We start from the raw sequence: 230686 nt of genomic DNA, 5'->3' as shown, positions 1-230686 counted from the left end.
GAAGATCATCAATATCGCGTCCGTGTTGGGCGCCGTCGGCGTGCGCGACAACACCGCCTACGTCATGTCCAAGCACGCCGTCGTCGGGCTGACCAAGGCGCTCGCCATCGAGTGGGCCCGCAAGGGGGTCCAGGTCAACGCGCTGTGCCCGGGGTTCGTCGTCACCGAAATGACGGCCCACATGCACGCCGACGAAGCGGGCAACCGCTGGGTCGTGCGTCAGACCCCGATGGGGCGCTGGGGGCAGACCAGTGATTTCGTCGGCAGCGCCGTGTACTTGTCCTCGCGAGCCTCGGACTTCATGACCGGTCAGGCCCTCTACGTCGACGGCGGCTACACCACCCAGTAGTGGTCCTATCCCGAGGAGTGAATATGTCCCAAGCCACGGTGAACCTGGCCCCGGCCGAGGCGAAGTACACCTTCGACAACGGCCCGATGACGGTCGAATTGTGCACTGTCCGAAAAGGTCTCGACGATCTCGGCGGCGGCTTCATTCGATTCGACAACGGCGGCAAGACCGACCCTTGGCGGCTGCCCTACGAGGAGATCATCGTCGTGATCTCCGGCGAGCTGACCCTGCATGTCGAGGGCGGCGAATCCATCACCGCACCCGCGGGTGCGGTCGTGACCATCGCCAAGGGCGCCCGCGTCGTCTACGAGGGCACCCCGGGCACCCGGGGGTTCTACGCCCTGACTCCCGCCGATTGGCACAAGCGCTACCCGCACGGGTTGCCGGAAACCGAGAACTGAAGCGAGACAGAGGTATACAGATGAAGGTGACAGCTGCGGTCTTCGAAGCCGTCGGGCGGGAGATGACCATCGAAGAGCTCGAGCTCGAAGATCCCAAGGCCGGGGAAGTTCTCGTCCGTCTTGTGGCCAGCGGCGTCTGCCACAGTGACTTCCATGTCGTCAAAGGCGAGTGGGAAGCGAAAGGCCCGCTGGTCCTGGGACACGAGGGAGCGGGTGTGGTCGAGAAGATCGGCCCGGGTGTCTCCACCGTCGAGGTGGGCGACCATGTCGTCTTGTCCTGGGTGCCCTACTGCGGACACTGTTCCTACTGTCGGTCCGGCCGGCCGGCGCTGTGCCCGCAGGTCCAGGAGACGGCATACGCGAACGTGATGGCCGACGGCACTTCTCGGCTCTCACGCAACGGCGAGACCGTGTACTCCTACCTCACCACCGGCTCCTTCGCGGATAGAGTTGTCGTGCCCGCCAGCGGCGCTGTGCCGATCCGCAAGGACGCTCCGCTCGATAAAGTCGCCCTGATCGGCTGTGCGGTGGCCACCGGCGTCGGCGCGGTCACCAAGACCGCGAATGTCCGTCCCGGTGACAGCGTCCTGATCATCGGTTGCGGAGGTGTGGGTTTGTCCGCGGTGATGGGCGCGGCACTGGTCTCCGCGGGTGAGATCATCGCCGTCGACCTCAGCGACGAGTCCCTCGAACGGGCGAAATCGCTGGGCGCCACGTCGACGATCAACCCCGGCCACCAATCGGTCCCGGACCGCGTTCGTGCGATCGTCGGCAACGACGGCGTCGATTGGGCGTTCGAGGTCATCGGCCTCAAGCCGACGCTGGAGATGGCCTACGAACTGACCAGACCCGGCGGCACCACCGTGGTCGTCGGCCAGTCCGCCGACGGCGTCACGATCGAGATCGCGCCGATGCTCATGTCCGATCGGGAGAAGTCGCTGATCGGCAGCAACTACGGATCCTGCCATCCGGCACTGGATTTCCCGCGTCTGGTCGACCTGTACATGCGGGGCAAGCTCGACCTCGACCAGCTCATCTCGCGCCACGCCACGATTCACGACATCAACGACGCGTTCGCGGCGATGGGCGCCCGGCAAGCGGGCCGCACGATCATCACGTACTGATCCGATGAACAACTGATCCGATGAACAACAACAAAGCAGCGCGGCACTCGCGCGAAATCACAGCCGAGGGCGACTCGACTTATTTCACCCGATCGATGGGTGTGGTCGAAACGCTGTCGCTCGGCTTCACCTATATGTCCCCGCTCGGCGCGATCGCGGCTCTCATGCCCTTCGGTCTGATGACCGCGGGACCTCCCTCGATCTGGTGGCTGCCGATCGTCGCTGCCGGACAGCTCCTCGTCGCGCTGGTCTTCGGCGAGGTGGTGTCCCAGTACCCGATCACCGGCGGCATCTATCCGTGGGCCCGTCGGCTGTGGGGCAAGCGGTACGCGTGGCTGGCCGCGTGGATCTACTTGTGCGCGTTGATCGTCACGATCACGTCCTTCACGCAGTTCGCGGTGCCCTACGTCGGCAGTCTTTTCGGGTTCGTCCCGTCGAACACGCAGGGATTCCTCATTGTGATCGGTCTGCTGCTGCTCGCGCTGGCCATGAACATGGGAGGGACGAAAACACTTGGGGCAGTAGCCCGTATCGGCTTCTATGCCGAGATCGTCGGAGTGATCGGGTACGGCCTCTATCTGCTGGCCTTCCAGCGGCACAACTCCGTCAGCGTCTTCTTCCACGCGATGGGCACCGGTGGCGGTGCACCGTATTCGTCGACCTTCCTACTGGCCGCACTGACCGGATTGTTCTTGTTCTACGGATTCGAGGCGTGCGGTGATGTGGCCGAGGAGGTGCGGCGTCCCGGGCGCACCATTCCCCGGGCGATGATCCTCACGGTGCTCTGTGGCCTGGTGTCGGCCGGCATGGCCTTCCTCGGCTTCATCCTCGCCGCGCCCGATCTGCAATCGATCGTGGACGGCACCATCACCACCGACCCCGTATCGGCGATACTCGACGGCACGGTCGGACCATGGGGCACCAAGGTGTTTCTCATGGTCACTCTGACCGCGTTCCTCTCGTGCGTCCTCTCACTGGAAGCGGCGTTGAGCCGACTGGTTTTCGCCTTCGCCCGCGACGAGATGCTGCCGGGCAGTACGTACCTGTCGCGGCTGTCGAAGCATGGCACGCCGCGGGTGGCGATGTTGTTCGCATGTGCGGCACCTGTGGCCTTGTCGGTATTCGTTCTGATCGCGCCGAACAGTCTGCCCCGGTTCACCGCGTTCGCTGTCTGCGGCATCTACATCTGCTTCCATATGGTCACCTTCGCCGCATTGCGGATGCGGTTCAAAGGCTGGCGGCCGGCCGGTGATTGGCGTCTGGGCCGAGCCGGATTCGGCGTCAATGTCCTCGCGTTGATGTGGGGAGTCGCAGCGATCCTGATCCTTGCCCGCCCCGGCAGCGGTGACCTGGCCTTCCTCGACAGATGGATCGTAGTGGCCGGCCTGGTCGTCGTCATCGTCTCCGGGCTCGGGTACATGGTCGTCGCGCGACCGTGGGGCCGGTCAACGGCGCCATCGGGAGATGCGCTCGAGGTCGCGGAGCGGATGCGGGCGGCGCGGCTGCCCGCCACTGCACGCAGCGCCGACGCCCCGCTGAGCCAGCCCAGTCAATAACTGTCCCAATCGGTTAGGAGATCACCATGATCACGCCCCAGGTCATCGCCGCGGCGCAGCGGCGCATTCGAAATGTGCCGCGCACCCACTTCATCGGGGGACAGTTCCACAGTGCGGAAGGCGCAGAAGACATCTCGGTCGTCAACCCGTCGACAGAGGAAGTGCTGGGCACCTTCGCCAACGGCACCGCAGCCGAGCTCGATGCCGCGGTAGCAGCCGCCCGGGCGGCGCTACCGGGGTGGCGACGCCGCACACCGGGAGCTCGTGCCGAGATCCTGTTCGCGATCGCCGATATCGTCGACGACAACACCGAGCTGCTGGCCGCGATCGAATCGATCAACGGTGGCAAGCCGCTGGCCGCCGCCCTCGAGGAAATCCCGGTCGTATCCGACTGCCTGCGATTCATGGCCGGCGCTGCCCGCACGGCACAGACACCCGCAGCCGGTGAGTACGTGTCGGGCATGCTCTCCTACATCCGGCGCGAGCCGGTCGGTGTGGTCGGTGCGGTAACCCCGTGGAACTTCCCGCTGATGATGGCCGGATGGAAGATCGCGCCGATTCTGGCCGCCGGCAACACGATGGTCCTGAAACCGTCTCAGCTGACACCGTTTTCGCTGCTGGTCCTGATGGAGCTGGCCGGCGACGTGCTGCCGCCAGGTGTGCTGAATGTGATCATCGGCCGCGGCTCCGAGATCGGCGGCGCCCTCGCTCGGCATCCCGGAATCGACATGATGGCGCTGACCGGCAGCCTTGCCTCCGGTCAGGCCGTCGCGCGGGACAGCGCCCCGGGCGTCAAGAGGGTGCACCTCGAACTCGGTGGGAAGGCACCGGTGGTGGTGTTCCCGGACGCGGACCTCGATGCGTTGGTCGAGACACTGATCGCGACCGGGTACACCAACGCCGGTCAGGACTGCGGTGCCGCCACGCGGGTGGTCTGTCACCATGAGGTTCACGAGATCGTCGTCGAGAAGCTCGTCGCCGGCGCGGAGTCGCTCGTCACGGGCGACCCCTGCGCAGAGGACGGTGTGCAGCTCGGGCCGGTGATCGGAGCCATGCAGCGCGACCGCATCGCCGCGATGGTCGACCAGGCGCGCAGCGATGGAGCCAAGGTCGCGACCGGTGGCTTCATTCCCGACCGCCCCGGATTCTTCTACCCCGCCACCGTCATCACGGACGTCGCGGCGGGGACCCCGATGGCGCGTGAGGAAGTGTTCGGACCGGTGATCTCGGTGGAAACTTTCACCACCGAGTCCGAGGCCCTGTCCAAGGCCAACGACGTGGACTACGGGCTCGCTGCCTCGGTATGGACCAGCGATCAGCAGCGGGCGCTGCGAATGATCGAGGGCCTCGACTTCGGATCGGTATGGGCCAACACACATTTGGCCTTCACCACCGAAATGCCATGGGTCGGCTTCGGCAAATCCGGCTACGGCAGGGACAACTCGATCTACGCCCTCGACGACTACACCCGGACCAAGCACGTGATGCTTCCGCTGGGCGAGCCCGCCGACTGATCGTCGGCGGACATCCATGCCCCGGGACCCACCGGAGCACGAGCGAGCACATCACAGCGGAGAAAAGGCGATGACCCGACCGAATCAGCACCGCACCCTCGGCGCCGTCATGACCCGTGCCGCCACCCTGTGGCCGGACAAGACAGCAGTGAGATTCCGCGGCGAGACGATCACCTTCGAACAGTTGCATCGCACCGCACTGCAATTCCTGGGGCAGTTCCAGGAAGCCGGGCTGCACGTCGGCGACGCGCTCCTCGTCATGCTGGACAATGGGATTGCCTTTCCCCAGGTAACGGTCGGCGCAGGGTTGGGGGGTCTGGTCTCCGTCCCTGTCAACACCGAGTACCGGGGCGAGATGTTGCGCCACATCCTGACTCACTCCGGCGGGCGAGCGATCGTCACCTCGTCGCGCTTCCTGGACCGTGTCCTCGATGTCCGGCCCGAGACCCTGCGCACGATCTTGGTCGTCGACGCCGATCATGCGCTAGCGGTTCCCGATCCGGGTGTCCGCCCGGTGCACCTGGATGCACCGGGCGATCCGATCGATCGCTCCGAACTGGACGAGGTGGCGATCATGTACACCTCTGGCACGACCGGGCGTGCGAAAGGCGGGGTGATCTCCGAGCGTCACGCGTTCGAGTACGCCCACAACGCCGCCGAAATTCTCGAACTCTCCGACGACGACATCTACTTCGCGCCGCTGCCCCTGTTTCATATCGCCGGGCAATGGGCGGCGCTGTACGCCTGCCTACAGCGCGGCGCGACCTGCGTCCTCACCCCGAAATTCAGCGTGTCGCAGTTCTGGACGGACTGCCGCGACGTCAGAGCCACGAAGACGTTCCTGCTGGGTGCGATGGCCCAGTTCCTGCACGGGGCGCCTGACGATCCGGCCGCCGTGGACAACACACTGGAACGCATGATCGTCGTGCCCTTGATCGACGAGCTCGACGTGTTCCGGCGAAAATTCGGGGTCGCGGTGACCACCTGCTATGCGTCCACGGAGGTCAATCTTCCCCTCGCACCCTCGCCCGGGTCGGCCGTCTCGAATTCTACCGGCGTCGGCAGGCCCGTCGACGGATTCACCGTGCGCCTCCTGCGCGAAGACGGTACCGAGGCACCGCCGGGTACACCCGGCGAACTCTGCGTCCGCCACGACTGCGGCGGGGTCCTGTTGCTCCGTTACCACAGGGATCCCGCGGCTACCGCGAAACTCATCGTCGACGGCTGGCACCACAGCGGCGACAGCTTCGCCGTGGACGAACACGGCAACTACCACTTCGTCGATCGGCTGAAGGACGCTTTGCGCAAACGTGGAGAGAACATCTCATCGTTCGAGGTCGAATCCGAAATCCGTTCGCACCCAATGGTTGTCGAGTGCGCGGTGGTCGGAGTTGCATCCAGCAACACCGAGCAGGACGTCGTCGCATACGTCTTGCCTTCACCCGGGGCGGACTTGACTGTGAGTCAGATCAAGAACCATGTCGCGATGCGTGCACCGAAATTCATGGTCCCGGACGAAGTCCATTTCGTCGCGTCCTTCCCCACCACGCCCACCGGCAAGATCCAGAAGTTCAAGCTCCGTGAAGCAGCGGAGTCGACCAGAAGCACGAAGGCCGCCCGGTCCGAGGCGTGAGAGCTCGTTGCGCGCTTCGACGATGTTGAAAGGTTACCGCTTCGGACCAGAAGCTCCCGCTCTGACCGCCACCCGATCGAACGAGAACAGGTATGCGAGTAGGTAGTTCCCCCGTCGCTGATCATGCGTATGGAAAGGAAGCTGGAAGCGACGAACCAGGCACTCTCGCTCGAGGACGCTCATGAACCACGCACAGAATCGACAGCGAAGTCGTTCCGGCGCCGCGCCCGCAGCGCAGCGGCCGTCGAAGCAGCGGGCGCGCGCCCGGGGCGAACTCACCGGCGCAGCGCCACGAGTGACCTATGACTCGTCCTGGGTTCGCTCCTCGTTGAGCCAGTTGGACTATCTGTATTCGGCGCGGGCGGTCGATGTCGATCTGCGGCCGGTGATCGACTTCGCGATCCGCTGGGCACCGTTCGGCGGTGCCGGCGCCGGTGAGTTGCTGGTCTCCTTCGGAGTCGGGCGTCGGCGTTTCGTGGAGATGGTGCATGCCGGCCTGCGGCCTCGTCGGACCGACAATCAGGAAGCGCGGTGGCTCGAGCGCGGATTGCTGGACGCCTTGGCTTCGGCATGGAAGGTCGACGATTCGGTCGCGGCCAGGTCGGTGCGCTGATGGGGGCGGGCGGGAGTGCGGAGCCTGCGCCGGAAGGGGATGTTCACCTTCGCATCTGGCTGGGCGGCACGGCGTTCGACTATCGGGCGACCGTTGCCGCGGCGTACCAGTTGATTCGCGATTGGCAGCGACGACGCTGGTGCGCAATCGAATTCATCGCTCACACGGTGGAGGAGCACCTGCCGACGCGCAGGTTACCGAACGAACGGCTTTTCCTGGGCCCGTAACCGGGGGGCGTTCGGCGGTGCGCCGCTGCGACTCAGGGCCCGCTGTGCCCGCTCGCCCATGCCGCGATCTGGGAGCGGGAGGTGAACCCGAGTTTGGTCAGGATATGTTCCACGTGTCCCTCGGCGGTGCGTTGTGAGATCACCAGTCGAGCGGCGATTGCCCTGTTGGTCAGACCTTCGGCGACGAGGTCTGCGACTTGGCGCTCGCGCCTGGTCAGTCTCGCTGGTGGCGTTGCCGATGCGGCGGCCGGTGAGTTTTTGTTCAGGGCGAAGGCCGCCGCGGTGTGGAAGTTCATCGAGGTGCCTTCCTGGCGCGCGGCGTCGAATGCTCGGGCGCCCAGTGCTGTCCGGCAGGCTCGCTCGGCCTGTTCGTGATAGATCTGCGAATCGCGAAGTATGAAAGGGGAGATTCCGGCGGCGTGTCCCAACGTATCGGCGGCGCCCATGAGAACCGTTGCCCGGCGGTAATCGTGCTGCTGTGCTGCTGTCCAGGCCAGTATCTCCGAGCACACCGCCGCGACGAGGGGGTCGTTCACCTGCCGGGCGGCTTGTATCCCCATCCGAAGCATATGCCTGGCCGTGTCGATATCGCCTTTGCGCCAGAGGGCAAAACCTGCAATCCACAATGCCCACGATCGGAGCATCACTTCGCCCGCTGATTCGGTGACAGCCAGTGCTTCCTGGAGAGGCGGCAGCGCTCGATCGCTGTCGCCGAGAAGGGCATAACACCATCCGAGCGAGATCTGGGCGTCGAGTTGCAAACCAAGCTCACCGAGTTCGGTGTACAGGGCAACCGCTTCGGTCAGAAAGTCCCTCCCATGCTGGAGTTCGACATCGCCGCCGGTAAGGCAGATGTTGCCTTCGGCGTGGACGAGCAGTGCCTTGGACAGCCGGTCTGCTGTATTTTCGGCCAGGCTTTCGAGTTTTCGTATCTTGTCGAAAGCAGCCGGCAGGTCTGCCTGCATCGCGGCCATCGTGCTTGCGGCGTAGAGCGCCTTGGCTCGGTATGCCTGCGGGAAGCGGATCGGCTGGGCCAGTTCGCGTTCCAGCCAGCGGCGGCCTTCGCTGAGCCGGCCGCCCAGTAGCCAGAACAGATAGAGCGTGCTCGTGATCGGCACAGCGCTCTCGTCGGAATTGGAAAGACTGAATTCCAATGCTCTTCGCAGATTCGGTAGCTCCCGTTCCAGTCGCGCTATCCACGCCAGTTGGTGCGGGCCGATCCACTCCTCCTCGACCTGCCGGGCCAATTGCTCGCACCAATTACGCTGGCGTCGGGCATCTTCCGGATAGGCGCCGTGTGCTTCGGCCATCTGTCGGCCGTACTGCTGGACGGTTTCGAGCATCCGGAATCGGACCCGGTCGTCTATCTCGTCGCGGAGCAGGATCGATTTGTCCACCAGAGCGGCCACAGCGTCGAGCAACTCCGCGCCGTCGAGGTCGCTCCCGCAGACGTGTTCGGCGGCGTCGAACTCGAATCCACCGGCGAAGACCGAAAGTTGCTCCCATAGTCGCTGTTCGGCCCTCGTGCAGAGGTCGTAGCTCCAGGCGATGCACCATTGCAGGGTTTGCTGCCGCTTCGGTGCGCCGCGGCTGCCGCGGGTCAGTAACGCGAATCGGTCGTCGAGACGGGAGTCGATCTGGTCGAGCGACAGCGTGCGCAGCCGCGCGGCGGCCAGTTCGATCGCCAACGGCAGGCCGTCGAGCCGGGCACAGATGCGGGTGACGGCGGAGCGATTGCGTTCGGTTACCGCGAAACCCGGTACGGCCGTGGCGGCTCGTTCGGCGAACAGGGTGACCGCGTCGTCGCGAGCGGCCCGTCTTCCGGCCTGGTCGGAAATCCCAAGGGGCGGAACCGCATACACCGATTCGGCGCCGATGCCCAGGGCCTCGCGGCTGGTCGCCATGATTCTCACGCCCGGGCAGGTTCGCAGCAGCGACTCGGTCAGTTTCGTGGCTTCGTCGACCACATGTTCACAGTTGTCGAGGACCAGTAGAAGGTCTTTGCTGGATAAGTACCGAATGAGTATGTCGAGTGTTCGTTCGGCACCGCGGTTCTGCAGGCCGAGGGTGGCGGCGACGTTTTCGGCTACCAACGCCGGATCGCGGAGCTCGCTCAGTTCGACCAGCCACACACCGTCGGTGAAATCCGGTGTGAGTTTGTGGGCGACTCGCAGGGCGAGCCGGGATTTGCCGACGCCGCCGATCCCGGTCAGGGTCACAAGGCGGGAGCCCGCCAGTATGTTCTTGGCCTCGGCTACCTGGATGCGGCGATCGACGAAGCTGGTCAGTTCGAGAGGCAGGTTGCCGGCGGTGTTTTCCGCTGGGCTCGGTGGTGGCTTGTGTTCGGCGTCCGAGGGCTGCTGCAGGGGTATCTCGTCGACTGTGTAGCCGTGATCGTGCTCTATGCGTCGGAGTTGTTCACCGATCATCTCGGCAGTGGGCCGATCGGAAGGCCCGCGTGACATCGCCGCCTCGATCACCGCGCAGACGTCATCGGGATAGCCTCGTTCCCGCAGGTCGGGGACGGGTTGCTCGGTGATGCGCAGGAACTGCGCGACGACCTGCTCGCCGCTGCGGCGTTCGAAAGCCGCATGTCCGGTCAGTGCGCAGAACAAGGTGGCGCCCAGTCCGTAGATGTCGGAGGCTCGGGTCGCAGCGCCCGCGCTGATCACCTCGGGTGCGGTGAACGCCGGAGAGCCGGTGATCGTGCCGGCCGAGGTCTCGAATCCGCCGGTGATATGGGCGATGCCGAAGTCGGTGAGTGCGGGTTCGTCGTAGTCGGTGATCAGGATGTTGCTCGGCTTGATATCGCGGTGCAGAACGTCGGCTCGATGCGCGGTCGCCAGCGCACCGGCGATCTTCACACCCAGACGCAGCACCTGCGGCAGCGGCAGCGGGCCGTCGCGGCGGATGCGGGCATCGAGGGAACCGCGCGCGTAATAGGGCATCACCAGGTACGGGCGACCGGCGGAGGTCTCGCCGACTTCGAGCATCCCCGCGATATTGGGATGACCGGTCAGCCGCCCCATGGCCCGTTGCTCGCGAAGGAAGCGCTCCCGATTCTCGTCCAGTTCGGCGGTCAGCACCTTGACCGCGACGGTGCGGTCCACGGCGAGCTGAGTGCACCGATACACCTGTCCGAACCCACCCCGCCCGATCTCCTTCGCGTCAGCGAAACCCGCAGCGTCCAGCTCCGTGACGACATCGACATCATCACGCTGAGTCTTGGACGGATCGCTCTCGACCATCGGCTACTCGTCGGACTGCCAGCAGGTGAATCCAGACTATCGCCGCGGATGCTCTCGGAGGAGACCACGGTTCACAGATATGCGCCGCGCGACCTGCGCGAGAGGAAACTCGACCAGGAGGGTGGCCTCCGGAACTGGACAGCCAAGAAGAAGAAATTCGATCGCTGCTGCCGTCTTCGAATCAGCGGCACGAAGACCTGTCGCAGGACCGGCGCGCCGGATTGGCGGCGGCGCCGAAGGCAGAGCAGGGCACGGCCTGCTGGTTGTGGTGCTGAGTTCTTGGCGTATTCGAAGCTGCACATCACCGTCGAGCGCTGAGGAGCCGCGAATTTGCGACAGCGAGTATGAACCGAGTTCGGCTTCGATGACAGCAGCACGCATGGTGAAGGAGGCGGTGTTGAAGTGGCGCCACACGCGAGGAGGAGGCGTCCACCACACGCGCCGTATGCCGAAATACGTTGGTGGAGAAGCGAGACCAGAATCGGCGAACGGCGACGGAACGCGGACGAATCTTCCTGGACTCCGATATCGCCATAGCGAGGGAGTGGGCTCTGCCCGATCCGGTGGACAGCCGTCGAATTGGTGTCGTACACGATCAGGTGATGGTGAATCCCCCGTCGACGGCAATGGTTTGGCCGGTGACGTACCCTGCCGCGTCCGAGGCCAGCCAGATCACGGTCGCGGCGAGTTCCTCAGGGTCACCGATCCGGCCGAGGACCAGTCTCGGCGCCATGCTTTCGAGGTAGCCGTCACGGTACTGATCGGTCATTTCGGAAGTGAAGAATCCGGGCGCGATCGCATTGACCCGAACGCCTTTGCGGGTGCCCCATTGCTGGGCCAGATCGCGAGTCAGTCCGATCAGGCCGGCCTTGCTGGCGCTGTAGGCGGCTTGCGGTAGGCCTGCGGTGGTCAGGCCGAGGATGCTGGAGATGTTCACGATCGACGAACCGGGGCGCATGACCCGCCCGCATGCCTGTGCGACCCAGTAAGCGCCGCTGAGGTTGATGTCGATCACCTGCCGGAACTGTTCCGGTGTTTCGCGGGTGGCGGGGTACGCGGTGCCGATTCCGGCATTGTTGATCAGCACGTCGACCGTCCCGAAGCGTTCGACCGCCGCGTCGATCAACCGCTGTGCCTGTTCCGGGTCGGCGACATCGGTGGGCACGCACAGGGCCTGTCGTCCCGCCGCACGCACCAGCTCGGCGGTCTGCTCCATCTTGTCGAGACGGCGGGCCGCGAGCACGATGTCGGCGCCGGCCTGCGCCAGCGCGGCCGCGAACGCGACGCCGAGTCCGGAGGACGCCCCGGTCACGACCGCGACGCGTCCGTCCAGCCGAAAACGGTCCATGATTCCCATGCTGTGGTTTTCCTTCTAGGTGGTGGTGCGATCGTGGAATCGGGTGACGACCTCGGCGACACAGACCGGCTTGCCGACGCCCTCGCGTTCGACGCTGACGATCGTGGTTGTCTGCAGGCCGCCGGGTATGTCGGTGACGTCGGCGAGCCTGCCGTGCCCGCGGATCCTGGATCCGGACGGCACCGGGGCCGGGAACCGGACTTTGTTCAGCCCGTAGTTCACCGCCATCGCCACATCCCCGACGGCCAGCAGATCTGCGAGGAATGCCGAGACCAGCGACAGCGTCAGGTACCCGTGGGCGATGGTGGTACCGAACGGCCCGGCCGCAGCGGCGGCGGAGTCGGTATGGATCCACTGCCGGTCCTCGGTGGCGTCGGCGAAGGCGTCGATTCTGTTCTGCGGCACGTCGATCCACGCGCTGACGCCGAGTTCGGCGCCGGCACCCGCGCGCACCGCGTCGAGGTTGTCGAAAAATGTCATATCGAGATACCGCCGTCCACAGGCACCACCACGCCGGTGATGTATCCGGCCTCTGCGGAGGCGAGGAAGGCGACGGTGGTGGCCATCTCGCGTGGATCGGCGAAGCGGCCCAACGGAATTTGTGCGGTGAGTTCGGCTCGCTTGTCGTCGGGGATCGACGCGATCATCCTGGTTTCGGCGTTCGGCGAGATCGCGTTGACGGTGACGCCGAAGCCTGCGAGTTCCTTGGCTGCGGTCTTGGTGAAACCGATGATGCCGGCCTTGGCCATCGCGTAGTTCGACTGTCCGACGTTGCCGTGCAGGCCCGTGTAGGAGGTGACGTTGACGACGCGGCCGTGGTGCTGCGCTCGGAAATGCGGAGCACAAGCCCGGGTGAACCGGAAGGTGCCGCCCGCGTGCACGGCCATCACCTGTTCGTAGTCCTCGTCGGTGAGCTTCCACAGCACCCGATCACGGAGGATTCCGGCGTTGTTGACCAGCACATCGACCCGGCCGGTCTCGGCGATGACCTTGTCGACGACGGCCTGCACCGATGGTGTGTCGCTGACGTCGGCGACGGCGCTGTGGCAACCGATGTCGGCGCTCGCCGCGTCGAGCGCGTCGGCGTCGTAGTCCACGAGGTAGACATGCGCGCCCGCTGTGTGGAAGAAGCGACCGATCTCGCGCCCGATGCCGCGGGCGGCTCCGGTCACGATGACGGTCTGGCCGGTGAAGTCGAAGGTGACATTGGATGTCGTTGCCGTCGTGACGATTTCAGTGCCGATCATGTCAGCTGATCCTTTCGAAGATGACAGCCATGCCCTGGCCGCCGCCGATACACATGGTCTCGAGACCGAACCGCAGATCTCGCTCCTGCAGAGCGTGCAGCAGCGTGGTGGTGATACGGGCGCCGGTTGCGCCGAACGGGTGGCCGAGCGCGATACTGCCGCCGTTGACGTTGAGCCGGTCGAGGTCGATACCGAGGTCGCGGTAGGACGGGATCACCTGGGCGGCGAAGGCCTCGTTGATCTCGACGAGGTCGATGTCGCCGATCGACAGCCCGGCCTTGGCGAGGGCACGCCGAGACGCCTCGACGGGGCCGAGACCCATGATCTCCGGGGACAACCCGCTGACGCCGGTCGCTACCACCCGCGCCAGGGGGGTGAGTCCGAGCTCGGCGGCCTTACGATCGCTCATGATCACGAGCGCGGCGGCACCGTCGTTGAGCGGGCACGCATTCCCCGCCGTCACCGAGCCGGACTCGCGGAAAACAGTGCGCAGCCCGGCCAACTTCTCGACGGTCGTGCCGGCGCGTGGGCCGTCGTCGGTGCGCACCACGGTGCCGTCCGGCAGAGTGACAGGCGCGATCTCACGATCGAAGAATCCGTCGGCGATCGCCTTCTCGGCCAATTGCTGTGAGCGAGCGGCGAATTCATCCTGCTCGGCCCTGCTGATACCCCGGTAGGTGGCGACGTTCTCCGCCGTCTGTCCCATGGTGATGTAGACGTCGGGAAGCGCCCCGCCGGCACGCGGGTCGGTCCAGGTGGCCCCGGTGGCTGCCAGCTGTGCGGTGCGTTCCTGTGCTGCCGCGAACAGCGGATTCTGGAAGGCTTCGTCGTCGGCGCCGACCTCGTTCTGCTGCGGGTATCGCGACACGCACTCGACGCCTGCGGAGACGAAGATGTCGCCGTCGCCGGCCTTGATGGCGTTGGCGGCCATTCGGGTGGTCTGCACGCTGGATGCGCAGGCTCGGTTCACAGTGGCCCCGGGAACGGTGTCGAGGCCGAGTTGCACGGCGATCCGGCGGGCGATGTTCTCGCCCTGCTCACCGGTGTGTTCCCACGCCCCGACATAGATGTCTTCGATCGAGGCCGGATCCAGCGCGGGGATCTTGTCCAGGGCGGCGCGGATGATCTGGGTGGCGAGGTCGTCGGGACGGATCCCGGTGAAGGATCCCTTGCCGGCGCGTCCGATCGGTGAGCGTGCGGTGGAAACGATGACAGCTTCGGTCACGGAGAGTCGACTTTCTGTGCGTGGAGGTGTGATCAGAGCGCGAGGTCGCGTCCGATGATTTCCTTCATGATTTCGTTGGATCCGGCCCAGATCTTGGAAACCCGGGCGTCCATCCAGGCACGGGCGACGCGGTATTCGCGCATATAGCCGTAGCCGCCGTGCAACTGAACGCAGTGGTCGAGCACCTCGTTCTGCACCTGCGCCGTCCACCACTTCGCCTTCGCGGCGTCGACCGGGGTGAGCTCACCCGCAGCGTGTGCGGCCACCCCGGCGTCCACGTATGCCTGCGCGACCTCGATCTTGGTCACCAGCTCGGCAAGCAGGAACTTGTTGTGCTGGAACGAACCGACAGCGGAGCCGAACGCCTTGCGCTGCTTGGTGTAGTCGATGGTCTCGAGCAGGATCTGCTTGGCGTGCGCGACATTTATCACCGCGGCGCCGATGCGCTCCTGGGGCAGGCGCTCCATCATGGCCACGAATCCGCGATCGACCTCTCCGAGGATCGCGTCGGCCGGAAGCCGGACCGCGTCGAAGAACAGCTCGGCGGTGTCGGCCTCCGGCTGGCCCACCTTGTCCAGCTTCCGGCCCCGTTCGAATCCCGGCAGGGAGGCGTCGACGAGGAACAGACTGATGCCCTTCGAGCGCTGTTCCGGGTTGGTTCGGGCCGCCACGACAACGACGTCGGCGGTGTAGCCGTTGGTGATGAAGGTCTTGGACCCGTTCAGAATCCAGTCGGAACCGTCGCGCACCGCGGTCGTCTTCAAGTTCGCCAGATCAGAACCGGCAGACGGTTCGGTCATGCCGATCGCCGAGACCACCTCGCCGGAAGCGAACCGCGGCAGCCACTGCCGCTTCTGCTCCTCGGCCGCGAGATCGACGACATACGGTGTGACGACGTCGAAGTGGATGCTCAGACTCGACGCCAGCGCCATCGTCACGGCCGCGAGTTCCTCCATCGCGACCGCGTTGAACCGGTAGTCGCCCGCGGCCCCGCCGCCGAACTCCTCCGGGATCTCGAGACCGAGCAAACCCTGATCGCCGGCCGCGCGCCACACCTCTCGGGCGATCAGCTTCTGATCGGCGAACTCCTCGACCCGCGGCGCCACTTCCCGTGCGAGGAAGTCGTGCACGGATGTACGGAACCGCTCGTGATCGTCGGTGTAGACGGACCTGTCCACCTCACGTCCTTTCCGGGGTACGGCTGCGGGCCACCGCGAATGCGGCCGAATGGCTAAGCGTTCGCTTAGTCTGGAGTGGTGATGTGACAATGTCAATGCCTGAGTGGCGATAACCGATCGCTCGGCGACGGAGGTGGGAACTGATGGCAGCATCGGCGATCGGGCCGAAGGGGCCCGGCGGTGCCGACCGCGGAAAGCTCGAGGCGGAGCGGCGACTGCTCGACTCCGCGCGCGACGCCTTCGCCGCGAAGGGCTATTACGGGACGTCCACCCGGGAGATCGCTGCCGGCGCCGGGATGAGCCCGGCCGCGATGTACATCCACTTCAGTTCCAAGCAGGACGTACTGCTGCGTTTGAGCATCGCGGGCCACACGTCCGCGCTGGCCGCGCTCGAATCGGGTGCCGCAACGGATGGTTCTGCCACGAAGCGCCTGCGTGCGGCGGTGTACTCCTTCGCGCATTGGCATGCCGAGAACCACACCACCGCGCGCATCGTCCAGTACGAACGCACGGCGCTGACCGAAGAGAACCGCGCCGAGGTGACTCGCTTGCGCAGGAAGATAACCAAGCTGATGCGCGAGATCATCGCCGAAGGAGTTCGGACGGGCGAGTTCGCCGTCGACAATGTGGACACGACCACACTGTCGGTGCTGTCGCTGTGCATCGACACCGTCCGCTGGTTCCCCTCTCGCGAACTCCACACCGCCGAGGCCGTGGGTGCGGCGTTCGCCGGTCTGGCCGAACGGATGGTGAAGGCGTCGGCGTAGAGTCTTCGATTCCTGAATAAGCGAACGCTCAGTGAGAGATAATGATCATCGGGTCAGGCAGATGCTCGGTGCGTTGTGAGATCACGAGTGGGAGTGGCATGACATCGAACGCGAAAACCATTCTCCGACAGACCGATACGCGACGGCCCCCCGACCGCACCGGCGCCTACTTGCGAATCGATCGCGTCTGGAAGCTTGTATGAAGGCCGTCGATGCTAAGCGTTGTTTCATGGTGCGTCGGTGTGCGTGGTTATCCGGGCTGTTCCGTGACTGGGGTGCTGGTGGGTCGACGACGTGGGGCACTCGTCGGCGGCGTACGCCTGGCGATTGCTAAAGATTTGCTATTGGTTGGATTGGGTGGCCTTCCGGGCGTGTCGACACGCGGTGTCGGATCAACGGGAGTTGTTTCGATGGCCGCCCGTCGGGCGCATGAGTGTTCCGCGTTTGTGGAGTGCGTCTTTGATTGTGCTGGCGGGTGTTCCGGTGAGTCGGCTGCAGGACGCGAGGGGGTGGCCGGCGAGGTAGAGGGCTTCGAGGTGGTCGATGTCGGCATCCGTCAGAGGTTGGTGGCGGCGGGTGATGCCTTCTCGGGTGAGCAGGTTCAGGACCGCGGTTTTGGAGATGTCGTATCGGCGGGCGAGTTCGATGGTGGTTGTGCCGTCTCGGTAGGTCTGGACGAGCTCGTCGATGGTGTGGCGGGGGAGTCGGCGTTGGATGTTCCGGGCCGGCTTGGGCTGCGCCGGTGTGGCCGAATTCCGCTGCCGTCGCCTGGGTGGGGGGTTGTCGGATCGGATTCCGGCGGTGAGGTTTTCGAGTTTGCGCAGGTCATCCCGTTTCGCGTAACGCCCAGCCAGGTCCACTTTCTGTAATCCCTGGTCAGGGCCTTTTTCTGTTTCGGCATCCGCTGTCTGCGAGTTGGATTCCGGCCCCTGTAGCGCTCTCCTCTGCGGAAATGTCGCTGTTTTCCTGTTTCGAATCCAGCTAGGTGTTTGTGACTTTTGGGTCTTCTGGGACAAGAGTGGTGGTGAAATCACGTATTTTGCTTCCGGGCCGGGCGCGGGCGCGCAGGGCGGACCAGTGGCCCTCGCTCGGGCGGGATGTGGTGGTGGACCTGTGACAATGCGCTCAACGAAGTCTTTATGCGGAAATCGTCGGGTTGGCGAGCTCAGTTCGATGCATCGAAACTTGCCGCGTCGCATCGGAGATAGAACAATCGTTCGTTGGGCAAACGTGGCAGCGGGCCTCTATCGCGGGTGGCGAGGACGACTTCGATCGTATGCGTGGGATGCCTGCTCCAGTCATCGATGAAGGCCAGGGCCGCGGGTGCGGTGGCGACATAGTCGAAAGCGACGTCTTGGAGCCAGATTCGCAGGTGAACGTCACCCTCCGAGCGAAACAGCTCGAAGACCGTCGTCGCGGCGGCGGTTCGAACATCGACGGAGTTTTTCGCCCTCACCATCTCTGTGGCGAGGGCAGTGGTGGCGAGGGTGGTGGTCCCCTCGTCGGGGCAACCTCCGGAGTTCGCGCCCTGAGATGGAGAGCGCCGGTCGGGCCGGCGATGAGCGCGCCAAGCGGTTTCTTCTACCCGTTGAGACTGCGGCAGAACAACATCGGTGAATGCGGCTCGTGTCGTGTCCGCGGCTTGCCGCAGTCCTCGGCCTGCTGCCATCGGTAGGTGGCCCGACATGTCCGGCGCGATAGATCGCAAACCGTCCAACACGCCTGCGAGCATGTGTACGCGGCCTGGAGTTGCTGTTAGCTCGCTCATAGGGGCCAAAGTGTTGTCGACCGAAGTGACCCGGTCAAGAGTTTGCGGCAACGATGTAACCGATACTTCATAGTCGGTGATGGCGCAGCGGGGCAGGCTCGGCGGCGCATGTAGGGGTGAAGAAGGCTGGCGTCAAGTGTGCGCACCTTGACGAACCGCACTGTTTCGGCAACACTGTTGCCATTATGGTGTCACGCAGAGCAGCCTACGACTACATCGATGCCGAGTCGCGCTTCACAACGGTCGGAGGCGCGAATGTTCATTACAAGCGGGCTGGTTCGGGGCCGCCGGTTCTGCTGCTGCACGGCAGTGGTTCTTCGCTGCACCACTTCGACAAGGTGGCGGCGTTGATGTCGTCGTCGTTCGATGTGATCCGCCTGGATCTGCCGGGTTTCGGGCTGACGGGACCTCGCGCCGATCGCGACTACCGCATCGGGACCTACACGCGCACGGTGGCGGGTTTTCTCGATGGACTCGGCGTGGTTTCGACGTCGATTGTGGGTAATTCGCTGGGCGGAAATATCGCCTGGAATTTCGCCCTGGATTATCCGCGACGGGTGCAGCGACTCGTGCTGGTCAATGCCACCGGCTATCCCGGAAAGTCGCTGCCATTGGGTTTGCGGCTGGCTCGGAACCCTGTGACAAGGCCGCTGGTGCGCCGTCTGCTCACTCGATCGGCAACGGAGCGTAACCTGCGTTCGGCGGTGGGGCCTGCCGCCGCGTCGATCGTGGACGAGGCGATGGTCGATCGTGTTCACGCAATGTTGACCCGAGAGGGTAACCAGCAGGCGTTCATCGACTTCGCCAATACGGATCAGCCCGACCGCACCGGCGACATCTGGCGGATAGCGGTGCCGACCCTCGTGTTGCGCAGCGCGGACATGGACGCTCAGTACTTCGCCAGGGACATCGCCGGTAGTAGGGAAGCGGTTTACCTCGGAGGTGGGCACCTTCTGCCCGAGGAAGCGCCGAACTGGGTGGCCGACGAGGTGAGTCATTTTCTGTCCACGCAACCGCGCACCGAAGCTGCGGATACGGAGGACCAGTCGTGAAGTTTTTCGTGGCCCGAGGAGAACATCGGCGGTTGGACGCGGATCTGCGTAAGCAGTTACGCGGCAGCTTCGTCGAATGTTCGGACGGCGTGACTCATTATGAGCTGAACGGTCCGCCGGACGGTCCGCTCGTAGTGCTGGCGCCCGGGCTGACTGTGCCGCTGTTCTACTGGGACGGGTTCGCGGATGAATTGCACCGTAGGGGTTTTCGTACCCTCGCCTACAGCGCGTACGGGCGCGGCTATTCCGAGCGGGTCCGCGCGGTCTATGACGACGCCTTGTTCGTGCGCCAGCTGTCGGATTTGATCTCGCAGCTCGGTCTGGCAGGGCCGTGGCATGTGGTTGGCACCTCGATGGGTGCGGTGGTCGCATCGGCATTTGTCGAACAGCACGTCGAGCAGACGGCCACACTGACCCTTGCCGGACCGGCGGGACTCGAAGCGCCCATCGCAGCGACGAAATTGCTGCGTCACGACACGCTCAGCATGCTGATAGGGAGATATCTGGGCGGTCGGCTGTTGAACAATCACTTGTCGCACAACGTGCGCGATCCGGAACTGGCGGTGAGGTTGTCATCGATGGTGCGTGCCTGCTACGAGTTCGAAGGCTCGATCTTTGCTCTTTTCTCGACACTCGCCGATTTTCCCTTGACCGCCCGGCACGAACTGTACGGCCGAGTAGGACGATTACAGTTTCCGTCGCTACTGCTGTGGGGTGCCGAGGATCGTGTCACGCCCATCGACCGGATGAACGAAATGCGCCGCCTGCTCCTCCCTTCTCGAGAGCGCGTTCTGGCGGAGTGTGGCCACATGGCACCGTACGAACGGGCCATTGAGGTGGCCGCCGAATTCGACGCGTTCGTCCGTGACGCGGGGCAGGTGGTGCAGTGATGTCAGCTGAAATTCTGGATGTCCTCGTCGTCGGCGGCGGACCGACCGGCAGCGCGTTGGCGATCGATCTTGTTCGACGCGGACTCGGCGTGCGAATTATCGACAAGGCCGATCGCGCCTTTGCCGGATCGCGTGCCAAGGGGGTGCAACCTCGCAGTCTCGAGGTCCTCGAAGATCTGGGCGTCCTGGAGGCTGTCCTTGCCGCGGGGGACGATTACCCGCTGATGGGAATTCATCTGGGCCCCTTGACGATCCCATGGCGGATGCAAGCACGCAATCAAGCGTCGACAGACGTTCCGTATCCCAATACGTTGTTGATACCGCAACACCGTACGGACGCTGCCTTGCATGCTCGCCTCGAAACATTGGGCCACAGCGTCGAATTCGGCTGCGAGCTGATCGACTTCGAACAGCGCTCCGATGTCGTGGTGGCGAACGTACGTACCGCACAAGGGGCACAGTCCATCACGGCGCGTTATCTCATCGGCGCCGATGGCGGATCGAGTGCGGTTCGTAAGGGGGTGGGCCTCGGCTTTCTCGGTTCCACGGACGAGGCGGACAGAATCCTTCTTGTCGACGCCGGCGTATCGGGATTGAGCCGCGATCGCTGGCATATCTGGGTGGGCCCGCGCGGGCGGTTCGTAGGGGCATGCCCGCTGCCGGGGTCCGACCAGTTCCAGTGGATGATTCGCCTGCGGCCGGACGAGGACCCTCCGATGGACGAAGACTCGATCATGGCGCGTATTCATGCGCAGACCCGCAGCAAGCAGATCCGCTTGAGCGACATCACCTGGAAATCGGTATTCCGGCCCAACATTCGTATGGTCGATCGGTATCGATCCGGCCGCGTTTTCGTCGCGGGTGATGCGGCCCATGTGCACACCCCTGCCGGAGCGCAGGGGCTCAATACCGGGATTCAGGACGCCTACAACCTCGGCTGGAAGATCGAGCAGGTGCTGGCCGGCGCACCCGATGTCCTGCTGGACACCTATGAAACAGAACGACTTCCGATCGCGGCCGGAGTGCTGAAGTTGTCGACGGACAAGTACGACGGCATCGGCAAGCTCGATCCGGCCAGCATCAAACGCGGCAGGGATGAAAGCCAGCTCGCGATTACCTACCGTGGCGGACCGCTGGCATCGCACGAGGCCGAACGCACGACCACGCTGCAGGTCGGTGACCGCGCGCCGGACGCCACACTGCTCTCCGCGGCAGGCGGGCCACAGCGACTGTTCGAGATCATGCAGGGCCCGCATTTCACCGCTGTCGCGTACGGCGCTGATGCCGCAGCGGACCTGAAGGTGTTGCCGTGGCCTGCTGCGGGCGCGCCGCTGCGTCGGGTTGCCATTGATGCCGGCCCGGCGGCCGACGCGGACGTGGTTCTCGCCGATATCGTCGGCTGCTTCGCCCGTACCTACGGGGTGCACGAACCGTCGCTGCTGCTGATCCGTCCGGACGGCTACATCGCGTCGATCGCGATCAGAAACGGTCGCGTCGAGGCCATTACGGCAGCGGCGCGAGCGATGACCCCGGCTTCTGCCGACACGGCGTCGGTGCGTAGCGGAGCGTAGTGGCGGTGTGCCCGCAGCGGTGAAGCCCACGGTGAGGGCGATACTGGATCTCGCCCTCAGCCGGGCCGATAGGTCGTCATGTGACTCGGCTATGCCTGTCCGCGCCCGAGGGCTCGCACGCGACCCACGGTCCGGCTACGGCGGCGGAGAACGAATATGTCGTCCGGATTGCGCAGATGATTGTGATTCGGAGCTGCTGAATTCTGCGTGCCGAGAGCTCGCCGGAGCGTCATTCTGGTGGCTCGCTGTCAATCCTTTTCCTATTTTGTAAGACCCAACAGGGCTGCGGTCAATCCGAGATCCGGGCCGAAATCTTCGATCCTTCCGGTGCGGCACCCGTCGGCACGCATCTGGATTCGTTCGCAGAACAAGCTGACGACTTCTCCGGACAGCGCGGTTCCTAGAACGACATGAGAGCGGAAATACCCGCCTTGTGCATCCATTGACCGAGCGATGTTCTGCATCAGTAGCGGTGCCGTATCGACGACCTCGGTAACGCCGGCGGCGTTGGCTCGCAGTTGATCCGTGACTGCCTTCAACTCGGTCAGGCTCGAGGCCAGTTGGTCTTGGTACTGGCTCAATGTTCCGGAGGTGTTGGACAGGAAAGCGTTCATCTGATCGAGGGTTGCCTGCAGGCCGGGTGCCTGCTCGGCGAGCAATTGTGTCATCTGCGTCATCTTGTCGCTGAAGTCGCGTACTTGCTGATCGTTGTCGGCAAGCATGGAAGTCAGTTCGTTGAGCTTGATGATGATCTGCGAGATCGCGTCCTTGTTCGTCACTCCGACCTTCAAGGCGCCCGACAAGGCCTCGAGTGTGTCGCGAATTTTGGCCCCCTGGCCGTCGACCATGTCATGGAGTACCGTGCCCGACAACGGGCCGATATTCGTACCGTCGGCGGGTTTCAGTGCAGCGGCGAACTGATCGATGGTCTTGATCATGGTGTCCAATTCGACCGGCGTTCGAGTGGACTCCACAGTGAGATGCGCATCGTTCGGTAATGTCGGTCCACCTGTGTATCGGGGTGTCAGCTCGATGTGCCGGTTGGTAACTATGGACGGCGAAATCAGTGCGGCGGTAACGTTTTTCGGAATCTGCACGTCGCTGTCGACGGTGAGGTGGACCTCTACGTATTGGCTATGGGGGACGACTTTTTCCACCCTGCCGACTTCCAGGCCGAGCACGGTGATCGGGTTGCCCTCGAATACACCTGCGACACTGCGGAAATCGGCGGTGATGTGTGTCTTGTGGGCCATCGGGTTCGGGGCCGAGGCGCAGGCGGCGGTCAATAATGCCGTGATGCCGACACAGGTGCTCAGGGCGGTGCGGAGCGCAGAGGTCATTCGCTGGTCTCCCGACAGGTGTGAATCGAGGGCGGCGACCGGGGCCCGGGTGCTTGCCCCGCTGAGTGGCGGGCGAGCGGGCGTGTGTCGCACCGGAGGCGGCGTATTTTCGGTTACACCGTAGCTGATAAATACGTCTCCGGCAATCTATTTCGGTGACGGCGTTTCCGTTTTGAGGCTCAGTTGACGTCCTCGTCCGCGGCGCGCGGTCGAGGCTGAGCGAGTCGGTACGGGTGAGGGGTGTGGCGTCGGCGCGGACCGGCGCTCCATGTCCGCTGCGCGTGCGCGGCCGCGTGACGAGATTCGCGTCGGGCTTCCGTCCTGTGTACCGGGAAAGCCGGAACCTGCTGCTACGCCACACAATTAGTGGGATGTGGGCGTATCCTCGCCGGATCGTGCCTGTCGGAGCATGGCGCGGTGAACGACGCGGCGGACGACTTCTCGCCGGGCGCGGGTCATTACTCCGGTGGACACGCTTTCGTCGATGAACCGCTCGGCGGAACGTTCCAACTCCTGTGCAATTCGTCGTAAATCGGGGTGAACAAGCGCATGATTGCGCTTGCGCCAATCGCCGCCGACCATGACGGCCTCGACGTTTCCTGGGTGGGAGTGAAGAGTGGCCGCGAGGGGATTGTGGGCCGGCAAGAGATTGAATGCTCGGGCGTCGATGACAACGATATCGGCTTGCATACCTGGCTTGATCGACCCGATTCGGTGGTCCAATCCCAGAGCCCTGGCTCCCTCGGTGGTGATCCAACTGAGCGCATGCTTTGTGCTGGTCCCGACCTCGGGTGCGCTCAGCCCGCTGGTGGAACGGGAGTAATCGTGGGCGCGCGCTCGTACGCGTGCCAACGAGATGCGGGCGGCGGCCAAGACATCGCCGGCCACGGCGATCTCGGTGTCGGTTCCCAGTGACACCTGCGCACCGATGGCCAACAAGTCTTCGACGATCGATGTGCAGTGGCCCTGTGCGAGTTCGTTTTCAGGCGTAGAGGTGAAGGTCGCGCCGGCCTCCACCATCGTTCGCAACATCTGGCCGGAAATGCCGGTGCCATGCACAATATTGGTTCGAGGGCCCCACAGTCCTGCGTCTGAGACCTTTGTCCAGGCGGCGCTGGGGCGGCCGACGCTTTGGTGCATGGAGACGAGCAGACCTCGTTCTGCGCCGGCGCGGAGGTCGGTCAACGCGGTCTCGCTCGACGACAGCTGAGGTCCTTTGATCGCCATTCCCAGTGTCAGTAGTTCGTTCTCGGCAATCGGACCGGACAGAAGTCGGTCTACTTCGTGGATGTTGTGAGGTTTTTTCGGGCCGCCGTGCGCGGTCCCGTGTAGGAAGACGGCGCGAATACCTGCCTCGGTAAGGGCTTCGATGGCGGCGTCGGCGTGGTCCGGCGTGCGGCAATTGTGACACCAGTCGCCGACCGTCGTCACGCCGGAGTCGAGTTGGTTCAACGCACCGGCAAGAGTGCCGATATGCAGGTCGGAGGCGCTATATCGGCGTGCAATTTCGCCGTGAGTGCGTGCCAGGTACTCGTGCAATGTCCAATCGGCGCCCGTGCCCCGCAGGGCCGTCTGCCAGGTGTGCAGGTGTGCGTTGACAAATCCTGGGACTACGATCCGATCGGGCAGGTCGATGATCTCGGCATCTGTTTCGTCGACGCGCTCTGCCACGGCTGCGATCCGGTCGTCCTCGACGAGTATGTCGAGCTTTTCGTGGTCCGGTCGTCCCGGGTCCATCGTGATGACCCGAGCCCCTTTCAGGATCTTCCGCCGCATTTCGCCTCCACTGTGTGTCCACCGTCGTCCGTCCGTCCGTGCGTCCGCTTCTGTGGCGGGGCAGCCGGTGGGCGAGATGACGGCGAGACCTATTTCGGTAACACTGTGACCGAAAACATGGAGGGATGTCAAGGGCGCGGAACAGGTACGCGTTACCGGTGCCTGAGTTCGGGGTCGGCCCGGATGGTCACCGTCTTTCTTTCGTGTTCCCCACGGCGGAATGGTGACGAGCGGTCAGCCCGGCGATGAGCAGGTCCAGGCCGAAGCTGAATTCTTTCTCCAGGGTCATCGTCGGCAGACAGTCCGCGGTGGCAATCGTCGCGGGGAAGTCCTCCGGATCGAGCTGGTGAAAGAGTTTGTCCAGCTGGGCGGTATCCTGATTGGCTGTTGTGTCGTGACCCTGTAACTGCGCGGCGAAGCCAACCACGAACCGGGCCAACGTAGCGTAGGTGCGTGCGGCGTCCTCCGGGCTGAATCCGTTTGCCAGCAGCATTGCCAGGAGTTGTTCGCGGTGGGCCATCACGCTCGGGCCGACCGGTACCTGTTCGATGAGCAATGGCGCGATTCCGCGATGGTTGTTGAGGGTGTCGAACAACCTTTGTGCCGCCGAGCGGCAGGCCTCCTGCCAGTCCGTGCGAGTCGAGGCGTTGTCGAAGACGACCTCACTGAAGACCTGGTCCACAATGAGTGAGACCAATTCCGATCGATTGGCCACGGCCCGATACAGAACGGCAGTTCCTGTGTCGAGGCGCTGCGCGAGAGTGCGCATCGACAATGCACCGGCGCCTTCGGAATCGACGAGAGCCAATGCGGCCGCGACGATTCGTTCCAAGGGGACCCTGGGGCGGCCACGTCCCCGCTTGGGCTTGGCGTCCCGGTCGGTCGGGGCTGCGTCCGTCGTCTCTGGGATCGGCTGGGACCTACTGGACATTGGTTCACTGTAGCGGTGACGACGGCGCCGGAATCCTGGTGCGCCTCTGTCCGCTCATCGCGTTCGGGGGCGCTCGTGATCTAGCCGCGCATTCGTTCGCGGCGTCATTGCTGCGCGGTTGACACCGGCAGCAGCCGATGAAATTGGCCAATCTGCGAGGTCGCGCCACCATCGTCACGGAGACCGGGGTGGTTGACGTCCATACGGCGTCGAGGGGGCAGCTGCCGCATGACCCCGACCGAGCCGTGCTGATGCTGAGTGACGTCTCCGATTGGTACCGGCGATCTCATCCGCGCCTGGATCGCAGGCTGACCGCTGGTAGCTTGCTTGCGGATCCCACCCCGCTGGGGCCGCCGGTGGTTAATCCTTCGCAGATCTTCGCCATCGGGCTGAACTACTCCGCTCATGCCGCCGAAACCGGTCGGACGCTGCCGGCTGAGCCGTTGGTATTCACCAAGTATGCGTCCGCCTTGGCTGGGCCCGGTGACGCCATCGTATTGCCGACGGACACGTGCGATTGGGAAGTGGAATTGGTCGTCGTCATGGGCCGCGCGGGCCGCGCGATACCTGTCGACGGCGCGTTGAAATTCGTGGCCGGATACTGTGTCGGCCAGGATGTTTCGGAGCGACACGGCCAGATGGCCGGTGAGCGGCCGCAATTCGGACTCGCGAAGAGTCACCGAGGATTCGCGCCGATTGGACCGTGGTTGACCACCCTCGATGAACTGCACGATCCGACCGATCTGGCAATTTCCGCCGCGATCGACGGAGATGAGATGCAATGTGGACGTACCTCCGACATGATCTTCGATGTCGCGTTCCTCGTCAGCTATCTGTCTCGTGTCTGCGAACTGCGCCCTGGTGACCTCATCTTCACCGGCACACCGGCCGGGGTCGGCCAATCTCAAAACCCGCCACGCTATCTGGCTGCGGGCAATGTGTTGTCTTCGCAGATTGAAGCTCTGGGCACGCTTCGAAATCCCTGTATATCGGCTCCTGAGGTGTCCGCTGCGAACGATGCCGACACCGATGTTGTCGCCTGGCAACCCTCGTAACGGTCCTTCATACTCTTCGGCCGTGGGGCGCCACTTGAAAAGGGATCTGCGGTGGAAGGAGATCACCCTCGCCGAGTACCGCGAACATCTGCTCGCGACCCGACTTCTGCACCCTGATTGCGTCGAGGCAGTGCTGCGTGCTCATTGCGAGATGGCTGCCGGCGGGCCGGTATGCCTGACGAGTGCCGTGTCGGCGGTGACCCGGAGACCGCCTTATGCCAAGGATTGGGTCCGCGAGAATGCCTGGCGGTTTCGATGACCACCCCGGTTGCCGGCGGGTCGACGACCATTCGTCAGTGAGCGGAGTGGTGCCGGTGTTCGGCAAGGCTGTCGAGGCCGAAATCGCCGACCGGGTCGCGCCATACCGAGTGGGCGTGGTTGGCGTGGCGCTGGGTGTTGTCGTATTCGATCAGCAGGCGCGGTCCCTGAATCCGGTAGTAGTGGGGTTTCCCGGAGTCGATGCTGCCCGCCCAGCCGAAATGCACCTCGTCGAGTGCGCTGTCGCGGGAGTAGTGCGCGGTGTGCCGGTCCGCGATCGGCTTCGGCGCTCGTCCGGTGTACAGGCCGATCAATCGGCGCAGCTCATCGCGTTGGTGTGGGTCGAGCCGGCTCGCGCCGACGCCTTTCGGTGGGGCGGTGATCGCCATCGCCCTATGGTCGCCGTCTGTGTATCCACTGGCGGCTTCTGCGCGTCGGTCGACTTCGTCGACCAAGGCGATGAGTTCGGGATCGGTGAATCGGCCTCGCCAGAGGTCTTGCATGTGCATCATCGTGTCGCCGTGTGCGACGCGGGGCCTGTTCCCTGACACGATGTCGGAGATCGCGGAAGAGTGCAGCCGTGCATGCTCCCACTGCGCTGGATCGAGGCTCCGTGCCAGGCGACGGGCGAGCTCCTCGAGTCCCCTCAGTGGGCGCAAGGACGAGCCGAGCAGTGTCGTGGTGGCGGGATCGGCGCCGAGAAAATTGGGAGTCGTGGCGACCACACGGCCCCGGACGATGAGATTGTTGATCGAGATGTGATGCCCTCCCATCCGCCATCCCCAGACAGTGTCGCCGGGCTTCCCGAAGACTCTCAGCCAATACAGCTCCGGATCGCGGCCGCGCTCTCGTCCCCAATGAACACCCCAGCCCTCGACCTGATCGAGGATGTTCTCCAGGCCCATGACGGTGGCCACGGTGGCGTAACCCGATTCCGAGAGCCCGGTTGCGAGAAGTTGCATGGCCAGGCTCTGCTGGCGTGGACTCTGTTCACGGAGCGCCAAGCCGCCGTGGTCGGTGGGGGTGTAGAACCACCGCACCCGCTCGGCCTCCGCGTCCGGCGCGAGCGGGGACCCATATCGGGCATGGGCCAGTTGGGTGGGCGTCAGTGATTCGAGCCAGGCGTGGGTGGCCGCACTCATTGCGACGGCTACCTCGTCCTCATTCGACGACATCGAGCATCACCTTGATGGCGTTGTCGGAGCGGGTGGTGTAGGTCTCGAACGCGGCGGAGATCTCGTCCAGCGGAAAGTGGTGAGTGACAAGAGAATCGGTGTGCAAGCGTCCCTGCCCGGCCAGCGATACGGCTCGGCGTACCGATCCGGTGCCTTCGCCGCGCACCGACAGCAGCGAGATCCCGTTCATCACCGCGTGGTTGAGGTCGGCGGTGACCGGCTGTGGGAAGAACCCGATGAGAACAACGGTGCCCGAGCGTTTCGTCATCCGCAGTGCGTCGTCCACGGCGGTCGGCGCGCCCGAGCACTCCAGGACGATGTCGACGCCCAGTCCGCCGGTGCTGTCACGTACCGCCGCGATCGCGTCGTCGTCGCGGGAGTTGATCACCTGGTCGGCGCCGAAGTCGGTGCCGATATCCAGGCGGCTTCGACGGGTCCCGACCAAAGTCACCGGGTGCGCGCCCAGCTGGCGGGCGAGCTGCACAGCGAGCAACCCGATCGGTCCTGGGCCGATAACCGCGATACTGGCACCCGCGATGATCGTCCCGAGAGCGTCGAAGGCGTGGATAACCGTGCCGGCGGTTGTCAGAACGACCGCGGCGTCGAAGTCGACGGCGTCGGGCAGCTTCGTGAGCGTGGAAACGTGGTTGGCGACGTATTCGGCAAAGCCGCCGTTGACGGTCATGCCCTGGGTGCGGTGGCCCTTGCGGCGGTTCCCGTAGTTCAGGCAGTCGGTGTACGCGCCGGCCAGGCAATTGGCGCACCGCATACAGCCTCGATGGGCCTCGGTGACCACCCGATCGCCGACAGCGAACTCGTCGACACTCGACCCGACGGCGGCAACCGTTCCGGCGTATTCGTGTCCGGGGACGAAAGTGCCCGGCGCCGGGCCCCCGTCTGCGAAGAAGTGACGGCTACGAATCTTGACATCCGTACCGCAGAGTGAAGCTCGGTGTACGCGAACCAGCACCTCGTCCGGCGCTATTTCGGGCACAGGGAGGGTGCGAGTGGTAATCACACCGGGTTCCCCGAGTACGGCTGCCGTCATAGTTTCCGGCAAAGACATTCCGAACCCTTTCGCTGGAAAATCCACAATTGGCGTCTTGGACTGTAGATCGAGAATGTGCTCGGAGTCCAAATCTGGTGAACTGGAGAATTCCGCTTTCCGCGCTGTGATTACCCGGGTGAACTGCACGTATAAGCTCAGCTTATGGGGTGGTTCGGAAATTGTTATTGGTTCTCCGTCAATTGGCGGTGTTAATGTCACGCGAAAAACAAATGAGTTTCTGGTCATTCCGAGAACGAGAGCGGAGCATTTTCATGGACCTGGGGATTGCCGGGCGTAATGCGCTGGTGCTGGGCGGGGGTGGGGGTATAGGCGGCGCGGTCGCCGAGCGCCTCGCCTCGGAGGGCGCGGCGGTGGTGGTGGCCGATATCGCGGCGGAGGCCGCCACCGTGCGCGCCGACGCCATCACCGCCGACGGCGGACGTGCGGTGGCTCTGGAATGGGATATCTCCGACCTGTCGATAGTCGAGGAACGGGTCGCGTCCGTCGAAAGCGAGCTCGGTCCGATCGACATCCTGATCAACAACACCGGTGGACCGCTGCCGTCGCCGGTCGGCGGGCAGCCGGCTACCGCCTGGCGGCACAGCTTCGAGTCGATGGTGTTGTCGGTCATCACGATCACCGACCGGGTGGTGCCGGGTATGCGAGACCGTGGCTGGGGCCGGGTGATCACCAGCACGAGTTCCGGTGTCGTGGCACCCATTCCGAATCTCGGCTTGTCCAACACGCTGCGCGCAAGCTTGTTGGGATGGTCGAAGACGCTCGCGCGCGAGGTGGCCCCGGACGGAGTGACGTCCAATGTGCTCGTGCCGGGACGAATCGGTACCGGCCGCACCGACTATCTCGACCGCGCCAAGGCCGAGCGCGACGGCAAGAGTGTCGATCAGGTACGCGCGGAGAGCGTCGCCTCCATACCCGTCGGCCGTTACGGCGAACCGGCCGAATACGCCGCCGCGGTGGCATTTCTGGCGAGTGTGCACGCGGCATATATCACCGGCTCGGTCCTCCGTGTCGACGGCGGCCTGATCGCCGGCATCTGAGAGACCAACGAACAGAAACGAGAAGGAAATCCCACATGGCCGTTCTTACCCGGGAAACCTCCGGCGTGTTCGCCATCGCACCGACTCCATTCGACGACCGAGGCGACATCGACTATTCGTCTCTGGGCCGGCTGATCGATTTCTACGAGGGGACCGGCGTGACCGGGCTGACTTTGCTCGGTCAGCTCGGCGAAGCGCCTAAGCTCTCACACACCGAATCTGTTTCCGTAGTCTCCTACGTTCTCGAAAAGACCACTCTTCCGGTGGTGGTCGGAGTCTCGGCGCCGGGTTATGCGCCGATGCGCTCGCTCGCGCAGGAAGTCATGGCCGCCGGCGCCGTCGGTGTCATGGTCGCACCGCCCAACACCTTACGCACCGACGACCAGATCGTGAGTTATTACCAAGGCGCAGCCGCGGCCGTGGGTCCGGAGACTCCGCTGGTTCTGCAGGACTATCCACTGTCGTTCTCGGTGGTGATGACGCCTTCGGTCATCGCTCGGATTGCTCGCAATATCCCCAGCTGTGTAATGCTCAAACACGAGGACTGGCCGGGACTCGACAAGATCACCACACTGCGGCATCTGGAGGCCAACCAGGACATGCCTCGTTTGTCGATCCTGTGCGGCAATGGCGGGCTGTTCCTGGACTTCGAGACCGAGCGTGGCGCCGACGGTGCGATGACGGGCTATTGCTTCCCGGAACTGCTCGTCGATGTCGTTGCCCGGACCGCAGCCGGGCGTCGTGAGGACAGCCATGATCTGTTCGACGCGCACCTGCCGCTGCTGCGCTACGAGCAGCAGCCGGGAATCGGTTTGGCGGTGCGGAAGTACGTATTCAAACGTCGTGGGCTACTGGCCAGCGATGCGCAGCGAGCGCCCGGCGGCGTACTGTCGGAGCACACCCGCTCCGAGGTGGACTACCTGCTCGAACGGCTCGCTCGCCGTGACCCCCGGGTCGTGCTTGTGGCCTGAGCGTGCCGAACCGGTGCGCTCGTGCCGGTACCTGCGGCCACCCCCGGCTGGGAACGCGACCTACACCGCTACGACCGGTCACCGGTGGGAGAGGAGGTGCCGTCGGCGATGCAGTTGCGACAACTGGAGTATTTCGTCCTGATCTGGGACACAGGCTCTTTCAGTGCGGCGGCGACACGGTTGTATGTGTCGCAGCCGTCACTGTCGCAGCAGATTCGGGCTCTGGAGAAGGAGTTGGGTTCGCCCCTGCTCGAACGCGGACACCACGGCCTGTCACTGACCCCTGCGGGTCGGGCTCTGCTGCCGATCGCGCGTCGGATTCTCCACGCGGTGCAAGACGCGTCCGATGCTGTTCGGCACGTGGTCGACGGAAGCAACGGTGATGTACATGTGCTCACGGTCCGGTCGGTGGCTGCGGGAGTTTTGCCGCCCAGTGCCGCGCGTTGGCATGCGATGTATCCGGACACGGTGCTGCGTTTACATGACTTCTCCCACCGTCGCGATCTCGAAGCGGCCACACGCGCCGGTCGAGGCGATCTGTCGGTAGGGCCGCGCCCGGTCGGTTGGGACGGACCGGTGGTGTCGCTCGGTTATGAGGAGATGGTGCTCGTCGGCGCGGAGGAGCACGTGCCCGGCACCGTCGCCGACCCGGCGGAACTCGCCGCCGCGGACTGGGTTCTCTACGAGCCCGAACAGGGGATGAGCGAGGTGGCCGACTGGCTGGCGGCCACGATCGGCTTCGCTCCGCGCGTGGTCGCCCGTACCGGCCAAGTCGCGGCCGGGTTGTCTTTCGCCGTCGAAGGATTGGGCGTCACCTTGGCGCCGGCGAACGCGGTACCCGGCGGCTGGGCACGTCATACCCGCCGGGTCGGCTCGGGAGTTTTCCGCGAGATCGTCGTCTACAGTCGCCAGGCTCCACCGCAGTTGGCGGACCGCTATCGCGAGCTGCTGGCCGGTATAGAACTCCCGCTTCTGGCCGCATCATCACTTCCACCAGGGGCGTTGCGCTGCTGACGACGGCGGAGGGGACATGCGGGTGGGGTTATGAGCTGTGAGATCGCCTGCCCTGCAGCGTTGATACGGGCGATCGAGCTGCGCCCGGCGAGCTTGCTCGTCGATGTCGAGGACGTCGGTGAAGCGGAGATGAGGGCGCTTCGAGTAATTCACCGGGAGGCTCAGGGAACCAGCGACGCGGCCATCGTGCGGAGCTTGGTGACCGGCTTACGGATGCCGTAGGCGACGAGCGCGGCGCCTTCGCCGGCGCGGTTCCAGGTGAGGAGGGCGGACCCTGCGGTCGGGTCACCGTCGATGCGGCTCGGTGTGCCGATCAACGGCAGGGACCCGACGACTTTGATGCTCATTCCGAGGATCTCTGTCCAGAAGTAGTCATCGCTCGGTGCCGATGTCGGTGCGTGACCGAGCGCTGACGAGGCAGCGACCCGTCCCTGCGCGACGGCATTGGACCAGAACGCGGACCGACGGTTCGTGTTCCGCAGGTAGGACACGTCTCCCGCGGCGTAGACATCCGGAAAGGCTGTGGCACAGGCGTGATCGATGCCGATACCGATGTGATCGGCCAAGCCGGTGCCTTGTAGCCAGGCAGTGTTGGGCGTTTCTCCGACGCAACTGACCACAAGGTCCGCCGGCCAGTCGGTACCGTCGGGCAGGGCTATACCACGTACCGGATTTCCGGAAAGGGTCACGAAGCCTGGCGTTCGAATGAGCCGAACACCGTGTCGCTGAGCGCGTTCGTGCCGAGGAACCCCGCACCGATGATGATCGCCGAAGTGGCGGTCTCGAGCCGTGTCCGCAGGGCTCGTGCATCCTCGAGCGTCCGCAGAACGAGTTCACCGTCCTGGTCTGGCCGGGCGAGTCGTCTTGCTTGCGCGCCGGTCGCGATGATCAGCGCGTCGTAGCCCACAATGTGTCCGCCGGCGGTGGTGATTCGCTTCCGGTCGAGATTCGCGCCGACGGCTGCCGAACGTAGTTCCTCGACGTCGAGGTCGTCCAGGTGATAGCTGAGCGTGGTGTCGGCGGAGTCGTCTTCGAGGACGGTCTTCGACAGCGGTGGCCGGGAGTAGGCGCCGTGTGGATCGGCTCCGATGAGAGTGATCCGGCCACCGTGTCCCAGGGTCCGCAGTTCACGTGCGGCGGTCACTCCGGCGATCGAATCGCCGACGATGACGACTGCGGCGGGTTGGCTCATCACTGCTCTCGCAGAGCGGCGACCGGGCAGGAATTGATGGCGGCCCGTGCGATGGTGATCTGTCCATCGGGTACGTCTGTGCCGTCGAAGTGATAGATCAATTCACCCTCGTCGTCGAGACCGAATATGGCAGGTGCCTGTTCGGCGCATAGACCATGACCCTCGCAGCGGTGGTAATCAACGGTGATTTTCATCTGGGAACCTTTCTGTCAAGCGGGGATCAGTTGCAGGGGCAAGCGATTGAAGCGGTGGATGATGTTGTTCATGGCCCATTCGGTGGGGCCGGTGATCTCGATGCGGTCGACTCGGTCGACCAGGGCGCGCAGGATGGCCTGGGTTTCCAGGCGGGCCAGACCTTGCCCGGCGCAGCCGTGGGTCCCGTGGCCGAAACCGAGTTGACGTGAGGCGTCACGACGAATGTCGAAGGTGTCCGGGGCATCCCACTCGAGGGGGTCACGGTTGGCGGACCCGTACATCACCACTACTCGGGAGCCGGACGGGAGCCTGGTACCGGCGACCTCGGTATCGCGGGTGACCTTGCGGGAGAAGGCCCGAACGGGCGACTCGAGGCGGACAGCCTCGTTGACGGCGTTGGGGATCAGCCCGGGGTCGGCCTTCAGCAGGTTCCACTGATCCGGGTTGGTCGCGAACAGGTACAGCGCGGCGGAAATGGCACCGATCGTGGTGTCCAGCGACGGCGCCAGGTAGTCCACCATCAGCGCCGGGCATTCCGCGTGGGCGAACTTGCCTTCGTCGGCGGCCTGCAGCACGTCCTGTCCCGCGCCGCCGGGCTTTATATCGCGATCCCGGGAGATGCGCCGGGCGAAGTGCATCATTTCCAACCCGGACGGCGCCGCTCGCACCGACCGCAGATTCAGTGGGCCGAGGGCATTGAACGTGGCTCCGGCCCAGCGTAGGAGATGTTCGCGGCCGTGGTCGGGCCACCCGATGAGGTCGGGCACGACCGACATCGGCAGCGCGGTGGCCAGGTCGACGCCATCGATGCTCCCGCGTGCGACGGCTTCCGCGACAACCGCGGCGGCTTGTTCATCGATGGTTTCGCGCATCGACCGCAACGCTCGTGGGGTCAGCCGGTGGGACAGGAGAGCGCGACGCCGCGAATGTTCGTCGCCGTCGCTGTTGAGCGTGGTCCCACGGGAGAGGCGATTGGTGATCGGGTTCAGCCCCACTCCTTCGCCGGACACGAAGGCTTCGTCGTCGAGAAGCACCTTCTTGCACTCGGCATAGCGTGGCAGTGCGTATGCGCGCTGTTTGGCCAGCCACACCACGGGCCCGAGCTCTCGCAGACGGGTGTAGTGGGGGTAGGTATCGCGGATCGCCGCCTCGGAGTAGAGATCCGGCTGATAGGCCGGAACGTCAGCACGCTTGGGCATCGAAGCTCCTATCGTCGGTCTGGGCACCATCGTTCACAGATGGCGGCGGAGTACGAATATCGAAGTGGAGGAGAACATTTCGCAGATCCGCGACTCGTCTACCGGTCTGCTGGACGATGCCGTCCGGGCGGATCAGCACGGTTGTCCGCAGGTGGTTTTCGCTCGGTCTCATAGGTGCTGGGAGAGCAGGATCGCGGTCCGGTGGCGTCGGCCCCCCGAGGCCGACCGGCGCATCGTCGATGTTCATCGATCTACTGTCAGGACCAGTGCGACGTAGCCGACGGCAAGGAAGAACGTCACAATCGCGGGGGCCGCCGCCGAGAGCTTGTCATGCACTCTCAGGTGCGTCGCGATGGCACCGACCATCAGCAGAACCAGACCGATGCCCGCGGCCAATCCCGCCGGCCACCAGACGGTCCCGATCACCAGCCCGGCAGCACCGGCGACTTCGAGGGCCCCGATCATTCGGTAAGTTGTCACCGTCATACCGACGTGGGCGGCACGGTCCCGCATTTGCTTCGCAGCGGCGAGTTTCAGGATGCCGAATACTGTGAATTGCGCGGCCAGTAGCACTGTCAGCGTAATTGTCGGGATGCTCATGGCCGGCTCACTGCCCTCCAGTTCAGGGCGAACGAATTCAATGCCGTCTCGACAGCAGCGTGATCGGTATCGCGATCGGTTTCGATGGTCGCGACTACCTCGCCGTCCCACCGCGCGTCGCTGGTGCGGAGCACGGAAATGCTCATGAGCTGGCTACCTTCAGTAGACCGCGCCAGCGGTGGAGGTCGAGTGAGCGCAGCCCCCAGAGCCCGCGGGCGCGGAAACCGATGTCCGCGGTGGCGGGATCCAATTCCTGGATACCGGTTCGCCTGAAAGCCGCAGTGTGCGACTTCGACTGCAACTGGCTGGTTCGCGATTCATTCGATATCTGCCGCATCAACTCCCGAACAGTGCTGTCCAGCTCGGTCGATGAGGGGTTGGTGCAGACATAGTGGTCAGGACGGAGCACGACGAACGGCTGTCGCTTGAAGTACGGGCGGGCAACTTCGTCGAGGTCTTCGAGGATCTGCTGCGTCGCATCACAATGGACGGGGCGTCGCCCTGGTGAGGCCAGTGTTACGTAGGTTGCCTCGAGGACATCGTCTGCGATGCGGCGGCCGAGTGCCGACAGCGCTTCGCGTGGATCGGCTTCCCAACCGATGATGCGCCAGCCAGAACCTGCGATGTCGTCGAGCCGATGGTGTGTTCCGCTGAAGGTTCGCACGAGCGGCTGGGGGAACAAGCGGCCGACCGGAGAACGCGGTGAAGGCGATGCCAGAAGCAAACCACGTCGGTACCGGGCGGGCGGACGCCACCGGCCTTGACGAACGCGTTCTCGAAATGGCGGGATACGCACGAGCGCCGCGCCCACCGCATCGCGAATCGTCGCTGCCGAACGCGATTGCATGGTGACCAGACGGCCGGCCCGGACCGACATCTTGGTTATCGCGTCGGCGTGTGGCCGACGTTCTGCTTCATAGGTATCGAGGATTCGCAGTGGCGCACCGTCGTTCACGACTGCCGCGATCTTCCAGGTCAGGTTCGTTACATCGCGGATTCCCGAGTTCAGCCCCTGTCCGATCATCGGAGGCATCAGATGGGCAGCGTCCCCGCACAGCAGGACCCTCCCGACCCGCCAGTGCTCAGCGGTCTTGGCTTGGAAGGTGTAGATGAGATGACGCAGGATCTCCGCAGTGTCGGGGTCGGCGTCCTCAGCGATCACTCGTCGCGCGGCCTCGGGCGTGAGGATCTCGTCGTGATCCTCCCACGGCATCACCTTCCGTTCCCAGCGGTGCCCTCCGGCGGCGAGTCGACCTGTCAGGCGAGGTGCCGCCGGGTTCAGCGTCATCTGGAAATACGGAATATGAGCAATCGGCTCCGGCAGCTTCGCATCGACGATGAGCCAGGTATCGGTGTATTCGGATCCGACCAACTTGACGCCGACCGCGTCGCGGGTGGCACTCTTGGCGCCATCGCAGCCGATGACAAAGCGTGCACGCGCGTTCGCAGTGCCGCCGTCACCGTGGCGAAATGTCAGTTCGACCCCTTGGTCGTCCTGCGTCAAACCGGTGAGCTGGTGGCCTAGACGGATATCGACATCCGGGTACTCCGCAAGGGCTGTCCGCAGTTGCTTATCCAGCAACGGCTGATAGATCGCCGACATCCACGGATGTCCCTGAAGCTGCTCCGTGGGCAGCGTTGTCGCGACGACCTTGCCGCGAGCCGAGACCCACTGGGCGCCCGCCCCGAGGAGCATGTCGCTGGCGGCGCGTTCGTACACTCCCGCTTTTTGCAGCGTACGCAGGGCTTCACCGTCGAGCACGCCGACCCGGGGATTGGAGTAGACATCGCTCTCCCGCTCCAATGCGAGGACTTTCAACCCCGCACGTGCCAGAAGAAGTGCCGCCAACTCTCCGACCGGGCCTAGGCCGATCACAGCAACGTCGAATGTCATGACAAGCCTCCACGACCCGTGAAAGCGGTCCCCTCGATGAGCGCATCGCCGAATACATGGCCGATCAGCGACTCGTTCATCGTGAGCACGCTTCCGTCATGCGGTAGCGAGCGACTGTCAGGGATCATCGCTCCTCCAATTTCGACTCCGGGCGCGGTGTGTACGTCATAGCCCACATGTCGGTAACACTGTTGCCGTTATTATCTGCGCAGAAGCTTAGCCAGTTCGTTGATTCAGTGTCAATGACTTAGAATCAACTTGTTTTTCGCCAGGTGGGCGTGCACTATCGGGCTCGGTGAGTGTTCGGCGATGGAGGGCGCGATGACAAACACGACCGATGGGGGGCGGCTCACCTCGCGGGCTGCGCAGGCTGCCGAAACCCGGCGACGTCTCGTCGATGCGGCGGTCGAACAGTTCGCGGAACGCAGTTACGACGAGGTTGCCGTGGCGGACATCTGCCAGGCTGCCGATGCTGCCCACGGGTTGGTATTCCATTACTTCGGCACCAAGCGTGGCCTCTACCTGGAAGCGGTACGGGAGACGTCGAATCGTGTCTTGCAGACCCACATGCTGCGTCCCGGTATGTCGCCGGTCGAACAGCTTCGCAGTGCCTTTACCGCGCAATTCCGATATCTGGCCGCCCATCGAGGGCTCGCATTGCGTCTGGTGCTCGGCGGTCGGGGCGCAGATCCCGAGGCTTGGGAAATGCTCGAGGCGGGGCGCTGGCAAACGATCGAAGCCTGGATCTCACTGCTGGGTCTCGACCCGCAGAACGAGGCGCTGCGCATGATGCTCCGCTCGGTTGTCGGCGCGATCGACGAGGCTGCCGTGTATTGGTTGCAGAACGATGAGCCGTTCCCCGTGGAGGCAGTGGTCGAACGTCTGATCGAGCTGGCAGGCGCGGCGCTGCGGTCAGCCGCCGCTCTGGACCCCACTCTCGATGCGAAGGCCGCGATTCAGCCCTTGCTCGACGAGTTCTATGAATCCTGAAGTCCGGCAACAGAGTCCGGTATCTCAGATATCGGTCGAAGGGGATCGCTATCCGGTGTTCGCGCCGCCGGCTGCCGGAGAGGGCGATCGTCGGAGGAGTTCGCTCTGGATCGGCCGTGTTCATGAGCGCTGGCGTGTCCCCGACTGCGGGCGATGGTAGCCGGATCGGGTGGATGCTTCGTCGGGCTAGCGTGCAGGCGGAGATCAAAGATACGGTGCGTGCCAAGCGGGCGATCTCGGCGATGACCACTTCACTTTCGACAACTCCGCTGCCAAGGGCCGCAAGTTCGTCGCCGGCATGTCCCGGATCATGCTGCGCGCTACAACGCCGCGGAACCGAGGGTGTAACCACTGTCCGTGCCGGCTTGCGGTGTCTCGATCGGCCTGCGCTCGCAACGCCGGACAAGCCCAGATCTGTAGGCACGTATCCGAATTCGTCACTGCCCGGGGATGCGGCAACGATCGGTCGTGACGTCCAGCTGGCCGTTGATGATGTTCTGGTGGACGAACACCGTGCCGTTGCAGATGTAGGCGAGGTCGTTATCTCTGGGCTGGATGAGAGTCGCTTCCTCGACCTTCCCGCTGGTGGGCGTGCCCTCGCCGGCCTGGCAGTTCTGCCCCCTGATGGCCTTGGTTCCGTCGAGTTCCGTCACACCGACCCCTTGCTCCGCGATGTCGCAGGTGTAGACCGGCAGCGGACCGAGCGGCTCGGCTGAGGCCGTCGGCGCCCACACTGTCACCGTGGCCGCGGCGGCGAGGAAGGCGGTGGGCACAAGGGGCCGGGCACAACGAGCATCACGCATTTTCGACCTCCTGGGGTGTCGTACCGATCCGGTCGTGCCGCCACGAGGCCGGCTTCTCCCCGCGACAGCGCAAGAAACTTGCTGGACAAGCTGCTCGACAGGCCAGCCGCGCTCACGCGCGGCGCCGGGCAGACAACCCGACGCGACCACGGTAGGCGCACCGCCTGCATCGGCCGACACGTCCGCTCATCCCGGCGTGTCCGGCTTCCAAACCTGTGCACCTGCAGAGTCGGACATGGTGTGGCTCGAGGCCGAACGGGTCGCTTCGGCATTGGACCGACCAGACGACGGCGAGCCGCGGAATTCATCGCTCACTTGCCGCGAGTTCCGACGACAGACCCGTGGCGCCACGAACCCAGCCTCCATCACGCCGACCAACCACCCCGCCGCGCGGACAACCACGAAGTCACCCCTAACAGCAGCTATGCGATATCCGCGGCGGCGGCGCTCGCGGTGGCGAATGTGGCAGCACTCGAGCTCGGCTGGCGACTATTCGGGCCGTTTCTGCGCGCATTCACCGGTCTCGACGACGCCCCCATGACGGAGTTGCAGCGGCGAATCGATGACGAGGCCCTGCGGATAATCCAGGGGAATGAGGTTCGGCCGAACAACGTCTTCGGTGAGTCCGCATGCCGCTCGAGGAGAAGGGGATGAGTGCAGCCGTGCCAGGGGGAGCGGACTCACCTCGAATTACGCTGAGGCGTCTTCGATCGTGGTGGGATAGGACGGGTGAACGACAGAAGGGCCCCGATGACGTCCGACTCAGCCTCGCCGCCGGCATTGATGGTGGTGATGGCCCATCCGGACGATGAAACCACCAGTGCGGTAGGTGTTTTGAGTTTGTACGCACGACGCGGGTGCGCACCGTGTTGGTGACTATTCTGAGCGCTCGATGACGAAACAACCTGCCGCGCTGCGTTTTTCGATCCTGGATACGGCGCCGATCGTGCAGGGCTCGAATGCAAAGACCGCACTGCTCGAATGTATCGAGCTGGCACGGTTCGTCGACAGGCTCGGCTACCACCGGTTTTGGGTACCCGAGCATCACGGTATGCGCGGAGTGGCCAGTGCCGCACCGGCAGTCGTCATCGACCGCGTCGCGTCGGTGACCCGTCATCTGCGAGTGGGAGCCGGCGGTGTCATGACACCGAATCACTCACCCATCGTGATCGCAGAACAATTCGGCACGTTGGAGGTCTTTCACCCCGGCCGTATCGACCTCGGATTGGGACGGGCCCTTGGCGGGCCACGCGAAGTTGCCGACCGTATCCGCAGCCCACACGAGAGGGCGGCCGTCCCCTTCGCAGAACAGATCCGGGATCTGCTGGGCATGTTCGCTCCGACGACGGAGGGCCGCGTCGTGGCAGTGCCCGCACAAGGCAGCCGACCTGAGATCTGGATGCTCGGAAGCAGCGACTACACGGCGCGCGTCGCCGGTGTGCTCGGGCTTCCTTTCGTAGCCGCTCATCACCTCGAGCCGGGAAACGCCATCGCGGCCACTCGTGTCTACCGGCAGACCTTTCAGCCCTCGCCGTTGTGTCCCGGGCCGCGGGTCATGGTCAGCGTGTCGGCAATCGCTGCCGACAGCGATGAACGCGCCCAGTGGCTGTCCGGATCACTCAGAATGAAGACCGCGCGGCGAAAAGAGGGGCAGCCCATACGCTTACCCAGCCCGCAGACCGCGGATCACTACGGATATGCGGCCGGACGGGACATCGCGGATGAACTCGACGGGGTTTTCGTCGGGGCAGCCGCAACGGTGTTGTCGCAGTTGCACGACTTGGCAGAGGCGACCGACGCGGAGGAACTTCTGATCAAGACCGACCTCTACGACCCGAACGACCGACGCAAGTCGTTCGAATTGCTGGCCGCGGGGCTCGCCGGCACAGTAGGCAGGTAAGGGGTTACCGGGCGGCGAATAGGCCACACCGGAGCACGTCGCGCTAGTCGCCTTTGTTCGGGGTTGTCGGATGGGATTCCGGCGGTGAGGTTTTCCTGGTTCGATAGCAGGGTGCCGGCGAGCCCACGGATACGAACGCACGGCGAGTTCCGTGGGCACGGCTGCGGATCGGGCAGCGCGCATGGAGCACCCTTCCGTCACCTCGGCGGCAGCGCTACTGTCCGACGTCCTCGATGCGGAAACCGACCTTCATGGTGACCTGGTAGTAGGCGACGGTTCCTTCCTCGAGGTAGCCGCGGACCGACTGGACTTCGAACCAGTCGAGGTTGTGTGTTGTCTGCGCGGCGCGCGACAGACCGCTACGAATAGCGGCATCGATGCCATCGGGGGAGGTGCCGACGATTTCGATTACGCGATAGGTGTGATCGGCCATGTCGATGCCTTCCGGTTCAGCGGAGGTGGACGGTTCGACTATGCCACCGGGGCAACCGTTGACGGCGTAATCAAGGCCGGGACGGTGGCGTCGAGTTCGAGGATGCATGCGGCTGCGGCCGTCGGCATCGGCATCACGCCGGATCCGTTTTGTTCGCCCGGATGTGGTGTTCGACGCGGCCGGCAGGCCTACACCGGCTCGGCGACCGTCGCAAGGAATTCTCCATCTGCAGCGCCTCGAACAGATCGAATTCGAGATCGTGGCCGAGCTGAATGCGCTGGTTTATCGGTGATGCGGCGGGTTGGTCGTGGTGAAGAGCAGTTGTGCTGCGCGGGTGATGGTGTGGCGGATGTCGGTGATGTTGGCGGGGTTGGTGGTCAGGTCGAGCAGACAGGTGGTCAGGACGTGGCCGAGGACCAGGGCTCGGTCGTGTTCGTCGGTCCAGTCGGGGTCGGCCAGCGCGGCGCGGACGAGTTCGGTGAAAAGCGGCCGCCAGACCCTGATTCCGGGGCCGTTGCCGGAGTGCACGGAGTTCATTCCGGCTTGCAGCAGGTTGTGGTCTTCGGCGGCCCAACCGATGAATTGGGAGAACGCGGAGGCGATCCGGTCGGCGGGCTCAGCGCCGCGGTCGGCCGGTAGCCGGGTGAGGCGGTCGAGGGTGTCGAGAGCCCAGTCGGCCATGAGGTGCTGGATCAGGCCGTCCTTGGAGCCGAAGTAGCGGTAGACGGTGACCGGGGTGGTGCCGGCCTCTGCGGCGACCTCGCGGATCGTGACGCCCTTGTAGCCGTGCCGGGAGGCCATCGTGCGGGCGACCGCGGCGATCTCGGCGCGGCGCGCGCGTTCGGCGGGACCGAATTCGCGGACCATCCGCAACGAATCGCGGGACTCGCGCAGCAGGGCAGCAGTGTCGTCGACCACCGTTCGAGGGTACCGCAGAGCGAGAACACGTTGTATAACGTGTTATACAACGTGTGAAAGGTTGGTTGTGATGACTGTTCCCGATCTGTTCTGCGCCGAGGCACTACAGCACCCGTATCCGCTGCTCGAGCAGTTGCGTGGTATCGGGGACGTGCATTATCTGCCCGATCAACAGGTGTATGTGGTGCTCGGGTTCGATGCGATCCGCACTGTGCTGGCCGATCCGCAGACCTATTCGAGCAATCTGGTCGCGGTGCTGTCGGCGGTGTCGGGGTCGGCGACGGTGTCGGTGGTCGAGGCCGGTGGCGGGGTGGACGTGCTGGCGACCGCGGATCCGCCCGCACACACCGCGCAGCGGGCGCTGGTGATGTCGCGGTTCAGCCCGCGCGCGGTGGCCGAGACGACCGAGCTGATCGACGCCGCGGTCGCCCCGGCGGTAGCCGGGCTGGTCGCCTCCGGTGGTGGTGACTGGATGGCCACGGTCGCCCATCGGGTCCCGGTGCAGGTGATCGGCGAGCTGATCGGGCTCCCGCGCGCCGACCATCAGCGCCTCGCCGCCTGGTCGGACGCGGCGATCGATCTGGTCTCCGGCGTCGCAAGTCCCGAACGCGCCGGCCAGGCCGCACTCGCGGTGCTCGAATTCGCACAGTATCTGGGCGAACGCCTCGACCAGGCCCGCCCCGGCGTGGACGCGGGGGTATTGGGCAGCGTCGCCGCGGCGGTCGCGTCGGGAACCCTGACCCGTGATCAGGGTGCGATTCTGCTGGTGCAGCTGGTCACCGCGGGCGCGGAATCGACCGCGAGCCTGCTGGGCACCGCGGTACGGTTGCTGGCCGACGATCAGCAACTGCAAGCGGCGGTGCGCGCCGAACCCGATCGGATCGGTGCGCTGGTGGAGGAAGCGGTGCGCATCGAGAGCCCGTTCCGCGGCCATTTCCGCGTCACCACCGCCCCCACCCGGCTGGCCGGTGTACGTCTCGAACCAGGCGCACGACTGATGCTGATGTGGGGCGCCTCCAACCGCGACCCCCGCATCTTCGACCACCCCGACCGCGTCGACCTCGACCGCGGCCAGCCGAAACTGCACCACAGCTTCGGCCGCGGCATCCACTTCTGCCTCGGCGCCCACCTCGCCCGCAAAGAAACCACCCAGGCCGTGCGCGCACTGCTCACCGCCACCGCCACCGTCTCGCTAAGGCGCCCCGAACCCGCCTATGTTCCGAGCCTGATCGTGCGCCGCCTGGCGCACCTGAACCTGTCGCTCACCCCCGCATGAGCAGCGCAGCGACCCCACCGGCCACCCGCACGAACCCGCTTGACCGCCCCGGCCCGGTAATCACCGAGATGATCCGCAAGATCACCGCCGCCATGCACACCGCATAATCCGCCACGGCCCCCGCGCCAGCGGACACCGGGCCGCCAGTTCGCGAGACGTGAGGTCCGAGGCCGGCCGCCCCGAACCATGAACCTGCCGGTTACAGCATCCTGGTGTCTGTTCGGCGTTCATGGTCGGCGGGTGGCTGTCCTTCCGCCGGGCGTCACCGTCGAGCATGGTCGTCATCCCGGGCCACCGTTTCGGCGAATCCAGAACTCGGGGGCAGGGTTTGGGCCGTTGCACGGCTGAACCCTGAACAGTCGATATGGATGACGTCGACCTCGGGCCCGAGGTCATCGAGTTCGGCTTCCGATCCGTAGTCAGCCGGGATGTACACCCCATCTCCGGCAGCGATCAGCCGTGCATGACGACCTCGAGACGGGAAGTGTCGGGGAAGTGGGTGCTGAGCGTGGTCAGCTCGATCGCGATCCGTCCCGGGCCGGGGGCGAAGGATATCGAGTTGGTCTCGTTGTGGAACATGTGCCGGGAGACGCTACCCACCCCGCCGCTGTCCAGATTGCGCCAGTTGACGACCGCGACCAGCGACGACCCGCATCCGGCGCTGCCGGTGCCGGCGATGTCGTCGGTCTGGTAGCCGATGGAGACCTGGTTTCTGTCATCGAAGATGTTGGCCTTGGCGTTGATGGTCGTCGCGCACGGGCCGCCATCGAACTGTGCAGTCAGCGTCGGCATACCGGTGTGCGACTCGGCTGAGGCCGGCGCGGCCTGAAACAGAAGCGCGCTACCGACGGCAGCGAGGATGGAAAGAAAGGCAGGAGCGTGCATGGTGTCCTCTCGCAGTTCAGGCCTTACACGCTATCGACACACGGGTTCAGGTTCCATCGACCGTACCGTGAGGCGCTTCGGAACGTGGCTCAACCCAACCGCTTTCACGCTGAAATCGCGGACAGCGGCGGTTCGATCAGGTGAGGTTGTGACGCAGGAATTCGGTGCGGAGTCGCCCGATCAATTGGGGCCGCAGTCTGCCCGTGATCTGTTTCCGGCGCCCCGGAACGGGAATTCGTCGCTATGTCGCCCGGTCGCCGCGGATTTCTCGTCGCGCCGACGACTTCGAAGTGTCTTCGGCGCGTCGGCCCGGTAGGGGCCGGAAGGAGTCTCGGACGGATGCAGACGGCGACGTACCTGTCGATCGGCGGGCTCCTGGTGGCGGGCGGAGCGATCCTGGCATTCATCGCGGCGATCCGCGTGGCCCTGGAGCCTCGTCGGCTCTCGACGGGATTCGTTCTGCTGGCGGCGGTCACCCTGCTGGGCGTCGGCGGCGCGAGCGCGGTCGTCGGACTCGGCCCCGACGCGCCGTCGTCGTTCGGGGTGGTCGTGGTACTCACGGCTCCGTTCGCCGTGGCCGGTATCGCGTTGCTGGTCAACGGAATCGAGCTGATGTCACGGGAGGGGTTCGCGGCGACCACCGCGTTGCCAATCGTGCTCGGGACGGGCCTGATCGGCGCGGTGGCCGCGGTCGTCACGGTCGCGTCCGGTCCGGCGATGCCGAGCTGGGTCATCGGGTCCACGGTTCTGGTCGCCGCGGTCGCGGTCTATTTCGTGGCGCATCTGATCGCGTTCGGTGGCTACGCACTGATCTACGGCAGCCTGGCGGCTCGTCCCGAAGCCGATGCCGTCGTGATTCTCGGCTGCGGACTGAATCGCAGATCCGTCACGCCCCTGCTGGCCGCGCGACTGGACCGCGGTATCGACGCCTACCGCACAGCGCTGCGGTCCGGACGCCGGCCGGTCCTGGTCACCTGCGGTGGACAGGGTCCCGACGAGGCGACGACCGAAGCCGACGCGATGGCGCGCTACCTCACCGCCCGCGGCGTCTCCGGACACGCCATCGTCCGAGAACGGCACTCGCGCAACACCGCCGAGAATCTGCGTAACTGCCTGCGGGAATTGAACCGGCGCGGTATCGATCCGGATCAGCTCCGAATCACGGTGGTAACCAGCAACTTTCACGTTCTCCGGACGGCCGCGCTGACCCGCCGCCTCGGTATCGATGCGCAGGTCCTGGGATCTCGGACCGCCGCCTATTTCCTGCCGGCCGCCTTCCTGCGCGAATTCGTCGCGGTATTGGCGACCCATTACCGGCGCAGCCACATCACGGTCGCGGTCTCGCTTCTGGTCGTCCTGCTGGCCGTGATGGCTCTGCCCTGAACATCGGGTCGTGCTGTTGCCTACGCGGCGTCATCGCTGCCCGGCTGCGTTTCGACGATGGGCAGTGGTCGCCGGCATATCTCGCGGGCCTCGTCAGCGGAAAGGCCGAACATCCGCAGCAAGTCTTCGGTGACCTGATCGGCGGCTTCGGCGTCATCGCGTTCGGGATGCTCGTGGAGTAGTTGCCCCAGGCATAACGCGGCCCCGGTGACGACGGTCATGGCGAGTTCGACATCGTGTGTGTGAAATCGGCCGGCTCGGGTGGCGGCCTCGATGTCGCGGCGAGCGCGTGGCGCCAAGCCCTTCTCCGACACTGCCAGACTCATCCCGCTGTTGAGCAGGACTTTGCTCAGGGTGGGACTTCTGCGGTGCAGGCGGCCGGTCAGCCGGAAGCCTTGGGCAAATACCTGGGCCGGGTCCTCGATGTCTTCGGTGAGCGTGTCGAGGGTCGCGCCGAGGATGTCGAGCACCTCTTCGACGGCGGCGGCGAACAGCTCGTCGCGGGTCTGGAAGTGGTTGTAGAACGACCCCATCCCGACATCGGCCGCCTGAGTGATATCCGAGATCGGGACATTCATCTTGCCTCGAGCGATGAACATCTGCGCCGCGCCGACGAGTGCGGCGCGGGTGCGTGCCTTGCGTCTCTGCAGGCGGTTCGGTCCCTGGACTGCCTGCTCGGCCATCCTGTTCGCCTCCTCTGATCTCCGCCCGATCCTACCTCGCGTTGTCAGTTATGAGGAAATATTCAGATACGTCTTGACTGAGAACTTCTTCGTAAGTGAGGATATATTCAGATACACCGAAGGGAGCGGTCGATGAACGACCTGCACGACCCCCATGCGGATCTGCACAGCGAGCACGGCGCCTTCGCCGGCGAACATCCGGGGCGAGCGCTGAATCCGATCGTCAAGGTGCACGACCTCGCATGGCTGGAATTCGAAAAGCGCGATCTTGTCGGTGCCGAAAAGTTCGCCACCGCTTTCGGTTTCACGACCATCATGCGAACCTCGGCCGAGCTGCACCTGCGCGGCGTGGACGCCGGTTCACCGTGTGTGATCATTCGCCGCGGCGCGCGCTCCCGATTCGTCGGTCCGGCCTTTTCGGTGGCCGACCGGAAAGATCTGCCACGGTTTTCGGCTGCGACCGGCGCGGTGGCAGCCCCGCTGCCGGAAAGCCTCGGCGGCGTGAGTGTCGATATCGCAGATCCCAGCGGACTGAGGGTCCGGCTCGTCTGCGACACCGATGTTCACGCGGAGTTGCCGGCGCAACCACCGCACACCCTCAACGTCGGCCGTGCACTCGCCCGCGCCAATCGCACACAGCGACCACCGCGAGAACCATCTCGGGTGCAGCGCCTGGGCCATGTCGTAGTTCAGACGACCAAGTACCGCCAGACCTTGGACTGGTATCTGCAATACCTGGGCATGATCGTCAGCGATTTCCAGTACTACCGCGGTCAGCGTGACCGCGGGCCGGTCATGAGCTTCATCCGTTGCGACCGCGGCCGCACTCCCGCCGACCACCACACGCTGGCTCTGGTGCTGGGGCCGAGGAATCGGTATGTCCACTCGGCCTATCAGGTCGCGGATCTCGATGCCCTTGCCGCGGGCGGGGAATACCTCCGTGACAGCGGTTACCGCAGATCCTGGGGAATCGGACGTCATATTCAGGGCAGCCAGTTGTTCGACTACTGGCGCGATCCCGACGGATTCCTTGTCGAACACTTCACCGACGGGGACATGTTCGACTGCACGGTCGAACCGGGCTGGGCACCCATGACTGCCTCGGGCCTTGCTCAGTGGGGCCCGCCGGTCAGCAGAGACTTCCTCGGGATCAATCCCAGCCGAGAAATGCTGCGGGAGGCGCGGGCTGCGCTCGGCGCCTTGCGCGATGACAACGAATTCGATCTCCGCCGCCTGCGCGGCCTGTTGAAAGTGGCCTCGTCATGAGTATTTCCGTTCTTCGCACCACCGATGGTTGGTGGGTGTCGACACCTGCCGGCGCAGCCCGGGTGGAGACGACCGCGACATCCACCGGGGAGTTGTTGGCCGATCGGGCGGCGTTGGCGGCAGCATCGGCGAGCACTCGACTCGTACCTGCCGACAGTCTGTCGTTGGTATCGCCGGTGACCGCACCGTGCCGGGTGGTGGCTCAGATGACCAATTTCGCTTCTCACGTCACCGACGCGGGCGGAGACCCGGATACCGTGCCCCTGACGTTCTTTCGGAAGTCCTCCGGTTCGATCAGCGGTCCGTTCGACGAGGTCATCCGGCCCGCTCATGTCCGGCTGCTGGACTACGAGGTCGAAATCGGCCTCGTATTCGGCAGGGACATGCCGGTGGGCACCACCATCACCGCTGAGAATCTCGCCGACTACGTCGCAGGTCTGGTCGTCACCAACGACATTTCGGCTCGCGATGTGCAGCTACCGAAAACCCAGTTCTACGAGGGCAAGTCCTATCCCACCTTCACCCCGGTCGGCCCGGCGCTGGTGCTACTGGATGCTGATGAGCTGCAACGGTTTACCGAACTGCGGCTGCGGCTGTCGGTCAACGGCGAAATCCGCCAGGACATGACCGTGGCGGACATGATCTACCACCCAGTGCAGACTTTGCAGGCGCTGACCGGATTCCAGCACATCGCCCCCGGTGACCTGTTGCTCACCGGAACGCCGGTCGGCACCGCGCTCAGTGCCCCGCCCAAACCGGTCGAGATCATCGGCTCGCTGCTTCCCGCCGCGACGAAATGGCGACTGTTCTTCAAAGCCCAAGCCAAGAACCGGAAGTATCTACAGGACGGTGACGTGATCGAAGCGAGCGTGGCTACCGACGACGGCAAGATCGACCTCGGGCGTCAGCGCACCGTTGTGAGGTACGCGCGATGACCGAGCAACTGATCGATCATGAACTGCTGTGGCCGCGTTACGCCGAACCCGCCGACCTGCCCGCTGTCGAGGCGATACCCCTGGAAGAGCGGGGTTTGCCCGAATCGACCTACGCGCTGCTGGTGCGAGCGGCTGAGCTGTGGCCGAATCGGACAGCGCTGACCGTCCTTCCCGAAGCTGCCCGGTGGCAGCAACCGTGGCAGTGCACCTACTCCGATCTGCTGGCACAGGTACATCGGTACGCGAACCTGCTCCACCGCCTGGGCATCCGGCGTGGTGACGCGGTCGCGTTGATGGCCCCCAACTGCGCCGAACTGATCCCGGCGACCCTCGCCGCGCAACTGGCCGGAATCGCCGCCCCGATCAATTCCGCACTCTCGCAGCACCATGTCGCAGAACTATTGAAACGTTCGGGTGCGCGGGTACTGATCGCCGCCGGCCCCGAACTCGACGCCACCACGTGGGCCTGCGCGCGTCAGCTGGCCGCCCAGGGACTACTCGACTCGATACTGCTGCTGCGACCCACCGCAGCGGCGTCGACCCCGGAGCCCGTATCGCCGGTCGACGGTGTTCGCCTCGGCTACCTCGACGAGTCGGCCGGTGAGGAAGACGCACGTAGCTTCGCCGGACAGCCACCACAATCGCACGATGTGGCAGGGCTCTTTCATACCGGCGGTACCACCGGGGTTCCGAAGCTGGCCGCACATACCCATCGCGGGGAGGTGGCCAACGCCTGGATGATCGCGGCCAATTCGTTGCTCGACGAGCAAGCGGTGGTATTCGCCGCCCTGCCGCTGTTCCATGTCAACGCACTTGTCGTCACCTTGCTCGCGCCGCTGTTCAAGGGGCAAGCGGTGGTGTGGGCCGGCCCGCTGGGCTACCGCGATTTCGCCCTCTACGCGGAATTCTGGAAAATCGTGGCCAACTATCGGATCGCCGCGATGAGCGCGGTCCCGACGGTGTATGCGGTACTGGCGCAATGCCCCGTCGATGCCGACATCAGCACGCTGCGCTACGCAATGGTCGGTGCCTCTCCACTGCCGGCGGCAGTGCGGGACAACTTCCAAACCCACACCGGTGTCACCCTCGTCGAAGGATATGGCCTCACCGAGGCTACCTGCGCGAGCGCGCGCAGCTTCCCGAACCAGCCGCGCCCGGGCGCGGTCGGGCAACGCATGCCATACCAGCAGCTCAAGGTCGTCCGCATCGGGGACGACGGAACGTGGCATGACCTTCCCGCCGGTGAGACGGGGGTTCTGGCAATCAGCGGGCCGACCGTTTTCGCGGGATATGTCAGCGGTCCCGGCGAGCGCGGGCATGTCCTCGACGGTCTCGGCAAACTCGTCGACGGCTGGCTCGACACCGGCGACCTCGCGCATATCGACGAGGACGGCTTCATCCATCTGCACGGGCGCGCAAAGGATCTCATCATCCGCGGCGGACACAACATCGACCCCGCGCTCGTCGAAGACGCCCTGCTGTCGCATCCCTCGGTGACCGCCGCCGGCGCGGTCGGGCGACCCGATGTGCACTCGGGCGAGGTGCCGGTGGTCTACGTCACTCTGACCGCCGGTGACGAGACCACCGAATCCGAACTGCTTGCCTGGGCGGGGGAGCACGTCCCTGAACGGGCCGCCGCGCCGAAAGCAGTTGTCGTGCTGGACGCTCTGCCCGTCACCGATGTCGGAAAGCCCTACAAGCTCGGGTTACGCGCTGATGCCACGCGACGAGAAGTCCGCGACGCTCTCTCCGAAGTCACCGGTGTAACCAGCGTGGCCGCCGTCATCGAGGACGGTTCGATCATCACGACAGTCGAACTCGAATCGGACGCTCATCGCGCCCGTGCCGAAGCCGTTTTGAGCGCATACGCGGTCGAATGGAAAGTTGTGGTCCGATGACGACTGCCCTGGCCACGATCCTGGCTGTCGTGCTCGCGGTGCTGTTCGCGCCGCTGGGTGCCGCGAAAATTGCGGCTCTACCGCAAATTCGGCGACGAGCCGACCACGCCGGCTTCTCCGTCGACGCATATCGAGTCATCGGATGCCTCGAGATCGCCGGAGCCCTCGGGCTGCTGATCGGCATCGCGTGGTGGCCGATCGGCGCCGCCGCCGGTATCGGTCTGACAGTGCTGATGATCGGCGCCCTCGTGACCCACCTGCGGGTGCGTGACCGCGTACAACAGTTCGCGCCCGCGGTCGTCGTCGGGGTTCTTTGCGTCTGCTACCTGGTGGCGCTGCCAGGGACGAGTCGATGAACACCCTCGACACCGAGGTGGTCATCGTCGGTGCCGGCCCGACCGGGCTCACCGCGGCGAGTCTGCTTGCCCGGTACGGCGTGGAATCGGTGGTGCTGGACCGCTGGCACGGCGTCTACCCGCAGCCGCGGGCGGTGCACCTCGACGGCGAGATCCGGCGAATCCTGGCCCGCCTCGGTATCGACGAGGAGTTCGCCGCACTCTCCCGGCCCGCGCTCGGGCTACGACTGGTCGATCCCGCACTGCGGGTTCTTGCCCAATTCGATCGTGACCCGGCCGGCGGGCGTAGCGGTTTTCCCGAAGCGAATCTGTTCGACCAGCCCGACCTCGAGGCCGTACTACGTCGCAACGCACGACGACACGCCGAAATCACGATCCGCGGCGGCGTGGAGGTGACCGCAGCGGTGCAGGAAAGCGACTGGGCGCGTGTCGATTACACCGACCGCACCAGTGGCGCCGCCGCATCGATCCGGGGCCGGTACGTCCTGGGCTGTGACGGCGCCAACAGTGTCGTTCGCGCCTCGATCGGGTCGGCCATGCGCGACCTCGGGTTCGAACAGCGCTGGCTCGTCGTCGATATCGCCACCACCGCCGAACTCGGCGAATGGGAAGGCGTGCACCAGGTCTGCGATCCGGCCCGCGCGGCCACATACATGCGCATCGGAGCAACCCGATACCGGTGGGAATTTCGCCTGCTGCGAGGGGAATCGGACGCCGACTTCCAAGGTATCGCCGATCTGTATCCGCTGATCCGGCCCTGGACCAAGACCATCGAGCTCGACGAACTCCAGCTGGTCCGCGTCGCCGAATACATCTCACGAGCCCAGATCGCTGATCGATGGCAGGCCGGGAGCATCTTTTTGCTCGGCGACGCCGCGCACCTCACTCCTCCCTTTATCGGTCAGGGCATGGGCGCCGGTGTGCGCGATGCGGCCAATCTCGCCTGGAAGCTGGCTGCTGTGCTGAGCGGCTCTCTGCCGCCGCAGGTGCTCTCCAGTTACGAGATCGAACGCAAACCTCACGCGCGCAGCCTGATCCGGCTGGCCACACTGACCGGAAGGGCGATGACCGAAGGCGGCGAATTCGGCAATGTACTGCGCCGCCTGATCGTGCCGCGGCTGATAGGCATACCTGGCTTCACCGGAGTCGTCACCGGCGACGAGACGCCACCGCTGCGGCGATCGGCGTTGAACACCCGCCGCCGCTTCGGCCGTGGCCTGGCGGGCACGCTGATACCGAACGTGATGGTCGACGCCGACCGCCGATTCGACACCGTCGCCGGCGGCCGCTACACGCTTGTCACCGTCGCCGAACCAACCCTGGTGCAGCGCATCGAGATCGCGCGGCGCGGGGCTGTTCTCGTTCCGGTCGAGGCGGGCAGCGAGTTGGGCGTGTGGCTGCGCCGAAAGTGGGCTCGCGCCGCACTCGTCCGTCCCGATGGCACGGTCCAGACCGCAGCACGGACAGTCGGTTCGGTGCTCGGCGTGCTCCCGGGCAGCGGCTCCGGGCCCGCCGGCCTACACCGATCCCAGTGCGGGGATCACCCCGATCTGTACAGGAGTCCCGATGCGTAAACACGCCCGAATCCCCACCTACGAACCGAATCTGTACTCCCCCCAAGCAGTTCGAGACACCTATCCGCACTATGCGCGGTTGCGGGAACTCGGCCCGGTGGTGTGGCTGGCGCGCCAGAAAGCTTATGCGCTGCCGCGGTACGCCGAATGCAAGCAGGCGCTGCTCGACGACACGACGTTCATCTCCGGCGCGGGCGTCGCCCTGAACCCGCTCACCAACCGGCTCTCGCGCGGCACCACCTTGAACAGCGACGGTGACGACCACGCACGCCGTCGAGCGCTACTGTCCCCCCATCTGACGCCACGAGCATTGCGCGCGATGCGGGAATCTGTCGACAAGCAGGCGGACGCGGTCGTCGCGGCCGCGGCCGACCAGGGCCACGTCGACGGCGTCGAATTGGCGACCGCACTGCCGATGTCGGTCGTGCCCGACCTCATCGGATGGCCGCACGAAGGCCGCGAACACCTCCTGCGCTGGGCAGGAGCGACTTTCGACGCACTCGGACCCGTCAACTGGCAAACCGCGCGGTCCACACCATCGGGCGTCGAGATGATGCGCTTCGCCCGCCGGGTCGCCCGCGAGCGCTCCATCCTGCCCGGCGGCGCCGGCCGAGATGTGCTGAGAGCCGCCGATGAAGGCACGCTTCCGCGTGCGCAATGCCCAGCGCTGCTGATCGACTATCTGGCGCCGTCACTGGATACCACGATCAGTGCGATTTCCAGCGCCCTGTACCTGCTGGCCACACATCCCGAGCAGTGGCGGCTGCTGAAATCGGACCCTTCGCTGATCCCCGACACGGTGAACGAAGTTGTCCGCTACCACTCTCCGGTAAGGGCGTTTTCCCGCACGACAGTTCGCGACGTCGAGTTCGCCGGAGCCTCGATCGAAAAGGGAGCGCGAGTCGTGGTGATCTACGGCTCGGCCAACCGTGACCCGCTCGAATGGGAATCCCCCGACATCTTCGATATTCGCCGCGACGCGGGCCGCCAACTCGGATTCGGGCATGGCGCCCACGGCTGCGCCGGACAAGGCCTTGCCCGCATGGAGACCCAAGCCATCCTGCGTGCGCTCACCGAACGTATCGACCACATCGAGGTGGGCGGACAGCCCGAATGGGCGATGAACAACATCATCCACCGCTACGCGCGTTTGCCCCTGCGACTCATCCCCGCCTGAAAGAGAACACCGATGAAAATCACCGTCGACTACGCCCGCTGCGAAGGACACGGACTGTGCGCCGAACAAGCACCTGAGGTGTTCGGTCTCGACGACGACGCCGAACTGATCTACCACTTCGACGGCGAGAACGTTCCCGATGACAAGGTCACCGCGGCGCGCGCCGCCATCGTTTCCTGCCCGGTCGCCGCCCTGCGGGAAGCATCGTGAGCGAGCGTTGCGCCGTCATCGTCGGCGAATCCGTCGCAGGTGTCACCGCCGCACGCGAACTGCGGGCTCTCGGGCACCGAGGCACGATCACCCTCGTCGGCGCCGACCCATACGGGTCCTATTACCGGCCACCACTATCCAAGGCGGTGCTCGAGGATTCCGCAGCCGACGACACCCTGGGCTACCGACTCGACGACCTCGACCTCACCGGTGTGCGCTCGGGTGCGGTCAGCGCCGACGTCGACCGGCGCACCATCGTCACCGGTGACGGCGACACACTGTCCTACGACGCGTTGATCATCGCGACCGGCGCCGAAGCCCGCCGCATCGCGAAACCCGGGCAACAGGGCGAACTCGTGCTGCGGACGTTCGATGATGCGCGAATACTGCGATCACGCCTCGACACCGCCACGTCCGTGATCGTGGTCGGCGCGGGGTTTCTCGGAATGGAAGTCGTCAGTGCCTGTGTCGCCCGTGCGATCCCGGTTACCGTCATCGACGTCGAGCCGCCCCTGCGCACCATCCTCGGCTCCTATCTGAGCGGCGTGATCAGCGCCCGCGCCGAACGACACGGCGTCCGAGTAGTACGGACAACCGACTTCGTCACTCTGTCCGGCGACCCGGTCAGCGGAGTGGCTCTTCCCGACGGTGCCGTTCTGACCGCGGATCTCGTGGTGACCTGCGCCGGCGAAGTCCCGAACACCTCCTGGCTGGCAGGCACCGGTTTGGCCGATCGCAACGGCATCGGCATCGACAACGCATGCAGGACCACAGTCGCCGATGTCTACGCCGCCGGTGATGTCACCTACCGACGCGCCGACAACAGGCGTGCCCCGTTCTGGTCCAACGCCGTCGCCCAAGGCAAGGTCGCCGCCGCGTCGGCACTGGGACTGCAGCCGACCGGAGCACCCGACGACAACTACTTCTGGACCGAAATCCTCACAACAGCAATCAAAGTCGTCGGGCCCTTGCCCCTCAGCGGCGCACCCACCCGTGTAGACGGCGATGTCGCCGACGGATCGGCGCTACTTACCTGGCACCATGACACAGGGCAGGCAACCGTCGTCGCCTACGGAGTACGCAAACCCATCGCGCGGCTGCGCGCACTGGCTGCTTCACCGTTCAAGTAGCAGGAATCGGCTCTTCCCGCCGGCGCTCCTCGTCGCCGCCGCACACTCGCAGATCGCGAAGCACGTATCGTGGGCGCATGGCGGGATGTTCCGGTGCCCCGTTGGCCCGCAAGCTCGGCATCCGGCCCGGCAGCCGCGTGCTGCTCGCTCACGCCCCGAGCGGATTCGCGCTCGAACCGCTCCCCGAGCAGGTCTGCCTGCAGCGGCGCGCCGGGCGCGGGCAGTATGACGTGATCGTCGGCTTCTGTCCCGACTACCGATCCCTGGAGCGAGGATTCGGCACGTGGCGCGCCCGCCTCGCCCAGGCGGGCGGTATCTGGGTCGCCTGGCCCAAGAAGTCCAGCGGGGTAGCTACCGATCTCAGCGATACCGTCGTGCGCGAATTCGGCTTGGCCGCAGGACTTGTCGACAACAAGACGTGTGCCATCGATGACACGTGGTCGGGTCTGCGCTTCGTCGTCCGGCTGGCCGATCGGCACTGAAACAGACAGAGCCGCAACGGGTTCCGGCAGTGATCGCGCGGAAACAATGGCTGGAGGCAACCTGCGAAAGGCTGGTTGATCAATGTGTGACTCCGTCGCCCTGCCCGCGACCTCGCACTTCTCGCCGCCATGCCGTATCGGTCGGCGAGTTCAGTGTGGTTGCGCCGTCGCGGTAGGCGTGGACGAGTTGGTCGATGGTGTGGCGAGGGAGTCGTCGTTGGATGTTCCGGGGCGGCTCGGGTAGCGCCGGGCTGGCTGATTTCCGCCGCCGCCGCTCGTCGCAAACCAGTGTCTCTCTGACGAGTGTCACCGTTACTACCTGGTTAAATGTTGCTCACGCACCGTTTCGCACCCCTGTGAGATCGGTAGTCTCGGGTTCGGATGCCACCCGACCTAGGCACCCCCAGCCGCCCGATCGACGACTCGCAGACATCTGCGTTGTGAGAGGCGGTTCGACTTCAGCTTTACGGCGGAGGGCACCGACACGATTCGGCCCTGCCCGCAAGGAAAGACCCGCACGATGACTGGTTATGCCCCCGCCGTCCGTCGAATCCCGTCGCGCGACCAGCTACCCGACGAGTTCTTCGCGCAGTTCCTCGACCGGACTCGCACCTACAGTTGCGCGTACTGGACTCGCCCGGACGACACCCTGGAACAGGCCCAGTCCGCCAAGATCGACCTTGCACTGGCCAAATGTGATCTGCGATCGGGGATGACCTTGCTCGACGTCGGCTGCGGCTGGGGTTCGACGATGCTGCGTGCGATGGACACTTACGGTGTCAACGCGATCGGGCTGACGCCGCACCGCAACCAGCACCGATACGTACGAGACCGCCTCGTCGACCGGCTCGTCCGCGGCTGCCCCTACGGCGGTGTGCGACGGCAAGGCTGGCACCAATTCGACCGTCCGGTAGACCGCATCGTCTGCATCGGCGTGCTCGAACACATGCCCTCACAGCGATACCCGGACTTCTTCGACTTCGCCTACCGGGTAATGCCCGACGACGGAGTGCTGCTGGTGCAAACCGTCGTCGCCCATGATCCGCACGCGGCGCAAGCGCACCGGGGACCCGGCTCGGCGACCGAAGCCGAATTCGCGTTCCTGCGCGGCACCGTATTCCCGGCTAGTCAGCTCCCGCGATCGACCGGCCACCACCCCAGGGGAATCACCGAGTACGCGCAGGACGCCGGATTCACTCTCACCCGCATTCAGGAACTGGGGTCTCACTACACCACCACCCTGGACAGGTGGGCCATCTCTCTGCACGAGCACCGGGACCGGGCGATCGAACTCGCTGGGCAACACACCTACGACGCCTACAGCAACTATCTGACCGAGTCCGCCGACAACTTCCGCCGCGGACACCTCGACGTCATGCAGTTCACCTGCACCAAATCCGGCGCGAGACAACCTTCACCACATTGAGCCTGCCGGCAACACTCACAAGGTGGTGATGAATCCACCGTCGATCGTCATGTCGGTGCCGGTGATGTTGGCTGCCCGGTCCGAGGCCAGGAACAGTGCGAGGTCTGCGACCTCGTCGGGGGTCGTGAATCGTCCGGTCGGTGTGCCGGCTACTGCTCGGTCGGCGACTTCCCGGGCGCTGCTGCCGCTGGCCTCGGCGACCGTCTCGGCGACTCCTCCGTTGCCGAGCCACAGGTCGGTGAGTACCGGGCCAGGACTGATCGAATTCGCCCGGATCCCGTGCGGGCCGAATTCTTTCGACAGCGCCTTGGTGAGGTTGGTCAGAGCTGCCTTGACCGCGCAGTAGTCGACCACCCCGGGGTCGGGGTAGAAGGCGTTGACGGACCCGATCGTGACGATCGCGCCGCCACCCCGGCGGAGCATTTCGGGGATCGCCGCGCGCGTGGTGCGGACGGCCGCCATCATTCCCAGGGTCCAGGAGGATTGCCAGTCTTCGTCTGTGACGGTGGTGAATCCACCGGGTCTCGCGGTGACCGCACCGGCGTTGTTGATCAGGATGTCGGTTCCTCCCAGCCGGGAGGCGGCCGCGACCAGCTCCGCAGGGGCGTCGGCGCCTGCGAGGTTTCCGGGCACGAACGTCACGCTGCCCTCGGACTGGAGCTCGGCGATGCGATCGCTCATGGTGCGTGCTCCCGCAACCACGTGCGCACCGGCGTCGCTGAGGTGCTCGGTGATCGCGAGCCCGATGCCTCGGCTGGCGCCGGTGACAACCGCGATCTTTCCGTCGAGATGCAGATCCATGATCACTCTCCCTCGGTGGAGTGAGAACCGAATCCGATACGGCCGCCGACCACGGGTCGGCGCGGTCAGCCTATCCACCTGCCCGCACGGTCAGGGAGCATCCGGCTCCGCGGGGTGTCGCGTCCGGTGGACGGTGGGGCATGGCGGAATCCCCACGGCTGGTGTCCGGTAATTCACCTGAGCCTGCGTGGTCAGGCCGGAACCTGGTCGGCGGCGAGGAAATCGTCGACGAAGCCCAGCGCCCGGTCTTCGAAACCCGCATAGTGGGCGTCGCGAACCGCACCGGTGAGTGCCTCGTCGAGCAGCAGATTCCCCGCGGCATCCAGGCGCTGTCGTTTTTCCTCCGCGCCCGGCAACAGCCCTACCGACGACTGGGTGAGGCCGCAGTAGTAGGCGATTCCGTCGTCGAGCTGCGCGCTCAGCGCATCCTGCATGGGTTGAACGAGCGCGTCGTCGTCTGCCACGCCCGCCAGGCCCAGCCACAGCATCCGCTTGCCCGCGAGTCGTGGTTTGCTTCGGCCGTAGGCGAATCCGTAGTTCCACACGCGATCGATCCAGCCCTTCAGAATCGCCGGGACCTGCATCCAGTACACCGGGAACACCGCGACGATCACATCGGCGGCGAGGATGCGTCGCATATGGTCCGCGACTTCGGGGGAATAGATCTTCTCCCGGTTGCCCCATTCCGGGAGGTCGGCGGCGGTCATCCGGGGATCGAAGTTTTCGGCGTGCAGGTCCAGCAGGTCGATTCGGTATCCGGCGGCGGTGAGCCGGCGGGTCGCCAGGTCGGCGATATGGGCGGTCAGCGACTCGGGCCGGGGGTGAGCGACGACGACCAGCGCGGTGCGGGTCGTCGAGGTATCCACGGTCGGGTTGTGCTGCACGGGGCCTCCTGGATGCGGGGTGTCCGAACGCTCGGTTGTGCGTTCCGGGATCAATTCCACACCCAGGACGATGGACGATCTATGGGTAAAGATCTACATTCGATAGGAGTTCGTCTACGCTCGATCGTATGGATCCACTGAGCAAACTGCTGGGCGGTATTCGTGCCGAGGGAGCTGTGCTCACCACCGCGGTCCTGGAAGCGCCGTGGCGCATCCGATTCGCCGACCAGGCGCCGCTGACCATGGTCACCGTGCTGCGGGGTGGGGGCACACTGCTGCTACCGGATGGTCTCGAACGTCGAATCACGCTGGGGGACACCGCGATCGTGCGCGGCCCGGAAACGTTCGTCCTCGTCGACAATGGCGATACCGCAGCCCTGCCGCACGAGGAATACGAGGTCGCCTGCTTCGCGCCGGACGCGAAATGCGATCCGGAACTGGACGGTGTTCGCTGGGACGACGACCCCGCCGGCGAGACCGCTCTGATCGTCGGCGCCTACCGGGCGTCCGGGCGGCGCCATGAACGGCTGCTGCGAGCGGTACCCCCGGTCCTGGTCGTGAACGATGACGTGGAGGTGTGCGCGTGGATGGAGTCGATGGCCGCGGACGCGGCCCGACGACCGGCCGGAGCGCAAGCGATGATGGACCGGCTACTCGACTGGGCGCTGGTATGCACACTGCGCGACTGGTTCGACGGGCTGGAGGCGGACGCGCCCGGTTGGTATCGCGGACCGGCCGATCCGGTCGTGGGCCCGGCGTTGGAGGCCATGCACGGAAGGCCTGCCGCCGGTTGGACGGTCGCGTCCCTGGCTGCCGAGGCCGGGGTCTCGCGGGCGCTGTTCGCGCGACGGTTCTCCGAGGTAATGGGCCAGTCGCCGCTGGCGTATCTCACCGAATGCCGGATGGATGAGGCGGAGGAACTACTGGCCGACCGGAGTCTCACCGTGGCGCAGGTGGCGAAGGCCGTCGGCTATGCGGACGCGTTCGGCTTCAGTGCGGCGTTCAAGCGCCGTCGCGGCATCCGCCCCAGCGATTTCCGCGCCACCGCCGATATCGGAGCATGAACCGGTCCGGGCGGACTGTATTGCTCACAGCTCGGGACTCCGCCTGTAACCGCCTAGGGCTCAACGAAGTTCGGCGTGGTGAGCGACGATCACGGCGCGTCCGGCGCCGATGGCCCGCAGCGCAACCGGGTCACCGCCACCCCGATTCGTCGCGCAGATCCGATGGCCTTCTTCTACGGTGAGCAGTGAGGGGCCCGGCGGATCCGAGCCGCCGGGCCCCTCGTCTGTGGCGCATATACGGTTCGTGCCGAAATCATCCCGCGCACACGCCTCAGTCATTCGCCGGTGGATCACCCTGAATTGTTTTCGTCCGGAGTGGTCGAACAGCATTCCATGATCGGTCACGACCAGGACCGTGGCTCGGGTGGACGCTCCCGATATGTGTGGCCGACGATGTTGGCATGTTGCTCACGCGCGAAGCCGATGTGTTCGAGAGTTTCCGGGCCCGGCTGGAAGCGATCGCCTATCGCCTGCTGGGCTCGGCCAGTGATGCCGAGGACGCGGTACAGGAGACCTACCTGCGCTGGCAGGCCGCCGACCGTGAGTACGTCCGGACGCCCGAGGCGTGGCTGACCAAAGTGCTCACCAACCTCTGTCTCAACCAGCTCACCACGGCCCGCGCCCGCCGGGAAACGTATGTGGGACAGTGGCTTCCGGAGCCGGTGCTGGCCGGCGACTCGATGTTGGGGCCGGCCGACACCGTGGAACAGCGGGAATCGGTCTCGATCGCCATGCTCACACTCATGGAGCGGCTCACCGCCAAGGAGCGCGTGGTGTACGTGCTGCGCGAGGCATTCGGCTACCCGCACCACGAGATCGCCGAGCTGCTCGACATCACCGAAGTCAACTGCCAGCAGGTCTACCGCCGCGCCAAACAGCATCTGTCGGTGGAACGGGCGCGCATCGAGGTCGATGAGGCCGCCGCTCGACGGATCGTGGAGGAATTCCTGGCCGCGGCGGTCAGTGGGCAGACCGAGAAGCTGGTGGCACTGCTCACCGATGATGCCTCGATTGTCGGCGACGGCGGCGGATTCCTCGCGACGCTGAGCCGGCCGCTTCTCGGCCCGCAGCGCATCGCACGCTTCGTGTGTCTGGCGATCAAGCCCTCCAACGGCACGTGGAACAAGCTCGGCGGCAAGCCGGAGATGTTCGCGGCGATCGCCAACGGCATGCCCGCGCTGGTGCTGGTCTCCGAAGATCGGGTGGTCGGCATCGTGGTCCTGCAGGTCACCGTCGACGGCATCGCCGCCGTGCACGCCCACGTCAATCCCGACAAGCTGGCATATGCCAACCGGCAGTGGGCCACCCGCGCACCGGGAGCAGCCCTGCCCGAACTGTGGTGACGCACATCACATCCCGTGACTGTCAGACTTCGTGTTCCTGTCCGGTTCAGGTTTCGAACCCCACCGAGACAGGAGCACAACCATGAAGCACCGCATCGTCGTCCTCGGAGCCGGGTACGCCGGAGCCATCACCGCCGGCCGCCTGGCCAAGCGACTGCACCGCGACGACATCGAGATCACCCTGGTCAATGCCGATCCCGATTTCGTCGAACGGATCCGCCTGCATCAGCTCGCCGCCGGACAGGATCTGCCGGCCCGTCCGCTGCGGACGATCTTCGCGGGCACCGGCGTTCAGGTGCGGGTCGCGTGGGTGGATTCGGTCGACGCGGACCGCAAGACCGTCGAACTGCTCGGCGAGAACGGCGCCGAGACGCTGGCCTATGACACCCTGGTCTACGCCTTGGGCAGCACCATCGCCGACATGGGCGTGCCCGGGGTCGCCGAGCACACCCACAATGTGGCCGGCAAACAGGCCGCGCTGCGGTTGCGGGAACGCCTGAACGAGTTGGTGACGGGTGAGACCGTGCTGATCGTGGGCGGCGGCCTGACCAGCATCGAGGTTGCGACCGAGATCGCCGAGGCGCGACCGGATCTGAAGGTCGCCATGGCAGCGCGCGGCGGCGTCGGCGACTGGCTCGACGAGAAGGCACAAACCCACCTGCGCGCCGGTTTCGAGCGTTTCGGAATTACCGTGCACGAACACGCCGACGTCACTCGCGTCACCGAAGGCGGCGTCGTCACCCGAACGGGTGCGGAGATTGCGGCTCGAGCGATTGTCTGGACAGCAGGTTTCGCCGTGCACCCGATCGCGGCCGCCAGCACGCTCACCGTCTCCGAGGCCGGGCGCATCGTCGTCGACGACACCCTGCGCTCGGTCTCACATCCCGACGTCTACGCCGTCGGCGATGCCGCGCACGCCGCCGGAGTAGGCGGCAAGACGCTGCGCATGGGCTGCGCCACCGCTTCACCGATGGCTTGGCTGGGCGGCGACGTCATCGCCGCCCGGCTGACCGGACGAAAGGTCCCGAACGTCCCGATCGGCTACAACAGCCAGTGCATCAGCCTCGGCCGCCGCGACGCCATCGTGCAGAAGGTCACCAAGCAGGATCAGCCGACCTCCAAGGTCGACGTCGGCCGCAAAGCAGCACGCATCAAGGAGCTGATCTGCAAGGGCGCCATGTGGAGCGTCAACCATCCCACCTTGATGATGCCGAGCCGGCGTCGCCACCTGATCACCAACCCCACCGAGACCGGGCGTGGCAGGCCGGCCAGCGACCGGACCGCCGCTGCCGAACAACGGTCGACTGCGATCATCTGATTCGGCAACGCCGCCGGCAGGGCAACTCGATCAGCGACCGGCCCTCGCGCCGTTGTGCGATCGCGCCGGCTGCTCGTTTGAACCGGCACGATCTAGGTCCCCGCATACGCCCGGGCGGATGCGGGGACTTACCGAGGCAGTACCCGGCTGACGGCAGGCGAACCGCTGTCCGGGCGGTGAGGTACATAGCCGAAAGCTCCGGCGGTCGGGTCACCTCGATCTCGGTGTCGAAGCGGGCCAACGCCGCAGCATGATGATCAGCGCGCCACCGCGCTGTCCGGATGCTCGGCGAGGTAGCTCCTGTTGACATCGTCGATCAGGCCGTCGAGCTTGTCCAGGGCGAGAGCGAGGCTGTTGATCGCGGACGACAGCCGGTTTCGCTCACGTTCCATCGTCGTCATGGCGCGCTGCGCCTTTCTCGTGCTGGGGTCGGCCATACACGGCACTGCAGAAGGACTGACCTTCGAGCAATTCGTCGAGTACCACCGCGACCACCATGCCCCGTTGTTCACCTCTATCCCCGAGGCTCGCCAGTACGTGAGGAAGTACACCGTTTCCCACCCGGTGGCGGCTCCCGGTTATCCCGGTCCGGCCTATGACGGTCTCACCGAGATCTGGTTCGAGGGCTGGGCAGACCACGACGCCTTCTTCGCGTCGGAGAACTACAAGACGCTGGTGAATCCGGACGAGGCGAGGTTCATCGATCCGAATTCCGTCACGACAATGGTCACGACCGAGACGGTCGTGCTCTGACAGCCCGCGCTACCGGCTTCACGATTCGACGGTCGACCCGGCCGCGCACAGACCCGCATCCACCGGTGGGTTTATGCTCAGAGGCAATGGTTCTCGAGCCCTGCCCGGACCGGACGGCCCCCCGTGGACGTGGTCAGCCGCTGGTTCCGACGGACCGCTCGGTCACTCGCTGCGCCCCGAAACGCGCTTGCCGAATGAACGATTGTTACAGGATCCGCAGCCCTTCGGCCGGAAGGGTAACGGGGGCGGCCTCAGAGTTCGGGGTGCGCGGCGACCCAGGTCGCGATCTGTAAGCGCGAGGTGAAACCGAGCTTGGTGAGAATGTGTTCCACATGTCCCTCCGCGGTGCGCTGCGAAATGACCAGCTGCGCGGCGATTGCCTTGTTGGACAGGCCTCGGGCCACGAGTTCGGCGACCTGGATCTCACGTTTGGTCAGTGCTCCGCCGCCACGTCGAGGCACGCGGACCTCGGACTGTTCGCGCAGGGCGAAGGGCACGGCCGAATCGAACGTCATCGCAGCACCTTCCGCCAGCGCGGTCTCGAATGCCCGCTCGCCGAGCGCCTCTCGGCTGTCACGGACGCAATCCGTGCGGTGCCTGAGCAGATCGGGAAAGACGAAAGCTGCGCTGCCGGCCACACTGACCAGCGAATCGGCGGCGCCCATCAACACGGCGGCGCGCCGGTGATCGCGTTGCTCGGACACGACCCACGCCAAGGTTTCCGTGCACGCCCCGGCGACGAGGGGATCCGGAACCAGCCGGGCGCAGCGAATGCCGTCCTCGAGCAAGCGCGTGGCGCGATCGGGCTCGCCGACCCGCCACGCGACGTATCCCTCACCCCACAGGGCCCAGGACCGCAGCATCGTCTCGCCGGCCGCTTCGGTGATGGTCACTACCTGTTCGAAGCATTCGGTCGCGAAACTTGTGGCACCGAGCAGCGCGCACGACCAGCCGAGGGAGATCAGGGCGTCCAGCCGCAGGCTCAGCTCACCGAGTTGCTCGTAGCGGTCGATGGCCTCGGTCATGAGGTGGTGGGCGCGGTCCGGATCACCGTCGCTGGACATGAGCACGATGGCGCCTCGAGCGTGCGCGAGAATCGCGTCGACGACGGGGCTGTCGGTCTGCTCGGCAAGGTGCTCGAGCTGCGTCAATTTGTCCGTGGCGTCGGCGAAGTCGCGTTGTATGCCGGCGAGCGACCCGGCGGCATAGAGCGCCTTGGCCCGATCGACGGCCGGCGCTGCTCCGGCATAGGGGAGTGCGCGAGCGGTCCAGCGGCGCCCCTCACTGAGCCGGCCCCGCATCATCCAGAACAGATTGAGGGCGGTGACCATCCGGATGGCGACGTCGGTCGATTCCGATATGGCGAATTCCAGTGCGGTGCGGAAATTCGGCAGTTCTCGCTCCAGTCGCGCAACCCACCGCAGCTGTTGCGGACCGATCCATTCGCGTTCCGCCTGCAGCGCCAGCGCCAGACACCAATCCCGGTGTCGCCGAGCGGAATCGAGGTATTCGCCGCTCTCTTCGGCCTTGTGCCGGCCGTACTCCTGAACGGTCTCGAGCATCCGGAAACGGACCGTGTGATCGACGTCCTCCCGGATCAGAATCGATTTGTCCACCAGTACGGACAGCGCATCGAGCAATTGCGGCCGAGTCAGGCCGTCGCCACACACCCGCTCGACGGCGTCGAGCTCGAAACCGCCTGCGAACACCGATAATCGGGCCCACAGCCGTTGCTCGTCCGGGGTGCACAGGTCAAAGCTCCAGCCGATACACCAGGCGAGCGTCTGCTGCCGCATCGGTGCACCGCGCCGGCCGCGAGTGAGCAAACCGTAGCGGTCGTCGAGCCCGGACAAAATCTGCTGAGGCGACATCGCGCGCAGCCGCGCGGCAGCGAGTTCGATCGCCAGCGGCAGCCCGTCCAGCCGAGCGCAGATCCGGGTCACGTCGGCCCTGTTGTCCGCGGTGACTTCGAAACCGGGTACCACCGCGGCGCCTCGTTCGGCGAACAACGCCACGGCGTCGTCGTGGGCGACGCGCGATGCCGGCTCGGCCACCGGATCCGGAATCGTCAGCGGAGGGACGGCGAACACCGATTCTCCGCCGACGTCGAGGGGCTCCCGGCTGGTCGCCAGAATCCGTACCTGCGGACATGTTCGCAACAGTGACTCGGTCAGTGCCGTGGCCGCATCGATCACCTGCTCGCAGTTGTCCAGCACCACCAGTAGTTCACGCGTGGACAGATAGGCGAGCAGGACGTCGAGTATCGGTCCGGCGCCCCGGCTGCGGAGCCCGAGTGCGTTGGCCACGACGTCGACCAGGAGGGCCGGATCTCGGATATCGCCCAACTCGACCAGCCACACGCCGTCGGCGAAGTCGTCCGTCATCTTGTGCGCCACCCGCAGCGCGAGCCGCGACTTTCCGACACCCCCGATGCCGGTCAACGTCACCAGACGCGACACCGCGAGCAGGTTCTTGACCTCTGCCACCTGAATGCGCCGGCCCACGAAACTGGTCAGCTCGGGCGGTAGGTTCCCGGAACCACCTGCCACTGGATCGGCCGGTGTCACCTCTCGCGAAACAGGGGCTCCGCACTCGTCCGGCAGCGGTATCCGGTCCACGAGCAAACCGTGCTCGCGTTGAACTTGCCGGAGTTGATCTCCGAACATCGCGGCGGTGGGACGCCGGGCCGGATCGTGCGACATCGCGGCTTCGATCACCCGGGCTACATCGTCGGGAATGCCGTTGTCGCGCAGATCCGGAATCGGTTGTTCGGTGATCCGGAGGAACTGGGCGACCACCTGTTCACCGGCGCGGCGCTCATAGGCGGCGTGACCCGTCAGCGCGCAGAAGAGTGTGGAGCCCAACCCGTAGACGTCCGAGGCTTCGCTCGGCGCGTCGCCACGAAGTACCTCGGGCGCGGTGAAGGCGGGGGAACCGATGACGGTGCCGGTGGCGGTCTCGAATCCACCGGTGATGTGGGCGATGCCGAAATCCGTCAATGCCGGTTCACCGTAGTCGGTCAGCAAGATGTTCGCCGGCTTGATGTCGCGGTGCAGCACGCCAGCGCGGTGCGCGGTTTCGAGCGCTCCCGCGATCATCACTCCGAGATGGAGAACCTCCGGCAGGAGCAGCGGACCGTCGCGGAGAATGCGCGAATGCAGTGAACCGTGCGAGTGATACGGCATCACCAGATACGGGTGACCGTTGCCGGTGGCGCCGACCTCCAACATCTCGACGATGTTCGGATGTCCGGTCAATCGCCCCATCGCCCGCTGCTCGCGCAGGAATCGCTCGCGATCTTCGTCGAATTCCTCAGTGAGCACCTTGACCGCTACCGTGCGTTCCACGCCGATTTGGCGACATCGATAAACCTCTCCGAATCCACCCCGGCCGATCTCCTCCGCGTCCTCGAAGCCCGCAGTACTCAGCTCCGTGATGACATCGATGCCGACATCACGCTGGGTCTTGCACGGATCATTCTCGACCATCGGCTACTCGTGATCTACCAGCGGGTACCAGCCAGAGTATCCCCGTCCGCGCGCTCGGGCCCGTACTGTCAGGGCAGCGATTGTCCATCATTGGACCTGCCGCAACTCCACTTCGAGCCCGCTCGGTTGCATGAAATGCAGTAGTCGTGCGAGCCTTTTCATCCGTGGGGATCGGACAGCGGCTTCGCTGGCAGACACCGAAAGTCGAGCCGCAATCGAACACGTCTGCGCCGGCGACGGATGCACCCGTGGCATGGCACGACGTGATCAGTGCCCTCGACCGTCTCGCGCCTGAAATTGCGGCAACCTGCCGGGCGCGGCAGGTCCCGTCCCGCGAGCGGTCACTGCTGACAGGACGGGGATGGCTTCTCGACTTCTATCCCAGTGCGCGCCTGCAGTTGCGGATCGATTGGACCGGCGGCTGGGCGTTCATGCACCGCCCGGTCCCTCGGCCCGGCGCATACCGGGCTCTTCCCGGGCACGGAGCGAAGAGGATCTCGAGAAACGATGCTCGTCTGCATTGGGAGACCCGGGTAGCCGGAGATCCCAGCGCCCGCTCGGCGTTCACGGAACCTGCCCTGCGTGAAAGTTTCCGGAATCAGCTCGCACGTCTGTCGTCGGCCGGAACGCGCTGAGTAACCCGCCGGCGAGACCTCCCACTGAGGATGGACGCTGTGGCCCGAGTCGTGCACCCGTCGCAAAGATCGTGACGGGCGCGGGCTCGGATTCGCCGGGAGGTCCGGGGGTAGGCAGGGGGCATGGGTGTCATCGACGAGGACATGCGCTCGATCGTGGACAGCGCCAAACTGGGGTTCGTCGCCACGGTGTGCGCCGACGGATCACCGAACCTGTCCCCGAAGGGAACCGTGCGGGTCTACGACGACGACCATTTGGTGTTCCTGAATCAGGCCTCGCCGGGCACGGTCGCCAACTTGCGGCGTGATCCCCGACTGGAGATCAACGTTGTCGACTTCCTCAAACGACGCGGGTACCGGTTCAAGGGAACCGCCGAATTCCACGGCCCCGGCAGCCGGGTGTTCGAGTGGATTCACGACTGGTTGCTCGCCACGCAGGGACCGGGATATCCCGCGATCGAAGCGGTATTGGTGACCGTCGACCGCGCCATGCCGGTGGACTCGCCGGCCTACCAGTTCGGGCATGCCACGGAGTCCGAGCTGCGGGCGGCCTGGGCCAAGACGTACGGGGTCGGGTAAGTCCCAGGCCGTGAGCGGTGTGTCGGCGCCTCATCGGCCGAAAGGAGGCAGGCACGATGGCCGGGATTCCGGACATGATGTACGCGGCCTACGTGGAGGCGCTCGGCCCGGCCGATGCGATCCACTACGGACGGTTGCCCGTCCCGCAGATCGGACCCACCGATGTGCTGGTCGCCGTCCACGCGGTCACGGTCGACCCGGTGGACACGTTCGTGCGGTCGGGGACCTATGCGACGCCGACTCCTTTCCCGTTCATCATCGGCCGCGACCTGGTCGGAAACGTCGCGGCGGTCGGCGACGGTGCAGTCGGCTATGCGGTCGGGGACGCGGTGTGGTGCAACAGTCTGGGCCACGGTGGCCGGCAGGGCTCGTTCGCGCAGTACGCGGTTGTCCCGGTCGACCGGCTGTACCACCTGCCCGACGGGGTGGATCCGGTCCAGGCGGTCGGTGTCGCACATCCGGCTGCCACGGCATGGCTGGGATTGTTCCGGCACGCTCGGCTCGGGCTGGGAGACGCCGTCTATATCGGCGGCGGCGCCGGAAACGTCGGCGATGCCGCGGTCCGCCTGGCGCGCGCGGCCGGCGCGCGGGTCATCGCGTCCGCCTCCGGGGACGGGCTCGAGCGTGTCCGGGATGCGGGGGCCGCTGTGGTGGTCGACTACCGGGACACCGGCATGGTCGAGCAGATCCGGGCGGCGGCGCCCCAGGGGCTGGACGTGTATTGGGACACCTCGGGCCACCACGACATCGACGGAGCGGTCGGATTGCTGGCCCGCGGAGGCCGGCTCCTGCTGACCGCGGCCGGACCACAGGCGCGGGTGCCGCTCCCCGTCGACCGCGCCTACACCCACGACGTCACCGTGGCCGGGTTCGCGATCAGCAACGCCACCGTCACCGACCTGGCCGCCGCCGCGACCGTGATCGACCAGAAGCTCGCCGACCGAACCCTGACCGCACGGATCGCCGACACGATGCCCCTGGCGCGAGCAGCCGAAGCACACCACCGTCTCGAAAAGGGCGGCGTCCGCGGGCGACTCATCCTGATGCCATGACGATGAAACGGTTACGCGGCTGGGCCGTCGGTAGGCAAATTGCCCGCCGACGGCCCAGCCACACCCGCTGTCAGAGGTAGGTGTAGGAGATCCCGGTGCTCGTTCCTCCCGGTGTGGTGACGGTGACCAGTATTGTTCCGGCTGCTCCGGCAGGGGCGATCGCGGTGATCTGGGTGGCGGAGTCGACACTGAACGAGGTTGCCGGTGTGCCACCGAAACTCACTGCGGTCGCACCCGTCAGATCCGTCCCGGTGAGGGTGACCGTGGTCCCGCCGGCCGCCGTACCCGAGGTCGGATTGACCGTGCTCACGGTAGGCACGGCCGCGTAGGTGAAGGAGACGCCGTCGACGGTTCCTCCTGCGGTGGTGACGGTGACCAGTACCGTCCCGGCCGACCCGGCAGGAGCGGTCGCGGTGATCTGGGTGTCGGAGTCGACGGTGAACGAGATTGCCGGCGTGGCACCGAAATTCACCGCGGTCGCGCCGGTCAGGTTCGTGCCGGTGAGCACGACCGTGGTCCCGCCTGCCACCGGACCCGCGCCGGGCACGATCGTGGTGAGGGTGGGCACCGCGACGTAGGTGTAGGAGACCCCGTTACTTGTGCCGCCCGCGGTGGTGACGGTGACCGGTACTGTCCCGGCGGACCCGGCGGGGACGATGGCCGTGATCTGGGTGTCGGAGTCGACACTGAACGAGGCCGCCGGTGTGGCACCGAAATCGACCGCGCTGGCCCCGGTCAGGTTCGTGCCGGTGAGCACGACGGTGGTGCCGCCGGTGACCGGGCCGGTGTCGGGTGCCACGGTGGTCAGCGTGGGGTTCGCCGCGTAGGTGTAGGCGACACCATTGCTGGTTCCTCCCACAGTGGTGACGGTAACCAGTATCGTCCCGGCCGACCCGGCGGGGGCGATGGCGGTGATCTGTGTGGCGGAGTCGATGGTGAACGAAACCGCCGGTGTGACACCGAAATTCACCGCAGTTGCTCCCGTCAGGGCTGTGCCGGTCAGTACGACCGTGGTCCCGCCTGCTACCGGGCCGGCATTGGGGACCACCGTAGTGAGGGTGGGCACCGCGACGTAGGTGTAGGAGACCGCGTTACTGGTTCCTCCTGCGGTGGTGGCGGTGACCGACACGGTCCCGGCCGCACCGGCGGGGGCGACGGCGGTGATCTGCGTGGCAGAGTCGACCGTGAACGAGGCCGCCGGTGTGGCACCGAAATTCACAGCGGTTGCACCGGTCAGGTTCGTCCCGGTCAGTACAACAGTCGTTCCGCCTGCCACCGAACCAGCATTAGGCGCGAGGGAGGTTAGTGTCGGCACGGCGACGTAGGTGTAAGACACCCCGTTGCTCGTTCCGCCGACGGTCGTGGCTGTGACCGACACCGTTGCTGCCGACCCGGCGGGGGCGACGGCGGTGATCTGGGTGGCGGAGTCGACGGTGAACGAGGCTGCAGGCGTGGCACCGAAACTGACCGCGGTCGTACCCGTCAGGTTCGTGCCGGTCAGCACGACCGTCGTTCCGCCGGTTACCGGACCCGCGTTCGGGGCGATTGCCGTAAGGGTCGGCACCGCGACATAGGTGTAGGCGACACCGTTGCTCGTCCCACCCACGGTGGTGACCGTGACCAGTACCGTCCCGGCCGACCCGGCGGGGGCGACGGCGGTGATCTGGGTGGCGGAGTCGACGGTGAACGAGGCTGCAGGTGTCGCACCGAAATTCACCGCGGTCGCGCCGGTCAGGTTCGTGCCGGTCAGCACGACCGTCGTTCCGCCGGTTACCGGACCCGCGTTCGGGGCGATTGCCGTAAGGGCCGGCACCGCGACATAGGTGTAGGCGACACCGTTGCTCGTCCCACCCACGGTGGTGACCGTGACCAGTACCGTCCCGGCCGACCCGGCGGGGGCGACGGCGGTGATCTGCGTGGCGGAGTCGACGGTGAACGAAACCGCCGGTGTGGCACCGAAATTCACTGCGGTGGCACCGGTCAGGTTCGTGCCGGTCAGTACAACCGTCGTCCCACCTGCCACCGGACCAGCATTCGGCGCGATAGCGGTGAGGGTCGGTACGGCCACGTAGGTATAGGCGACGCCGTTGCTGGTTCCCCCGGTTGTGGTGACGGTGACGAGCACCGTTCCTGCCGATCCGGCGGGGGCGACGGCGGTGATCTGGGTGGCGGAGTTGACGGTGAACGAGGTGGCCGGTGTGGCACCGAAATTCACTGCGGTGGCACCGGTCAGGTTCGTGCCGGTCAGTACAACCGTCGTCCCACCTGCCACCGGACCAGCATTCGGCGCGATAGCGGTGAGGGTCGGTACGGCCACGTAGGTATAGGCGACGCCGTTGCTGGTTCCCCCGGTTGTGGTGACCGTGACCGACACCGTCCCGGCCGATCCGGCGGGGGCGACGGCGGTGATCTGGGTGGCGGAGTTGACGGTGAACGAGGTGGCCGGTGTGGCACCGAAATTCACCGCGGTTGCACCTGTCAGGTTCGTTCCGGTGAGGACGACCGTGGTTCCGCCGGTCACCGGGCCGGCGTTCGGGGTGATGGTCGTCAGTGTCGGGACCGCAGCGTAGGTGTAGGCGACGCCGTTGCTGGTGCCACCGGCCGTGGTGACCGTGACCGACACCGTCCCGGCCGATCCGGCGGGGGCGACGGCGGTGATCTGTGTCGAAGAGTTGACGGTGAACGAGGTGGCCGGTGTCCCACCGAAACTCACCGCGGTCGCACCTGTCAGGTTCGTGCCGGTCAGCAGGACCGTGGTTCCGCCGGTCACCGGGCCGGCGTTCGGGGTGATGGTCGTCAGTGTCGGGACCGCAGCGTAGGTGTAGGCGACGCCGTTGCTGGTTCCGCCCACGGTGGTGACGGTGACCGACACCGTGCCGGCTGAATGGGCGGGTGTCACCGCTGTGATCTGTGTCGAAGAGTTGACGGTGAACGAGGTCGCCGGTGTCCCACCGAAACTCACCGCGGTCGCACCTGTCAGGTTCGTCCCGGTCAGGACAACGGTCGTCCCGCCGGCGACCGGGCCGGCGTTCGGGGTGATGGTGGTCAATGTGGGCACCGCGGCGTAGGTGTAGGCGACGCCGTTGCTGGTTCCGCCCACGGTGGTGACGGTGACCGACACCGTGCCGGCTGAATGGGCGGGTGTCACCGCTGTGATCTGTGTCGAAGAGTTGACGGTGAACGAGGTCGCCGGTGTCCCACCGAAACTCACCGCGGTGGCCCCGGTCAGGTTCGTGCCGGTGAGCACGACCGTGGTCCCGCCGGCTACCGGACCGGCGTTCGGGGCGATGGTGGTCAATGTGGGCACCGCGACGTAGGTGTAGGAGACGCCGTTGCTCGTTCCGCCGGGCGTGGTGACCTTCACCGTCACCGTTCCGGCCGAATGGGCGGGCGTGACCGCGGTGATCTGTGTCGAGGAATTCACGGTGAACGACGTTGCCGGTGTGCCACCGAAACTCACCGCGGTCGCACCGGTCAGGTTCGTCCCGGTGAGCACGACCGTCGTCCCACCGGTCGCCGACCCCGAAGCCGGACTGATGCTGCTCAAGGTAGGAACCCCGGCATAGGTGTAGGGCACCGGATTGCTGGTGCCATCCAGCGCGGCCTGCACGGTGACGTTCACCGTGCCGGTCCCGGGGGGAGCGATGGCTGTGATCTGGGTGTTGGAGTCGATGGTGAATGTGGTTGCCGTCGTGCCGAACCGGACAGTCAAAGGGCCGACACCACTGAATCCGGAGCCGGTGATGACGACGGAGTTGAGCCCTGCCGCAGGGCCGGAAGAGGGTGTCAGAGAAGTGATTACAGGCGCCATTGTCTTGCCTTCTACTGGTGATCAGTGAAAAAGGGTCTCCCGCAGCGGCACCGCCCAGCCGGTACAGCCGCTCGTCTCCAGTAACCCTCCAGCGCACGCACTTCGGCAATGGATCCTCAGGTCCGTTTTCGTCCGCTTTGCGGACAGCGCGGCCCTTCTCGCCAGCGGAGGTCGCATGGCGGTGTGGCGACGTACCGACCGCCGGCTGTAGTTCCGCGCTCGCGAGAGCACCCGCCGCGCGTGGTGCAGGCGCGACGGGTGCATTCGCAATCGAACCGATCCTGAACGAAGGTTTCGACTCGGTGTCCGACTCAGCCACTGTCACCGGACGTTATTTCGTCCCGAGCAGTGGATTCGACCGGCCTAGATATAGGTGAACTCGTTGGCGGGGGTCTTCTTCGTGTCGGAGATGGTCAACAGGTTCGTGATGGAGACGGCGACGGTCTCGATTCCGAGATGGCGCGGCGCGGTCGCCGTGATCGAGTTGGTGCCGACCTTGACGTCGGTGCCGCGCTCGGACCCGAAGTAGACCACACAGGCGGAGGCGAACGCGGCGGTCGACGGAACCTCGATCGTCACCGTCGTGCCTCCCGGACCCTTCTTGGGGGACAGCGACTTGATCTGGGGCACATCGATGTTCACGGTCGGTGCGCCGAGGAGAGTGAGGTAGGTGTTGTTGGCGTGCTGATAGGCGAGCTGGCCCATCCAATCCTTCTCGGTCTTGCCGAGCGCATCGATCGAGTGGTGCGTGTAGTCGGTGTTCATCGGGGCCTGCTGGGTCGGCTGCACGTACGGTGACACGCCGCTCTCGGCCAGCTTCTGCGCGAGGTCCTGGATCTGGGACTGGACGGTCCGGCCTTTGTCGTCCTTGCATTCGCTCGCGTACGGGCCGGGAGCGGGGAAGAAGGACTGGATGCTGGTCGGGCCCGGGCCCAGGTTCCACCACACGTTCGCGACCACGTCGTATTTGTTCCATATCGCCTGGCCATGGGGGAATTGGGTGTCGAACCATGTGGCGAAGTCCTGATTTCCGGCGGTCGGGGCGGCGAAGGTATAGGTGTCGAAGGCGACCTTGGGGTTGAACTTCGCGAACTGGGATTGCAGAAACAGCGCCGCTGTCGTGACGAGACAGCCGCCGAGGCTGTGGCCGGTGAGGTGCACGGTAGCCGGTTTGCTCGGACCGCAGAGAGTCTGCAGCGCGGACACCAGCGTCCCGGATCCGCCCGGCAGACCGAGAACACATTTCGCCGACATGATCTCGTCGAAGGCCGCCGAGGCGCCCTTCGCGATCACGGGTTTCGAACCGGCAGGCGGCGTGCCGCCCTGAGGGAACGGCACCTGCGTGAAAACCTCGAAATCCTCGGCCAGATCTATCAGTGAGGTGAACACCGTCCCACGGAAGCACACCGCCAGCTCCGAGGTGTCATTCACGTTCTGGACCACGAACGCCATGTTCGCGCGCAAAGAACTCATCCCCAGCCACACGACTTTCCACGAGTCGAGGCCTGGTGTCTTCGCCATCATCGATCGGATTCCGTCGAGCATTCGCTGCTGTTGCTTTACCGACGTCTCACCGTCCGGCAGCGGAACGGCGGCGATCGGCGAGAAGGCGCACAGAGTCATCATCGAATCGACGTTCTGGTTCACCGTCGCAGCACTACTCATTCGTGCCACTCTCCCTCGTCGTCTGTGGGAGCGCGTGAAGCAACTCCCTCGTGCGGGAAGCCGGCCGCCTCTGCTGTCGAGGCTACGAACGACAATCATTGCTTCGGGACCGGCATTTTCTACGGAGCTGAATCGCCCGGAACAACCAGACCACTTTCACCACGTCCGCAAGGAGCGCAGGACGTAGAACAGCGTAGCGTCGTGTCGGCCGGTGAGCTAGCGGCATTCGATATCGGTTGTGGTCTTGACGCGGCGACATCGTTGCGCGCACACTACTTCTCTTCAACCGGACTTTCTCTCCGGATATGGAAGGTCGTGGCAGCGTCGGAAGCATGCGGTGCCCCAGGCTCTCGAGCCGTAAGACACAGCGGCAGAGATGAATTCGGTGATTCGGCAGCGCAGGGGATCTCACGCCGACCACTCGTGGAAAGTAGTGGTGAACGGCCGAAGCGGCACCGGCACGCATAGTGTTCCGGGTGACACACTCGGCGGTGTGCTTCGACCGTTCGTCGCCGAAACGGCTGTGTCAGTTCGGCTTCGGCATATGGTCGGCGGGTCAGCGGCACCGCGCTACCGGCACTCCGACCAAACGGGTTTCCTCGGCGGTATCCACGTCGACCTCGACACCCTGTTGGAACAGCAGCACGATGTCGGAACCTCCGAACGTGAAGTAGCCGAATTCGTCTCCCTTGGCCATATGTTTTCCGGGGGTGCAGGTGAGGGTGACCGATGCGACGTTCTGCATGCCGACGCACACGACCGCGACCGTTCCGATGTCGCCGTCGGGGGATTCGGCGGTGTCGATGACGACCACGCCGCGGGTCTGGAAGAATTCGAAGCCGGTTTCGGCGTTGTCCTGGCCCTTCAAGCCGTGGTCGGACAGCTCGACCTGCATGAACGCTTGCCCGTGAGTCACGAACGACTCTTTGACGACACCGCTCACCGGTAGGTGGAAGCGGTGATAGGCGTTGGTCGGCAGCATGTAATGGGCAAAGGTTCCGCCGGCGAATTTCGCGGCGTATTCGCTACCGGTGAGCAACGTTTCGATATTTCCGTACTTGTGCGTGCCTTTGATCGTCGTCGCCGGAATGTTCGAGGCGTCGTCGATGCCGTAACGGTGCTGGAACATGCAATCGGCGGGCGAGGATATCGACCTGTTGTCGCCCGGTTCGGCGACCGGTCGTAGACCTCCGTTCAATTCGCGGGCGAAGAACTGGTTGAAAGTCATCCAGCCGCTGGGGGCGTTCGGCTTGCCGTCGATCATGGAATCGCCCACGTGATATTCCGGAGCATTGTCGACGAACGATTTCAGCACGTCCGGCCCGAAGGATTCGGGAGTGTCGAGAAAACTGCCCCAGTCGCGGGCGAAGTCGGTGACCCATTCCCGGAATGTGTCCGAGCCGTACGCCACGGACGTGTCGCGGTCGTCCGTCTTCTGGTCGATGATCCAGAAGAAGTGGGAAAGCCGGTCGCTGACCTCCTGGGCGTACCGGTGTTGTGGTGCTTGTGCGCGCCATGCGGGCGAGTCGCTCTCCCGCGGTACCCAGCGAGCGAAGTCATCGATGTAGTCGATGTATTCCGCGACCGACTGCGGCCACGGTAACGCCGCCAGCAGTTCGTCCTTCAGCCCCTGCTCAGCGACCTGGCGCGCCTGCACCAATGATCGCTCCAGGCCGGCGGCCAAGTCCGGATCCTCGTCGAGAAGGTCTCTGAGTCGCTGCCCGATCGCCATATCACTCACGTCGAACTCCTTCCGCTCACCACCCCACTGTTCGATTACCCCCGTGGCCTCGTCTACACCGTGCCGGTAATGCCTCGGTGCTGCACCTTCGCAGTGCTACGGCACGTCGTGGTGTTCGCCGGCGGTCAGTGGGCGGGCGTACATGTGGCCGTCCCGGATGCCGAATTCGATGCGGCAGGGAAAGCTCGGGACTTCGGCGTCGGCGCGGTGATGATGGGTGACGAGCATGGCCATCGCCCAGTCGCGCAGCGGCACGGGCAGGGTGACCGTGGTTCCGTCGCGTAGTCGTAGATGGGGTTCGCCGCGGCCGAGGGGGTCGGCGATGGCGATGCTCACGATGTCGAGGATCAGGCCGGTGTCGGTCGCGGAGGCGACCACGGGTGGGTCGAGCGCGAGAACCATATCGGCAACTTAGCCGCCGACTCCGTCGCGAGCACGGTGTGCGGGCTCGTGTCGGCTGCGGGTTTTCCCGGCAGGTCTACCAGCTGTGACCAGCATCGTTGCCGACGCGCGGATGTGCGTGCACTATCGAAATCGGCCGATCAAGGATGCTCGAGCGGGCCCGGCCGCCGGATGCGTGAAATCCCTTCACGACTCGTCACTCTCACATCGTGAACGGTGAGCCCTGCTCCCGGTCACGGCTGGTGTTCCGCGCCGGCCCCGGCAGACCTTGGCGCCGGTAGCAGCGAACGGAATCGTCGCGGAGAGGAGCGAATGCGATGACAGACACCCTGACCGATATTCCCACCGCACCCCTTCGGCTCGCACGGCCCGTCCCGGTCGCGCGGGCGACCTCGGCACGCCCGGTCCCGGTCACCCGGGCCGCGAGCGAGTGGCAGGAGGCGAAGGCGGTGCTCGTCACCCGCGTCGCCGGCCCGCAGCAATTGGTGACCGTCCCGCGGCTGGTTGTTCCTATCGGGTTCGGCCAGTTGGCGTTTCGTGTCTCGTCGCAGGCGCCGGAAGCCGACGATCTGGTGCGCGACGGCCGGGTGCTGGTCCAGGCTGGTGATTGGCGCGGCCATCCGGCGCTGGGATCCCACCAGCGCCAGGGACAGGCGCAGGTGGTGACCGCGGGCACGCTGGTGTCGTTCGTTCAGGCCGAGATCGAAGCCAAGTATCGGTGGCGAATTCCGCTGGCGAAGTTCGGTCATCGGCTGGCGCGGGGAAACGCCCCCTACGGCGACGTCGTCGTTCTCGTCACGGTTCAGGAGCCTCCGTCTCGGATACTGCCGCCGATGCCCTGACCGACGCCTGAGTCGTGTCGCTGAACGAAGCGATGCCGCCGGGGTGGCGATCGGCCCGGCGGCATCGCAACGACTTTCGCGCAGCCCGTCATGCCTTCGGTCTGCGCGCGGGCCGGCGCCGGGCAGGACGTCGGCCTCACTTCTCTGTTACCCGCTCCGCTAGTGGCAGCAAACCTTCAGCGCTCGGATTCGAGTCACAATCGCCCGCTGTGCGGAAGTATTCAATCGACGTTTCCCTCCACGTCACCGAGGGGGCATCGCGTCAACGGACGACATGCCGCATTGCGCGCCGTGGGTTTGCTGCCGCGGGGTCGCTGTGAAGCCGGGGCCGATCGCGGCACTACCGAGTTGAGGAATTCGTCGCCTGCTCCTGGATGCGGGGGAAGGGTTGTTCGGCCTCGAGGAGGTAGGCCAGTTCGATCAGCGTGCGTTCGTCGCCGTACGCGGCCGACAGTTGCACGCCGACCGGCAGGCCGTCGGGTGTGCGGCCCATGGGAAGCGAGATTGCCGGGGTGCCGGCGATGTTGTTCAGCGGGGTATAGCTGACGTAGCGGGTGAGCCGGTCGATGAGTTCGGGGAAGGGGACGGTCGGTGCGATGTGGCCCAGCGGCGGGGTCGTATGCGAGAGTACCGGCGACACAACGACTTCCAGGTTGGCGAACATTCGCGCGTAGGTGGCCGGGATGCGCCGCAGTCGGCGCAGTGCCGCCGGTGTGCGGTGCAAGTTGCGCCGGTGATGGGCCCGCAGTCCGCGCGTGAGTCCGTCGGTGGCGGCGGCGTCGAACGAGCGATCCAGGATGAGCTTGCCCGTACTCACCGCGAGATCGGCCAGCAGCGCCCAGTATTGGACGAAATCGGCGGCGAACTGCGCGGTGACCGGGAGCGCGATCGGTTCGACGACGTGCCCGGCCTTCTCCAGCAGCGTGGCGGTGTGCTCGACCGCGGCCCGGGTGGGTGCGTCGACCTCGGCACCGGTGACGCTGTGCATGAGCAGCCCGACTCGCAGCCGTCGTTGCGCCGGGCCCCGAACTTCGCCGATGGGGGCGAGTTTCGGGTTGCGCCAGCCATTCTCGGCCGCGGCGACGAATGCCGCGGTGTCACGCACGGTACGGGTGAGCACGCCTTCGGAGATCATGCGGATCGGCAGGCTCCGCACCTGTTCGCCGTCGATGTGGCGGCCGCGGCTCGGCTTGAGCCCGACGAGTCCGCCGCACGCGGCGGGGATGCGGATGGATCCGCCGCCGTCGTTGGCGTGCGCGATCGGAACCACGCCCGCCGCGACCAGTGCGGCCGACCCGCCGGACGAGGCACCGACCGAGCGGTCCAGATCCCACGGATTGCGCGCGGGCGGTTCGGTCATGAATTCGGTGGTGGCGTTGAAGCCGAACTCCGGCAGTCGCGATTTACCGAGCAGCGTCAGCCCGGTGCCGAGGAACTGGTCGGTGTAGGCGCCGTTCTTCGCGGCGGGCCGCGCCCGGAACGCCTCACTGCCGTGGTTGGTCGGCAGGCCCGCGACGTCGGAGTTGTCCTTCACGAAGGTCGGCACGCCGTAGAGGGCGGCATCGGAGCGCGAGTGGTAGCGCGGGGCGTCGTAGATCGCGCAGGCGACGGCGTCGAGTTGCGGGTCGACAGCGCGCGCCCGCTCGATGGCGGCGGCGGCGAGCTCCTGCGGGCTGACCGAGCCGTCGCGGACCAGTTCGGCGAGGGCGACCGCGTCGTGCTCGGCGAGCGCATCGTCGCGAAAGGCGTGAAGGGACGTCATGGCGGCTGAGTCTAGAAGAATTTACAGACTCTGCCCAGAGGGAAACTGTAAGGAGTTACAGAGATGGCCTAGGGTGGGCCGCGTGACCCCGCGCCGCCACCGTCCCAGCGCTCAGGCTCGCCGCGAAGCCTTGCTCGCGGCCGCTGTCGAGGTCACCGCAGCCGTGGGTGTGGCAGGAGTGACCCACCGCGCGGTCACCGAAAAAGCCGGCCTGCCGCTCACCACCGTCGGCTACTTCTTCGACTCGATCGACGCGCTGACCGAGGAAGCGCTGCGCGTCTACACCGACGCCGACGCCGATACCCAGGTCGCGCTCGCCGAGGCGCTGGCCGAGGCGCACAGCACACCCGACGAGATCGCCGCCGCGCTGTCGTCGGCCGCGGCCCCGCGCTCGCCGGAGACACCGGCGTTGTTCGAGGCCTATCTGCACGCCGCGCGGCACCCGGAGTTCCGCGACGCCGCCGCGCGGGCACTGGATGCCGCACGCCGCGCCGCCGCCGCGGGCGTTCGCGCGGCCGGCTCCCCGGAACCCGACACGGCCGCACCGGCATTCACCGCCCTGGCGCACGGGTTGGCGCTGCACGAAATGGCCGTCCCGGGCACGCTGCCGCCGGATTCGGTGCATGCGGCGTTCCGTGCGCTGTTTCTGGGGTTTCTGCTCGACAACGGACATGTCGAGCTGGCTCTGCGACTGCGGCGACAAGGGTCGGTGGACGGCGACCGCACCGAGGGCGATCGGCGATCGGCCGAATCCGATGCCTGACAAGGGTTTTCGGTCACGCGTGCGCCCCTCGGGAGACCGCGGCGTTGTGCGTGCGCTCGCCCACACGTTGCCCGGGTTCCTGACCCGACATTTCGCACCGACGGCGCCTCGGGGGCGCCGGGTGGGCTCAGTGAGATCGTGGGCCGAGGGCGAGTCCGAGTAGTGCGGCGACGATGCCGGTGCAGGTGTCGACGAGCCGGTCGCGCTCGATGCTCAGGTGCCCGTCGGTCCATTCCAGATACACCGACGTCAACGCCCCGGCCAGCGCGGTGCCGATCGTGGCCAGCGTGGCATCACTGCTGGCGAACAGGTCCCCGGCGTTGTCGCCCAGCAGCGGAGCCAGGGCTCGGATCACCGCCGGGGTCCGGCGGGTGATGTGCGCCCGTAAATCGTCGTCGGCCAACGGTTCACGCAGCAGCACCCGCGCCCGCCGCGGGTCCTCGTCGAAGAAGTCGGCGCAGGTGTGCAGTGCCGACCGGATTGCCGCATACGGGTCGACGCCCGCGGCGATCACCGACAGCCGCTCGCGCAACGCCGCTTCCACCCGGTCGTAGACGGCGAGGATCAGCGCTTCGCGGCCTTCGAAACTTTCGTAGAAATAGCGCGGGCTCAGATTCGCCTGCCGCGTCACCGCCCGCATCGTGACGGCCCCGGCTCCCGCTGTCCCGAGCAGGTCGAAAGCGCACTCCAGCAACAGCTCACGGCGTTCGCCGGAACGGTCCTGCAGCGTCTGGCCTCGCCAGAGTTTGGGTGCGGTGCTCACGCGATCATCCTCGCATCCCCTCCGCACACCTCATTGACATCACCTGATTCTACATGAATCATGTGATTCATCTTGGGGTGCGCAGCACCGGCACTGTGGCCGGTCGCACCGATCGTGTGAAGGGGTCACTCATGTTCGACGAGGAACAGTTCCAGCAGGCGCTGCGGCAGCCGAGGTTGTCGAAACCGGTACCGGAATTCCTGAATTCCAATCGCGCCGTGCCGATTCGGGCGATTCCCGAATCGGAACTGCGGGCCCGAACCCTCGAGTGGTTCGGCGAGTTCGAACGCAAACTAGAGCTCTACGGCAAGCTCGGCGTCGATCTGAGCTGGGTCCTGGAATGGGCCAAGAAGTATTGGTGGAGTTTCCTGGTCCGGGATATGAGCCTCAATCACGAGCTCTACGCACCCGACATCCGCTACACCGACGTCACGACGTTCGGGCGCACCATCGTCGGCATCGACGAGTTCGTGAAGTACAACTTCGCCTTCTTCGACGCCATCCCGGACTGGCGCTACGACCCGCTGCCGAACCAGGTCTATCTGGACGTGACGCCGGAAGGCAAGGTGCGCACCGTGATCCGCTACATCGGCAGCGGGCATTGGACCGGCCCGCTGCGCCTGTACCCCTACGACGAGTCCGCACCCGTGATCTACGGCAACGGACGCTTCATCCAGTGCCCGGCCGTCGACCGCTACCACTTCAACGCCGACGGACTCATGGAAGAAGGCGAAACCCTCTACGACTTCCTCGACGCCACTCAGCGCGGCGGAGTTTTGCCTCGCGACGACAGCTGGCAGTTCCGCGCGCTCATGGCTGCCTCCAAACTCCCCGCATTCCTCGCTCGAATCGGGACAGGGCGGTAGTGGGCGGCCGGCTGAGCCTTGGCCGCCTGAACCACTTCCATTGCGAGCGCCAGCTGCCGGCCACCTATCTGTCTACTGCTATATGCGCATCTATTTATTAGATCCCGTAGTTTCTCCCTCTCGGTGACATGGCCGGGCTGCGGAGAAAAGAACAGCCAGGATGGTCCGGGCCGATCGTCGGTGTGGGCGGGAAACGGAGCCGACAGTACGGCGAGCAGGTGGCATGTGACGCAGCTTGTTTCGGGCCGCCGCCGCGGACTGCGGGCGGCCGCAGCGGAATTCGAGTAGCGGTCTACTCGGGTCGGCCGCCCCGTCGGTCCATACGCTGACAGCAACGTAGAAAGTTGATCGCTCGGCGTGGCTCGAACGGATGAAAGTAACGACGTCACCGCCGCAGATGGATCCGGGTTTCGGTGCTGCTCAGCGCATTACGGTGTGGGCGAGCGTGAACGGCGCCCCGGTTCCACGGCGGCGGTGCGGCTCGGCTTATCGCCGCACAGCATCGCCGCGCGGTACGACATCGGTACGGAGAACGGTCGTCCTGGGGTTCGTTCCGGCGCTCGACGTCTGCCGGGTGGGTCGTGGTTGTCGACACGACGTCGCTGGAGGGTGAGTGCTCGACAGCGCGTACGACGTCCGCCGCTACTGTGGAGGTTCTGGAAATCGGTGACTGATACCTGTTGAGGTTGGTTGTGATGGCAACGTCGGCGACGCCATATCACCATGGTGATCTGCCCAATGCGCTGGTGCGTGCGGCGATCGAGCTGCTCGAGGAAGGTGGGGCGTCGGAGCTGTCGCTGCGCGGGGCGGCGCGGCGGGCCGGCGTGTCCACTGCCGCGCCCTATCGCCATTTCGCCGACCGTGATGCGTTGTTGTCCGCGGTCGCGGCGGTGGGGTATCGCGATCTGGCCGCGCATCTGGCCGCCGTCCACCCGGAGCGGGTGGACACCGGCAGCCTCGGCGACATCGCCGTCGCCTATGTCCGATTCGCACTGACCCGGCCGGGGATGTTCCGGGTGATGTTCACCGAGTCCTGCGATACGACCGGCCCGGAGCGGGTCGCGGCGGTGGAGGCCATCCATCAGTATCTGGAATCCCTTGTGCGACAGACCTTTCCGGACGCCGACCCGGAGCCCACCGCGACCGCGATGTGGGCGTTGGTCCACGGTCTGGCTTTCCTGCACCTGGATGGAAAGCTCGATGCGTCCTCCGAGAAGGTCGTCGACGAACGGGTGCGAGCGGCGGTGTCGGCGATCCTCGATATCCCGCGACTTCGCTGAAATTTCGTCGTTTTACGCCGAGGAGCCGACATCGGCGAGCAATCGCTGGGCGAGTTTCTCCGACGATTGGGGATTCTGGCCGGTGTACAGATTGCGGTCGACAACTACGTAGGGGCGCAACGGAAGTAGGGCCTTGGAGTATTCGACCCCGGTCTCCTTCAATTTGTCCTCGAGTAGCCAGGGCGCCTTTTTCGCGAACCGGTTCAACAGTTCCTCGCGGTTGGACAGTCCAGTCATCCGGTAGCCGGCGAAGGGTGACTTCCCGGCGGGTGGGGTCGCGGCCAGGATGGCGGCCGGGGCGTGACACAGCAGGGCGAGGGGTTTGCCGGAGGCGAGCCGCTCGGTCAGCAGCGCCCCGGAGGTCGCGTCGTAAGCGAGATCTTCCATCGGACCGTGGCCGCCGGGGTAGAACACGACATCGAAAGCATCCGGGTCGACGCTGTCCAGCGCGACCGGATGGGCGAGGGCGCTGTCGATGCTGTCGAGATACTGCTTCACGTCGCGGCGTTTCCAGGGCAGGCCGCCGGCGATTCCGAGACTGAGTCGATCGAGGGTCGGGGCCTTTCCGCCCGGGGTCGCGATGGTGATGTCCCAACCCGCCTCGGAGAAGATGCGGTGCGGCACCGCCACCTCTTCGGCCCAAAAACCCGAGGGGTGTATTTCGCCGTCGTTCAAGGTCCAGCGGTCGGCGGCAGAGATCACGAACAGGACTTTCGGCATTTTCGCTTACCTCCTGTAGTTGTGACGAGCGACGGCTAGGGTGCCGCCGCTCGCAGCGATCGGGTGATCAGATCCGCGACGGCCTCCGGCGCCTCCCACGGCGGGGTATGCCCGACCGCTCGAAGCGTTGTCCAAAGAGACCTGTCGAATTCCACGGTAGGCGCTCGAATCCGTGCGTCGAGTTCGCCGAAGGCCAATCGGGCCGGTTGTGGCAGCCGGGCCAGCCGAGCGGACTTCCGGCTCGCCTGCGACCAGGGCGGGCAGAGCAGTATCAGGGCCGAGACGAGATCGGGTCGACGTTCGGCGAGGGCGGTGGCGACCAGCCCGCCGCGCGAGTGGCCGACCACGACCGAAGGGCGATCGAGCAGCCGCGCGGTGTCGTCGGCGTCGTCTTCGATGCTTCCTGTCGAATCCAGATGCACCGCAACGATATTCGCGCGGTCCGCGAGTATCGGTACGACCCGGTCCCACACTCGGTACGAGCTCGCGAGGCCGTGGATCAGGACCACCGTGGGGGCGCCGGGGGTTCCGGTGACCAATGCCCCGGCACTCATGCCACCACCTCCCGGCTGCGGCGATGCAGGAGATGACGGGTGGGATCGAAGCGCAGCGTCCGACGGCGGAAGTCGAACGTCGAACCGGGCCAGATGTTGGTGTTGCGGCCGTTGTCGTTGAGATACCAGCTCGTGCAGCCACCGGCCGTCCACACCGAGCCCTCGCCGAGCCGCTCGACGTCCTCGGTGAATGCCTGCTGGGCGGCGGCGGCGGGTTCGATGGCGTATCTGCGAGCTGGAGGGCACACGATGACCCTCGCGCCGACCGGATCGTAAGCTGGTGGCGGACGCAGGCGGTCGCGTCGTACGACACCACAATCCCATGACAGCTCGCGCGGCTGTACGCCACGCACCCACCGACTGGAGACCCTGGTGACAGAGAGCCGATCAGCCTCGAACCCGCGACGCACGATCGTCATAACCGGTGCCAGCGACGGCATCGGAGCGGTGACCGCGCGGGCGCTAGCCGCGCCCGACGTCGATCTCGTCATCGTCGGCAGGTCGGCAAAGAAACTCGCCGCCGTCACCGCCGACACCGGTGCCACCGCCTTCACGGCCGATTTCGCCGTTCTCGACGATGTGCGCGGTCTCGCCGAGCAGATCGGCGAACATGCCGGCGCGATCGACGTGCTGCTCAACAACGCGGGCGGCCTCTTCGAGCCGCAGCAGCGGACCGTCGACGGGCACGAACCCAACTTCCAGATCAACCACTTGGCCCCGTTCCTGCTCACCAATCTGCTGCACGACAAACTCGCCGCCCGCGGTGCGCTCGTGCTGAACACCGCGAGCGTCGGCAACCTGTTCGGACGCGTCGACATCTCCGACCTCGACTACCGGCGCCGCCGCGCCTTCGGATGGCGCGCCTACGGGTCGAGCAAGCTGATGAACATCATGTTCACCCGCGGAATCGCGCAGCGCTGGACATCGGACGGAATAGTTTCCGCCGCAGTCCATCCCGGCCCCGTGGCCTCGAGCTTCGGCCGCGACTCCCGAGCCGTCGGCCTGCTCTACCGCACCCCGCTGCGCCACGTCGGCACCATCACTCCCGCCCGCGGCGCCGAACCCCTGATCGAGCTGGCCGGCCGCGGCGCCGACCCGGAAATCAACGGCGTCTACTTTCACCGCCACCGCGCAAAGGGCCCCGAGTCGCCCCAAGCCCACAACCGCCGCCTCATCGACGAACTGTGGACTACGTCAGCCGATCTCGTCGGACTGGGGTGATTCACGGTGGCCGCCGGTGTCGCGCCGCAGTAGTTGCAGCTCGTGCGGAGTGCCTGCGAACGGTTGATCCAGCCCGATCGGGCCGCGACTCGGTAGTAGATTGTCGTCAGGTTCCCAGGAGGTTCCGGCTGACGCGCGGCAGTTGGCCGTCGAGTTCCGTGCTTACCAGCGATGCGGCGTCAGGGAGGAAATGTGGATATCACCCAGTTGATCCTCGATGACCATCACGAGCAGCGGCGGTTGTTCGCGATTCTGGAGCAGATCGATCGGGGGGACACCGGGGCGCTGGGGGCGATCTGGGACAGGTTGGCGGCCTTTCTCGAATTGCATGCGCAGGCCGAGGAGGAGATTTTCTATCCGGCGCTGCTGCAGGTGGGGATCGCGGCTCGGCGGGCGAGCGGGGCGGAGGACGAGACGCTCGACGCGATCGGTGACCACAACGAGATCAGGGACGCGATCGCCGAAGTAGGGCGGCACCAGGTGGGCACCGATGAGTGGTACGCGGCGGTCGCGGCGGCGAATCTGGCCAACAGCGATCATATGGCCGAGGAAGAGCGTGAGGGGCTCACCGATTTCCGTCGGCTGGCCGGGTTGCAGCGCCGTCATCAACTTGCCGTGGCCTTCGCCGCGTACGAGGCGCGCAACTACGCCGGTGTCGTGTCCGTCGACAAAGACCCAGCCGGCTATGTACGCGCGGCGGAGGCGGCGTTGCGGACCGGGGCCAACGGATCGCTCAGCGTGGGTAGCTTGAAGCGAATTCCGCCCAGCTGAGTCTTCACCTCAGAGGAGACGAGGCGAATGTCCGCGTGGGCGTGGCACTCTGGACACGTGCCTCTCCCGGCGGGGGGCCGTCGGCACGACAACGCCAGGAGGTCGCAGGACATGGTGAGCGTTATCGGTGGTGGGATCGCGGGCAGTTGCCTGGCCGGTGGTCTCGCCCGGCGAGGACATCGGGTAGCGGTCTACGAACAACAGCGCCCGGGGCCCGGAGCCGGGGCGTTTCTGTTCGTCGACGGGCGCGGGCACGACGCGATGGAGGCGATGGGCGTCGATCGTCCGGCGTTGCACGAGGTTTCATATCCACTGGCGGGTCTCGACTACGAGGACAGCCGCGGGCGGCGCAGCGCAATGCCCAGTCGCGGTCATCGTTTCTGGTTGCGCCGCAACCTCATGGGTGTGTTGTCGGAGTTCGTCGCGGGCTCCGGCGCCGAGCTGCGCTACGGCGAGCCGATCACCGGCGTGACCGTGGGCGAGGACCACCACGCGATCCGGCGCCGCTCCGAAGTCCTCGCCGCCGAAGGACTGCTGATCGGCGCCGACGGCATCGACTCCGTCGTCCGTGCGGCCCTGGAACCCGCCCGCACCCCCGTCTACGCCGGTGACGTCGTGCTGTACGGAATGACCGGCACGCCACTGGATCCCCCGCCGCCCACCACCCCCGCAGTCCTCCACTTCTACGCCGAGGTCGCCGAAGATGGCAGTGCCGGAAGCACTTTCGGCCACATCTGGCGTCCCGAGGATCCGGCAGCCCTGTGGTTCGTGCGGATCCCGCGCGATCCGCTCCCCGGTACCCGCGACGATATCGGGATGCGACCGGTCGACGAGTGGGCCGAAACCGTCCTGGCCGCAACACCTTCCAGCCGCGCGCTGGTGTCGGCCTTCCTGTCGCGGACGGAATCGGTGCACGTCAGCAACGCGCGCAACGTCCCCCTGGAAGGTGCGCGCGCACCGCAGGATTCGGCCATCCTCATCGGTGACGCCGACCACGCGATCACCCCGGCCGCCGGAGTGGGCGCCCGCGACGCGCTCGAGGACGCCCGCGCGGTCTTCGACGCGATCGTCGGCACCGCCTCACCCGCCGAAGCGATGACGCAACGCCGCAAGCAGATCGTCACCGACCGCGAAGCAGCTCTGCGGGCGCGGCGGCGGTGACGACTACCGCACCGGCAGTCCCGTGAGCCGGGCGAGGGCGGTGTAGCCGTCGTCGGTGCCGGGCCAGTGGGCGCGGACGGCTTCCGGGCCGGCGGCGCGGACGACGCCGCGCAGGACCGCGGTGACGATGATGGCGTCGTCGGCGTATCCGATGACAGGGATGATGTCGGGGATCAGGTCCAGGGGTGAGGCGAGGTAGGCCAGCACCAGCCAGAGCCGGATCCGCACGCCGCGTGGCAGGGACCGGTCGGCGGCCAGGCGGCGGATCAGGCGCAGGGTGTCGGGCAGGATCCGCATGGCTTCCCGCAGCAGGTTGCCGCGCGGCCGGACGATGATCAGCGCCGTGATCAGCGCAATCCAGCACACGATGAGCGCGGCGGCGACCGCGATCAGCAGATCCCACCATCGCGAGCCCGTCACGTTCGGTATCCCACCATCCGTGTCGCCTCGGTCGGCGGTGGGGTCCCCGGTTTCGGCCGTGTTCGCCTCCACGCGAATCGCGGCGGACGCTTCGGCCGCATGTTTGCCGATAGCTTGCCCTGTCGCGTAGCGGTACTGTATTCACAAGCCTCCGCCGTCGGAATGGAGAGCATCGTGAGCGACGAATTGGCTCGCAAGACATTCACCGAACTCAAGGAACGCGCCGGGCGTCGTCTCGTCAGCGGACCGGAGCGTTCGTTCATCCCGGACGCCGATCTCGACGAGTTCTGGGCCATGTTGGAGCCCGCCACCATCGATTTCATGATCGGTGAATGGCAGGGCGGCGAGTTCGACACCGGCCACCGGGAGAACGGAACGCTGGCTCTCATCAACTGGTTCGGTAAGACGTTCGATTCGGCCACCGATGTGAAGCCGCTGGTCTGTCTGGACGCCGACGGCAACAAATACTCGAACACCGACAACGGCGAAGGCAGCCTCTGGATGGAGGAATTCCGCGGCGAGGTCACCGCGACGATGGTCTTCGACGGGCAGCCGGTGCACGACCATTTCAAGAAGATCGACGACCAGGCCGTGATGGGCATCATGGACGGCAAATACGCGCTCGACAACGGCCGCTACGCGTACTTCTATCTCGAACGGGTCTGATCTGCGGCGATGACCGCGTCTCGGCCGATCGAATCGGTTCCGCTGTGCGCCGATGAATTTCGAGCGCGCACGACGTCTATGCGGTCATGAGGAAACTGAGCTACGGCATCAGCATGTCCCTGGACGGCTACATCAACGACCGCGACGGCAACATCGACTGGTCCAATCCGGACGACGAGCTCCACCAGTTCCACAACGACCGGTACCGCGACATCGAGATCTCGCTGCACGGTCGCCGCCTGTACGAGCTGATGGCCGAGTACTGGCCGCACGTGCCCGAGGACGCGCCGCCCATCCAGCGTGAATTCGGCAGGTTGTGGACGGAGAAGCCGAAGGTGGTCTTCTCGCGGACGCTGACCGAGGTGCAGTGGAACAGCACGCTGGTCCGCGAGAACGCGGTGGAGGAGGTGCGCAGGTTGAAGGCCGAGGGCGACGGCGTCATGGAGGTCGGGGGCGCGACCCTCGCGGCCTCGCTGATTCCGCACGGGCTCATCGACGAGTATCAAGTGTTCGTCCTGCCCGTGGTGCTCGGCGGCGGCACCCCGATGTTTCCCTTGCTGGACAAGCGTATTCACGTCCGACTGGCCGAAACCAAGCATTTCGACACCGCGGTCATGCTGCGCTATGTCGTCGACTGAGCGGCCCCGAAGCGGCGCTTCGAACCGTCAGTCGGCGGTCGTCGATCGCCTGGCGATCTGGTAGACGTTGCCGAACGGGTCGCGGACCATGGCGCGGCGGTCACCGTACGGCGTGTCCAGCGGTGCCTCCAGCGCGACCGCGCCCGCGGCCGTCGCCCGCTGAAAGGTGGTCTCGACGTCGTCGACATAGACGTAGAGAAATGCCGGAAAGGCCTCGCGCTCACCGGATTCCGACACCATGATCAGCGAGTCGCCGATGCGGGCCTCGGCCGGCCGGTTCGGTTCGACATCGCCGGTGGCTCCGAAAACGGTTCGCAGGAACGCGACCGCGGCAGGTAGATCGTCGACCACCATGCGCGGTGTCACCGAATGAAAGCCTGGCGGAGGGGCGGAAGCCGTAGCCATGGAACGAGTCTGGCACGCAGAGCGGGTCCGCGCTGAACGCTTCGGGCTTTCAGACCGCGGCGAGTTCGTGCCGCAGCACCTCGCTCGCGGCGCGTTCACCCGAGCGAACCGCTCCATCGACCCACCCGCACATCACGGCCGAGCTCTCGGTTCCGGCCCAGTGGATCCGTCCGCACGGTTCGCGCAGCGCACGGCCGAACTGGGTGAGTACCCCGGTCGGGAGGTGACTGAGCATTCCGCCGCCGGAATAGCGTTCGGCACTCCAGTCCTGCTCGACGTAGTCGACCGGGGAACCGGCTCTGTTCCCGAACCGGGTGACCAGTTCACGCGTTATCGCCGTCCTGCGGTCGGTGGCGTCGAGCCGGCCGATCCGTCGTGCGGTGGGCCCCTCCGTGATGACGCACAGCACTCCGGGCCGCGCGGTATCGGTGCAGGCGTCGATGGTGACGGTGGCCGGTGACCCCGGCGCGGCCGACTGACCGGACAATCCGTCGTGGCGCCAGAAGGGCTCGTCGTAGACGACGGAGGTTTTGATGATCGAGCCACTCGGCACGCGCTGATGCAGGAACGAACGATCGACCGGCAGCATCGGCTCGTACCGGATCTGGCCGGCGACCGCGAGCGGGACGGCGACGATCGCCCGATTCGCGCGCAGCGTCGACGCTCCGGCGTGCACGGTCACCCCGGCCTCGTCCTGCTCGATGCCGTGCACCGGCTGCGACAGGTGGACCGAGTCGCCGACCTGGTCGGCCATCGCACCGTAGATCGCGCCCATGCCGCCCACGGGCCGCGAGTCCTGGGCGCCGCCTCGGACGCTGAACATGAAGTTCGGCCCGCCCCCGGACGCCATCTGATACAGCGCGAAAAGCATCGACACTTCCGAGGCGGCGGAGGTGTAGCTGCCCGCGATGGCGGTCTCCAGCAGATCGTGGGCGGTCTTCGACCGGATGCGAGTCAGCCACTGCGCCAACGTGATCCGATCCCATTTCTCGGCCTTGCGGGCGTCCCACGGCGCCTCGAGCGGGATCGACTTGCACAGGTGAGCGAGTTCGGCGAAGCCGGCGCCGAGGTTGATCGAGGCCCACGGACTCATCGTCCACGGGATCGTGCCGGTGTAGCGGTACTGCTCGCCGTCGACGACCATCATGGCCTCGCCGTCGGTGTACTGCCGGTAACTCCCGATCCCGAACTCGCTCATCAGGGCACGGATGCGGTCCTGTCCGGGCCCGATCCAGGCGCCGCCGCGATCGATCCAGCAACCATCCGTGCGCACCTCGGTGAACGTGCGCCCGCCGAGCCGGTCACGCGCTTCGAGCACCGCCACCGATCGACCCGCCTGCTTCAGTCGCAGCGCGGCGGTCAATCCGGCGAATCCGCCACCGATCACGCAACAGTCCACGTCTGTCATCGAGAGCCGCCTTCGGGTCGACGTTCTCCGGGCCACTGCCGGGCCACGGCACGGCTCGCATCCACGATTTCGTCGCTACGAACCACTTCGGTCGGATCGACATCTCAGGTGGGCAATTTTATAGCAAACTTCGAGGGTGGCGGACCGGAAATCCGGCGGCTATCCCAGCCGGCCGGTCGAGACGGCTGCCGGGGAGCCGGCGCGGGGAACGAGCGCGACGCGCCTGCCCGAGATCTGTAGCCGCAGGCCGGCGGCACGGGAGAGGACGACACCGATCAGCGCCGCCGATGCCGCCGAGACCGCCCCGCAGGCGAACAGCCCGAACCGGGGGCCGAACTCCTCGGTGAGCCATCCCACGATCGGGCCGCCGATAGGGGTGCCGCCGGTGAAGACCATCATGTACAGCGACATCACCCGCCCCCGCATGGTGGGGTCGGTCTCCAGTTGCACCATCGAATTGCCGGACGTGTTGAAGGTGAGTCCGAGCAGACCCACCACCGCGAGCAGAACGGTGAAAAGCCAGAAGTCCGGTGCGAAGGCGGTGACCGCCTCGAGGACTCCGAAGCCGACCGCGGTGGCCACCAGCATCCGCATCCGAACCCGCCCGCGGCGGCTGGCCAGCAGCGCACCCGCGAGCGAACCCACGGCCAGGGCGGTGTTGAGCAGTCCGTACTTGCCGGCGTCGACATCGAAGACGTGATAGGCGAAGCCCGACAGCACGGTGGGGAAGTTGTAGCCGAAGGTGCCGATGAAGCCCACCATGACGATCGGCCAGAGCAGTTGCGGATGTGCGCTCACGTAGCGGAGACCGTCGCGCAGTTGACCTTTCCGGCGGGGCAGGCGCGGCACCGGTGTCAGCTCGGACGGTCGCATGGCCAGCAGACCGGCGATGACCGCGGCGAAGGAGCAGGCGTTGATCGCGAAGGCCCAGCCGGACCCGACGGCGGCGATCAACGCTCCGGCGACCGCCGGCCCGACCAGTCGCGCGGCCTGGAAATTCGCGGAGTTCAGGCTGACGGCATTGCGCAGTCGCTGCCGGCCAACGATTTCCGGGACGAACGACTGACGGGTCGGGTTGTCGACCACGGTCACCATGCCCAGCAGCAGCGCCAGCAGATAGACGTGCCACACCTCGACCGTGCCGGTCAGTGTCAGGACCGCGAGTACCGCGGCGAGCACGCCCATGGTGGCCTGGGTGAGGACCAGCAGCCCCCGCTTGGGAAAGCGGTCGGCGATGACGCCGCCGTAGAGACCGAACAGCAGCATCGGCAGGAACTGCATGGCAGTGGTGATGCCGACGGCGAACGAACTACCGGTGAGGCTGAGCACCAGCCAGTCCTGCGCGATCCGCTGCATCCAGGTGCCGGTATTCGAAACCACCTGGCCCGCAAAGTAGTAGCGATAGTTCGGGACGGTGAGGGAGGCGAACATCCCGCCCGTGCGTTCCGGCGGTGCCGGTGGTGGTGCGGGCAGATCAGGCGCAAGCGAATCGGGGGCGGTGGTGGTCTGGAAGTCGTCGGTGCGGGTCGCGGTCAAAACTGCCTTTCCTGCGTTCAGCTCCTTGTTCGGTGAAGAGCAACGTTCGGTTGCTGTGGATGGGCCGGACAGTGGATGCGGCGTGGCGCCGGGGGTCAATCCACGTTGCTTAGCCTATCTAATTAATTATACTGCACCGGATCCCGTCACCGGCCGGCGATTTCTGTGCGGTTGGCGACACGACGGCGGCGGATTCTTAACGTTTTCCCTACGCCTCGCGGCAGCCGGGTTCGGGTTTGCCGGATTTAGGCTGATTAATCGTGGTTTCACCGATCGACGTCGCCAAACGAGTTGTGCTGGGACGACCGTTTCGCAGCGATCGGCTCGGTGAGACGCTGTTGCCGAAGCGGCTGGCGTTGCCGATCTTCGCCAGCGATCCGCTGTCCTCGGTGGCGTATGCGACCCAGGAAATTCTGCTCATCCTGACGTTGGGCGGCCTCAGCTACCTGTATCTGACCCCGTGGGTGGCCGGCGGTGTCGTGGTGCTGCTGGCGGTGGTCGCGTTGTCGTATCGCCAAGTCGTGCGCGCCTACCCCTCGGGTGGCGGATCCTATGAGGTCGTCGCCGAAAACCTCGGTGCGATACCGGGTTTGGTGGTGGCGGCGGCGCTGCTGGTCGACTACGTCATGACCGTGGCCGTGTCGGTCGCGGCGGGGGTGGACAACATCATCTCCGCCGCACCGGCGTTGAACCCGCACCGGGTGCTGATCGATATCGGGTTCATCGTGGCGCTGACCGCGATGAACCTGCGCGGGGTGCGAGAATCCGGCCGCGCGTTCGCCGTGCCGACCTACGGATTCGTCGCCGGCGTCATGGTGATGATCTCCATCGGCCTGATCGAGACACTGATCGGGCACGCACCGGTCGCCGAGAGCGCGCACTACCAGATCAACGCCGCGCACGCCGGCCTCGGGACGGCCGCGGTGGCGTTTCTCGCGCTGCGGGCGTTTTCCTCGGGATGCACGGCGCTGACGGGCGCCGAAGCGATCTCCAACGGGGTACCGGCGTTCCGGAAACCGAAGTCGCTCAACGCGGCCCGGACGATGACCGCGATGGGTGTGCTGGCGATCGCCATGTTCGCCGGTGTAACCGCGCTGGCCATGATCACCCACACGCGCGTCGCCGAGAACACCTGCGACCTGATCGGATTTCCCGGGGATTGCCGCACCGCCGCCCAGAAAACCGTGATCGCGCAGATCGCGGGGGCGGTGTTCGGCGACACCAGCCCGGGTTTCTACTACCTGATGGTCACCACCGCGCTGATCCTGATCCTCGCCGCGAACACCGCCTACAACGGGTTCCCGCTGCTGACCTCGATTCTGGCTCAGCACCGCTACTTGCCGCGCCAATTGCACACGCGCGGGGACCGGCTCGCCTACTCCAACGGCATCATCCTGCTCGCTGCGGTCGCCGCCGGGTTGATCTACGCCTTCGACGGGCAGACCACCAGGCTGATTCAGCTGTATATCGTCGGCGTGTTCACCTCGTTTACGCTGTGCCAAACCGGCATGGTCCGGCACTGGAATCGCGAGCTACTCGACGTGACGGCCCCGGCGCAACGACAACGCATCCACCGAGCCCGGGCGATCAACGCGTTCGGCGCCTGCTTCACCGGTGTCGTGCTGGTCGTGGTCATGATCACCAAATTCGGCCACGGCGCCTATCTCGTGGTCATCGCGATGCCGTTGCTGGTGCTGATGATGTATTCCATCCACACCCACTACACGAGCGTGCGCGCCGAACTCGATATCGATCCGGACGAGGAAACAACTCTGCCCGGCCGGGTGCATGCGATCGTGCTGGTTTCGGACTGGCACAAGGCAACTCGGCGAGCGGTTCAATTCGCGCGCGCGACCCGTCCCGACACCCTCACCGCGATCACGGTCAACGTCGACGACAGTGATACGAGGGCACTGACCCAGTCCTGGGAGAGCCACGATGTCACCATCCCGCTGAAGGTCGTGGAGTCGCCCTACCGCGAAATCACCCGCCCCGTCATCGAATACATCAAGCGGGTCCGCCGCTCACGGCCCCGGGACGTCGTCAGCGTCTACATTCCGGAGTACGTCGTCGGGCACTGGTGGGAAAACCTGCTCCACAATCAGAGTTCGCTGCGACTCAAGGCGCGCCTGCTGTTCGAACCGGGTGTGATGGTCACCAGCGTGCCCTATCAGTTGCGCTCTTCGCGGAACCGCAAGCCGCCCACCGTCACACCGAGCCCCGGGCAGGTCCGCCGCGGAATCGTCGCTCCCTGATCCGTGGTCTCCGCCGCGATCAGCGATCGTCTCCGCCGGTGACGGAGTCGACGTCGACGAGCAGATGCCGTGGCCCCCGGAAGATCTGGCTGCGCCGATACGGTGGCGGATCGACGACCAGCCGTGGGGTCGCCACGCGGCGCAGGAAAATCTCCAGCGCGAGATTGACTTCCAGTCGGGCCAGTGGGCCGCCCGGACAGGTGTGAATGCCACTGCCCCAACCGAAATGCTCGTTGTCGGGGCGCTGGAGGTCGAATCGGTTCGGGTCGGCGAATCGGTTCGGGTCGCGGTTGGCGGCGGCGTAGACCAGATGCACCGCGGCCCCTTCCGGTATGACGGTGCCGGCGATCTCGATATCGGCGGTGACGCTGCGGCTGGGGAAGAACTGCACCGCCGCCTGCAACCGCTGGACCTCTTCGATCGCGCGGGGGATCAGCTGCGGTCGATCGCGTACCTGGTCATAGGAGCCGGGGTTGCGCAGGAGCGTCATCACACAGTTGGCGATGGTGTTGACCGTCGAGTCGTGACCGGCGATCAACAGCAGCACCGCATTGGCCAATACCTGCTCGGCCGGCATCGGGCCGTCGGGGCCGTCGTCGTGTAGTAGTCGTGACAGCAGCCCCGGGCCGGGCTCGTGCTGGAGCTGTTCGATCAGGTCCGCCAGATATCGCGTGAGGGCGTCACGGCCGGCGTGGGCCTTGCCGGCGCGACTTCTGCCGTCTTCGGTATCCGCATCCGGACCCAGATCGGTGCCGGTGAGCATGTCGTAGATCCAGGCGTGGAACCGCGGCTCGTCCGCGAGCGGGATGCCGAGGATCGTGCTGATCACCGTCACCGGTACCGGATAGGCGTACTCGTCGACCACGTCCAGCCGCGCCTTGCCGCTTGCCTCGAAGTCGTCGAGCAGCTTGTCGCACAACCGGACGATGACGGGTTCCATGCCGGGGATGACGTGCGGGGAGTGCGGTGGGCCGAAGTGGCGCATCACCTGGCGGCGTGCCCGATCGTGTGCGGGAGGATCCGAGGCGATGATGCTCTGCGGGCGAGTGTGCGGCGGCGGTGTGCTCGTCGCGTCGGTGCCCGCCAGGGGATTGCCCAGTGGGCTGCGGCTGATATCGGAGCTGACCCGGGGGTCGTGCGCCAGGCTCAGCAGTTCCTGATATCCCGTCACCACGTACAGATTGTCGGCCACACGCGCGACCGGGGTCCGGCGCAGCTGGTCGAAGTACGGGTACGGGTCGGCGCGGTGTTCGTATTTCATCGCCTCGGCCCAGGCGGTCGCCGCGGTCATGCGTCCTCCTCGCTCGGTGGAACTCGGCGCTCAATGGAATTCGGCGCCTCGTGAGGTGGGGTCGTGGCCGGTCAGCACCACGTCGGGAATGCCGGTCGGCACGCGCGGGTCGGGGAAGCGGGCCGGTATGGGCGCCGGATCGGGGGCTCGGTCGTAGCCCGGCGGTGGCGGCGGAAACGGCGCCGACCGTTCGATCATCGCCGCGTAGTAGGGCAGCCATTTGCCGTGATCGAACGTCACCGCACCGACGATGCGGCCCCGCCTTCCGTAGACGGCGGCGAACCGATAGTTCTCGGGACGGCCCTGGGTGAAGGCGATCTCGTCACCGAACGAGCAGACCCCCACACCTTTGATGTTCACCCCGAATTGCGCCGACCAGAACGACGGCAGCGGTAGGTGCGGTCGCCGTTCGGTCTCGAGGCTGATCATGTTGTTCGCGGCGACCTGCGCACCGCACACCGCGTTGTCCCAATGCTCCATCGAGATGAACTGGTACTCGTACAGCACGTGCGGCTGCCGGGCGACATCCCCGGCCACGAAGATGTTGTCGGTCACCACCCCGTTGATGTCGAAGGCACGACAGCCCGCATCACATCCGACGCCCCAGAAACCGGCGGCCAGCCCGGCACCCTGCAACCATTCGACATTGCGGATCGACCCCAGCGACGCGACCACCACATCGACGTCCAATGTGGTTCCGTCCGAGAGGCAGGCCCGGCGCACCCGGCCCTCGGAGTCACCGTCGAGGGACCGGACAGACACACCGGTGCGCAGGTCGACCCCCGCGCCGCGCTGCATCCGCGCGGCGATATCGCCGATCACCCCGCCGAGCGGGCCGATCAGTGGTCCGCCGCCGCGTTCGGCGACGGTCACCGGCACGCCGCGCTCGCGGCACACCGAGGCCAGTTCGGAGCCGATGAATCCCGAGCCGACGACCAGGACGCGCTTCGGATTCGCATTCAGCGCGGCTTGGAGCCCCGCCGCATCTTCACGGGTGCGCACCGTGAACACTCCCCGCAGCGCGCCCTCGGCGGGGTTGGGCCACGGCCGGGCTCGAACGCCGGTGGCGATGAGCAACCGGTCGTAGGGCACCGTGTCGCCGGTGGCCAGCAGGACCCGCCGGTTCACTCGGTCCAGACCGGTCGCGGCCACTCCCAGCCGCCATTCCGCGTCGACGGCCCGCATCCGCGGAAGTGCGGTGTGATCGGCGCCGACCCACCCCTGCATGACCTGTTTCGACAACGGCGGACGGTCGTACGGTTCGTGCGGCTCGTCGCCGATAAGGGTCAGACTGCCGTGAAAGCCTCTCTCCCGCAACGCTTCCGCCGCGCGCAGTCCGGCCAGTGAGGCGCCCACGATGACGATGCGGCCTTCCGCCCGGAATGTCTCGACCAGGTCCTCGAGCAGCGAGGCGGTCCTCATGGCGCGGGCTCGGCGTCGTCGGGAGTGCAGGTTTCCACCAGGATGGCCTGGACCGGGCACGACGCCGCCGCCCGCAGGACCCGGCGGCGCTGCTCGTCGTCCGGGTTGGGGTCGTAGGTCAGCGCCTCCTCGCCCAGTAATCGCAGCACTTGCGGTGCCAGCGGAACGCACTGCGCGTATCCCTGACACTTGTTCAGATCGACCACGATGCGCATGCCCTCAGCTCCTCGTCCGAACCCGTGCGGGCACCTCACCAAGGATTCGTAGCGGCCGGGCCGACGGGTTATCGCCGCCGGCGGGGTGCTGCCGAGCGGGGTGGCGCCGCACGCATGTGGTCGCGCACCGGAGACAGCAGATCGGCCAGCGTCGTGGTGTCCTCGCGTGACAACGGCTCGAACAGTTGCTGGTTGACGACCTCGGTGTGGCCGGGCAGCACCTCGGCGAGCAACGCCCGGCCGGCGTCGGTGATCGTGACCGTGATGCCGCGCTCGTCGTCCGCGGAGGGTGCACGCGTGACCAGGCCCGCCTTTTCGAGCAGACCTGCCTGATAGGTCAATCCGCTACGGCTGTAGACGACGCCGTCGGCCAGGTCGGTCATGCGCTCACTGCCGGTGGGGGAGTCGAGGCCGAGTCGCGCCAGAAGCTGGAACTGCACGTAGCTCAGATCGCCGGCGTCTCGCAGCTGTTGCTCGACCGCATGCCGCAGCAGGCCGGCCACCTCCATGAGGGCGAAGTACGCGCCCAGTTGGGCGGCGTCCAGGGGCCGCGGGGTGTCGGACATGGCACGACTGTACCACTTGCTTCGATTTCGAACCTCTTGCTTCGAATTCAAAGCACTGCTACGGTTGCGTAGTGCTTCGAGTTCGAAGCACATCACATCGAGAGTGAGGCCCCCCGATGAAGGCGATCCGATTTCACGAGTACGGCGATCCCGACGTTCTTCGCTACGAGGACGTCGACCTGCCCGTTCCCGGTCCCGGGCAGGTGCGGGTGCGCGTCGCGGCGACCTCGTTCAACGCCGTCGACGGCAATATTCGCGCGGGGTTCATGCAGGGCCCCATGCCGCTGACCCTGCCGCACATTCCCGGCGTGGACGTCGCGGGAACGGTCGACGCACTCGGCGAGGGCGTCGCCGAGTGGGCGGTCGGTGAGCGGGTCGTCGGCTTCCTGCCGTTCACCGACGACGGGGCCGCCGCGGAGTACGTCCTCGCGCCCGCGGAGATTCTGGCGGCGGCGCCGGCAAGTATCCCGCTCACCGATGCGGCCGCGCTGCCGGTGGTCGGTCTCACGGCGTGGCAGGCGTTGTTCGACCACGCCGAACTGAAGCCCGGCCAGCGGATTCTGATCAGCGGCGCCGGCGGCGCCGTGGGTGGTTATGCAGTACAGCTGGCCAAGGCGGCCGGTGCCTACGTGATCGCCACGGGCAGTCCGCGCAGCCGCGAGCGCGTCGCGGCGCGGGGTGCCGACGAGGTCGTCGACCACACCACCACCGAGGTGACCGCCGCGGTGACCGAGCCGGTCGACGTCCTGCTCAACCTCGCGCCGATCGGCCCGGCCGAGTACGCGGCGCTGGCCGGCCTGGTCCGCGACGGTGGCGTCGTGGTCGGAACCACCGTGTGGATGCCCGCCCCGGCGGACGAGGCACGCGGGGTGCGTGCGGTCGATGTCTACGTCCGCAGCGATGCGCGGCAATTGGCGGAACTCGTTGCGCGCGTGGATCTTCGCGAGCTGATCGTGGACGTCGACGAGCGTACGCCACTGGCCGAGCTGGCTTCGGTGCACACCCGGGCGGCCGTGGGGACGCTGCCGGGCAAGGTCGTCGTCGTTGCCGCCACGGACTGATCGTCGTCGGCGGGCTGCCCGGACGCCCCGCTCGCGGAGACCGGACTACTTGCGGGCGACGCCCGCGTAGGCCGACACCTGCGCGTCCATCTTCTTCGGCGGGGCCACGCCGTCGGGGCGCCAGCGGTGGGGCACCTCGATACCCGGCTCGACCAGGTCCATACCGTCGAAGAAGCGCGCGAACTCGTCGCGGCTGCGGACCTGGCACGGCAGGCCGCTGCGGCGGTAGATCTCGACCACGGTGCCGATCGCCGCCGGATCGAAGTCCGGGGTGACATGGGTCATCACCAGGTACGAGCCGGGTACGAACCGCTTCATCAGCGTCTCGATGATTCCGTAGGCGTCCTGCTCGTCGGGGACGAAATGCATCAGCGCGTTGAGGCTGACCGCGACCGGCCGGGTCAAGTCCAGTGTCTCGTGCAATCCGGGTGCGTCGAGAATCGCTTCGGGGGTGGTGACGTCGGCGGAGATGTAGTTGGTGCGTCCCTCCGGGGAGCTGATCATCAACGCCCGGGCGTGGACGAGCACGATCGGATCGTTGTCGACGTAGACGACCCGTGCGTCGGGGGCGACCTGCTGGGCCACCTGATGCAGATTCGGCTCGGTGGGGATACCCGTTCCGATATCGAGGAATTGACGAATCCCCGCGTTCGCCAGGAACCGGGTGACGCGGTGGATGAAGGCCCGGTTCTGCTGCGCGGCCACCCGCACTCCGGGCCAGGTCGCCACGACCTTCTCGGCCGCTTCCGCATCCGCGCTGTAGTGGTCCTGGCCGCCGAGGTAGTAGTCGTACATGCGGGCGGTGTGGGGCTGGTTCTGTCGCAGGTCGACAGGGGAGCCGGATTCCACGTCGCAGTCCTTTCCGAGACGAAGTGGCAACGGCGACCTTCGGAGTGCCGTGTCGAACGTGTTGCGGGCGACGGGAATCGGCGACTCGGCCGCTTCCCGCACGCGGCGAAAGTGTACCTGTCACCGTCGGTACGAATCCGGTTCTCCGGCGATCCCGTTGCCGGCCAAGTCGATGCCCGGAGAGGTGAACCGGCGGGGATGCCGGCGTGGCCGTGTATCGATCCGATTCGGGCCTTCCGGCCCTACGGCCGGGACCTTCGGCGCTCCCGATTGGGCAGCCCCGCGACGAGGCTGGAACGTGAACCGGCGACGAATGCCGACTGTGCGGCGAACAGAGGCTCCCCATGACCATCGGCGACACCGTGACGATCGACCGGGCGGGCCTGGATCGGCTCGTCACCGTCCTCGTCGAGCACGGCTACCGGGTCATCGGCCCGCAAGTGCGCGATGGGGCGATAGTCCTCGACGAGCTCGATTCGGGCGACCGGCTGCCCGGAGGGTGGGGGGTGCACACCGAGCCGGGGCGATATCGGCTGTTCCGGCGCGACGACGAAGCCGTCTTCTCGCATTCGGCCGGCCCGGGGTCGTGGAAACAATTCCTCCACCCGCCTCATCGCCGGATCGCCCGGCTCGACGCGGATCTGAATGCCGAACCGGCGCAGGAGATTCCGACGCCCACCGCCTTCCTCGGCGTGCGTGGCTGCGATATGGCCGCGATCGGCGTGCTCGGGCAGGTGCTCGGCGGCGGCGCGCATCCCGACTCGGCGTTCGCGGCGCGGCGCCGGGAGCTGTTCATCATCGGGGTGAACTGCACCGAGCCCGGCGGAGTGTGCTTCTGCGCATCGATGCACACCGGCCCGGACGTGTCCTCCGGCTACGACCTCGCCCTCACCGAACGCGTCGACGACGCCGGGCACCGCTTCCTCGTCGACGTCGGCACCGAGGCGGGTGCGCGCATCGCCGCCGAACTGGTCACCGAACCGAGTTCGGAGGCGGAGATATCGGCGGCACGCGCCGAGGTCGCGGCGGCGGCCGGCCGGATGGGACGCAGCATGCCGGATGTCGATGTGCGCGATGTGCTCCGCCGCTCCCACGAGTCACCCCACTGGGAGGACGTCGCGAGCCGCTGCCTCACCTGCGCCAACTGCACGATGGTGTGCCCCACCTGTTTCTGCACCACGACCGAGGACGTTACCGATCTCACCGGCACCCATGCCGAGCGCTGGGAGCGCTGGGCCTCCTGCTTCGAACTCGACTTCTCCCATCTGCACGGCGGCAGTGTCCGGCAGTCGGGCGAGAGCCGGTACCGGCAGTGGCTGACCCACAAATTGAGTACCTGGTACGACCAATTCGGCAGTTCCGGCTGCGTCGGGTGCGGGCGCTGCATCGCGTGGTGCCCGGCGGGTATCGACTTGACCGTCGAGGTCGCCCGCCTGGCCGAAACGGTCGAGGGAGGCGAGGATGACCACCGCTGAGGAGCTGTCGGCCTTCGCGCCGCTCGCCTCGCTGGACCGCGGCAAACTCGACACGCTCGCGCGAGCCGGGCGAAGCGTCCGCTATTCCGCTGGGCAGCGGTTGATCACCGAGGGCCGCCGCGCCGACCGGTGCTGGCTCCTCCGATCCGGATGTGTGGCCGTGGACGCGGCGCTTCCCGGCCGCGATCCCGTCGTGGTACAGACCCTCGGACCCGGCGATCTGCTCGGATGGTCGTGGCTGGTGCCGCCGTACCGCTGGCACTTCGGCGCGGTCACCACCGAGCCCGTGGAGGCGATCGAATTCGACGCGGCCCGCCTGGCCGACATCGCCGACGCCGACCCGAAATTCGGCTACACCCTCACCCTGCTGCTCTTCGAGGCACTCGTGGAGCGGCTGCAAGCCACCCGGGCGAGGTTGCTGAACCTCTACCGCAACCCCGGCGAGGCGGCCACCACCGCCGCGCCGGGCCGGAGGGAGAGCGGAGGTGGGTGGTGAGCAGCGCGCCGGCCGCGGCCGCGGTGACCGATCCGGACACCATGCTTCGTTATCGGGTGGTCGACCGGATCGCGCAGACCGCCGATACCGCGACCTTGATCCTCACTCCGATAGATGGTGCGGCACAACGGTTCCGGGCCGGGCAGTTCATGATGCTCTACCGATTCGGGGTGGGCGAGATCGCCATTTCGATCAGCGGTAATCCGTGTGCCCCCGGTGATTTCCTCGAGCACACGATTCGCTCGGTCGGCGCGGTGAGCGCCGCGCTGTACGACGCCCCGCCCGGTGTGGTGATCGGGGTGCGCGGGCCGTTCGGTACCGGGTGGGATCTCGATTCGGCCGCCGGCCGTGATCTGGTCGTCGTCGGCGGCGGAGTCGGAGTGGCGCCGCTGCGTCCGATCGTGCTGGAGGCGCTGGCGCGGCGATCGGAATACGGCCGGATCGTGGTCATCACCGGCGCCCGGACCCCCGGCGAGATCCTCTTCCGGCACGATCAGCGCGCATGGCGGGCCGACGGCCGGCTCGAGCTGTATCAGACCGTCGATCACCCGGCTCCCGGCTGGACCGGAAGGGTCGGCTTCGTCACCGAACCCCTCCGCACGCTCGTCGTGGACCCCGCACGCACCACCGCGTTCCTGTGCGGGCCGGAACCGATGATGCGGTTCTGCGCGCAGACCCTGATTCGTCACGGCATCGCACGCGGCGACATCCGGCTGTCGATGGAGCGCAATATGCAGTGCGGAGTGGGCCGATGCGGCCACTGCCAGCTCGGTCCGCTACTGATCTGCCGCGACGGTCCCGTCGTCGACTACGCGGTGGCCGGGCCGCTGATGACGGTGCGGGAGTTGTGATGGCCGTCCCGACACTCGCGGTATGGAAGTTCACCTCCTGCGACGGCTGCCAGCTCACCCTGCTGGACTGCGAGGACGAGCTGCTGACGCTCGCGGGCCGGATCCGGATCGCGCATTTCACCGAGGCGTCCAGTGCGGTCGAACCCGGGCCCTACGACGTGTCGCTGGTCGAGGGGTCGGTCTCCACCCCCGAAGAGGTGGATCGGATCGCCGAAATCCGTGCGCAGTCACGCATTCTCGTCACCATCGGCGCCTGCGCGAGCCACGGCGGCATTCAGGCACTGCGCAACTTCGCCGATATGGGCGAGTTCACCTCGATCGTGTACGCGAGCCCGGAGTACATCTCGACGCTGGACACCGTGACCCCGATCGCCGCGCATGTGCGAGTGGACTACGAACTGCGCGGCTGCCCGATCGACCGCCGCCAGCTCCTCGACACCCTCTGCGCCCTGCTGGCCGGTCGGGCGCCCGATCTGCCGAACACCAGCGTGTGCACCGAATGCAAGCGCCGCGGCAATACCTGCGTCATGGTCGCCGACGGCATACCGTGCCTGGGCCCGGTCACCCAGGCCGGCTGCGGCGCCCTGTGCCCGTCGTACCATCGCGGCTGTTTCGGATGCTTCGGGCCGATGGCGCGACCCAATATCGGTGCGCTGCTTCCGATTCTGCGCGTCAACGGTATGTCCTACGAGGATGTCGATCGAGTGTTCCACACAGTTGCCGCGGCCGCACCGCCGTTCGCGGAGAGGGGGCGAGATGACCCGCCGCAGTAGGCGATTGACGGTGAACTCGCTGGCTCGGGTGGAAGGGGAAGGGGCGCTGCGGGTGGTCGTCGAAGACGGCACGGTCACCCGTGCGGAATTGAACATCTATGAGCCGCCACGGTTCTTCGAGGCGTTCCTGCGGGGCAGAGCGTACACCGAGCCGCCCGATATCACCGCCCGCATCTGCGGGATCTGCCCGGTGGCGTACCAGACCAGCGCGTGCAACGCCCTCGAACAGCTCTGCGGTATCCGCCTCGACGCGCCGCTGGCGGCGCTGCGGCGGCTGCTGTACTGCGGTGAGTGGATCGCCAGCCACGCGCTGCACATCTATCTGCTGCACCTGCCCGATTTCCTCGGCTATCCCGATGCCGTCGCGCTGGCCGCCGACCACCGGGACCTGGTGGAACACGGTCTGGCGGTGAAGAAGGCGGGCAACAGCCTGCTCGAACTGCTCGGGGGCCGCTCGATCCATCCGATCAATGTCCGGGTCGGCGGCTTCTACGCGGTGCCTGATCGGGCCCGGTTCGAGCCGGTCGCCGAACAGCTGCGTCGCGCGCGGGACTACGCCGTCGAGACCGCCGAATTCGCCGCGAGATTCGAATTTCCCGACCTCGAACTCGATCACGACCTGCTCGCCGTCACCGCGCCGGACGGGTATGCCATCGAAGACGGCGACCTGCGCAGCGACATCGGAACATCGTTCACCGCAGCCGATTTCGGTGCCCACGTCGTCGAACGGCAGGTGCCGCATTCCACCGCGTTGCACGCCCGGTTGGACGGCCGGCGATATCTGGCCGGTCCGCTCGCCCGCTACAGCCTCAACTCCGCGCAGTTGTCACCGCTGGCCCGCGAGGTCGCCGCGGCCGCCGGCCTGCGGGAGCAGTGCCGAAACCCGTTCCGCAGCATCCTCGTTCGCGCCGTCGAACTGGTCTACGCGCTCGACGAAGCGCTGCGGCTGATCGGGGACTACGAGCGGCCCGCGCGACCGGCGATCACGGCCCGCCCCCGTGCCGGCGTCGGCCACGGCGTCAGCGAAGCGCCACGCGGTGTGCTCTACCACCGGTACGAAACCGACGACGCCGGAGTGGTGAGCGCGGCCACCATCATCCCGCCGACCTCGCAGAACCAGGCCGCGATCGAGGACGACCTGCGCCGGGTGGTGGAGGCCAACCTCGAACTGGACGACGCGGCACTCACCCACCTGTGTGAACTCACGATTCGCAACTACGATCCGTGCATCTCCTGCTCGGCCCACTTCCTCGAACTCGACCTGGTGCGTCGATGATCGAGCCGCGGGCCGTGGTGATCGGTGTGGGGAACGACTACCGGCGCGACGACGGCATCGGCCCCGCCGTGGCCCGCCGCCTCGAATCGCTGCATATTCCCGCCGTAGCGGTGGCACGGTGGGACGGCGACCCCACCGGTCTTCTCGACCTGTGGGCAGATGTCGAGCTCGCGGTGGTCGTGGACGCGGTTCGCTGCGATCCGTCGGATCCCGGCCGGGTGTGGCGAACCACGGTCGATGCCCTGCGCGGGTGCGCTCGCGCCACCGGCTCGCACGCGCTGGGCATTCCCGACGTGCTGCCGCTCGGACGAGTCCTGGGCCGTGTTCCGGCCGAACTGGTCGTCGTCGCGGTCGAGGCACAGAGCCTCGACCTGGGTGTCGGCATGTCCGGTCCGGTAGCGGCTGCTGTCCCGGACGTCGTCGCGGTCGTGCTGAGCGAACTCGCGCGCCTCGGTCTGCGCCCGTCCGAGCCGGCGCTGCCGGAATGACGCCGCACCCGGCCGGTCCGACGGCTCACCGGTGCGGGCCCCGGCCGTTCGGCACACGAGGCACCGAGGAAAACGCCGGTCCGGTGCCGACGTGGTAAGCATGTCGAGTGGGTGTGCGTGAGAAGAACAACGTGGTAGTGGTCGGCTCGGCGCACGGGCCGACGGTGTTGCTCGCGCACGGATTCGGCTGTGATCAGAACATGTGGCGCCTCGTCACCCCGATTCTGGCGCGGCGTTTTCGGGTGGTGCTGTTCGATCATGTCGGCTCGGGCCGCTCGGACGTCTCGGCGTGGTCGAGCGATCGGTACGGCGACCTGCACGCGTATGCCGAGGACATCGTCGATATCTGTGCCGAGCTGAAGCTGCGGGACGTGGTGCTGGTCGGCCATTCGGTGGCGGCGACGATCGCGGTGCTGGCGGCGAATCGGGCGCCGGAGTGGTTCGCGAAGCTGGTGCTGGTGACACCGTCACCGCGGTATATCGACGAGGGTGACTACCGTGGCGGATTCAGTCACGCCGATATCGAGGAATTGCTCGACGCGCTCGAGGCCAACTATCTCGGCTGGTCGGCATCCATGGCCCCGGTGATCATGGGCAATCCGGACCGGCCCGAATTGGGCGCCGAGCTGACCGAGAGTTTCTGCCGCATGGATCCGGCGATCGCTCGGGTTTTCGCGCGCGCGACCTTTCTGTCCGACAATCGCGCCGACCTGCGGCAGGTGAGTGTGCCGACGCTGATCCTGGAAACCGCGCAGGATCCGATCGCCCCGCGCGAGGTCGGCCGATTCGTCCGCGACCAGATCGCGGGAAGTGAACTGGTCACCCTCGACGCCACCGGGCACTGCCCGCAGCTGAGCGCCCCCGAACTCACCGCCGCCGCCATCGAAGCATTCGCCGACCAGTCCACGATGAGCCGCTGATGATGTGCCCGCAGGGCGAGGCGGAACATCGCGACAGCGAGCGGTCGCCGAATGCCGATCACGCGTTCTCGGCGATGCTGGAAGACAGCGCCGAGGACCTCTACGACCACGCACCCTGCGGCTACCTGTCCACCCTGATGGACGGCACGATCGCGAAAATCAACAGCACCCTGGTGGGCTGGCTGGGCTACGAGCAGTCCGAGCTGATCGGACGCCGCACCTTCACCGATCTGCTCGCGGTGGGCGCGCGCATTTACTACGAGACCCATATGGCGCCGATGCTGGCCATGCACGGCCAAGTCAACGGCCTGGCGCTGGATCTGCGGTGCGCCGACGGAACGAGGCTGCCGGTGCTGGTGACATCCGTGGTGAAATGCGGTTCCGACGGCACCGCACAACTGATCCGCACCACGATCTTCGATGCCCGCGAACGCCGCGCCTACGAGCAGGAACTTCTGCGCGCTCGCCAGGCCGCCGAGCGTGAACGCGAACGGGCACTCACACTGGTCGCGACCTTGCAGCGCAGCCTGCTGCCGTCCGAACTGCCGGCGGTGCCGGGGATGCAGGTCGCCGCCTACTACCATCCGGCGTCCGTCGACGAGGTCGGCGGCGACTTCTACGACCTGTTTCCGCTCACGCCCGATTCCTGGGGATTCTTCCTCGGCGACGTCTGCGGTAAAGGCGCCGACGCTGCGGTGGTGACGTCCTCGGCGCGGTACACGATGCGTGCCGCGGCGGTCTACGACCCGGACCCGCCTGCTGTGCTGGCACATCTCAACACGGTGCTGTGCCGCGAATTCCACACGGGCACACCACGTTTCTGCACCGTGGTCTACGGGTCCATGCGGCCGACCCCCACCGGCGCCACGCTCATCCTGGCCGCCGGCGGACATCCACCTCCGGTGGTGATCCGCGCGAACGGCACCACCGAGGTGATCGAGATGACGGGCGGCATGCTGGTCGGGGCACTTCCCGACGCCGTATTCGCCGCCCGCACAGTGCAACTCGTTCCCGGCGACACGGTGCTGCTCTACAGCGACGGCCTCACCGAGGCCCGTGTCCGTGGCCGCGAACGCCTCGGTGAGGAACACCTCCGCGAGTTCATCGACACCCTCGGCCCGGTCACCGCGCCCGCGCTGGTCGCCGCGCTGACCGAGATGCTCGCCGGATTCGAGGGCGTCGACGACGACACCGCTCTGCTCGCGCTCGGCGTCCCGCCGACCGCGGCCCGGACGGCGTAGACGTGTTCCGTTGGGGCATAACGAGTTTCGGCGAAGCGGTCTCGGCTACTTGCCGCTGAAGACCGGGAACTTGCCGGCGTCGCCGTAATCCCGGAACTGTTCCATGTTTCGCAGCGTGTGCATGTCGTCGTCGGAGATCACGAAGTCGACCTGAGCGTTGCTTCGCATATGTTCCGGATTCGCCGTTTTCGGTAGCGGGAGAGTGCCGAGCTGCAGGGTGTAGCGGATGCACAGCTGGGGCACGGTTACCCCGTAGCGGTCCGCCATCGCGGCCACGTCCTGGTTGTCGAGTATTTCCCCGTGTGCGATGGGCGAGTAGGCCTGCACGAGGATGTCCTTGCTCTCGCAGTAGGCGATGAGGTCGGCGGGGGTGTTTCCGACGTGGACGAGCAGTTGATTCACCTGTGGTGCGACGGTGCAGGCCGCGAGGATGTTGTCGAGATCGTGCTGTTCGAAGTTGGAGACGCCGATGGAGCGGAGCTTGCCCGCCCGATACGCGTCTTCGAGCGCGCGCCACGCCTCCCGATTGCCGTCCGCGTAGTCCCCGCCCCGGAAATCGGCCCAGGGCTGCGGACTGTGGATCAGCATGAGGTCGATGTGGTCGAGCCCCATCGTGGCGAGGGAGCCGTCGATGGCGGCGGCCGCGTCGGCGTAGTTCTTGATCTCCGCCGCCAGTTTGCTGGACACGAACAGCTCGTCCCGCGCGACGCCGCTGGTGCGAACCCCTTCGCCGACGCCTCGTTCGTTCCCGTACGCCTGCGCGGTGTCGATGTTGCGGTATCCGATGCCGACGGCATCGACCACCGCCCGGGCGGCCTTGTCGTCGTCGATGAACCAGGTGCCCAAGCCCAGCTTGGGCGTCCGCACCCCGTTGGACAGCGTGTACGTCTCGTTCAGAACCATCGATTTCCACTCCTTCGGTCGTCGAATCGTCTGCGGGATCGACTACCCATTGCAGCCCGGCTGTACCGGCACCGAGATCGACCACTCCCACTCAGGGGCGGCACGTCGTCGCGGGGAACGGCTCCGCAACTCGATGCAACCTGTTCTAATCGGGGTGTCCGGGCCGGAACCCGGACCGTATCGACGCCGAGCGGAGTGAGATCGTGCCCCTAGCTCTGACCGCGGATCAGGCGGCGCTGGCGCAGGCCGTCAGCGGATTCGCCGACCGCCACCACACGCGTGAGTACACCCGCAAGCACACCGATCGGCTCGCCGCCGGCGAACTGCCCACCTTCTGGGCGGATCTGGTCGCGCTGGGACTGCCCGGTGTGCATCTGCCGGAGGAGGTGGGTGGGCAGGGCGGAACGCTCGACGAGATGGCGGTGGTGCTCGCCGAAACCGGGCGGGCGCTGCTACCCGGTCCGCTCCTGCCCTCAGTGATCACTAGCGCCGTCGTCGCGTCAGCGGAATCCGTTGCGGCGGTGCGTGATACGTTGCGGCGTTTCGCCGAGGGCGGGACCGGCGCGACGGTGGACACGGTGCACGGGGTGCGGTTCGCCGAGGGCGGCTCGAGCGGTGAGACCGGCCCGGTGCTGGGCGCCGCCGCGGCCGATGTGCTGCTGGTGGCCGCGGCCGACGGCGACCGCATTCGCTGGTTCCTGGTGGAACGTGACGCCCAGGGTGTGCAGATCGAGGCGTGTGCCGGATCGGATCTGGGCCGCGACCTCGCCGTCGTCCGTTTGCGCGATGTCGCCGGAACCGAGCTCACCGGCATCGACACCGGCTATGCCGAGGCGGTCGCCACCGCGTTCATGGCCGCCGAAGCCGCCGGGGTGATCCGCTGGTGTTCGGACACGGCCACCGAATACATCAAGGCCCGCAAGCAGTTCGGCCGTCCCGTCGGTTCCTTTCAGGCCGTGCAGCACCGCGCCGCACAACTGCTGATCACCAGTGAGCTCGCCACCTCGGCGGCCTGGGACGCGGTGCGCGGTCTGGCCGACGAACCGGCGCAGCGCACGCACGCCGCGGCCGGTGCCGCGCTCACCACCCTCGGCAATGCCGTGCACGCGGCCGTGGAATGTCTGTGCCTGCACGGCGCGATCGGTTTCACCTGGGAGCACGATCTGCATCTGTACTGGCGGCGGGCCATGTCCCTGGCCGGGCTCGGCGGCTCCGCGGAGAGTTGGGAACGCCGGCTCGGCGAAGTGGCGCTCGGTGGCCCGCGCACGTTCGCGGTGCCGCTGCCGGAAACCGATTCCTCGTTCCGCACATGGGTGTCGGAGATTCTGGATCGTGCTGCCGCCCTGGACAACCCGACTCCCGGCAAGATCGGTGACCACGACGCCACCAATACCGGTCCTCGCCGCACGCTGCTCGCCGACTCCGGCCTGGTGTCGCCGCCGATGCCGAAACCGTGGGGGATCGAGGCAGGCCCGCTGGAACAGCTGATCCTGCAGGACGAATACGACCGGCACGGAATCGCGCAGCCCTCCATGGGAATCGGCCAATGGGTGGTGCCGATCGTGCTGCAGCGCGGCACCCCCGAACAGCTCGCCCGGCTGGCCGCGCCGGCACTGCGCGGCGAACAGATCTGGTGTCAGCTGATGAGCGAACCGGAAGCGGGTTCGGATGTGGCGTCGCTGAGCCTGCGCGCCACCAAGGACGGTGACGGCTGGCGGCTCAACGGCCAGAAGATCTGGACCACGCTGGCGCATCGCTGCGACTGGGGACTGCTGCTGGCGCGCACCGATCCCGAGGCCGAACGCCATCGCGGCCTGACCATGTTCCTGGTCGATATGCACGGTGCGGGTGTGACGGTCCGCCCGATCACCCAGTCCAGCGGTCAGGCCGAATTCAACGAGGTGTTCTTCGACGACGCCTTCGTTCCCGACGACATGGTGCTCGGCGAGGTCGGGCAGGGCTGGGCGCTGACGCTGGAAACCCTTGCCCAGGAACGGCTTTTCATCGGCGGCGTCCGCGATCCTGGGCACAACTCCCGCATCGTCGACATCATCGAACGTGGGGAGTACGCGGGCAGCCGGGAGAACGCCCTGCGCGTGCTGGGCCGGATCAGTGCGCGCGGAGCCGCCATCTCGGCGATGAATCTGCGCGAGACGATTCGGCGCCTCGGTGGTCACGGGATCGGCCCGGCCACCAGTATGTCCAAGGCCGCGGCCTCGATGCTGCACACCGACGCCGCGGCCGCCGCTCTGGAACTCATCGGTCCCGCCGCGGCGCTGAACGAGAAGGACTGCGAGGTCGTCCTGCACGAACTCGACATCCCGAGCTGGGTGATCGGCGGCGGGACACTGGAAATCCAGCTCAACACGATCGCCACCCTGGTCATGGGGTTGCCGCGGAAGTAGCGGGAGCGCACTCAGTTACGGACGAAGGTGATGGGCAGGCCGTCCTTGGGATAGGGCAGGGAGTGATAGTCCAGGGGCGGGACGTAGGCGGGGTCCACCCGCCAGTGGTAGTCACGCAGCAGGCGGTGCATGATCGACTTCACTTCCACTCCGCCGAAATGCATGCCGATACATTTGTGCGCGCCCCCTCCGAAGGGCTCCCACGCGAAGCGATGCGATTTGTCCTCGCGGCGTTCGGGGCCGAAGCGGTCGGGATCGAAGGTGTGCGGGTCGGTCCAGTACTGCGGCATCAGGTGGGTGAACTGGATTCCGATGACGACATCGGTGCCGGCCGGAATCCGAACCCCTTGGATCACAGTGTCTTTCACCGCGTAGCGGACCAGGACCGGGACCGGGGCGCGCAGTCGCAGCGCCTCGCGCATCACCAGATCGATGGACTCCAGCCGCTCGAGTTCGGCCATCGCCGGTGCGGGCCCCAGTGCTGCTGCCTCACTGCGGCACCGTTGCTGCCATTCCGGATGCTGTCCCAGATACTGCAGGATCGTGGAGGTGGTGATGGTGGAGGTGTCGTGGGCGGCCATCATCAGGAAGATCATGTGGTTGACCACATCGTCGTCGCTGAAGCGGGCGCCGTCCTCGTCTTCGATGTGGCACAGCACCGAGAAGATGTCGTCGGTCTGTTCGGCGCGTTTCGCGGGGAGGTAGTGGCGCAGAAAGTCTTCGAGGACTTTCCGGCCGCGGTAGGCCTTGCCCCAGCGGGTGAACGGCACATTGCCGCGCACGATTCCGGCCGCGGCCTGCACGCATGCGATGAACGCCTTGTTGATCCGGTCCATCTCGGCCGGTGTGGTGTCGGCGGCGCCGCCCATGAACAGGTCGGCGGCGATGTCGAGGGTGAGTTGCTTGAGTTTCCGATACGCGGGGAAGGATTCGCTCTCGTCCCAATGCGCGACACCCTGTTCGATCGCCGGATGCAGCCGCTCGGTGTAGGCCTGCAGGCGGGGACGGGTGAACGCCTGCTGCATGATCCGCCGATGCCGCTTGTGCTCGTCGAAGTCGATGAGCATGAGTCCGCCGTGGAAGAACGGGCCGACCAGCCGCGACCAGGCGGGCTCGTTGGCCAGTGCCCCATCCTTGTTCAGCAGCGCTTCCCCGCAGGCGTCGGGACCGAGCAGCAGGGCCGCGGTCCGGCCGAGGGAATACATCGGGGCGACGGGCCCGTAGTGATCCCATTCGCGTTGGAACAGTGCCAGCGGGTCCTGTGCGTATTGCAGCAGTTGCCCGAGCACCGGGTAGCCACGATCCTCGCGCCGCTGGGTCGGGAGAGGCCTGGTCTCCAGGGCGTCAGCCGTCATCGCACACCTCGTCTCTGTGATGCCGCTCACGTCACAGCCTGATTCAGGAAGGGCGTCCTGTCAACCTTGATCGCGAAGTCGCTGTGGCATGCTGGGGGTCATGGCCGTGCAATCAGGGGTCTATCGCGGAGCGACCGCCGCCGAACGGGCCACCGAACGCCGGTCGCGCCTGCTGGACGCGGGTCTCACGGTGTGGGCCGAGGCGGGAACCCGGACGACGATGACCGCGGTCTGCGCCGAAGCCGGACTCAGCGAGCGCTACTTCTACGAGAGTTTCACCGGACTCGACGCCCTGCTCGAAGCCGTCCTGAACCAGATCGCCGTCGAAATCGAGGACACCAGCCGCAGCGCCGCCGAGGCTGCCGGAGACGATCCGGAAGCGCGCATGCGGGCATCGATCGGCGCGTTCGTGCGGCTGCTGGTCGAGGATCCGCGCAAGGGTCGAGTCGCGATCGTCGAATCGGTGGCATTTCCCCATTTGCGCAGGCGCCGTACCGAATTGCTGCGGCACCTGGCGCACGAGTCGGCCCTCGAAGTACGAACGTGGCTCGGCGATTCCGGCCGCAGCCGGGCCGCCGACGAAACCTCCGGTCTGCTGTTCATCGGCGGTATGGCCGAACTGGTCACCGCCTGGCTCGACGGCGCCATCGAGGTGAGCGCCGAGGAGATGGTCGAGGCCGCGTGCCGGGCACTGCGCGGTCTCTATCGCTGAATGCCGGTGGTGAGGATGGTCGCGAGTTCACGGTAGGCGTCGGCGTCGTCGAGGCCGGTTTCGGTGCGGACGCCGCCCTGCTGGATGCGCACCATCATGGTCGCGGCGAGGTCCGCGGCGAAAGCGGCGTGGACTTCCCGGAATTCGCCGGCCGCGACGCCGTCGTCGACGAGTTCGCGGACTCGTCTCGCGGCGAGGCGGGTGTTCTGCTCGTACACCTCTCGGGACGGTGCGAAGGCGTCCAGGTCGGTCATGAACTGCTGGGATGCGGCGCCGAGGACGGTTCCGACGGCTGACAGGTAGGCGATGATGCGTTCGCGGGCCCCGGTGGTGGTAGCGATGCGCAGTTCGACATCGTCGGTGGCGCGGCGGAAGAAGTGCACGGTGGCGGCGCGGACCAGTTGTTCTTTACTGCCGGCCAGTGTGTAGAGCGTGCTCTTGGAACACCGCAGCCGCGAGGCGATCTCGTCGAGGGTCAGATGCGCGAAGCCCTCGGTCAGGAAGAGGTCGACAAGCGCGTCGAACAGTTCGGTACGCCGCCGGGTACCGAAACCGCCACGAGTCGTCTGCGTCATGCCTGAATAGTACTCAAAAGAGTCTTGCAGTACTGTCCGCCGGACAGTACTCTGGCTGATAACAGAGTACTGCCATGCGTGGCCGAGAGGGAGGATGTCGTGGCTGTCGATCGATTGCTGCCCACCGACGAGGCGCACGAGCTGATCCAGCTCACCCGTGACATCGCGGACAAGGCGCTCGCGCCGATCGTCGATGAGCACGAGCGGTCGGAGTCGTATCCGAGCGGTGTATTCGCCACGCTCGGCGAGGCGGGGTTGCTGAGTCTGCCGTATCCGCAGGAGTGGGGCGGTGGCGGTCAGCCCTACGAGGTGTATCTGCAGGTGCTCGAGGAGATCGCGGCGCGGTGGGCGGCGGTCGCGGTCGCGGTGAGCGTGCACAGCCTCGCGTGTCATCCGCTGATGATGTTCGGGACCGAGGAACAGCAGCGCCGATGGTTACCGGAGATGCTGGGCGGCACGACAATCGGCGCCTACAGCCTGTCCGAGCCGCAAGCCGGATCCGACGCCGCGGCGGTGGCGTGCAAGGCCGTGCCCGCCGACGGCGGGTATCGGCTCAACGGCACCAAGGCTTGGATCACCCACGGTGGTGTCGCGGATTTCTACAACGTCTTCGCGCGGACCGGTGACGGGTCGCGCGGGATTTCGTGCTTCCTGGTGCCGAAGGACCTCGAGGGTCTGAGTTTCGGCAAGCCCGAGGAAAAGATGGGCCTGCACGCGGTGCCGACGACCACCGCGCATTTCGACGACGCGTACCTGCCCGCGGAGCGGCGGATCGGCGCCGAGGGGCAAGGTCTCCAGATCGCTTTGAGCGCACTGGATTCCGGGCGCTTGGGGATCGCCGCGGTGGCGACGGGGTTGGCGCAGGCCGCGCTCGACGAGGCCGTCGGTTACGCCAAGGAGCGCAGCACCTTCGGTAAGAAAATCATCGATCATCAGGGCCTGGGATTCCTGCTCGCCGATATGGCCGCCGCCGTCGACTCGGCCCGGGCCACCTACCTCGACGCCGCGCGGCGTCGCGATGCCGGACGGCCCTATTCGCGGCAGGCCTCGGTCGCCAAGCTGGTGGCCACCGATGCCGCGATGAAAGTGACCACCGACGCGGTGCAGGTCTTCGGGGGCTACGGCTACACCCGGGACTTCCGCGTCGAGCGGTACATGCGAGAAGCCAAGATCACCCAGATCTTCGAGGGCACCAACCAGATTCAGCGTCTGGTCATCAGCCGCTCACTCGCGAAGTAGCCGCCACGGACCCGGTCGGCGCTATCGGCCGGTGAAGAACTGCCAGATGACGGTGGCGGCGTCGAATTGACGGCTGACCTTGCCGATGAGAACGTCCGGCAGATATTGCGGGCCGCCCGGCCAGGTGTGGCCGCCGTTGTCGATCGAATACGCCGCTACCCGAGTGCCGTCGGCGCACGCGGCTGTCGCGGTGCGGACGGTGGTTCCGTCGTCGACGACAGTCGGCAGTTCGGCAGTCGTGACGGAGCCGCACCGGTTTTTCGTGCGCCACAGTTCCTGGGTGGCGTCGACGGACAGGACGGGGCTGGTGCCGGGGCCGAGGCGGCCGGAGGTCATCCGCACGACTCCGCCGTCGTAGGGGACGACCGGATCTGCGGTGCCGTGGATTTCGAGCACCGACAGCGGGTGCGCGGGGGCGCAGTCGGCGGCATCGGCGACGGGAAGGGGTCCGGCGACCGGCGCGATGGCCGCGATCTTCGCAGAGAGCCGGCAGCCGAGGTACTCGGTGAACATCGCGCCGTTGGACAGGCCGGTGGCATAGACGCGGTTCGGATCGACGTCGTCGTCGGCGACGAGGCGGTCGATGATCGCGGAGACGAAGGCGACATCGTCGATCCGCTTCGCGCCCGCGGTGGTGTCCGCGCCGCGGCCGTCGTTCCAGCTCTTGTCGGAGCCGACGGGGTACACGGCGACGAAACTCTCGGTGTCGGCCAGGGTATCGAAACCGGTTGTGGCGGCCATGTTTTCGGCCGACCCGCCGCCGCCGTGGAAGATCAGGACGGCCGGTCGTTTCCCCGGCCCGGGCGATGACGGTTCGTGGATCAGATACTGCCGTGGCAGGCCGCTCGACTCCACTGTGACCGTCCGGTCTCCGGCCGGAGCGGCGTGTAACGGAGCGCATCCACTCACCGCGGCGATCAGACCGGCTGCCGCGACGAAGGCCGGGACCGGTGCGAATCGCTTACCCATCGCACAACGGTAAACCGGATCCGCGGCGTCTTCATCACGCGGCGCTGAGGATCACCTGAAATCGCGGTGACTGCGGGACGTATCGCGACGCGGAGCTCGCCCGACGGCACCTCCGGCAACCGAGCGCCGACTGCGACGATGATCGGATCATGATCAGGCCGAAAGTGATCCTCAGCCGGGCGATGGAGGCAGGGCTGGTGGTGGTCGGGCTGGCCGTGTTGTGGGCCGGCGACCCGAACGACTGGCTCGTGGTCTGGGACGTTCTGGCGGCCGTATACGTCGTGATCTGGGCGGTGCGGCTGCTGCGGAACCGGCGCGAGGACGACCCCGAGGAATGGCTCGCCGAGGTGCAGGGCAACTGGGCGGCGCTGTTGGCGATCGGGTTGGCCAGTGCGGTCGGGCTGGTCGCGGTCGTATCGATGATCGCGGATGTCGACGAGAAATTCGGGGCAGCCGCGAAAGCCGTTTCGGCCGTCGCGGCCCTGCTGGCCTGGTTTCTGCTGCACCTGGGCTTCGCCGAACAGTATGCGCGGACCTATTACGCGCTGTTGCCGGACCGCACGCTGGCGTTCCCGGGATCGGAGCAACCGAATCTGCTGGATTTCGCCTACTTCGCGTTCACCATCGGAGTGTCCTTCGCGGTCTCCGATGTCGAGACCCACCATCGGGACATCCGCGTACAGGTTCTGGTGCATTCGGTGCTCGGCTTCTTCTACAACGCTGCGGTCATCGGAGTCGCGGTCGGGGTGGTGACCGGTGGGCGGTGACTACCCCGACCGCACGAATCTCAGCGCCGAAGCAGAGCGTGGTTGCCGCCGAAATCCTCGACCGCTTCGATTCCTGAGGTCCTGCGGCCTTAAGACGCCGGCCAGATCCCCCGCAACCGCGCGGCGGCGACCGTGCTCTGGCGTAGTCCCGCTTCGTAGGCGGGGCGCAGAGCGGCCGGGTCGAAGACGTCCGCACCTGTGACGGCGATGGCTTGCGCGTCCGGAGAAATGGAAACCGTTGTGGCCGAGGCGAGTTCGTCGTCGGTGTCGGCTCGTGGGTAGAGGTGGGCGCCGGGTTCCAGGATCACGATCGTCTCGGCGCCGGCCGCGAGGTCGGCATTGATCGGGGAGCGTACGCCGCCGTCGGCGTAGTGGCCGCCGTCGATCGGGATCGGCGGGAAGACTCCCGGCACCGCCGTGCTCGCCGCGACTGCCTCGGCCACGGACGCCGCGTCGGTTCGGGTCCACGCGCGCAGGTCGCCGGATTCGGCGTCGACCGATGTGATGACCAGATCGCGGTCCGGCCAATGCGGCATCGCCAGCAGGGCGTCCATTCGCGCGACATGTTCGGCGGCGTCGGCGGGGACGGCCGGGGTGGATTCCTGCCCCGGCGCGGGCGGGGTGAGCAAGCGGGCGACGTCGCCGCCGTCGGCGAGTACCGCGGCGACGACCGCGCCGGCGGAGGTGCCGACGACACGGTCCGCACAAGCGAGGTCGATCCCGGCTTCCCGCAGGCCGACCAGCAGCCCGACCGTCCACACGGTGCCGACCGTTCCGCCTCCGCCCAGTACGAGCGCGGACCGAAAACTGTTGGGCGGCAGAGCGGAAGTCACGCGCCGAGCCTACCGGCGACCCGCAGGGCGGTGCTCCCACAGCCGAGACGACCGGATGGTCCTGGTGAGCGGGTTGTGCGGGAAAGTTGCCGGAGTACGCTGAGTGGGTCGGCCTTCGATGAATCGGCCTCTCGATGAATCGAGACAACTCATGCACGAGCTGGCAATCGCGCAGGGGATCGTGAGCGGCGCGTGTGAACACGCTGCCGGGCGGCGGGTGTACCGCGTGACCGTTGCGATCGGGATGCTCTGCGCGGTGGTCCCGGATGCCTTGCACTTCTGTTTCGGCCTCGCGGCCGAAGGCACTCTCGCCGAGGGCGCGGAACTCGTCGTCGAGGAAATTCCGGGCCGGGCGCGCTGCCGCACCTGCGGCGCCGAATTCGGTCTGCCCGATCTGATCCCGCTGTGCGCCTGCGGCAGCGCCGACGTCGACATCCGCGCCGGGCGGGAGCTGCGAATCCGCTCCATGGAGGTGAGTGAGACATGTGCGCAACCTGCGGATGCGGCGGCGACGACACCCAGGCGGTGATCACCGGTCCGCACGAGCACGACCATCCGCACGACCACGACCACGACCACGACCACGGGCACGATCACGATCACGGCCACGCGCATGACCACGGCGACGGGCACGCGCATGACCACGGCGACGGGCACGCGCACGGTCACGGCGACGGGCACGCTCACGATCACGACGACGCACACCCGCACGACCACGGCGACGCACACCCGCACGACCACTCCCACCCGCACGAGCACGGCGGTCCGCCGACCGAGACGGTGACTCTGGAACAGAAGGTGCTGGCCAAGAACGATCAACTGGCACAAGACAATCGGCGCTGGCTGGCCGAGCGGGACATCCTCGCCCTGAATCTGACCAGTTCGCCGGGCGCGGGCAAGACGACGCTGCTCGAACGCACCATCCGTGAATGCCCGGGCATGCCGATCGCGGTCATCGAGGGCGACCAGGAGACCCTGCTGGACGCGCGGCGGATCGAATCCACCGGCTGCCCCGTGGTGCAGATCAACACCGGCGCCGGCTGTCATCTCGACGCCCAGATGACTCGCGGCGCACTCGAATCACTGCACCCGGCGCGCGAGAGTGTGGTCCTGATCGAGAATGTCGGCAATCTGGTGTGCCCCGCCCTGTTCGACCTCGGCGAGCGCGCGAAAGTCGTCATCGTCTCGGTGACCGAGGGAACCGACAAGCCGTTGAAGTATCCCCACATGTTCGCCGCGGCCGGCCTCGTACTGATCAACAAGATCGATCTGCTGCCCTATGTCGACTTCGATCTCGCCACCTGTACGCGCTACGTCCGGACGATCAATTCCGGGGTGACGGTGCTCCCGGTGTCCGCGACGAGCGGAGAGGGCCTCGGTGACTGGTACGGCTGGCTCGCCGGGCAACGCTCGTCGGTAGCCGCCGCACCCATTGAGGTTCATTTGACGCGAGACTAATATCTGTGTGGTCTGTATCACAGATTGAGACGGCTTCGAGCCGGATCGGCCAGCCCCCGCCCGGCTCGGGAAGGCGGCGTTCATGCCAACCCAGGAAGCAGTTCGGGCCGAAGAGACGCTGATACACGTCCTGTGGATCAACGCGGGCCTCAGTTGTGACGGTGATTCGGTGGCGTTGACTGCCGCCACCCAGCCCAGTGTCGAGGAAATCGCGCTCGGAGCGCTTCCCGGCCTGCCCAAGATCGCCGTACATTGGCCGCTGATCGATTTCGAATGCGGTCCGAACGGGGGAGCCGACGACTTCCTCGAATGGTTCTTCAAGGCCGACCGCGGCGAACTCGAACCTTTCGTTCTGGTGGTCGAAGGTTCGATCCCGAACGAGCAATTGCACGAGGACGGGTACTGGTGCGGTTTCGGCAACAACCCGGAGACGAATCAGCCGATGACCACCAGTGAATGGCTCGACCGGCTGGCGCCCAAGGCCACCGCGGTCGTGGCGGTCGGCACCTGCGCCACCTACGGTGGCATTCACGCGATGGCCGGCAACCCCACCGGAGCGATGGGAGTTCCGGATTATCTCGGCTGGGATTGGACGTCCAAGGCCGATATTCCGATCGTCTGTGTGCCCGGATGTCCGATCCAGCCGGACAATCTCTCCGAGACGCTGACCTATCTGCTGTACATGGCCACCGGCCAGGCGCCGATGATTCCGCTCGACGAAGCGCTGCGCCCGAAATGGTTGTTCGGTGCCACCGTGCACGAGGGTTGCGATCGCGCCGGATACTACGAACAGGGCGAATTCGCCGAGGAATACGGTTCCACGAAATGCATCGTGAAATTAGGATGCTGGGGCCCGGTGGTGAAATGCAATGTGCCCAAACGTGGTTGGCTCAACGGTGTGGGCGGCTGCCCGAATGTCGGCGGCATCTGCATCGGTTGCACCATGCCGGGATTCCCGGACATGTTCATGCCGTTCATGGACGAACCGCCCGGCGGGAAACTCTCGTCCACCGCGTCGGGGCTGTACGGATCGGTGATCCGCAGCCTGCGCCACATCACCGGCCGCACGGTCGACAAGGAGCCGCACTGGCGGCACAAGGGGGAGAAACTCGATACGGGCGCGACTCGCACCTGGTAGGAGAATCTCGCGATGACACAGATCATCCCGGAGGCGTCGCACAAGACGATCGAGCCGGATTCGCTCGTCGAAATGGCGTGGGATCCGATCACCCGGATCGTCGGCAGCCTCGGTATCTACACGAAAATCGATTTCGAGAACCGGGAAGTGGTCGAGTGTCACAGCACGTCGTCCATCTTCCGTGGCTATTCGATATTCATGCGCGGCAAGGATCCGCGGGATGCGCACTTCATCACCAGCCGCATCTGCGGAATCTGCGGTGACAACCACGCCACCTGTTCGTGCTACTGCCAGAACATGGCCTACGGCGTGAAGCCGCCGCATCTGGGCGAGTGGATCGTCAATCTGGGCGAGGCCGCGGAATACATGTTCGACCACAACATCTTCCAGGAGAATCTGGTCGGAGTGGACTTCTGCGAGAAGATGGTCGCCGAGACCAATCCGAGTGTCCTCGACGCCGCCCGCAAGGCCGAGGCGCCGCACGCCGCGATGCACGGCTATCGCACCATCGGCGACATCATGGAAGCGCTCAATCCCTTCACCGGTGAGTTCTACCGCGAGGCGTTGCAGGTGAGCCGGTATACGCGAGAGATGTTCTGCCTCATGGAAGGCCGGCACGTGCATCCCTCGACGCTGTATCCCGGCGGCGTCGGCACGGTCGCCACGGTCCAATTGATGACCGATTACATGTCGCGGCTGATGCGTTACGTCGAATTCATGAAGAAGGTCGTGCCGATGCACGACGACCTGTTCGACTTCTTCTACACCGCCGTGCCCGGATACGAGCGGGTCGGGCTGCGGCGCACTCTGCTGGGATGCTGGGGCTCGTTCCAGGATCCCGAGATCTGCAATTTCGAGTACAAGGACATGGAGGACTGGGGCCGGCGGATGTTCGTGACGCCGGGTGTGGTGGTGGACGGCAAACTCGTCACCACCTCGCTGCTCGACATCAATCTAGGGCTCCGAATCCTTTTGGGCAGTTCGTATTACGACGACTGGACCGATCAGGACATGTACGTGAAGACCGATCCGCTGGGCAATCCGGTGGACCGGCGCCATCCGTGGAATCAGCACACCAATCCGAAGCCGCAGAAACGCGACCTCGACGACAAGTACAGCTGGGTGATGTCACCGCGCTGGTTCGACGGCAAGGACCATCTGGCCCTCGACACCGGCGGCGGCCCGCTGGCCCGATTGTGGTCGACGGCGCTGGCCGGTCTGGTCGACATCGGCTACGTGCGCTCGACCGGGCACAGCGTGCAGATCAACCTGCCCAAGACGGCGCTGAAGGGGCCCGTCGAACTCGAATGGAAGATTCCGGAGTACGGCAGCAACACCATCGAACGCGATCGCGCCCGGACCTACTTCCAGGCGTACGCGGCAGCCTGCGCATTGCATTTCGCCGAGAAGGCGCTCACAGAGATCCGGGCCGGGCGGACCAAGACGTGGGAGCATTTCGACGTGCCCGACGAGGGGATCGGCTGCGGGTTCACCGAGGCCGTGCGCGGCGTGCTGTCGCATCACATGGTGATCCGCGACGGCAAGATCGCGAACTACCACCCCTATCCGCCGACGCCGTGGAATGCCAGCCCGCGCGACAGCTTCGGCACGCCGGGGCCCTACGAGGACGCGGTACAGGGACAACCGATCTTCGAGGAGAACGACCGCGAGCACTTCAAGGGCATCGACATCATGCGCACGGTGCGCAGCTTCGATCCCTGCCTGCCCTGCGGTGTGCACATGTACCTCGGAAAGGGCACGACCCTGGACCTGGTGCATTCACCGGCACAGATATCGACCGCCGAATAACCGGAGATCCGGTACCGACGGCAGGAGGAGGCGGTATCCACGCGTCCTGACGGTGAGTCCGCGGCGACGGTCGGCGACGACCGGTGGCGCAGCGCGGGTGATCGCATCGAGACACTGCTCGATGCCAGTTCCGCGGGTGGTGCGGTGGCCCGGGAACGGGCCGAGGCACTGGTCGGCGAGGTGGTCGATCTGTACGGCGCCGGACTGCGGCGCATCCTCGCCGTCCTCGACGACGCCACGGTGCAGCGACTGCTCGCCGACGATCTGGTCGCCAGCCTGCTGCTGGTGCACGGCCTGCATCCCCACGACGTGCGGACCCGGGTCGCCGGCGCGCTCGACAGCGTGCGGCCGTATCTGGGATCGCACGGCGGCGATGTGCGCTTGCTCGAGGTCGGCGAGGATGCGGTGGTCCGGCTGGAGCTGACCGGGAGTTGCCGCAGTTGCCCGTCGTCCTCGGTGACACTGGAATTGGCGGTGGAGGACGCCGTGCGCGCCGCCGCACCGGAGATCACCGCGATCGAGGTGGTCGCCGCCGAGGCGGCCGCCGACACGGCGGTGATCGCCCCGGAGACGCTGTTCGCGCACGTGCGCTCCGGCGGAAACTGGATCGGCGCACCGGAATTGGCTGATTTGGCCGCCGGTGAGGTCGGCGGCTTCGCCCTGGGCGGGCTCACGGTACTCGCCTGCCGGGTCGGCGACGAGATCTACGTCTACCGCGATCACTGCCCGAACTGTGACCGGTCGCTGGCCGGCGCGGTTCTGCACCGCGGGGTCCACGGCGACCCGGTGCTGCGCTGTCCCGGGTGCCGCGCCCATTTCGACATCGTCCACGCCGGTGCCCGCCTCGACGGGAGCGGACATCTCGAGCCGCTGCCGGTTCTGGTGCGCGACGGCGAACTGTCGGTGGCGATTCCGGTGGGGGTGGGCGGATGAATCCGACCGTGCGCGCACTGCGCCGCCTCGCGGCCGAACGCCCTCCGGCGCCGGTGGCGGGGGAGCGGTGCGAGATGTGCGCCGAACCCGTCGGCGCGGCGCATCAGCACGTCGTCGACACCGAGAGCCGGCACATGTTGTGCGTGTGCCGGGGTTGCTATCTGCTGTTCACCGATCGGGCCGCGGCACTGCGTTACCGGGCGGTGCCGCAGCGGTACGTCTCGTTCCCTGATTTCCGGATGAGCCTGCCGGAATGGGACGGCCTCGAGATTCCGGTCGGACTGGCCTTCTTCTTCCACAGTTCGTCGGCCGGGCGCACCGTCGCGTTCTATCCGGGACCGGCCGGGGCCACCGAATCCGAACTGCCCCTGGATAATTGGCAGGCGTTCACCGAGTCGCACCCGGAATTCGGCGATCTCGCCGACGATGTCGAGGCCCTGCTGATCCAGGTTCCCGAACGCGACGCCGGCGCGGCACGCTGCCTGCTGCTGCCGATCGACGCCTGCTACGAGTTCGTGGGCCGGATCCGTTTGCTGTGGCGCGGTTTCGACGGAGGTTCGGATGTGCGCGACTACATAGCGCGATTCTTCGCCGAGATGACGGCGCGGGCCCGCGCATTCGATCCGGGAAACACGGGGGAGGCGCCGTGAGCCCCGCCTACGCCACCACCTTCGCGGTGCTCGGGATGAAGCCCGAACCATACGCGGTCACTCCGATCCTGTCCGCGCGGATCGGAATCGCCTCCGTCGGTGACGAACCCGTGCACGCCATCGCATTGCGCGCCCAGGTGCGCATCGAGCCGAACCGCCGGTCCTACACCGACGCCGAGAGCGCGGGACTGCTGGATCTGTTCGGTCCGCGCGAACGCTGGGACCACACCCAGCGCTCGTTTCTCTGGATGCACTGCGCCACAACGGTTCCCGGCTTCACCGGCGGCGCGGAGGTGGATCTGCCGATGCCGTGCACCTACGACCTCGAGGTGGCCGGATCGAAGTACCTGCACGCGCTGCGCGAGGGCGAGGTGCCGCTGCTGTTCCTGTTCAGCGGGACCGTATTCATCCGCGGCAGTCACGGGTTCGCGGTGCAGCAGATCCCCTGGGATCGCGACGACCGCTACCAGATGCCGGTCTCGGTGTGGCGTGAGCTGATGGCGGCGCACTTCCCGGCCACGGGCTGGCTGCGGCTGCACGAGGACACCTTGGCCGCCCTCGCGGCCTACAAGGGTGAGCATGGTCTGCTCGGCTTCGACGAGACGGTCGCACGGTTGCTCGCGGGCGCACAGGAGTCGGCGTGAGTACCGCGCGCTCGAGCCGAGAACGAGCCCGCGCGGTCGCCGACGCGGTGCTCTACGAGGGTTATCTGCTCTATCCGTACCGGGCCGACGCGCGAAAGAACCGGTGCCGCTGGCAATTCGGCGTCCTCGGCCCCGCCGGTGCGCACGCCTCCGGACTGGGGGAGGAGTCCGAACTCACCGGGCAGATGCCGATGGTCCCGGACGGCGACCCGGTCCTGCGGTTCACGCTCCGATTCCTGCAACTGCAGCATCGCGGTGTGCACGACCTGGACGGCACGCCCGTCGCGGAGACGAGCGTCGCGGGCGATACCTGGCCGGACTGGGACGAGGCCGTCGAACGGGAGGTCACCGTCGGACCGTGCGCCCCGGCCGACACGACGGTGCCGTTCGAGATTCCGGGAGGCCGCGAGACCGAACCCCTGCCTGATCCGGCGACCGGAGCGGCGGGCACGGTCGTGCGCACTCGCCGCCCGCTGCGCGGCGAATTGGAGCTGGCCGTCGCCATCGAGGCCGGATATCGGCTCGTGCGGGTGACCGTGCGCAACACCGGGGAACCGGCCGTCGATCGCCGCGACGCCCTGGCCCGTTCGTTGCTCGGCGCGCACGTGATCGCCGAGGCCACCGGCGCGGAATTCGTCTCGCTGCTGGAACCGCCGCCGGAGGCCGAGGCCGCCGTGGCGCGGTGCGCCCAGCATCGCTGCTTCCCGGTGCTGGCCGGACCGCCCGGTGACCGCGGCCTGATGCTGATCTCGCCGATCATCCTCTACGACCATCCCGAGATCGCCGAGCAGAGCGCGGAATCGCTCTACGACGCCACCGAGATCGACGAAATTCTCACCCTGCGCGTCATGGCCATGACCGACGAGGAGAAGGCGGCCGCGCGCGCCACCGATCCGCGCGCGGCCCGCATCGTGGACAGCTGTGACGCGATGACCGCCGAGCAGATGGCGCGACTGCACGGCGTGCTGCGCGACCCCGGCGCCGGGGAGAACCGGCTGGTGCCGGAGATCCCGCCCGGGATCGACTGGTGGGATCCGGTCGCCGACGGCGCGGTGCGGCCGGATTCGGATGCCGTGCCCATCGCCGGGACGCTGGTGCGCAAGGGGAGCCGGGTGCGGCTGCATCCGGCCCGGCGCGCCGATATCCACGACATGTTCTTCGACGGCCGCGACGCGCGGGTCACCTCGGTGCACGCCGACGTCGACGGGCGCACCCACGTCGGTGTGGTCATCGCCGACGATCCCGGAGCCGATCTGCACGAATGGTACGGGCGCTACCTGTATTTCGATCCCGACGAACTGGAGCCGCTGGACGGACCGGGCGAGTAGCGCGGCCGGAGGAAAGGACGGATGTCATGGAGACGGTGGGAATGGTGGCGACGGGAGTCGTCGCGGCGGCGGTTGTCGTCCTGGCGCTGGTCGGAATCCGCTCGATTCCGGATATGCGCCGCTATCTGCGAATGCGGCGCATGTGAGCAGCCGGGTGCTGGTCGCCGGAATCGGCAACATCTTTCTCGGCGACGACGGCTTCGGCCCCGAGGTGGTGCGGCGGATACCGCCGGACCGCGAGGACGGCGTGCGGGTGGTCGACTACGGCATCCGCGGTATGCATCTGGCCTACGACCTGCTCGATGCCTGGGATGCGCTGGTCCTCGTCGACGCGATCCCGAATCGGGGTGCGCCGGGCCGCATCGAGGTGATGCGCGCCGAACCGGGCCGGCAGGCGCCGGTGGGCCTGGACGCCCACGGGATGGATCCGGTCGCGGTGTTCGCAGGGGTCCGGGCGCTGGGCGGGGTGGTGCCACCCACCGTGGTCGTCGGCTGTCAGGTGCTGTCGACCGACGAGGGGATCGGCCTGTCCGCACCCGTGGCGGCCGCGGTGGACGAGGGCGCCGCGACCGTGGCGCGGGTGGTCGCGCAAGTGCGGATGTCGCGAACGGAGGTGTGATCGTGTGTCTCGGGATTCCGGGCCGGGTCGTGGAGATCGTCGACGGCTACGGCGGTCAGCTGGCGCTCGTCGACGTCTCCGGCGCCGAGCGCAAGGTGAATATCGGCCTGCTGGAAGACGATCCGGTGGCACCGGGGGATTGGGTGATCATCCACATGGGTCTCGCGGTCGAGCGCACCGACGAGGCGGGCGCCCGCGAGGCACTCGCCGGACTGCGACTGCTGAGCCGAGGCGAGCCGTGAGTACCGAGGCGAGGCGAGTGGTGGGTACCGAGGCGGGCCGAGCGGTGAATACCGAGGCGGGCCGAGCGGTGAAAACCGACACGGGGCGAGTAGCCGACTCCGGGCGCGCTCGGTGCCGGTTGGTGGTGCGCGGTGTGGTGCAGGGCGTCGGGTTCCGGCCCTTCGTCTACAGCACCGCCGCCGAACTCGCGCTGACCGGCAGTGTCTCCAACGACAGCGACGGAGTGATCGTCGACATCGAGGGAACACCGGGGGCGCTGGCCGAATTCACCGATCGGGTGCGCCGCCACCCGCCGCCGCTGGCGGTGGTCGACTCCGTCGAGCGCACCGATATGCCGGTGCGCGGCGGCACCGGATTCCGGATCGCCGGCACGACCCGCGGCGGCGGTCGCACCCTGGCCTCGCCCGATGTGGCGATCTGCGCCGACTGTGCACGGGAGCTGGCCGATCCGGCCGATCGCCGCTACCGGCATCCGTTCATCACCTGCACCAATTGCGGCCCCCGCTTCACGATCATCGCGAGTCTGCCCTACGACCGTGAGCGGACCTCGATGGCCGATTTCGCCATGTGCGAGCGCTGTGCGCGCGAGTACCACGATCCCGCCGACCGCCGCTTCCACGCTCAGCCGATCGCCTGCCCCGACTGCGGGCCCACCCTGCGCTACTCCGGTCCCGGCACCGGTGACCCCGTGGCCGCCGCGCGAAAGATGTTGCGCGAGGGCGCAATCGTGGCGGTCAAAGGCATCGGCGGCTATCACCTGGCCTGCGCCGCCGACGACGAGGATGCGGTGGCACGGCTGCGCGCCCGCAAACGGCGCGGCGCGAAACCTTTCGCCGTCATGGTCGCCGATCTCGCCGCGGCCCGCACCCTCGCACGTGTCGACGCGGCCGCCGCGGCGGTGCTGAGCGGGCCACAGCGGCCGATCGTGCTGCTGCCGCGCGGTGAGCGAGCACCGGCGGAATCGGTGGCGCCGGGCCTTCGCGAGCTCGGGGTGATGCTGGCCTACACGCCGCTGCATCTGCTGCTGTTCGGACTGCCCGGCGATCCGCCCGGTCCCGTCGCGCTGGTGATGACCTCGGCGAATCTCGGCGGCGAACCCCTGTGCTACACCGACGAGGACGCCGCGCGACGTCTGCCGGAACTGGCCGACGCGGTGCTGGACCACGACCGCCGCATCCTCGTGCCCTGCGACGATTCGGTCGTCCGGCTGGTCGACGGAATCGAATTGCCGATCCGGCGCTCCCGGGGATACGCGCCGCTGCCGCTGGCGCTGCCGCAGGATTCGGCGCCCGTTCTCGCGGTCGGCGCGGATGTGAAGAACACCTGCGCGGTCGCCGAGGGCCGGTATGCGTGGCTGAGTCAGCACATCGGCGATATGGACGATCTGGCCACGCTGCGCGCCTTCGGCGCGGCCGAACGCCATCTGGAGGAACTGACCGGCGTGCACCCGGCGCAGCTGGCGGTCGACGCCCATCCCGGCTATCGCTCCAGCGCCTGGGCGCGGCGCGCCGCCGCCGGGCGGCCGGTACACACCGTGCAGCATCACCACGCCCACATCGCGGCGGTGATGGGGGAGCACGGCCTGCCCGGATCGTCGACCGTCCTCGGAATCGCTTTCGACGGAACGGGTTTCGGACCGGATGGGGCGATCTGGGGCGGTGAGGTGCTGGCCGCCGGCTACAAGGGATTCCGCCGCCTGGCACATCTGGCCTACGTCCCCCTGCCGGGCGGTGACGCCAGCGTGCACCGGCCCTACCGGATGGCGCTGGCCCATCTGCACGCCGCCGGCATCGCGTGGGAGGAGTCCATCGCCTCGGTCGCGGCGTGCCCACCCGCCGAGCGCCGGGTCCTGGCCCATCAACTCGACACGGGACTGGGCTGTGTCCCGACCTCGAGCATGGGGCGGCTGTTCGACGCGGTGGCATCGCTGGCGGGTGTGCGCCACGTGGTCGACTACGAGGCGCAGGCCGCCATCGAACTGGAGGCCCGCTCGCGGGACGCGGACCCCGGGCACGGCTACCGATTCGCGCTCGGCGCACCCGACCCCGACGCCGGTGCCGTGCGAATGGATCCGGCTCCGGTGCTGGCCGCGGTGCTCGACGACATCGCGGCGGGGGCCGGGGCGGACCTCGTCGGCGCGCGCTTCCATGTCGCGGTCGCCGAACTCGTGGTCGCACTGGCGCGCCGATTCGGCGAACCGGGTGTGCCGGTGGCCCTCTCCGGTGGCGTGTTCCAGAACGCGCTGCTGCTCTCGCTCTCGCGAAACCGGCTGCGGGACGAGGGCTTTCAGGTCATCACTCATCACAGAGTGCCACCCAACGACGGCGGCCTGGCATTCGGGCAGCTGCTCGCCGCCGGGGCTCGATGAGCGAAAGGAAGGAACCGATCATGTGCCTGGCAGTCCCGGGGAAGGTGCTCGACCTGTACGAGCGCGACGGCACGCTGATGTCGGTGGTCGACTTCGGCGGTGTCCACAAAGACGTATGCCTGCAATACATTCCGGATGCCGCGGTCGGCGACTACGTCGTCGTGCACGTCGGATTCGCCATTCAGCGCCTCGACGAGGAATCGGCGCTGGCCACCCTGGCCGAATTCGAACACCTCGGTGTACTGAACGAGGAATTCGGCGACGGCTTCGCCATCGCCGCCCGGCAGTCCGGTCTTCCCGATCCCACCTCCGGCGCGCCGTCGGAGCCCGCCCGTGACGACGAGGTGAACCGATGAAATATCTGGACGAATTCAGCAATCCCGACCTGGCTCAGCGTCTGCTCGAACGCATCCGGGCCGCCACCTCGCGGCGCTGGTCGATCATGGAGGTCTGTGGCGGCCAGACGCATTCGATCATCCGGCACGGCATCGACCAACTGCTGCCCGATACCATCGAAATGATTCACGGCCCCGGCTGCCCGGTCTGTGTCACGCCCCTGGAAGTGATCGACAAGGCACTCGAGATCGCCGCCCGGCCGGAGGTCATCTTCTGCTCCTTCGGCGACATGCTGCGCGTGCCGGGCAGTTCCAAGGATCTGTTCCGGGTCAAGAGTGAGGGCGGTGACGTGCGGGTGGTGTATTCGCCGCTGGACGCGCTCACCCTCGCGAAACAGAATCCGGACCGGCAGGTGGTGTTCTTCGGGATCGGCTTCGAGACCACCGCCCCGGCCAACGCGATGACCGTGTATCAGGCCCAGCGGCTGGGCATCGAGAACTTCTCGCTGCTGGTCTCGCATGTCCTGGTCCCGCCGGCGATCGCCGCCATCATGGAATCGCCCGACTGCCGGGTCCAGGCGTTCCTGGCCGCCGGTCATGTGTGCTCGGTGATGGGTATCAGCGAATACCCGCCGCTGGCGCGGAAATATCGAGTTCCCATGGTGGTCACGGGATTCGAGCCGCTCGACATCCTCGAGGGGATCCGCCGCACGGTGATCCAGCTCGAACAGGGCCGCTGCGAGGTCGAGAACGCCTACCCGCGTGCGGTACCGGCCGAGGGCAACCCGGCCGCGAAGGCCATGTTGGAGGACGTCTTCGAGGTCACCGACCGGGCCTGGCGCGGGATCGGCGTCATTCCGCGCAGCGGGTGGCGGCTCTCACCGCGCTATCGCGACTACGACGCCGAATACCGATTCAGCGTGGGCGATATCCACACCGCCGAATCGTCGGTCTGCCGCTCCGGAGAGGTGCTGCAGGGGTTGATCAAGCCGACCGATTGCGCGGCGTTCGGCACCCGCTGCACACCGCGTAACCCGTTGGGCGCCACGATGGTGTCCTCCGAGGGTGCCTGCGCCGCCTACTACCTGTATCGCCGCCTGGATCTGCCGGCGGAGGTGGCTCATGCTTGACCATGCCGAAACCTCCACTCCGCCACCGGTATTCGATGCGGAGAGCTGGGTGTGCCCACTGCCGCTGCGGGATTCGCCGACGATCGTGATGGCGCACGGCGGTGGGGGCGCGATGTCGGGCGAGCTGATCGAGCACCTGTTCCTGCCCGCGTTCGGTGCCGCCGCCGACGCCGCGCTCGGGGACGCGGCGGTGGTCGAAGTCGGCGGCACGAGGCTGGCGTTCTCCACCGATTCGTTCGTGGTGAAACCGCTCGTCTTCCCCGGCGGCACGATCGGCGAGCTGGCGGTCAACGGCACCGTGAACGACCTGGCCATGGCCGGTGCGCAGCCGCTGGCGCTGTCGACGGCATTCATTCTGGAGGAGGGCACCGACCTGGCCGAGATCGCCCGGGTCGCCGAGGCCATGGGCGAGGCCGCCGGCACGGCCGGGGTGAAGCTGGTGACCGGCGATACGAAGGTGGTCGACGCCGGCCACGGGGACGGCATCTTCGTCAACACCGCGGGCATCGGGCTGGTGCCCGCGGGGGTCGACATCCGTCCCGAGCGCGCCCGGCCCGGCGATGTCGTGCTGGTCAGCGGCGACATCGGTGTGCACGGGGTGGCGGTGATGAGCTGCCGCGAAGGCCTGGAATTCGGCACCACCGTGCGCAGCGACACCGCCGCGCTCAACGGTCTGGTCGCCGCCCTCCTCGCCACCGGCGCCGATGTCCACACGCTGCGCGATCCCACCCGCGGCGGGGTCGCGGCGACCTTGAACGAGATCGCGAAAGCCGCGAATACCGGTGTGCGACTGGACGAGCGCGCGCTGCCGATCCCGGACGCGGTCCGCGATGCCTGTGGACTGCTGGGACTGGATCCGCTGTACGTGGCCAACGAGGGGAAGGCGATCGCCTTCGTCGCCGCCGAGGACGCGGACCGTGCGCTGGAGGCCATGCGGGCGCATCCGCTGGGCGCGCGGGCCTGCGCGATCGGCGTCTGCGTCGACGAACATCCCGGGATGGTGGTCGCACGCACCGCCCTCGGCGGTACCCGGGTGGTGGATCTCCCTGCCGGCGAACAGCTTCCGCGGATCTGCTGAGCGCCCGGCGGGCTCGCGGGCGGGAGATACGATGCGGCCGACGATGACGGTATCGCCCCCTCGGGAGTGGGCGCGAGAACAGCGCGCCCGGCGCCGCGGCGTGACCGGCATGGCCGTGACGGTGGTCGCGCTGCACGTCGCGGGCTGGGGGCTGCTGGCAGCCCTGGTCATCCCGAACCACTACGCGGTGGGGAACGTGGTGTTCGGCGCGGGCCTGGGTGTGACCGCATACACGCTGGGGATGCGGCATGCTTTCGACGTCGACCACATCGCCGCCATCGACAACACCACCCGCAAGCTGGTGGGCGAGCGCAGGACCCCGGTGTCGGTCGGATTCTGGTTCTCGCTCGGCCATTCCACCGTCGTCTTCGTCATGGTCGGTGCGCTGGCACTGGGCGCGCGGGTGCTGGCCTCCGGCGTCGAGGACGACGGCTCCGGACTGCGGCGCTGGACCGGTACCTTCGGCAGCGGCGTATCGGGAACCTTCCTGCTGCTCATCGGTGTGCTGAACCTGGTGTCGCTCATCGGTATCGGGCGGGCACTGCGCGCGGTGCGCCGAGGGGAGGGTGACGAACGGGAACTGGATTCCCGGCTGTACGCGCGCGGGGCGCTGAACCGGGTGCTGGCGCCACTGGTGCGCGCGGTGCGCAGGCCGGGGCAGATGTATCCGATCGGTGTGCTGTTCGGGCTGGGATTCGACACGGTGACCGAGGTGAGTCTGCTGGTGCTCGCGGGCGGTGCGGCGGCCGACACCGACCTGCCCTGGTATGCGATCGTGGTGCTGCCGCTGCTGTTCTCGGCCGGTATGACTCTGTTCGACTCGCTGGACGGGGCGTGTATGAACGCGGCCTACGGCTGGGCCTGCGCCGCGCCGGCCCGCAAGATCTACTACAACCTGCTGGTGACCGGGCTGTCGGTCGCGGTAGCCCTGCTGATCGGCGCCCAGGAGATCGTCTCCGTGGTCACCGGCGCACTGGGCATCACCTCCGGCCCGCTGGCCTGGATCGGCGGTCTCGATCTGGGGGCGATGGGATTCGTCGTGGTGGCGCTGTTCGTCGCGACCTGGCTGCTGGCGCTGATCCTGTGGCGACGCGAGGAAACATGAGCGGGCCGCAGATGTTCGCGCGCTTCGCCTACGCGCCGAACGCGCTGGGCTATTGCGGACCCGCCGACGCCCCCGCGCTGGCCGGCGGGACCGATGCCGAGATCCGGGCCGTGGCACGGCGCTTCTCCGGGGCCTGGCCGTACCTGCGGGTGCTGTCGTCGATGACCGGAATCGCCGATCCGCTCGACCCGCGACTGGTCGAATCCTATTGGCTCGGTGGGGGAGTCGGCGCCCGGATCGACAGGACGGAATTCCTGTCGAGGCTGTTGTCGGTGATCGGCCCGATCGCCGGCGGGTACTGGCGTCACCTGGGGCCCGAACTGGCCGAGGAGAGCGCGGCCAACCACAATTTCCACGTCTTCGGCATCTACCCGTGGACCCGTCTGCTCGGCCGGGGTCCCGCGGATCTGCCGCTGCGCGTGCTCGACAACTGCCGGATCACGTGGGCACGGGTCTGTGCGCGCGACGCCACCACCGCGACGGTGCGCATGCGGCGGCTGTGCTGGAGCGATTCTCGGCTCTCGCTCTCGGCGGAGACGTCGCGCCGCATCGAACTGGCCGGAGCGGGCATCGATGCCGCCGATATCGAGGTGGGCGACCATCTCGCGCTGCACTGGGATCACATCTGCGCCCGGCTCGACCGCACCCGGCTCGATCGGCTCACGGCCGCGACGGCCTGGCAGCTGGCGGCCACGAATCGCCGCCTGGACCCGAACTCCGCGACACCGGCCCGGCGCTCACGCGCCTCGTGACGGCGACAGCGATCACTGCTCCGGGTCCTTGCGCAATGTTCGCTCCCGGGTGATCTGGGCATCGACCACCGCGCCGAGCAGGATCGCGAAGTTGGTGAGCCACAGCCACATCAGCAGGACGATCGCCGCGGTCAACGATCCGTACACGCGATCGAGTGAGTCGAAATGGGCTGCGTAGAGCGCCAACCCGGCCGATCCCGCGATCCAGATGCCCACGGCGATCACGCTTCCGGAGGTCAGCCAGCGCAACCGCTGCCCCTCGGTGTTCGGCGCGACCCAATACAGCAGCGCCAGTGCGACACTCACCAGCAGGGCCAGCAGCGGCCACTTCACGATCGACCAGACGAGCAGGCCCGCCGAACCCATCCCGATCCGGTTGCCGGCGTGTTCGGCCAGGCCCGGGGTGATGGCGAAGCCGAGCACGGTGACGACCACGGCGACCACCAGCATCAGGCCCAGTGCGAATCGCAGTGGCAGTGTGCGCCACAGTGATCGGCTCTCCCGCACCCCGTAGAGGTCGTTGGCCGCGCGGATGAACGCCCCCAGGTAGGTCGATACGGTCCAGAACGCCGACAACAGGCCCACGACCGCCATCGGGCCGGACAGCGACTTGACCGACTGCAGGTGGTGGATCGAGTCGGAGATCAGTGACGTACCGCCGCCGGGGCCCAGCCGACCGGCCGCGCCCGCGAGCGAGTCGGCGGGGGCGGGTCCGGCGACACTCAGCACGACGATGGCGATCAGCAGGGCCGGAAACAGCGACAACATGCTGTAGTACGTCAATGCCGCCGCCCAGTCGGACAACTCGTCCGACCACGCCGCGCGCACGGTACGCAGGACCACTCTGACCTCGGCCCGGCGAAACATCCGGTACCGAAGCGCCGGCTCCGATCCGACCGCCACAGCCTCTACCTCCCAGCAGTTTTCGATCCGCGCACAGTCGCATCGCCGGCGCATGTGTTCGGAATACCACTACCGCATCCCGCCACGCGTGGCCGGTGCGGTTTCCTTTCGGTGACGATGTCGAGCCCGGCGACGTGACCGGATGTGGTGAGGGCTTGCGAGACATCCTCTTTCATCGTGGCGGTCGGTTTCGTCGCGCGTGTTCGCTGAGTGGCACCGGTGTCCCGGTGGGCGAGATCGAGCGTAGGTGTGTCGTGGATCACGACTGATGCTGAACCGCATGATTCGGATCGGAATGCTGTTGCCCTATGTGGACGGAATGATCGGTTCCGGCGGATTTCTGCAGGATCTGGCGGGGACGCTGGAGGAATGCGGGGTCGAGTCGGCCTGGGCGGTCGAGCACGTGGTGGTGGCCGACGAGTACGACCCGCGGTATCCGTATTCGCCGGACGGGCGGATGCCCGGCGCCGAGCACGGGGCGCCGATGACCGATCCGCTGGAGACGATCGCCTTTCTGGCCGGTTCGACGCGCACGCTGCGCTTCGGCACCGCGATGATGGTCGCGCCGCTGCACAGTCCGGTGGTCCTGGCCAAACGGGCCGCCACCATCGCGCTGCATTCCGGTGACCGGCTGCTGCTCGGGCTCGGAATCGGCTGGCAGAAGGAGGAATACGCGGCGATCGGCGTGCCCTTCGCCGATCGTGGCGCGCGCCTCGACGACGGGATCGGCGCGATGCGTGCGCTGTGGGCGGACGCTCCGGCGAGCTACGCGGGCAAGCACGTGCGTTTCGATCGCGTCTACTGCGAACCCCGCCCGTCGAAGGGCACGGTGCCGATCGTCGTGGGAGGCAACAGTGCGCCCGCGGTGCGGCGGGCCGGTCGCCTGGCCGACGGCTGGTTTCCGTACACGATCACGCCGGCCGATTTCGCCGCGCGCGCCGACGAAGTGCGTGCGCACGCGCGTGCCGCGGGGCGTGCCGAGAGCGCGGTCGAATTGACGGCGTGGCCCGGATCATGCGATCCGGCAAGGGAATTCGACGTCGACTTCGTCCGCGGCTACACCGATGCGGGCGCGTCGCGGCTGGTGGTGAACCCGCCCCTGTTCGGTGACGAGTCGCTGTTCGCCGCCGGGATCGCCGGGCTTCCCGGATATATCGCCCGGTACCTCGACGAGGTGGTGAGCAAGCTGTGACCACGACGGTGACAGTGATCGACGAGATCGCCATACCCCGGGATCGTGTCGAGGAGTGGTCGCGGCGCTGGCGCAGCGACTACCTGCCCGGCGCCGGTGACCGCGGCATGCGCGTGGTCCGGCAGTGCCGCCGCTTCACCTCCCCCGACACGGTGATGCTGGAGATCCAGTGGGAACTGCCCGGAATCTACGAGTTCTACGGGATGCGCGCGGCGGCGGGCGCCGACGACGCGGTGAGCAGCTTCTGGCAGTGGACCGATTCGCTCGCGCTGTCACGGGCGCGGCGCGTCCTCGAGGAGGTGCGGTGATGTCGCGCTGGGTCGTTCGCACACCGGCGGGAGTCGACGGTCCGTCCGGTGCCGAGGGCGGACACGATCTGCCCGGTAGCGTCGGCGGACTCGGGATGACCTGGGATGTGAGCTGTGACGATATCGACGCGGCCTGGCCGGGTCGACCGGCGGGCGCCGACGCCGTGGCGCTGACCCGCCTCGTCGGCGCGCGGGTCGCGATGTCCGGCAAGCGCATCAAGCGCACGTTGTTGTTGCGGGTGCGTCCGGAAACCGAACCGGCCGTGGTGGACCGATTCGAAGCCGACCTGGCCGCGATGCCCGGACACATCGCGGCGATCGGGTCGTGGACCCTCAGTCGCGCCGACCACCCGCGGTGGACACACGCCTGGGAGCAGGAATTCGCCGACCTCGACGGCCTCAACGCCGACTACCTGCTCCACCCCTATCACTGGACCTGCGTCGACCGGTGGTTCGACCCGGAAATTCCCGACTCCATCGTCGACCCGGCCATCGCCCACCTGTACCGCTGGGCCGAGGGACCGCTGTTGTCCTGAGAGGCGCGACCGGCGTTCGCCTACTCGACGCCCGCATCCGTCGTGGATGTGGCGGCGACGCGTTCGAGGGCTCGGAGATCCTTTCCGATGACTCCGTAGAGCAGGTAGGCGAGGATGAAGCCGATGATGCCGCCGACGCACAGGATGCGGACCGCCCAGATGATGGACTCGATGTCCGGCGCCGGCAGGAACGTGATCCCGGTGACGCCGACCAGGGGTACGGCGGCGGCCGCGGTGAGGTAGATACCGGTGCGCCGGGCGAGCCGGCGCAGGTGTTCGACGTCGGCGGCGTCGGACCGGCCGTGTGCGAGGAAGATCGGGTACAGGAACCGGACCACGTACCAGGTGATCGCGAAGTACGGGTAGGCCAGTGCGACCGCACCACAGACGACCAGCGACAGCAGGAAATGCGCGTAGGTGCCGCGCGGAACGCTACCGGCGACGAGATTCAGCATCACCGGAAACAGCACGCCGCCGGCAAACCAGAACACGAAAGCGATCGCGGCCACCCGGTTGGGGAGTCGCAACGCCTCGATGCGGGTCCCGGTGAGGACCGCGTCGGGATAGCCGCGCCCCTTGTGCAGTCCGATGGAAATCTCGAGGAGGTGGCGTGCGGTGTAGAGAATCAGCAGGGTGGCCACGACGATGGCCAGCGGATACAGCACCTGGGCCACATCGTGGAAGGACTGCTGCACCTCGGGCGTGAGTTTGCCGACGATCAACGTCCTATTGTAGTAGTAATTGTACCAAGCGGCGGTCAGGTTCGGCACGGCGATCGCGATCGCGAGAATCGGTATCGGCCACAGCGGTCCGCGCGGCCGGTGGCCGTGTGAGGGCGCGTCGACCAGATCGCGGGCCCGCGGGTCGAGGCACAGCTCGAATTGCTGGGCCAGCTCCGCACCGTTGTTCCAGCGGTCGGTGCGCTGCGGTGCCAGACAGGTCAGCAGCACGCGGCGCAGCGAGGCCGGGCAGTCGGCGGGAAGGTCGTCGAGGAATTGCGGCGCTATCGGACTGCGTCGCATCTCCAGCAGCTGTTCGACCGAGCCCTGGGAATCCTTCGCCTCGGCCAGGGGGAACGGCCGCCGCCCGGTCAGCAGCTCCCACAGCATGACACCGAGGGCGTAGATATCGCTGCGCGTGTCGAGGTCGTCCACCGTGCCGGGCAGGCCCGGGTGGCTGGCCTCGAGATGTTCGGGCGACATGTAGGCCAGCGATCCGCCGAAGTACGCCACCGGACTGCTGCCCGCGAGGTGGTCGCTGAAACTGATGTTGAAATCGGCCAGTTTGGGTGCGGCGTCCGCGGCGAGCAGGACGTTCGCCGGCTTGATATCGCGGTGCAGCACACCGCGCCGTTCGGCGTACGCGAGGGCTTCGGCGAGCCGACGTCCGAGCCAGGCCACGGTTTCCGGCCAGGACAGGGCCGCGACCTCCTCCCGTGCGCGACTGCTCGACATGGGGATCTCGCCCTTGTCCTTCAATGCTTCGTCGACGGCGTCCAGCAGCAGCCGGCCGCTGCGTCGCTCCGGTGCCGTCGCGCGGACCCGCGCCAGTACCGAAGCGAGCGTTCCGCCCGGAACATATTGCATATACAGCAGTTTCAGCCCTAGTTCCGGCAGCACCCGCTGGTCGTACACCCGGACGATGAATTCGTGGTCCAGCTGGGCGAGGGTCTGGGGTTCGGTGCCGTGGTCGGCGGAGATCTTCACCGCCACCAATCGTTGGATCGACCGCTGCCGCGCCAGGAACACCTTGGCGAAGGCGCCGTGGCCCAATTCCAGCAGCAGATCGAAATCGTCGATCCGGCGGCCGGGTTCGAGGTCGGTGCCGGGAGGGGCCGCGGTCGGCTCCGGCCCGAGCGTGCCGGTGGATTCCTCGGCTTCGGCGGGCTGGCGGGCAGTGTTCACCGTCCGATCGGCCAACGGGTCGAAGGCGGCGGTGGCATCGCCTTCCGGTCGAGCGCCCATGTGCTGGTCACTCCGGGATGAGACGTCGAGACATGGTGAATTTTATCGCGCCCGGGACGGTTATCCGACAGCGATTTTCCCGCACTTCGGGGGTTCGAATCCCGCGCAGGTCGACAGGCGCGCCGTAGCCGGTCGATTACTTTTCGGTGACGATTGTTATGGCGGATGTCGACCGGTTATACCGTCGTTACAGCGAGTGAAGAGCTTTTCTGGGCGTTGCAGGCGTTTAGGAGGTTCGAATGGTAGTGCTCGTACAACGCCGACCGGCACCGGTGGCCGCGGCGGCGAATCTCTTGCTCGACAGTGAAGCGAATTCGGCGGATTCTTTTCGGCGCAAGCGTTTTCGGTGGCCGTGGCAACTGGCCGACATGTTCGTTTCGGCGGCGGCGCAGCTGTATGTGGGTGAGGGACGATCGCAAGTGTCCGCCGTGCGCACGCTGGCCGATATCGCCGACGCCTCCGCGTCCACGCCGCGCCAGCAATGCGTGGACGTACTCTGCGGTTATCTTCGACTGCCCCGCGCGACCGGGCGGCTCGGCGGCTACGACCGGACGGTTCGGCGGACCATTGCGGCCGTCATCGCCGAGCACCTCCGCCGCGGCGCGCGGCGCAGCTGGTCGCGCGCCACATTCGATTTCCGCAACGCCCAGCTCGACGATGCCGATTTCACCGACGCGGTTTTCGGCGGCCCCGTGATATTCGAGGGTGCGAATCTCGCGGGCGTCACCCGATTCGACGGTGCGAGATTCTCCGCGGACACCCATTTCCAGGATGCGGCCTTCGATACCGCGTGGTTCCGGGAGGCGGTGTTCACCGATTCCGCCAGATTCTTCGGGGCGCGATTCGCGCGGGCCCGGTTCGACGGAACGACCTTCCGCGGCAGCGCTCAATTTCCCCTGGCGGACTTCGCCGGCGACGCTCGATTCCACCGGGCGGCATTCCGCGGCGGGGCGTACTTCGACAGCGCGCAGTTTCGCGGCCGTGCCGACTTCGGCGCGGCCGACTTCATGGGACCGGCCCGATTCGACGGGGTCGCGTTCACGGTCGGCAGCTCGTTCGAACGCGCCCGGTTCCACGACCCGATCCCCTCGGAAGAGCCGCCGGCCGACGCGGCCGGGTGGTTCACCGCACCCGCCGCGTACGAGGTTGCCGATCGGATGCCGGTGGCCGCATGCCGGTAGCCGCACCACATCGGCGGCGGAAACAATCTGCCCCGCTCAGACTGCCGGTTTCGCGGTTGGCCGCCGCAATCCTGGGTAGTAGCTCGGACGACGGTACTCGTACGGGCTTGGAGGTCCGGTGTTTCAGGCGTTGATCGGTGTGGTGTCGGGGGTCGGCCGGACGGGGACGGCTCTCATCGGCGGCTCTGCGCGGCTGCCCGTGCGCGCGGTGTCCGCCGGCCAGACCGCGCTGCGGCTGACCGAAGTCGCCGACGATATCGCCGGGCAGTTGCAGCGCGAGGTGCGGTCGTTGCTGAACCCGGCGCTGCGCCGGGACGGGAGACGGATCGCCGCCGTCGAGGATCGGGTGATCGTCGAAGTGCGGGGCCTGTGTTCGGAGCGCAGCGAACAGGTCGCCGAGGCCGTGCACCGGCGCGTGGGCTCGCTGCCCGGTGTGCGCTGGATGCGGGTGAATGCGGTGACCGGGGATGTGGTCGCCGCGGTCCGCGACGATCGAGCGGTGCCCGGACTGGTCGACGCGATCGCCGCCGCCGAGGAGGACGCCGGCGTCGCCGATACCGTCTGGGACCCGAGTGCCGAACATCCCGCGGATCTGGAACCCGTTGTCTCGGCGGCGATTTCGCTGGCCGGGGACTTGCTCTCCGCCGGTGTCACCTTCGTCGGAGCCGCCATTCCCGGCCGCAACGGCGTGGCGACGCTGCAGTCGCTGGTCGCACTGGCCGACTCCCAGCCCCGCATCCGGCGGCTGCTGGAACAGCGTGTCGGCCGGGCCCGCACCGATCTGCTGCTCACCACCGCGAACGCGCTGGCCCAGGCCGCCGGCGACAGCCCCGCGAACGTCCTGGTCGATGCGCTCCACCGGGCGTTGGCCGTCACCGAACACGGTGTGCGCCATGCCCGTTGGCGGTTGTGGGAGGTCGAACACGGTCACCGCCGGGCCCGCGACATCCTGCAGTCCCCGCCACACCGGCAGCGTCCGGTCGAACTGCCGCCCGGCCCGGTCGAGCGGTGCGCGGACGAGGCCTCGGCCGCCGCGGCTGCCGGGGCCGCTGCCGTGGCCGCGGGGCAGGGCCTGTCGTCGGTGGGCCGGGCGTTGTCGCTCGCGGCGCCGAAGGCCGCGCGGGCGAGCCGGGAGAGTTTCGCGGCGACCGTATCGACGCTGCTGGCGACGTCCGGCGTGCTGACGATGGATCCCTCGGTGTGGCGGCGGCTGGATCGATTGAGCGCCCTGGTGATCGACGGCGCCGTGCTGTACGGAAGCGGACGCCTGGTGCTCGATGCCGAAACCCGCGAATCCGAACCGGGGAATGCCGAGAAATCTGCGTCGGACTGGACCACAGCTCAGGTGTGGAACGCCGCTCAGCGACTGTTGTGGTCGGGACCGGACGCCACCGCGGCGACGCCGGATACCGGCGACCTCCGGCTGCGACCGGACCCGGACCGCAATCCCGGCGACTCGATTCCCGGTTGGTACGACGTCTGTGACGGAACGGACGTGCTGGGCCGGGTCCTGGTCGGGCGCGAACTCGATCCGCGCGCGCGGACACTGATGCTCGCCGCCCGGGCCTCGGGCCTGAAGGTGGTGGTGCGCGGACAGCGTGATGCATTCGAATTGCGTTCGCTGGCAGACGAATTCGTCGAACGTGAAGGGTCGGCGGCGGAACTGGTCTGCCGGTTGCAGTCCGACGGACATGCGGTGGGGCTGGTCGCCACCGATTCCGCCGGGGATCTGAACTGCGCGGATGTCGCCATCGGTGTGAGCCGGATCAGCGCCGTCGAGGTCGAGGCGATGCCGTGGGCGGCCGATGTGGTCTGCGGCGATCTCGATCAGGTCATGCGGGTGCTGCTGACGGTGGCTCCCGCCCGCCAGGTCAGCGAACGCGGCCGCGTCCTGGCGCTCTCGGCATGTTCGCTCGCGGGCCTGCTGCTGGCCGCCGGTCGCTCACGCGACGCGTGGCCGGTGACCGCGGCGCAGGCCAGCGGCCTGTTGCAGGGCACATGGGCGGGCGTGCAGGCCGCACGCGGCCGGCTCCCGGACTCGGGCGCACCGCTGGTTCCCTGGCACAGTCTCGAACCCGACGAAGTGCTGACCCGGTTGCCGGAGCCCGAACGCGGCGAACCGGCTCCCACGCGATCGTGGACCGCGCCGCTCGCCCGTATTCCCGCGCAGCTGTCCCCGGCGACGCGCTTCCTCGCCACCGTGCGCCGCGAGCTGGCCGATCCGCTCACCCCGATTCTCGGTGTCGGCGCCGCGGCCTCCGCCGTGCTGGGGTCGCCCGGTGATGCGGCGCTGGTGGCCGGCGTGGTGGCGGTGAATGCCGTGGTGTCGGCGTTGCAGCGCCAACGCGCCGAGAACGCGCTGCGGGACCTGATCGCGCACGAGCGGATCACCGGCCGCCGCGTCGAGCGCGCCGTGCTCGACCACGATCCCGAGCCGCCGAGCGAATCGGTGCCCGGTACCGCCCTGATGGTCGGTGACGTGATCGCGCTGCGCACCGGCGATGTCGTTCCGGCGGATGCGCGGCTGCTGCGAGCCGACGATCTGGAAGTCGACGAATCGGCCCTGACCGGCGAATCGGTCACGGTGCCCAAGGACAGTCCCGCCACTCCCGGCGTGGACCTCAATCACCGGCGCTGCATGGTGTACGAGGCCAGCACGATCGTCAACGGCGCCGCGGTGGCCGTGGTGGTCGCGGTCGGGTCCGACACCGAGACCAACCGCGCCGCCGCGGTCGCGGTGCCGCCGCGCCTCGGGGGAGTGCAGGCACAGCTGCGTGCGCTCAGCGATCAGGCGCTGCCGCTGACGCTGGGCGGCGGATCGCTGGTCACGGCGCTGGGATGGTTGCGAGGCCAGCGCATCCGCGCGGCCATCGCCGACGGGGTCGCGGTCGCGACCGCCGCTGTGCCGGAAGGACTTCCGCTCGTCGCGACGGTCGCGCAGCTGGCCGTCGCCCGGCGCCTGTCTCGCCACGGCCTGCTGGTCCGGGCCAGCCGGACGGTGGAGGCGCTGGGCCGGGTGAACACCATCTGCTTCGACAAGACCGGAACCCTCACCTTCGGCCGCCTGCGGCTGACCACCCTGGCCGACCTCGAGCATCAGTGGTCGCCCGAGGACGACGACCCCCGTGCCCGTCGGTTGCTGCGGGCGGCGGCCCACGCCTGCCCCGATCCGGACGACGGCCCGATCGTGCACGCCACCGATCAGGCGGTGCTCGACGCCGCAGAGCTGCTCGACCGCGACGAACGCTGGGATACGGTCGAGGAACTGCCCTTCGAATCGAATCGCGGATACGCCGCGACGCTGGGACAGACGCGGCGGCGGCACTGGCGGCTCATCGTGAAGGGGGCGCCGGAGATCGTGCTCGCCCGCTGCACCGCGATCCGGACCCGTCGCGACGGCGCCGATCACGACGAACCGATGTCCGCCGACCATCGCCGCGCGGCCGACCGCATGATTCATCGCATGGCCGAACGCGGGCTGCGGGTGCTGGTCGTCGCCCGCCGCGACCTGTCCGCTGCGCCGGGGGATGTGGTGAGCGCCGTCGAGAAGCTCACCCTGCTCGGCTTCATCGGACTCGCCGACACCGCGCGTCCGCAGGCGCGCCCACTCGTCGGCGCATTGCAGCGCAACGACATTCGCGTGCGGATGATCACCGGCGACCATCCCGTCACCGCTGCCGCCATCGCCGCCGATCTGGGTATCGACGCCGATCCGGTGGTGACGGGAAGCGATCTGGCCGAACTCGATGATGCCGCGCAGTCGGAGCTCATCGCGCGCAGCAGCGTCTTCGCCCGCGTCAGCCCGCAGCAGAAGGTGCGCATCGTCACCACGCTGCAGCGGCGTGGCGAGGTGGTGGCGATGGCCGGTGACGGCGGTAACGACGCGGCCGCGATCCGCACCGCCGACGTCGGCATCGGACTCACCGCACAGGGATCGACCGCCGCCCGCAATGCCGCCGATCTGGTGCTGACCGATCCCGACCCGCTGGTGCTGCTGCACGCGCTGATCGAGGGCCGCGGCATGTGGCGGCGCGTCGCCGATGCGGTCGGCATCCTGGTCGGCGGCAATGCCGGTGAGGTCGCGTTCACGGTCCTCGGCACCGCGCTCGCGGGCCGGGCACCGTTGGGCACCAGGCAGTTCCTGCTGGTCAACATGCTCACCGACATGTTCCCGGCGATGGCCGTGGCGCTGTCGACCGAGCGGTCCGGTGACGAGGAGCCCACCGGCCACCAGGAACGCGCCGATCTGCTCGCCGAACAGCTCGCCGCGCGGCCGCGCACCGATGTCGCCGCGGATCTGCGCCGCACGATCGTGATCCGCGGTTCCACCACCGCGGCCGCCTCGACCGTGGCGTGGTCGATCGCCCGCTGGACCGGTACCGAACGCCGGGCGGCGACCGTCGCCCTGGTCGCGCTGGTGGGCACACAGCTCGGGCAGACGGTCCTGGCCGCCCGCCACAGCCCACAGGTCTGGCTCACCGCGGCCGGCAGCGCGGCCTTCCTGGGCACCGTCGTCATGACACCCGGACTGTCGACCTATTTCGGTTGCCGCCCCCTCGGTCCGGTCGGCTGGACCACCGCGCTCACCTCGGCGGCGACCGCGACCGCCGTCGGCGCGCTCCTGCCCTCCCGCCGCCCGACCGAACCGGGACAGCCCACCGTCGCTCCGGAAGACAACGAATACGTCGAGGACCGCGAGTACCCGCTGAGCATCGAAAGTGTTGGCGCGCAATCTCATTGACCGTCGTTCGGTGCGTGGGACCGCTGCCGGGCGACCGCCGGTCCCTCGATCCGCAACCTCGGCGTGCCAGGTGGAGATGGGTCTGTCAGCCAGGCGGTTATCGTGGAGCCTGTTCCGATCTGGAGAACGCATCTTGCCGTTCCGAACGCGGCGTGGTGGCGGTCGGGGTCGCGGTGCGCGACGGCAGTGGCGCCGCTGTCGCGGCGTTGTCGGTCTCGATGCCGAGCGTCCGCTACGAGAAGCGGTCGCTGCCGCGCTATGTCGCCGTACTCCGCTCCGCGGCCGCGGAGCTGGGACGCGAATTGGCGTGACAGCGGCCGAGATCAGCCGCGCCGGCTCGCGACGATCCCCGCACCCAGCGCGGCGAGCGCGTCGGCGAGTTGTGCGAGCAGCCCGGTGAGACCGCGCGCGGTGTCGGCCTGCCACGCGATGAAGGCACCGTCGAAGCCCGCCATGCCGAAGTAGTCGAGTTCGTCGGCGCCCGCCTGCGCGGTCTCGGCCGGACAGGCGTCATCCAGCCCGATCTGTGATGAGGATCGCGGCGTCGCTCAGTCGCCGCGGCTCTTCTGCAGGCGTGCGATCTCGTCGCCCCACACCGATTGCGACCCGGCATCGCCGACGCGGTAGGTCTGCACGATCGATGCGATGCCGACGACCACCGCGAGGACGGCGACACCCACCGTGACGAGCGTGCGCAGATCGGTGCCACGGCGTTCGGCGAGGTGGAGAGCGGTCAACGCCACCGCGACGACCAGCAGGGCGATGGCGAAGTAGAGCATCGTCTCGCCGCGTTCGGCGTGTTCGCGCAGGATCTCGTCGGGATTGCGGCGCAGGTTGTACAGCCACTGTCCGGCGTGAATGGTGATCGGGGTCAGCACCATGACGATCACCGCCAGCACCAGCGTCAGCCACACCAGATGCCCGCGGCGCGCGGCCGGCCACAGCGCGCACACCATTTCCAGGATCGCGGTCAACGGCATCAGGACCACGATGAAATGCACGAACAACACGTGCGCGGGCAGGTTGTGGATGACGGTCACCGGGGCTCCTCGGTCGCTCGCGATTGTCACGGTGCCGACGACCGCCCCGAACCCGCCGACGCCACAGTCGAAGCGAGCATAGCCAGCGAGCAGCGGTTTCGACGGTTATTCGCGGCCCGGTCGATGCGCCGCCGCGGGATGCCCCGATCGGATGCGGGGAAGACCGCGCCGGTCCTCACCGTCGATGTCGTGCGCCGGGTCCGCGCCGGAGCCGGGCCGGGATGCGCGCATCTCCCACCAGTAGGTCGCCGCGACGGTGACATAGGCGACGGCGACGGCTGCGGCGATGCCGGCGCCGCCGGTCAATGTGAGCGCTATCGGCATGAGAGCTCCCTCCTCGCGGCCTCGGGGGAGGTCCTGCGGGCGGGCCGCATGACGGTATCCCACCACGATTGCAGCGGGCTGGGGTCGGGCCAGTGCACGACCGCTTCCACCATCTCGGGCCGCCCTGCATGGTGTGGCGAAGTGTGGTCAGTAGGCGAGGCAGTCGTAGTCGTCATCGGCATGGGGGAGAGTCCAGGACTGATCGATGCGGTCGGCGGTGTCGAAAGCGTGGCGAATGCGTTCGGCCAGGGGATGCACCCCGGTGAAGTTCGGGCCGGTGTCGCGGTCGCGGATGTCGGCCAGGGCTTGCTGTTCGGCGCGGTCGGCGTCGCTGCCTGCGGGAAATACGGTCATCACGGACTCCTTCTGCGAGCAATCACCGGCGCGGTGGCGCCGGTGCGGATCGGAAAAGGGGCCGGATGGGCCCGGAAGCCGCAGCTGACCGAGCCCACCCGTGGGATATACAGATTCTGGTCAGGCCGTGATCGCCTGCCGGTCGCCGGCGACCCGGTCCACGCTGATCTTGCGTGGTTTGGCCTTGTCCGCCACCGGGATTCGCAACCGGAGTACGCCGTCGCGGTAGTCGGCGCGAATGTGATCGGTGTCGAGGCTGTCACCCAGCATCACCTGTCGCCGGAACACCCCGCGGACGCGTTCGGCCGCGATCATCGACCTGCCCGAGTCGATTCCGGGGCGCGATGCCCGCACGGTGACCACGTTGCGTTCGATATCCACATCCAGCGAATCGGGGTCGATGCCGGGTAGATCGAACTCCACTACGAACTCGTCACCCTCGCGCCAGGCGTCCATCGGCATCGCTACCGGTAGAGCCTGCGTGCCGAACACCTGCTGCGTCGAACGGTCCAGATCGCGAAACGGATCGGTGCGCATCAGCATGGTCGCCACCTCCAGTTCACTCCTTATATCAGTCGAAGGAACCTCAGATAACCTCTGTTACCTGACACAGATTTATTTAGCACTCCGGCTAGGAGAGTGCAAGAAGTCGTGGGAGATAAACTGGTTGCCGCACGGAGAAGGGAGCAGGATGGGTTCGGATCGGCGCGAGGGACATCTGCCGGGGTCGAGCCAGGCGGTGTACCCGATATCGGTCGCCGCCGAGCTGGCCGGTATCGAAATCCACACCCTGCGCCTCTATGAGCAACACGGCCTGATCACCCCCGCCCGCAGCGCCGGCGGGACCCGGCGCTACAGCGGCGACGACCTGGCTCGGCTCCAGCGCATCACCGCCCTCACCCGGCAGGGGATTCACCTGTCGGCCATCGCGCGGATCCTCGACCTCGAAGACGACAACAGCGCTCTGCGCGCCCACAACACCGCCTTGACCGCCGAACGCGACCAGCTGCGCGACACGATCACCGAGCGGCGAGTACCGCACTGACCGCGGCCGGTCGCGGTCAGAACCCGAGCGGGTAGGCGGCGATCGCGTCCTTACCGTGCGGTGGCAGCGGCGCCGTCCAGGAGACCCGGCCACCGCGGAAGACCCGGCAGCAGCCGCCGACGTCGCGGGCGCGCGCGTGCACCGTCGACACCACTGCCGTCGGCAGGGCGTCGGCCGTGGTGGTGCCGGTGGGGTCGAGGGTGTCGATGGTGACGGTGAGCACGTCGGCCACGGTGACGGTGACGACGATCGCCGCGACGCCCGCTCGCGCGGCGGCAGCGGAGGCGGTGTCGGCGACCACTGCTTCGACGTGGTCGGCCACGGCATCCGGCACCTGCTGCGCCGGGCCGGTCACCGCGACGATGCTGCGCAGCTGGGTATGGCCGATGCAGCGCTGCACCACTCGCTCGACGCGTTGGAGCAGTCCGGCGCCGCGCGGGAACGGGACGATGCCGTCGCCCGCCGCTCGCTGGGGGGTGAGGGATACCGCATCGCCGCTACGGGATTCCGGGTCCGCGTAATCGGACCGCAGCATCGCGTCGACCAGTTCGAAAGCCTGCGACAGCGCATTCCGTACCGCGACGTGGGCGGTGGGATCGCTGTCGTTGCGGCCAGTGGGGATAAAGCCCATGGATGACGTGAACCTCTTCGTACCGACACACAACGAACCGACCCTCCGTGTAGAGCCGAGAACGTCCTCCTCAGAATGACCGGTATCGGCCACGCTAAACCGGAAGCGCCCGATTCGGGTCGTGAGGGATCGGACACAGTGCGCCATCCGCTCACCTGGTCGTTTGTCCGAGTGGCCGCGCGGCTCAGTCGATTTCGGCAGACCGATGACCGATCGGGCCCGGATGCGTCATACAGATATGGATCAGCGAGTGGAGGCAGCGCGCGACGGCGACCAGGTCGCGTTCGCGCATCTGGTCGAGCCGGTGCGGCGCGAGCTGCAGGTGCATTGCTATCGCATGCTCGGCTCGGTGGAAGACGCCGAGGACGCCGTGCAGGAGACGCTGTTGCGGGCGTGGTCGCGGCTGGACACCTACGCCGGGCGCGCCCCGCTGCGCGCGTGGTTGTACGGGATCGCGACCCATGCCTGCCTGGACGCGCTGCGGCGGCGCAAGGCCCGGGCGTGGCCGGCCGATCTGGCCGGCCCGGCGGACCCGCATCGCTACGAGCTGGGCACAGTGGATGTGCCGTGGCTGCAGCCGTATCCCGATCGGTTGCTGGACGTGGCCGCCGCAGGAGAAGAACCGGAGGCGGTCGTCACCGCGAGGGAGACGATCGAGCTGGCGTTCCTGGCCGCGATCCAGCGGCTGCCCGCGCGTCAGCGCGCCGTGCTGATCCTGCGAGACACGCTGGACTGGTCGGTCGCCGACACCGCGGCCGCGCTCGGGGTCAGCCGGGCGGCGGTCAACAGCGCGCTGCAGCGTGCCCATGCCACCCTGTCGGAACATCTTCCCGCACAACGAGATCGATGGCATCCGGTGTCGACGGCATCCGAACGCCGGGCGCTGGCGAAACTGATCGGCGCGTGGGAGAGCGCGGATCCGACCGCACTCGTCGCATTGCTGCGCGACGACGCGACGCTGATCATGCCGCCGGGGACGGTGTGGTTCGCCGGTCGCCGCGACATCGGCACATTTCTCGCCGACCACGTCTTCGGCGAGATGGGCAGCGGCTGGCGGCTTCGGCCGACCGGCGCGAATCGGCAACCGGCGTTCGGGCTGTACTGGCGCGAGCCCGGCGCGGACGCGTTCGACGCGTTCGCGATCGGGGTGCTGACCGTCGACGGCGACGCGCTCGCCGAGATCGCGCTGTTCCATCGGCCGGAGTTGTTCGCCGCGTTCGCGCTGCCGCCCGCGTTGCCGCCGCACAGCTGATGGACGCTCGGCGCGTGCGGCGCTGGAGCGTGGTGCTGCAGCCGGGGGACGCACTCGATTACGCGGCCGCCGACTGGGCCGACACCCTCGTCGTGGTGACCAGCGGCGAACTGGAGCTGGAATGCCGCAGCGGCAGACGCGCCCGATTCGCCGCCGGAGCTGTCCTCGCTCTCGCCGCCGTACCGGTGCGGCGACTGCTCAATCCCGGCCCCGGGGCCCTGGTGCTGTCCGCGGTCGCGCGACGACACCACCGATGACGGACCGACCCAGCGTGCGTCACACAGGTGAAGACATCGAAATTCACCGAATAGGAGCACAGCATGTCCGTCCCGAACACTGTGGCCGGCAAGGCAATACTCGTCACGGGGGCCGGGCGCGGCCTCGGCCGCGCACAGGGCCGGGAAGAGATCTTCCCCGATCCGATGTCCGCATCGCTCGCGACGGGGTGGGACGACGGGGTCGTCAAGAGTCTGGAGCGCGCGAATGCCGCTGCCGTGCAAGCAGTGGCGGTGGCGTCATGAACGCCTTGCGGCCGACGATGGTGGTCGGCGGCAGCCGCGGGCTGGGCCGGGGGATCGCGGTGGCGTTCGCGCGCGCCGGTGCGCCGGTCGTGGCCGTGGCGCGCACGGAGTCCGCGCTGCGCGAGCTGGCCGCCGAGACACCCGGCATCGACATCGAGGTCGCCGACGCGGCCGATCCGACCGTGCCGGGGGCGCTGCTCGACCGCCACCGGCCGGACATCCTGATCATCGTCGCGGGGGCGACACCGCTGATGCGGCCGCTGCACCATCACACCTGGGAGACGTTCTCGGCGAACTGGAATACGGACGTGCGCATCGCCTTTCACTGGTTGCGCGAAGCGCTGCTGACGCCGCTGCCGCCCGGCGCTCGCGTGATCGTCGTCAGCAGCGGCGCCGCCGTCCACGGTTCACCGCTCAGCGGCGGATACGCCGGAGCCAAGGCAACCCAGCGGTTCATCACCGGCTACGCCCAGGACGAGTCCCGGCGCGCCGGCGCGGACATCACCTTCACCACGGTGCTGCCGCGGATCACTCCCGCCACGAGCCTCGGCCTGCCCGCGGTGCGCGCCTATGCGGCCCGTGCCGGCCGGAGCGTGCAGGAGTACATCGAGCAGTCGGGTGAACCGCTCACTCCAGAGATCGCCGGCGCGGCGCTGCTCGAACTCGCCTGCGCGGGTGAACCCGCGGCGTCCTACCAACTCACTGCCGACGGCCTGACGGCCCTGCCGTGATCGGCGGCGTACGCCGTTCGACCGACGAAAGAAGAGGAACCGATGCGCAAGCTCATCGCAGCGATGAAGATCTCGGTGGACGGGAAATACGAAGGGGCACAAGGATACGCGGACTGGGTGCACGGCTGGTCCGATGATTACGGGGTGACGCCGCAGGTCGACGCCTGTGTGCTCGGTGGCCGGATGTACGACGGCTACGAACCGTACTGGACCGCGATCGGCGACGACCCGGACAAACCCCTGCCCCAGACCGGCGCGGCGCCGACGCCGGGCGAGCTCGAATGGGCCGATTTCGCCCGGCGCACACCGCATTACGTCGTCTCCACATCGAAAAGTACGGCCGCGTGGCCGAATACGCGATTCCTGCGCGGTCTCGACGACGTCGCGGCACTGAAATCGCAACCCGGAAAGGACATCTATCTCATGGGCGGCGCCACCCTCACCGGCGCGGCGCTCGACGCGGGCTTGGTGGACGAGATACGACTGATCGTCTACCCACTCATCGCGGGAAACGGGCCGTCCCTTTTCGCGGCCGCGAGCGTTCGCCATCCGCTCGAGCTCCGGAAATTCGAGCAATTGCCCGACGGTCGGCTGAGCTACGTCTACGACATCGGCTGATCGCCACCGAACGCCGGACCGCGACACAGTGGCGGTCCGGCGTTCGATGCGGGTGCTGCGTTCAGGATGCCGCTCGCACCGGCGCCTGTTTCAGTTCGCGCAGCGCCGTGCGCAGCCCCCGGCGCTTGCCGGTCTCGGGGTCGACGCCGAAATGCGCACGCATCCCGTCGCGAATCGCGAACCGCAACTCGGAAGCGGTCTCCGGGGCGTCATCGGAGGTCGCGGTGAGCAGGGCGTTGGGCAGCGCCAGTTTCGCGATCGTCCGGAACGACTGCAGATACTGGCGGCCGAGCGAACCGGTCGTGTACGGCAGGTCGTATTTGTCGCACAGTTCCCGGACCCGGACGCCGATCTCCTCGTACCGGTTGCTGGGCAGGTCGGGGAAGAGGTGGTGTTCGATCTGGTGGCTGAGGTTACCGCTCATGAAGCGCATGAGCGGTCCGGCGCGAAAGTTGGCCGACCCCAGCATCTGTCGCAGATACCAGCGGGGCTGATCCTCCTCCGCGAGCTCCTCGGTGGTGAATTTTTCCGCGCCGTCGGGGAAGTGGCCGCAGAAGATGACCATGTACGCCCAGTAGTTGCGGATGAGATTGGCGGTGGCGTCGGCGGTCAGCGTCGTCTTCCAGTTGCGCCCCGACAACACCGGATAGATCAGATAATCCTTGGCCGCCTGCTTGCCGACCTTCGTTCCGATGATGCGCAGATCCCGGAACGCCTGCCGCCAGGTCTTGTCCTTGCGGCGAATCTTCTCCACCTCGAGGTGGTGCAGCGCGACGCCCCATTCGAACAAGGTTCCCAATGCCAGGTTGTATACCGGATTTCCGATGTTCCACCACTCCCACCGCTGGTCGCGGGTCACCCGCAGAATTCCGTAGCCGACGTCGTCGTCCATTCCGACGACGTTCGTGTACTTGTGATGGACGAAATTGTGCGAATGCTTCCATTGCACGCTGGGGCAGGTGGTGTCCCATTCCCAGGACGAGGAGTGGATTTCCGGATCGTTCATCCAATCCCATTGCCCGTGCATCACATTGTGGCCGAGCTCCATGTTCTCGATGATCTTGGCCAGCCCGAGCATCGCCGTGCCGGCGAGCCATGCGACCTTGCGATTGCTGAACATCAGCGTGACCCGGCCGCCTGCTGCCAGGGCCCGCTGCAGGGCGATGGTGCGATGGATGTAGCGGGCGTCCCGCTCACCGCGGGATTCCTCGATATCGCGGCGGATGGTGTCCAGTTCGGCGCCGAGCGCCTCGATGTCCTCGGTGGTCAGATGGGCGTAGGCGTCGATATCGGTGATGGCCATAGGGGCTCCTACAGATCGAGGGTGCATTCTCCGGACACGCTGCTGATGCATGTCTGGATTCGTTCTCCTTCGCGTCGCTCCGCGCCGTTGCGCAGATCGCGCACATATCCCCCCGCCAGCGGGACGACACACGTTTGGCAGATGCCCATCCGGCATCCGAAGGGCATCCCGATGCCCAGCTCTTCTCCTGCTTCGAGAAGTGTTGTGGCGCCGTCGATCTCCGCCTTCTTCCCCGATGCGGCGAAGTACACCGTGCCGCCCTCACCGCCGTGGTCGGTGCGGGCGATGGTGAATCGCTCGGTGTGCAGACGATGGCGCAGTCCGCCGGCTTCGTAGTGCGATTCCATCTCGTCGAGCAGCGCCGGCGGGCCACACGCCCAGCAGTGGCGTTCGCGCCAGTCGGGCACCCATTCGTCGAGTCGTGCGGCATCGAAATTGCCCATCTCCCGGGTGAGTTGGAGAGTCAGGTCGTAGCCGGGGGTGGCCGCGGCCCGGCTCTGCATCTCGTCCAGGAATATGACGTCGTCGCGGGTGGGGGCCGAATGGATGTGGCAGATGTCGGGCGCCTGCTCATGGGTCTCGAGGGCGCGAAGCATCGCGATCACCGGCGTGATCCCGCTGCCCGCCGTGACGAACAGCAGTTTGTCCGGCACCGGCTCCGGGAGATGGAAATCCCCCTTCGGCGCCGCCAGTCGGATGACGGTGCCCGGCTCGACGCCGTCGACCAGATGTGTCGACAGGAACCCGTCGGGATTCGCCTTCACCGTGATCGAAATGGTCTTGTCGTCGGCCCCGCCGATCGAGGTCAGCGAATACGAACGCCAATGCCAGCGGCCGCCGATCTGCAGTCCGATGCCGACGTACTGACCGGGCGTGTACGTGGTCGGAAAGCCCCAGCCGGGACGGATGGTGACGGTGGCCGAATCGGCGGTCTCCTTGACGACGTCGACGACCTTGCCGCGGAGCTCGCGCGCGGTCCACAGCGGATTGACCAAGCGGAGATAGTCGTCGGGAAGCAGGGGCGTGGTGGCCCGCGCCACCAGCCCGCGCACGACGTTGACTCGTGGCTTCTTGGCGCTGATATCGGCGGCAGGCCGCTTACTCCATTTCAACAGATCCATGGAAGCCCTCACTTCCGTGTACACCCGTACACTCGAAACGCCTGTGCCTACGTGCGGTTGTATACCACCTTCCCGCGCGGGTACACACACGTTCTCGAGGTTCTCCGAAATCGGCCCTGTTGCCCGCGCCGCCGCACTGCTGCCGGCATCGTGCGCCCATTCGAGTGGACGACTGTGCGCCGAAAGCTCACGCCACGCGACCCGGGCCGGATCAACCGCGCCGTGGTTTGCGCCGGTCGTAGGCTTGCCCCATGGCACACGATCGCGACAGGGCGCACGACATCAAGCCTCGTTCCCGGGATGTCACCGACGGGCTGGAGAAGACCGCCGCCCGCGGCATGCTCCGCGCCGTCGGCATGGGCGACGACGACTGGGCCAAGCCGCAGATCGGCGTCGCCTCCAGCTGGAACGAGATCACTCCGTGCAATCTGTCGCTCGACCGCCTGGCCAAGGCGGTCAAGGAGGGCGTGCACGCGGGCGGTGGCTACCCGCTCGAATTCGGCACGATCTCGGTCTCCGACGGGATTTCGATGGGTCACGAGGGGATGCATTTCTCCCTGGTGAGTCGCGAGATCATCGCCGATTCCGTCGAGACCGTCATGATGGCCGAACGGCTCGACGGTTCGGTCCTGCTGGCCGGCTGCGACAAGAGCCTGCCGGGCATGCTGATGGCCGCCGCGCGTCTGGATCTGGCGAGTGTGTTCCTCTACGCCGGTTCCACGCTGCCGGGCAACGTCGACGGCCGCGATGTCACGATCATTGATGCGTTCGAGGCGGTCGGCGCCTGTATGAAGGGGTTGATCAGCCGTGAGGACGTCGACCGGATCGAGCGCGCGATCTGTCCGGGCGAGGGTGCCTGCGGCGGTATGTACACCGCCAACACCATGGCCTCGGCCGCCGAAGCGCTGGGCATGAGCCTGCCCGGCTCGGCCGCGCCGCCCGCCCCCGACCGCCGCCGCGACGACTACGCCCGCAAGTCCGGCGAGGCCGTGGTCGGACTGCTCCGCAGCGGCATCACCGCGCGCGACATCCTGACCCGCGAAGCGTTCGAGAACGCCATCACCGTGGTCATGGCGCTCGGTGGTTCCACCAACGCCGTCCTGCATCTGCTGGCCATCGCGCGGGAGGCCGAAGTCGAGCTGACCCTCGCCGACTTCAACCGGGTCGGCGACAAGGTGCCGCATCTGGGTGACCTCAAGCCGTTCGGCCGCTACGTCATGAACGATGTCGACCGGGTCGGCGGCATCCGGGTCGTGATGAAGGCCCTGCTCGACGCGGGCCTGCTGCACGGCGATGTGCTGACCGTGACCGGCGCGACCATGGCCGAGAATCTGGCGCACATCGAGCTGGGTCTCGACGGTGACGTGATCCGCCCGCTCGATCGCCCCATCCACAAGACCGGCGGCCTGACCATCCTGCACGGCACCCTCGCGCCCGAGGGCGCGGTGGTCAAGAGCGCCGGATTCGACTCCGACGTCTTCCGCGGCACCGCGCGGGTCTTCGACGGTGAGCGCGCCGCGATGGACGCGCTCGAGGACGGTACGATCGGCGCGGGCGATGTGGTCGTCATCCGCTACGAAGGCCCCAAGGGCGGACCCGGTATGCGCGAGATGCTCGCCATCACCGGCGCGATCAAGGGCGCCGGGCTGGGCAAGGACGTCCTGCTGCTCACCGACGGCCGATTCTCCGGCGGGACCACCGGTTTGTGCGTCGGCCACGTCGCGCCTGAGGCCGTGGACGGCGGGCCGATCGCCTTCGTCGCCGACGGCGATCCCATCGTTCTCGACGTCGCCAACCGCATCCTCGACGTCGAGATCGAGGAGGCCGAACTCGCCGCACGCAAGGTCGGCTGGGAGCCGCTTGCGCCGAAGTACACCTCGGGAGTGCTGGCCAAGTACCGCAAGCTGGTCAGCTCCGCGGCCCACGGCGCCGTGACCGGCTGAGATCGCGGCGCCGTGACCGGTGAGGCAGACGAGGCCGTGACCGTGCCGTAGCGTTGCGCCATGGCAACGTTGGTCAGTTTCCACGCCCATCCCGACGACGAGGCGATCACCTGTGGCGGGGTGATGCGCAAGGCGTTCGAGCAGGGGCATCGAGTGGTCCTCGTGGTCGCGACACGCGGCGAGCACGGCGAGGTGCCGGACGGATTCCTCGACGAGGGCGAGCCGTTGTGGCAGCGACGGGTTCGCGAAACCCACGCTGCCGCAGAGATTCTCGGCGTCGCGCGGGTGGAGTTCCTCGGCTACGTCGACTCGGGGATGATGGGGACGCCGACCAACGACGCGGCCGGATCGTTCTGGACCGCTCCCGTCGAGGACGCCGCGCGGCGGCTGGCCGCGATCCTCGCCGAGGAGAACGCCGAGGTGCTCACCGTCTACGACGACAACGGCGGATACGGTCATCCCGACCATATCCAGGTCCACCGCGTCGGGATGCGGGCCGCCGAATTGGCCGGCACCCCACGGGTTTTCCAGAGCACCATGAACCGCGACGAGGTCGTGCGCGGTATGAAGGAGATCGCCGAGCAGGCCGGGGCGACCGGAATCGAGGCGCCCGACATCAGCCAGGTCGCCGAATTCGGGAAACCGGAATCGATGCTGACCACGGCCGTCGACGTCTCCGCCTATCTGGGACACAAGCGCGAAGCCATGCGGGCACACCGGAGCCAGATCGACGAGCAGTCCTTCTTCCTCGCGATGCCGGATCCGGCGTTCGCTCGCGCATTCGGTACCGAATGGTTCATCCGCAGCGGCGCGCGGACGGACATCCTCGAAACGGATCTGTTCGCGCCCCGGTGACACCCGCGCCCACCGACGGTGGGCTCTCCGATTACGCCGGGTCCGAGGGGACGTCGATGACGTCGAAGCCCTTGTAATCGGCCGCGGCCACCTCGGCGATGATCTCGCCGTACACGCCGAATCCGCCGACGAAGGGCATGAACACCCGCGGCTTACCCGGCACGTTCGCGCCGAGATACCACGAATTGGCTTGTGGCATCAGAGTTTTCGCCGCCCGCTCGGCGCATTCGGCGACCCAGGCCGAGACCGCGTCGGGCCGCGCCTCGAGGGCGGCCGCGCCGCGGCGGTCCAGGAAGTCGATCGCGTCGGCAACCCAGTCCACGTGCAGTTCCGAATGCAGCACCATATTGGCAAGGACCGAGGGACTGCCGGGCCCGGTGAGGTTGAACAGATTCGGGAAGCCGCTGATGCCCAGGCCCAGATAGGTTTTCGGGCCCTCGCGCCACGCCTCGTTCAGGGTTTCGCCGCCGCGGCCGACGATATTCATCTTCGCGACCGATCCGGTCATCGCGTCGAAACCGGTGGCCAGGACCAGGGTGTCGAGCGTGTAGTGCGCGTCGGTGGTGTGCACGCCCGCGGCGTCGATCCGCTGGATCGGGGTGGTGCGCAGGTCCACCAGTTCGACGTTGTCGCGGTTGTAGGTCTCGTAGTAGTTCGTATCGGTGCAGATCCGTTTGGCGCCGATCGGATGGTCGCGCGGAATCAGCAGGTCGGCGACACGCGGGTCGTCGATCACCGCGCGCACCTTCTGCTCCCAGAACAGGCGCGCCGGCTCGTTCGCCTCGGCGGTCACCATCTGATCCGGGAACGTCTTGCTGAACAGCACACCGCCGAGCTGCCAGCGCTTCTCGTAGGCGTCGCGGCGCTCCTGCTCGGAAACCTCGAGGGTGTTCTCGGGATGCGGCCGGTGCGGTGAACCGCCACCGCTGGCCATCGACAGCCGACGCCGCTCCGGATATCCGGCCTTCTGCTCGCGGCGCGTCTGCTCGTCCAGCGGCGTATTACCCGCGGGCACACTGTAATTGGGTGTGCGCTGGAAGACGTACAGCCGCTCCGCCTGTTCGGCGAGATGCGGAATGGCTTGGATGCCCGAGGATCCGGTGCCGATGACGCCGACCCGCTGACCGGTGAAGTCGACACCGTCGGCGGGCCAGCTGGAGGTGTGCAGCAGCCGGCCGGCGAAGGTCGGCAGCCCGTCGATGTCCGGGGTGTTGGCATTGGACAGCGGACCGGTGGCCAGCACGACGAACCGCGCCGTCACCTCGGCGCCGCTGTCGACGCGGACCCGCCAGCGCAGCGTGGTCTCGTCGAGCACGATATCGGTTACCCGCGTGCCGAATTCGATGTCGCGGCGCAGATCGTAGCGGTCGGCGACATGTTCGAGATAGGACAGGATCTCGGGCTGGGTGGCGTATTTCTCGCTCCAGTTCCATTCCTGCTGCAGGGCGTCGTCGAACGAGTACGAGTAGTCGACGCTCTCCACGTCGCAGCGCGCGCCCGGGTAGCGGTTCCAGTACCACACGCCGCCCACGCCGTCGCCGGCCTCGAACGCCCGCACGCGCAGACCCTGCCCGCGCAGCCGGTGGATCGCGTAGAGCCCTGCGATGCCTGCGCCGACGATCACCACATCGACGCCGGTACGGATATTCCCAGTGGACGATGTCGTCTCGGGGGTCACAGTCGGATACCTTTCGCCGGAGACCTGTTTCTCCGCCCTCGACGCTAGGAAAGGGCATCGCTCCCGGGCAGATGTCGTCCCGCTGACCGGCGCTCACGGCGATCCGGCTCCCGATGACCGGGACGCGCGCTGCGCCGGGCATCGGCACCGGGACCACCGGCCGCCGCGACCGGGGAACCGGTTGCAGGCATGAGTCGAACACCGTTGACACGGTGGGTTCGCGGTGGTTGAGTTGTTTTACAGCGTGTAGCCAAAGGGTAGCTTTGCAGACCGTCGGAGTGCCTTGTACAGGGCTGTCGCGTCATTCGCCGAATCAGGTATCGACCATGATCATTCTCGGAATCATTCTCCTCGTCGTCGGTTTTCTGCTGAAGATCCACATCATCTGGATCATCGGAATCGTGGTCCTCGTCATCGGTCTGGTGCTGCTGGCAATGGGATCGATGGGTCGTGCCGTCGGCGGTCGACGCCACTACTACTGACGCCGGTGCCGGCCGCATGCCGGAACGCCCGAGCGAGTTCGAGGAGTCGAGATGAGTACCACCACGATCGTCGTGATCGTTGTTGTCGTGGTTGTGGCGATCCTGGTCATCGCCGCGCTTGCCCGCGTGGCCGTGGCTCAACGTAAGGAACATCGTCGCGCCGAGGCCGCCGAGATCCGCGAGAAGGCGACCGAGCGTTCCCACGAGGTCGGCCGTCGCCAAGCGCTCGCCGACGAAACCGCGGCCAAGGCCCGGGCGGCGTCGGCCGAGGCCGACATCAAGGCGGCGCAGGCTGCTGGGCTGAAGGAACAGGCAGCCGCCCACCACAACGAGGTCTCGACCTCGCGTGAAGAACTCACCCAGGAGTTCCACCGCGCCGACAAGGTCGATCCGGACGCGCGAACCCCCGAGCCGGGAAAAAACGCCGAGCGCGGCCGCACGTCCGGAGCCGATGCCGCGCGAAACGATGCCCATCGCAGCGATACTCCGCGAAACGACGTCCCGAGAAGCGGCCCCACCGAGGGACGCTGACCTCTGCCTCCGTCACCGCGGCGACCGGCGCGCTCACCGCCCCCACAGCGCGCGGTGAGCGCGCGGCCAGAACTCGAATCCGGCGGTGGCCAGACCGCCGAGGCCGATCACCAGCACCGCCGCATCGACACTGGTACGCCCTTCGCGTGCCCAGTAGACGTCCTCGAGATCCAGCAGCAGCGCCAGTTCGTCGACGATCAGGGCCGAACCGGCGCCGTAGGAGGTGGCCACCACCGGATGGCGGCGGGCGCGCTCGGTGCCGCGCAACGCCACCATACCCACCGCCGCGAGCGTCGCGATCCCGATGTTGTAGTGGTGGAAATGCTTGCCGCCCAGACTGATTCCGCCACCGCTGGGTCCGTGGCCGGCGCGGATCCAGTGCGTGAGGGCCCGCGTGGTCCCGAAGGTCGCCGTGAACGCGGCCCACGCCCACACCGCCGACCGCTCGCCGGGCCCGAGAGTCTCCATCCACGCCCGCCGCACCTCGCGGCCTCGATGCTGAACGGTGGCTACGGCGCTCCTGCCGTCTCGATCGGTCACCCTCTCATGGTCGTCGGGTGGCGCGGTCCCCATGCGGTGTTCGGCAACTTTCCAGAGAACACGGTTGGTGTCCGCATCGGCTGGTCCGTGCCGGTGGAAACCGTGCACCGGCGGACATACGATCGAAGCAGTGCCCGAGCGGGCCGAGCAGGTGGCGAATGGGAGCACCGCATGAACGACCATCCGGAACACACGCCCCGGGTCACCGCTTTCCCGCGCATCGACGACTATGCGTTCATCTCCGATTCCGAGGTCACAGCCCTGATCGCGCCCAGCGGCGCCATCGAATGGATGTGCTTGCCTCGCATGGATTCCCCCAGCGTCTTCGGTGCGATCCTCGATCGCTCCGCCGGGTCGTTCCGCTTCGCGCCCGACGACATCGCGACCCCGGCCGATCGCCGGTACATCCCCGGCACGATGGTCATGGAGACGAGCTGGCGCAGTGGCGAAGGATGGGCAACCGTGCGCGACGTCCTGCTCGTCGGCCCCTGGCGGCACCAGCAACCCGGTCGCAGCGCGCATCGCCGCGCACCCACCGACTACGACGCCGAACACATCCTGGTGCGCATCGTGCACTGCGAGACCGGGCAGATCCAGTTCGTGCTCGACTGCCAGCCCGCCTACGACTACGGGCGAGCGCGTGCCACCTGGGAATACCTCGACAGCTATCACCTGGCCCAGGCCGACGCCGACGGTGTCGAGCTGCCGTTGCGCCTGACCACCGATCTGCGCCTGGGCATCGAGGGCTCGCGCGCGGTCGCCCGCACCCTGCTCAAGAGTGGCGACACCCGCTTCTGTGCGCTGTCCTGGGGCAGCCGAGAGGCTCCCGAAACCGTCGATGAGGCCAATCGGCGCCTGGTCGGGACCGTCCATCACTGGCGGCACTGGCTGGCCGGCGGCCGGTTCCCGGATCATCCCTGGAGCGCCCAGCTCACGCGCAGCGCGCTGACCCTCAAGGGCCTGACCTTCGCCCCGACCGGCGCCATCGTCGCCGCACCGACCACCTCGCTGCCGGAAACCCCTGGCGGAGAACGTAATTGGGACTACCGCTACACCTGGATCCGGGACTCGGCCTTCGCGCTGTGGGGCCTGTACACGCTGGGCTTCAACTGGGAAGCCAACGACTACTTCTCCCACATCATCAACCTGGCCGAGAACGCCGAGGACATGCAGATCGTCTACGGCATCGGCGGCGAAACCGACCTGCGCGAACACACCCTGGACAACCTGCGGGGCTACGAGAACGCCGCCCCGGTGCGGGTCGGCAACGACGCGTATCGCCAACGCCAGCACGATGTCTGGGGCGCGGCGCTGGACTCGGTCTACCTCTACGCCCGCCATCAGGACCAGATCGACGCGCGCACCTGGCCGCTGCTGCGCTGGGCGGTCAAGAGCGCGCTCGCGGTGTGGCGCGAACCCGACCACGGTATCTGGGAAGTGCGCGGCAAGCCGCAGCACTTCACCTCCAGCAAGGTCATGTGCTGGGTCGCCGCCGACCGCGGGGCGCGACTGGCTCGCATCCACCAGGACTTCGAACGTGCCGCCCGCTGGCAGCGTGCGGCCGACGAGATCCGCGCCGACGTCTGCGCCAACGCCGTCGACTCGCGGGGTGTGTTCACCCAGTACTACGGCAGCACGGCACTGGATGCCTCGACCCTGCTCATCCCGCTGGTCCGGTTCCTTCCTCCCGACGACGAACGGGTCCGCAAAACGGTGCTCGCCATCGCCGACGAACTCACCAGCGACGGACTCGTCCTGCGCTATCGCACCGACGAAACCGACGACGGATTCGCGGGCACCGAAGGCACGTTCACGATCTGCTCGTTCTGGCTGGTGTCCGCACTCTCGGAAATCGGTGAGAATCACCGCGCCAAACAGTTGTGCGAAAAATTGCTCGGCTACGCCAGCCCGCTGGGCCTCTACGCCGAGGAGATCGACCCGGTGACGGGCCGGCACTGGGGCAACTATCCCCAGGCGTTCACGCATCTGGCGTTGATCAATGCCGTCATGCACGTCGTCCGGGACGAGCAGATCGAGTTGCGCACCGCACTCGGGGGAGAGTCCATCGCCCCTCGTCTCGACGACGGCATGCTCACCGGCGGCTACATCCATATCTAGGCTGGTGTGGTGCGGCTGGACCACGCGACGCTCGACGGTCGCCTCGAGGCCATCGCCCGGCAGCCGTTTCGGGCGAAGTTCCACCTCCGCGCGCCCGAGGTGGAGTTCGTCGCGCTGCGCGGCATGACGGTGGTGCGGGAGCACGCTGCCGATCTCATCGGCAAGCGGCTGGCACCGGCTCATCCGGCCAAGGACGGCAAGCAGACTCCCTGGGGCGGTCATCCGGTCTTTCGCGCTCAGCACGCCACCGCCACCTGCTGTCGCAGCTGTCTGCAGCGCACGCACGGCATCGCCAAGGGCAGGGAACTGACCGCGCGGGAGCGCGAATACGCCGTGGACATCATCTGCCGCTGGATCGAACTGGAGTGCGCTCGCAGGTAGGGTCGCGAACGCCACCGGTTCGATGCGCGCTGGGCGGGTACGTGGCCGGTATGCCCCGTTCCTTGAAGCGCGCCGTCAGTACGCCTCTGCTGTATTTCTTCATCCTGGGCGACGTGCTCGGAGCCGGGGTCTACGTGCTGATCGGTTCCGTCGCTCAGGCATCGGGTGGTGCGGTGTGGTTACCGCTGGCCGTCGCGCTCGGCATGGCCACCCTCACCGCGGCGTCGTATGCCGAACTGGCGACGAAGTACCCCCGGGCGGGTGGCTCCGCGCACTATGCGACGCGGGCGCTGGGACCGGCCGCCGGCTCACTGGTCGGCTTCTGCATGCTCGCCGCGGGTGTGGTGTCGGTGGGAGCGCTGGCCCGGGCGTTCGCCGGTGACTATCTCCAGGCGCTCGTATCGGCGCCGACCGCGGTGGTCATCGTCGTCTTCCTGGTCGCGCTCGCGGCGCTCAACATCCGCGGGATCAAAGAATCGTTGCGCGCCAATGTGGCGGCGAGCCTGGTCGAGCTCAGCGGGCTGGTGCTGATCATCGGCCTGGGCGCGTGGATCCTGCTGCGCGGTGACGCCGATCCCGGCAGGCTCACCGAGATCGGGACTGCGGAACACGGTCCGGTCGCGGCAGTGCTCGCGGGTACGGTGCTGGCCTTCTACTCCTTCGTGGGGTTCGAGACCTCGGTGAATCTCGCGGAGGAGGTGCGCGATCCACGGCGCTCCTACCCGATCGCGCTGTTCGGCGCCCTGCTCACCGCCGGGGTGGTGTACGTGCTGGTCGGTGTGGTCGCCAGCGCCGCCGTGCCCACCGACGAACTCGCACGATCGAGCGGTCCGCTGCTCGAGGTGGTGCGCCGCGCCGGCGGCGTGCCCGACCGGTTGTTCAGTGTCATCGCACTGGTCGCCGTCGCCAACGGCGCATTGCTGACCGGCATCATGGCCTCGCGGCTCGCCTACGGTATGGCTCGCGACGGACTGCTGCCGGCGGTGCTCACCCGGCTGCTTCCCGGCCGTCGCACTCCCTGGGTGGCGGTGGTGGTGACCTCGGGGGCATCCATCGCCCTCGCACTCACCGGCGAGGTCGCCGTGCTGGCCGAAACCCTGGTCCTGCTTCTGCTCGTCGTCTTCGCGGCGGTCAACTGCTCGGTTCTGCTCGAGCGCCGCCATCCCGTCGACGCCGACCACTTTCGTGTCCCGACGCTCGTTCCCTGGCTGGCGCTGGCCTCCTGCCTCTACCTGTTCACCCGCATCGATGCCGAGATCTGGGCGCGCGGCCTGATCCTGGTCGGCTTGGGCGCCGTGCTCGCGCTGGTGAACGGCCTGCGTACCCGCCGCGCCGACCCGGAATCCCGCATCACGCAGGCCGTGAAGACGATGCGTCCCTGATCCCCGCACGGTGGCAGCCGATCGGGGCGTTCCGGTCACGCGATCGGCAACCGTTGACTTCACGCTGAGCGAATACCTGGTGTTCGCGGCCGCAGGGAGTCACGATCCATGCGCACATGTGAATGTCCGCACTTACCCCGACGAAGGGCGCGATCATGACCGTGACAGACGAGCTTCTGGCCAACAATGCCGACTACGCAGCACAGTTCAGCGGACCGCTTCCGCTGCCGCCGAGCAAGCACGTCGCCGTGGTGGCGTGCATGGATGCGCGGCTCGACGTCTACCGCATCCTCGGACTCCAGGAGGGGGAGGCCCACGTCATCCGCAACGCGGGCGGGGTGGTGACCGACGACGAGATCCGTTCGCTGGCCATCAGTCAGCGGTTGCTGGGCACCACGGAGATCATCCTCATCCACCACACCGACTGCGGCATGCTGACCTTCACCGACGACGAGTTCAAACGCGGAATCCAGGACGAGACCGGCCTCAAACCCGCATGGGCGGCCGAGGCTTTCGACGATCTGGATGTGGATGTGCGCCAGTCGATCCGGCGCATCGAGGCCAGCCCTTTCGTGACGAAGACGACCTCGCTGCGCGGCTTCGTGTTCGATGTCGCCACAGGCAAACTCCAAGAGGTTCTCGCCTGATCCGGCTCTGGCGGTAACCCTGTCGGTGTGCCGCGGACAGGTGTCGGGATGGGGCGGTCCGACCTCGCCGCCCTAGGGTCGACGCATGCCGAGTGACTTCACCGTTAGCCGAGGCTGCCCGGGCCAGGGGGGCGGCGCGGCGGACGTTCGTCCGAAACCCGTTGCAGGATCGAATGTTCCGGATCCGCGACGGTGGTCCGGCGCGGCCCTGCTGCTGCCGGGCGTGCTGGCGTACACGGGCGCGATCGGACCGACCGAGCGGCATGCGCACCATGCGGTGCAGCTGATGGTCGCGGCGGGTGAGCTACGCGTCGTCGATGACGACGGGGGTGTGCACACCGGAAACCGGATGGGGATCCCCTCCGATACCGGGCATGCGATCACGGCCGGTGCGCAGCCCGCGGTCGCGCTGTTCGTCGATCCCGAATCCGCGCTGGGTAACGCGGTGGAAAACCGTCTCGGCGCGTCCTGGGCGGACACCGACGTGCTGGCCGGCCTCGATCCGGCGAGCGGCGATCCGCGCGCCGCGGTATCGGCGCTGACCCGGTCGGTGGGTGCCGGTGCCGTGACGCCGTCGCGGCACCCCGGTGTCAGCGCGGCGCTCGAACTGCTGCCGGAGCTGATCGCGCAGGGCCCGGTGCGTACCGGCACACTCGCCGAGCGGGTGGGGATCTCGACGAGCCGGCTGACACATGTGTTCACCGATCAGGTCGGATTGCCGCTGCGCCGGTACGTGCTGTGGTTGCGGGTCATGACCGCCGTCGCGCGGACGGCCGCCGGCGACGATGTGACCGCGGCGGCGCATGCGGCCGGATTCGCCGACAGCGCGCACCTGTCCCGGACGTGTCGTGCCACCTTCGGCCTGCCACCGTCCGCACTGAGTCGCACCGTCCGCGTGGAGATCGGTTCCGCGATCTAGCCGAATCGTTCAATCGCTTCCGCGGCGGTTCCGCCAGTCTGGAACGGTGACCGATACAGCCACCTCGAATACTGCGAAAATCACTGTCCCGCAGCGGATTCTGCGCTACGGCTATGCGCCGTTCATGGTGCTGGGTGTCGACGGCGCCGCGATCGCGCTGTCGGCCGCCGGTGCCGCGGAGGCCTGGCTGCTACTCCTGCTGGCGATCGCCGTGGTGTCGTCGTTCCTCGCCGAGCGGGTCATCCCGTACGAGCGGTCGTGGAACACCGACCACGACGACACCCGCCGCGACCGCATCCATGCCGCGGTGAACGAAACGATGATCCTGGCCGGTGTGGCGGTGATTCCGCTGCTGGCGTCCGTGGTCCCGGCCCCGGATCTGTGGCCGCGGCACTGGCCGTTGCTCGCTCAGGTCCTGGTGGCGATCATGGTCGCCGATTTCGGGATCACGACCATGCATCTGGCCAGCCACAAGATCGGTGTCCTGTGGCGATTCCATGCCGTGCACCACAGTGTCACCCGGTTCTACGGACTCAACGGCCTGATGAAACACCCGCTGCACCAGGCGATCGAAACGGCCGCGGGGGTGGCGCCTCTGATCCTGGTCGGCCTGCCGGCCCCGGTCGCCGGCGTGCTGGCCCTGGCCGTCGCCGTGCAACTGCTGCTCCAGCATTCCAATGCCGACTACCGCGTCGGTCCCGCGACATACGTGCTCGCCCTCAACGAGGGACACCGCTTCCACCACCTCAAGTGGGCCGGTGTCGGGGACGTGAACTTCGGGCTCTTCACGCTGATCTGGGATCACCTCTACCGGACCTACTCCTACGATCCGGCGCACCGATTCAGCTCCGCCGAACTCGGTATGGCGGCGAAACCGCACTATCCCACCGCCTATTCGGCGCAGCTGCGCTATCCCTTCACCCCGGACGGAGGATGCTGAGGATCGGTGGGTCGTTCGGCGTGCGGTGTCCGGCCGGATTCGGGACGGTGCCGCAGGCCGGACACGGCCGGATCCGCCACACCGATCTCGAGGCGGACCCGATCCTGATAGAAGCCGATGTGGTCCCGGATCAACGCCACCTCCGGATAGGGATCGTGGTACTCCCGTGGTCCTGTTCGGCGACGAGCAGGCTCGCGGTGGTCTCGGCCAGTACCCGATCGTCGTGCAGGACGCGGACCAGATTGCGTATTCGCCGCACGTCGACGCGGTAGTCGGGCCAATCGGCGAAGCCGGACGACTCCATATGTTCCTCCGAAGGTGTGCCCCCGAGTGTGGGTGGTCAGAGTACGGTGCCGGCGCGGGCGCGGGTGGCGGTATCGGCGGGCCGGAACGCCCGCACCATCCGGCGTAGACGACGCGGGTGCTGTACAGCAGCCACTGTGTCACATCCGCATCGTCGTGAAAGGTGATGGTGGCCACGGTGATTGCAGATGATCGGCTCCCGGCGCGTCGCGGTATCGCGTCCCATGAACAGTTCCGGAGGACCGACGTGTCCGGGGTCGGGACTGTATCCGTCGCCGGCCATTACCAAAGGGTCGTGCGCCGCGTCACGAGCTCTGCTGCAACTCGGCCAGCGCATCCGCGAGGTGTGTGGTGAGGTCCCAGACGTCGGGAACGGCCTCCGGGCAGGCGACGATGCCGAAATCGAGGTGCCCGTCGTAGGACATCACGGTGATGTTCAGGCTGCCGGACAACTCGGTGAGCACCGAGACCGGATAGCTGGCCAGCACGCGAATACCGTCGAGATACAGCGGAATCTGCGGTCCCGGGACATTCGAGACGAGCAGGTTGACCAGCGGGAGGGTGGGGGCGGCGGCGCGCAGCAGCGCCCGCGTCGGCAGGCCGTGCAGGGCCGGTGTGAGCAATGTGGTCAGCTCGTGCAGCAGGGTCGGTGGCTGTTTGCCGAATCGGTCCTTGGCCACGAGCAGATTGTTGTGCAGCAGTTTCAGCCGGGCGTGCGGATCGTGCTCACCGATCGGCAGCGGGGACAGCATGAGCGAGAACTGATTTCCCGCGGTGCCGAACTGTTCGGGCGTGCGCACCGAGACCGGGATCGCGGCCAGCAGGGGCCGGTCGACGGGGATTTCGCGGTCGAGCATCCAGTTGCGCAGCGCCGAGGTGCACAGGGCCATCACGACATCGTTGACCGTGCCGTCGATCGACTTCTTGATCGCCTTGACCGCATCCAGGGGCAGCGAGGTGTAGGCGACGCTGCGGGTCGTGGTGAGCGGGTGGTTGAACGGAACGGCGTCGTGTTTGGCGCGGAAGGCGTCCCGGGTGCGCAGCAGGGTCGGGACCGCGTCGAGCGCGGCACGCGTGCGGGCCGATTGGCGGGTCACCGCCTTGGGAGCGCTGCGGGCCAGCATCTCCACCATCGACGGCGTGCGGTCACGGCGGATGCCGGCCTCGGGAGGCGGTGTGGGCGTGGGTGTTTCGGAGATGTCGAGGATCGCCCCCATGATCTCCGCCGCGGACACGCCGTCGATCACCGCGTGGTGCACCTTCGTATAGACCGCCTGGCGGCCGCCCGAGAGCCCGGAGACCAGGTGGCATTCCCACAGCGGGCGGGACCGGTCGAGCGGCTGGGCGTGACGGCGGGCGACATAGTCGGCGAGGTCGGCGTCGGTCGCCCCGTCGGGTAGTCGCACCTCGCGCACGTGGAAACCGAGGTCGACGGTGGCGCAGTCGTCCCAGTACGGCTCGTCGAGGCCCAGTGGCACGGTGCGGACCCGGCGGCGCAGCGGTGCCACCAGGTGCAGCCGGGCGGCGAACAGCCGCCGCAGTGTGCCGACGTCCAGGGCGCCGCGCGGCGCGCGACCCGAGTCGAGCAGCATGACGGCGCCGATATGCATGGGCGACGAGGCGGTTTCGCTGTCCAGCAGATGCAGGTCCAGCGCGCTCAACTGCCGCGGCGGTCCGGATTCCGCCGCGGCGGGGATCGTCGTCGACGGCGGCGTCGCCGCGCGCTGCGGTCCGGTGGCGAACGATTCGCCCGGCGTCCGGAGATGGACGGTGGTCCCTTCCGCGTGCGAGACGGTGCTGTGCGAGACGGCCATCGTTACCTCCCGGGGGACGGTCCGGGGCGGTTCACCGGCGGCACGGGTGCGCCGGATCGAGCCCGGACAGCTGGGTGGCGCCTCGGCGAGGCGCGGGACGGTGTTCGCACGGCGCTGGTCGAACGACGAGTCGTCTCGATGTGCGAGACGTGGCTGCGAGTCTAGGGGCGACCGCGGCCGCCCGGGCTTCGCCGAGAATGCGAGCCCGTAAATTGTGTGCAAACACCCGATGTGGATCGGCCCGCGCCGACCGTGTCCCACCCAGGTCTCTCGATGCGTCCCGCAGCGTCGGCCGACCGGTTACGATGGGTAAATGCCTTCGCGCAGCGTGCATTTCGTGGGGAGCTTCCCCGCCGCGAGCACGGACGAGGCGATGCGGGCGATGGCCGACAGTGCCGGTCCGCTGTTACAGACCCTGCCCACCGGTGAGACCCGCCGGTACGAATATTACGTCCGGCCGATCCTGGAAGACCTGGTCGCCCAGGGCGCGCTCGAGGTCACCCGGGCGGGGGAGTGGCGGACTCGGCGCGATCGGCCTCGATACCGTGTACCGCAGGGCCGCACGGCGATCGGGGACGGTATGGACCTCGGGTATTCCAGGGAAGCCGCCGAGGCGCTGCCGATCTTCTCCACCGTGCGCGCCGATCTGGGCCGGCCCGAACTCGCGTTGCAGATCGGCATGCCGACCGATCTCACCCTGGCGTTCGTCGCATTGGGGCCCAAGGGAATTCGCTCCCAACGCACCGCGTTCACCGTGGCCACCATGGGAGAGATCGCCGCCGTCGCGCGGACGGGCGGCGACGATGTCGTCATCCAGCTGGAGGCCACCGCGGAGCTGGTGGCGATGGCGCTGACCCAGCCCGCGCACCGCATGGTGGAGCGGCTGCTGGGCTCGGGCCGGGGAATCACGGCGCTGGCCGCCGCGGCCCCGGAGGGCAGCCGGATCGGTGTGCACCTGTGCCTGGGCAGCCTGCACAACAAGGGCGTGCCGCTGCGCACCGCCCGGCCGTTCGTCGACCTGGCCAATTCCGTTGCGCGGCAATGGCCCTCCGGACGCACGCTGGAGTACGTCCATGTTCCGTTCGCCGCGGGCGACAGCCCGCCGGCTGCGGAGTCCCGGTTCTACGCGCCCCTCGCCGATCTGTCGCTGCCCGCCGGCACCCGTTTCTACGCGGGTGTCGTCCACGACGTGCCGACCGAGGATGAGCAGCGAAAGACGCTGCACACCATCGAGAATGCGCTGGGCCGCCGCGTCGACGGCGTCGCCTGCGCCTGCGGGCTCGGCCGTCGTCCCCGTGCCGTCGCGGACACGCTCATGGCGCGCGCCGTGAAACTGGCAGGTTCGTGACGGGCCGAACGTCGTCTAGCCGGCTTTGTTGTAGGCCTCGACGATGTCCTTGTGGATGCGGCCGCGGCTCGAGATCTCGTAGCCGTTGTTGCGCGCCCACTCGCGGATGGCGGCGGTCTGCTCGCGGTCCGGGGTCGTGCGGGCGGCGCCGGACTTGACGGCGCCCTTGCGGTTTCGGCCGACCTTGCGGGCGGACCCGGTCCACTGCTCGAAGATCTTGCGCAGTTTCTCGGCGTTCTTGGTCGACAGGTCGATTTCGTATTCGACCCCGTCGATGCCGAAGTGCACCGTCTGGTCGGCATCGGACTTGCCGTCGTAGTCGTCCACCAGCTCGACGATGACCTTCTTGGCCATGAAAACCCACCCTCCACTCAGCTCTTATGTGACGCGGCGAAAATGCTAATCGAGTTGGCGAGAGCGTCGTTGAGCAGGGTGAGAACAGTGGCTCGCGGGTCGGTTCACGTCACGGACGGAAGATCGCGCGCACGCACCCTTCTCGTTTGTTCTTGAACAGGTCGTACCCGCGCACGGCGTCCTCCAGCGGAAGGTCGTGGGTGATCAGATAGGACGGATCGAGGTCGCCCTGCTGGATGTAGTCGAAGATGCGCCGGACGTAGCGCTGGCCGTGCTGTTGTGCGCTGCGGATCGTGAGGCTCTTGTTGGTGACGACTGCCATCGGGAACTTGTCGGTCAGACCGTAGATGCCCAACACCGACACCACCCCGCCCTTGCGGCAGGCGAGGATCGCCTCGCGCAACGGTGTGGCGCGGTCGGTTTCGAGGCGCAGGAGTTGTTTGACGCGGTCGTAGGCGTGCTGCAGTCCGGTGCCGTGCCCCTCCATACCCACCGCGTCGATGCAGGCATCGGGGCCGCGGCCGCCGGTCATCTCGGCGATGGTGTTCTGCACGCTGTCCACCGCGGTGTAGTCGATGGTTTCGGCGTCGAAGTGCTTGTGCGCCAGCGCCAGACGTTCGCGATAGCGGTCGATCACGATCACGCGTTCGGCGCCGAGCAGCCGCGCCGAATGCCCGGCCATCAGTCCGACCCCGCCGCTGCCCCAGATCGCGACCGTATCGCCGGGGGAGATGTCGCAGAATTCGGCGCCCATCAGTCCGGTGGTGTCGCAGGCGGCCCACAGGTCGTGTCCGCAGAACCAGCAGGAGCCGGATCCGATGAACGAGGGCACCACCACCCGGTCGCCGACGCCGCGGTGGGTGACCTCGGAGCCGACAGCGACCACGTCGCCGACGAACTCGTGCCCGAAGACGTCACCGTGCCGCATTCCGGGCAGATAGCCGTCGATGAAATGCAGATCCGAGCCGCAGGTTGTGGTCAGACGGACCGCCACGACGGCGTCGTGCGGGTTGACCACCGAGGGGTCGGGCACGGTCTCGACGGCGAGATCGTTGACCCCGTTCCAGCACAGTGCGCGCATGAATCGTTCACGATCTGCGGTCATGGATCGGCTCGGCGGCGTGGTCACGAAAGTTGTCGGCGCGGCTTCGGGTCGCGGCCACCCGCATCGGTGACATTCATCCGGACCTCCTCGCCGGTCGCTTCGCTGGCGAGCTACCCGGCGCCGCCTGGGGTAAACGCCAATTGCCGGAAGGTCGCGGAGTGTTCGCAACCGTCTCGTTCGCAACTTTTCCGAGTGGTAAGGTCTCGCGTCGCGGTGTCGTCACCACGGGTTCCGGATCGGCGGAGCGTCCGTGAGTCCTACCGAATTTTCCGAAATGTCTTTCTTTCACAAGATTGCTGAGCTAGGTTCTCCGCTACGCCGGACACTCGGCGGATGAGAAAGTCGGAGGACACCGTGGAATTTCTTGGCTCTGTCGCTGGCATCCTGCAGATGGTGATCGGCACCATCCTTGCCAACACCGGTTCGGGTGGCTCCGGCTCCGGTTGGTGATCGCGACGGATTCGGCTCGCTACCGGCGAGCCGAATCCACCGCGCGGGTGTCGGCGGCGTCGCCGAGTCGCTCATCGCGGCCCGGTCGTTCACTGGTCGAGCGCATGCTCCGGTTGGCAGACGTGCATCGGTGACGGCAGGTACCGGACGATCGCGTCCAGCAGTGCGGCGGTGTCGTCGGTGCGTGGCGACGCATCGCACAGCACGGGCACCACGTCGCCGATCCGGGTGAGGCGGCGGATCCGGTCGTACAGCTGTTCCGGCGGCAACTTTCCGGTGCTCGGCACGCCGTGGCGGGCGGTGTCCTGCGCCAGCACCGCGTCGACGAGGTCGTGATAACGCTGTTCGGCCACCGGCCAGTGACTGCCGAAGAATTCGACGGCCATCGGTTCGAGCGCCCACATCGGGATCAGATCGATGACGCCCTCGAATCCGGGCCCGATACCGAGCGGAATCTGCACCGTCAGCGGCACCGCTCCGCGCGTGGCGGCGACGGTGCGCACGCAGCGGCCGAAATCCGCCGCGCGATGGTCGAGTCCGTGCACCAGGCACAGGCGGGCGACCTGATGGTCGTCGGCCACCCGCAGAATCGCCTCGAGCCGCGCGGCGCTCGCCGCGGCCGCGTTCATCACCGCGACCACCCCGTCGGCCGTCCGCACGGCCCGTTCGAGTTCCGCGATCGGCGCGTGGCTCGACAGCTCGGTCAGGCGAACCGTGTGCTCGACGCGGTCGGTCACCCAGTCGACGGTGACCGCTGAGTGGGACCCGTTTCCGGCGGCCCGGCGGCACAGCCGGCCGATGAGCGCCGCCGTCTCCCCGGGTTCCCCGACGATCGTGACGTTGCGAATCGACTGCGGGTCAATGATTTTCATGCCCATCGCGGTGTGGTACTCCAGATCGACTCGAGGGTGGGGGCCATCCTCGATCCGGTCACACCGTACCCGGGCGCGCGCATCGGCGGAGCGGATTTCCTCGCCAAAATAGAACGTGTTCCTATATCGTCGGCGCTGTGCAGAAAGAACAACGCCCCGCCGTGGAAGGCTGGTTCACTGCGGACGACGGCACCGTACGTCTCCAGGGAAGTCGCTGCGAGGTCTGCGGCACACCGTACTTCCCGCGGAACACGCTGGCCTGCCGCAACCCGCAGTGCGCGAGTCCGAAGGACGGATCCGAACTGGTCGAGTATCTGTTCTCCACGCGAGGCCGGATCTGGTCGTACGCGGACGCCCGCTACAAACCGCCCGCACCCTATGTGTCGCCGGATCCGTTCGAGCCGTACGTCGTCGCGGCGGTGGAGCTCGAGGAAGAGCAGATGGTGATTCTCGGGCAGGTCGTGCGCGGCCTCACCGTGGACGACCTGGCCGTCGGCATGCCGGTCGAGCTGGCGCTGGGCGTGCTGTACGAGGACGAGGAAGCGGAGCACACGGTGTGGATGTGGAGGCCGGTCGATGCCTGACAACGAGCGCGATATCGCCGTCCTCGGTGCGGGTATGCACCAGTGGGGCAAATGGGGTCGCAATTTCGTCGAATACGGCCTGGTGGCCGCGCGGGCGGCGCTGGCCGATGCCGGCGTCGACCACCGCGACGTCGGCTACATCGCCGGCGCGGACACGATCCGCAACGGCTACCCCGGATTCGTGTCGGGTGCGACCTTCGCCCAGGCGCTCGGCTGGTCCGGCGCCCGGATCTCGAGCAGCTACGCCGCCTGCGCCTCCGGTGCCCAGGCCATCGCCAACGCGCGGGCCCAGATCCTGGCCGGGCTGACCGATGTGGCGCTCGTCGTCGGTGCGGATGCCGCCCCGAAGGGGTTCTTCCAGCCGGTCGGCGGTGAGCGCCGCGACGATCCGGACTGGTTGCGTTTCCATCTGCTCGGCGCCACCAACCCCATCTACTTCGCGCTCTACGCGCGCCGGCGGATGGCGCTGCACGGGGCGACGCTCGACGATTTCGCCGCCGTCAAGGTGAAGAACGCCAAGCACGGCCTGAACAACCCTTATGCGCGCTACCGCAAAGAGGTCGCGGCCGAGGAGGTCGCGGCCTCGGCGATCGTCTCCGATCCATTGCGACTGCTCGACATCTGCGCTACCAGTGACGGCGGCGCCGCACTGGTGCTGACGTCGATGGACTACGCCCGCCGCCACGGCATCGCCGATCCGGTCCGTATCCGGGCGCTGTCGACGGTCACGCCGACCTTCCCGAAAACCGTTCTCGATCTGCCGGACTTCGCGACCGACTCCGCGGTGGCCTTCGATGGGCCTTCGCGGTCGTTCCGGTCCGCGATCGCGGATGCCGCTTACGAGGAGGCCGGACTCGGTCCCGCCGACCTGTCCTTCGCGGAGGTCTACGACCTGTCCACCGCGCTGGAGCTGGACTGGTACGAAGACATCGGGCTGTGCGAGATCGGTGGCGCCGAGGAGCTGTTGCGCAGCGGCGCAACTACTTTGGGTGGCCGCGTGCCGGTGAATCCGAGCGGCGGCCTGGCCTGCTTCGGTGAGGCCATCCCGGCGCAGGCGATCGCGCAGATCTGCGAACTCACCTGGCAGTTGCGCGGCCAGGCCGACGGGCGGCAGGTGGAGAACGCCCGCGCCGGAATCGCTGTGAACCAGGGCCTGTTCGGCCACGGTTCGGCGATCATCGCCACCCGCTGAAGCCCGCTCCGCTCACGAAAACCCGGGTCGCACCCGGGTTTTCGCGTATCCGGGCAGGTTCGTGGTCCGGTTCGCTCAGCCCCGGGTGGCCTGGTCCGGCACGGTGGAGGTGAAGATCACGTAGAAGTGCTGCCCCGGCAGCAGTTCGTTGATGTCGTGCCAGCTGCCGGCGGGATCGCGCTGGTAGTAGTGCTCGATGCCGGTGCCGTCGTCGTAGCAGACGATGCCGGCGGTGCCGAACGGACTCCAGTACACCTCGGTGCCCGGTCGCGGCGGTTCCAGCGGGGTACGGAACTGCTGGCTGCACGGTGTGATCACCGGGTGGTAGATGCTGGGTTGGGCGGCCGCGCTCGGCGCCAGCGCGGCGAGGCCGGCGGCCGAAATCGCGGCGGCGGTGACTACACGGCGGACGGTGAAATTCGGCAATTCTGCTCCTCGCCGGTCGGAAAAGAGTTCACTGGCCTGTGTCGGCAACCCTACGGTCTCCCTCGTGTGATGAAAAAGTGGTTTGGCAGGCCGCGATCGGGGTTTTCGGTAGTCAGCTGTGATCTTGGGGGAACGAGGAGTGAGCCGCATGCCGAGTAACAGAGATTCCGTATTCGTCGACGATGAAGCCGTGGCCGCGACGCCTGCCGAACAACCCGCCGCGGTGAGCTGGCCGGACCCCAGCCCCCTCGATTCGTGGTGGAACGACATCATGGGTCTGTCGGCCGACCCGCCCCGCCCGAACGCGTAGCCGTCTATCGCAGATCGTCGGCTGCGGAGACTCGTTGCCGGGCGCAGTGCGACGACAACAGTGCGAACGAATGAATCTCAGTGGGGGTGGCCGGGTGTCGGCTCTGCGCCGCGTCCCTCGCGGCTGCCCCGGTAGGCGCTGCGCCGGATGCGAGTGATGAACCGCGGGGCCAGCGCGACGCCCGGCGGATGGTGCAGGGTCGGGTCGACGGCGTCCTCGGGAGGTGGCGCGACGGTTTCGGCGGTGAGCCGCAGATTCGCGAACGGTTCTTCCGGTCCGTTCAGTCGCGCGGCGGTCAGTGTGAAACCGAGGCCGTGTGTGGTCGCGTATTCGCGCAGCGTCGCCAGGGAGGCGTCGGCGGGTTGATCGGCGTCCGGCCGGGCGAATATCCACTGCGGGGCGCCGTCGTCGAACCGGTAGGCCATCAGCGTCCCGTAGGTCGCGTGGCGCCACGACGGGACGGGTATCGCGAAGAATCGGGTCAGCGTGCCGGTGGGTGTGGATGCCAGGGCGAGGTCCCAGCGCCCGCCGGGGGTCCGCACGCGCAGACCGATTCCCACGGCGTCGGGCAGGCGTCCCGGCATGCCGAGGGCTTTGGACAGGCGGACCTCGACGTCGCGTTCTCCCTCTCCGAAGTACTCCTCGAACGCCGGGGCGGGGCGCAGGTGTCCGCTGAACCAGAGTCCGCGCGGGTGGAAGACACGGGCGCGCCGGACGCGGGCGACCAGCTCGAAGGATTCCTCGACCAGGCGTTCGGCTTTCACAACTCGTCGCCGGTGCGGGGGAAGGGGAGAACCTGGGTGGCCTCGGGTCCACCGGAGGTGTGGGTCAGCGTGAACACCACCGCTTGCCCGGGGCTGAGGGTTTTGTAGCCGGGCATGTCGATCGTACGGTAGTCGACGAAGACCGCGTCGCCGGTGGCGCTGGTGAGGTAGCCGAACCCCTTCTCGGCGTTGAACCACGCCACCTGTCCCCGCTGCCAGCCGGGCAGCTTTTCGTCGACCTGCGTGAGGTGCGGATCCGGATGAGTGCTGTGCTCGGCGGGAACAACGGCGGGGGTCCAGGTCACGGTCATGCGCATACTCATTCCGGTCGCGGTGCGGGTGGGCAACTGGCCGGCGACCGGTTTCCCGGCGCCGCCACCCGCGATACCCGCCCGCCCCGAGACCAAACAATCACCTCGGCCCCTGGATGCGCCCCGGCAGCGACCGGACCGCCGACGCGTACTCCCGCGCCGGCGGTCCGTGGAGGTGGCTACGTCAGCCGGCGGGTGCCGGTTCGGGTGCGGTGAGGAACTCCGCGATCGCGGGGTCGACCGCGTCACGGACCCGAATCTTCTTGGGCAGCAAACCGTTTGCATGCAGCAGGTCGGCGGCGTGCTGTTGTTCGTCGAGGAATTGCTCGGTGACCGGGCCGAGGCCGAACGGGCGGCCGCGCAGCGCGGCTTCCCACGCGTCGAGGTCGGCGGTGCCGCCGCGGGCGACGATATCGTCGACGAAGTATTGTGCTGCGGCGCGGGGGTTTTCGGTGATCCAGGCGTCGGACTCCCGCAGGGCGGTGATGATCGCTTCCAGCGCCGGGCGGTGGGCTTCGGCGAAGTCGCGGCGGGTGAACCACAGCGAGGGGTGGCTGAAGACGGATTCGGTGTCGACGAGGGTGTGCAGCGGGGTGGCGGCCTCCACGGCGGCCAGGCCGGGATAGGCGCCGACCCAGGCGTCGAGGCTGCCGTCGAGCAGCAGGGCGCCGCCGTCGTGCACGTCGGTATCGACCGGTTCGATGTCGCCCCAGCCCAGACCCGCCCGATCCAAGGCGAACAGCAGCAGCGTGGTCTGCCAGGAACCGTGCGCGATGCCGACCCGCTTACCTTTCAGATCGGTCACCGATTCGATACCGTTGCCGGCCTTGGTGACCAGCCGGCCGTTCTCGATACGCGGTCCGGAGATGCCGACGTAGACGATGTCGCCGTCGTTGCCGAGCGCGGTGATCGGCGGGGTGAAGCCGGTGCCGATGAAGTCGTAGCCGTCCGCGTCGAACAGGTAGTCCGAATGTACCGACGGCAGTGCGGTTTTCACGTCGGCGCGGGGCGGCTGCGGCAGGGCGCGCAGGTCCACCCATTCCACGTCGGGCAGTGCGCGTTCCAGGATGCCGCGGTGGCGCAGGACGAACAGCGAATTGTTGTGCGGGAAGTAGCCGACACGAACGGTCATGGGGTTGCTCCTCGGGAAAGTGTGGAAGGGGGTCAGATCAGCCCGCGACGGCGGGCCTCGTCCGCGAGCCCGGTGCGCCCCCACTGCACCGCGAGGTTGGACTTGTCGAATTCGACGGAGCCGCCGAGCGTTTCGGCGATCGCCTGGTACTGCGCGCCCTCTTCGAGCAACACGACCAGCTTCGCCAGCTCCAGCAGTCCGGCACGGCCGATGACGTTCGCACCGCCGTTGGCCTCGAAGATGGCGATGAGGTCGGGGTCGCGGGTCAATTGACCGAGGATGAACTCGCCCGCGCCGATGCTGCGATCGATATGCGGCGGGATCTCCCGCGACAGGGTCAGTCGCTGCACGGCGGCATAGCGGATCGGGAAGACGCGGTGGGTCTGCGCCCAGCCACCCAGCCAGGGGCTGTGCACGTGCACAACGGAAGTGATCTCCGGGTGCGCGCGGAACACCGCGGCGTAGCCGGTGACGAAGCCGGCGGAACCGGTGCCGGACAGTACTTCTCCGTCGAAAGTCGCGACCACGGGTCGCACGGTGTGGTCGTCGGCCCAGGGGCCGGGCTCGTTGAGCGCTACCGCGATGTCGTGGCCGGGCACGCGTTCGACGAAATTGACGGTCCCGTTGCCGGCGACGGTGCCGGTTTCGCGGAACACCCGGAACGCCTTCTCGGCGTCGCGGGTGGCGGCGGCGACGAATTCGGTGACGGTATCGTCGAGCCGGATTTCGGTGGTGGTCACGATTCTCCTAGTGGGCGTGCGTCAGTGCGGGGGTGGCCTCGGGTGCGGTCAGACGGGAGCGGCCGAGCAACGGCAGCACTTCCTCGCCGACCCGGTAGGCCTCTTCCAGATGCGGGTTTCCGGCGAGGATGAAGGCGTCGACACCGAGGTCGATCAGCTCGTCGAGGCGCTGGGCGACCTGTTCGTAGCTGCCTACCAGCCCGAAGGCGGGCCCGCCGCGGATCAGGCTGAAACCGCACCAGACGTTGGGTTGCACCTCCAGGTCCCGGTAGCCGGTGATGGTTTCGGGGACCCAGCCCTTGATCCGCGCCGCTCCCGCCGAATCGCCCTGGGCGGCGCGGTTGGCGGCCTCGCGGTCGACGAAGGCCCAGCCCTTGCGGATCTCGTCCCAGGCGGCCTCTTCGGTGTGCCGGGCCAGGATGTCGATGCGGACCGCGAATTTCGGTGTGCGGCCGATCTTTTCGGCGTGGGCGCGAACGCCGTCGAATTTGGCGCGCAGGTCGGCGAAGGGCTCGAGCCAGGACAGGTAGTAGTCGGCGTGGCGTCCGGCGGCCTGCACCGCGGCGCCGGAGGACCCCGAGAAGTACACCTCCGGGAACGGTTGCCCGGCCAGGCCCGGCGGCAGGGCGGCGGCCTCGGTGTGGAAGAACCGGCCGTCGTGGGTGTACGGCCGCCCGTCCCACACTCCGCGCAGCACATCGAGGAATTCGCTGGTGCGGGCGTAGCGGTCGTCGTGGGAAACCTTGTCGCCCCACCACAATTGGGCCGGGCCCCCGCCACCGCTGATGATGTTGTAGACGAGGCGCCCGCCGGTGGCGCGCTGCAGACTTGCCGACATGCGGGCGGCCTGCACCGGGTGCAGGAAGCCCGGCTGGAAGGCGACCATGAAGCGGTAGGTGGTGGTCTCGCGGGCCAGCGCGGCGGCGAAGGCCCACGGATCCTCGGTGACCGGGAACGAGGGCAGGAGCCCGCCCAGGAATCCCGCGGATTCGCTCGCTCGCGCGACCGCGGCGACGTGATCGATATAGCTGTAGCCGTCGAGTTCACCGCCGCGCACGGCCGGGGCGATATTGCCCGGACCGTAGCCGCCGGCGTTGCCGCGGTTGTGGCGGCGCGGCGTGCGCAGCGAGGCGTGGTCGCCCTCCATACCGATGCGCCAGTAGATGTCGATCGTCACAGCGCGACCTCCTTCAGGGTGCGTCCGGCCGGATCGGCGAGGAACAGCAGATGCTCACCGGCGCGATGCACCTCCTCGATGTGCGGATGCCCGGACAGCACGATGGTGTCGAAACCTGTTGCGGCGTATACCTGCAGCTGCCGGGCCACCTGCTCGTAACTGCCGACCAGGCCGATGGCCTGCGGATAACCGAGCAGGTCGAATCCGGCCCAGCGGCCGTCGCCCAGGGCCAGCGATCGCGCGCCCGGCCCGTCCGGGCGCACCTCACGCCATTGCCGTTCCGCACGCGCCCACGCCTCGTCCTCCGTCTCGCGCGCGATGACCGGGATTTCGAGTCCGGCGCGCACGGTGCGACCGGTCTCGCCGGTGCGCGCGCGCAACGCGGCCAGTTGTTCGCCCGGGCCGTCGGGGGATTCGGTGAACACGTGCACATCACCGTGACGCGCCGAGAGATCCAGGGCCTCGGGTGAGGTGCCGGACAGGTACACGGTCGGGAAGGGCAGGCCCGAGAGCACGCCCCGGAAACCGCCGTCGATCACGTCGTAGAAGTCGCCCGCGAGATCGAATCCGGTGCCGCGGAACCCGGCCGCCGGCACCGCATCGTGGTTCCACACACCACGTGCGACGGTGAGGAATTCCGCGGCGCGCCGGTAGCGGTCGGCGCCGGACACCCGGTCGCCGCGCGAGCGCGCCTCCGCCTCGTCGGTGTCGACCGCCAGTCGCCAGCCCAGCCGCCCCGCCGACAGGCGCTGCAACGTGACCGACATCTTCGCCGCGTAGACGGGAGTGCCGAAGGCGGGCTGGAATTCGACGATCACCCGGCTGTGCCGGGTGGCGCGCAGAGCGCCGCCGGCGACGATCCAGGATTCCTCGCCCAGTGGGTCGTAGGGCGCGAGCACGCCGTCGAGTCCGGCCAGTTCGGCGGCGTCGATCACCTGATGCAGGTCGTCGAAGGGGCCGAAGCGGCCGGGCCGCACATCGGTGGGTTCGCGATCGGGCGCGCGATCCCCGGTGTGCCCGCTCGCCGGGGTGGGTGCTGGATCGCCGAAACCGCCACGATGCCGCAGTTGCGGGCGCGCGCGGCGGCCGTCACCGCGGCTGGGCAGCCGCCACAGGTATTCGGTCATGCCGCCGCCCGTCCGGCCGCGACCAGCTCCCGTGCCCGGGCCAGCGGCTCCGGCGCGACCCACGATTCGAGATCGAAGTCGGTGGCGAGGAAGCCGTGGGCGTAGAGGAACTGTTTCTGTACGCCCAGCAGATCCAGCCGCTCTTCGTCCAGGCTCGGATGCAGGTTGCGATGGAAGTCCTCCCCGTAGGCGGCCACGACTCCGGCGGGGCCGGAGAGGGTTTCGCGTTGCAGCACCGCACGGACGCCGTCGAGATTGTCGCCGGCCCAGTCTGCGGCGCGCAGACTCTGCGCGAGGAAGTCCACCACCACCTCGGGCCGGGTGTCGAGCAGTTGCTGATGCACGGTGATGGTGCGCGGGGTGCCGTTGTTGACGCGCAGCCGCTTACTGTCGGTGGCATCGAGGTCCACCGCCACCCGCAGGCCGTGCTCGGCGGCGACCTCCTGGGCCCGGGTGCCCTTGACGTAGATCGCGTCCACCTCACCGCGCAGCAGCTCCTCCGCACCCCAGGTGACGCGGCGATCGCGCTGCTGAATATCGGTGCGCACCTGCGGATCTCGTTCCACCGCGAGTTCGACCACGGTGACATCGGCGAGGGTCAGACCGCCCAGCCGCAGCGCGTTGCCGAAGCCGTGCAGCGCCATGGCGCGCGGGAAGCTGCGGGCCTGATCCTGCGCCCAGGCCGGAATGCCGATGCGCAGACCGGCCAGATCGGCGGGGGAGGCGACCGGGGAGTCCGGGCCTACCAGGATGGCCTGTGATTCGTCGATCCAGGTGAGGCCGATGAGCCGGGTGGGCGAGCCGGCGGCGCGGGCCGCCAGCGCGGGCACGTTGCCGCCTTCGCGCACCAGGCCGGCCAGCCCGTGGTCGAAGTGGAATCCGGCCAGTTCGGGTCCGGCGTCCTGCAGGACGCCGAAGGTGAGGCCGCCGCGCTGCGCGGCGTCCCCGAGCCAGCCCAGGCTGTGCGCCAGACCGCTGGCGGTCGGGACGGGGCAACGGGTGTACCAGAGGGTGTCGGTCATGAAAAGCTCCGTGGGTTCAGGGAATCCGGTGGTGGTCGGTGGTGTGGCCGACGCCGAGTTCGGCGAGCAGAGCCGCCTGATAACGCAGGGCGGCGGGGTCGGTGCGGTCGCGTGGCCGCGGCAGATCGATATCGATGTCGACGGCGAAACGGCCCCGGTTCAGGACGAGGACCCGGTCGGCCAGCCGGACCGCCTCGTCCACGTCGTGGGTGACCATCAGCACCGCCGGGCGATGCCGCGCCACCAGGTCGCCGACGAGGTCCTGCATCTGCAACCGGGTCAGGGCGTCGAGCGCGGCGAACGGTTCGTCCAGCAGCAGCAGTTCGGGCTCCCGGACCAGTGCGCGCGCGAGTGCGGCGCGCTGGGCTTCGCCGCCGGACAGGGTGGCGGGCCACTGCCGCGCCTTCTCGTCGAGTCCGACCTCGGCGAGGGCGCGCAGGCCCGCCTCCCGGACCGGCTTGGAACGGCGTTGCCCGACAACGACATTCGCCAGCACCCGTTTGGACGGGATTAGCCTTGGCTCCTGGTAGACGGTGGTGCGGACGGCCGGAACCAGCACGTCGCCGGCGTCCGGAGCCTCCAGGCCGGTGAGCAGTCGCAGCAGGGTCGTCTTGCCGGTGCCGCTGGGCCCGAGCAGCACGACGAACTCGCCGCGGCGGATGCTCAGATCCACACCGTCGAGAACGACCTTGTCGCCGAAGGCTTTTCGCAGTCCGGTGATGTGCACGGCCAGCGGTGCGGCGGTGCGGGTTTCGTCCACGGCGGTCATCGGATCGCCACCTGCCCGCGCCACGGCATCGCGAAGCGTTCGATCAGCCGCACCGCGCCGTCGAACACCAGACCCAGGACGGCATAGAGCACGACGCACAGCACCATGTAGTCGGTGCGGTTGTATTCCTGCGCGAGGGTGACCAGATAGCCCACGCCCTTGCTGGTGCCGACCTGCTCGGCCGCGATCAGGCCGGTGATGCTGATGGACAGGCAGACTCGCAGCGCCATGAGGATGCCGGGCAGCGCCGACGGCAGGATCACCTCGAGCACCAGTGGCGGACCGGTCAGCCCGAAGCCGCGGGCGGCCTCCACCACCTTGCGATCCACATTGCGCACGCCGAGGTAGGTGTAGGCGTACATCGGCGCGACGGTGGCTACCGCGATGAGCAGCACCTTGTACAACTCGTCGATGCCGAACCAGGCGATGAACAACGGCACCAGCGCGAGGAACGGGACCGCGCGCACGATCTGCATCGTCGAATCGACCAATTCCTCACCGAGACTCGACAATCCGGCCGCCAAGCCGAGCAGCAGCCCGGCCGAGACGCCGAGTCCCACACCCAGCCCGGCGCGGACGAAGGAGGCGAGCGCGAAATCGACCAGCTGACCGTTGTGCACCAGTTCGGTGAACGCCGACCAGACCTTCGGCGGGCCGGCCAGCACCTCCGGCGACAGTGCGCCGGTGGCCGACCCGATCCACCAGCCGGCGAAGATCAGCACCGGGAGCAGGAAGCGCAGGGGCACCGAAAGCCATGCGGGTCTGCGTTTCTCGACCCGGCTGCGCGGCGGTGCGAGCCGGCCCGTCGATGCGGCGGGAGCGATGACGGCGGTCATGTCAGCGGCCCGTTTTCAGCGCGGCCAGCTGGTCGGGGGTGAGCTTGGCCTTCAGGTCGTAGAAGATGTCAGCGGCGGTGATCTTGCGACTGATCACACCGTTGCCGGCGAACAGGTCGACCACGTCCGCGAGGTCGGTGGCATCGGATTCCAGTGGCAGGCGTGGCACGGTGGCTTCGCTGTCCACCCGGATCGCGTCGGCGAGCCGGGCGCCGGTCAGCGCGCGCGGGCCGGTCTGCTCGAAGACGTTCTCGAACGCGGATGGATTGTCGTGCTGCTGAATGGTCAGCCCCTGCAGCACCTCCAGATATTTGGCCGCGATCTCCGGGCGCTTGTCGAGGATCTCGGTGCGGAAGACCACCACCGTGTTGTCCTTGGAGCCGATGCTCTGCTCGGTCGCGATCTCCACACCACCGTTGGCCTTGGCCTCCTGATAGGGCACCAGGAACGATGCCCAGGCGTCGACCTTCCCGGTGGCGAAGGCCGAGGCGGCGTCCTTCTGCTGCAACGGCACCCGCGTCACCTTGTCGGCCGGCACCCCTGCCTGGGCGAGGGCCTTCAGCAGGATGTATTCGCCCTTGCCTGCCGGGTTCACCGCGACGCGCTTGCCGACCAGTTCGGCCACCGAGTGGATGCCCGATTCCTTGGTGGCGATGATGCCGCTCTGGTCCTTGCCGGCCGGATCCTGCACCGCCACGATGCGGACCGCGACATCCTTCGACAGCGCGCCCACGACCGGGCTGAACGCCGCCCCGGAGATATCGAGTTGCTTGGTGTTGAACAGCTTGAGCAGGGAGCTGAAACCCGGTGTGGTGTTGACCCATTCGACCTTGGCGCCCAGCGGAGCCATGGCCTTGTCGAACGTGCCGTCTCGTTTGGCCACCGCGAGCGGACCCGCGTTGCCCGGATCGGCCACCTTCAACACCAGCTGCGGTCCGGCGCCGGAGTCGGACGCGGATCCGGAGCCACACGCCGCGACCAGAGCGACGACGGGGGCGAGCGCGAGCGCGAGTCGCCAACCGTGTGGCCTGCGCGTGCGGAACATCGTGGAGCACCTCTTCCGAATCGGTAACCGAAGTCGAGTGATATCGAGCGAGAGTAGGGACGGACGGACCTCGTTACGAGGTAATGCTTTCCGAGGATCGGAAGGCTTGACGAAACCTCGGCTCCGGGTGTATTCCGGCGCACGAGTCCTCTGTGCTGGCCAATCAGCTTGATCGAGGCGACTTTTCGCGCAGGGTGATCCGAATTCGGTGCGGGTTCGCTTTCCGAATAGTGGAATGAACGAGGGGTGCGGAGCTGCTTCCTGTGTTACCGTCCCCGGCGTGGAAGCCTCCGGAGTGCAGACCGTCACCCGCGCGCTGTCGGTCCTCGACTGTTTCCGCGACGGCGACGAACGCGGCGTATCGGAAGTCGCCCGTCAGCAGGGCCTGGCGGTGAGCACCACTCACCGCCTGCTCACCGCGCTGGTGCAGGCGGGCTTCCTGGAGAAGGACGAGGCATCGAGCCGCTATCGCATGGGCGGCGCGCTCGCCGAATACGGTCAGATCGCCTACCGCCAGCACCGCATCTATCTCGCCGAGCCGAGCCTGGAACAGCTCGCGGCCACCACAGGCGCCAGCGCGTCGGTCGCGATCCGTCACAGCATTCATGCCGTCCTGCTCGGCACCAGCCGCTGGCGGGAGACCGACGGACATCGGCTGATGGGAGTCCGCCTGCCCCTGCACGCGAGTGCGCTGGGCAAGGCCCTGCTCGCCTGGTCCGGCGCCTCCGACGAGGTCTTGGCCACCCTCTCCTACGACGAGGGCACGGCACGGTCGGTCTCCTCCCCGGCCGAACTCCGTGCCGAACTGGATCGCACGCTCGCACGCGGTTACGCCTACAACGACGAGGAGCTGGACCCCGGCTTCCGGACCATCGGCCTGCCGATCCTCACCCGGGACGGCGACTGCCGCTTCGCGCTCGGACTGCGCGGGCCCACGGCGCTGATGATCCCCGAGCGACTCCCGCTGTTCGTCGAGCTGGCCAAGGTGACAGCCGCCGACATCGCCACCCGCTTCGAGGCCGGCTGAGCGGATCTTCGCCGAACCGCTGCCGGTGCGTGCCGAGAGCGCTATCGTCGCTGCCAGGTCGCCTTTGCCAATTGATTGCCGGTGGTGTGCATCTGCCCGCCGGCGCAGCGATGAAGGGACACGCCATGAGAATTACCCGTTTCGCGCAAGCCGTGTCGTTCGTGTTCGCGCTGATCGCCGGTTTCGTCGTGGCGGCACTCGGACCCGCGAATGCCCAGACCATGCCGACGATCGTGCTGGTGCACGGTGCGTTCGCCGACACCACCAGCTGGGATGCGGTCGCCCGGAATTTGCGGGCGCGGGGCTACCCGGTGGTGGTGCCCGAGAATCCGCTGCGCGGACCCGCCTACGACGCCGCGTCGGTCGAGAAGACCGTCGCCGGCATCTCCGGCCCGGTGGTTCTGGTCGGCCACTCCTACGGCGGCGCCGTGATCACCAACATCCACAATCCGAACGTGCAGGCTCTCGTGTTCGTGGCGGCGTTCGCGCCGGCGCAGAGCGAGCCGGTGGCGCTGGCGCTGGACCCGATCCGCTTTCCCGGCAGCCAATTGCTGCCGCCCGCACTGCAGATGAAGATCGTCGACGATCCGACCAACGCCGTCGGCCGCAACCTCGACGCCTACATCGCCGACGGGTCGTTCCATCAGGTGTTCGCTCCCGATGTCAGCGATGCGACGGCGGCCACCATGCTCGCCCACCAGAAGTCCCTCGCGGTGTCGGCGAATATCGAGCTGTCCGGGCAGCCCTCGTGGTCGGGCACGCCGAGCTGGTATCTGGTCTCCGCGAACGACACCGTGATCCCGCCCGCCGCGCAACGGTGGATGGCCGGCCGGATCGGCGCGCACACCAGCGAGGTGCAGGCGTCGCACGTGGCGCTCGTCTCGCAGCCCGACGTGGTGGCCGATGTGATCGCGTCGGCGGCCTCGGCGACCTGAGGATCAGCGTTGTCTGCGCTGCCGCTCCCGCAGCACATGGGACCGCAGTCGGGAGAATCCCTTGACGCGCACGCTGCGTAGGTGACGCAGGGAGAATTCGGTGTCGCCGGCCAGGGCCGCGGCCGCGCCGTCGTCCACGAGCACCGTTCCGGGGCGGGCGACGCCGGTCAGCCGGGCGGCGGTGTTGACCACGGTGCCGTAGAGATCGCCGAAGCGGGTCAGCACCGGCCCGTAGGCCAGGCCCACCCGGATCTGGGGCATCTCCGAAATCGTCTGCGCCGCCCGGCCGATCGCCACGTGCAGGTCCAGCGCGATGCGCGCGCCCCGGTGCGGATCGTCGACGGCGAACATCACTTCGTCGCCCACGTTCTTGATCACCCAGCCGCCGTGGGCGGTGATGGCCTCGGTGGTGGCGGTTTCGAACGCTTCCAGCAGATCGGTCAGCTCGTCGGGGTCCAGGTGCCGCGACAGCCGGGTGTAGCCGGCCATATCGGCGAATCCGACGAGTAATTGCCGTGCGGCGCCGTCGGATTCGAGGGATCGGGTCAGCGCCGCGGCCAGATGCCGCCGCCACGCGTACTGCTGCAGATCGGTGAGCACCTCGATGGCGTGGGCGGTGGCCTCGGCATCGGTGCCGGCGCCGAGTTCGCGGGTGATCAGGTCCGCCTGCCATTCGGCCAGTCGCGCCATCGACTGCCCGAGGGTGCGGGCGGCGGCAATCTGGTTCTGCTCGTTGACATTCGAGGCCGGGCCCAGTGCGCAGAAGGTGCGGACCGCGGCGACGTCGGCGTCGGTGAACGCCGCTTCGTCGTCGCTCGCCGCGGCCGGGAAGCCCAAGGCGATCCACAGTTTGCGGGCATTGTCGACCGAGACACCGGACAGCTCGGCCACCTGAGCGCGGGTGTAGCGGCGGGGACCACCGAGAAGAGTTGTTTCGACCACCGCGTCGACCACGTCGGTCGACTCACCAGACTCGCTCACCCGGCAAGTACAGCACATCTCGCACGGATGCCACCGCCGTCGCCCGCGACGGATTCGACCGAAACTTCTTGTTTGAGCCTCCGAGTCGCGGATACCCAGGGCGGCATGGTTCATACGGAAGCTGCGGAGACGATCATGAGCACCGATACCACTGCTGCCTCGACCCGTTCCGCCACCGCTCGCGACGACGGTGGCCGCAATTCCTATGACGGGATCGAGGATTCCTTCCGTGCGCTGGCCGAACTCGAGGCCACCGACCCGCGCCGCGCCCGGCTGCGGGAGCAGATCATCGCCGACTGCATGCCGCTGGCCGCTCACATCGCCCGCCGGTACGAGGGCCGCGGCCAATCGCGGGAGGATCTGCAGCAGGTCGCGAACCTCGCCCTGGTGCTGTCGGTGGACCGTTACGACGTGTCCCGGGGCGCACCGTTCCTGGGTTTCGCCGTGCCGACGATCATGGGGGAGGTGCGGCGGTATTTCCGCGACAGCGGGTGGGCGGTGAAGGTGCCGCGCCGGATGAAGGAACTGCGCGCCCGCATCTCCCAGCACAGCCTGGTGCTGTCCCAGCAACTCGGTCGCGAGCCCAGCAGCCATGAACTGGCCCGCGCTCTCGACGTCCCGGTCGAGGAGGTCGTGCAGGCGACCGTGGCGGCCAACAGCTACCTGTGCGACTCGCTCGACGAAACCCAGTCCGCCGAGAGCGACAGCCCCACGCCGCTGGGAGCCCGGCTGGCGGTCGACGAACCGCGCTACGAGTTCACCGAGGACGCGATCACGGTGAAACCGCTGATCGAGGCCCTGCCCGAGCAGGAACGCAAGATCTTGATCCAGCGCTTCTACGAGAGCAAGACCCAGTCCGAGATCGCTGCGCTGCACGGCATCTCGCAGATGCAGGTCTCGCGGATCCTCAGCCGGGTGCTCTCGGGGCTGCGCGAGCAGGCTCTCGCCGAACCCGCGCGCCCCCGGCACCTGCGCGCGGTGGCGTGACCTCCTACGCGAAATTCGCCGTGATCCACTCCGCCGCGGCCGTGGTCCAGGTGACGCCGGTGCCCGGCATGTCGTGTGCCGGGTACAACACGTGCTGACCGTCGGGATACGGGGTGAGATAACCGATCACACCGTTGACGGCGGCGGCGAAGCGTTGCAGGTTGGCCACCGGATTCGACATGAGGAACTGCAGCAGCTGCGCGAAGATGAGATAGCTCGCGTTGCCGAAGCGGGCGCCCTCGACGAATGAGAACGGTGAGATTCCCACGTCGATGATGCGCAGCGGCGAGTCGGCCGGGGAGGCGGTGATGATGTCGCCCGGATTCGCGTACTCCCGTGTCGCGACCGCCGCGGGCCAGGTGCCGTGTTGGCCGTGCAGGCCGAATGTGGTGGGCGGGCACAGGTTGTTCACCGAATCGCCGGCCTTGCGCAGCGGGTTGGCGATGAAGACGGCGAAGGCGATCTCGAGTGGGCTGCCGTCGGTGTTGGTGTACTGGCCCCGGGCCACCCCCTCGAGTATCCGGCTCGCGCAGATGCCGCCGAGCGAATAGCTCAGCAGCGCACAAACATTCGGCGACTCCTGGATCGCCTCGACGCCCGCGGCGATGCCCAGGCGTACCGAGGTGTTCAGCGACGGCCCCCACAGATTCGGATCCGGCCCGACAGAGGCGGGCCAGTCGGGTTCGAAGAAGCTGAAGCTGTCGGTCGAGAGCAGATCGGTGACCGCGGCCAGCATCCCCGCAGGGCTGCCGTCCGCGTTCCGGGGCTCTCCGGTTCCTCGCAACGTGATGATGTCGATCATCGGGTTCTCCTTGCCCGCGACGAACTTCGACGGATCTTCCACGGTCGGCCCCGAACCGAGTACGGTCGGGAGTTGTGAAAAGAAGGCGGATGGCGTGGTGGTCGCTCACCGCGGCCGCGGCTGTGATCGTCGCGGGCTGCGGATCGGACCAGTCGGCGCCGGACACTCCGAATACGAGCGCGGCCCCGGCCCTGCACGTGGGTTCGGTACCTTCGAACGATGGTACTCCGCCCACCCGTGCTGCGAATGCCGTTGCGCCACAATGCCGGACATCCGATCTCACGGCCGCGCTGGGGTCCTCGAACGCCGCCGCCGGAACTGTCGCATTTCCGATCGTGTTCACCAACAACGGTGCCGGTTCGTGCGTCCTGGAGGGTTTCCCGGGTGTCTCCTATGCCGCCGGCCCCGACGGCTCGCCCGTCGGCGCCCCGGCCACCCGCGACGGGAGCGCGCCCGGACCGGTTCAGCTGGCACCCGGCGGCCAGGCGTCGGCGCTGGTGTTCGCGGTCGACGTGCACAACATCCCGGCCGACCAGTGCGGGCCCGTCGACGTGCCGGGACTGCGAATCTACCCGCCCGACAACACCGCATCGCTGTATCTCGACCGTGCGGCGACGGCGTGCGGTAACGGGCAAATGACTACGCACCAGTTGCGGGTCCGCGCCCTCGTGCCGGGCGCCGAGGGGCGGTAATTCGATCTTCCACGGGTTTCGTTGGGACACCGTCGATTACGACGCGGTCACGAGAACCGCACTATCGATGACGAGACAGGCGTAGCCTCGGACAATGAGATAGCCACCCACTCGAAACCCGGTCCTGCCGAGGACCGGTCGACTCTTGGAGGGGAATATGGTCGATTCCCTTTTCGCCGACGTGTCCGAGTTCCAAGTGCCGGTCGACGACTCGTATCCGTATCAGCTGTTCTCGTTCCGTTCCAACGACGGGACCTATCAGGACCACAACTTCTATTCGAACTATTCGTGGGCGGCCCGGGCCGCCGACTCCGGACGCATCGCCTGCTTCATCGTCTACTTCTACTGGCGGCCGAACTGGCTCGATACCGTCGACACCCACCGGAGCATGGTCGGTCAGGCGGGTGGTCCGCATCCGAAGATGATCACGATGATCGACGTGGAATCGGGCGGCAATCCCGGCGGGGATCAATCGGACGGCATCAACCGCGCCTACTGGCGGCTGGCCGACTGGCTCGGTTCGACCCGGCGGGTCATCGGCTACGCCAACCGCCCGGATTTCGACAGCATGTGGCCGGTGCGCCCGGACGGCCTGAACATGATCGGCGCCGGTTACGGCAGAAATCCGAACCTGCCCGGCCAGATCGCGCACCAGTACACCGACGGCCAGGGCTACGGCGGCGGCCTGCCCGAAGGTGCCTCGCCCTTCGGCAACTGCGATATGAACTCCGCCGACGGTTTCTCACCGGAGGAGTTCGCCAACCAGGTCGGGGTCGGCACGGTGGCAACGGATCCGGTGACCGACATGTGGATTCAGTTCATGGGCATCGGCGGGAACGGCTGGCCGCAACTGGCCGGTCACACGCTCGTCGACGGTGTCGCCAGCGTGGGACAGACCCTCGGTCTGCCGGGCTTCGCGGCGCCGCCGGGGCCCACCCAGGTGCCATTGCCGCGTGACTCCGACGGCCGCATCCGCGACGAGTGGATCCAGATGCGCGGATTGCAGGGCACCGGCTGGCCGCAGCTGGGCGGCTGGTCCCTGGTCGACGCCATCGCGGCCATCGGGCAGAAACTCGATATCGCCGGCTTCCAGCCTCCCAACCCGTAAAGCCCCCAGCCCCCGTAAAGCCTCCGACGGAGTATTCGCATGCCGACAATCGCCAGCACGAACGGCCGCTTCTTCGTGATCACCGACTGCGTGCCCCAGGTCCGGGCGGCCGCGACGGCCGCCGCCGCGGGCGGCACCCTGGCCGCCCTCACCACCGCCACGGCCGCCGAGATCACGTTCCCGGAAGGGGCTTTCGCCGACGTGGCAGCCTGTGCCACACCGCAAACCGGGCCGACGGCCTGGTTCGCCACCTTCAACGGCGGGGTCCCCGACGGCTGCGTGTATGCCATCGACCTCACCACCGGGAAGGTGTGCACCGACAACGCCAACCGAGCCGCGGCATGGACGCGTTTCGTCCTCGCCGCTCCGGCATGAGCCGGCGATGGCGACGCACTGGGGGACGCCGCTCACCGGGTTCGCCGGAAGTACGGCGAGGCAATTCGGCGTAGGCGGCACCGATCTCGGAATCCCTTACAACCGAGAACATTTCGCGCCCGGCCGGTCGGGTTTCGTCTTCGGTGACACGTTCACCGGTGACAGTCAGGGGTCGGGCACGTGGCTCGGCTCGCCCGTGCTGCTGTTCAGCTCCGACCTCCCGGACGCCACCACCACCTTTTCCGCGACCCCCGGTGGCGCGCCGGCGCGACAGGCCCTCACCTACACACACAATGCCGACAACGGTTACGGGTTCGAGGTCAGCCGCATTCCCAACGACGCGTTCGTCGATCCGAACGGGCGAACGTGGCTGACCTACACCAGCGTTCACGACTGGAGCGTCCCCGACGATCGCTACGGTGCGCTGTTCTGCGGGCTGGCCTACTCCGACGACGACGGCGCCACCTGGACCGACTACGCCGCCGTCTGGCCCAACGACGGCAGTGACGGCTACGGCGGCTGGAGTCCGTTCATGATGCAGTCCTTCGCCGGCATCGGGAACAACAACGGCGACGGCTATCTCTATATCGTCTCGAAGGAGTGGGGGCGCAGCCACAATCGCAACGGTCCGATCCTGATGCGCGTGCCGTGGCAGCAGATCGCCGTCCGCGGCGAGTACGAATACTGGGGCTACGACGGTTCGGCTTGGCGGTGGGGCAATCCCACTCCGACGCCGCTGTTCGGCGGGATGGGACCGATCGGCGAGGTGAGTGTGAAGAACATTGCCGGGACGTGGGTCATGTCCTACTTCGACGTCGCCGGCGCCTGCATCTCCACCCGCACCGCACCGGCCATCGACCGCGTCTGGACGGCGCCGAAGCGCCAGATCGTCGCCTCGGCACCGTGGTGGCAGTTCTGGGTCCGCACCTTCCCGCAGCTCTACGGCGGCTTCATCCACCCCCGGTCGAGCTCATCCGCGGACATCACTCTCTATGTCTCCCAATGGAATACGACCACGAACAGCCCGTACTGGGTGATGCAGTTCGACGGCATCACGCCGTAGCCGCCGGGTCAGCGCAGCGACGACCAGGGCGCCGCCGCGCGCTTCTCGGCCCACCGATGCGGATCGCATTCGAGCTCGCGCCGATCCCACTGACCCAATTCGGCTGCGGCCGCGTATGTTTCGTGCAGAAAGGCGGCCACCAGAGCGTTCGGATCATCGGCCGTCCGCACCGTTTCGTACGGTAGAACGAATTCTCCCAGCGCGGCGGCGTAGCCCGCTCCCGGCACCTGCAACTGCCGCTCGCGGTAACCCTCCGGTTCGGGGTAGGCGTAGGCGTAGAACGCCCCTTCCTCCCCGCCGCCGGGCCAGAACCCGCAACTGCTGAGTTCGCGGGAATAACCCTCCACCATGACCCAATCGGCACAATGCGGCGCACCGCCACCGTGTTCCGGCGCCGTCCGCCCGGAAAACCGGGTATAGGCCAGATCCATGGCGCCCCAGAAGAAATGCACCGGACTGGACTTCCCGATATATCCCGACCGGAACTCGTCGAGTGCGCGATTCGCGTGCACGAGCTGCCGCCAGAACGTCTGCGCGGCGTCCGGATCGTAGGAGGCGTGCCGGGTGTCCTCGGCGAACGGAATGGACGGCTCGACCTCGTTGGGCCGTCCCTGAATCCGCGTCGTCAACCCCAGCTCGTCGAGCGCCTGCATGGTCTCGGCGTAGAACTGTGCCACCGATTTCGGCACGAGCGCCACACTGCGATTGTCGCCGGTGTCGGCGCGGATCACCAATTGATGCGCGAGAAAGTCGAATGCGATATCGAACAACCGATCACCATAGGGAATCGCCGGCGTCGTCAACCCCCGCGGACTCACGAAAAGCGTGACCTGCCACCAGTGATTCAGCAACGGCGCGTGCGCGAGCCGAACCTTCCCCACCACCTGCATCCACATATGCAGCGTCTCGCGAGTATCCGCCCACTCCGCCACCCGCAACCGCGGCCACGCGGTGAAATTCGTCTTCGACATATCGGTGGTCCCTTCGTCGACAGCTTCGACCCAGGTCCGGGGTCTCGAACAGTCCCGGCTACAACGGTCCGGGAACACAGCGGTTGTGCCGGCTACGGTAGCGCAAATATGGGATCGGGTGACCGTCATGCCGGCCGATCGCCGCGACGAACGGTGACCGCACCGCACAGTTCGTGCCATGCCATGATGGCTGGATGCGGTACCGGTCGTACGGACGCGCCGCCACATCCGTACGCGAGCTGCAAATGTGCCCCGCTGAGCGGGCGATCGAAGACCGAAGGTTCCGCCGTTCGCGACTACGTGCATCTGCGGGATGCGGCAGAGGCGTTCGTGGAGTGTCTCGAGCACCTTTCCGCCGCGGGCCCGTCGTGGCTTACAACATTGGCAGTGGTCGCGGTACCAGTGGGGTGGATGTGGTCAGAGCTGTCGAGCGGGTGACCGGCTGCCGGGTTCGGTTGGAACATCGTCCAGCTGCTCCGGAGCCCGCGGCCCTGGTGTGCGATTCCTCGAAGTTGACCTCGGAAACCGGTTGGTCCGCGCAGCGTCCGATATCGGCGAGATCATTCGGGATGCGTGGACCAGCAGGCGTTAGTTGCGTCCACGTGGCGTGTCCAGCGGTACACCCGAGAGCAATCCGCCGGCCTTGTAGAGGGCAGTGAACGCGCGCAATTGACCTGTGCCGCAAGGGGTTGGTGTCGGACGGCGTGTCGGTCGGCAGCGAAAATCCCTCTACTTCCGGAAAGCCGCCTGAGATACTCGCTCATCCCAACTATTCAGGAGGATATGTCTCGTGACCCGGGCCGGGGTGCTGCCGTTGATCGATCGTGTCGCCGACGCCGTTTCTCGTGCGGTCGATGCGTGCCGACCCGAGGTGGCGGGAGCGGATCCGGTGGTTCGGCGATCCACGCATGCGGACTTTCAATCGAACGTCTCGCTGTCGCTGGCGAAGCGGTTGCGGGTCGCGCCGGGCGCGTTGGCGGCGGAGGTGGCTTCGGCCGTGGAAGTTGCCGGCCTGCCGATCGTTTCGGTGGAGACGTCGGGGCCGGGATTTCTGAATCTCGCGGTGTCGGACCGGGCCGTGTGGCAACAAGTGGCGCTGCGGCTGGCCGATGATCGGCTCGGGGTCGCGGCGTCGGAGCACGGGCGCCGGACGGTGATCGACTACTCGGCGCCCAATATCGCGAAGGAGATGCACGTCGGCCACCTGCGCACGACGATCATCGGGGACAGCCTGGCTCGCGTGCTGGAGTTCCTGGGCGCCGACGTGATTCGGCAGAATCATCTGGGCGACTGGGGAACTCAGTTCGGGATGCTGATCCAGTACCTGGACGAGCATCCCGACGCGCGGTGGCGCCGTGACGATCTCGGGGCGCAAGGCGCCTCCGCCGTGTCGGCGTTGGATGCTCTGTACAAAGCAGCGCGTGCGGAGTTCGATTCCGACGTGGCGTTCGCGGAAAGGTCTCGGGCGCGGGTCGTGGCGCTGCAGGCCGGTGATCGGGCGACGCTGGCCCGGTGGAGTGAGATCGTCTCGGAGTCGGAAGAGGCCTTCGCCGATATCTACGACCGGCTCGGAGTTCTTCTGACCGCCGACGATTCGGTCGGGGAGTCGTTCTACAATCCAATGCTGGTCGACACGATCGAGGAACTGGTCGGCAAGGGCATCGCCGTCGAAAGCGACGGCGCACTGGTCGTCTTCTCCGAGGAGGTGGACGGCCCCGGCGGCCGGCCGGTGCCGTTGATGGTGCGCAAAAGCGACGGTGGATACGGTTACGACACAACAGATCTGGCCACGATCCGCTATCGGATCACCGAGCTGGGTGCGCGGCGGTTGCTGTACGTGACGGACTCGCGGCAGGCACTGCACTTCCGGCTTATCTTCGAAACCGCACGGCGCGCCGGGTGGCTCACCGACGACATCGACGCCGCGCACATCGCCTACGGCACGGTTCTCGGCCCCGACGGTAAGCCGTTCAAGACCCGTGCCGGTGGCACCGTGCGCTTGACGGAGCTGCTGGACGAGGCCGTCGCCAAGGCCCGGGACGTGGTCGCGGACAAGGACCCTGCCCTGCCTGCCGCGGAGTTGGAGAACATCGCCGAACAAGCGGGAATCGGCGCGGTGAAATACGCCGACCTGACGACCTCCCGGGTGAAGGACTACACCTTCGACCTCGACCGCATGATCGCGTTCAACGGAAATACTTCGGTGTATCTGCAGTATGCGCACACCCGGATCCGCTCGATCCTCCGCAGAGCCGGTGAGCCCACGGCGACCGTCGACGTCGATCTCCCGCTGGAACCGGCCGAACGCGCACTCGCATTGGAACTCGACGCGTACGGCTCGACCATCGCCGAGGTCGCGGGAACGCTCGAGCCACACCGATTGTGCGGATATCTCTACGATCTGGCCCGCGATTTCACCGCGTTCTACGACAACTGCCCCGTCTTGACCGCCGCCGAACCCGTGCGAGGCAACCGCCTCGCCCTCTGCGGGCTGACCGCGGCCACTCTCGCCCACGGCCTCGCATTGCTGGGAATCGCTGCGCCGGAACGGATGTAATCAGCCCCGACCACGCGGAACACGGCGCTCACGCCAGGAATCCGCCGTCGGCGTGCACCACACTTCCCGGCTGGGGTTTCGCGCCGACTCCGGCGAGGGCGAGTTCGGCGTTGCCCTTCACGCATTCGGGGTCGGGCCCGTCGAGGGACAGTCCGGTGAGGAATTTCGCGGCCATGCAGCCGCCCCGGCACGAGTCGTAGGCCGAACACGAGGCGCCGCCGGTTTGCGGTTGCCGCAGCCGCGCGAACAGTTCCGAGGTGCGCCATACGCTGTCGAATCCGTCGGTGTCGCGGACGTTGCCGGCGAGGAATTCGTCGTGGATGGCGAACGGGCACGCAAAGACGTCGCCGACCGGATCGACCAGGCACAACTCCAGGCGATGCGTGATCTGCTCGCCCAGGTCGCGGGCCACTGCGCACTCGGCGTCGCGATCGCGGGATACGAACACTGGCTCGACCACCCCGACCAGGAGCTCACCGACATCCTCGACCGCGCGCTGCGGAGCTGGGGCCCGGATTCGGCGCCGAGCAGGCGACCACGTAGGAAAAGTACGTAGTTCTACGGTCGCCGATCGCCCGCGCGGAAGGAAGGCTGGACGGGAGTCAGGCCGGCACTACCGCTCGGGGACGAAGATGAACGCAGAGAATCGGCAGCAGCGCTGCTGTGGCAGCGCGACCTCGGCCGTCCAGGTACCGTGCTGAGGCCCGGCGGCGGAGGGTGCGCGGTGCACAACGATGTGCACATGCGTATCTGGCTGGGTGGAACGGCCTTCGATTACCGGACCGCCGCCGCGGCAGTGGACAATATCGTCCGGGACTGGCGGCGCAAGCGTTGGTGCACGATCGAATTCATTCTCGACACCATCGACGGCCGCCTCCCGGAGAACCGCTTGCCGAACGAACGGCTATTCCTGGGCCCGTGAATCCCCCGGTCACCGGCATGAGTATCGCCGGGAAGCTTTCGCGGTGTCCTTCTCGGACTCGGTCGAATCGGAAGATTATGCTCGGGGCTCGCCGGATTTCCCGGCGAGTGCGGGACAGCAAAGCCGCTGTTCAGTAGTATCGGCTAGGTGTGGTACAACGGTTTTCCGCACAGTGTGGACCGCAACAGGTCACTCCGCGCAGCGTCGTGGTGCGGAGAGGTGAAACAATGCTCGCCGGGGCAGTCTCCCCGGGTCGGATGCAATGCCGACACAAGCTTCCGAAACCGTGGCGTGGCGGGGGGATCGACCCGCTCGACATTACGCCTTCCACTTTAATACGGACAAATCGCTCGTAGTTCCGACCCATTCGACAAGGCCTCCATATGCCTTGTGCGAGTGGCGCTTTCGGGCCGTCTACAGGTTTGGCGGCACGTCGTGATAATACGGCGAAGAGTTGTCGCACAGTGCTCGCCAAGCTCGGCGAGAGGGGGTCCTCAGCTACGCAGGGCACGCACACGATCTGGATAACACCCTCAATCGGGCAGTGGCTCGTTCCCGGCTCCGATTGGGGCGACCTCGTGTGCGTCGAACCGCGCGTGATCGAAATAAGTTACGGGTGCTCGGGTCGATTCGGAAATCCGGCAATTCGGGATTCCGGCAACTCGGGGAATCGCAAATGCAATTGCATTCGCAAGCAAGGGTACCGCAACGGGGAATTCCGCGCATGGAAACAGGTGGGGGTGTGCGCTGCTCCGTGTCTCGGAATTCGAGGAGGGGTTAGACGATGAGTCCGGATTCAGCCATGCCTGCCGACCGAAATCCTGATCTGATTCCGCTTTCCAGGGCGCAATACGGAATGTGGCTGGCGGACAACCTACCCGGGGGACCGAACGTCAATATCGCCCACTACGTCGAGATCGAGGGGTATATCGACTACGCCGCCTTCGCAAAGGCGGTGAACGACGCCGGCCACGAGAGCGAGTCACTCATCGTCCGCGTGGTCGAGGTCGGCGGTCGTCCGTATCAGTACGTGGATCGCGGCATCGTCTACGACGAGCCGCTGCTGGATCTGACCGAGGCCGCGGATCCGCACGCGGCGGCGATGGACTGGATGCGCCGCGACTACGGCAGCAAGGCGGTCGATCTGGCCCGGGACCGGCTCACCACCACGAAACTCATCCGGATCGGCGAGGACCGGTACCTGTGGTACGCGCGTGCTCACCATCTCGTCATCGACGGCTACGGCGCGTTCAACCTCATCAACCGCGTGGCCGAGCACTACAACGCACTGATCGAGGGCCGAGCACCGACGCCGCCGGCGGCGCTCGGGCTGAACGACATCATCGCCGCCGAGCACGACTATCGGACGAGCCGGCGGTTCGACACCGACCGGGCGTACTGGCTGGACAAGGCGGCCGACCTGCCGCCGGCCGCGAGTTTGGCGGGGCGCTCCGCCAAATGGAGCGAGGACGACCGCTTCGCCGGGCGCACGTTGCCGGCGCCGCTGACCGCGCGGCTCGACCGTTTCGCCGACGACCTGCACGCCTCGACAGCGCAGGTGGTTGTCGCCGCGTTCGCCGCCTTCCTCGCGCGCATGACCGGTACCGACGAGGTCGTCCTGTCGCTGCCGGTGTCGGGGCGGGTGACGCGGCGATTGCGCAATGCCGCCGCGATGCTGGCCAATATGGTGCCGATCCGATTCACCGTGGACCCGGCGACCACGGTGGAGGACCTGGTCCGCGCATCGGTGTCCGAACTCGTGCTGGCCATGCGTCATCAGCTCTACCGGTTCGAGGACCTGCGCCGCGAGTCCGAGGCCGTCGACGCGGCGGCGACCTCCTTCGGCCCGATCGTCAACATCCTGTTCTTCGATTCCGAGATCCGCCTCGGCGAGGCGACCGGCCATTACCGCGCACTGACCTCCGGAGCGCTCGACGATCTGCAACTCAATATGTACCGCGCCGGCGCCGACGCACCGCTGGCGGTCGAACTGCACGGCAACGCCAACCTGTACGGCCAGGACGAACTCGACGCCCATGCCGGCCGCTTCGTCGACTTCCTCGACCGCATGGCGAACTCGCCCGCCGATGCCCGGCTGGTCGACATCCCGCTGGTCGATCCCGCCGAACAGCGCAAGATACTCGGCGAACTCGCGGGCCGCCAGGGGACGGCTACAGCGGCGACACTGGCCGACCTCGTCACGCGGCAGGCGGCGTTCTCGGCGTCCGACGTCGCCGTCGACGACGGGACGACCGCGCTGACCTACCGCCAACTCGACGAGCGCTCCAACCGGTTCGCGCGCAGGCTCATCGCCCTCGGGGCCGGGCCGGATACGCTGGTGGCGATCGCGCTGCCGCGTGATGTCGATCTGATCGTGGCCGCACTGGCCGTCGTGAAGACGGGCGCCGGATATCTGCCGCTGGACCGCGCACACCCGCTCGAGCGCCTCGACTACGTGGTGAACGACGCCGAACCGATCGCCCTGGTGACGAACCGGAGCATGTCCGATCGGCTGCCGGAGGCGGGCCGCGTCGTGCTGTTCGACGACGACGCCACCGAGAGCGGCGAACCGATCACCGATGCCGACCGGGTGCGTCCCCTGCGTCCCGGCAACGTCGCCTATGTCATCTACACCTCCGGATCGACGGGGCAGCCGAAGGGTGTGGCGATCACCCACGGCGCGGTCGCCGCCTACTTGACGAACGCCACTGGCGAGATCGGGGTACGCGCCGGGGACGTGTGGACGCTGTTCCATTCGTTCGCCTTCGACTATTCGGTGTGGGAGATCTTCGGTGCGCTGGTCACCGGCGGCCGGCTCGTGGTGGTGGACGGTCCTGTCACGCGCTCACCGGACGAGATGGTCCGCCTCGCCGCGCGGGAGAAGGTGAGCGTTCTCAGTCAGACACCGTCGGCGTTCCATCAGTTCGCGGCCGCGCGACAGCGCTATGTGGACGCCGGGCAACCGGACGGTGAGCTCGCCCTGCGCCTCGTCGTCCTCTCCGGTGAGGCGCTGGATCCGGCGAGTCTGTCCGGCTGGTACGCCCGGAATCCGGATCTGCCGGTGCTGGCCAACAGTTACGGCATCACCGAAACCACGGTCTTCGTCACATACACCCCGTTGGCGCGCGACGGGGCCGTGCCGGGCGCACCCAGCACCATCGGACCGCCGCTGCCGGGCCTGCGCGTGTATGTCCTGGACGAGCGCCTGCGACCGGTGCCGCTGGGAGCCTGGGGCGAAATCTACGTTGCCGGATCGCAACTCGCCCGGGGCTATGTCGGCCGGCCCGGGCTGACCGCCGGACGCTTCGTCGCCGACCCGTTCGGTGCACCGGGTGCGCGGCTGTACCGCAGCGGTGACATCGCGCGCCGGAATCTCGAGGGCGAATTGGAGTATCGAGGCCGCGCCGATCGGCAGGTGCAGCTGCGCGGGTTCCGGATCGAACTCGACGAGATCCGCGCCGCGTTTTTGAGCCACGGTTCGGTGTCGGCGGCGGTCGTCGTGGTGCATCTGCCCGGCACCGAGGCGGCCCGGCTGCTGGCCTACGTGGTGCCGGCCACCGGAGCGGTCTGTGTGGCCGAGGAGCTGCGCACGCATGTGCGTTCGATCCTGCCGGACTACATGGTCCCGGCCCATGTCGTGGTTCTCGACGCGCTGCCACTGACCGTCAACGGCAAGGTGGACCATCGGGCCCTGCCCGAGCCGGCCCCGGATTCGGCGGCGGCGTACGTGGCGCCGCGCACGGCCGTGGAGGAGACCATCACCGGTGTCTTCGCCGAGGTCCTGGGCGTCGACCGGGTCGGCGTGCTGGCCGACTTCTTCGAGCTGGGCGGCAACTCGCTGACGGCCACGGGGGCCGCGGTGCGGATCGCCGAATCGACCCGATGCGAGGTATCGGTGCGCGAGCTGTTCGAGAAGCCGACCGCGGCCCAGCTCGCCGCCCATATCGACGGCGCCCGCCGGTCCGCTCGCCCCGCGCTGCGGCCCCAGCCGCGAGTCGACCCCATTCCGCTCGCACCCGCGCAGACCCGGATCTGGCTGATCAATCAGATCGAACCCGAATCGGGCGCCTACAACATCCCGCTGGTACTGCGGCTGTCCGGACGGCTCGACACCGCCGCCCTGCGCGCGGCCCTGGCCGACGTGATCGAGCGGCACGAATCCCTGCGCACGATGTATCCGGCGGTGAACGGCCGAGGCACGCAAGTGATTCTGCCGTCCGAGGATGTCGTCGCCGAACTGGATGTGACGCCGCGACGCGTCTGCGCCGACGAACTCGACCACCGGATCGGCGAGCTGGTGTCGACCGGAACCGATGTGCGCCACCGGCCGCCGATCCGAGCCACACTGCTCGCCACCGCCGATCACGGACACGTCCTGGTGGTCGTCCTGCACCACATCTGCTGCGACGGGTCGTCGCTGCCGCCACTCGCGGCCGATTTCGCCACCGCCTACCGCGCGCGGGCGCAGGGGCACGCCCCCGGCTGGCAGCCACTGCCGGTGCAATACGCCGACTACAGCATCCGGCAGCACATGTTACTGGGCGACGACACCGATCCCGAGTCGCTCGCCGCTCGCCAATTGCACTACTGGACAGCGCAATTGGCGGATATGGCGCGGCCGCTGGAACTCCCGGCCGACCGCCGGCGGCCGGATCGCCGGTCCCTGCTCGCCGATGTCGTCGACACCGCGATCACCGCCGAAACCTACGCCGGGATCGAGCAGCTGGCCCGCACGGCGAAGGTCACCACCTTCATGGTCGTGCACGCCGCGCTGGCGGTGCTGCTGGCCCGGCTGTCGGGCTCGGCCGACATTGCCGTCGGCACGCCGGTCGCGGGCCGCGGCGAACGCGCGCTCGAACCGTTGATCGGCATGTTCGTCAACACCGTGCCGCTGCGGACGCGAGTAGATGACGACGACACGTTCACGGACTTCCTGGCGCGGGTCGAGGACATCGATCTCGGCGCACTCGCTCACAGCGACCTGCCCTACGAACAGGTCGCGGAGGCGATCGAGCCGATGTCGGCGGCGGCGCAGGACCCGCTGTGCCGGGTGTATCTGGCGTTCGACAATATGGACCGCCCGACCCTCGAGCTGGCCGGGGTCACCGCCGAGGTCCTGGATCCGGGACCGCAGCCGGCGAAGGTCGACCTGATCGTCACCGTCGCCGAGAATGCCCGGGCGGCAGGCGATCCCCCGATGCGGATCAACTACGCGACCGATGTGTTCGACCGCGGCACGGTCGAGAAGTTCGCCGCGCGCCTGCATCGGATTCTCGAATCGGTCGTGCGTGATCCGGGGCAGCGGGTCGGCGCGGTCGATGTGCTGTCGGCCGGTGAGCGCGCCGCGCTGGTGCCCGCATCCGGTGGCGGCGCCGAGGCGCCGCTCGTGCTGGCCGAGCTGCTCACGGTCCGGGATCCGGAGGCCGTGGCGATCGTGTCGGGCGGGCACACACTGACGTACGGGGAGTTGGACGCTCGGTCGAATCAGCTGGCCCGGGTGCTGATCGAGTACGGGATCGGAGCCGACGACCGGGTCGCGCTGGTGCTGTCGCGGTCGGTGGAACTCGTGGTGGGAGTGTGGGCCGTGGCGAAGACGGGTGCCGCCTTCGTCCCCGTGGATCCGCGCAATCCGGCCGAGCGCGTGGCGGTCATGCTCGCGAACGTCCGGGTCGCTGTCGCCGTGATCGCGACGCGGGACCTGGTGCCGCAGACCACCGAGCGGCTGGTCCTCGACGAACCGCACACCGAGGCCCGCATCACCTGCCGCTCCGCGTCCGCGGTGACCGACCGCGACCGGATTCGCCCGTGCCGGGTGTCGAATACCGCGTACGTGGTCTACACGTCGGGTTCGACCGGCGAGCCGAAGGGCGTCGCCGTGACGCACGCGGGTGTGGCGAATTTCGCTGCCGAACAACGGGATCGGTATCGGATCGGCGATTCCGCGCGCGTGCTGCAGGTGGCGGCTCCGGGCTTCGACGCGCTGATGCTGGAACTGCTGATGGCACATCCGCACGGCGCGACGCTGGTGGTCTCGCCACCGGATGTCTTCGCCGGTGAGCCGCTGGCGGAAGTGATTCGCAGGCAACGGATCTCGCATGCGTTCCTCACGCCCAGCGTGCTGGCGACGATGTCGCCCGCCGAACTCGGGTCGTTGCGCGTGCTGGTGGCCGGTGGGGAGGCGGTCTCGGCCGACACCGTCGCGGTGTGGGGACCCGGACGCCGGTTGCACAACGGCTACGGACCGACCGAGACCACGATCATGGTGGCGATCAGCGATCCGCTGCGACCCGATGATCGGGTGACGATCGGCGGTCCGATTCGCGGTGTGCGGGCGCTGGTTCTGGACGAGCGGCTGCGGCCGGTGCCCGTCGGAGTGACCGGACAGCTGTACATCTCCGGCATCCATCTCGCCCGCGGATATCTCGATCGGCCCGCGGAGACGGCGGCGGCGTTCGTGGCCGAGCCGTTCGGCGCGGCCGGGGAGCGGATGTATCGCACCGGCGATCTGGCCCGCTGGACCCCCGAACGCACCCTCGAATACGCCGGGCGCACCGACTTCCAGGTGAAGATCCGCGGGCAACGCATCGAACTCGGTGAGATCGAGGCGGTCCTGGCCGGTCATCCGGACGTCGCCGCCGCGGTCGCGGTGAGCGTCGCGACCGACGGTGGAATGCGGCTCGCCGCCTATCTCGCGCCCGGCGACGACGTCGTCGACGTGGCCGCCGTGACGTCCTATGCCGCGCGCCACCTGCCCGCGCATATGGTTCCGGAGTCGGTGACGGTACTCGACGCCCTGCCGCTGACCTCGGTGGGCAAGGTCGACCGCGCCGCCTTGCCCGAGCCGGTATTCGCCAGTGCGCGAACCGCTTTCGTCGCGCCGCGCGATGCGGCCGAACAGCTCGTCGCCGATGTGTGCGGCGCCGTGCTGGGCATCGACCGGGTAGGCGCCGCCGACGACTTCTTCGCCCTCGGTGGCAATTCGCTGTCGGCGACGCGGCTGGTCGCGCGGCTGAGTGCCGCATTCGGTGTCGAGGTGTCGCTGCGCACCGTCTTCGACGCCCCGACGGTCGCGGCGCTCGCCGCGGCGCTGCGCACCCTCGACACATCCGGGCGGGAACCGCTGGTGCCGCAACCGCGACCGGCGCGCATCCCGCTCTCGCCGGCCCAGGCCCGGATGTGGTTTCTCAACCAGTTCGACACCGACTCCGCGCTGTACAACATCGCCCTGGTGGTGGGCATGTCCGGCCCGCTCGATGTGGCGGCCCTGCGTGCGACCGTCGCCGATGTGGTGGACCGGCACGAGGCGTTGCGGACCGTGCATCCGGACAGCGAGACCGGGCCGCATCAGGTGATCGTGCCGGTGCGCGAGGCGCTGCCGCCGCTGGAGCCGGTGACGATTCCCGCGGCCGAACTCGAGGCGCGAATCGCCGCGACGGCCGCTGCCGGATTCGATGTCACTCGCGACGTTGCGTTCCGGGTCGTCCTGCTGCGCACCGCGCCCGAGGAACACACGCTGGTCCTCGTCGTCCATCACATCGGCTTCGACGGATCCTCGCTCGCGCCACTGGCCGCCGACCTGATGACCGCCTACGAGGCACGCCGCCGGCAGCACGCGCCGCGATGGGAACCGCTGCCCGTGCAATACGCGGATTACGCACTGTGGCAAGGCAAACGGCTCGGCTCCGAAGACGATCCGAGCGCTCCGGCCGCCGTGCAGGTCGACTACTGGCGCACGGCGCTGGCCGATCTGCCCGAAGTGCTGGATCTGCCCACCGATCGCCCGCGCCCGGCGCGGCAGAGCTTCCGCGGTGCGACGGTGTCGCACACCCTGCCCGCCGACCTCGGGCGTGCGCTCACCGCGCTGGGCCGCTCCTGCGATGCCACGGTTTTCATGGTGCTGCACGCGGCGTACGCCGCCCTGCTGGCACGTCTGTCGGGCAGCGCGGACATCGCGGTCGGCACGCCGGTCGCAGGACGCGGAGAACCCGGACTCGAACGCCTGATCGGCATGTTCGTCAACACCCTGGTGTTGCGCACCCGCATCGACCCCGGCGCCTCCTTCCGCCGGATTCTGGAGCAGGTCCGCGCGACCGATCTCGCCGCCTTCGACCATGCCGACATCCCGTTCGAACGTCTCGTCGAGGTGCTGAATCCGCCTCGCTCCACGGCGCATGCGCCGCTGACCCAGGTGGGTTTCGCGTTCCACAACATCGACATTCCGGCGGTGCGGTTCGAAGGATTGACCGTCGATGCCCGGACCGCCGACCCGAGCGTGGCCAAATACGATCTGCACCTCAATCTCGTCGACACCGCGCGCCGCGACGGTGAACCGGACGGGATGGCCCTCGAATTCGGTTATGCGACAGACCTGTTCGACGAGTCCACGATCCGCTCGATGATCGACCGGTTCGTGCTGCTGCTGCGCGCGGTCGCCGACCGGCCCGATCGCGCGATCGGCGATATCGACCTGCTGACCGAGCAGGAGAGGCGCGAGCTGGCCGTGCGCGAAACCGGCGGGACCATGGCGCCGTCCTCGGCGACCATCGCCGAACTGTTCGCCGCCCAGGCCGCGGCGACACCGCGGGCGAGCGCCGTCCTCGACGCCGAGGACGGCACGCGACTCGACTACGGCGAGTTCGCCGCCCGGGTGAACGCACTCGCGCGGACATTGATCGACCGTGGCGTCGGCCCGGAAACCGTGGTGGCCGTGGCGATGCACCGCTCGGTCGACCTGCTGACCGCCCTCTACGCGATCCATGCGGCCGGTGGGGCGTATCTGCCGGTGAATCCGGAACATCCACTCGATCGGGTGCGCGCCGTGTTCGGCGCGGCACGGCCCCGGGCCGTACTCACCCGCCGTTCCGACGAGGCGAACCTCCCCGGCGACATCCCGGTCTGGGACTTCGCCGAACTCGGCGGCCGATCGCACGACGCCGCGCCGGTGACCGACCGCGACCGGCTCCGGCCGCTGCGACCGGAGAATCTGGCATACGTCATCTACACCTCCGGCTCGACCGGGGTGCCCAAGGGCGTGGCGGTATCGCATGCCGCGGTGGTCAATCAGCTGCACTGGCTGCGCGAGCACTACCGGCTCGGTGACGACGTCATGCTGTTGCGGACCCCGGTCACCTTCGACCTGTCGGTGTGGGAACTGTTCTGCGCCTTGACCTGTGGCGCCGAACTGGTGATCGCCGGCCCGGGTGCGGGCGGCGACCCGGAGGCGGTCGCGCGGCTGATCGCCGATCATCACGTCACCACGGCCGATTTCGTGCCGTCGCTGCTCTCGGCGTTCGAGGATACGGCGGCCGGTCACCGCTTCCCCGATCTGCGGCGCGTGCTGTGCATCGGCGAAACGCTGCCGGCCGACACCGTGCGCCGCTTCCGCGAACTCAGCGATGCGCGGCTCGACAACCTGTACGGGCCGACCGAGGCCGCGGTCAGCGTCACCGCCTACCACGTCGACGGTATCGACGGCGGCACCGTGCCGATCGGTACGCCGGAGCCGAATGTCGTGGTCCACGTGCTGGATTCGCGCCTGCACCCGGTGCCGGCGGGGGTGACGGGGGAGTTGTATCTGAGCGGTGTCCAGCTCGCTCGCGGCTACCACCGGCGCCGGGATCTGACCGCCGCGACCTTCGTCGCCGATCCTTTCGGCAGCGCACCCGGGTCGCGTATGTACCGGACCGGTGATCTGGTTCGCTGGGCGAAGGGCGGCGTCCTGAGCTATGTCGGGCGCGCCGACGACCAGGTCAAGATCCGCGGACTGCGCATCGAACCGGGCGATATCGAGGCGGCACTGCTGGCGCAGGACGAGGTGAGTGCGGCGGTGGCACGCGTCTACGCGGGCCGGGGCGAGCAACGCCTGATCGCCTACGTGGTCGCACCGGAAACCGCGGACACCAAGCAGATTCGGCGCCTGCTGCTGGAACGCCTGCCGGCCTATATGGTGCCGTCCGCCGTCATCCGGATCGACGGGGTGCCGCTCACGGCGAACGGGAAGATCGACTACCGGGCCCTGCCGGTTCCGGACTCGATCGGGAAGACGGAATACCGTGCGCCCCAGGGGATCGTGGAACAGACCGTCGCCGAGGTCTTCGCCGAACTGCTCGGCGTGCCCGTTGTGGGCGCGGACGACGACTTCTTCGACCTGGGCGGCAATTCGCTCGTCGCCACGCGCGCGCTGAGCCGGATCGGCGCCACACTCGATGCGTCCGTGCCGGTGCGGATGATCTTCGAAGCACCCACGGTCGCCGAACTCGCCGAGCGCATCACCCGGCTGCGGGGTGTGCCCGCGCTGCCCGCCCCGGCGCCCGGACCGCGACCGGATCGCCTCCCGTTGTCGACGGCGCAGACCCGGATGTGGTTCCTCAACCAGTACGACCCTCACGCACCGGGATACATTGTGCCGCTGGCGGTTCGGCTCGAAGGCCGCCTCGATGCGGACGCGCTCGCGGCAGCCGTCGGCGACGTGGTCGAACGGCACGAGAGTCTGCGCACCGTGTACCCGGCGGTCGACGGCGTGCCCACGCAGGTGGTCCTGGATGGGGCCGCCGTCGTCGCGGACTGGGACCTGACACCGCAGCGAATCGAGGAGCATGAGCTGGCCGGGCGGTTGGCCGCGCTGTCGACCACCGGATTCGACGTGTCCGAGGCGGTGCCGGTGCGGGTCGCGCTGTATCAGCTGTCGGACACCGTCCGGGTGGTCGCGATCGCGGTGCACCACATCAGTTGCGACGGCTATTCGGTGGCACCGCTGGCCGCCGATCTCGTGGCGGCGTATCGGGCGCGGGCCGGCGCGCATCCGTCGGATCGTCCGCCGCTGCCGGTGCAGTTCGCCGATTACGCTCTGTGGCAACGCGCGGTGCTCGGCTCGCCCGACGATCCGGAATCGCCCGTGGCCCGCGATATCTCCTACTGGCGAACGCGACTGGCCGGCATACCCGAGCTGCTCGAACTGCCCGCCGACCGGCCGCGCCCGGCCGATCAGAGCCATCGCGGCGCGCTGATCCACGCCGACATTCCGGCGGACCTGCAGAGCCGGATCGAATCACTGGCCCAGCGCGCGCGAGCCACGACCTTCATGGTGGTGCACACGGCGCTCGCGGTGCTGCTGTCGGGGCTGTCCGGCAGCGACGACGTCACCGTCGGCGTACCGCATGCCGGCCGCGGCCACCGGGTGCTCGACGACCTGGTCGGCATGTTCGTCAACACCTTGGTGCTGCGCACGCGCGTCACGCTCGATCAGACGTTCACCGGATTGCTGGACGCGGTGCGCCGCAACGATATCGAGGCCTTCGACCACGCGACCGTGCCGTTCGAGCAACTGGTCGACGCGTTGCGTCCCGCCCGATCGACCGCGCATTCGCCGCTGTTCCAGGTGATGCTCGCCTATCAGAACATGGTGCGGGCGCGTGTGGAACTTCCCGATCTCACCGTCGAAACCATCGATCCCGGTGACAGTTCCGCGATCTACGACCTGCTCTTCATGGTGACGGAGGAGCACGGTCCCGACGGTGAGCCGGCCGGTATGACGCTGCGGCTGACCTACGCGACCGACCTGTTCGACGCGGAGTCGGCACAGCGGTTCGCGGACCGGTTCGTCCGCCTGCTCGACGGGCTCACGACCGACGCCGACGCACCGCTCGGTGAGCTCGACCTGCTCGATGCCGCCGAACGGCAGCTGGTGCTCAAACGCTGGAACGACACCGGCGACCCGATGTCGGTGGGGCGGACCCTGATGGACGGCTTCCGCGAACAGGTGCGCCGCACCCCGCACGCTCCGGCGCTCCTGCCCGCCGACGGCGACGCGCTGACCTACCGGGACTTCGCCGACCGTGTCCACCGGCTGGCCCGATGGCTGATCGCGCGCGGTGCGCGCACGGAAACGACTGTGGCCGTGGCCGTTCGGCGCTCCGTCGACCTCGTGACGGCGTTGTACGCGGTGCTGGAGTCGGGTGCGGCCTTCGTCCCGATCGATCCGCAGCAGCCGAGCCGGCGCATCGCCGACGTGCTGGACGCGGCACACCCGCTCCTGGTTCTCACGACCTCGGCCGACGGCGACGGCCTCCCGCCGGAGTGTGCGCGCGTGGATCTCGACCGGCTGGACCTGTCCACACTGTCCGGCGACGCGATCACCGATGCGCACCGGCTCGCGCCGCTGCGGCCGGACAACGTGGCCTACGTCCTGTTCACCTCCGGCTCCACCGGCGTGCCCAAGGGGGTGGCGCTGACCCACGCCGCCACCGCGAGCCAGCTGGCCTGGGCGCAGCGGCAATGGCCGCACGGCGCCGGCGATACGGTCCTGTACAAAACCCCCGTCACCTTCGATATCGCGGTGTGGGAGCTGTTCTGGCCATTGCAGACCGGCGCGCGGATCGTGATCGCCGAACCCGACGGGCATCGCGACCCGGCCTATCTCGCGAACTGCATCGCGAACCGGGAGATCACCACCGTGCATTTCGTCCCGTCGATGCTCGACGTTCTCCTCGAAACCGTCGGTGATACCGAATTGCCCTCGGTACGAAGGGTGTTCGTCGCCGGCGAGGCGCTGGCGCGGTCCACCGTCGACGCCGCGGCGCGGGTGTTCACCGCGGCGGAGGTGGTGAACTGGTACGGCCCGACCGAAGCGGAGGTGGTGACCTCCGCGCGCTGCCTGCCCGGTGCGACGGTGCCCGCGACGGTCCCGATCGGCGCGCCGGTCTCCGGGATGCGGGTGTACGTATTGGACCGAAGGCTGCGCGCGGTGCCGGTCGGCGTCGTCGGCGACCTGTACGTCTCCGGTGTGCAAGTGGCGCGCGGCTATCACGGCCGTGCCGACGTGACCTGCGCGGCCTTCGTCGCGCATCCGTTCGGGGCACCGGGCGAGCGGCTGTACCGCACCGGCGATCTGGTGCGCTGGACCAGATCCGGCGAACTGGACTTCCTGGGCCGCAGCGATTTCCAGGTGAAGGTTCACGGCCAGCGCGTCGAGCCGGGGGATATCGAGGCGGCGGCGTGCGCGGTGCCGGAGGTCGCGCACGCGGCCGCGGTCGCGACCGCGGAGCGCATCGTGGCGTATGTGACGCTCAGGCCCGGCGCGGTCATCGACGGGCGGGCGATCCGGGACCGCCTCGCGCGGCTGCTGCCGTCGTATCTGGTTCCGGGGCGCGTCGAGGTGCTCGACCGGATGCCGCTCACCGCGAACGGCAAACTCGACCGTGCCGCGCTTCCGCAACCGGGGTTCGACGACACGGCGGAATTCGTGGCGGCGCGTACCGATCACGAAGCGGCACTATCCGATATCGTCGCCGCGATCACCGGCGGGGAGCGGGTGAGCGTCGCGGCGAACCTGTTCGAACTCGGTGTCGACTCGCTCTCGGCCGCCCGGCTGGCCGCGCGCGCCGAGGCGGCGCTCAGGGTGCGGGTGGGGATCCGGGACATCTTCGAGGAACCGACGATCGCCGGACTGGCGGCTCGTCTCACCCAGCGCGCGCCCTCGTCGCTGATCCCGCTCACGCCGCGGCCGCGCCCGGCCACGGTTCCGCTGGCGGCGGCACAGCGACGGCTGTGGTTCATCAACCAGTTCGATCCCGACTCGGCGGCCTACAACATCGGCTTCGCGGCACGGTTGACCGGTGCACTGGATCTGCGCGCTCTGCGCGCGGCGTTCGAGGACGTCGTGGACCGGCACGAACCCCTGCGCACCGTCTATCCCACGGTGGCCGGTGAGCCCTGTCAGGTGGTGCGGGATGTGACCGCGGTGACCGCGCAGCCGGCACCGGACGCGGAGCAGGTCGACGAGGACACGCTGCCGGAGCGAATTCGGCAGACCGTCGCGGCAGGCTTCGATGTCTCGGCCGAGGTCCCGGTGCGCGCGCGGGTGTATCGCACCGGGCCCGCGCAGCACATGCTGGTGTTGGTCGTCCACCACATCGCCGCCGACGGCTCGTCGATGGCGCCGCTGGCCCGCGACATCTTCACCGCCTACGCGGCGCGCGTGAAAGGCGAAGCACCGCAATGGAAACCGCTGCCGGTCCAGTACGCCGACTACACGCTGTGGCAGCGAGACGTACTCGGCGCCGAGGACGATCCGGAATCGGTGACGGCGCGCCAGGCCGCCTACTGGACGGCGGCTCTGGCCGACGCGCCGGAGCTGCTGGACCTGCCGGCCGATCGGCCACGGCCCGCGACCATGTCGATGACCGGTGGCAGTGTGCGATTCGGCATACCGGCGCCGCTGCACCAGGCGATCGTGGAGCTGGCCCGCCGCGAGGGCGTCACCGTCTTCGTCGTGCTGCATTCCGCGTTGGCGCTCGTCCTGGCGCGCACCGCGCACATCGGCGACATATCGATCGGCACCCCCGTGGCGGGGCGCGGGACGGCGGCGCTGGACGATCTGGTCGGCATGTTCGTCAACACCGTCGTGCTGCGCACACCCGTCCGCGACGACGTGTCGTTCGCCGAGCTCGTCGCGCAGGTGCGCGGGATCGACCTCGAGGCGCTCGCGCACGCCGATCTGCCCTACGAGCGGCTGGTCGATCTGCTCGACCGGCCTCGGTCCACGGCCTATACGCCGCTGTATCAGGTGTTGTTCGGATTGCAGAACGCCCCGGCGGACCGATTCCGGCTGCCCGGCGTCGAGGTGGAACTGGTCGATCCCGGTGTCGCCCAAGCCAAAACCGACCTCACCGTCCTGCTGACCGACGACCCCGGCCGTGCCGGGGCCACCGGAATGGACGGCGAAATCATCTACGCCACCGATCTTTTCGTCGAGTCCACCGCCCGCGCGCTGGCGGACCGGTTCGTTCGCGTACTCGACGCCGTGGTCCGCGATCCGGCCCGGCCGGTGGGGGACATCGCGCTGCTCGACGCCGACGAGGCCGAGCGGCTGGTGCCGGCGCGGGGCAGCACCGCACCCGCACCGCGGCTGCTTCCGGAGCTGCTCGCCACGGCGGTGGCCACCGCTCCCGAGGCGATCGCGCTGATCGACGGTACTCGCACCCTCACCTACCGAGAGCTCGACGCTCGCGCGGAAAAGCTTGCCGCCCAGCTCTTTTCGGCGGGCGCGAAACCAGGGGTCTGCGCGGCGCTGGCCGTGCCGCGCTCGGCCGACTATCACATCGCCATGTGGGCGATCGTGAAGACCGGCGCCACCTTCGTGCCGCTGGACCTGCGCTATCCGCCGGAGCGGATCGCCTATCTGCTGCACGACTCCGGCGCCGGCCTCGGCATCACGACGACCGCCGCGCGCGCCGCGCTGCCCGGCGATGTGCGCTGGCTGATGCTCGACGAACCCCGTGCTCCGGGCGAGATCGCGGTGAAACGTCCACGCGCACCGCGTCTTCGGGATGTGGCCTATGTGATCTACACGTCCGGCTCGACCGGGATGCCGAAGGGGGTGATGGTCACCCACGAGGGGCTCGCCGCCTTCGCGGACGAGCAGCGCGACCGCTACCGAGTCGAGCGCACCTCGCGCATCGTGCAGGTCGCGTCACCGGCCTTCGACGCCGTCCTGCTCGAAGCGCTGATGGCGCACGCCGCCGGCGCGGCGCTCGTGGTGGCGCCGCCGGAGGTGGTCGGCGGCGCGGACCTGGCCGCGCTGATCGCGGCGCATCGGGTGACGCATGCGTTCCTGACGCCGAGTGTGCTGGCGACGATGTCGCCCGCCGAGGTCGAGTCGGTGCGGGTCCTCGCGGTCGGTGGCGAGAAGGTGGCACCCGATCTGCTCGCGGCCTGGGCGGCCGGGCGGCGGCTGCATCACATCTACGGCCCGACCGAGACGACGATCGTGATCACGATCAGCGATCCGGTGGATCCGCAGGAAGTCCTCACCATCGGCGGGCCGATCCGCGGCGCGGAGGCGGTGGTGCTGGACGCGCGGCTGCGTCCGGTGCCGATCGGCGTGCCGGGGGAGCTGTACCTCGCCGGGTCCGCACTGGCACGCGGATATCTGAATCGCCCGGCCGTCACGGCGGCGTCGTTCGTGGCGAATCCGTACGGATCGCCCGGGAGCCGTATGTACCGCACCGGCGATATCGTGCGCTGGACCGAGCAGGCCACGCTGCAGTACGTCGGCCGGCTCGATTTTCAGGTCAAGATCCGGGGCCAGCGGGTCGAGCTGGGCGAGATCGATGCCGCCTTGCTCGCTGATCCGGCCGTCACCACCGCAGTCACCGTGACCCGCACCGGCCCTGGCGGGCGGACCGTGCTCGCGGCGTATGTCACCCTCGGTTCCGCCGCGACCGCCGCGCCGGGCGAGATCCTCGATCGGCTCGCGGCCACTCTTCCCGCGCACATGGTGCCGGCGACGATCACCGTCCTCGACCGGTTGCCCCTCACCTCGACCGGCAAGGTGGATCGGAAAGCGTTGCCGGAACCGGACTTCGACACCGCGACCGAGGGCGCGGCGGCCATCGCCGACGACCTCGAACGCACCGTGGCCGCCGCCTTCACCGATGTGCTGGGTGTGAGCGGCGTCGGCGCGACCACGTCCTTCTTCGCGCTGGGTGGCGATTCCATCATGTCGATCCAGCTGGCCTCGCGATTGCGGGCCGTCGGGATCGGTGTGACGGCGCGAGACATCTTCGAGCGCAAGACCGTTCGCGGCCTGGCGCAGATCGCGCAGGCGCCGGCGCGGGCGGCGCTCGAGGAACTGCCCGGCGGCGGAGTGGGCGAGATCGCGCTCACGCCGATCGTGGCCTGGTTCGTCGAGCATCTCGGAGCGCCGGCGCGGTTCGCGCAGTCCGTTCTCGTGCGATTGCCGCGTGACGCGCGGGTCGAGGACGTGGGTGCGACCGTTCAGGCGGTCGTGGAACGCCACGACGTGCTGCGCTCCCGGCTCCGGGCCGGTCTGTGGGATGTGTTGCCGCCGAGCGCATCCGAGACCGCCGGATCGGTATCGGTGCGCACCTTCGGCGACGGCGAACGACCCGGCTCGGCCGGCTTCACCGCCGTGGTGGAGGCGGCCTACGCCGGGGCGGTCGACCGGCTCGACCCGGCGACCGGTGCGATGGTGCACGTCGTCTGCCTGCTGCCGGAGCCGGGGGTGGACGCGGAGGCGCGCGCGCTCGTCGTGATCCATCACCTGGCCGTGGACGCGGTGTCGTGGCGCATTCTGTTGCCCGACTTCGCCACCGCGTGGCAGCGGATCATCGCCGGACGGACCGTCGAGCCGGCCGCCCCCGGCACCTCGATGCGGCGCTGGGCCGACGCGTTGGTCGAAGCCGCCGCGGCGCGCGCCGAGGAGTTCCCACTGTGGCAGCACATGTGTTCCATCCCGGACCCGGCGCTCGGACGGGCGCATGCCGATCCCGCGCTGGATACCCAGTCGACGGTGCGCCACTTGACGGTCACACTGCCGGTGGACGTGACCTCGGCGTTGCTTCGCGAGGTGCCCGCGGCCGTCCACGGCACCGTCGACGATGCGCTGCTGGCCGCGCTGGCCATTGCTGTGCGACGCTGGCGCGACCGCCGCGGCATCGACTGTGCGACAACGAGTGTCATGGTCGAGGGGCACGGGCGCGAGGAAGGGATCGTGGAAGGGGCGGACCTGTCGCGGACGGTCGGCTGGTTCACCACCCGGTATCCGGTGGTCCTCGACCTCGACGGGACCGACCCCGCCGACGTGCCTGCCGCCGTGAAATCGGTCAAGGACCAGTTGCGTGAAATCCCCGACAAGGGAATCGGTTACGGTCTCCTGCGCTTCCTGAATTCCGCGACCGCCCAGCGATTCGCCGATCTGCCGGAACCGCAGATCGCCTACAACAACCTCGGGCGCACCGGCATCGATCGCATGGATCCGGCGGATCCGGCGTGGGTTCCCTCCGGCGAAAACTTCGACCAGCGTGCGGCATTCGAGCCGGATATGCCGGTGGCGGCGGTGCTCACCATCGACGTGAACGTGCTCGACACGGCCGCCGGACCGCAACTGTCGGCATATGTCGGCTACGCCTCCCGGCTACTCGACCACGACGAGGTCACCGACCTCACCGGCGAATGGGTCGAGGCGCTCACCGCCGTCGCGGCCGCCGCCGACCGGGACTGGGGGCTCAGCCGCGCCGACGTGCCCCTCGTCGACGTGACCCGCACCGATCTCGACGCGTTCGCCCACCGCTACGGACGCCTCGACGACGTGTGGCCGTTGGCGCCGCTGCAGGCCGGCCTGCTCTTCCACGCCGAGATCGCCGCGGGCCACCTCGACGTCTATCTCGCCCAATCCGTGCTCACCCTCTCCGGCGAGGTCGACGAGGCTCGGTTCCTGCGTGCCGCGCACGCCCTGCTCGACCGGCACCCGAATCTGCGGGCCGCGTTCGCGCGTACCGCCGAAGGTGTTGCGGTGCAGGTGATTCCGGAGGCCGTCGAAGTGCCGTGGCGGCAGGTCACGCTCTCCGGCGCCGCCTCCGAGACCTCGGCTCTGCTCGATGCCGAGCGGGCGTCGTTCTTCGACCCGGCGCAGCCGCCGCTGCTGCGATTCGTGCTCGCCACCGTGGGACCGGGCGAGTTCCGGCTGATCCTGACCGCCCATCACCTCCTGCTCGACGGATGGTCGCTGCCGTTGCTGTGGCGGGAACTGATCGGCCTGTACGCGGTGGACGCACAACCCGAGCTGTTGCCAGAGGCGGTGTCCTACCGCGACTATCTGGAATGGCTGGCTCACCGCGATCGTGCCGCGAGCGAGGCGGTGTGGCGCGACGCGCTGCGCGATGTCACCGAACCGACTCTGGTCGCCGATCCGCATGCCGATGCGGCCGCGACCATGCCGATCGATCTGCCGGTGGAGATCGACGGTGAGGTGAGCGCCGAACTGGCGGACTTCGCGCGGTCCCACGCGGTGACGATGGCGACGATCGTCCAGTTCGCGTGGGCGGTGGTCGTGGGCAATCTGGTCAGCTCCGACCGGGTCGTCTTCGGCAGTACCGTGTCCGGCCGGCCCGCCGACCTGGCCGGGGTGGAGTCGATGATCGGGCTGTTCATCAACACGATTCCGGTCGTCGCCGACGTGCGCCGCGAGGACACCCTCGGGCAGGCCCTGACCCGGCTGCAGGCCGGCAACACTCGCCTGCTCGACCACCACTACCTCGAACTGCCGCGGATACTGTCGGCGGTCGACGCGGTGACCCTGTTCGACACGCTGGTGGTGTTCGAGTCCTATCCGGTCGACAGCAGCGGACTGGGCGCCGCCGATATCGACGGCATGCGGGTGGTCGCGGCGGACGGGCGCGACGCCGCGCACTATCCGATCACCGTCCAGGCCCACCACACCGACCGGCTGCACATCCGGTTGCGCTACCGGCAGAACCGGATTACCGACGCGACGGCGTCGGGGCTGGCCGACCGGTTGGCGATGGTGTTGCGAGCGATCACGAACAACCCAGGTGCGCCGCTGATGTCGCTGGATCTGCTGAACCGGGCCGATCGCGACGCCGTGGTCCCCGCCACCGGGGGCGCCGCGGCCGCGCCGCAACGCGCGGACCGGTTGCTCGCCGCGGGCATGTGGTTGAATCCTGCTGCGCCCGCAGTGATTTCGAGACGTCAGACGATGTCCTACGCCGAACTCGACGCGCGCTCCAACCGGTTGGCGCGATCGTTGATCGAGCAGGGGATCGGCCCCGGTGAGCAGGTCGCGCTGGTGATGCCGCGGTCGGCGGAACTCGTCGTCGGACTGTGGGCGACGGCCAAGACGGGCGCGGCGTTCCTGCCCGTCGACCCGCGCAATCCGGCCGACCGTGTGGCCCACATGCTCGCGGATTCCGCTGTGCGAGTGGCGCTCACGGTCTCGCAAGCGCGGGATCTTCTACCCGATGCGGTGTTCCCGCTGATCCTCGACGACCCGCTGACCGAGACGTCGATCGCCGCGAAATCCGCGGCCACGATCACCGACGCGGAACGCGTGCGCACACCGCGCACCGCGGACGCGGCCTACGTGATCTACACCTCGGGATCGACCGGAGTGCCGAAGGGGGTCGTGGTCACCCACGAGGGGCTGGCGAACCTCGCCGCGGTGGTGCGCGACCGCTTCGGCATCGACACCGGCTCGCGGGTGCTGCACGCGGCGGGCCCAGGGTTCGACGCCATGGTCCTCGAGATACTGCTGGCGCACACCGGCGGTGCGGTGCTGGTCGTCGCCGGGCCGGACGCCTATGCCGGGGAAGATCTGACGGAAGTTGTTCGGGCCCACCAGGTAACGCACGCCTTCCTCACCCCGAGCGTACTGGCCACCCTGTCCCCGGACGGAATGGATTCGGTGCGCGTGCTCGTGGCGGGCGGGGAGGCGGTGACACCGGAGTTGGTCGCGGTGTGGGCGCCGGGCCGGCGGCTGCTGAACGGGTACGGACCGACCGAGGCCACCATTTTCGCCGGCATCAGTGCGGCGCTGGCGCCGGGCGAGGTGGTGACCGTCGGCTGCCCGATTCGCGGTATGGAGGCCGTCGTACTCGACCCGTGGCTGCGTCCGGTGCCGGTCGGCGTGGCGGGGGAGTTGTACCTGGCGGGCCCGCAACTGGCTCGCGGCTACGTGAACCGGCCTGCGGCAACCGCGACCGCGTTCGTCGCGAATCCGTTCGGCCCGGCCGGTTCTCGCCTGTACCGCACCGGCGACCTGGCCCGCTGGACACCGGAGTACGCGGTGGAATATCTCGGCCGCCGCGATTTCCAGGTCAAGATCCGCGGACAGCGCATCGAACTCGGCGAGATCGAGGCAGTGCTGGCCGAATACCCCGGCGTCGAGCGGGTGGCGGTCGCGGTGCGCGCCGACGAGCGCGGCACCCCGCGGCTCGCCGCCTATCTGGTAGGCGATGGCGAGATCGATCCGGACGAGGTCACCGCCGCCGCCCGCCGCCGTCTGCCCGCGCACATGGTGCCCGATGTCGTGCTGCGCATCGCCGAGCTCCCGCTGACGGCGACCGGCAAACTGGACCGATCGGCGCTGCCCACACCCGATTTCGCGGTGCGGCGACGCCGGATCGCCCCCGGCACCGACACCGAACAACGCATCGCGGACGTCTTCGGTGACGTCCTGGGCGTCGCCGACGTCGGTGCGACCGACAACTTCTTCGAACTCGGCGGCACGTCGCTGTCGGCCACCCGAGCGGTGGCCCGCGTGCGTGCGGCCCTGGGTGTGCACGTCGGAATCCGGGACCTGTTCGACGCCCCGACGGTCGCCGAACTGGCCGCGCGCCTTGCCGACGCCGACCGGGCCGTCGCCGTGCGGCCGGTCGCGCGGACCCGGCCGGACCGGATCCCGCTCTCGCCCGCACAGCAACGGATGTGGTTCCTCAACCGCTTCGACACCTCGGTCGGCGCGTACAACATCCCGCTGGTGATCCGGCTGCGGGGCGACCTCGATGTCGACGCCCTGCGGCGGGCGTGCGCGCTGGTCGTCGACCGGCACGAATCGCTGCGGACCCGATTCCCGATGATCGACGGTGCCCCCTGCCAGGTCGTGATCGCCGCCGACGAGGTCGCGCCCGCGCTGATCCCGATCCCGGCCGACGAACGGCAGATCCTCGAGCGAGCGGCGGCGGTGGTGTCGGCGGGCTTCGACGTCACCCGGGAGGCGCCGGTACGCGCCGAACTGTTCGCCCTCGGCGACCGGGACCACGTGCTGGTGATCGGCGTCCACCACATCTGCGCCGACGGACAGTCCATGATGCCGCTCGCTCGCGACGTCGCGCTCGCCTATGAAGCGAGCCGGCAAGGAACACCACCGAATTGGCCGCCACTGGCCCTGCAGTACGCCGACTACGCACTCTGGCAGCGCGAGATGCTCGGCGACGAAACGGACCCGGACTCGCTGATCTCGCGGCAGCTGCGATTCTGGACCGGCACCCTCGCCGGACTGCCCGAACTTCTCGAACTGCCGACCGACCGGCCCCGCCCGCCCGTGGCGTCCATGCATGGCAGCACCCTCGATTTCGAGCTGTCCGCCGACCTGCACGCCCGTATCGACGCCCTCGCCCGGGCGGCCGACGCGACGGTGTTCATGGTGTTGCACGCCGGGCTGGCGGTTCTGCTGTCGAAGCTGGCCGCGGTCGGCGATATCGCGATCGGCACTCCGGTGGCCGGCCGCGGCGACCGTGAACTCGACGATCTGATCGGCATGTTCGTCAACACGTTGGTGCTGCGGACCCGAGTGGCATCGCCGCAGGCGTTCGAGGAATTGCTCGCCGCGGTACGGGACACGGATCTGGCGGCCTTCGCGCACGCCGACGTGCCTTTCGAAGAGATCGTGGAGGAGCTGAATCCGCGGCGCTCGACCGCGCATATGCCGCTGTACCAGGTGACGCTGGACGTGCAGGATCTCGGTGCCGCCACGCTGGAGTTGCCGGGCCTCACCATCGAACCTCTCGAAGAGGTCTTCGATCAGGCACGCGCGGATCTCAACGTCAAACTCGTCCCGAGACCCGGCGCCGACGGCCGGCCGGGCGGAATGGCCGGCCGCCTGACCTTCGCCACCGACCTGTACGTCGAAGAGACGATGCGGCGATTCACCCGGGCGCTCGTCCGCATCCTCGAGCAGGTGACCACGAATCCCGCTGTCGCCGTGGGGGATATCGACATCGTCGAGCCCAGCGAGCGTCGCCGGATATCGGCCGCCGCGGGGACCGACGGTGCCGCGGTGCCGGAACCGACCCTGCCCGAGCTGCTGTCCGCCCGCGTCGCGGCACATCCCGACGCGATCGCGGTGAGCGACGGTACGGCACAGCTCACCTATGCGGAACTGGATCGACGCGCAACCCGGCTCGCCGCCCGGCTCGCCGCGCACGGCGCACGCCCGGAAACGCTGGTGGCGGTGGCGCTGCCGCGGTCGGTCGATCTGATCGTCGGTCTGCTCGCTGTCGTGCGTGCGGGCGCGGGATATCTGCCGCTGGACACCGCGAATCCGCCGCGTCGCCTGCGTTTCGTCATCGACGACGCACGTCCCGTCGTGGTGCTGACCTCGGCCGATTGGGCCGCGCAGGTACCGAGGTGTGCGACGCCCATGGTGTCGATCGACGATGCGGAGACCGAATGCGAGGCCGGTAGCGCGCGGGCGCCGGTGGCCGCGCGGCCGGACAACCTGGCCTACGTCATCTACACCTCCGGCTCGACCGGCACTCCCAAGGGTGTGGCCGTCACCCACCGCGACGCCGTCACGCTGCTGACCCACGCCGCCGAACGATTCGACGTCCACCCCGGCGACGTGTGGACGATGTCCCATTCCTACGCATTCGATTTCGCGGTGTGGGAGATGTGGGGTGCGCTGCTGACCGGCGGCAGACTGGTCGTCGTCGACCACGACACCGCCCGCTCGCCCGACGCACTCGTCGAACTGGTGGCGCGCGAGAGCGTCACGATCCTGAGCCAAACCCCGTCGGCCTTCTACGGTTTCGCCGACGCCGAACGCAGATATCGCGAAACCGGCTGTGCTCATGGTGATCTCGCGCTCAGCTACGTCGTCCTCGGCGGCGAAGCCCTGGACGCGACGCGATTGTCGGGATGGTTCGCCGCCCACGCGCCCGGTTCCCCGCGGTTGATCAACATGTACGGGATCACCGAAACGACGGTGCATGTGACCTTCGCCGAGGTCGACGGTCCGGGCGCGGACCGGATCGGAGTGCCGCTGCCGGGACTGCGAGCCTATGTGCTCGACGACCGGCTGCGGCCCGTGCCGATCGGGGTGCGCGGTGAAATCTGCATCGCCGGAGCGCAACTCGCGCGCGGATACCTGCGGGCACCCGCGGCGACGGCCGGCCGTTTCGTGGCGAATCCGTTCGACCCGGACGGCGGCCGGTTGTATCGCACCGGTGACCTCGGCCGCTGGCGGGAGACCGGCGGCGGCCTGGAACTGGCCTATGCGGGGCGCGGTGACGCCCAGGTCCAGCTGCGTGGGTACCGGATCGAGCTGGGGGAGGTCGAGTCGGCGTTGCTGCGGCATCCGTCGGTCGCGCGGGCCGCCGCGGCCGTGCATCGTCACGAGCGCGAGGTCGACCAGCTGATCGGATATGTGGTCGCCGCCGACGGACAGCGTCTCGATCCGGGGCAGGTGCGGGCGGCCGCCGCCGAGGTCCTGACTGGTTACATGGTGCCCTCGATGGTGATGGTGCTCGATGATCTACCGCTGACGGTCAACGGCAAACTGGACCGAAAAGCCTTGCCCGCACCCGATTTCGACGCCGCCGCACAACGGTTCGTCGCACCGCGCACCCGCACCGAGAAGGTGATCGGCGAGGTGTACGAGCACATCCTGGGCGCCGCGCGGGTCGGGGCGACCGACGGATTCTTCGATCTGGGCGGCAACTCGCTGCTGGCCACCATGGCGGTGACCGAACTGCATACGCGCGGTGTGACGATCGAATTGCCGTGGATGTTCGAGGATGCGACACCGCGGACGCTGGCCCGCCGAGCCGACGAGTATGACGGCGAATCGGGCCTGAGCGTGCTGCTTCCGTTGCGCGCGAACGGATCCGAGCCGGCCGTGTTCGCCGTCCACCCGGCGGGCGGCCTGGCGTGGTTCTACGGCGGGCTCATCGAACATCTGCATCTGGATCGGCCGGTCTACGGCCTGCAGGATCCGCACGTCGTCGCCGGTGAACCCGCCGCCACCTCCGTCGACGAATTGGCCGACCGCTATGTGGCCGAGATCCGCCGAGTGCAGCCCACGGGTCCCTATCACCTGCTGGGGTGGTCGCTGGGCGGGCAGATCGCGCACGCGATGGCAGTGCGGTTGCGCCGCGACGGCGCCCGGGTCGGCATCGTGGCGCTGCTCGACAGCGCGGCCGACACGCTCCCGCAACCCGCGGCCGAGGAACCCGCGCCCGGACAACTGATGACCGATCTGCTCGGCGGCTGGCGCGAGCTGTTCGACCTGGGTGACGAGCTGGTGGTGAGCACGCACGAACAAGCGTGGGAGGTCATCCGCGAGCAGGTGATCGCGACCGGACTGTTCACCGCCGAACAGACGGATCGGGTCATGGCGAGCTTCCGCACCGCCGGCGATATCTCCACCCGCCATCGGCCCGAAGTCTTCGACGGTGACCTGATCCTGTTCACCGCCGGACAGGATCACCCCGAACACGACGCTCTCGCCGACACCTGGCGGCCCTACGTGGGCGGCGACCTCCACAACGTCGTGGTCGACGCCCGCCACCTCGAATTGAGCCATCCCCGTGCGCTGGCCGTCATCGGCCCCGTCCTCGAAAGGTTCATGGAACAATGCTGACCACTCTGCAACATGTGCGACTCGATGACGGCAGAACGGTGACCTGCACCAGTCCTGCCGAAGCCAGAATGCTGTGGGGGGAGACGACCGCGGCCGACGGGTTCTACCGCCGCGCGGCCGAATTCCTCAGTCCCGGCCAGGTCGTTCTCGACATCGGCGCCAATATCGGCCTCAGCGCGATGATGTTCGCCGACACGTGCCCCGGCACCCGCGTCATCGCGGTCGAACCGGTGCCGATGACCTTCCGATGCCTGGACCGCAATATCGCGGCGCATGTTCCCGGCGGGATATCGCTGCGGACCGCGGTCGGCGCCATGCCGGGGACCCGGCCCTTCACCTGGTACCCGCGCGCGACGGCGAATTCCGGCTTCTTCGCCGATCGTGCGGCCGACGACGAAGCGACCGCCACCTATCTGCGCAACAACGGGCTGGAGGACAGCGCCATCGCGGTCATCACACAGGGTCTGCACGACGGCGTGCAACTCGAGGTCGGAGTCACCACCGTGTCGGCGATCCTGGACCAGCACTGCCGAGGATGCGAGGTCGGCTTGCTCAAAGTCGACGTCGAACGCGCGGAATGGGAAGTGCTGCTCGGCATCACCGCCGCGGACTGGCGGCGCATCCACGTCGTCGTCGCCGAGGTCCACGATCGCGACGGCCGTCTGCGCGAGGTCTGCGACCTGCTCACGCGGCAGGGCATGTCGGCGCAGACCCGCCAGGACCCGCGGCTGGTCGGCACCGAAATGCACGAGGTCTTCGCCGTCCGGCCGCGCATCGATCGGTGAATTCTCAGCGCCCGGTCGCGCCGTCGATCAGTTCCCGCAGAATATCGGCGTGACCGGCGTGGCGGCCGGTCTCCTCGATCATATGGGTCAGCGCCCAGCGCACGCTGGGGCCCGGACGTCCCAGCAGCGGCGCGGCGGGATCGGTGCATCCGTCGAGCACCTCGTTCGCGCATGCGACCGCGTCGCGGTAGCGGGCGACCACCTCGGCCACGCCGTCGTACGGCGCGGCCCGGAACGTCGCTTGCCAGTCGGTCACTTTGTCGCCGAGGAACATCGAGCGTTCGACGGCCGTGAGGTGGACCAGCAGACCTAGCAGAGTGGTGCCCGACGGCACCGCGGCGGCTCGAACCTGCGGCTCGGGCGCACCCTCGACCTTCGCGGCGACGCCGGTGCGTAGATAGTCGAGGAACCCGCGCAGCACCGCGAGCTCATCGGTTCCGGTCCGCGGCGGTGGGGTGTCCTTCCGGCGGGCGGCGGCAGGCATGGCGGCTCCTTCGCGATCGGTGTGCGGTCGTACCCGCTCAGCCTCGCCGCCGCCGTCGCGAATCGGCACGAAATCTTGCTGTTCCGGCAAGATGGCCCGATGGCTGACGAAACGGACGAGGTACTCGGCGCGGTGGGTCCGCGGTTGCGCGCGTTGCGCCGCGAGCGCGGAATCACCCTCGCCGACCTCGCGGCGAGCACCGGGGTGTCGGAAAGTACGTTGTCGCGCTTGGAGAGCGGGCAGCGGCGGGCGACGCTGGAATTGCTGCTGCCGCTCTCGCGCACCTACAACGTCCCGCTCGACGACCTGGTCGGCGCCCCGCGCACCGGCGACCCGCGCATCCACCTGAAACCGATCCGGCGATACGGCATGACATTCGTGCCGCTGTCCCGGCGGCCCGGCGGCGTGCAGGCGTTCAAGATGATCATCCCCGCGCGACCCGAACCGCAGGAACCGACACCGCAGACGCACGAGGGTTTCGAATGGCTCTACGTGCTCAACGGCCGGCTGCGTCTGGTGCTCGGCGACCGCGACCTGACCCTGCCGCCCGGCGAGGCGGCGGAATTCGACACCTCGGTACCCCACTGGCTGGGCAGCGCCGACGGCGGCGTGGTCGAACTCCTCATCCTGTTCGGCCCGCAGGGCATGCGCGCGCACGTACGCCCGGGTGCGTCTGCCGAAGGGGACAGCCGGTCGTGAGAGCCGACGGACGACATCGCCGACGCTGCTCACACCGCCTCCGGCCGAACAGCAGTACCGTATCGGCAACACCGCCGTACGTCACCGGACAGGATGGTCACCGTATGCTCCGTGCCGCGTCGATCGTTGTGGCTCTTGCTTTTTCGACCCTGATCGCGGCCGCGCCGCAGGCCGGGGCCGTGGCCGATACCCGGTGCGGCACACCGCTGTCGCCCGCGGAGATCCGGACCGTTGCCGAGTTGTCGGACACCACGACCATCGGCGCCGGGTCCACCCTCGACCGGTTCGACGAGGCGGTGGCGCGCAATCATCGGATCACCGAAATCCTTACTTCCCATCATGATCGGCGGGGCCTGTTCGATGTGGGGCTCGACGCCGTGGAGCAGGATCCGGTGCTGCCGCTGCAGCACGATCCCAGCGCGTTCGTCGATCCGGAATACGCTCACGCGATCAGCTACGAACTGCTGCGCCGGTTCCTGGTGAACCTGCACGCCGAGTTCACCGACGGCACGCCGGAGCCCCACTGGGCCTGGTACTTCCAGCTGGCCGGGCAATGCGACCAGTCGCCCGCGCGGGTCGCGATGGCCGGGTACAACGCGCACCTGACGGTCGACCTCGCCTACGCGGTCGCCGCGGTCGGCAGTAGACCGGAGAACGCGCCGGACTTCTTCCACATCGTCGACGCCATCGCCCGCAGCGGCGATCTGATCGTCGACCGCACGAAGCAGGTCTACAACGCCGACCTCGGGCCGCTGTGGCGCTTCTACTTCGTCGGCGAGGGGCTCGACCGGCTGTTCGGCCAGGGCGTGGCCACCGGGCCGCTGCTCCAGGTCGCCGACCTGGGCTACAACGTGGTGGTCTGGACCAACGGACTGGCGCTGCAGAACCCCGCCACCGCCGAGGCCACGCGCGCGGAGATCAACGCGCTGTGGTCGGCCGACGATGCGGCCTTCGCCGTACTCGCACGCCTCGGCGGCCTGTGAGCACGGCGGGCCCGGCCGGCGCCGTCAGTCGGCCGGGAGTGTGCGGCGGCCGGTGACGGTGAGCAGAATGTCCTTGGCGCACATCGTGATCGGCGTCCCCGACCCGAGCGTGACCGGTGCGTCGGATGCGCGCAGTTGCCGGCCGGTCAGGTCGACGCCGAAGTAGCGCAGCGACTTCGGGCTCGCCTGGTCGAGCACGAGGGCGATTCGTTCCGGCGGGGCAGGCGGCAGGCCCAGGGGCTCGGTGATGTCCAAGCCGTGGATCACGTCGTGGCTCAGCGCGCCCACCACACCACCGCCCGGTGGACGCCACGGGTGTTCGACGTTGTCGCGCAGCGACGCGAGCAGCTCCGCATCGCTCATCCGCGCTGTGTCGGCGCGCGCGGCCCGGTCGGCGTAGCGGTGGAACGAGAAACGCGCACCCGCCAGCCCGCGCACCAACGACCACGTGGTTGTGCGGTAGGGCATCGTCATGTGAGCGAGCACCTCACGGACTCGCCAGCCCTCACACAGCGAGGGCGCGGCCCACTGCTCCGGCGTCAGTCCGGCGAGCAGGGCCGCGAGGCGTCGGCGCTCGGCCACGGTGTGCTCGCGCAGGACGGTGGTGTCGGTGTCGGTCGAGGTCATGGCTCCGTCGTTTCGGTCGTAGGGAGTGGTCACCTCTGCTACGAACCCGACGGCGAGAATTCATCGGTGGGCGCCCGGAAAATCGGCGGAAGCCCGAATTCGGCGAACCGATCGCCACTGTCCAGGTAGGTCACCTGCCGCGCTATCAGCCCCGCCCGCGCCTGGATCGCGAGCAGTGCGAAGGGGCGCAGCACACCGTCGGTGCCGGGGCGGTACTGACCGAATCCGACCGAACCGTTCATCCGCACCGGTACCAGCCGATCGCCGGCGCACGCGTCGCCCGCCGCGAAGACCGAGACGATGAGGTCGCGCCCGCTCAGTCGCCAGGCGAACGGCGGCATACCGGATTCGGCGTCCTCGCACAGCAGCGCGGCGAGACCGTCGACGTCGTGATTCTCGAAGGCCGCGACGTAGCGCCGGACCAGGTCCCGGTCGTCCGGGTCGCCGGGATCGAGCGGATCGGTGGCGGAGGGCCGGACCGCGGCCAGGGTGGTGCGGGCGCGTTGCAGGGCGCTGTTGACCGCGGCCGGGCTGACCTCGAGCATGGTCGCGGTTTCGGCGGCACTGAACGCCAGCACCTCGCGCAGGACCAGCACCGCTCGCTGGCGTGGCGGCAGGTGTTGCAGCGCCGCGACGAAGGCCAACCGCACCGACTCGCGGCGGACGACGCGGTCGGCCGGGTCGAGCACCCGTGCGTCCGCGACCGGGTCGAGCCACCGGTCGGCGGGCACCACCGCGTCCGGGTCGAAACCGGTGGATACCGGGCCTTCCCACACCAGCATCCGGCGGCGCGCCGAGCGCAGCATGTCCAGGCAGATATTGGTGGCGATGGCATGCACCCACGTCGAGAGCCGGCCGCGCTCGGGGTCGAAACTGTCGAATCGGGTGTAGGCGCGGATCAGCGTCTCCTGCGCCGCGTCGTCGGCATCGGCCGACGAACCGAGCATACGGTAGCAGTAGCCGGTCAGCGGAATCCGCAGCGCTTCGAGTGCCTGCGGCCCCGAAACCCCGGATCCCGCAAGGCCGGACTCCGGCCCTCCGGATTCCGGCAGCGGTTCACTCGCGGACACACTCACCGCCCCATGCTCGCACCTCCGTGTCACCGACGACAGCGGGACCGGCCGGGTAGCTTGCGGGGCATGGAGCTGCGCGCGGGCGAGGTCGTTTTTCACTACGTGGAGCACGGCACGGGCCGTCCGGTGGTGGTGCTGCACGGCGCGGGTGTCGATCACCGCGAACCCGAGGCGTGCTTCGAACCGGTTCTCGGCGATGCCGCCGGGTTGCGGCGGATCTACCCCGACCTGCCCGGTGCGGGACACACCGCCGCACCCGGCACACTGCGCAGCGCGGACGATGTACTCGACGCGCTGTTGTGCTTCGCGGACGCGGTCACCGGCGGCGATTTCCTGCTCGTCGGCCACTCGGCGGGCGGGTACTACGCGCAGGCGATGGCCGCGCGGCGCGCCACCCGGGTGGCCGGCCTGGCATTGGTGTGCCCGCTGTTGCCGGGAGTGCGTGACATTCCCGCGCATCGCGTCGTGGCCGGGCCGGGCGATCTCGGCGACGACGATTTCCGCGGCTACTTCGTCGTCCAGACTCCGGCCATGCTCGACCGCTACGAGCGTGTCGTCGCACCCGCCGCCGAACTGGTCGATCGGGCCGCGGCGCAGCGCATCGGTGAGCGGTGGCAGCTGAGCCCGGACGGCACACCGCCCTATCCGGGGCCGACCACGATCGTGGCCGGGCGCCTGGATTCGACGGTCGGTTACGCGGCGGCGACCGATCTGTTCGAGCGCTGTCCGCACGCCTCGCTCGTCGTGGTCGACGAGGCCGGACACGCCCTCCCGCACGAGCAACCGGAACTGCTGCGCGCCCTGCTGGCCGAGTGGCTCACGCGCGTGGCGCGCGCCGGCGATCGATCGTGACGATCACCTGCGCCGACGCCTGCGGAGGTCGGACCAATCCGACATCAGCGTCGACATCGAATACTTCGTGGTTTGCCAACGGAACGCTGGGAGAAAGGAACGCTGTGATCAACGGAATCATCGCGGTTGTCGGAGCTCTGGCCTCGGGTCTGGGATCGATCCTCCTCAATTTGATCGACGTTCTGCTCTGACGAAGTCCCCGCGGACCCGGTGAACCGATGGCGGATTCGCCGGGTCTGCGCATATCCGGGCCGCGGCGAAGTTCGACGCGCCGAGCGCCGAACTCTTGCCCGCGGGCGCATCGATGGGAAAAGTGACCGCCGGATCTGTTCTCTCGACGAGGAGGCGCGGCGTGCGTTTCGGCATCTTCATTCCCCAGGGCTGGCGACTGGACCTGGTCGGCATCGAACCGGGGGCGCAGTGGGGTGTGATGCGAGATCTGGCGCAGCGGGCCGACGCCGGACAAGACTGGGAATCGTTGTGGGTCTACGACCATTTCCACACCGTGCCGGTTCCCACCGAGGAAGCGACGCACGAGGCGTGGACGCTCATGTCGGCCTTCGCCGCCACCACGACGCGCATCCGGCTCGGGCAGATGTGCACGGCGATCAGCTACCGGAATCCGGCCTACCTCGCCAAGGTCGCCGCGACCGTGGATCTGGTATCGGGCGGCCGGGTCGAGATGGGGATCGGCGGCGGCTGGTACGAGCACGAGTGGCGCGCCTACGGCTACGGATTCCCTTCCGCGGGTGAGCGTTTGGGCCGCCTCGACGAGGGAGTGCAGATCTTCCGTCAGGCGTGGACCACCGGCACCGCCACCCTGGACGGCAAGTACTACCAGGTCGACGGCGCCCGGGTGTATCCGTTGCCGCTCCAGGACGGCGGCATTCCGATCTGGGTCGCGGGCGGGGGAGAAAAGGTCACGCTGCGCATCGCCGCGCAATACGCGCAGTACACCAACTTCGCGGGCGATCCCGAAACCTTCACCCACAAATCCGAGCTGCTGCGCGACCATTGCGCCGCCGTCGGAACAGATTTCGACGCGATCACCCGCAGCTCCAACTTCAACACGGTGATCGGTGCCACCGAGGCGGAGGTGCGTGAACGGCTGGACGCACTCGCTTCTCGGCTGACCCCCGCGCTCGGGGCGGACGCCGCGCAGGACTGGGTCACCAAGCTCTACGTCGATTCACCCGCGGTCGGCACACCGGAACAGATCGTCGAAAACCTGTCCCGGGTCCGCGATCTCGGCCTGGCGTACGCGATCCACAACTTCCCCGAGTCGGCCTACGACCTGTCCGGGGTGGAGTTGTTCGAGCGCGAGGTCATTCCCGCGCTGCGATGACCCACGGCACTCAGTCGACGCGCACGTCCTCCGGTGACCAGAACGCTCGCATACCGGTGATGCGCGCGTCCTCGTCGAAGGTCATCACATCGATCGGTTCGATCGTCGTGGTGCGAGAGCCGGTCTCGGTCACCACCCGGAACCGGAACGCCGCCGCGCCGCCCGCGATCCGCAGGTCGAGCAGCTCGGTTCGCATATGCGCGGAATCCAATGCGCCGTAGAACTTTTCGATCGCGGCCCGGCCCACGTGCGGCGGCGAGCCGAACGGATCCTCCACGGTGGCGTCCTCGCTGTAACATGCCGCCACATCGGCGGCGGACCCCGAGCCCACCGCCTCGAGATACCGGTGCACCGCTGCTCGAATCCGTTCCGCTGAAGCCATGGCACAACGAAAACACGGATCGGGCGCGGCGCCGCCTGCCGATCCCGCCTGCCGGGACGGAAGGGAGAGGCCCGCTGAGACGTTCGAACTATCCGCGACGATCAAGAGGGGAACATCTACCCGTGAACTACGAAGGTGCGGCATGAGCGCCGCCGGCATCCGCGACGACCGCGCGGACGAACAGCGTTATCGGGAGCTCGCGGCATCCGCCCGCTCGCTCGTGGCGGGTGAACACGATCGGATCGCCAACGCCGCCAACCTTTCCGCGCTGGTCTATCACGATCTTCCCGGTCTGAACTGGGTGGGATTCTATTTCTTCGACGGGAACGAACTGGTGGTCGGCCCGTTCCAGGGCCGCCCGGCCTGCGTGCGCATCGCGCTGGACCGAGGCGTCTGCGGTGCGGCGGCGCGAACCCGGCAGACGCAACGTGTCGCCGACGTGCACGCGGTGCCCGGCCATATCGCCTGTGATCCGGCGAGCAGGTCCGAACTGGTGGTGCCGTTGATCCACGAGGACACCGTGATCGGCGTCTTCGATCTGGACAGTCCCGAACTCGACCGCTTCGGTCCGGTCGATCAGCGTGGACTCGAGGAGATCGCGTCGATCTATCTCGACTCGCTGATCACGCACGACCGGGGCTGAGCAGGGCTACGAGGCAGCCTGCATCGCCGGCCGGAAGGCCTGCGGATTCGGCCGCCCCAGTGTCCACCTGGCCGCCGCCAGTGCCTCCGCGCACGACGCCTTGAGGCGTAGGTGCTGGGGCCGGGGATAGCCGGCGGCGTCGACTTCCGCGCGCAGACCCACGATTCGACGCTCCAGCAGGCGTGCGTCCGCGGTCTTCAGCCCACGCCGCGCGGATGTCAACGCGGTCAGCACTCTGCGCTGGAGATCGTCCATACAGCACACCTCCTGTGGTGACGGGCCCTCGGCCGGTGACGAAGTCGTTCCGAGTGCGGATTGTCGATGGGTACCCCGGCGGCGCGCCGCGAAACGGTGACCTCGCGTACTCGGCGCAATGACGCAAACGGCTTGTACCGGACGAACATTCGGCCTGTGCGCGCCGACGGGCCGAATCCGGCCTGCCCGGACCGGGTTTGCCGCGACGGGCAGCGGGGCACTCCAAGACTGGTCGTCATACCTCGACCCGGTTTCGCCGGGCGCGGTATGCCACCGCTCACGTTGAGTCGTCGCGTCGGATCGAGGTCCGTTATGCACAGTGACCCGCCCGGTCGCGCCGGTGTGTCGCCTGTCTCGGCGGCCGGAGTCGCCGCGCTGCTGCGTGCCCTGCCGGGATCGCCGATGGCGGGGGTCACCGCGCACGGCAGCACGGTGCTCGAGATCGTCGCGGCGACGACACACCGCGCGCGCATGGTCGAGGAGGCGCAGCTGCTGCACCCCGACAGCCCCGCCCGCGAGGCCGCGGCGACCGGCGTCCCGATCGTGATCACCGATCTCGCCGACAGCTCCCGGTGGCCGGGGTGCGGCGCGGAACTGCGGTTGTGGGGAGTGCAGGCGGTGCAGTGCCAGCCGCTGTCCGACGACGACGGCGCGGTGGTCGGAGTGCTGAGCATCTACACCCCCGCCGCGAACGTTCTCACCGAAGAACTCGCCGATGCTCTGCATCCGGTGTGCCGCTGTGCCACCGACCTGTTGCAGATCCGCCGCCGCAACCCACCGCGGCTGCGGCGAGAGTGACGGCGGTACACCGCGGAGGTGTGCGCGCCGCCACTCGAAACCTCACCGCCAGGGATCCGCCGTCGGTGAAATCCAGGCCCTCATTAGCATCGATGTGGCGTACCCGTCGAGGAAACCGAGGACCTGCGTTGACTACCGAACAACTTGACCGCTGGAACGCCCAGGAAGCCGCCGCGGAGGCGATGATCCCCATCATCGGCACGTTGTATCGGGCGAAGGGTGTGACGGTGCTGCTGCACAGCCGGTCGCTGGTGAACCGGTCGGTGATCAGCATTCTGCGGACGCACCGGTTCGCGCGCCAGATCGAGGGCGAAGAGCTGTCGGTGGACGAGACGCTCCCGTTCCTGCGCGTCCTGGACGAACTGGATCTCGGCCCGTGCAAGATCGATCTCGGTCAGCTGGTCGTGGCCTATCGCGCCGACGACCGCGGGCTGTCGGTTCGCGCATTCACCGAGGTGGTCCTGGCCGAGGTGATCGGCGGCAACAAGGCGCAGTCGCCGGGCCCGCGCGATGTCGTGCTGTACGGCTTCGGCCGGATCGGCCGGCTGGTGACCCGTCTGCTGATCGAGAAGGTCGGCTCCGGCAACGGGCTGAACCTGCGTGCGGTGGTGGTCCGCCGCGGCGGTGACGGTGATCTGGCCAAGCGCGCGTCGCTGCTGCGCCGGGATTCGGTGCACGGGCACTTCAACGGCACCATCAAGGTCGACGCCGACAACGACACGATCATCGCCAACGGCAATGTCATCAAGTTCATCTACAGCGACGATCCGACGACGATCGACTACACCGAATACGGGATCTCCGACGCGATCCTGATCGACAACACCGGCAAGTGGCGCGATCGCGAGGGGCTGTCGCAGCATCTGCGTCCCGGCATCGCGAAGGTGGTTCTCACCGCGCCCGGTAAGGGCGACGTCCCGAATATCGTGCACGGCGTCAACCACCGTGATCTGGATCTGACGCAGCGGATCTTCTCGTGCGCCTCCTGCACCACCAATGCGATCGTGCCGCCGCTCAAGGCCATGGACGACGAATTCGGCATTACCCGCGGCCACGTGGAGACCGTGCACTCGTTCACCAACGACCAGAACCTGCTGGACAACTATCACAAGGCGGATCGCCGCGGCCGCTCCGCGCCGTTCAACCTGGTCCTCACCGAAACCGGCGCCGCCTCCGCCGTCGCCAAGGCGATGCCGGACTTCAAGGCCAAGATCACCGGCAACTCGATTCGCGTCCCCACGCCGGACGTGTCCGTCGCCATCCTGAACCTGCAGCTCGAGCGGGAGACGACGAAATCCGAGGTGCTCGAGT

206 protein-coding genes and 3 pseudogenes (2 of these 209 running past the window's edge) are annotated in these 230686 nt (G+C 67.5%); 121 read left to right on the top strand and 88 right to left on the bottom strand.

Annotation, left to right across the window (positions count from 1 at the left end):
• The 7 genes from C8258_RS04330 to C8258_RS32190 form a co-directional block, all read left to right on the top strand.
• On the top strand, nt 1-349 hold the final stretch of the coding sequence (locus tag C8258_RS04330; protein ID WP_106953932.1) for an SDR family NAD(P)-dependent oxidoreductase. 455 nt of this gene lie to the left of the window's left edge; the window shows 349 of its 804 coding nt (coding positions 456-804); its start codon lies off the left edge, out of view; it ends in the stop codon at nt 347-349.
• A 23-nt stretch (nt 350-372) separates the two neighbouring features.
• A complete protein-coding gene (locus tag C8258_RS04325) occupies nt 373-750 on the top strand; it encodes a cupin domain-containing protein (protein ID WP_106953931.1) in 378 nt (125 codons plus the stop codon).
• 20 nt (nt 751-770) lie between these two features.
• On the top strand, nt 771-1874 hold the full coding sequence (locus tag C8258_RS04320) for a Zn-dependent alcohol dehydrogenase (protein WP_106953930.1): 1104 nt from the start codon (nt 771-773) through the stop codon (nt 1872-1874).
• 95 nt (nt 1875-1969) lie between these two features.
• On the top strand, nt 1970-3430 hold the full coding sequence (locus C8258_RS04315; RefSeq protein WP_199195560.1) for an APC family permease: 1461 nt from the start codon (nt 1970-1972) through the stop codon (nt 3428-3430).
• Nucleotides 3431-3456: 26 nt separating this feature from the next.
• Nucleotides 3457-4944, top strand: a complete 1488-nt coding sequence (locus C8258_RS04310; protein ID WP_106953928.1) for an aldehyde dehydrogenase family protein — start codon at nt 3457-3459, stop codon at nt 4942-4944.
• A 109-nt stretch (nt 4945-5053) separates the two neighbouring features.
• On the top strand, nt 5054-6577 hold the full coding sequence (locus tag C8258_RS04305; protein WP_233224855.1) for an AMP-binding protein: 1524 nt from the start codon (nt 5054-5056) through the stop codon (nt 6575-6577).
• Between the two features lie 181 nt (nt 6578-6758).
• On the top strand, nt 6759-7190 hold the full coding sequence (locus tag C8258_RS32190; protein WP_146161158.1) for a hypothetical protein: 432 nt from the start codon (nt 6759-6761) through the stop codon (nt 7188-7190).
• Between the two features lie 259 nt (nt 7191-7449).
• Here C8258_RS32190 and C8258_RS04290 read toward each other — a convergent pair whose 3' ends face one another.
• From C8258_RS04290 to C8258_RS04265, 6 genes are all read right to left on the bottom strand, one after another.
• On the bottom strand, nt 7450-10665 hold the full coding sequence (locus tag C8258_RS04290; RefSeq protein ID WP_106953924.1) for a protein kinase: 3216 nt from the start codon (nt 10663-10665) through the stop codon (nt 7450-7452).
• A gap of 595 nt (nt 10666-11260) precedes the next feature.
• Complete coding sequence (locus C8258_RS04285) at nt 11261-12022, bottom strand: SDR family NAD(P)-dependent oxidoreductase (RefSeq protein WP_106953923.1); 762 nt, start codon at nt 12020-12022, stop codon at nt 11261-11263.
• Nucleotides 12023-12037: 15 nt separating this feature from the next.
• Nucleotides 12038-12502 (bottom strand): MaoC family dehydratase, encoded by a 465-nt coding sequence (locus tag C8258_RS04280; RefSeq protein ID WP_106953922.1) that lies wholly within the window; start codon nt 12500-12502, stop codon nt 12038-12040.
• The gene (locus tag C8258_RS04275) at nt 12499-13269 is read right to left on the bottom strand and encodes a 3-oxoacyl-ACP reductase family protein (RefSeq protein WP_106953921.1); all 771 of its coding nucleotides are present in this window, start codon (nt 13267-13269) and stop codon (nt 12499-12501) included. The genes C8258_RS04280 and C8258_RS04275 overlap by 4 nt, the downstream gene beginning before the upstream one ends.
• Nucleotide 13270: 1 nt before the next feature.
• A complete protein-coding gene (locus tag C8258_RS04270) occupies nt 13271-14494 on the bottom strand; it encodes an acetyl-CoA C-acetyltransferase (RefSeq protein WP_106953920.1) in 1224 nt (407 codons plus the stop codon).
• A gap of 32 nt (nt 14495-14526) precedes the next feature.
• Nucleotides 14527-15672 carry an acyl-CoA dehydrogenase family protein gene (locus tag C8258_RS04265; protein ID WP_106953919.1) on the bottom strand — a complete coding sequence of 382 codons (1146 nt, stop codon included), beginning with the start codon at nt 15670-15672 and terminating at the stop codon, nt 14527-14529.
• Nucleotides 15673-15815: 143 nt separating this feature from the next.
• Between C8258_RS04265 and C8258_RS04260 the strand changes: the two genes are divergently transcribed.
• Both C8258_RS04260 and C8258_RS32185 read left to right on the top strand, forming a co-directional pair.
• Complete coding sequence (locus C8258_RS04260) at nt 15816-16439, top strand: TetR/AcrR family transcriptional regulator (RefSeq protein WP_106953918.1); 624 nt, start codon at nt 15816-15818, stop codon at nt 16437-16439.
• A gap of 509 nt (nt 16440-16948) precedes the next feature.
• Entirely contained in the window at nt 16949-17308 is a 360-nt protein-coding gene (locus C8258_RS32185; RefSeq protein ID WP_146161157.1) for a hypothetical protein, read from the top strand.
• A 296-nt stretch (nt 17309-17604) separates the two neighbouring features.
• Here the strand turns inward: C8258_RS32185 and C8258_RS32180 are convergent, their stop codons facing one another.
• The gene (locus C8258_RS32180) at nt 17605-18159 is read right to left on the bottom strand and encodes a hypothetical protein (RefSeq protein ID WP_146161156.1); all 555 of its coding nucleotides are present in this window, start codon (nt 18157-18159) and stop codon (nt 17605-17607) included.
• Between the two features lie 164 nt (nt 18160-18323).
• Here C8258_RS32180 and C8258_RS04245 point away from each other — a divergent pair, with 164 nt between their 5' ends.
• The 3 genes from C8258_RS04245 to C8258_RS04235 are packed head-to-tail and all read left to right on the top strand — an operon-like array spanning nt 18324 to nt 21720.
• On the top strand, nt 18324-19259 hold the full coding sequence (locus tag C8258_RS04245; protein ID WP_233224854.1) for an alpha/beta fold hydrolase: 936 nt from the start codon (nt 18324-18326) through the stop codon (nt 19257-19259).
• The gene (locus C8258_RS04240; protein WP_106953914.1) at nt 19256-20149 is read left to right on the top strand and encodes an alpha/beta fold hydrolase; all 894 of its coding nucleotides are present in this window, start codon (nt 19256-19258) and stop codon (nt 20147-20149) included. Before C8258_RS04245 ends, C8258_RS04240 begins: the two co-directional genes overlap by 4 nt.
• The gene (locus tag C8258_RS04235) at nt 20149-21720 is read left to right on the top strand and encodes an FAD-dependent monooxygenase (protein ID WP_106954066.1); all 1572 of its coding nucleotides are present in this window, start codon (nt 20149-20151) and stop codon (nt 21718-21720) included. The genes C8258_RS04240 and C8258_RS04235 overlap by 1 nt, the downstream gene beginning before the upstream one ends.
• A gap of 260 nt (nt 21721-21980) precedes the next feature.
• Here the strand turns inward: C8258_RS04235 and C8258_RS04230 are convergent, their stop codons facing one another.
• The 3 genes from C8258_RS04230 to C8258_RS04220 form a co-directional block, all read right to left on the bottom strand.
• The gene (locus tag C8258_RS04230) at nt 21981-23060 is read right to left on the bottom strand and encodes an MCE family protein (protein ID WP_106953913.1); all 1080 of its coding nucleotides are present in this window, start codon (nt 23058-23060) and stop codon (nt 21981-21983) included.
• Between the two features lie 363 nt (nt 23061-23423).
• A complete protein-coding gene (locus tag C8258_RS04225) occupies nt 23424-24836 on the bottom strand; it encodes an amidohydrolase family protein (RefSeq protein ID WP_106953912.1) in 1413 nt (470 codons plus the stop codon).
• A gap of 187 nt (nt 24837-25023) precedes the next feature.
• Nucleotides 25024-25668, bottom strand: coding sequence for a TetR/AcrR family transcriptional regulator (locus C8258_RS04220; RefSeq protein ID WP_233224853.1), 645 nt, complete (start codon nt 25666-25668; stop codon nt 25024-25026).
• Nucleotides 25669-25904: 236 nt separating this feature from the next.
• On the opposite strand from C8258_RS04220, the gene C8258_RS04215 reads away from it, so the two are divergent.
• Complete coding sequence (locus tag C8258_RS04215) at nt 25905-26822, top strand: fumarylacetoacetate hydrolase family protein (protein WP_106953910.1); 918 nt, start codon at nt 25905-25907, stop codon at nt 26820-26822.
• A gap of 293 nt (nt 26823-27115) precedes the next feature.
• Here the strand turns inward: C8258_RS04215 and C8258_RS04210 are convergent, their stop codons facing one another.
• Together C8258_RS04210 and C8258_RS04205 are read right to left on the bottom strand one after the other, a co-directional pair.
• On the bottom strand, nt 27116-28255 hold the full coding sequence (locus C8258_RS04210; protein ID WP_106953909.1) for a DUF3500 domain-containing protein: 1140 nt from the start codon (nt 28253-28255) through the stop codon (nt 27116-27118).
• On the bottom strand, nt 28242-29549 hold the full coding sequence (locus C8258_RS04205; RefSeq protein ID WP_106953908.1) for a zinc-binding dehydrogenase: 1308 nt from the start codon (nt 29547-29549) through the stop codon (nt 28242-28244). The genes C8258_RS04210 and C8258_RS04205 overlap by 14 nt, the downstream gene beginning before the upstream one ends.
• Nucleotides 29550-29575: 26 nt before the next feature.
• Here C8258_RS04205 and C8258_RS04200 point away from each other — a divergent pair, with 26 nt between their 5' ends.
• From C8258_RS04200 to C8258_RS04190, 3 genes are all read left to right on the top strand, one after another.
• Nucleotides 29576-30361, top strand: coding sequence for an SDR family oxidoreductase (locus C8258_RS04200; RefSeq protein WP_106953907.1), 786 nt, complete (start codon nt 29576-29578; stop codon nt 30359-30361).
• A gap of 65 nt (nt 30362-30426) precedes the next feature.
• Nucleotides 30427-31332 carry a dihydrodipicolinate synthase family protein gene (locus C8258_RS04195; RefSeq protein ID WP_199195559.1) on the top strand — a complete coding sequence of 302 codons (906 nt, stop codon included), beginning with the start codon at nt 30427-30429 and terminating at the stop codon, nt 31330-31332.
• Nucleotides 31333-31353: 21 nt separating this feature from the next.
• Nucleotides 31354-32346, top strand: a complete 993-nt coding sequence (locus C8258_RS04190) for a LysR family transcriptional regulator (RefSeq protein ID WP_146161154.1) — start codon at nt 31354-31356, stop codon at nt 32344-32346.
• Nucleotides 32347-32507: 161 nt separating this feature from the next.
• Here the strand turns inward: C8258_RS04190 and C8258_RS04185 are convergent.
• The 7 genes and pseudogenes from C8258_RS04185 to C8258_RS04165 form a co-directional block, all read right to left on the bottom strand.
• Nucleotides 32508-33538, bottom strand: a pseudogene (locus C8258_RS04185) (NAD(P)/FAD-dependent oxidoreductase).
• Complete coding sequence (locus tag C8258_RS04180) at nt 33538-33732, bottom strand: ferredoxin (protein ID WP_106953904.1); 195 nt, start codon at nt 33730-33732, stop codon at nt 33538-33540. Before C8258_RS04180 ends, C8258_RS04185 begins: the two are co-directional and overlap by 1 nt.
• A gap of 15 nt (nt 33733-33747) precedes the next feature.
• Entirely contained in the window at nt 33748-34932 is a 1185-nt protein-coding gene (locus tag C8258_RS04175; protein ID WP_106953903.1) for a cytochrome P450, read from the bottom strand.
• Nucleotides 34916-35179 (bottom strand): hypothetical protein, encoded by a 264-nt coding sequence (locus C8258_RS32170; protein ID WP_146161153.1) that lies wholly within the window; start codon nt 35177-35179, stop codon nt 34916-34918. Before C8258_RS32170 ends, C8258_RS04175 begins: the two co-directional genes overlap by 17 nt.
• Nucleotides 35176-35532 carry a DoxX family protein gene (locus tag C8258_RS04170; protein WP_106953902.1) on the bottom strand — a complete coding sequence of 119 codons (357 nt, stop codon included), beginning with the start codon at nt 35530-35532 and terminating at the stop codon, nt 35176-35178. Before C8258_RS04170 ends, C8258_RS32170 begins: the two co-directional genes overlap by 4 nt.
• A complete protein-coding gene (locus C8258_RS32505) occupies nt 35529-35678 on the bottom strand; it encodes a hypothetical protein (RefSeq protein ID WP_158271216.1) in 150 nt (49 codons plus the stop codon). The genes C8258_RS04170 and C8258_RS32505 overlap by 4 nt, the downstream gene beginning before the upstream one ends.
• Nucleotides 35675-37426 (bottom strand): bifunctional 3-(3-hydroxy-phenyl)propionate/3-hydroxycinnamic acid hydroxylase, encoded by a 1752-nt coding sequence (locus tag C8258_RS04165; protein ID WP_106953901.1) that lies wholly within the window; start codon nt 37424-37426, stop codon nt 35675-35677. The genes C8258_RS32505 and C8258_RS04165 overlap by 4 nt, the downstream gene beginning before the upstream one ends.
• A 321-nt stretch (nt 37427-37747) precedes the next feature.
• On the opposite strand from C8258_RS04165, the gene C8258_RS04160 reads away from it, so the two are divergent.
• Nucleotides 37748-38416, top strand: a complete 669-nt coding sequence (locus tag C8258_RS04160) for a TetR/AcrR family transcriptional regulator (RefSeq protein ID WP_158271215.1) — start codon at nt 37748-37750, stop codon at nt 38414-38416.
• Nucleotides 38417-38853: 437 nt separating this feature from the next.
• Here C8258_RS04160 and C8258_RS04155 read toward each other — a convergent pair whose 3' ends face one another.
• Nucleotides 38854-39219, bottom strand: coding sequence for a hypothetical protein (locus C8258_RS04155; RefSeq protein WP_146161152.1), 366 nt, complete (start codon nt 39217-39219; stop codon nt 38854-38856).
• Nucleotides 39220-40111: 892 nt separating this feature from the next.
• Here C8258_RS04155 and C8258_RS04150 point away from each other — a divergent pair.
• Nucleotides 40112-41119: an LLM class flavin-dependent oxidoreductase gene (locus C8258_RS04150; RefSeq protein ID WP_106953898.1), complete on the top strand. Its 1008-nt coding sequence runs from the start codon at nt 40112-40114 to the stop codon at nt 41117-41119.
• A gap of 214 nt (nt 41120-41333) precedes the next feature.
• On the opposite strand, the gene C8258_RS04145 is transcribed toward C8258_RS04150, so the two are convergent.
• On the bottom strand, nt 41334-41552 hold the full coding sequence (locus C8258_RS04145) for a dodecin (protein WP_106953897.1): 219 nt from the start codon (nt 41550-41552) through the stop codon (nt 41334-41336).
• Between the two features lie 106 nt (nt 41553-41658).
• On the opposite strand from C8258_RS04145, the gene C8258_RS32165 reads away from it, so the two are divergent.
• A complete protein-coding gene (locus C8258_RS32165; RefSeq protein WP_146161151.1) occupies nt 41659-41844 on the top strand; it encodes a hypothetical protein in 186 nt (61 codons plus the stop codon).
• Here C8258_RS32165 and C8258_RS04140 read toward each other — a convergent pair.
• Nucleotides 41835-42470: a TetR/AcrR family transcriptional regulator gene (locus C8258_RS04140; RefSeq protein ID WP_106953896.1), complete on the bottom strand. Its 636-nt coding sequence runs from the start codon at nt 42468-42470 to the stop codon at nt 41835-41837. The two genes, C8258_RS32165 and C8258_RS04140, sit on opposite strands and share 10 nt — an antisense overlap.
• 70 nt (nt 42471-42540) lie before the next feature.
• On the opposite strand from C8258_RS04140, the gene C8258_RS04135 reads away from it, so the two are divergent.
• Nucleotides 42541-43746: a cytochrome P450 gene (locus C8258_RS04135; RefSeq protein WP_106953895.1), complete on the top strand. Its 1206-nt coding sequence runs from the start codon at nt 42541-42543 to the stop codon at nt 43744-43746.
• A 453-nt stretch (nt 43747-44199) separates the two neighbouring features.
• Here the strand turns inward: C8258_RS04135 and C8258_RS04130 are convergent, their stop codons facing one another.
• Nucleotides 44200-44631 carry a hypothetical protein gene (locus C8258_RS04130; protein WP_146161150.1) on the bottom strand — a complete coding sequence of 144 codons (432 nt, stop codon included), beginning with the start codon at nt 44629-44631 and terminating at the stop codon, nt 44200-44202.
• A 339-nt stretch (nt 44632-44970) separates the two neighbouring features.
• Here C8258_RS04130 and C8258_RS04125 point away from each other — a divergent pair, with 339 nt between their 5' ends.
• Complete coding sequence (locus C8258_RS04125; RefSeq protein ID WP_158271214.1) at nt 44971-46014, top strand: YdcF family protein; 1044 nt, start codon at nt 44971-44973, stop codon at nt 46012-46014.
• A gap of 20 nt (nt 46015-46034) precedes the next feature.
• Here C8258_RS04125 and C8258_RS04120 read toward each other — a convergent pair whose 3' ends face one another.
• A complete protein-coding gene (locus C8258_RS04120) occupies nt 46035-46697 on the bottom strand; it encodes a TetR/AcrR family transcriptional regulator (RefSeq protein WP_106953892.1) in 663 nt (220 codons plus the stop codon).
• A gap of 132 nt (nt 46698-46829) precedes the next feature.
• Here C8258_RS04120 and C8258_RS04115 point away from each other — a divergent pair, with 132 nt between their 5' ends.
• The 10 genes from C8258_RS04115 (at nt 46830) to C8258_RS04070 (ending at nt 57151) form a co-directional block, all read left to right on the top strand.
• Nucleotides 46830-47963, top strand: coding sequence for a VOC family protein (locus tag C8258_RS04115; protein ID WP_106953891.1), 1134 nt, complete (start codon nt 46830-46832; stop codon nt 47961-47963).
• On the top strand, nt 47960-48898 hold the full coding sequence (locus C8258_RS04110) for a fumarylacetoacetate hydrolase family protein (protein ID WP_106953890.1): 939 nt from the start codon (nt 47960-47962) through the stop codon (nt 48896-48898). Before C8258_RS04115 ends, C8258_RS04110 begins: the two co-directional genes overlap by 4 nt.
• Nucleotides 48895-50796: an acyl-CoA synthetase gene (locus C8258_RS04105; RefSeq protein WP_233224852.1), complete on the top strand. Its 1902-nt coding sequence runs from the start codon at nt 48895-48897 to the stop codon at nt 50794-50796. Before C8258_RS04110 ends, C8258_RS04105 begins: the two co-directional genes overlap by 4 nt.
• The gene (locus C8258_RS04100; protein ID WP_106953889.1) at nt 50793-51152 is read left to right on the top strand and encodes a DoxX family protein; all 360 of its coding nucleotides are present in this window, start codon (nt 50793-50795) and stop codon (nt 51150-51152) included. The genes C8258_RS04105 and C8258_RS04100 overlap by 4 nt, the downstream gene beginning before the upstream one ends.
• Complete coding sequence (locus tag C8258_RS04095) at nt 51149-52726, top strand: bifunctional 3-(3-hydroxy-phenyl)propionate/3-hydroxycinnamic acid hydroxylase (RefSeq protein WP_106953888.1); 1578 nt, start codon at nt 51149-51151, stop codon at nt 52724-52726. The genes C8258_RS04100 and C8258_RS04095 overlap by 4 nt, the downstream gene beginning before the upstream one ends.
• A complete protein-coding gene (locus C8258_RS04090) occupies nt 52719-53903 on the top strand; it encodes a cytochrome P450 (RefSeq protein ID WP_106953887.1) in 1185 nt (394 codons plus the stop codon). The genes C8258_RS04095 and C8258_RS04090 overlap by 8 nt, the downstream gene beginning before the upstream one ends.
• Before the next feature lie 12 nt (nt 53904-53915).
• Nucleotides 53916-54113, top strand: coding sequence for a ferredoxin (locus tag C8258_RS04085; protein WP_106953886.1), 198 nt, complete (start codon nt 53916-53918; stop codon nt 54111-54113).
• Nucleotides 54110-55243, top strand: a complete 1134-nt coding sequence (locus C8258_RS04080) for an NAD(P)/FAD-dependent oxidoreductase (protein ID WP_199195558.1) — start codon at nt 54110-54112, stop codon at nt 55241-55243. The genes C8258_RS04085 and C8258_RS04080 overlap by 4 nt, the downstream gene beginning before the upstream one ends.
• A gap of 77 nt (nt 55244-55320) precedes the next feature.
• Nucleotides 55321-55725 (top strand): DUF3052 family protein, encoded by a 405-nt coding sequence (locus C8258_RS04075; protein ID WP_106953884.1) that lies wholly within the window; start codon nt 55321-55323, stop codon nt 55723-55725.
• A 520-nt stretch (nt 55726-56245) separates the two neighbouring features.
• Nucleotides 56246-57151, top strand: a complete 906-nt coding sequence (locus C8258_RS04070) for a class I SAM-dependent methyltransferase (RefSeq protein ID WP_106953883.1) — start codon at nt 56246-56248, stop codon at nt 57149-57151.
• A gap of 15 nt (nt 57152-57166) precedes the next feature.
• On the opposite strand, the gene C8258_RS04065 is transcribed toward C8258_RS04070, so the two are convergent.
• Together C8258_RS04065 and C8258_RS04060 are read right to left on the bottom strand one after the other, a co-directional pair.
• Nucleotides 57167-57952: an SDR family NAD(P)-dependent oxidoreductase gene (locus C8258_RS04065; RefSeq protein ID WP_106954064.1), complete on the bottom strand. Its 786-nt coding sequence runs from the start codon at nt 57950-57952 to the stop codon at nt 57167-57169.
• A gap of 191 nt (nt 57953-58143) precedes the next feature.
• On the bottom strand, nt 58144-58836 hold the full coding sequence (locus C8258_RS04060) for an NAD(P)H oxidoreductase (protein ID WP_106954063.1): 693 nt from the start codon (nt 58834-58836) through the stop codon (nt 58144-58146).
• Nucleotides 58837-58964: 128 nt separating this feature from the next.
• Between C8258_RS04060 and C8258_RS04055 the strand changes: the two genes are divergently transcribed.
• The 3 genes from C8258_RS04055 (at nt 58965) to C8258_RS04045 (ending at nt 62561) form a co-directional block, all read left to right on the top strand.
• Nucleotides 58965-59900, top strand: a complete 936-nt coding sequence (locus tag C8258_RS04055; protein WP_106953882.1) for an AraC family transcriptional regulator — start codon at nt 58965-58967, stop codon at nt 59898-59900.
• 401 nt (nt 59901-60301) lie between these two features.
• Entirely contained in the window at nt 60302-61243 is a 942-nt protein-coding gene (gene sigJ, locus C8258_RS04050; protein ID WP_106953881.1) for an RNA polymerase sigma factor SigJ, read from the top strand.
• Between the two features lie 82 nt (nt 61244-61325).
• Complete coding sequence (locus C8258_RS04045; protein WP_106953880.1) at nt 61326-62561, top strand: NAD(P)/FAD-dependent oxidoreductase; 1236 nt, start codon at nt 61326-61328, stop codon at nt 62559-62561.
• A 257-nt stretch (nt 62562-62818) separates the two neighbouring features.
• Here the strand turns inward: C8258_RS04045 and C8258_RS32500 are convergent, their stop codons facing one another.
• Complete coding sequence (locus C8258_RS32500) at nt 62819-62962, bottom strand: hypothetical protein (protein ID WP_158271213.1); 144 nt, start codon at nt 62960-62962, stop codon at nt 62819-62821.
• On the opposite strand from C8258_RS32500, the gene C8258_RS04040 reads away from it, so the two are divergent.
• Nucleotides 62961-63314 (top strand): EthD domain-containing protein, encoded by a 354-nt coding sequence (locus tag C8258_RS04040; RefSeq protein ID WP_106953879.1) that lies wholly within the window; start codon nt 62961-62963, stop codon nt 63312-63314. The two genes, C8258_RS32500 and C8258_RS04040, sit on opposite strands and share 2 nt — an antisense overlap.
• 251 nt (nt 63315-63565) lie before the next feature.
• Here C8258_RS04040 and C8258_RS04035 read toward each other — a convergent pair whose 3' ends face one another.
• A complete protein-coding gene (locus C8258_RS04035) occupies nt 63566-66802 on the bottom strand; it encodes a protein kinase (RefSeq protein ID WP_106953878.1) in 3237 nt (1078 codons plus the stop codon).
• Between the two features lie 758 nt (nt 66803-67560).
• On the opposite strand from C8258_RS04035, the gene C8258_RS04030 reads away from it, so the two are divergent.
• Nucleotides 67561-68016, top strand: a complete 456-nt coding sequence (locus C8258_RS04030; RefSeq protein ID WP_106953877.1) for a pyridoxamine 5'-phosphate oxidase family protein — start codon at nt 67561-67563, stop codon at nt 68014-68016.
• A 56-nt stretch (nt 68017-68072) separates the two neighbouring features.
• Nucleotides 68073-69068: an NADPH:quinone reductase gene (locus C8258_RS04025; protein ID WP_106953876.1), complete on the top strand. Its 996-nt coding sequence runs from the start codon at nt 68073-68075 to the stop codon at nt 69066-69068.
• Nucleotides 69069-69138: 70 nt separating this feature from the next.
• Here C8258_RS04025 and C8258_RS04020 read toward each other — a convergent pair whose 3' ends face one another.
• The 4 genes from C8258_RS04020 to C8258_RS04005 all read right to left on the bottom strand — a co-directional run bounded on the left by C8258_RS04020 (nt 69139) and on the right by C8258_RS04005 (nt 76687).
• A complete protein-coding gene (locus tag C8258_RS04020) occupies nt 69139-72879 on the bottom strand; it encodes an IPT/TIG domain-containing protein (RefSeq protein WP_106953875.1) in 3741 nt (1246 codons plus the stop codon).
• A gap of 363 nt (nt 72880-73242) precedes the next feature.
• Nucleotides 73243-74544 (bottom strand): IPT/TIG domain-containing protein, encoded by a 1302-nt coding sequence (locus tag C8258_RS04015; RefSeq protein ID WP_158271212.1) that lies wholly within the window; start codon nt 74542-74544, stop codon nt 73243-73245.
• 556 nt (nt 74545-75100) lie between these two features.
• Entirely contained in the window at nt 75101-76276 is a 1176-nt protein-coding gene (locus C8258_RS04010) for a phosphatidylserine decarboxylase (RefSeq protein ID WP_106954062.1), read from the bottom strand.
• 105 nt (nt 76277-76381) lie between these two features.
• Nucleotides 76382-76687, bottom strand: coding sequence for a hypothetical protein (locus tag C8258_RS04005; protein ID WP_063066174.1), 306 nt, complete (start codon nt 76685-76687; stop codon nt 76382-76384).
• A 317-nt stretch (nt 76688-77004) separates the two neighbouring features.
• Here C8258_RS04005 and C8258_RS04000 point away from each other — a divergent pair, with 317 nt between their 5' ends.
• Nucleotides 77005-77529 (top strand): hypothetical protein, encoded by a 525-nt coding sequence (locus C8258_RS04000; protein ID WP_106953873.1) that lies wholly within the window; start codon nt 77005-77007, stop codon nt 77527-77529.
• 340 nt (nt 77530-77869) lie between these two features.
• Here the strand turns inward: C8258_RS04000 and C8258_RS03995 are convergent, their stop codons facing one another.
• Entirely contained in the window at nt 77870-79291 is a 1422-nt protein-coding gene (locus C8258_RS03995) for an amidase (protein WP_106953872.1), read from the bottom strand.
• 82 nt (nt 79292-79373) lie between these two features.
• Here C8258_RS03995 and C8258_RS03990 point away from each other — a divergent pair, with 82 nt between their 5' ends.
• Nucleotides 79374-80054, top strand: coding sequence for a TetR/AcrR family transcriptional regulator (locus tag C8258_RS03990; RefSeq protein ID WP_158271211.1), 681 nt, complete (start codon nt 79374-79376; stop codon nt 80052-80054).
• 127 nt (nt 80055-80181) lie between these two features.
• On the opposite strand, the gene C8258_RS03985 is transcribed toward C8258_RS03990, so the two are convergent.
• Nucleotides 80182-80817 carry a TetR/AcrR family transcriptional regulator gene (locus C8258_RS03985; RefSeq protein WP_233224851.1) on the bottom strand — a complete coding sequence of 212 codons (636 nt, stop codon included), beginning with the start codon at nt 80815-80817 and terminating at the stop codon, nt 80182-80184.
• Nucleotides 80818-80948: 131 nt separating this feature from the next.
• Between C8258_RS03985 and C8258_RS03980 the strand changes: the two genes are divergently transcribed.
• Together C8258_RS03980 and C8258_RS03975 are read left to right on the top strand one after the other, a co-directional pair.
• The gene (locus C8258_RS03980) at nt 80949-81683 is read left to right on the top strand and encodes a nuclear transport factor 2 family protein (protein WP_106954061.1); all 735 of its coding nucleotides are present in this window, start codon (nt 80949-80951) and stop codon (nt 81681-81683) included.
• Nucleotides 81684-82378: 695 nt separating this feature from the next.
• Complete coding sequence (locus C8258_RS03975) at nt 82379-82963, top strand: TetR/AcrR family transcriptional regulator (RefSeq protein WP_106953869.1); 585 nt, start codon at nt 82379-82381, stop codon at nt 82961-82963.
• Between the two features lie 12 nt (nt 82964-82975).
• Here C8258_RS03975 and C8258_RS03970 read toward each other — a convergent pair whose 3' ends face one another.
• The 3 genes from C8258_RS03970 to C8258_RS03960 are packed head-to-tail and all read right to left on the bottom strand — an operon-like array spanning nt 82976 to nt 84485.
• Nucleotides 82976-83683 carry a type 1 glutamine amidotransferase domain-containing protein gene (locus tag C8258_RS03970; protein ID WP_106953868.1) on the bottom strand — a complete coding sequence of 236 codons (708 nt, stop codon included), beginning with the start codon at nt 83681-83683 and terminating at the stop codon, nt 82976-82978.
• 35 nt (nt 83684-83718) lie between these two features.
• Nucleotides 83719-84237 carry an alpha/beta fold hydrolase gene (locus tag C8258_RS03965; RefSeq protein ID WP_106953867.1) on the bottom strand — a complete coding sequence of 173 codons (519 nt, stop codon included), beginning with the start codon at nt 84235-84237 and terminating at the stop codon, nt 83719-83721.
• Nucleotides 84234-84485: a hypothetical protein gene (locus C8258_RS03960; RefSeq protein WP_106953866.1), complete on the bottom strand. Its 252-nt coding sequence runs from the start codon at nt 84483-84485 to the stop codon at nt 84234-84236. The genes C8258_RS03965 and C8258_RS03960 overlap by 4 nt, the downstream gene beginning before the upstream one ends.
• 124 nt (nt 84486-84609) lie before the next feature.
• Between C8258_RS03960 and C8258_RS03955 the strand changes: the two genes are divergently transcribed.
• The 3 genes from C8258_RS03955 to C8258_RS03945 all read left to right on the top strand — a co-directional run bounded on the left by C8258_RS03955 (nt 84610) and on the right by C8258_RS03945 (nt 87390).
• A complete protein-coding gene (locus C8258_RS03955; RefSeq protein ID WP_106953865.1) occupies nt 84610-85458 on the top strand; it encodes an SDR family NAD(P)-dependent oxidoreductase in 849 nt (282 codons plus the stop codon).
• A 192-nt stretch (nt 85459-85650) separates the two neighbouring features.
• Nucleotides 85651-86229 (top strand): hemerythrin domain-containing protein, encoded by a 579-nt coding sequence (locus C8258_RS03950; protein WP_106953864.1) that lies wholly within the window; start codon nt 85651-85653, stop codon nt 86227-86229.
• A gap of 111 nt (nt 86230-86340) precedes the next feature.
• On the top strand, nt 86341-87390 hold the full coding sequence (locus C8258_RS03945) for an NAD(P)/FAD-dependent oxidoreductase (RefSeq protein ID WP_158271210.1): 1050 nt from the start codon (nt 86341-86343) through the stop codon (nt 87388-87390).
• Between the two features lie 3 nt (nt 87391-87393).
• Here the strand turns inward: C8258_RS03945 and C8258_RS03940 are convergent, their stop codons facing one another.
• Nucleotides 87394-87810 carry a YkvA family protein gene (locus C8258_RS03940; protein ID WP_106954060.1) on the bottom strand — a complete coding sequence of 139 codons (417 nt, stop codon included), beginning with the start codon at nt 87808-87810 and terminating at the stop codon, nt 87394-87396.
• Between the two features lie 162 nt (nt 87811-87972).
• Here C8258_RS03940 and C8258_RS03935 point away from each other — a divergent pair, with 162 nt between their 5' ends.
• Both C8258_RS03935 and C8258_RS03930 read left to right on the top strand, forming a co-directional pair.
• Nucleotides 87973-88476 (top strand): DUF4334 domain-containing protein, encoded by a 504-nt coding sequence (locus C8258_RS03935; RefSeq protein WP_199195557.1) that lies wholly within the window; start codon nt 87973-87975, stop codon nt 88474-88476.
• An 86-nt stretch (nt 88477-88562) separates the two neighbouring features.
• Nucleotides 88563-89114 (top strand): dihydrofolate reductase family protein, encoded by a 552-nt coding sequence (locus C8258_RS03930; RefSeq protein ID WP_106953862.1) that lies wholly within the window; start codon nt 88563-88565, stop codon nt 89112-89114.
• 27 nt (nt 89115-89141) lie between these two features.
• Here C8258_RS03930 and C8258_RS03925 read toward each other — a convergent pair whose 3' ends face one another.
• The 3 genes from C8258_RS03925 to C8258_RS03915 form a co-directional block, all read right to left on the bottom strand.
• Nucleotides 89142-89519 carry a VOC family protein gene (locus tag C8258_RS03925; RefSeq protein ID WP_106953861.1) on the bottom strand — a complete coding sequence of 126 codons (378 nt, stop codon included), beginning with the start codon at nt 89517-89519 and terminating at the stop codon, nt 89142-89144.
• 49 nt (nt 89520-89568) lie between these two features.
• Complete coding sequence (locus C8258_RS03920) at nt 89569-90927, bottom strand: FAD-dependent oxidoreductase (RefSeq protein WP_106953860.1); 1359 nt, start codon at nt 90925-90927, stop codon at nt 89569-89571.
• A gap of 159 nt (nt 90928-91086) precedes the next feature.
• A complete protein-coding gene (locus C8258_RS03915) occupies nt 91087-92463 on the bottom strand; it encodes an MFS transporter (RefSeq protein ID WP_233224849.1) in 1377 nt (458 codons plus the stop codon).
• A 260-nt stretch (nt 92464-92723) separates the two neighbouring features.
• Between C8258_RS03915 and C8258_RS03910 the strand changes: the two genes are divergently transcribed.
• On the top strand, nt 92724-94718 hold the full coding sequence (locus C8258_RS03910) for an APC family permease (RefSeq protein WP_106953859.1): 1995 nt from the start codon (nt 92724-92726) through the stop codon (nt 94716-94718).
• A 19-nt stretch (nt 94719-94737) separates the two neighbouring features.
• Here C8258_RS03910 and C8258_RS03905 read toward each other — a convergent pair whose 3' ends face one another.
• The 4 genes from C8258_RS03905 to C8258_RS03890 form a co-directional block, all read right to left on the bottom strand.
• Nucleotides 94738-96009: a cytochrome P450 gene (locus C8258_RS03905; protein ID WP_106953858.1), complete on the bottom strand. Its 1272-nt coding sequence runs from the start codon at nt 96007-96009 to the stop codon at nt 94738-94740.
• Nucleotides 96010-96039: 30 nt separating this feature from the next.
• Entirely contained in the window at nt 96040-97431 is a 1392-nt protein-coding gene (locus C8258_RS03900) for an NAD(P)/FAD-dependent oxidoreductase (protein WP_106953857.1), read from the bottom strand.
• Nucleotides 97428-97646, bottom strand: a complete 219-nt coding sequence (locus C8258_RS03895; protein ID WP_106953856.1) for a ferredoxin — start codon at nt 97644-97646, stop codon at nt 97428-97430. Before C8258_RS03895 ends, C8258_RS03900 begins: the two co-directional genes overlap by 4 nt.
• Before the next feature lie 68 nt (nt 97647-97714).
• Nucleotides 97715-98212, bottom strand: a complete 498-nt coding sequence (locus C8258_RS03890) for a MarR family winged helix-turn-helix transcriptional regulator (RefSeq protein WP_106953855.1) — start codon at nt 98210-98212, stop codon at nt 97715-97717.
• 116 nt (nt 98213-98328) lie between these two features.
• Between C8258_RS03890 and C8258_RS03885 the strand changes: the two genes are divergently transcribed.
• A complete protein-coding gene (locus tag C8258_RS03885; protein ID WP_106953854.1) occupies nt 98329-99273 on the top strand; it encodes an NADP-dependent oxidoreductase in 945 nt (314 codons plus the stop codon).
• Nucleotides 99274-99318: 45 nt separating this feature from the next.
• On the opposite strand, the gene C8258_RS03880 is transcribed toward C8258_RS03885, so the two are convergent.
• A complete protein-coding gene (locus C8258_RS03880; protein WP_233224848.1) occupies nt 99319-100122 on the bottom strand; it encodes an SAM-dependent methyltransferase in 804 nt (267 codons plus the stop codon).
• A 344-nt stretch (nt 100123-100466) separates the two neighbouring features.
• Between C8258_RS03880 and C8258_RS03875 the strand changes: the two genes are divergently transcribed.
• The 8 genes from C8258_RS03875 (at nt 100467) to C8258_RS03840 (ending at nt 107642) form a co-directional block, all read left to right on the top strand.
• On the top strand, nt 100467-101597 hold the full coding sequence (locus tag C8258_RS03875; RefSeq protein WP_106953853.1) for a 4Fe-4S dicluster domain-containing protein: 1131 nt from the start codon (nt 100467-100469) through the stop codon (nt 101595-101597).
• Complete coding sequence (locus tag C8258_RS03870; protein ID WP_106953852.1) at nt 101584-102093, top strand: cyclic nucleotide-binding domain-containing protein; 510 nt, start codon at nt 101584-101586, stop codon at nt 102091-102093. The genes C8258_RS03875 and C8258_RS03870 overlap by 14 nt, the downstream gene beginning before the upstream one ends.
• 41 nt (nt 102094-102134) lie before the next feature.
• Nucleotides 102135-102944 carry an FAD/NAD(P)-binding protein gene (locus C8258_RS03865; protein WP_106954056.1) on the top strand — a complete coding sequence of 270 codons (810 nt, stop codon included), beginning with the start codon at nt 102135-102137 and terminating at the stop codon, nt 102942-102944.
• Nucleotides 102944-103717, top strand: a complete 774-nt coding sequence (locus C8258_RS03860; RefSeq protein ID WP_106953851.1) for an oxidoreductase — start codon at nt 102944-102946, stop codon at nt 103715-103717. The genes C8258_RS03865 and C8258_RS03860 overlap by 1 nt, the downstream gene beginning before the upstream one ends.
• A complete protein-coding gene (locus C8258_RS03855) occupies nt 103701-104993 on the top strand; it encodes a Ni/Fe hydrogenase subunit alpha (protein WP_106953850.1) in 1293 nt (430 codons plus the stop codon). The genes C8258_RS03860 and C8258_RS03855 overlap by 17 nt, the downstream gene beginning before the upstream one ends.
• Complete coding sequence (locus tag C8258_RS03850; protein WP_106953849.1) at nt 104990-105481, top strand: hydrogenase maturation protease; 492 nt, start codon at nt 104990-104992, stop codon at nt 105479-105481. Before C8258_RS03855 ends, C8258_RS03850 begins: the two co-directional genes overlap by 4 nt.
• A 107-nt stretch (nt 105482-105588) precedes the next feature.
• Nucleotides 105589-106401, top strand: a complete 813-nt coding sequence (locus tag C8258_RS03845) for an alpha/beta fold hydrolase (RefSeq protein ID WP_106953848.1) — start codon at nt 105589-105591, stop codon at nt 106399-106401.
• A 2-nt stretch (nt 106402-106403) separates the two neighbouring features.
• Nucleotides 106404-107642 (top strand): SpoIIE family protein phosphatase, encoded by a 1239-nt coding sequence (locus tag C8258_RS03840; protein ID WP_199195580.1) that lies wholly within the window; start codon nt 106404-106406, stop codon nt 107640-107642.
• A 45-nt stretch (nt 107643-107687) separates the two neighbouring features.
• Here the strand turns inward: C8258_RS03840 and C8258_RS03835 are convergent, their stop codons facing one another.
• A complete protein-coding gene (locus tag C8258_RS03835) occupies nt 107688-108545 on the bottom strand; it encodes an aldo/keto reductase (protein ID WP_106953847.1) in 858 nt (285 codons plus the stop codon).
• Nucleotides 108546-108748: 203 nt separating this feature from the next.
• Here C8258_RS03835 and C8258_RS03830 point away from each other — a divergent pair, with 203 nt between their 5' ends.
• Nucleotides 108749-110950 (top strand): acyl-CoA dehydrogenase, encoded by a 2202-nt coding sequence (locus tag C8258_RS03830; protein WP_106953846.1) that lies wholly within the window; start codon nt 108749-108751, stop codon nt 110948-110950.
• Nucleotides 110951-110961: 11 nt separating this feature from the next.
• Here the strand turns inward: C8258_RS03830 and C8258_RS03825 are convergent, their stop codons facing one another.
• Nucleotides 110962-112305 (bottom strand): cytochrome P450, encoded by a 1344-nt coding sequence (locus tag C8258_RS03825; protein ID WP_106953845.1) that lies wholly within the window; start codon nt 112303-112305, stop codon nt 110962-110964.
• A 100-nt stretch (nt 112306-112405) separates the two neighbouring features.
• Here C8258_RS03825 and C8258_RS03820 point away from each other — a divergent pair, with 100 nt between their 5' ends.
• The gene (locus C8258_RS03820) at nt 112406-113017 is read left to right on the top strand and encodes a TetR/AcrR family transcriptional regulator (protein ID WP_106954054.1); all 612 of its coding nucleotides are present in this window, start codon (nt 112406-112408) and stop codon (nt 113015-113017) included.
• Here C8258_RS03820 and C8258_RS03815 read toward each other — a convergent pair.
• Complete coding sequence (locus C8258_RS03815; RefSeq protein WP_106953844.1) at nt 113008-113592, bottom strand: TetR/AcrR family transcriptional regulator; 585 nt, start codon at nt 113590-113592, stop codon at nt 113008-113010. The genes C8258_RS03820 and C8258_RS03815 overlap by 10 nt on opposite strands.
• Before the next feature lie 99 nt (nt 113593-113691).
• Between C8258_RS03815 and C8258_RS03810 the strand changes: the two genes are divergently transcribed.
• Nucleotides 113692-114831 carry an acyl-CoA dehydrogenase family protein gene (locus C8258_RS03810; RefSeq protein WP_106954053.1) on the top strand — a complete coding sequence of 380 codons (1140 nt, stop codon included), beginning with the start codon at nt 113692-113694 and terminating at the stop codon, nt 114829-114831.
• Between the two features lie 21 nt (nt 114832-114852).
• On the opposite strand, the gene C8258_RS03805 is transcribed toward C8258_RS03810, so the two are convergent.
• Nucleotides 114853-115800, bottom strand: coding sequence for a PHB depolymerase family esterase (locus C8258_RS03805; RefSeq protein ID WP_106953843.1), 948 nt, complete (start codon nt 115798-115800; stop codon nt 114853-114855).
• Between the two features lie 149 nt (nt 115801-115949).
• Here C8258_RS03805 and C8258_RS03800 point away from each other — a divergent pair, with 149 nt between their 5' ends.
• Nucleotides 115950-116567 carry a DUF1345 domain-containing protein gene (locus C8258_RS03800; RefSeq protein ID WP_106953842.1) on the top strand — a complete coding sequence of 206 codons (618 nt, stop codon included), beginning with the start codon at nt 115950-115952 and terminating at the stop codon, nt 116565-116567.
• Nucleotides 116568-116656: 89 nt separating this feature from the next.
• Here C8258_RS03800 and C8258_RS03795 read toward each other — a convergent pair whose 3' ends face one another.
• Complete coding sequence (locus C8258_RS03795) at nt 116657-117400, bottom strand: patatin-like phospholipase family protein (RefSeq protein WP_106953841.1); 744 nt, start codon at nt 117398-117400, stop codon at nt 116657-116659.
• A gap of 151 nt (nt 117401-117551) precedes the next feature.
• On the opposite strand from C8258_RS03795, the gene C8258_RS03790 reads away from it, so the two are divergent.
• The 16 genes from C8258_RS03790 (at nt 117552) to C8258_RS03715 (ending at nt 132990) form a co-directional block, all read left to right on the top strand.
• Complete coding sequence (locus C8258_RS03790) at nt 117552-117929, top strand: hydrogenase maturation nickel metallochaperone HypA (RefSeq protein ID WP_036510585.1); 378 nt, start codon at nt 117552-117554, stop codon at nt 117927-117929.
• Nucleotides 117884-118858: a hydrogenase nickel incorporation protein HypB gene (gene hypB / locus C8258_RS03785; RefSeq protein WP_106953840.1), complete on the top strand. Its 975-nt coding sequence runs from the start codon at nt 117884-117886 to the stop codon at nt 118856-118858. Before C8258_RS03790 ends, hypB begins: the two co-directional genes overlap by 46 nt.
• A gap of 82 nt (nt 118859-118940) precedes the next feature.
• Complete coding sequence (locus C8258_RS03780) at nt 118941-119996, top strand: hydrogenase expression protein HypE (RefSeq protein WP_106953839.1); 1056 nt, start codon at nt 118941-118943, stop codon at nt 119994-119996.
• A 12-nt stretch (nt 119997-120008) separates the two neighbouring features.
• The gene (locus C8258_RS03775; protein WP_106953838.1) at nt 120009-121805 is read left to right on the top strand and encodes a nickel-dependent hydrogenase large subunit; all 1797 of its coding nucleotides are present in this window, start codon (nt 120009-120011) and stop codon (nt 121803-121805) included.
• Between the two features lie 105 nt (nt 121806-121910).
• Nucleotides 121911-122738 carry a NifU family protein gene (locus C8258_RS03770; protein ID WP_233224872.1) on the top strand — a complete coding sequence of 276 codons (828 nt, stop codon included), beginning with the start codon at nt 121911-121913 and terminating at the stop codon, nt 122736-122738.
• Nucleotides 122735-123388: a DUF5947 family protein gene (locus C8258_RS03765; protein ID WP_106953836.1), complete on the top strand. Its 654-nt coding sequence runs from the start codon at nt 122735-122737 to the stop codon at nt 123386-123388. Before C8258_RS03770 ends, C8258_RS03765 begins: the two co-directional genes overlap by 4 nt.
• Complete coding sequence (locus C8258_RS03760) at nt 123385-124032, top strand: DUF6084 family protein (protein WP_255420403.1); 648 nt, start codon at nt 123385-123387, stop codon at nt 124030-124032. The genes C8258_RS03765 and C8258_RS03760 overlap by 4 nt, the downstream gene beginning before the upstream one ends.
• Nucleotides 124029-125360: a hypothetical protein gene (locus tag C8258_RS03755; RefSeq protein ID WP_106953835.1), complete on the top strand. Its 1332-nt coding sequence runs from the start codon at nt 124029-124031 to the stop codon at nt 125358-125360. Before C8258_RS03760 ends, C8258_RS03755 begins: the two co-directional genes overlap by 4 nt.
• Nucleotides 125361-125502: 142 nt before the next feature.
• Nucleotides 125503-125979 (top strand): hydrogenase maturation protease, encoded by a 477-nt coding sequence (locus C8258_RS03750; RefSeq protein ID WP_106953834.1) that lies wholly within the window; start codon nt 125503-125505, stop codon nt 125977-125979.
• Between the two features lie 2 nt (nt 125980-125981).
• Nucleotides 125982-126221, top strand: a complete 240-nt coding sequence (locus tag C8258_RS03745) for a HypC/HybG/HupF family hydrogenase formation chaperone (protein ID WP_036510650.1) — start codon at nt 125982-125984, stop codon at nt 126219-126221.
• Between the two features lie 68 nt (nt 126222-126289).
• Nucleotides 126290-128590 (top strand): carbamoyltransferase HypF, encoded by a 2301-nt coding sequence (gene hypF, locus C8258_RS03740; RefSeq protein ID WP_106954051.1) that lies wholly within the window; start codon nt 126290-126292, stop codon nt 128588-128590.
• Nucleotides 128591-128610: 20 nt separating this feature from the next.
• Complete coding sequence (locus C8258_RS03735) at nt 128611-128946, top strand: HypC/HybG/HupF family hydrogenase formation chaperone (RefSeq protein WP_036510658.1); 336 nt, start codon at nt 128611-128613, stop codon at nt 128944-128946.
• Nucleotides 128943-130055, top strand: coding sequence for a hydrogenase formation protein HypD (gene hypD / locus C8258_RS03730; protein ID WP_106953833.1), 1113 nt, complete (start codon nt 128943-128945; stop codon nt 130053-130055). Before C8258_RS03735 ends, hypD begins: the two co-directional genes overlap by 4 nt.
• The gene (gene hypE, locus C8258_RS03725; protein ID WP_106953832.1) at nt 130048-131133 is read left to right on the top strand and encodes a hydrogenase expression/formation protein HypE; all 1086 of its coding nucleotides are present in this window, start codon (nt 130048-130050) and stop codon (nt 131131-131133) included. Before hypD ends, hypE begins: the two co-directional genes overlap by 8 nt.
• Nucleotides 131134-131176: 43 nt before the next feature.
• Nucleotides 131177-132238: a HoxN/HupN/NixA family nickel/cobalt transporter gene (locus C8258_RS03720; RefSeq protein ID WP_199195556.1), complete on the top strand. Its 1062-nt coding sequence runs from the start codon at nt 131177-131179 to the stop codon at nt 132236-132238.
• The gene (locus C8258_RS03715) at nt 132235-132990 is read left to right on the top strand and encodes a DUF6390 family protein (protein WP_106953830.1); all 756 of its coding nucleotides are present in this window, start codon (nt 132235-132237) and stop codon (nt 132988-132990) included. Before C8258_RS03720 ends, C8258_RS03715 begins: the two co-directional genes overlap by 4 nt.
• A gap of 12 nt (nt 132991-133002) precedes the next feature.
• On the opposite strand, the gene C8258_RS03710 is transcribed toward C8258_RS03715, so the two are convergent.
• Nucleotides 133003-133833 carry a YihY/virulence factor BrkB family protein gene (locus tag C8258_RS03710; RefSeq protein ID WP_158271209.1) on the bottom strand — a complete coding sequence of 277 codons (831 nt, stop codon included), beginning with the start codon at nt 133831-133833 and terminating at the stop codon, nt 133003-133005.
• 340 nt (nt 133834-134173) lie between these two features.
• Between C8258_RS03710 and C8258_RS03705 the strand changes: the two genes are divergently transcribed.
• Genes C8258_RS03705 through C8258_RS03695 form a run of 3 tightly spaced genes read left to right on the top strand, consistent with a single transcriptional unit; the run spans nt 134174 to nt 135929 of the window.
• Entirely contained in the window at nt 134174-135085 is a 912-nt protein-coding gene (locus C8258_RS03705) for an LLM class F420-dependent oxidoreductase (RefSeq protein ID WP_158271208.1), read from the top strand.
• Entirely contained in the window at nt 135082-135393 is a 312-nt protein-coding gene (locus tag C8258_RS03700) for a hypothetical protein (RefSeq protein WP_106953827.1), read from the top strand. The genes C8258_RS03705 and C8258_RS03700 overlap by 4 nt, the downstream gene beginning before the upstream one ends.
• The gene (locus C8258_RS03695) at nt 135393-135929 is read left to right on the top strand and encodes a Dabb family protein (RefSeq protein ID WP_106953826.1); all 537 of its coding nucleotides are present in this window, start codon (nt 135393-135395) and stop codon (nt 135927-135929) included. The genes C8258_RS03700 and C8258_RS03695 overlap by 1 nt, the downstream gene beginning before the upstream one ends.
• A gap of 20 nt (nt 135930-135949) precedes the next feature.
• On the opposite strand, the gene C8258_RS03690 is transcribed toward C8258_RS03695, so the two are convergent.
• Complete coding sequence (locus tag C8258_RS03690; RefSeq protein ID WP_106953825.1) at nt 135950-137893, bottom strand: serine/threonine-protein kinase; 1944 nt, start codon at nt 137891-137893, stop codon at nt 135950-135952.
• Between the two features lie 239 nt (nt 137894-138132).
• Between C8258_RS03690 and C8258_RS03685 the strand changes: the two genes are divergently transcribed.
• The 3 genes from C8258_RS03685 to C8258_RS33600 all read left to right on the top strand — a co-directional run bounded on the left by C8258_RS03685 (nt 138133) and on the right by C8258_RS33600 (nt 144126).
• Nucleotides 138133-139074, top strand: a complete 942-nt coding sequence (locus tag C8258_RS03685) for a pentapeptide repeat-containing protein (protein WP_106953824.1) — start codon at nt 138133-138135, stop codon at nt 139072-139074.
• Nucleotides 139075-139192: 118 nt separating this feature from the next.
• A complete protein-coding gene (locus C8258_RS03680; RefSeq protein ID WP_106953823.1) occupies nt 139193-143815 on the top strand; it encodes a cation-translocating P-type ATPase in 4623 nt (1540 codons plus the stop codon).
• A 14-nt stretch (nt 143816-143829) separates the two neighbouring features.
• Nucleotides 143830-144126, top strand: a complete 297-nt coding sequence (locus tag C8258_RS33600) for an IclR family transcriptional regulator C-terminal domain-containing protein (RefSeq protein WP_369974695.1) — start codon at nt 143830-143832, stop codon at nt 144124-144126.
• A 12-nt stretch (nt 144127-144138) separates the two neighbouring features.
• On the opposite strand, the gene C8258_RS33480 is transcribed toward C8258_RS33600, so the two are convergent.
• The 5 genes from C8258_RS33480 to C8258_RS03655 form a co-directional block, all read right to left on the bottom strand.
• Complete coding sequence (locus C8258_RS33480) at nt 144139-144270, bottom strand: hypothetical protein (protein WP_255420401.1); 132 nt, start codon at nt 144268-144270, stop codon at nt 144139-144141.
• A 93-nt stretch (nt 144271-144363) separates the two neighbouring features.
• Nucleotides 144364-144855 carry a DUF2231 domain-containing protein gene (locus tag C8258_RS03670; RefSeq protein WP_106953821.1) on the bottom strand — a complete coding sequence of 164 codons (492 nt, stop codon included), beginning with the start codon at nt 144853-144855 and terminating at the stop codon, nt 144364-144366.
• 105 nt (nt 144856-144960) lie between these two features.
• Nucleotides 144961-145179 (bottom strand): hypothetical protein, encoded by a 219-nt coding sequence (locus tag C8258_RS03665; protein ID WP_106953820.1) that lies wholly within the window; start codon nt 145177-145179, stop codon nt 144961-144963.
• 147 nt (nt 145180-145326) lie between these two features.
• Nucleotides 145327-145533: a hypothetical protein gene (locus tag C8258_RS03660; protein WP_106953819.1), complete on the bottom strand. Its 207-nt coding sequence runs from the start codon at nt 145531-145533 to the stop codon at nt 145327-145329.
• Between the two features lie 120 nt (nt 145534-145653).
• A complete protein-coding gene (locus C8258_RS03655; protein ID WP_304598370.1) occupies nt 145654-146091 on the bottom strand; it encodes an Hsp20/alpha crystallin family protein in 438 nt (145 codons plus the stop codon).
• 133 nt (nt 146092-146224) lie between these two features.
• Here C8258_RS03655 and C8258_RS03650 point away from each other — a divergent pair, with 133 nt between their 5' ends.
• Nucleotides 146225-146578 carry a MerR family transcriptional regulator gene (locus C8258_RS03650; protein WP_106953818.1) on the top strand — a complete coding sequence of 118 codons (354 nt, stop codon included), beginning with the start codon at nt 146225-146227 and terminating at the stop codon, nt 146576-146578.
• A gap of 16 nt (nt 146579-146594) precedes the next feature.
• Here the strand turns inward: C8258_RS03650 and C8258_RS03645 are convergent, their stop codons facing one another.
• Nucleotides 146595-147209 (bottom strand): hypothetical protein, encoded by a 615-nt coding sequence (locus tag C8258_RS03645; RefSeq protein WP_106953817.1) that lies wholly within the window; start codon nt 147207-147209, stop codon nt 146595-146597.
• Between the two features lie 238 nt (nt 147210-147447).
• Between C8258_RS03645 and C8258_RS03640 the strand changes: the two genes are divergently transcribed.
• The 5 genes from C8258_RS03640 to C8258_RS03620 all read left to right on the top strand — a co-directional run bounded on the left by C8258_RS03640 (nt 147448) and on the right by C8258_RS03620 (nt 150331).
• Entirely contained in the window at nt 147448-148461 is a 1014-nt protein-coding gene (locus tag C8258_RS03640; protein WP_106953816.1) for an RNA polymerase subunit sigma-70, read from the top strand.
• Between the two features lie 14 nt (nt 148462-148475).
• The gene (locus tag C8258_RS03635; protein ID WP_199195555.1) at nt 148476-148718 is read left to right on the top strand and encodes a hypothetical protein; all 243 of its coding nucleotides are present in this window, start codon (nt 148476-148478) and stop codon (nt 148716-148718) included.
• A 63-nt stretch (nt 148719-148781) separates the two neighbouring features.
• Nucleotides 148782-148982, top strand: a complete 201-nt coding sequence (locus C8258_RS03630; protein WP_106953814.1) for a hypothetical protein — start codon at nt 148782-148784, stop codon at nt 148980-148982.
• Complete coding sequence (locus C8258_RS03625; RefSeq protein ID WP_106953813.1) at nt 148979-149713, top strand: SDR family oxidoreductase; 735 nt, start codon at nt 148979-148981, stop codon at nt 149711-149713. Before C8258_RS03630 ends, C8258_RS03625 begins: the two co-directional genes overlap by 4 nt.
• Nucleotides 149714-149755: 42 nt before the next feature.
• On the top strand, nt 149756-150331 hold the full coding sequence (locus tag C8258_RS03620; RefSeq protein ID WP_106953812.1) for a dihydrofolate reductase family protein: 576 nt from the start codon (nt 149756-149758) through the stop codon (nt 150329-150331).
• Between the two features lie 61 nt (nt 150332-150392).
• Here C8258_RS03620 and C8258_RS03615 read toward each other — a convergent pair whose 3' ends face one another.
• Nucleotides 150393-151634, bottom strand: a complete 1242-nt coding sequence (locus C8258_RS03615) for a fatty acid desaturase (RefSeq protein ID WP_106953811.1) — start codon at nt 151632-151634, stop codon at nt 150393-150395.
• Between the two features lie 8 nt (nt 151635-151642).
• Nucleotides 151643-152755 (bottom strand): ferredoxin reductase, encoded by a 1113-nt coding sequence (locus C8258_RS03610; RefSeq protein WP_106953810.1) that lies wholly within the window; start codon nt 152753-152755, stop codon nt 151643-151645.
• Between the two features lie 251 nt (nt 152756-153006).
• Here C8258_RS03610 and ilvD point away from each other — a divergent pair, with 251 nt between their 5' ends.
• Complete coding sequence (gene ilvD / locus C8258_RS03605; protein WP_106953809.1) at nt 153007-154698, top strand: dihydroxy-acid dehydratase; 1692 nt, start codon at nt 153007-153009, stop codon at nt 154696-154698.
• Between the two features lie 60 nt (nt 154699-154758).
• Nucleotides 154759-155553, top strand: a complete 795-nt coding sequence (locus tag C8258_RS03600) for a PIG-L family deacetylase (RefSeq protein ID WP_106953808.1) — start codon at nt 154759-154761, stop codon at nt 155551-155553.
• A gap of 31 nt (nt 155554-155584) precedes the next feature.
• On the opposite strand, the gene C8258_RS03595 is transcribed toward C8258_RS03600, so the two are convergent.
• Nucleotides 155585-157231 (bottom strand): NAD(P)/FAD-dependent oxidoreductase, encoded by a 1647-nt coding sequence (locus C8258_RS03595; RefSeq protein WP_106953807.1) that lies wholly within the window; start codon nt 157229-157231, stop codon nt 155585-155587.
• Nucleotides 157232-157557: 326 nt separating this feature from the next.
• Between C8258_RS03595 and C8258_RS32790 the strand changes: the two genes are divergently transcribed.
• Nucleotides 157558-157713, top strand: a complete 156-nt coding sequence (locus C8258_RS32790) for a DUF6131 family protein (RefSeq protein WP_086006941.1) — start codon at nt 157558-157560, stop codon at nt 157711-157713.
• A gap of 51 nt (nt 157714-157764) precedes the next feature.
• Nucleotides 157765-158244 carry a hypothetical protein gene (locus C8258_RS03590; protein ID WP_036502013.1) on the top strand — a complete coding sequence of 160 codons (480 nt, stop codon included), beginning with the start codon at nt 157765-157767 and terminating at the stop codon, nt 158242-158244.
• A 33-nt stretch (nt 158245-158277) separates the two neighbouring features.
• Here C8258_RS03590 and C8258_RS03585 read toward each other — a convergent pair whose 3' ends face one another.
• Entirely contained in the window at nt 158278-158712 is a 435-nt protein-coding gene (locus C8258_RS03585; RefSeq protein ID WP_036502010.1) for a hypothetical protein, read from the bottom strand.
• Nucleotides 158713-158955: 243 nt separating this feature from the next.
• On the opposite strand from C8258_RS03585, the gene C8258_RS03580 reads away from it, so the two are divergent.
• From C8258_RS03580 to C8258_RS03555, 6 genes are all read left to right on the top strand, one after another.
• Nucleotides 158956-160902 carry a glycoside hydrolase family 15 protein gene (locus C8258_RS03580; RefSeq protein WP_106954049.1) on the top strand — a complete coding sequence of 649 codons (1947 nt, stop codon included), beginning with the start codon at nt 158956-158958 and terminating at the stop codon, nt 160900-160902.
• 9 nt (nt 160903-160911) lie between these two features.
• Nucleotides 160912-161283, top strand: coding sequence for a DUF4186 domain-containing protein (locus C8258_RS03575; RefSeq protein WP_233224847.1), 372 nt, complete (start codon nt 160912-160914; stop codon nt 161281-161283).
• 50 nt (nt 161284-161333) lie between these two features.
• Nucleotides 161334-162665, top strand: coding sequence for an APC family permease (locus C8258_RS03570; protein WP_106954047.1), 1332 nt, complete (start codon nt 161334-161336; stop codon nt 162663-162665).
• A 155-nt stretch (nt 162666-162820) separates the two neighbouring features.
• The gene (locus C8258_RS03565; RefSeq protein ID WP_062998185.1) at nt 162821-163312 is read left to right on the top strand and encodes a carbonic anhydrase; all 492 of its coding nucleotides are present in this window, start codon (nt 162821-162823) and stop codon (nt 163310-163312) included.
• Nucleotides 163313-163397: 85 nt separating this feature from the next.
• Nucleotides 163398-164231 carry an AraC family transcriptional regulator gene (locus C8258_RS03560; protein WP_106953806.1) on the top strand — a complete coding sequence of 278 codons (834 nt, stop codon included), beginning with the start codon at nt 163398-163400 and terminating at the stop codon, nt 164229-164231.
• Between the two features lie 124 nt (nt 164232-164355).
• Nucleotides 164356-165171: a sterol desaturase family protein gene (locus tag C8258_RS03555; RefSeq protein WP_199195578.1), complete on the top strand. Its 816-nt coding sequence runs from the start codon at nt 164356-164358 to the stop codon at nt 165169-165171.
• A gap of 130 nt (nt 165172-165301) precedes the next feature.
• Here the strand turns inward: C8258_RS03555 and C8258_RS03550 are convergent, their stop codons facing one another.
• Both C8258_RS03550 and C8258_RS03545 read right to left on the bottom strand, forming a co-directional pair.
• Nucleotides 165302-165475, bottom strand: coding sequence for a hypothetical protein (locus tag C8258_RS03550; RefSeq protein WP_199195552.1), 174 nt, complete (start codon nt 165473-165475; stop codon nt 165302-165304).
• A 304-nt stretch (nt 165476-165779) separates the two neighbouring features.
• Nucleotides 165780-167288, bottom strand: coding sequence for a wax ester/triacylglycerol synthase family O-acyltransferase (locus C8258_RS03545; RefSeq protein ID WP_106953804.1), 1509 nt, complete (start codon nt 167286-167288; stop codon nt 165780-165782).
• Between the two features lie 313 nt (nt 167289-167601).
• Between C8258_RS03545 and C8258_RS03540 the strand changes: the two genes are divergently transcribed.
• Nucleotides 167602-168636 carry a hypothetical protein gene (locus tag C8258_RS03540; protein ID WP_199195551.1) on the top strand — a complete coding sequence of 345 codons (1035 nt, stop codon included), beginning with the start codon at nt 167602-167604 and terminating at the stop codon, nt 168634-168636.
• Nucleotides 168637-168651: 15 nt separating this feature from the next.
• Here C8258_RS03540 and C8258_RS03535 read toward each other — a convergent pair whose 3' ends face one another.
• From C8258_RS03535 to C8258_RS03525, 3 genes are all read right to left on the bottom strand, one after another.
• On the bottom strand, nt 168652-168990 hold the full coding sequence (locus C8258_RS03535) for an Lsr2 family protein (RefSeq protein ID WP_036505585.1): 339 nt from the start codon (nt 168988-168990) through the stop codon (nt 168652-168654).
• A 109-nt stretch (nt 168991-169099) separates the two neighbouring features.
• Nucleotides 169100-170071, bottom strand: coding sequence for an alcohol dehydrogenase catalytic domain-containing protein (locus tag C8258_RS03530; RefSeq protein ID WP_106954046.1), 972 nt, complete (start codon nt 170069-170071; stop codon nt 169100-169102).
• A 563-nt stretch (nt 170072-170634) separates the two neighbouring features.
• The gene (locus C8258_RS03525; RefSeq protein ID WP_233224846.1) at nt 170635-171417 is read right to left on the bottom strand and encodes a hypothetical protein; all 783 of its coding nucleotides are present in this window, start codon (nt 171415-171417) and stop codon (nt 170635-170637) included.
• A 161-nt stretch (nt 171418-171578) separates the two neighbouring features.
• Between C8258_RS03525 and C8258_RS03520 the strand changes: the two genes are divergently transcribed.
• Nucleotides 171579-172001, top strand: coding sequence for a Zn-ribbon domain-containing OB-fold protein (locus C8258_RS03520; protein WP_036505582.1), 423 nt, complete (start codon nt 171579-171581; stop codon nt 171999-172001).
• Entirely contained in the window at nt 171994-173193 is a 1200-nt protein-coding gene (locus C8258_RS03515; RefSeq protein WP_106953801.1) for a lipid-transfer protein, read from the top strand. The genes C8258_RS03520 and C8258_RS03515 overlap by 8 nt, the downstream gene beginning before the upstream one ends.
• Nucleotides 173194-173268: 75 nt before the next feature.
• On the opposite strand, the gene C8258_RS03510 is transcribed toward C8258_RS03515, so the two are convergent.
• Nucleotides 173269-173619, bottom strand: coding sequence for a hypothetical protein (locus tag C8258_RS03510; RefSeq protein ID WP_106953800.1), 351 nt, complete (start codon nt 173617-173619; stop codon nt 173269-173271).
• 148 nt (nt 173620-173767) lie between these two features.
• Here C8258_RS03510 and C8258_RS32495 point away from each other — a divergent pair, with 148 nt between their 5' ends.
• Nucleotides 173768-173929 (top strand): hypothetical protein, encoded by a 162-nt coding sequence (locus C8258_RS32495; RefSeq protein ID WP_158271207.1) that lies wholly within the window; start codon nt 173768-173770, stop codon nt 173927-173929.
• Nucleotides 173930-174006: 77 nt separating this feature from the next.
• On the opposite strand, the gene C8258_RS03505 is transcribed toward C8258_RS32495, so the two are convergent.
• The 10 genes from C8258_RS03505 to C8258_RS03460 all read right to left on the bottom strand — a co-directional run bounded on the left by C8258_RS03505 (nt 174007) and on the right by C8258_RS03460 (nt 182852).
• The gene (locus tag C8258_RS03505; protein WP_106953799.1) at nt 174007-174693 is read right to left on the bottom strand and encodes a phosphodiesterase; all 687 of its coding nucleotides are present in this window, start codon (nt 174691-174693) and stop codon (nt 174007-174009) included.
• Complete coding sequence (locus C8258_RS33100; protein ID WP_233224845.1) at nt 174690-175100, bottom strand: cold shock domain-containing protein; 411 nt, start codon at nt 175098-175100, stop codon at nt 174690-174692. Before C8258_RS33100 ends, C8258_RS03505 begins: the two co-directional genes overlap by 4 nt.
• A gap of 88 nt (nt 175101-175188) precedes the next feature.
• Complete coding sequence (locus tag C8258_RS03495) at nt 175189-176136, bottom strand: ABC transporter substrate-binding protein (RefSeq protein WP_106953798.1); 948 nt, start codon at nt 176134-176136, stop codon at nt 175189-175191.
• Between the two features lie 32 nt (nt 176137-176168).
• On the bottom strand, nt 176169-176876 hold the full coding sequence (locus tag C8258_RS03490; protein WP_106953797.1) for a class II aldolase/adducin family protein: 708 nt from the start codon (nt 176874-176876) through the stop codon (nt 176169-176171).
• A 7-nt stretch (nt 176877-176883) separates the two neighbouring features.
• The gene (locus tag C8258_RS03485) at nt 176884-178053 is read right to left on the bottom strand and encodes an LLM class flavin-dependent oxidoreductase (protein WP_106953796.1); all 1170 of its coding nucleotides are present in this window, start codon (nt 178051-178053) and stop codon (nt 176884-176886) included.
• Complete coding sequence (locus tag C8258_RS03480) at nt 178050-179180, bottom strand: LLM class flavin-dependent oxidoreductase (RefSeq protein WP_106954044.1); 1131 nt, start codon at nt 179178-179180, stop codon at nt 178050-178052. The genes C8258_RS03485 and C8258_RS03480 overlap by 4 nt, the downstream gene beginning before the upstream one ends.
• Nucleotides 179177-180202: an ABC transporter substrate-binding protein gene (locus tag C8258_RS03475; RefSeq protein WP_106953795.1), complete on the bottom strand. Its 1026-nt coding sequence runs from the start codon at nt 180200-180202 to the stop codon at nt 179177-179179. The genes C8258_RS03480 and C8258_RS03475 overlap by 4 nt, the downstream gene beginning before the upstream one ends.
• 16 nt (nt 180203-180218) lie before the next feature.
• A complete protein-coding gene (locus tag C8258_RS03470; RefSeq protein ID WP_106954043.1) occupies nt 180219-180971 on the bottom strand; it encodes an ABC transporter ATP-binding protein in 753 nt (250 codons plus the stop codon).
• A complete protein-coding gene (locus C8258_RS03465; protein ID WP_106953794.1) occupies nt 180968-181807 on the bottom strand; it encodes an ABC transporter permease in 840 nt (279 codons plus the stop codon). Before C8258_RS03465 ends, C8258_RS03470 begins: the two co-directional genes overlap by 4 nt.
• 1 nt (nt 181808) lies before the next feature.
• Nucleotides 181809-182852, bottom strand: a complete 1044-nt coding sequence (locus C8258_RS03460) for an NrtA/SsuA/CpmA family ABC transporter substrate-binding protein (RefSeq protein WP_106953793.1) — start codon at nt 182850-182852, stop codon at nt 181809-181811.
• Between the two features lie 280 nt (nt 182853-183132).
• On the opposite strand from C8258_RS03460, the gene C8258_RS03455 reads away from it, so the two are divergent.
• Both C8258_RS03455 and C8258_RS03450 read left to right on the top strand, forming a co-directional pair.
• Nucleotides 183133-183879 carry an IclR family transcriptional regulator gene (locus tag C8258_RS03455; protein WP_036505569.1) on the top strand — a complete coding sequence of 249 codons (747 nt, stop codon included), beginning with the start codon at nt 183133-183135 and terminating at the stop codon, nt 183877-183879.
• 125 nt (nt 183880-184004) lie between these two features.
• Nucleotides 184005-184814 carry an alpha/beta fold hydrolase gene (locus C8258_RS03450; protein WP_106954042.1) on the top strand — a complete coding sequence of 270 codons (810 nt, stop codon included), beginning with the start codon at nt 184005-184007 and terminating at the stop codon, nt 184812-184814.
• 3 nt (nt 184815-184817) lie between these two features.
• Here the strand turns inward: C8258_RS03450 and C8258_RS03445 are convergent, their stop codons facing one another.
• A complete protein-coding gene (locus tag C8258_RS03445) occupies nt 184818-185795 on the bottom strand; it encodes an adenylate/guanylate cyclase domain-containing protein (RefSeq protein WP_369974694.1) in 978 nt (325 codons plus the stop codon).
• Between the two features lie 135 nt (nt 185796-185930).
• Between C8258_RS03445 and C8258_RS03440 the strand changes: the two genes are divergently transcribed.
• Nucleotides 185931-186782, top strand: coding sequence for a SigB/SigF/SigG family RNA polymerase sigma factor (locus C8258_RS03440; protein WP_036505592.1), 852 nt, complete (start codon nt 185931-185933; stop codon nt 186780-186782).
• 4 nt (nt 186783-186786) lie between these two features.
• On the opposite strand, the gene C8258_RS03435 is transcribed toward C8258_RS03440, so the two are convergent.
• The gene (locus tag C8258_RS03435; RefSeq protein ID WP_106954041.1) at nt 186787-187584 is read right to left on the bottom strand and encodes a hypothetical protein; all 798 of its coding nucleotides are present in this window, start codon (nt 187582-187584) and stop codon (nt 186787-186789) included.
• A gap of 89 nt (nt 187585-187673) precedes the next feature.
• Here C8258_RS03435 and C8258_RS03430 point away from each other — a divergent pair, with 89 nt between their 5' ends.
• From C8258_RS03430 to C8258_RS03415, 4 genes and pseudogenes are all read left to right on the top strand, one after another.
• Complete coding sequence (locus tag C8258_RS03430) at nt 187674-188276, top strand: DUF4232 domain-containing protein (protein WP_106953790.1); 603 nt, start codon at nt 187674-187676, stop codon at nt 188274-188276.
• A gap of 157 nt (nt 188277-188433) precedes the next feature.
• Nucleotides 188434-189165, top strand: a pseudogene (locus tag C8258_RS03425) (hypothetical protein); the annotation flags it as partial.
• Nucleotides 189166-189423: 258 nt separating this feature from the next.
• Nucleotides 189424-189759 (top strand): PQQ-binding-like beta-propeller repeat protein, encoded by a 336-nt coding sequence (locus C8258_RS03420; RefSeq protein ID WP_036505566.1) that lies wholly within the window; start codon nt 189424-189426, stop codon nt 189757-189759.
• Nucleotides 189760-189766: 7 nt separating this feature from the next.
• Complete coding sequence (locus tag C8258_RS03415; protein ID WP_158271206.1) at nt 189767-190822, top strand: DUF4185 domain-containing protein; 1056 nt, start codon at nt 189767-189769, stop codon at nt 190820-190822.
• Between the two features lie 8 nt (nt 190823-190830).
• Here the strand turns inward: C8258_RS03415 and C8258_RS03410 are convergent, their stop codons facing one another.
• Complete coding sequence (locus C8258_RS03410; protein ID WP_106953788.1) at nt 190831-191793, bottom strand: DUF5996 family protein; 963 nt, start codon at nt 191791-191793, stop codon at nt 190831-190833.
• An 814-nt stretch (nt 191794-192607) separates the two neighbouring features.
• Between C8258_RS03410 and argS the strand changes: the two genes are divergently transcribed.
• Nucleotides 192608-194350, top strand: coding sequence for an arginine--tRNA ligase (argS, locus tag C8258_RS03405; RefSeq protein WP_369974706.1), 1743 nt, complete (start codon nt 192608-192610; stop codon nt 194348-194350).
• Between the two features lie 28 nt (nt 194351-194378).
• Here the strand turns inward: argS and C8258_RS03400 are convergent.
• A pseudogene (locus tag C8258_RS03400) lies at nt 194379-194720 on the bottom strand (SPASM domain-containing protein); the annotation flags it as partial.
• Between the two features lie 9 nt (nt 194721-194729).
• On the opposite strand from C8258_RS03400, the gene C8258_RS33595 reads away from it, so the two are divergent.
• The 4 genes from C8258_RS33595 to C8258_RS03385 all read left to right on the top strand — a co-directional run bounded on the left by C8258_RS33595 (nt 194730) and on the right by C8258_RS03385 (nt 221234).
• A complete protein-coding gene (locus C8258_RS33595) occupies nt 194730-194906 on the top strand; it encodes a hypothetical protein (protein WP_369974693.1) in 177 nt (58 codons plus the stop codon).
• Nucleotides 194907-195092: 186 nt separating this feature from the next.
• A complete protein-coding gene (locus C8258_RS03395; RefSeq protein ID WP_063008434.1) occupies nt 195093-195272 on the top strand; it encodes a hypothetical protein in 180 nt (59 codons plus the stop codon).
• A 784-nt stretch (nt 195273-196056) separates the two neighbouring features.
• On the top strand, nt 196057-220449 hold the full coding sequence (locus C8258_RS03390) for a non-ribosomal peptide synthase/polyketide synthase (RefSeq protein WP_146161148.1): 24393 nt from the start codon (nt 196057-196059) through the stop codon (nt 220447-220449).
• Nucleotides 220443-221234, top strand: coding sequence for an FkbM family methyltransferase (locus C8258_RS03385; RefSeq protein ID WP_036505704.1), 792 nt, complete (start codon nt 220443-220445; stop codon nt 221232-221234). Before C8258_RS03390 ends, C8258_RS03385 begins: the two co-directional genes overlap by 7 nt.
• A 4-nt stretch (nt 221235-221238) precedes the next feature.
• Here C8258_RS03385 and C8258_RS03380 read toward each other — a convergent pair whose 3' ends face one another.
• Nucleotides 221239-221718 (bottom strand): DinB family protein, encoded by a 480-nt coding sequence (locus tag C8258_RS03380; protein WP_106954040.1) that lies wholly within the window; start codon nt 221716-221718, stop codon nt 221239-221241.
• A 99-nt stretch (nt 221719-221817) separates the two neighbouring features.
• Between C8258_RS03380 and C8258_RS03375 the strand changes: the two genes are divergently transcribed.
• Together C8258_RS03375 and C8258_RS03370 are read left to right on the top strand one after the other, a co-directional pair.
• Nucleotides 221818-222417 (top strand): helix-turn-helix domain-containing protein, encoded by a 600-nt coding sequence (locus C8258_RS03375; RefSeq protein WP_106954039.1) that lies wholly within the window; start codon nt 221818-221820, stop codon nt 222415-222417.
• 104 nt (nt 222418-222521) lie between these two features.
• A complete protein-coding gene (locus C8258_RS03370; protein WP_106953785.1) occupies nt 222522-223400 on the top strand; it encodes a DUF5995 family protein in 879 nt (292 codons plus the stop codon).
• A 24-nt stretch (nt 223401-223424) separates the two neighbouring features.
• Here the strand turns inward: C8258_RS03370 and C8258_RS03365 are convergent, their stop codons facing one another.
• On the bottom strand, nt 223425-224027 hold the full coding sequence (locus C8258_RS03365) for a maleylpyruvate isomerase family mycothiol-dependent enzyme (RefSeq protein ID WP_106954038.1): 603 nt from the start codon (nt 224025-224027) through the stop codon (nt 223425-223427).
• 38 nt (nt 224028-224065) lie between these two features.
• On the bottom strand, nt 224066-225103 hold the full coding sequence (locus C8258_RS03360; RefSeq protein ID WP_233224844.1) for an RNA polymerase subunit sigma-70: 1038 nt from the start codon (nt 225101-225103) through the stop codon (nt 224066-224068).
• Between the two features lie 63 nt (nt 225104-225166).
• Here C8258_RS03360 and C8258_RS03355 point away from each other — a divergent pair, with 63 nt between their 5' ends.
• Nucleotides 225167-225952, top strand: coding sequence for an alpha/beta fold hydrolase (locus C8258_RS03355; protein WP_106953784.1), 786 nt, complete (start codon nt 225167-225169; stop codon nt 225950-225952).
• Nucleotides 225953-226304: 352 nt separating this feature from the next.
• Nucleotides 226305-227297 (top strand): LLM class F420-dependent oxidoreductase, encoded by a 993-nt coding sequence (locus C8258_RS03350; RefSeq protein ID WP_106953783.1) that lies wholly within the window; start codon nt 226305-226307, stop codon nt 227295-227297.
• Between the two features lie 10 nt (nt 227298-227307).
• Here C8258_RS03350 and C8258_RS03345 read toward each other — a convergent pair whose 3' ends face one another.
• The gene (locus tag C8258_RS03345; RefSeq protein WP_039780937.1) at nt 227308-227679 is read right to left on the bottom strand and encodes a nuclear transport factor 2 family protein; all 372 of its coding nucleotides are present in this window, start codon (nt 227677-227679) and stop codon (nt 227308-227310) included.
• A 142-nt stretch (nt 227680-227821) separates the two neighbouring features.
• On the opposite strand from C8258_RS03345, the gene C8258_RS03340 reads away from it, so the two are divergent.
• Complete coding sequence (locus C8258_RS03340; protein WP_106953782.1) at nt 227822-228322, top strand: GAF domain-containing protein; 501 nt, start codon at nt 227822-227824, stop codon at nt 228320-228322.
• Between the two features lie 6 nt (nt 228323-228328).
• Here the strand turns inward: C8258_RS03340 and C8258_RS03335 are convergent, their stop codons facing one another.
• A complete protein-coding gene (locus C8258_RS03335; protein ID WP_036505697.1) occupies nt 228329-228577 on the bottom strand; it encodes a hypothetical protein in 249 nt (82 codons plus the stop codon).
• A 312-nt stretch (nt 228578-228889) separates the two neighbouring features.
• Between C8258_RS03335 and C8258_RS03330 the strand changes: the two genes are divergently transcribed.
• Nucleotides 228890-229375, top strand: a complete 486-nt coding sequence (locus C8258_RS03330; RefSeq protein ID WP_158271204.1) for a GAF domain-containing protein — start codon at nt 228890-228892, stop codon at nt 229373-229375.
• Nucleotides 229376-229557: 182 nt separating this feature from the next.
• On the top strand, nt 229558-230686 hold the 5' portion of the coding sequence (locus C8258_RS03325) for a glyceraldehyde-3-phosphate dehydrogenase (protein WP_369974705.1). Its footprint extends 308 nt past the window's final position; only the first 1129 of its 1437 coding nucleotides appear in the window; it begins with the start codon at nt 229558-229560; its stop codon lies off the right edge, out of view.

Source organism: Nocardia sp. MDA0666, assembly GCF_003023875.1.
Taxonomy (GTDB): domain Bacteria; phylum Actinomycetota; class Actinomycetes; order Mycobacteriales; family Mycobacteriaceae; genus Nocardia; species Nocardia aobensis.
Note: the sequence above shows the minus strand (reverse complement) of the source record. Positions and strands in the feature narration are given on the sequence as shown.

Bases quoted from the DNA above. Each gene is read 5' to 3' on its own strand.
- C8258_RS04120 (WP_106953892.1), bottom strand. From the start codon at position 46,697: ATGGCCGAGCAGGCAGTCCAGGGACCGAACCGCCTGCAGAGACGCAAG.
- C8258_RS04100 (WP_106953889.1), top strand. From the start codon at position 50,793: ATGACGACTGCCCTGGCCACGATCCTGGCTGTCGTGCTCGCGGTGCTG.
- C8258_RS03925 (WP_106953861.1), bottom strand. From the start codon at position 89,519: ATGGCTACGGCTTCCGCCCCTCCGCCAGGCTTTCATTCGGTGACACCG.
- C8258_RS03650 (WP_106953818.1), top strand. From the start codon at position 146,225: ATGGGTTCGGATCGGCGCGAGGGACATCTGCCGGGGTCGAGCCAGGCG.
- C8258_RS04105 (WP_233224852.1), top strand. From the start codon at position 48,895: ATGACCGAGCAACTGATCGATCATGAACTGCTGTGGCCGCGTTACGCC.
- C8258_RS03335 (WP_036505697.1), bottom strand. From the start codon at position 228,577: ATGGACGATCTCCAGCGCAGAGTGCTGACCGCGTTGACATCCGCGCGG.
- C8258_RS04260 (WP_106953918.1), top strand. From the start codon at position 15,816: ATGGCAGCATCGGCGATCGGGCCGAAGGGGCCCGGCGGTGCCGACCGC.
- C8258_RS04165 (WP_106953901.1), bottom strand. From the start codon at position 37,426: ATGACATTCGACGTTGCTGTGATCGGCCTAGGCCCGGTCGGAGAGTTG.
- ilvD (WP_106953809.1), top strand. From the start codon at position 153,007: ATGGCACACGATCGCGACAGGGCGCACGACATCAAGCCTCGTTCCCGG.
- C8258_RS04285 (WP_106953923.1), bottom strand. From the start codon at position 12,022: ATGGGAATCATGGACCGTTTTCGGCTGGACGGACGCGTCGCGGTCGTG.
- C8258_RS04155 (WP_146161152.1), bottom strand. From the start codon at position 39,219: ATGCGTGATGCTCGTTGTGCCCGGCCCCTTGTGCCCACCGCCTTCCTC.
- hypE (WP_106953832.1), top strand. From the start codon at position 130,048: ATGCTTGACCATGCCGAAACCTCCACTCCGCCACCGGTATTCGATGCG.
- C8258_RS04040 (WP_106953879.1), top strand. From the start codon at position 62,961: ATGGCGCGCTGCGCCTTTCTCGTGCTGGGGTCGGCCATACACGGCACT.
- C8258_RS03930 (WP_106953862.1), top strand. From the start codon at position 88,563: ATGAGGAAACTGAGCTACGGCATCAGCATGTCCCTGGACGGCTACATC.
- C8258_RS04020 (WP_106953875.1), bottom strand. From the start codon at position 72,879: ATGGCGCCTGTAATCACTTCTCTGACACCCTCTTCCGGCCCTGCGGCA.
- C8258_RS04160 (WP_158271215.1), top strand. From the start codon at position 37,748: ATGACAAACACGACCGATGGGGGGCGGCTCACCTCGCGGGCTGCGCAG.
- C8258_RS04175 (WP_106953903.1), bottom strand. From the start codon at position 34,932: ATGCCCAAGCGTGCTGACGTTCCGGCCTATCAGCCGGATCTCTACTCC.
- hypD (WP_106953833.1), top strand. From the start codon at position 128,943: ATGAAATATCTGGACGAATTCAGCAATCCCGACCTGGCTCAGCGTCTG.
- C8258_RS03450 (WP_106954042.1), top strand. From the start codon at position 184,005: ATGAGAATTACCCGTTTCGCGCAAGCCGTGTCGTTCGTGTTCGCGCTG.
- C8258_RS03560 (WP_106953806.1), top strand. From the start codon at position 163,398: ATGCCGAGTGACTTCACCGTTAGCCGAGGCTGCCCGGGCCAGGGGGGC.
- C8258_RS03715 (WP_106953830.1), top strand. From the start codon at position 132,235: ATGAGCGGGCCGCAGATGTTCGCGCGCTTCGCCTACGCGCCGAACGCG.
- C8258_RS32505 (WP_158271216.1), bottom strand. From the start codon at position 35,678: ATGAGCATTTCCGTGCTCCGCACCAGCGACGCGCGGTGGGACGGCGAG.
- C8258_RS03440 (WP_036505592.1), top strand. From the start codon at position 185,931: ATGAGCACCGATACCACTGCTGCCTCGACCCGTTCCGCCACCGCTCGC.
- C8258_RS32190 (WP_146161158.1), top strand. From the start codon at position 6,759: ATGAACCACGCACAGAATCGACAGCGAAGTCGTTCCGGCGCCGCGCCC.
- C8258_RS03540 (WP_199195551.1), top strand. From the start codon at position 167,602: ATGCCTTCGCGCAGCGTGCATTTCGTGGGGAGCTTCCCCGCCGCGAGC.
- C8258_RS03620 (WP_106953812.1), top strand. From the start codon at position 149,756: ATGCGCAAGCTCATCGCAGCGATGAAGATCTCGGTGGACGGGAAATAC.
- C8258_RS03435 (WP_106954041.1), bottom strand. From the start codon at position 187,584: ATGATCGACATCATCACGTTGCGAGGAACCGGAGAGCCCCGGAACGCG.
- C8258_RS03465 (WP_106953794.1), bottom strand. From the start codon at position 181,807: ATGACCGCCGTCATCGCTCCCGCCGCATCGACGGGCCGGCTCGCACCG.
- C8258_RS03970 (WP_106953868.1), bottom strand. From the start codon at position 83,683: ATGCCGAAAGTCCTGTTCGTGATCTCTGCCGCCGACCGCTGGACCTTG.
- C8258_RS04305 (WP_233224855.1), top strand. From the start codon at position 5,054: ATGACCCGTGCCGCCACCCTGTGGCCGGACAAGACAGCAGTGAGATTC.
- C8258_RS03345 (WP_039780937.1), bottom strand. From the start codon at position 227,679: ATGGCTTCAGCGGAACGGATTCGAGCAGCGGTGCACCGGTATCTCGAG.
- C8258_RS04325 (WP_106953931.1), top strand. From the start codon at position 373: ATGTCCCAAGCCACGGTGAACCTGGCCCCGGCCGAGGCGAAGTACACC.
- C8258_RS03690 (WP_106953825.1), bottom strand. From the start codon at position 137,893: ATGGGCGCTCGACCGGAAGGCGATGCCACCGCCGCCTTCGACCCGTTG.
- C8258_RS04320 (WP_106953930.1), top strand. From the start codon at position 771: ATGAAGGTGACAGCTGCGGTCTTCGAAGCCGTCGGGCGGGAGATGACC.
- C8258_RS03630 (WP_106953814.1), top strand. From the start codon at position 148,782: ATGTCCGTCCCGAACACTGTGGCCGGCAAGGCAATACTCGTCACGGGG.
- C8258_RS03780 (WP_106953839.1), top strand. From the start codon at position 118,941: ATGCCAACCCAGGAAGCAGTTCGGGCCGAAGAGACGCTGATACACGTC.
- C8258_RS04095 (WP_106953888.1), top strand. From the start codon at position 51,149: ATGAACACCCTCGACACCGAGGTGGTCATCGTCGGTGCCGGCCCGACC.
- C8258_RS03395 (WP_063008434.1), top strand. From the start codon at position 195,093: ATGCGTATCTGGCTGGGTGGAACGGCCTTCGATTACCGGACCGCCGCC.
- C8258_RS33595 (WP_369974693.1), top strand. From the start codon at position 194,730: ATGCGTGATCTGCTCGCCCAGGTCGCGGGCCACTGCGCACTCGGCGTC.
- C8258_RS03865 (WP_106954056.1), top strand. From the start codon at position 102,135: ATGCTTCGTTATCGGGTGGTCGACCGGATCGCGCAGACCGCCGATACC.
- C8258_RS04130 (WP_146161150.1), bottom strand. From the start codon at position 44,631: ATGCACGCTCCTGCCTTTCTTTCCATCCTCGCTGCCGTCGGTAGCGCG.
- C8258_RS03920 (WP_106953860.1), bottom strand. From the start codon at position 90,927: ATGACAGACGTGGACTGTTGCGTGATCGGTGGCGGATTCGCCGGATTG.
- C8258_RS03665 (WP_106953820.1), bottom strand. From the start codon at position 145,179: ATGCCGATAGCGCTCACATTGACCGGCGGCGCCGGCATCGCCGCAGCC.
- C8258_RS04070 (WP_106953883.1), top strand. From the start codon at position 56,246: ATGACTGGTTATGCCCCCGCCGTCCGTCGAATCCCGTCGCGCGACCAG.
- C8258_RS03525 (WP_233224846.1), bottom strand. From the start codon at position 171,417: ATGAAAATCATTGACCCGCAGTCGATTCGCAACGTCACGATCGTCGGG.
- C8258_RS32165 (WP_146161151.1), top strand. From the start codon at position 41,659: ATGCGGCTGCGGCCGTCGGCATCGGCATCACGCCGGATCCGTTTTGTT.
- C8258_RS03840 (WP_199195580.1), top strand. From the start codon at position 106,404: ATGTGCCCGCAGGGCGAGGCGGAACATCGCGACAGCGAGCGGTCGCCG.
- C8258_RS04235 (WP_106954066.1), top strand. From the start codon at position 20,149: ATGTCAGCTGAAATTCTGGATGTCCTCGTCGTCGGCGGCGGACCGACC.
- hypB (WP_106953840.1), top strand. From the start codon at position 117,884: ATGTGCGCAACCTGCGGATGCGGCGGCGACGACACCCAGGCGGTGATC.
- C8258_RS04030 (WP_106953877.1), top strand. From the start codon at position 67,561: ATGGGTGTCATCGACGAGGACATGCGCTCGATCGTGGACAGCGCCAAA.
- C8258_RS03825 (WP_106953845.1), bottom strand. From the start codon at position 112,305: ATGACGGCTGACGCCCTGGAGACCAGGCCTCTCCCGACCCAGCGGCGC.
- C8258_RS04000 (WP_106953873.1), top strand. From the start codon at position 77,005: ATGACAGACACCCTGACCGATATTCCCACCGCACCCCTTCGGCTCGCA.
- C8258_RS04015 (WP_158271212.1), bottom strand. From the start codon at position 74,544: ATGAGTAGTGCTGCGACGGTGAACCAGAACGTCGATTCGATGATGACT.
- C8258_RS03775 (WP_106953838.1), top strand. From the start codon at position 120,009: ATGACACAGATCATCCCGGAGGCGTCGCACAAGACGATCGAGCCGGAT.
- C8258_RS03720 (WP_199195556.1), top strand. From the start codon at position 131,177: ATGACGGTATCGCCCCCTCGGGAGTGGGCGCGAGAACAGCGCGCCCGG.
- C8258_RS03590 (WP_036502013.1), top strand. From the start codon at position 157,765: ATGAGTACCACCACGATCGTCGTGATCGTTGTTGTCGTGGTTGTGGCG.
- C8258_RS03945 (WP_158271210.1), top strand. From the start codon at position 86,341: ATGGTGAGCGTTATCGGTGGTGGGATCGCGGGCAGTTGCCTGGCCGGT.
- C8258_RS03410 (WP_106953788.1), bottom strand. From the start codon at position 191,793: ATGTCGAAGACGAATTTCACCGCGTGGCCGCGGTTGCGGGTGGCGGAG.
- C8258_RS03600 (WP_106953808.1), top strand. From the start codon at position 154,759: ATGGCAACGTTGGTCAGTTTCCACGCCCATCCCGACGACGAGGCGATC.
- C8258_RS03890 (WP_106953855.1), bottom strand. From the start codon at position 98,212: ATGTCCGACACCCCGCGGCCCCTGGACGCCGCCCAACTGGGCGCGTAC.
- C8258_RS04005 (WP_063066174.1), bottom strand. From the start codon at position 76,687: ATGGTTCTCGCGCTCGACCCACCCGTGGTCGCCTCCGCGACCGACACC.
- C8258_RS04225 (WP_106953912.1), bottom strand. From the start codon at position 24,836: ATGCGGCGGAAGATCCTGAAAGGGGCTCGGGTCATCACGATGGACCCG.
- C8258_RS04215 (WP_106953910.1), top strand. From the start codon at position 25,905: ATGAAATTGGCCAATCTGCGAGGTCGCGCCACCATCGTCACGGAGACC.
- C8258_RS03855 (WP_106953850.1), top strand. From the start codon at position 103,701: ATGACCCGCCGCAGTAGGCGATTGACGGTGAACTCGCTGGCTCGGGTG.
- C8258_RS03735 (WP_036510658.1), top strand. From the start codon at position 128,611: ATGTGCCTGGCAGTCCCGGGGAAGGTGCTCGACCTGTACGAGCGCGAC.
- C8258_RS03565 (WP_062998185.1), top strand. From the start codon at position 162,821: ATGACCGTGACAGACGAGCTTCTGGCCAACAATGCCGACTACGCAGCA.
- C8258_RS03380 (WP_106954040.1), bottom strand. From the start codon at position 221,718: ATGCCTGCCGCCGCCCGCCGGAAGGACACCCCACCGCCGCGGACCGGA.
- C8258_RS04310 (WP_106953928.1), top strand. From the start codon at position 3,457: ATGATCACGCCCCAGGTCATCGCCGCGGCGCAGCGGCGCATTCGAAAT.
- C8258_RS33480 (WP_255420401.1), bottom strand. From the start codon at position 144,270: ATGGCGGGCTTCGACGGTGCCTTCATCGCGTGGCAGGCCGACACCGCG.
- C8258_RS03430 (WP_106953790.1), top strand. From the start codon at position 187,674: ATGGCGTGGTGGTCGCTCACCGCGGCCGCGGCTGTGATCGTCGCGGGC.
- C8258_RS03860 (WP_106953851.1), top strand. From the start codon at position 102,944: ATGGCCGTCCCGACACTCGCGGTATGGAAGTTCACCTCCTGCGACGGC.
- C8258_RS04055 (WP_106953882.1), top strand. From the start codon at position 58,965: ATGGATCCACTGAGCAAACTGCTGGGCGGTATTCGTGCCGAGGGAGCT.
- C8258_RS04025 (WP_106953876.1), top strand. From the start codon at position 68,073: ATGGCCGGGATTCCGGACATGATGTACGCGGCCTACGTGGAGGCGCTC.
- C8258_RS04180 (WP_106953904.1), bottom strand. From the start codon at position 33,732: ATGAAAATCACCGTTGATTACCACCGCTGCGAGGGTCATGGTCTATGC.
- C8258_RS03340 (WP_106953782.1), top strand. From the start codon at position 227,822: ATGAGCGCCGCCGGCATCCGCGACGACCGCGCGGACGAACAGCGTTAT.
- C8258_RS03495 (WP_106953798.1), bottom strand. From the start codon at position 176,136: ATGACCGTTCGTGTCGGCTACTTCCCGCACAACAATTCGCTGTTCGTC.
- C8258_RS03900 (WP_106953857.1), bottom strand. From the start codon at position 97,431: ATGAGGACCGCCTCGCTGCTCGAGGACCTGGTCGAGACATTCCGGGCG.
- C8258_RS03820 (WP_106954054.1), top strand. From the start codon at position 112,406: ATGGCCGTGCAATCAGGGGTCTATCGCGGAGCGACCGCCGCCGAACGG.
- C8258_RS32495 (WP_158271207.1), top strand. From the start codon at position 173,768: ATGCCGAGTAACAGAGATTCCGTATTCGTCGACGATGAAGCCGTGGCC.
- C8258_RS03875 (WP_106953853.1), top strand. From the start codon at position 100,467: ATGACCATCGGCGACACCGTGACGATCGACCGGGCGGGCCTGGATCGG.
- C8258_RS04290 (WP_106953924.1), bottom strand. From the start codon at position 10,665: ATGGTCGAGAGCGATCCGTCCAAGACTCAGCGTGATGATGTCGATGTC.
- C8258_RS04230 (WP_106953913.1), bottom strand. From the start codon at position 23,060: ATGACCTCTGCGCTCCGCACCGCCCTGAGCACCTGTGTCGGCATCACG.
- C8258_RS04045 (WP_106953880.1), top strand. From the start codon at position 61,326: ATGAAGCACCGCATCGTCGTCCTCGGAGCCGGGTACGCCGGAGCCATC.
- C8258_RS04085 (WP_106953886.1), top strand. From the start codon at position 53,916: ATGAAAATCACCGTCGACTACGCCCGCTGCGAAGGACACGGACTGTGC.
- C8258_RS04280 (WP_106953922.1), bottom strand. From the start codon at position 12,502: ATGACATTTTTCGACAACCTCGACGCGGTGCGCGCGGGTGCCGGCGCC.
- C8258_RS03365 (WP_106954038.1), bottom strand. From the start codon at position 224,027: ATGACCTCGACCGACACCGACACCACCGTCCTGCGCGAGCACACCGTG.
- C8258_RS03765 (WP_106953836.1), top strand. From the start codon at position 122,735: ATGAATCCGACCGTGCGCGCACTGCGCCGCCTCGCGGCCGAACGCCCT.
- C8258_RS04035 (WP_106953878.1), bottom strand. From the start codon at position 66,802: ATGGTCGAGAATGATCCGTGCAAGACCCAGCGTGATGTCGGCATCGAT.
- C8258_RS03685 (WP_106953824.1), top strand. From the start codon at position 138,133: ATGGTAGTGCTCGTACAACGCCGACCGGCACCGGTGGCCGCGGCGGCG.
- C8258_RS03535 (WP_036505585.1), bottom strand. From the start codon at position 168,990: ATGGCCAAGAAGGTCATCGTCGAGCTGGTGGACGACTACGACGGCAAG.
- C8258_RS03610 (WP_106953810.1), bottom strand. From the start codon at position 152,755: ATGGATCTGTTGAAATGGAGTAAGCGGCCTGCCGCCGATATCAGCGCC.
- C8258_RS04075 (WP_106953884.1), top strand. From the start codon at position 55,321: ATGGCGGGATGTTCCGGTGCCCCGTTGGCCCGCAAGCTCGGCATCCGG.
- C8258_RS03370 (WP_106953785.1), top strand. From the start codon at position 222,522: ATGCTCCGTGCCGCGTCGATCGTTGTGGCTCTTGCTTTTTCGACCCTG.
- C8258_RS03640 (WP_106953816.1), top strand. From the start codon at position 147,448: ATGGATCAGCGAGTGGAGGCAGCGCGCGACGGCGACCAGGTCGCGTTC.
- C8258_RS03385 (WP_036505704.1), top strand. From the start codon at position 220,443: ATGCTGACCACTCTGCAACATGTGCGACTCGATGACGGCAGAACGGTG.
- C8258_RS04200 (WP_106953907.1), top strand. From the start codon at position 29,576: ATGGACCTGGGGATTGCCGGGCGTAATGCGCTGGTGCTGGGCGGGGGT.
- C8258_RS04315 (WP_199195560.1), top strand. From the start codon at position 1,970: ATGGGTGTGGTCGAAACGCTGTCGCTCGGCTTCACCTATATGTCCCCG.
- C8258_RS03375 (WP_106954039.1), top strand. From the start codon at position 221,818: ATGGCTGACGAAACGGACGAGGTACTCGGCGCGGTGGGTCCGCGGTTG.
- C8258_RS04115 (WP_106953891.1), top strand. From the start codon at position 46,830: ATGAACGACCTGCACGACCCCCATGCGGATCTGCACAGCGAGCACGGC.
- C8258_RS04010 (WP_106954062.1), bottom strand. From the start codon at position 76,276: ATGGCGATCGGGCAGCGACTCAGAGACCTTCTCGACGAGGATCCGGAC.
- C8258_RS03515 (WP_106953801.1), top strand. From the start codon at position 171,994: ATGCCTGACAACGAGCGCGATATCGCCGTCCTCGGTGCGGGTATGCAC.
- C8258_RS03895 (WP_106953856.1), bottom strand. From the start codon at position 97,646: ATGCGCATCGTGGTCGATCTGAACAAGTGTCAGGGATACGCGCAGTGC.
- sigJ (WP_106953881.1), top strand. From the start codon at position 60,302: ATGTTGCTCACGCGCGAAGCCGATGTGTTCGAGAGTTTCCGGGCCCGG.
- C8258_RS03995 (WP_106953872.1), bottom strand. From the start codon at position 79,291: ATGACGTCCCTTCACGCCTTTCGCGACGATGCGCTCGCCGAGCACGAC.
- C8258_RS04170 (WP_106953902.1), bottom strand. From the start codon at position 35,532: ATGAGCATCCCGACAATTACGCTGACAGTGCTACTGGCCGCGCAATTC.
- C8258_RS03480 (WP_106954044.1), bottom strand. From the start codon at position 179,180: ATGACCGAATACCTGTGGCGGCTGCCCAGCCGCGGTGACGGCCGCCGC.
- C8258_RS03800 (WP_106953842.1), top strand. From the start codon at position 115,950: ATGATCAGGCCGAAAGTGATCCTCAGCCGGGCGATGGAGGCAGGGCTG.
- C8258_RS04110 (WP_106953890.1), top strand. From the start codon at position 47,960: ATGAGTATTTCCGTTCTTCGCACCACCGATGGTTGGTGGGTGTCGACA.
- C8258_RS03660 (WP_106953819.1), bottom strand. From the start codon at position 145,533: ATGACCGTATTTCCCGCAGGCAGCGACGCCGACCGCGCCGAACAGCAA.
- C8258_RS03415 (WP_158271206.1), top strand. From the start codon at position 189,767: ATGGCGACGCACTGGGGGACGCCGCTCACCGGGTTCGCCGGAAGTACG.
- C8258_RS03870 (WP_106953852.1), top strand. From the start codon at position 101,584: ATGACCACCGCTGAGGAGCTGTCGGCCTTCGCGCCGCTCGCCTCGCTG.
- C8258_RS04125 (WP_158271214.1), top strand. From the start codon at position 44,971: ATGCAGACGGCGACGTACCTGTCGATCGGCGGGCTCCTGGTGGCGGGC.
- C8258_RS03695 (WP_106953826.1), top strand. From the start codon at position 135,393: ATGTCGCGCTGGGTCGTTCGCACACCGGCGGGAGTCGACGGTCCGTCC.
- C8258_RS03625 (WP_106953813.1), top strand. From the start codon at position 148,979: ATGAACGCCTTGCGGCCGACGATGGTGGTCGGCGGCAGCCGCGGGCTG.
- C8258_RS04275 (WP_106953921.1), bottom strand. From the start codon at position 13,269: ATGATCGGCACTGAAATCGTCACGACGGCAACGACATCCAATGTCACC.
- C8258_RS03580 (WP_106954049.1), top strand. From the start codon at position 158,956: ATGAACGACCATCCGGAACACACGCCCCGGGTCACCGCTTTCCCGCGC.
- C8258_RS03585 (WP_036502010.1), bottom strand. From the start codon at position 158,712: ATGGAGACTCTCGGGCCCGGCGAGCGGTCGGCGGTGTGGGCGTGGGCC.
- C8258_RS04210 (WP_106953909.1), bottom strand. From the start codon at position 28,255: ATGTCGTCGAATGAGGACGAGGTAGCCGTCGCAATGAGTGCGGCCACC.
- C8258_RS04090 (WP_106953887.1), top strand. From the start codon at position 52,719: ATGCGTAAACACGCCCGAATCCCCACCTACGAACCGAATCTGTACTCC.
- C8258_RS03835 (WP_106953847.1), bottom strand. From the start codon at position 108,545: ATGGTTCTGAACGAGACGTACACGCTGTCCAACGGGGTGCGGACGCCC.
- C8258_RS03530 (WP_106954046.1), bottom strand. From the start codon at position 170,071: ATGCGCGCACTGTGCTGGAACGGGGTCAACGATCTCGCCGTCGAGACC.
- C8258_RS03550 (WP_199195552.1), bottom strand. From the start codon at position 165,475: ATGGAGTCGTCCGGCTTCGCCGATTGGCCCGACTACCGCGTCGACGTG.
- C8258_RS03975 (WP_106953869.1), top strand. From the start codon at position 82,379: ATGGCAACGTCGGCGACGCCATATCACCATGGTGATCTGCCCAATGCG.
- C8258_RS03615 (WP_106953811.1), bottom strand. From the start codon at position 151,634: ATGGCCATCACCGATATCGACGCCTACGCCCATCTGACCACCGAGGAC.
- C8258_RS03460 (WP_106953793.1), bottom strand. From the start codon at position 182,852: ATGTTCCGCACGCGCAGGCCACACGGTTGGCGACTCGCGCTCGCGCTC.
- C8258_RS03555 (WP_199195578.1), top strand. From the start codon at position 164,356: ATGGTGCTGGGTGTCGACGGCGCCGCGATCGCGCTGTCGGCCGCCGGT.
- C8258_RS03805 (WP_106953843.1), bottom strand. From the start codon at position 115,800: ATGGGTAAGCGATTCGCACCGGTCCCGGCCTTCGTCGCGGCAGCCGGT.
- C8258_RS03905 (WP_106953858.1), bottom strand. From the start codon at position 96,009: ATGACCGCGGCGACCGCCTGGGCCGAGGCGATGAAATACGAACACCGC.
- C8258_RS04145 (WP_106953897.1), bottom strand. From the start codon at position 41,552: ATGGCCGATCACACCTATCGCGTAATCGAAATCGTCGGCACCTCCCCC.
- C8258_RS04150 (WP_106953898.1), top strand. From the start codon at position 40,112: ATGACGAAACAACCTGCCGCGCTGCGTTTTTCGATCCTGGATACGGCG.
- C8258_RS03850 (WP_106953849.1), top strand. From the start codon at position 104,990: ATGATCGAGCCGCGGGCCGTGGTGATCGGTGTGGGGAACGACTACCGG.
- C8258_RS03790 (WP_036510585.1), top strand. From the start codon at position 117,552: ATGCACGAGCTGGCAATCGCGCAGGGGATCGTGAGCGGCGCGTGTGAA.
- C8258_RS04205 (WP_106953908.1), bottom strand. From the start codon at position 29,549: ATGACCAGAAACTCATTTGTTTTTCGCGTGACATTAACACCGCCAATT.
- C8258_RS03545 (WP_106953804.1), bottom strand. From the start codon at position 167,288: ATGGCCGTCTCGCACAGCACCGTCTCGCACGCGGAAGGGACCACCGTC.
- C8258_RS32790 (WP_086006941.1), top strand. From the start codon at position 157,558: ATGATCATTCTCGGAATCATTCTCCTCGTCGTCGGTTTTCTGCTGAAG.
- C8258_RS32170 (WP_146161153.1), bottom strand. From the start codon at position 35,179: ATGAACATCGACGATGCGCCGGTCGGCCTCGGGGGGCCGACGCCACCG.
- C8258_RS03645 (WP_106953817.1), bottom strand. From the start codon at position 147,209: ATGGGCTTTATCCCCACTGGCCGCAACGACAGCGATCCCACCGCCCAC.
- C8258_RS03475 (WP_106953795.1), bottom strand. From the start codon at position 180,202: ATGACCGACACCCTCTGGTACACCCGTTGCCCCGTCCCGACCGCCAGC.
- C8258_RS03390 (WP_146161148.1), top strand. From the start codon at position 196,057: ATGAGTCCGGATTCAGCCATGCCTGCCGACCGAAATCCTGATCTGATT.
- C8258_RS03355 (WP_106953784.1), top strand. From the start codon at position 225,167: ATGGAGCTGCGCGCGGGCGAGGTCGTTTTTCACTACGTGGAGCACGGC.
- C8258_RS04135 (WP_106953895.1), top strand. From the start codon at position 42,541: ATGACTGTTCCCGATCTGTTCTGCGCCGAGGCACTACAGCACCCGTAT.
- C8258_RS03570 (WP_106954047.1), top strand. From the start codon at position 161,334: ATGCCCCGTTCCTTGAAGCGCGCCGTCAGTACGCCTCTGCTGTATTTC.
- C8258_RS32500 (WP_158271213.1), bottom strand. From the start codon at position 62,962: ATGACGACGATGGAACGTGAGCGAAACCGGCTGTCGTCCGCGATCAAC.
- C8258_RS03420 (WP_036505566.1), top strand. From the start codon at position 189,424: ATGCCGACAATCGCCAGCACGAACGGCCGCTTCTTCGTGATCACCGAC.
- C8258_RS03980 (WP_106954061.1), top strand. From the start codon at position 80,949: ATGTTCGACGAGGAACAGTTCCAGCAGGCGCTGCGGCAGCCGAGGTTG.
- C8258_RS03330 (WP_158271204.1), top strand. From the start codon at position 228,890: ATGCACAGTGACCCGCCCGGTCGCGCCGGTGTGTCGCCTGTCTCGGCG.
- C8258_RS03815 (WP_106953844.1), bottom strand. From the start codon at position 113,592: ATGACGCAGACGACTCGTGGCGGTTTCGGTACCCGGCGGCGTACCGAA.
- C8258_RS03965 (WP_106953867.1), bottom strand. From the start codon at position 84,237: ATGAGTGCCGGGGCATTGGTCACCGGAACCCCCGGCGCCCCCACGGTG.
- C8258_RS03935 (WP_199195557.1), top strand. From the start codon at position 87,973: ATGGAGAGCATCGTGAGCGACGAATTGGCTCGCAAGACATTCACCGAA.
- C8258_RS03470 (WP_106954043.1), bottom strand. From the start codon at position 180,971: ATGACCGCCGTGGACGAAACCCGCACCGCCGCACCGCTGGCCGTGCAC.
- C8258_RS03885 (WP_106953854.1), top strand. From the start codon at position 98,329: ATGAAGGCGATCCGATTTCACGAGTACGGCGATCCCGACGTTCTTCGC.
- C8258_RS04065 (WP_106954064.1), bottom strand. From the start codon at position 57,952: ATGGATCTGCATCTCGACGGAAAGATCGCGGTTGTCACCGGCGCCAGC.
- C8258_RS03705 (WP_158271208.1), top strand. From the start codon at position 134,174: ATGATTCGGATCGGAATGCTGTTGCCCTATGTGGACGGAATGATCGGT.